Source organism: Aquaspirillum sp. LM1 (assembly GCF_002002905.1).
In the GTDB taxonomy this organism is placed as follows: domain Bacteria; phylum Pseudomonadota; class Gammaproteobacteria; order Burkholderiales; family Aquaspirillaceae; genus Rivihabitans.
Genome location: NZ_CP019509.1, coordinates 624,974 through 855,659 on the forward strand (window position 1 = coordinate 624,974; position 230,686 = coordinate 855,659).

General features: G+C 62.1%; 194 protein-coding genes and 1 tRNA gene (2 of these 195 cut by a window edge). 125 read left to right on the forward strand and 70 right to left on the reverse strand.

Annotated features, from left to right (window positions below; genetic code table 11):
* From BXU06_RS02820 to BXU06_RS02830, 3 genes are all read right to left on the reverse strand, one after another.
* Window positions 1–118, reverse strand: partial view of a TonB-dependent siderophore receptor gene (locus BXU06_RS02820; protein ID WP_077296616.1) — the 5' portion only. The gene continues 1,802 nt to the left of window position 1, outside the view; the window shows 118 of its 1,920 coding nt (coding positions 1–118); its start codon is at window positions 116–118; its stop codon lies off the left edge, out of view.
* Between the two features lie 61 nt (window positions 119–179).
* Window positions 180–935, reverse strand: a complete 756-nt coding sequence (locus BXU06_RS02825) for a sulfite exporter TauE/SafE family protein (RefSeq protein ID WP_077296618.1) — start codon at window positions 933–935, stop codon at window positions 180–182.
* Window positions 925–1,950 carry a 4Fe-4S binding protein gene (locus BXU06_RS02830; protein ID WP_216352530.1) on the reverse strand — a complete coding sequence of 342 codons (1,026 nt, stop codon included), beginning with the start codon at window positions 1,948–1,950 and terminating at the stop codon, window positions 925–927. Before BXU06_RS02830 ends, BXU06_RS02825 begins: the two co-directional genes overlap by 11 nt.
* Before the next feature lie 260 nt (window positions 1,951–2,210).
* On the opposite strand from BXU06_RS02830, the gene BXU06_RS02835 reads away from it, so the two are divergent.
* Window positions 2,211–3,434 carry an IS110 family transposase gene (locus BXU06_RS02835; RefSeq protein ID WP_077296620.1) on the forward strand — a complete coding sequence of 408 codons (1,224 nt, stop codon included), beginning with the start codon at window positions 2,211–2,213 and terminating at the stop codon, window positions 3,432–3,434.
* Window positions 3,435–3,533: 99 nt separating this feature from the next.
* Here BXU06_RS02835 and BXU06_RS02840 read toward each other — a convergent pair whose 3' ends face one another.
* From BXU06_RS02840 to BXU06_RS02860, 5 genes are all read right to left on the reverse strand, one after another.
* A complete protein-coding gene (locus BXU06_RS02840; RefSeq protein WP_150125071.1) occupies window positions 3,534–4,370 on the reverse strand; it encodes a DUF4198 domain-containing protein in 837 nt (278 codons plus the stop codon).
* 183 nt (window positions 4,371–4,553) lie between these two features.
* Window positions 4,554–5,408 carry a TonB-dependent receptor domain-containing protein gene (locus tag BXU06_RS02845; RefSeq protein WP_171982087.1) on the reverse strand — a complete coding sequence of 285 codons (855 nt, stop codon included), beginning with the start codon at window positions 5,406–5,408 and terminating at the stop codon, window positions 4,554–4,556.
* Between the two features lies 1 nt (window position 5,409).
* Window positions 5,410–6,564: a TonB-dependent siderophore receptor gene (locus tag BXU06_RS02850; protein ID WP_171982088.1), complete on the reverse strand. Its 1,155-nt coding sequence runs from the start codon at window positions 6,562–6,564 to the stop codon at window positions 5,410–5,412.
* A 67-nt stretch (window positions 6,565–6,631) separates the two neighbouring features.
* Window positions 6,632–8,179, reverse strand: a complete 1,548-nt coding sequence (locus BXU06_RS02855; protein ID WP_171982089.1) for a PepSY domain-containing protein — start codon at window positions 8,177–8,179, stop codon at window positions 6,632–6,634.
* A 190-nt stretch (window positions 8,180–8,369) separates the two neighbouring features.
* Window positions 8,370–8,717, reverse strand: coding sequence for a TonB-dependent receptor domain-containing protein (locus BXU06_RS02860; RefSeq protein WP_077296635.1), 348 nt, complete (start codon window positions 8,715–8,717; stop codon window positions 8,370–8,372).
* A 210-nt stretch (window positions 8,718–8,927) separates the two neighbouring features.
* Between BXU06_RS02860 and BXU06_RS02865 the strand changes: the two genes are divergently transcribed.
* Complete coding sequence (locus BXU06_RS02865) at window positions 8,928–10,202, forward strand: RNA-guided endonuclease TnpB family protein (protein WP_077296637.1); 1,275 nt, start codon at window positions 8,928–8,930, stop codon at window positions 10,200–10,202.
* On the opposite strand, the gene BXU06_RS02870 is transcribed toward BXU06_RS02865, so the two are convergent.
* Window positions 10,152–11,237 (reverse strand): TonB-dependent receptor plug domain-containing protein, encoded by a 1,086-nt coding sequence (locus BXU06_RS02870; protein ID WP_077296639.1) that lies wholly within the window; start codon window positions 11,235–11,237, stop codon window positions 10,152–10,154. The two genes, BXU06_RS02865 and BXU06_RS02870, sit on opposite strands and share 51 nt — an antisense overlap.
* Before the next feature lie 282 nt (window positions 11,238–11,519).
* Here BXU06_RS02870 and BXU06_RS02875 point away from each other — a divergent pair, with 282 nt between their 5' ends.
* The 6 genes from BXU06_RS02875 (at window position 11,520) to BXU06_RS17195 (ending at window position 18,750) form a co-directional block, all read left to right on the forward strand.
* Window positions 11,520–12,191 carry an energy transducer TonB gene (locus BXU06_RS02875; RefSeq protein ID WP_216352531.1) on the forward strand — a complete coding sequence of 224 codons (672 nt, stop codon included), beginning with the start codon at window positions 11,520–11,522 and terminating at the stop codon, window positions 12,189–12,191.
* Between the two features lie 40 nt (window positions 12,192–12,231).
* The gene (locus BXU06_RS02880; RefSeq protein ID WP_077302610.1) at window positions 12,232–14,406 is read left to right on the forward strand and encodes a TonB-dependent siderophore receptor; all 2,175 of its coding nucleotides are present in this window, start codon (window positions 12,232–12,234) and stop codon (window positions 14,404–14,406) included.
* Between the two features lie 3 nt (window positions 14,407–14,409).
* The gene (locus tag BXU06_RS02885) at window positions 14,410–15,933 is read left to right on the forward strand and encodes a PepSY domain-containing protein (protein ID WP_077296643.1); all 1,524 of its coding nucleotides are present in this window, start codon (window positions 14,410–14,412) and stop codon (window positions 15,931–15,933) included.
* Window positions 15,930–16,637: a MotA/TolQ/ExbB proton channel family protein gene (locus BXU06_RS02890; RefSeq protein WP_077296645.1), complete on the forward strand. Its 708-nt coding sequence runs from the start codon at window positions 15,930–15,932 to the stop codon at window positions 16,635–16,637. The genes BXU06_RS02885 and BXU06_RS02890 overlap by 4 nt, the downstream gene beginning before the upstream one ends.
* 152 nt (window positions 16,638–16,789) lie before the next feature.
* Window positions 16,790–17,203: a biopolymer transporter ExbD gene (locus tag BXU06_RS02895; RefSeq protein ID WP_077296647.1), complete on the forward strand. Its 414-nt coding sequence runs from the start codon at window positions 16,790–16,792 to the stop codon at window positions 17,201–17,203.
* 515 nt (window positions 17,204–17,718) lie between these two features.
* Window positions 17,719–18,750 (forward strand): hypothetical protein, encoded by a 1,032-nt coding sequence (locus BXU06_RS17195; RefSeq protein ID WP_150125073.1) that lies wholly within the window; start codon window positions 17,719–17,721, stop codon window positions 18,748–18,750.
* Between the two features lie 103 nt (window positions 18,751–18,853).
* On the opposite strand, the gene BXU06_RS02900 is transcribed toward BXU06_RS17195, so the two are convergent.
* Complete coding sequence (locus tag BXU06_RS02900; RefSeq protein WP_171982090.1) at window positions 18,854–20,080, reverse strand: IS4 family transposase; 1,227 nt, start codon at window positions 20,078–20,080, stop codon at window positions 18,854–18,856.
* Between the two features lie 556 nt (window positions 20,081–20,636).
* On the opposite strand from BXU06_RS02900, the gene BXU06_RS02905 reads away from it, so the two are divergent.
* From BXU06_RS02905 to BXU06_RS02940, 10 genes are all read left to right on the forward strand, one after another.
* The gene (locus BXU06_RS02905) at window positions 20,637–21,536 is read left to right on the forward strand and encodes a hypothetical protein (RefSeq protein WP_077296651.1); all 900 of its coding nucleotides are present in this window, start codon (window positions 20,637–20,639) and stop codon (window positions 21,534–21,536) included.
* Window positions 21,537–21,909: 373 nt separating this feature from the next.
* Window positions 21,910–22,776, forward strand: coding sequence for a hypothetical protein (locus tag BXU06_RS17200; RefSeq protein ID WP_150125075.1), 867 nt, complete (start codon window positions 21,910–21,912; stop codon window positions 22,774–22,776).
* Between the two features lie 696 nt (window positions 22,777–23,472).
* A complete protein-coding gene (locus tag BXU06_RS02910; RefSeq protein WP_171982091.1) occupies window positions 23,473–24,819 on the forward strand; it encodes a TolC family protein in 1,347 nt (448 codons plus the stop codon).
* Window positions 24,806–26,071 carry an efflux RND transporter periplasmic adaptor subunit gene (locus tag BXU06_RS02915; RefSeq protein ID WP_077296655.1) on the forward strand — a complete coding sequence of 422 codons (1,266 nt, stop codon included), beginning with the start codon at window positions 24,806–24,808 and terminating at the stop codon, window positions 26,069–26,071. Before BXU06_RS02910 ends, BXU06_RS02915 begins: the two co-directional genes overlap by 14 nt.
* Entirely contained in the window at window positions 26,055–26,738 is a 684-nt protein-coding gene (locus tag BXU06_RS02920) for an ABC transporter ATP-binding protein (protein WP_171982092.1), read from the forward strand. The genes BXU06_RS02915 and BXU06_RS02920 overlap by 17 nt, the downstream gene beginning before the upstream one ends.
* Window positions 26,731–27,897: an ABC transporter permease gene (locus tag BXU06_RS02925; RefSeq protein ID WP_077296659.1), complete on the forward strand. Its 1,167-nt coding sequence runs from the start codon at window positions 26,731–26,733 to the stop codon at window positions 27,895–27,897. The genes BXU06_RS02920 and BXU06_RS02925 overlap by 8 nt, the downstream gene beginning before the upstream one ends.
* Before the next feature lie 651 nt (window positions 27,898–28,548).
* On the forward strand, window positions 28,549–28,848 hold the full coding sequence (locus BXU06_RS17205) for a hypothetical protein (protein WP_150125076.1): 300 nt from the start codon (window positions 28,549–28,551) through the stop codon (window positions 28,846–28,848).
* Window positions 28,849–28,919: 71 nt separating this feature from the next.
* Complete coding sequence (locus tag BXU06_RS02930; RefSeq protein ID WP_150125077.1) at window positions 28,920–29,987, forward strand: hypothetical protein; 1,068 nt, start codon at window positions 28,920–28,922, stop codon at window positions 29,985–29,987.
* A 122-nt stretch (window positions 29,988–30,109) separates the two neighbouring features.
* Window positions 30,110–31,207, forward strand: coding sequence for a hypothetical protein (locus tag BXU06_RS17210; RefSeq protein ID WP_150125078.1), 1,098 nt, complete (start codon window positions 30,110–30,112; stop codon window positions 31,205–31,207).
* Between the two features lie 77 nt (window positions 31,208–31,284).
* Window positions 31,285–32,355, forward strand: a complete 1,071-nt coding sequence (locus BXU06_RS02940; protein WP_150125079.1) for a hypothetical protein — start codon at window positions 31,285–31,287, stop codon at window positions 32,353–32,355.
* Between the two features lie 30 nt (window positions 32,356–32,385).
* On the opposite strand, the gene BXU06_RS02945 is transcribed toward BXU06_RS02940, so the two are convergent.
* On the reverse strand, window positions 32,386–33,165 hold the full coding sequence (locus BXU06_RS02945) for a sulfite exporter TauE/SafE family protein (RefSeq protein WP_077296668.1): 780 nt from the start codon (window positions 33,163–33,165) through the stop codon (window positions 32,386–32,388).
* Window positions 33,166–33,269: 104 nt separating this feature from the next.
* On the opposite strand from BXU06_RS02945, the gene BXU06_RS02950 reads away from it, so the two are divergent.
* Window positions 33,270–34,187 carry a LysR family transcriptional regulator gene (locus tag BXU06_RS02950; RefSeq protein WP_077296670.1) on the forward strand — a complete coding sequence of 306 codons (918 nt, stop codon included), beginning with the start codon at window positions 33,270–33,272 and terminating at the stop codon, window positions 34,185–34,187.
* Window positions 34,188–34,190: 3 nt separating this feature from the next.
* On the opposite strand, the gene BXU06_RS02955 is transcribed toward BXU06_RS02950, so the two are convergent.
* On the reverse strand, window positions 34,191–34,949 hold the full coding sequence (locus BXU06_RS02955) for a sulfite exporter TauE/SafE family protein (RefSeq protein WP_077296672.1): 759 nt from the start codon (window positions 34,947–34,949) through the stop codon (window positions 34,191–34,193).
* Between the two features lie 205 nt (window positions 34,950–35,154).
* Between BXU06_RS02955 and BXU06_RS02960 the strand changes: the two genes are divergently transcribed.
* The 9 genes from BXU06_RS02960 (at window position 35,155) to BXU06_RS03000 (ending at window position 44,235) form a co-directional block, all read left to right on the forward strand.
* The gene (locus BXU06_RS02960) at window positions 35,155–37,362 is read left to right on the forward strand and encodes a bifunctional (p)ppGpp synthetase/guanosine-3',5'-bis(diphosphate) 3'-pyrophosphohydrolase (RefSeq protein WP_077296674.1); all 2,208 of its coding nucleotides are present in this window, start codon (window positions 35,155–35,157) and stop codon (window positions 37,360–37,362) included.
* A 527-nt stretch (window positions 37,363–37,889) separates the two neighbouring features.
* A complete protein-coding gene (gene rplM, locus BXU06_RS02965) occupies window positions 37,890–38,318 on the forward strand; it encodes a 50S ribosomal protein L13 (protein ID WP_077296676.1) in 429 nt (142 codons plus the stop codon).
* 18 nt (window positions 38,319–38,336) lie between these two features.
* On the forward strand, window positions 38,337–38,729 hold the full coding sequence (rpsI, locus tag BXU06_RS02970) for a 30S ribosomal protein S9 (protein ID WP_077296678.1): 393 nt from the start codon (window positions 38,337–38,339) through the stop codon (window positions 38,727–38,729).
* Between the two features lie 235 nt (window positions 38,730–38,964).
* Window positions 38,965–39,291, forward strand: coding sequence for an iron-sulfur cluster insertion protein ErpA (erpA, locus tag BXU06_RS02975; RefSeq protein ID WP_253189555.1), 327 nt, complete (start codon window positions 38,965–38,967; stop codon window positions 39,289–39,291).
* A 240-nt stretch (window positions 39,292–39,531) separates the two neighbouring features.
* Complete coding sequence (locus BXU06_RS02980; RefSeq protein ID WP_150125080.1) at window positions 39,532–40,395, forward strand: CheR family methyltransferase; 864 nt, start codon at window positions 39,532–39,534, stop codon at window positions 40,393–40,395.
* 179 nt (window positions 40,396–40,574) lie between these two features.
* Entirely contained in the window at window positions 40,575–41,870 is a 1,296-nt protein-coding gene (locus BXU06_RS02985) for a D-amino acid dehydrogenase (protein ID WP_077296684.1), read from the forward strand.
* Window positions 41,871–41,953: 83 nt separating this feature from the next.
* Window positions 41,954–43,171, forward strand: coding sequence for a formate-dependent phosphoribosylglycinamide formyltransferase (gene purT, locus BXU06_RS02990; protein WP_077296686.1), 1,218 nt, complete (start codon window positions 41,954–41,956; stop codon window positions 43,169–43,171).
* Between the two features lie 2 nt (window positions 43,172–43,173).
* The gene (locus BXU06_RS02995) at window positions 43,174–43,596 is read left to right on the forward strand and encodes a group II truncated hemoglobin (protein WP_253189510.1); all 423 of its coding nucleotides are present in this window, start codon (window positions 43,174–43,176) and stop codon (window positions 43,594–43,596) included.
* Between the two features lie 15 nt (window positions 43,597–43,611).
* Complete coding sequence (locus BXU06_RS03000) at window positions 43,612–44,235, forward strand: LysE family translocator (RefSeq protein ID WP_077296688.1); 624 nt, start codon at window positions 43,612–43,614, stop codon at window positions 44,233–44,235.
* A gap of 117 nt (window positions 44,236–44,352) precedes the next feature.
* Here the strand turns inward: BXU06_RS03000 and BXU06_RS03005 are convergent, their stop codons facing one another.
* From BXU06_RS03005 to BXU06_RS03015, 3 genes are read right to left on the reverse strand one after another with little or no spacing between them, the layout of a single operon-like run.
* Window positions 44,353–45,603, reverse strand: a complete 1,251-nt coding sequence (locus tag BXU06_RS03005; protein WP_077296690.1) for an NnrS family protein — start codon at window positions 45,601–45,603, stop codon at window positions 44,353–44,355.
* A 52-nt stretch (window positions 45,604–45,655) separates the two neighbouring features.
* A complete protein-coding gene (locus BXU06_RS03010; protein WP_077296692.1) occupies window positions 45,656–46,228 on the reverse strand; it encodes a YceI family protein in 573 nt (190 codons plus the stop codon).
* 48 nt (window positions 46,229–46,276) lie between these two features.
* Window positions 46,277–46,804, reverse strand: a complete 528-nt coding sequence (locus BXU06_RS03015) for a cytochrome b (RefSeq protein ID WP_077296694.1) — start codon at window positions 46,802–46,804, stop codon at window positions 46,277–46,279.
* Between the two features lie 389 nt (window positions 46,805–47,193).
* On the opposite strand from BXU06_RS03015, the gene BXU06_RS03020 reads away from it, so the two are divergent.
* Entirely contained in the window at window positions 47,194–47,940 is a 747-nt protein-coding gene (locus tag BXU06_RS03020) for a peptidylprolyl isomerase (protein WP_077296696.1), read from the forward strand.
* A 106-nt stretch (window positions 47,941–48,046) separates the two neighbouring features.
* Here the strand turns inward: BXU06_RS03020 and BXU06_RS03025 are convergent, their stop codons facing one another.
* The 5 genes from BXU06_RS03025 to BXU06_RS03045 form a co-directional block, all read right to left on the reverse strand.
* Window positions 48,047–49,249, reverse strand: a complete 1,203-nt coding sequence (locus BXU06_RS03025) for an MFS transporter (protein WP_077296698.1) — start codon at window positions 49,247–49,249, stop codon at window positions 48,047–48,049.
* 247 nt (window positions 49,250–49,496) lie between these two features.
* Window positions 49,497–51,452, reverse strand: coding sequence for an acyltransferase family protein (locus BXU06_RS03030; RefSeq protein WP_171982094.1), 1,956 nt, complete (start codon window positions 51,450–51,452; stop codon window positions 49,497–49,499).
* A 427-nt stretch (window positions 51,453–51,879) separates the two neighbouring features.
* Window positions 51,880–53,247: an efflux transporter outer membrane subunit gene (locus BXU06_RS03035; protein WP_171982095.1), complete on the reverse strand. Its 1,368-nt coding sequence runs from the start codon at window positions 53,245–53,247 to the stop codon at window positions 51,880–51,882.
* Between the two features lie 69 nt (window positions 53,248–53,316).
* On the reverse strand, window positions 53,317–55,248 hold the full coding sequence (locus tag BXU06_RS03040; protein WP_077296707.1) for a MacB family efflux pump subunit: 1,932 nt from the start codon (window positions 55,246–55,248) through the stop codon (window positions 53,317–53,319).
* Window positions 55,245–56,453, reverse strand: coding sequence for an efflux RND transporter periplasmic adaptor subunit (locus BXU06_RS03045; RefSeq protein ID WP_171982096.1), 1,209 nt, complete (start codon window positions 56,451–56,453; stop codon window positions 55,245–55,247). Before BXU06_RS03045 ends, BXU06_RS03040 begins: the two co-directional genes overlap by 4 nt.
* 662 nt (window positions 56,454–57,115) lie before the next feature.
* Here BXU06_RS03045 and BXU06_RS03050 point away from each other — a divergent pair.
* The 3 genes from BXU06_RS03050 to BXU06_RS03060 all read left to right on the forward strand — a co-directional run bounded on the left by BXU06_RS03050 (window position 57,116) and on the right by BXU06_RS03060 (window position 60,924).
* Window positions 57,116–58,229, forward strand: a protein-coding gene (locus BXU06_RS03050; RefSeq protein WP_150125082.1) for an IS630 family transposase whose coding sequence is annotated in 2 segments (ribosomal slippage) — window positions 57,116–57,543 and window positions 57,542–58,229 — 1,116 coding nt in all. Because the reading frame shifts where the segments join, the coding sequence is not laid out codon by codon here.
* Window positions 58,230–58,893: 664 nt separating this feature from the next.
* A complete protein-coding gene (locus BXU06_RS18565; RefSeq protein ID WP_374754323.1) occupies window positions 58,894–59,019 on the forward strand; it encodes an IS4 family transposase in 126 nt (41 codons plus the stop codon).
* Window positions 59,020–59,097: 78 nt separating this feature from the next.
* Window positions 59,098–60,924, forward strand: a complete 1,827-nt coding sequence (locus BXU06_RS03060; RefSeq protein ID WP_077296711.1) for an ATP-binding protein — start codon at window positions 59,098–59,100, stop codon at window positions 60,922–60,924.
* 200 nt (window positions 60,925–61,124) lie between these two features.
* Here BXU06_RS03060 and BXU06_RS03065 read toward each other — a convergent pair whose 3' ends face one another.
* The 3 genes from BXU06_RS03065 to BXU06_RS03075 all read right to left on the reverse strand — a co-directional run bounded on the left by BXU06_RS03065 (window position 61,125) and on the right by BXU06_RS03075 (window position 64,050).
* Window positions 61,125–62,264 carry an acyl-CoA dehydrogenase family protein gene (locus BXU06_RS03065; protein ID WP_077296713.1) on the reverse strand — a complete coding sequence of 380 codons (1,140 nt, stop codon included), beginning with the start codon at window positions 62,262–62,264 and terminating at the stop codon, window positions 61,125–61,127.
* Between the two features lie 96 nt (window positions 62,265–62,360).
* The gene (locus BXU06_RS03070) at window positions 62,361–63,542 is read right to left on the reverse strand and encodes an acetyl-CoA C-acyltransferase (protein ID WP_077296715.1); all 1,182 of its coding nucleotides are present in this window, start codon (window positions 63,540–63,542) and stop codon (window positions 62,361–62,363) included.
* A 103-nt stretch (window positions 63,543–63,645) separates the two neighbouring features.
* The gene (locus tag BXU06_RS03075) at window positions 63,646–64,050 is read right to left on the reverse strand and encodes a MerR family DNA-binding transcriptional regulator (protein ID WP_077296717.1); all 405 of its coding nucleotides are present in this window, start codon (window positions 64,048–64,050) and stop codon (window positions 63,646–63,648) included.
* A 189-nt stretch (window positions 64,051–64,239) separates the two neighbouring features.
* Here BXU06_RS03075 and BXU06_RS03080 point away from each other — a divergent pair, with 189 nt between their 5' ends.
* From BXU06_RS03080 to mmsB, 14 genes are all read left to right on the forward strand, one after another.
* Window positions 64,240–65,094: a 3-hydroxybutyryl-CoA dehydrogenase gene (locus BXU06_RS03080; RefSeq protein ID WP_077296719.1), complete on the forward strand. Its 855-nt coding sequence runs from the start codon at window positions 64,240–64,242 to the stop codon at window positions 65,092–65,094.
* A 307-nt stretch (window positions 65,095–65,401) separates the two neighbouring features.
* Window positions 65,402–67,381: a long-chain fatty acid--CoA ligase gene (locus BXU06_RS03085; RefSeq protein ID WP_077296721.1), complete on the forward strand. Its 1,980-nt coding sequence runs from the start codon at window positions 65,402–65,404 to the stop codon at window positions 67,379–67,381.
* 17 nt (window positions 67,382–67,398) lie between these two features.
* Window positions 67,399–68,187, forward strand: a complete 789-nt coding sequence (locus tag BXU06_RS03090; protein ID WP_077296723.1) for an ABC transporter ATP-binding protein — start codon at window positions 67,399–67,401, stop codon at window positions 68,185–68,187.
* Window positions 68,188–68,209: 22 nt separating this feature from the next.
* Entirely contained in the window at window positions 68,210–69,091 is an 882-nt protein-coding gene (locus BXU06_RS03095) for a branched-chain amino acid ABC transporter permease (protein ID WP_077296725.1), read from the forward strand.
* 90 nt (window positions 69,092–69,181) lie between these two features.
* Complete coding sequence (locus BXU06_RS03100) at window positions 69,182–70,246, forward strand: branched-chain amino acid ABC transporter permease (RefSeq protein ID WP_077296727.1); 1,065 nt, start codon at window positions 69,182–69,184, stop codon at window positions 70,244–70,246.
* Between the two features lie 130 nt (window positions 70,247–70,376).
* Window positions 70,377–71,705: an ABC transporter substrate-binding protein gene (locus tag BXU06_RS03105; RefSeq protein ID WP_077296729.1), complete on the forward strand. Its 1,329-nt coding sequence runs from the start codon at window positions 70,377–70,379 to the stop codon at window positions 71,703–71,705.
* An 84-nt stretch (window positions 71,706–71,789) separates the two neighbouring features.
* Window positions 71,790–72,638, forward strand: coding sequence for an ABC transporter ATP-binding protein (locus BXU06_RS03110; protein ID WP_077296731.1), 849 nt, complete (start codon window positions 71,790–71,792; stop codon window positions 72,636–72,638).
* Between the two features lie 1,252 nt (window positions 72,639–73,890).
* Window positions 73,891–75,126 carry a phenylacetate--CoA ligase family protein gene (locus BXU06_RS03115; protein ID WP_077296733.1) on the forward strand — a complete coding sequence of 412 codons (1,236 nt, stop codon included), beginning with the start codon at window positions 73,891–73,893 and terminating at the stop codon, window positions 75,124–75,126.
* A 100-nt stretch (window positions 75,127–75,226) separates the two neighbouring features.
* Entirely contained in the window at window positions 75,227–76,729 is a 1,503-nt protein-coding gene (locus tag BXU06_RS03120) for a CoA-acylating methylmalonate-semialdehyde dehydrogenase (RefSeq protein ID WP_077296735.1), read from the forward strand.
* Window positions 76,730–76,806: 77 nt separating this feature from the next.
* Window positions 76,807–77,262, forward strand: coding sequence for a PaaI family thioesterase (locus BXU06_RS03125; RefSeq protein WP_077296737.1), 456 nt, complete (start codon window positions 76,807–76,809; stop codon window positions 77,260–77,262).
* Window positions 77,263–77,308: 46 nt separating this feature from the next.
* Complete coding sequence (locus BXU06_RS03130) at window positions 77,309–78,469, forward strand: acyl-CoA dehydrogenase family protein (RefSeq protein WP_077296739.1); 1,161 nt, start codon at window positions 77,309–77,311, stop codon at window positions 78,467–78,469.
* On the forward strand, window positions 78,466–79,248 hold the full coding sequence (locus BXU06_RS03135; protein ID WP_077296741.1) for an enoyl-CoA hydratase: 783 nt from the start codon (window positions 78,466–78,468) through the stop codon (window positions 79,246–79,248). The genes BXU06_RS03130 and BXU06_RS03135 overlap by 4 nt, the downstream gene beginning before the upstream one ends.
* A 17-nt stretch (window positions 79,249–79,265) precedes the next feature.
* Window positions 79,266–80,402: an enoyl-CoA hydratase/isomerase family protein gene (locus BXU06_RS03140; protein ID WP_077302616.1), complete on the forward strand. Its 1,137-nt coding sequence runs from the start codon at window positions 79,266–79,268 to the stop codon at window positions 80,400–80,402.
* A gap of 73 nt (window positions 80,403–80,475) precedes the next feature.
* The gene (gene mmsB, locus BXU06_RS03145; protein WP_077296743.1) at window positions 80,476–81,372 is read left to right on the forward strand and encodes a 3-hydroxyisobutyrate dehydrogenase; all 897 of its coding nucleotides are present in this window, start codon (window positions 80,476–80,478) and stop codon (window positions 81,370–81,372) included.
* Between the two features lie 366 nt (window positions 81,373–81,738).
* Here the strand turns inward: mmsB and zapE are convergent, their stop codons facing one another.
* The 3 genes from zapE to BXU06_RS03160 form a co-directional block, all read right to left on the reverse strand.
* Complete coding sequence (gene zapE, locus BXU06_RS03150; RefSeq protein WP_077302618.1) at window positions 81,739–82,899, reverse strand: cell division protein ZapE; 1,161 nt, start codon at window positions 82,897–82,899, stop codon at window positions 81,739–81,741.
* A gap of 190 nt (window positions 82,900–83,089) precedes the next feature.
* On the reverse strand, window positions 83,090–84,067 hold the full coding sequence (locus tag BXU06_RS03155) for a succinylglutamate desuccinylase/aspartoacylase family protein (protein WP_077296745.1): 978 nt from the start codon (window positions 84,065–84,067) through the stop codon (window positions 83,090–83,092).
* Window positions 84,068–84,173: 106 nt separating this feature from the next.
* Window positions 84,174–85,358: a diguanylate cyclase gene (locus BXU06_RS03160; protein ID WP_077296747.1), complete on the reverse strand. Its 1,185-nt coding sequence runs from the start codon at window positions 85,356–85,358 to the stop codon at window positions 84,174–84,176.
* A gap of 655 nt (window positions 85,359–86,013) precedes the next feature.
* Between BXU06_RS03160 and BXU06_RS03165 the strand changes: the two genes are divergently transcribed.
* The 15 genes from BXU06_RS03165 to rraA all read left to right on the forward strand — a co-directional run bounded on the left by BXU06_RS03165 (window position 86,014) and on the right by rraA (window position 101,641).
* The gene (locus tag BXU06_RS03165; protein WP_216352532.1) at window positions 86,014–87,168 is read left to right on the forward strand and encodes a phosphatidylserine decarboxylase; all 1,155 of its coding nucleotides are present in this window, start codon (window positions 86,014–86,016) and stop codon (window positions 87,166–87,168) included.
* 271 nt (window positions 87,169–87,439) lie between these two features.
* Complete coding sequence (locus BXU06_RS03170) at window positions 87,440–89,434, forward strand: methyl-accepting chemotaxis protein (RefSeq protein ID WP_077296751.1); 1,995 nt, start codon at window positions 87,440–87,442, stop codon at window positions 89,432–89,434.
* Between the two features lie 113 nt (window positions 89,435–89,547).
* Entirely contained in the window at window positions 89,548–89,751 is a 204-nt protein-coding gene (locus BXU06_RS17215; RefSeq protein WP_150125083.1) for a hypothetical protein, read from the forward strand.
* Window positions 89,748–90,662, forward strand: a complete 915-nt coding sequence (locus BXU06_RS03175) for a hypothetical protein (protein ID WP_077296755.1) — start codon at window positions 89,748–89,750, stop codon at window positions 90,660–90,662. Before BXU06_RS17215 ends, BXU06_RS03175 begins: the two co-directional genes overlap by 4 nt.
* A 57-nt stretch (window positions 90,663–90,719) precedes the next feature.
* Complete coding sequence (locus BXU06_RS03180; protein WP_077296757.1) at window positions 90,720–91,892, forward strand: hypothetical protein; 1,173 nt, start codon at window positions 90,720–90,722, stop codon at window positions 91,890–91,892.
* 77 nt (window positions 91,893–91,969) lie between these two features.
* Complete coding sequence (locus BXU06_RS03185; RefSeq protein ID WP_077296759.1) at window positions 91,970–93,127, forward strand: HBL/NHE enterotoxin family protein; 1,158 nt, start codon at window positions 91,970–91,972, stop codon at window positions 93,125–93,127.
* A 302-nt stretch (window positions 93,128–93,429) separates the two neighbouring features.
* Window positions 93,430–94,011: an electron transport complex subunit RsxA gene (gene rsxA, locus BXU06_RS03190; protein WP_216352572.1), complete on the forward strand. Its 582-nt coding sequence runs from the start codon at window positions 93,430–93,432 to the stop codon at window positions 94,009–94,011.
* Window positions 94,008–94,580, forward strand: coding sequence for an electron transport complex subunit RsxB (gene rsxB, locus BXU06_RS03195; RefSeq protein WP_077296761.1), 573 nt, complete (start codon window positions 94,008–94,010; stop codon window positions 94,578–94,580). The genes rsxA and rsxB overlap by 4 nt, the downstream gene beginning before the upstream one ends.
* On the forward strand, window positions 94,577–96,487 hold the full coding sequence (gene rsxC, locus BXU06_RS03200) for an electron transport complex subunit RsxC (protein WP_077296763.1): 1,911 nt from the start codon (window positions 94,577–94,579) through the stop codon (window positions 96,485–96,487). Before rsxB ends, rsxC begins: the two co-directional genes overlap by 4 nt.
* The gene (locus BXU06_RS03205) at window positions 96,484–97,497 is read left to right on the forward strand and encodes an RnfABCDGE type electron transport complex subunit D (RefSeq protein WP_077296765.1); all 1,014 of its coding nucleotides are present in this window, start codon (window positions 96,484–96,486) and stop codon (window positions 97,495–97,497) included. Before rsxC ends, BXU06_RS03205 begins: the two co-directional genes overlap by 4 nt.
* Window positions 97,494–98,108, forward strand: a complete 615-nt coding sequence (gene rsxG / locus BXU06_RS03210) for an electron transport complex subunit RsxG (RefSeq protein WP_077296767.1) — start codon at window positions 97,494–97,496, stop codon at window positions 98,106–98,108. The genes BXU06_RS03205 and rsxG overlap by 4 nt, the downstream gene beginning before the upstream one ends.
* 63 nt (window positions 98,109–98,171) lie before the next feature.
* Window positions 98,172–98,876 carry an electron transport complex subunit E gene (locus tag BXU06_RS03215; RefSeq protein WP_077296769.1) on the forward strand — a complete coding sequence of 235 codons (705 nt, stop codon included), beginning with the start codon at window positions 98,172–98,174 and terminating at the stop codon, window positions 98,874–98,876.
* Window positions 98,873–99,538, forward strand: coding sequence for an endonuclease III (gene nth / locus BXU06_RS03220; protein ID WP_077296771.1), 666 nt, complete (start codon window positions 98,873–98,875; stop codon window positions 99,536–99,538). The genes BXU06_RS03215 and nth overlap by 4 nt, the downstream gene beginning before the upstream one ends.
* Before the next feature lie 73 nt (window positions 99,539–99,611).
* Window positions 99,612–101,057 carry a DegQ family serine endoprotease gene (locus BXU06_RS03225; protein ID WP_077302622.1) on the forward strand — a complete coding sequence of 482 codons (1,446 nt, stop codon included), beginning with the start codon at window positions 99,612–99,614 and terminating at the stop codon, window positions 101,055–101,057.
* Window positions 101,058–101,161: 104 nt separating this feature from the next.
* Window positions 101,162–101,641, forward strand: coding sequence for a ribonuclease E activity regulator RraA (gene rraA, locus BXU06_RS03230; RefSeq protein ID WP_077296774.1), 480 nt, complete (start codon window positions 101,162–101,164; stop codon window positions 101,639–101,641).
* 92 nt (window positions 101,642–101,733) lie between these two features.
* On the opposite strand, the gene recN is transcribed toward rraA, so the two are convergent.
* The 7 genes from recN to BXU06_RS03265 form a co-directional block, all read right to left on the reverse strand.
* Entirely contained in the window at window positions 101,734–103,395 is a 1,662-nt protein-coding gene (gene recN / locus BXU06_RS03235; RefSeq protein ID WP_077296776.1) for a DNA repair protein RecN, read from the reverse strand.
* 27 nt (window positions 103,396–103,422) lie between these two features.
* Window positions 103,423–104,298, reverse strand: coding sequence for an NAD kinase (locus BXU06_RS03240; protein WP_077296778.1), 876 nt, complete (start codon window positions 104,296–104,298; stop codon window positions 103,423–103,425).
* A gap of 187 nt (window positions 104,299–104,485) precedes the next feature.
* A complete protein-coding gene (locus tag BXU06_RS03245) occupies window positions 104,486–106,429 on the reverse strand; it encodes a chemotaxis protein CheA (RefSeq protein WP_077296780.1) in 1,944 nt (647 codons plus the stop codon).
* A gap of 36 nt (window positions 106,430–106,465) precedes the next feature.
* Window positions 106,466–107,392: a protein phosphatase CheZ gene (gene cheZ, locus BXU06_RS03250; protein WP_077296782.1), complete on the reverse strand. Its 927-nt coding sequence runs from the start codon at window positions 107,390–107,392 to the stop codon at window positions 106,466–106,468.
* A gap of 19 nt (window positions 107,393–107,411) precedes the next feature.
* A complete protein-coding gene (gene cheY / locus BXU06_RS03255; RefSeq protein ID WP_077296784.1) occupies window positions 107,412–107,807 on the reverse strand; it encodes a chemotaxis response regulator CheY in 396 nt (131 codons plus the stop codon).
* A gap of 70 nt (window positions 107,808–107,877) precedes the next feature.
* A complete protein-coding gene (locus tag BXU06_RS03260; RefSeq protein WP_077296786.1) occupies window positions 107,878–108,813 on the reverse strand; it encodes a chemotaxis protein in 936 nt (311 codons plus the stop codon).
* A gap of 43 nt (window positions 108,814–108,856) precedes the next feature.
* Window positions 108,857–109,804, reverse strand: a complete 948-nt coding sequence (locus BXU06_RS03265) for a chemotaxis protein (protein ID WP_077296788.1) — start codon at window positions 109,802–109,804, stop codon at window positions 108,857–108,859.
* 209 nt (window positions 109,805–110,013) lie between these two features.
* On the opposite strand from BXU06_RS03265, the gene BXU06_RS03270 reads away from it, so the two are divergent.
* The 3 genes from BXU06_RS03270 to BXU06_RS03280 all read left to right on the forward strand — a co-directional run bounded on the left by BXU06_RS03270 (window position 110,014) and on the right by BXU06_RS03280 (window position 112,432).
* Window positions 110,014–111,156: a PAS domain-containing sensor histidine kinase gene (locus tag BXU06_RS03270; protein ID WP_171982097.1), complete on the forward strand. Its 1,143-nt coding sequence runs from the start codon at window positions 110,014–110,016 to the stop codon at window positions 111,154–111,156.
* Window positions 111,157–111,377: 221 nt separating this feature from the next.
* Window positions 111,378–111,728 (forward strand): response regulator, encoded by a 351-nt coding sequence (locus tag BXU06_RS03275; RefSeq protein WP_171982098.1) that lies wholly within the window; start codon window positions 111,378–111,380, stop codon window positions 111,726–111,728.
* A gap of 83 nt (window positions 111,729–111,811) precedes the next feature.
* Complete coding sequence (locus tag BXU06_RS03280) at window positions 111,812–112,432, forward strand: chemoreceptor glutamine deamidase CheD (RefSeq protein WP_253189512.1); 621 nt, start codon at window positions 111,812–111,814, stop codon at window positions 112,430–112,432.
* Between the two features lie 35 nt (window positions 112,433–112,467).
* Here BXU06_RS03280 and fdxA read toward each other — a convergent pair whose 3' ends face one another.
* Complete coding sequence (fdxA, locus tag BXU06_RS03285) at window positions 112,468–112,806, reverse strand: ferredoxin FdxA (RefSeq protein ID WP_077296795.1); 339 nt, start codon at window positions 112,804–112,806, stop codon at window positions 112,468–112,470.
* A gap of 70 nt (window positions 112,807–112,876) precedes the next feature.
* Between fdxA and gluQRS the strand changes: the two genes are divergently transcribed.
* On the forward strand, window positions 112,877–113,788 hold the full coding sequence (gluQRS, locus tag BXU06_RS03290; protein ID WP_253189513.1) for a tRNA glutamyl-Q(34) synthetase GluQRS: 912 nt from the start codon (window positions 112,877–112,879) through the stop codon (window positions 113,786–113,788).
* A gap of 34 nt (window positions 113,789–113,822) precedes the next feature.
* Here gluQRS and BXU06_RS03295 read toward each other — a convergent pair whose 3' ends face one another.
* Window positions 113,823–115,547, reverse strand: coding sequence for a bifunctional diguanylate cyclase/phosphodiesterase (locus BXU06_RS03295; RefSeq protein ID WP_077296799.1), 1,725 nt, complete (start codon window positions 115,545–115,547; stop codon window positions 113,823–113,825).
* 97 nt (window positions 115,548–115,644) lie between these two features.
* Window positions 115,645–116,874 carry a phosphoglycerate dehydrogenase gene (serA, locus tag BXU06_RS03300; RefSeq protein WP_077302626.1) on the reverse strand — a complete coding sequence of 410 codons (1,230 nt, stop codon included), beginning with the start codon at window positions 116,872–116,874 and terminating at the stop codon, window positions 115,645–115,647.
* A gap of 82 nt (window positions 116,875–116,956) precedes the next feature.
* Between serA and BXU06_RS03305 the strand changes: the two genes are divergently transcribed.
* The gene (locus tag BXU06_RS03305) at window positions 116,957–118,351 is read left to right on the forward strand and encodes an FAD-binding oxidoreductase (protein ID WP_077296801.1); all 1,395 of its coding nucleotides are present in this window, start codon (window positions 116,957–116,959) and stop codon (window positions 118,349–118,351) included.
* A gap of 221 nt (window positions 118,352–118,572) precedes the next feature.
* Here BXU06_RS03305 and BXU06_RS03310 read toward each other — a convergent pair whose 3' ends face one another.
* The 11 genes from BXU06_RS03310 to BXU06_RS03360 form a co-directional block, all read right to left on the reverse strand.
* The gene (locus BXU06_RS03310; protein ID WP_077296803.1) at window positions 118,573–119,403 is read right to left on the reverse strand and encodes a molybdenum storage protein subunit alpha; all 831 of its coding nucleotides are present in this window, start codon (window positions 119,401–119,403) and stop codon (window positions 118,573–118,575) included.
* 11 nt (window positions 119,404–119,414) lie between these two features.
* Window positions 119,415–120,227 (reverse strand): uridine kinase, encoded by an 813-nt coding sequence (locus tag BXU06_RS03315; RefSeq protein WP_077296805.1) that lies wholly within the window; start codon window positions 120,225–120,227, stop codon window positions 119,415–119,417.
* Window positions 120,228–120,705: 478 nt separating this feature from the next.
* A complete protein-coding gene (locus BXU06_RS03320; RefSeq protein ID WP_077296807.1) occupies window positions 120,706–121,248 on the reverse strand; it encodes a hypoxanthine-guanine phosphoribosyltransferase in 543 nt (180 codons plus the stop codon).
* Window positions 121,249–121,357: 109 nt separating this feature from the next.
* Window positions 121,358–122,227, reverse strand: a complete 870-nt coding sequence (gene galU / locus BXU06_RS03325) for a UTP--glucose-1-phosphate uridylyltransferase GalU (RefSeq protein WP_077296809.1) — start codon at window positions 122,225–122,227, stop codon at window positions 121,358–121,360.
* A 122-nt stretch (window positions 122,228–122,349) separates the two neighbouring features.
* On the reverse strand, window positions 122,350–124,779 hold the full coding sequence (gene ligA / locus BXU06_RS03330; RefSeq protein ID WP_150125084.1) for an NAD-dependent DNA ligase LigA: 2,430 nt from the start codon (window positions 124,777–124,779) through the stop codon (window positions 122,350–122,352).
* The gene (locus BXU06_RS03335; protein ID WP_077296811.1) at window positions 124,776–125,948 is read right to left on the reverse strand and encodes a cell division protein ZipA C-terminal FtsZ-binding domain-containing protein; all 1,173 of its coding nucleotides are present in this window, start codon (window positions 125,946–125,948) and stop codon (window positions 124,776–124,778) included. Before BXU06_RS03335 ends, ligA begins: the two co-directional genes overlap by 4 nt.
* A gap of 156 nt (window positions 125,949–126,104) precedes the next feature.
* Window positions 126,105–126,761 (reverse strand): response regulator, encoded by a 657-nt coding sequence (locus tag BXU06_RS03340; RefSeq protein WP_077296813.1) that lies wholly within the window; start codon window positions 126,759–126,761, stop codon window positions 126,105–126,107.
* Between the two features lie 50 nt (window positions 126,762–126,811).
* Complete coding sequence (locus tag BXU06_RS03345; RefSeq protein WP_171982099.1) at window positions 126,812–128,779, reverse strand: type IV pili methyl-accepting chemotaxis transducer N-terminal domain-containing protein; 1,968 nt, start codon at window positions 128,777–128,779, stop codon at window positions 126,812–126,814.
* Window positions 128,776–129,429, reverse strand: coding sequence for a carbonic anhydrase (locus tag BXU06_RS03350; protein WP_077296815.1), 654 nt, complete (start codon window positions 129,427–129,429; stop codon window positions 128,776–128,778). Before BXU06_RS03350 ends, BXU06_RS03345 begins: the two co-directional genes overlap by 4 nt.
* 54 nt (window positions 129,430–129,483) lie before the next feature.
* Window positions 129,484–130,458, reverse strand: a complete 975-nt coding sequence (moaA, locus tag BXU06_RS03355) for a GTP 3',8-cyclase MoaA (RefSeq protein WP_077296817.1) — start codon at window positions 130,456–130,458, stop codon at window positions 129,484–129,486.
* A gap of 333 nt (window positions 130,459–130,791) precedes the next feature.
* Entirely contained in the window at window positions 130,792–131,823 is a 1,032-nt protein-coding gene (locus tag BXU06_RS03360) for a CDP-6-deoxy-delta-3,4-glucoseen reductase (RefSeq protein WP_077296819.1), read from the reverse strand.
* 37 nt (window positions 131,824–131,860) lie between these two features.
* On the opposite strand from BXU06_RS03360, the gene BXU06_RS03365 reads away from it, so the two are divergent.
* From BXU06_RS03365 to BXU06_RS03375, 3 genes are read left to right on the forward strand one after another with little or no spacing between them, the layout of a single operon-like run.
* Complete coding sequence (locus BXU06_RS03365; RefSeq protein WP_077296821.1) at window positions 131,861–132,748, forward strand: SDR family oxidoreductase; 888 nt, start codon at window positions 131,861–131,863, stop codon at window positions 132,746–132,748.
* Window positions 132,749–132,781: 33 nt separating this feature from the next.
* Window positions 132,782–133,465, forward strand: coding sequence for a tRNA (guanosine(46)-N7)-methyltransferase TrmB (gene trmB, locus BXU06_RS03370; RefSeq protein ID WP_077296823.1), 684 nt, complete (start codon window positions 132,782–132,784; stop codon window positions 133,463–133,465).
* 19 nt (window positions 133,466–133,484) lie between these two features.
* The gene (locus BXU06_RS03375; RefSeq protein ID WP_077296825.1) at window positions 133,485–133,982 is read left to right on the forward strand and encodes a DUF1841 family protein; all 498 of its coding nucleotides are present in this window, start codon (window positions 133,485–133,487) and stop codon (window positions 133,980–133,982) included.
* 98 nt (window positions 133,983–134,080) lie between these two features.
* On the opposite strand, the gene BXU06_RS03380 is transcribed toward BXU06_RS03375, so the two are convergent.
* The 4 genes from BXU06_RS03380 to BXU06_RS03395 all read right to left on the reverse strand — a co-directional run bounded on the left by BXU06_RS03380 (window position 134,081) and on the right by BXU06_RS03395 (window position 138,206).
* Entirely contained in the window at window positions 134,081–134,944 is an 864-nt protein-coding gene (locus BXU06_RS03380; RefSeq protein ID WP_077296827.1) for an isocitrate lyase/phosphoenolpyruvate mutase family protein, read from the reverse strand.
* A 59-nt stretch (window positions 134,945–135,003) separates the two neighbouring features.
* Window positions 135,004–135,354, reverse strand: a complete 351-nt coding sequence (arsC, locus tag BXU06_RS03385) for an arsenate reductase (glutaredoxin) (protein WP_077296829.1) — start codon at window positions 135,352–135,354, stop codon at window positions 135,004–135,006.
* Between the two features lie 160 nt (window positions 135,355–135,514).
* Window positions 135,515–136,897, reverse strand: coding sequence for a NarK family nitrate/nitrite MFS transporter (locus tag BXU06_RS03390; RefSeq protein WP_077296831.1), 1,383 nt, complete (start codon window positions 136,895–136,897; stop codon window positions 135,515–135,517).
* A 49-nt stretch (window positions 136,898–136,946) separates the two neighbouring features.
* A complete protein-coding gene (locus tag BXU06_RS03395) occupies window positions 136,947–138,206 on the reverse strand; it encodes a nitrate/nitrite transporter (protein ID WP_077296833.1) in 1,260 nt (419 codons plus the stop codon).
* A gap of 311 nt (window positions 138,207–138,517) precedes the next feature.
* On the opposite strand from BXU06_RS03395, the gene BXU06_RS03400 reads away from it, so the two are divergent.
* The 4 genes from BXU06_RS03400 to BXU06_RS03415 all read left to right on the forward strand — a co-directional run bounded on the left by BXU06_RS03400 (window position 138,518) and on the right by BXU06_RS03415 (window position 143,987).
* Window positions 138,518–139,318, forward strand: a complete 801-nt coding sequence (locus BXU06_RS03400) for a substrate-binding domain-containing protein (RefSeq protein WP_077296835.1) — start codon at window positions 138,518–138,520, stop codon at window positions 139,316–139,318.
* A 119-nt stretch (window positions 139,319–139,437) separates the two neighbouring features.
* Window positions 139,438–140,169 (forward strand): phosphate ABC transporter substrate-binding protein, encoded by a 732-nt coding sequence (locus tag BXU06_RS03405; protein WP_171982100.1) that lies wholly within the window; start codon window positions 139,438–139,440, stop codon window positions 140,167–140,169.
* 245 nt (window positions 140,170–140,414) lie between these two features.
* The gene (locus BXU06_RS03410) at window positions 140,415–141,500 is read left to right on the forward strand and encodes a TAXI family TRAP transporter solute-binding subunit (RefSeq protein WP_077296839.1); all 1,086 of its coding nucleotides are present in this window, start codon (window positions 140,415–140,417) and stop codon (window positions 141,498–141,500) included.
* Between the two features lie 198 nt (window positions 141,501–141,698).
* Window positions 141,699–143,987 carry a tetratricopeptide repeat protein gene (locus BXU06_RS03415; protein WP_077296841.1) on the forward strand — a complete coding sequence of 763 codons (2,289 nt, stop codon included), beginning with the start codon at window positions 141,699–141,701 and terminating at the stop codon, window positions 143,985–143,987.
* Window positions 143,988–144,103: 116 nt separating this feature from the next.
* Here the strand turns inward: BXU06_RS03415 and BXU06_RS03420 are convergent.
* Window positions 144,104–144,180, reverse strand: a tRNA-Pro gene (locus BXU06_RS03420).
* 234 nt (window positions 144,181–144,414) lie between these two features.
* Here BXU06_RS03420 and BXU06_RS03425 point away from each other — a divergent pair.
* On the forward strand, window positions 144,415–145,320 hold the full coding sequence (locus BXU06_RS03425; protein WP_077296843.1) for a recombination-associated protein RdgC: 906 nt from the start codon (window positions 144,415–144,417) through the stop codon (window positions 145,318–145,320).
* Window positions 145,321–145,368: 48 nt separating this feature from the next.
* A complete protein-coding gene (gene rlmM, locus BXU06_RS03430; RefSeq protein ID WP_077296845.1) occupies window positions 145,369–146,460 on the forward strand; it encodes a 23S rRNA (cytidine(2498)-2'-O)-methyltransferase RlmM in 1,092 nt (363 codons plus the stop codon).
* A 25-nt stretch (window positions 146,461–146,485) separates the two neighbouring features.
* Here rlmM and BXU06_RS03435 read toward each other — a convergent pair whose 3' ends face one another.
* Both BXU06_RS03435 and BXU06_RS03440 read right to left on the reverse strand, forming a co-directional pair.
* Entirely contained in the window at window positions 146,486–146,833 is a 348-nt protein-coding gene (locus BXU06_RS03435) for a hypothetical protein (RefSeq protein ID WP_077296847.1), read from the reverse strand.
* 176 nt (window positions 146,834–147,009) lie between these two features.
* Window positions 147,010–147,990, reverse strand: coding sequence for a malate dehydrogenase (locus BXU06_RS03440; RefSeq protein WP_077296849.1), 981 nt, complete (start codon window positions 147,988–147,990; stop codon window positions 147,010–147,012).
* Window positions 147,991–148,246: 256 nt separating this feature from the next.
* Between BXU06_RS03440 and BXU06_RS03445 the strand changes: the two genes are divergently transcribed.
* From BXU06_RS03445 to sucD, 12 genes are all read left to right on the forward strand, one after another.
* On the forward strand, window positions 148,247–148,972 hold the full coding sequence (locus BXU06_RS03445; RefSeq protein ID WP_077296851.1) for a GntR family transcriptional regulator: 726 nt from the start codon (window positions 148,247–148,249) through the stop codon (window positions 148,970–148,972).
* Window positions 148,973–149,507: 535 nt separating this feature from the next.
* On the forward strand, window positions 149,508–149,882 hold the full coding sequence (gene sdhC, locus BXU06_RS03450; RefSeq protein WP_077296853.1) for a succinate dehydrogenase, cytochrome b556 subunit: 375 nt from the start codon (window positions 149,508–149,510) through the stop codon (window positions 149,880–149,882).
* The gene (sdhD, locus tag BXU06_RS03455; RefSeq protein ID WP_077296855.1) at window positions 149,876–150,220 is read left to right on the forward strand and encodes a succinate dehydrogenase, hydrophobic membrane anchor protein; all 345 of its coding nucleotides are present in this window, start codon (window positions 149,876–149,878) and stop codon (window positions 150,218–150,220) included. Before sdhC ends, sdhD begins: the two co-directional genes overlap by 7 nt.
* Window positions 150,220–151,986, forward strand: a complete 1,767-nt coding sequence (gene sdhA, locus BXU06_RS03460) for a succinate dehydrogenase flavoprotein subunit (protein ID WP_077296857.1) — start codon at window positions 150,220–150,222, stop codon at window positions 151,984–151,986. Before sdhD ends, sdhA begins: the two co-directional genes overlap by 1 nt.
* 13 nt (window positions 151,987–151,999) lie before the next feature.
* Window positions 152,000–152,704, forward strand: coding sequence for a succinate dehydrogenase iron-sulfur subunit (locus tag BXU06_RS03465; RefSeq protein ID WP_077296859.1), 705 nt, complete (start codon window positions 152,000–152,002; stop codon window positions 152,702–152,704).
* Window positions 152,701–152,961 carry a succinate dehydrogenase assembly factor 2 gene (locus tag BXU06_RS03470; protein WP_077296860.1) on the forward strand — a complete coding sequence of 87 codons (261 nt, stop codon included), beginning with the start codon at window positions 152,701–152,703 and terminating at the stop codon, window positions 152,959–152,961. The genes BXU06_RS03465 and BXU06_RS03470 overlap by 4 nt, the downstream gene beginning before the upstream one ends.
* Before the next feature lie 65 nt (window positions 152,962–153,026).
* Window positions 153,027–154,316 (forward strand): citrate synthase, encoded by a 1,290-nt coding sequence (gene gltA / locus BXU06_RS03475; RefSeq protein WP_077296862.1) that lies wholly within the window; start codon window positions 153,027–153,029, stop codon window positions 154,314–154,316.
* Between the two features lie 272 nt (window positions 154,317–154,588).
* Complete coding sequence (locus BXU06_RS03480; protein WP_077296864.1) at window positions 154,589–157,411, forward strand: 2-oxoglutarate dehydrogenase E1 component; 2,823 nt, start codon at window positions 154,589–154,591, stop codon at window positions 157,409–157,411.
* A gap of 97 nt (window positions 157,412–157,508) precedes the next feature.
* A complete protein-coding gene (odhB, locus tag BXU06_RS03485) occupies window positions 157,509–158,699 on the forward strand; it encodes a 2-oxoglutarate dehydrogenase complex dihydrolipoyllysine-residue succinyltransferase (protein ID WP_077296866.1) in 1,191 nt (396 codons plus the stop codon).
* A 74-nt stretch (window positions 158,700–158,773) separates the two neighbouring features.
* Complete coding sequence (gene lpdA / locus BXU06_RS03490; protein WP_077296868.1) at window positions 158,774–160,204, forward strand: dihydrolipoyl dehydrogenase; 1,431 nt, start codon at window positions 158,774–158,776, stop codon at window positions 160,202–160,204.
* A gap of 74 nt (window positions 160,205–160,278) precedes the next feature.
* Window positions 160,279–161,445, forward strand: a complete 1,167-nt coding sequence (gene sucC / locus BXU06_RS03495; protein WP_077296870.1) for an ADP-forming succinate--CoA ligase subunit beta — start codon at window positions 160,279–160,281, stop codon at window positions 161,443–161,445.
* Between the two features lie 87 nt (window positions 161,446–161,532).
* A complete protein-coding gene (gene sucD / locus BXU06_RS03500; protein ID WP_077296872.1) occupies window positions 161,533–162,420 on the forward strand; it encodes a succinate--CoA ligase subunit alpha in 888 nt (295 codons plus the stop codon).
* A gap of 144 nt (window positions 162,421–162,564) precedes the next feature.
* Here sucD and BXU06_RS03505 read toward each other — a convergent pair whose 3' ends face one another.
* Together BXU06_RS03505 and mpl are read right to left on the reverse strand one after the other, a co-directional pair.
* A complete protein-coding gene (locus tag BXU06_RS03505; RefSeq protein ID WP_077296874.1) occupies window positions 162,565–163,869 on the reverse strand; it encodes an RNA-guided endonuclease TnpB family protein in 1,305 nt (434 codons plus the stop codon).
* Window positions 163,870–163,925: 56 nt separating this feature from the next.
* Window positions 163,926–165,335 carry a UDP-N-acetylmuramate:L-alanyl-gamma-D-glutamyl-meso-diaminopimelate ligase gene (mpl, locus tag BXU06_RS03510; protein WP_077296876.1) on the reverse strand — a complete coding sequence of 470 codons (1,410 nt, stop codon included), beginning with the start codon at window positions 165,333–165,335 and terminating at the stop codon, window positions 163,926–163,928.
* A 300-nt stretch (window positions 165,336–165,635) separates the two neighbouring features.
* Here mpl and BXU06_RS03515 point away from each other — a divergent pair, with 300 nt between their 5' ends.
* Both BXU06_RS03515 and BXU06_RS03520 read left to right on the forward strand, forming a co-directional pair.
* On the forward strand, window positions 165,636–166,166 hold the full coding sequence (locus BXU06_RS03515; RefSeq protein ID WP_077296878.1) for a winged helix-turn-helix domain-containing protein: 531 nt from the start codon (window positions 165,636–165,638) through the stop codon (window positions 166,164–166,166).
* Window positions 166,136–166,693 carry an IS630 family transposase gene (locus BXU06_RS03520; protein WP_253189514.1) on the forward strand — a complete coding sequence of 186 codons (558 nt, stop codon included), beginning with the start codon at window positions 166,136–166,138 and terminating at the stop codon, window positions 166,691–166,693. Before BXU06_RS03515 ends, BXU06_RS03520 begins: the two co-directional genes overlap by 31 nt.
* A 93-nt stretch (window positions 166,694–166,786) precedes the next feature.
* On the opposite strand, the gene aspS is transcribed toward BXU06_RS03520, so the two are convergent.
* From aspS to BXU06_RS03535, 3 genes are read right to left on the reverse strand one after another with little or no spacing between them, the layout of a single operon-like run.
* Window positions 166,787–168,592 (reverse strand): aspartate--tRNA ligase, encoded by a 1,806-nt coding sequence (gene aspS, locus BXU06_RS03525; RefSeq protein WP_077296882.1) that lies wholly within the window; start codon window positions 168,590–168,592, stop codon window positions 166,787–166,789.
* 9 nt (window positions 168,593–168,601) lie between these two features.
* Window positions 168,602–169,243, reverse strand: coding sequence for a DUF502 domain-containing protein (locus BXU06_RS03530; protein WP_077296884.1), 642 nt, complete (start codon window positions 169,241–169,243; stop codon window positions 168,602–168,604).
* Window positions 169,240–169,476 carry an FmdB family zinc ribbon protein gene (locus BXU06_RS03535; RefSeq protein ID WP_077296886.1) on the reverse strand — a complete coding sequence of 79 codons (237 nt, stop codon included), beginning with the start codon at window positions 169,474–169,476 and terminating at the stop codon, window positions 169,240–169,242. Before BXU06_RS03535 ends, BXU06_RS03530 begins: the two co-directional genes overlap by 4 nt.
* Window positions 169,477–170,078: 602 nt before the next feature.
* On the opposite strand from BXU06_RS03535, the gene fabI reads away from it, so the two are divergent.
* The 3 genes from fabI to BXU06_RS03550 are packed head-to-tail and all read left to right on the forward strand — an operon-like array spanning window position 170,079 to window position 172,982.
* The gene (gene fabI / locus BXU06_RS03540) at window positions 170,079–170,855 is read left to right on the forward strand and encodes an enoyl-ACP reductase FabI (RefSeq protein ID WP_077296888.1); all 777 of its coding nucleotides are present in this window, start codon (window positions 170,079–170,081) and stop codon (window positions 170,853–170,855) included.
* A 10-nt stretch (window positions 170,856–170,865) separates the two neighbouring features.
* The gene (locus BXU06_RS03545) at window positions 170,866–171,804 is read left to right on the forward strand and encodes a phosphate acetyltransferase (protein WP_253189515.1); all 939 of its coding nucleotides are present in this window, start codon (window positions 170,866–170,868) and stop codon (window positions 171,802–171,804) included.
* Complete coding sequence (locus tag BXU06_RS03550) at window positions 171,804–172,982, forward strand: acetate/propionate family kinase (RefSeq protein WP_077296892.1); 1,179 nt, start codon at window positions 171,804–171,806, stop codon at window positions 172,980–172,982. Before BXU06_RS03545 ends, BXU06_RS03550 begins: the two co-directional genes overlap by 1 nt.
* A gap of 171 nt (window positions 172,983–173,153) precedes the next feature.
* Here BXU06_RS03550 and BXU06_RS18455 read toward each other — a convergent pair whose 3' ends face one another.
* The gene (locus BXU06_RS18455) at window positions 173,154–174,161 is read right to left on the reverse strand and encodes an SPOR domain-containing protein (RefSeq protein WP_077296894.1); all 1,008 of its coding nucleotides are present in this window, start codon (window positions 174,159–174,161) and stop codon (window positions 173,154–173,156) included.
* 253 nt (window positions 174,162–174,414) lie between these two features.
* Between BXU06_RS18455 and ndk the strand changes: the two genes are divergently transcribed.
* The 14 genes from ndk to BXU06_RS03625 all read left to right on the forward strand — a co-directional run bounded on the left by ndk (window position 174,415) and on the right by BXU06_RS03625 (window position 189,292).
* Entirely contained in the window at window positions 174,415–174,840 is a 426-nt protein-coding gene (gene ndk / locus BXU06_RS03560) for a nucleoside-diphosphate kinase (RefSeq protein ID WP_077296896.1), read from the forward strand.
* A 65-nt stretch (window positions 174,841–174,905) separates the two neighbouring features.
* Window positions 174,906–175,994 (forward strand): 23S rRNA (adenine(2503)-C(2))-methyltransferase RlmN, encoded by a 1,089-nt coding sequence (rlmN, locus tag BXU06_RS03565; protein WP_077296897.1) that lies wholly within the window; start codon window positions 174,906–174,908, stop codon window positions 175,992–175,994.
* Window positions 175,995–176,069: 75 nt separating this feature from the next.
* Window positions 176,070–176,975 carry a helix-turn-helix domain-containing protein gene (locus tag BXU06_RS03570; RefSeq protein ID WP_077296899.1) on the forward strand — a complete coding sequence of 302 codons (906 nt, stop codon included), beginning with the start codon at window positions 176,070–176,072 and terminating at the stop codon, window positions 176,973–176,975.
* Between the two features lie 21 nt (window positions 176,976–176,996).
* Window positions 176,997–178,262: a flavodoxin-dependent (E)-4-hydroxy-3-methylbut-2-enyl-diphosphate synthase gene (gene ispG / locus BXU06_RS03575; protein ID WP_077296901.1), complete on the forward strand. Its 1,266-nt coding sequence runs from the start codon at window positions 176,997–176,999 to the stop codon at window positions 178,260–178,262.
* Window positions 178,263–178,326: 64 nt separating this feature from the next.
* Window positions 178,327–179,601, forward strand: a complete 1,275-nt coding sequence (gene hisS / locus BXU06_RS03580) for a histidine--tRNA ligase (RefSeq protein ID WP_077296903.1) — start codon at window positions 178,327–178,329, stop codon at window positions 179,599–179,601.
* A 12-nt stretch (window positions 179,602–179,613) separates the two neighbouring features.
* On the forward strand, window positions 179,614–180,249 hold the full coding sequence (locus BXU06_RS03585) for a tetratricopeptide repeat protein (protein ID WP_077296905.1): 636 nt from the start codon (window positions 179,614–179,616) through the stop codon (window positions 180,247–180,249).
* Complete coding sequence (gene bamB / locus BXU06_RS03590) at window positions 180,249–181,406, forward strand: outer membrane protein assembly factor BamB (RefSeq protein ID WP_253189516.1); 1,158 nt, start codon at window positions 180,249–180,251, stop codon at window positions 181,404–181,406. The genes BXU06_RS03585 and bamB overlap by 1 nt, the downstream gene beginning before the upstream one ends.
* A gap of 192 nt (window positions 181,407–181,598) precedes the next feature.
* Window positions 181,599–182,987 carry a ribosome biogenesis GTPase Der gene (gene der / locus BXU06_RS03595; RefSeq protein WP_077296907.1) on the forward strand — a complete coding sequence of 463 codons (1,389 nt, stop codon included), beginning with the start codon at window positions 181,599–181,601 and terminating at the stop codon, window positions 182,985–182,987.
* 94 nt (window positions 182,988–183,081) lie between these two features.
* Window positions 183,082–183,342 (forward strand): RNA chaperone Hfq, encoded by a 261-nt coding sequence (gene hfq, locus BXU06_RS03600; RefSeq protein ID WP_077296909.1) that lies wholly within the window; start codon window positions 183,082–183,084, stop codon window positions 183,340–183,342.
* A gap of 151 nt (window positions 183,343–183,493) precedes the next feature.
* Entirely contained in the window at window positions 183,494–184,633 is a 1,140-nt protein-coding gene (hflX, locus tag BXU06_RS03605) for a GTPase HflX (protein ID WP_077302634.1), read from the forward strand.
* On the forward strand, window positions 184,624–185,853 hold the full coding sequence (gene hflK / locus BXU06_RS03610) for an FtsH protease activity modulator HflK (protein WP_077296911.1): 1,230 nt from the start codon (window positions 184,624–184,626) through the stop codon (window positions 185,851–185,853). The genes hflX and hflK overlap by 10 nt, the downstream gene beginning before the upstream one ends.
* A 2-nt stretch (window positions 185,854–185,855) precedes the next feature.
* A complete protein-coding gene (gene hflC, locus BXU06_RS03615) occupies window positions 185,856–186,740 on the forward strand; it encodes a protease modulator HflC (protein ID WP_077296913.1) in 885 nt (294 codons plus the stop codon).
* Between the two features lie 75 nt (window positions 186,741–186,815).
* The gene (locus tag BXU06_RS03620) at window positions 186,816–187,970 is read left to right on the forward strand and encodes an ATP phosphoribosyltransferase regulatory subunit (protein ID WP_077296915.1); all 1,155 of its coding nucleotides are present in this window, start codon (window positions 186,816–186,818) and stop codon (window positions 187,968–187,970) included.
* Between the two features lie 26 nt (window positions 187,971–187,996).
* The gene (locus BXU06_RS03625) at window positions 187,997–189,292 is read left to right on the forward strand and encodes an adenylosuccinate synthase (protein ID WP_077296917.1); all 1,296 of its coding nucleotides are present in this window, start codon (window positions 187,997–187,999) and stop codon (window positions 189,290–189,292) included.
* A gap of 113 nt (window positions 189,293–189,405) precedes the next feature.
* On the opposite strand, the gene BXU06_RS03630 is transcribed toward BXU06_RS03625, so the two are convergent.
* From BXU06_RS03630 to BXU06_RS03645, 4 genes are all read right to left on the reverse strand, one after another.
* Window positions 189,406–190,563: a PLP-dependent aspartate aminotransferase family protein gene (locus tag BXU06_RS03630; RefSeq protein ID WP_077296919.1), complete on the reverse strand. Its 1,158-nt coding sequence runs from the start codon at window positions 190,561–190,563 to the stop codon at window positions 189,406–189,408.
* Complete coding sequence (locus BXU06_RS03635) at window positions 190,560–191,072, reverse strand: OsmC family protein (protein ID WP_077296921.1); 513 nt, start codon at window positions 191,070–191,072, stop codon at window positions 190,560–190,562. The genes BXU06_RS03630 and BXU06_RS03635 overlap by 4 nt, the downstream gene beginning before the upstream one ends.
* A 112-nt stretch (window positions 191,073–191,184) precedes the next feature.
* Window positions 191,185–192,009 (reverse strand): ABC transporter ATP-binding protein, encoded by an 825-nt coding sequence (locus tag BXU06_RS03640; RefSeq protein ID WP_077296923.1) that lies wholly within the window; start codon window positions 192,007–192,009, stop codon window positions 191,185–191,187.
* Between the two features lie 7 nt (window positions 192,010–192,016).
* Window positions 192,017–192,853, reverse strand: a complete 837-nt coding sequence (locus BXU06_RS03645; protein ID WP_077296925.1) for an ABC transporter permease — start codon at window positions 192,851–192,853, stop codon at window positions 192,017–192,019.
* A gap of 264 nt (window positions 192,854–193,117) precedes the next feature.
* Between BXU06_RS03645 and BXU06_RS03650 the strand changes: the two genes are divergently transcribed.
* The gene (locus tag BXU06_RS03650) at window positions 193,118–194,356 is read left to right on the forward strand and encodes an RNA-guided endonuclease TnpB family protein (RefSeq protein ID WP_077296927.1); all 1,239 of its coding nucleotides are present in this window, start codon (window positions 193,118–193,120) and stop codon (window positions 194,354–194,356) included.
* A 217-nt stretch (window positions 194,357–194,573) separates the two neighbouring features.
* On the opposite strand, the gene BXU06_RS03655 is transcribed toward BXU06_RS03650, so the two are convergent.
* Entirely contained in the window at window positions 194,574–194,975 is a 402-nt protein-coding gene (locus BXU06_RS03655) for an RcnB family protein (RefSeq protein ID WP_077296928.1), read from the reverse strand.
* 270 nt (window positions 194,976–195,245) lie between these two features.
* Between BXU06_RS03655 and BXU06_RS03660 the strand changes: the two genes are divergently transcribed.
* From BXU06_RS03660 to BXU06_RS03705, 10 genes are all read left to right on the forward strand, one after another.
* Window positions 195,246–204,050 (forward strand): GH36-type glycosyl hydrolase domain-containing protein, encoded by an 8,805-nt coding sequence (locus tag BXU06_RS03660; protein ID WP_253189517.1) that lies wholly within the window; start codon window positions 195,246–195,248, stop codon window positions 204,048–204,050.
* The gene (gene pgi, locus BXU06_RS03665) at window positions 204,047–205,699 is read left to right on the forward strand and encodes a glucose-6-phosphate isomerase (RefSeq protein ID WP_077296932.1); all 1,653 of its coding nucleotides are present in this window, start codon (window positions 204,047–204,049) and stop codon (window positions 205,697–205,699) included. Before BXU06_RS03660 ends, pgi begins: the two co-directional genes overlap by 4 nt.
* 13 nt (window positions 205,700–205,712) lie before the next feature.
* Window positions 205,713–208,097 carry a phosphoketolase gene (locus tag BXU06_RS03670; RefSeq protein ID WP_253189518.1) on the forward strand — a complete coding sequence of 795 codons (2,385 nt, stop codon included), beginning with the start codon at window positions 205,713–205,715 and terminating at the stop codon, window positions 208,095–208,097.
* Between the two features lie 128 nt (window positions 208,098–208,225).
* On the forward strand, window positions 208,226–208,405 hold the full coding sequence (locus BXU06_RS03675; RefSeq protein ID WP_077296934.1) for a hypothetical protein: 180 nt from the start codon (window positions 208,226–208,228) through the stop codon (window positions 208,403–208,405).
* Window positions 208,402–208,608, forward strand: a complete 207-nt coding sequence (locus BXU06_RS03680; RefSeq protein ID WP_077296936.1) for a CsbD family protein — start codon at window positions 208,402–208,404, stop codon at window positions 208,606–208,608. Before BXU06_RS03675 ends, BXU06_RS03680 begins: the two co-directional genes overlap by 4 nt.
* Window positions 208,609–209,135: 527 nt before the next feature.
* Window positions 209,136–209,453, forward strand: a complete 318-nt coding sequence (locus BXU06_RS03685; RefSeq protein WP_077296938.1) for a BON domain-containing protein — start codon at window positions 209,136–209,138, stop codon at window positions 209,451–209,453.
* A gap of 118 nt (window positions 209,454–209,571) precedes the next feature.
* On the forward strand, window positions 209,572–210,117 hold the full coding sequence (locus BXU06_RS03690; RefSeq protein ID WP_077296940.1) for a hypothetical protein: 546 nt from the start codon (window positions 209,572–209,574) through the stop codon (window positions 210,115–210,117).
* Window positions 210,118–210,233: 116 nt separating this feature from the next.
* Window positions 210,234–210,692: a PRC-barrel domain-containing protein gene (locus BXU06_RS03695; protein WP_077296942.1), complete on the forward strand. Its 459-nt coding sequence runs from the start codon at window positions 210,234–210,236 to the stop codon at window positions 210,690–210,692.
* An 82-nt stretch (window positions 210,693–210,774) separates the two neighbouring features.
* Complete coding sequence (locus BXU06_RS03700; protein ID WP_077296944.1) at window positions 210,775–210,993, forward strand: glycine zipper 2TM domain-containing protein; 219 nt, start codon at window positions 210,775–210,777, stop codon at window positions 210,991–210,993.
* A 123-nt stretch (window positions 210,994–211,116) separates the two neighbouring features.
* Entirely contained in the window at window positions 211,117–211,566 is a 450-nt protein-coding gene (locus BXU06_RS03705) for a Spy/CpxP family protein refolding chaperone (RefSeq protein ID WP_077296946.1), read from the forward strand.
* Between the two features lie 54 nt (window positions 211,567–211,620).
* Here the strand turns inward: BXU06_RS03705 and BXU06_RS03710 are convergent, their stop codons facing one another.
* Genes BXU06_RS03710 through BXU06_RS03720 form a run of 3 tightly spaced genes read right to left on the reverse strand, consistent with a single transcriptional unit; the run spans window position 211,621 to window position 215,117 of the window.
* On the reverse strand, window positions 211,621–212,070 hold the full coding sequence (locus BXU06_RS03710; protein WP_077296948.1) for an ankyrin repeat domain-containing protein: 450 nt from the start codon (window positions 212,068–212,070) through the stop codon (window positions 211,621–211,623).
* Window positions 212,067–213,734 (reverse strand): hypothetical protein, encoded by a 1,668-nt coding sequence (locus BXU06_RS03715; protein WP_216352534.1) that lies wholly within the window; start codon window positions 213,732–213,734, stop codon window positions 212,067–212,069. Before BXU06_RS03715 ends, BXU06_RS03710 begins: the two co-directional genes overlap by 4 nt.
* Window positions 213,735–213,752: 18 nt before the next feature.
* On the reverse strand, window positions 213,753–215,117 hold the full coding sequence (locus BXU06_RS03720; RefSeq protein ID WP_077296950.1) for a (Fe-S)-binding protein: 1,365 nt from the start codon (window positions 215,115–215,117) through the stop codon (window positions 213,753–213,755).
* A gap of 536 nt (window positions 215,118–215,653) precedes the next feature.
* Here BXU06_RS03720 and BXU06_RS03725 point away from each other — a divergent pair.
* The 7 genes from BXU06_RS03725 (at window position 215,654) to BXU06_RS03755 (ending at window position 226,571) form a co-directional block, all read left to right on the forward strand.
* Window positions 215,654–217,075 carry a circularly permuted type 2 ATP-grasp protein gene (locus BXU06_RS03725; RefSeq protein WP_077296952.1) on the forward strand — a complete coding sequence of 474 codons (1,422 nt, stop codon included), beginning with the start codon at window positions 215,654–215,656 and terminating at the stop codon, window positions 217,073–217,075.
* Window positions 217,076–217,171: 96 nt separating this feature from the next.
* Complete coding sequence (locus BXU06_RS03730) at window positions 217,172–218,140, forward strand: alpha-E domain-containing protein (RefSeq protein WP_077296954.1); 969 nt, start codon at window positions 217,172–217,174, stop codon at window positions 218,138–218,140.
* Window positions 218,141–218,189: 49 nt separating this feature from the next.
* Entirely contained in the window at window positions 218,190–221,540 is a 3,351-nt protein-coding gene (locus tag BXU06_RS03735; RefSeq protein WP_077296956.1) for a DUF2126 domain-containing protein, read from the forward strand.
* A gap of 103 nt (window positions 221,541–221,643) precedes the next feature.
* Entirely contained in the window at window positions 221,644–224,199 is a 2,556-nt protein-coding gene (locus BXU06_RS03740; RefSeq protein WP_077296958.1) for a circularly permuted type 2 ATP-grasp protein, read from the forward strand.
* Window positions 224,193–225,104, forward strand: coding sequence for a transglutaminase family protein (locus tag BXU06_RS03745; protein ID WP_077296960.1), 912 nt, complete (start codon window positions 224,193–224,195; stop codon window positions 225,102–225,104). The genes BXU06_RS03740 and BXU06_RS03745 overlap by 7 nt, the downstream gene beginning before the upstream one ends.
* 153 nt (window positions 225,105–225,257) lie before the next feature.
* Window positions 225,258–225,926 carry an energy-coupling factor ABC transporter permease gene (locus BXU06_RS03750; protein ID WP_077296962.1) on the forward strand — a complete coding sequence of 223 codons (669 nt, stop codon included), beginning with the start codon at window positions 225,258–225,260 and terminating at the stop codon, window positions 225,924–225,926.
* Window positions 225,927–226,142: 216 nt separating this feature from the next.
* Window positions 226,143–226,571, forward strand: a complete 429-nt coding sequence (locus BXU06_RS03755) for an MAPEG family protein (RefSeq protein ID WP_077296964.1) — start codon at window positions 226,143–226,145, stop codon at window positions 226,569–226,571.
* On the opposite strand, the gene BXU06_RS03760 is transcribed toward BXU06_RS03755, so the two are convergent.
* Entirely contained in the window at window positions 226,544–227,443 is a 900-nt protein-coding gene (locus BXU06_RS03760) for a hypothetical protein (protein WP_171982102.1), read from the reverse strand. The genes BXU06_RS03755 and BXU06_RS03760 overlap by 28 nt on opposite strands.
* 330 nt (window positions 227,444–227,773) lie before the next feature.
* Here BXU06_RS03760 and BXU06_RS03765 point away from each other — a divergent pair, with 330 nt between their 5' ends.
* Entirely contained in the window at window positions 227,774–228,727 is a 954-nt protein-coding gene (locus BXU06_RS03765; RefSeq protein WP_171982103.1) for a DMT family transporter, read from the forward strand.
* Window positions 228,728–228,821: 94 nt separating this feature from the next.
* Here BXU06_RS03765 and BXU06_RS03770 read toward each other — a convergent pair whose 3' ends face one another.
* Window positions 228,822–230,686, reverse strand: partial view of a heavy metal translocating P-type ATPase gene (locus BXU06_RS03770; RefSeq protein WP_077296970.1) — the 3' portion only. Its footprint extends 568 nt past the window's final position; 1,865 of the gene's 2,433 nt are visible here — the last part of the coding sequence; the start codon falls outside the window, past its right edge; it ends in the stop codon at window positions 228,822–228,824.

A 230,686-nucleotide genomic window follows, 5' to 3' on the forward strand; every position in this document is an offset into this window, starting at 1 on the left:
CGGCGGTGACCACCACCGGCTTAAGTGAGGTGTCTTCGGCGTGGGCTGCCAGCGAGAAGGCGCTGGCCAGCGCCAGGCACAGTGGCGCGGGGCGGGCAAGCAACATGGGCAAGGACATGATGTCTCCTGAGGTGGTGGGCGCTGGCGCTGCGACAGCCAGGCCAAATAATAAAAATGATTTATGGCCGTGCCAGTGGGGCAATGGGGATCACCCGCCGCGCGCGCCGGCGCTGGCGCAGGTGGGCGGTGGCCAGCGCGATGGCACCCAGCGCCAAGGCCAGCGTGGCCCAGGTGGGCGACACGGTGGCCAGCCGTCGCCAGCCCATCAGCGCCAGCACCAGCGCCGCGCCCACCCGCAGGCAGGGGGCCAGCCAGGGCTGTTCGGCGCGCAGGCGCTGGCCCAGCGCGGCGCAGGCCGGAATCAGCGCCAGCATGGGTGTCAGCAAGGCCCCCGCGCCAAACGCCATGCCCAGCCGCGCGCCCTGGCCAGGGTCGGCGCTGGCAGCGGCGGTGGTCAGCAAGGTGGCCAACGGCGTGCAGGGAATCAGGGTGAGCGCCATGCCCAGCAAAAAGGGTGAGCTCAGCCCGGCGCGGCCAGCGCGGTGGCACAGCGCAGCGGCGGTGTGCGGGGTGCTTGGGCGTAACAGCAGGCCGGCGCAGGCCAGCGCTGCGGTGCCAATCAGTGCATTGCCCACGCCGGAGCGCAGGGTCTGGAGAAACCAGTCGCCCAGGCTGGCCGCCAGCGCGCCCAGGCTGGTGTAGGCCAGCCAGCGCCCGCCCAGAAAACTCAGCGCATCGCGCAGCCCGGCGCGTGCGCCGCCAGCGCCGGCCAGGGTCCAGGCACCGATAAAGGGCATGCAGGTGGCGGCACAGGCGGTGAGCCCCAGCGAGGCCCCCAGCAGCAGCACGCCGGTCAGCGAGGCATCAGCCGCCATGGCTGCTGTCCGCCGGTTTGGCGCGGGCGATGCGGATCACCTTGCGTTCGCCATCCGGGGTTTCCCGCTTGACCTGGCGCTTGTAGTAGTCGCGCGAGGAGCTGAACGCCGCCAGCGGACCCACCCGCACGCGGATGATCTGATCGTCCGGGCAGTATTCGGCACAGCGCCCACACAGAGTGCAATCTTCGGTGAAGGCCCGGCGGCCGTGCTGGTGGTGGATTTCCGGGATATCCATCGGACAGGCGCGGCTGCAAATGCCGCATTGGGCGCATTTGCTGTGTTCGCGTTTGTCCAGGCGCAGCAGCGACACATGACGCGCCAGCGCATTCATGGCCAGCATCGGGCACACCCGGCAGAACGGCTGGCGCACGGCCAGGCTGGCCAGCAACACAAAGCCGGCCACCGTGTTGCCAATCAGGCTCAACGTCAGCCCCAGCGCATCGCCGCCCACTTTCAGCGCCAGCTCGTCGGTCTGGCCGGTCAGCAAGGTGGTGACAATCCGTGACGGGCAGACATCGCAATAGGGGTTGCCCGCCGAATGCGGGGCCACGCCCAGGCCGGCGGCCAGCGGCAAGGCAAACACCAGCCCCAGCAACACCAGCCATTTCACTGGCCGCAGCCAGCGCAGCCGCGCCGGGGCCACGGTGCGCCGCGCCAGCCCCAGCTTGCGCCCCAGCCGGTACAGCCATTCCTGTACCGTGCCCAGCGGGCACACCCAGGCGCAAAACGCCTTGCCCAGCAGCAGATAAGCCAATAAAAAGCTGCCCAGGGTGAGCAGCAGCGGCAAGAAGGTTTGCAGCGCCACCTGCTGGGCGCGCGCCAGCGCGGCACCCACCTGATGGTCCAGCTGGTGTTGCAACGGCACCAGCGCGCAATAGCCGCCGTTTTGTGTGTCGTAGGCGCAAGACAAAGCCGGCAGGGCGGTGGAGATTTTTTCTGCCGCGTAATAACCCACCAGATTGGCCCCCCAAACGGTGAGCAGCAGCATCAGCAGCTGCACGCTCAGGCGCACACGCCCTAACGATCATGGAGAGTAGCGCCACCCCAGAAGATGAAAGAGACTATCGGGTGGAAGTTGGCGGGTCGAGGTCGTATTAGTACTTTGCGGCTTGACCCAGCCTCTAACGTGACCTGCCAGACTGACTCGCACCCCGGATTGCTTCCATCGAGAGCGCACGCTAAACAGGCCGTTGGCGACTTGTCGCCTTCAGGCTCATTCAGTCCTGGTGCCCGCCTCCTTCCATCCTCAAGTGTAAATCGATAGGAAGCGCCATGGAACTGTCAGCACTGTACAAATGCGTCATCGGACTCGACGTCCATCAGGCGCAAATCACCGCCTGCGCATTGATTCAGCAACCCGATGGCAGCACGCGCATCGAGCAGCGGCAGTTTGGCGGCTTTGCCCGCGACCGCCGGGAACTCGCGGATTGGGCCGCTTCCTTGCACCCGGATGAAGTCGTGATGGAGAGCACCGGCATCTACTGGAAGAGCCCGTATGCCGCGCTGGAGGCAGTCGGCATCCGCGCCAAGGTGGTGAATGCCCGCCACGTCAAGCATGTCCCTGGCCGCAAGACCGATGTGGGCGATGCCCATTGGCTGGCGATGCTGGCGCGGGCCGGTTTGTTGCGCGCCTCGTTTGTCCCGCCTGCAGCATTGCGCGAATTGCGCCTGATTGCCCGTCAGCGACAGAAACTGGTTGGCCAACTGGCCTCTGAGAAGAACCGGCTGCACAAAGTGCTGACCGACAGTGGAATTCGCCTTGGCGTAGTGGTCAGCGATCTGCATGGGCAATCTGCCCGCGCCATGGTCAAGGCGATCATCGCCGGGCAAGCCCCACAGCAGGTGATCAACCTGGCCAGCCGCCGACTGAAGGCCAGCCGTGAGGAGATCTTCGATGCCCTACAAGGCGATCTGACCGCCAGTCACCGCTTCGTGCTCGACGAACTGATGCAGCATATTGAGGAGATCGAAGCCAGGATCGACCGCTTCGACGTCCGATTGCTGGCTGGGCTTGAATCCGAGCGGGGCACGCTGGCGCTGCTGCAAACGATCCCTGGCGTTGACCTGATCGGCGCGGCGATGCTGTTGGTGGAAATTGGCTCGGACATGGGCGCCTTCGGCAGCGCAGATCGTTTGGCTTCGTGGGTTGGCGTTTGCCCGGGCAACAACGAGTCGGCGGGCAAGCGCAAGTCAGGCCACACCCGCAAGGGCAACCCATATGTGCGCCGCCTGCTGTGCGAGTTTGCGCATGCCGCCAGTCGCACCACATCGGTGTTCAAGTCGAAGTTCCAGGCTCTTGTGGTCAGGCGTGGCTACAAACGCGCCATTATTGCAATTGGTCACAAAATTCTGCGCACGCTGTTCTTCATGCTCAAGCGGCGCGAGCATTACCGGGATTGCGCGACGGATTACGAGGCGCTCTCTGTTCAGCGCAATGCCCCACGCTGGATCAAGGCGCTGACTAAATTTGGCTTTATCACGCCAGCCAGCGCCTGATTCTGCATGGGCGTTTTTTTACATGGCCTTCGGGCCAGGGTGACGCTCGTCCTGGTGGTGGGCTCTTTCACGCTAAAGACAGCCCAGACAAGATGGATTTCATGCGCGCTCCCGTTTGCGTCGGATCAAGGGTGCCGCCAGCACCATGCCAAAACCCAGCGCACCCACGCCGGCAGCCAGGCTGCGCTCGCGCATGCGATCAGGGTAGTAACGGTGGGCGTAGGTGCTCAGATAGTTGCGCCCGTCGATGGCCTGATTGACCGCCAGCACAAAGCCCTGGCTGGCATTCATGGAATTGGGGCCTGCCAGCGCCGCCTCGGGGAAATCACGCGGAAACGTCACCTCCACCTCGCCGCGCGCATCGCTGACCCACACCCGGCGTGTGCCGGGCTCGGTGAGCAGCTCAACGCCGACATTGGGTCGCGGCTGGCCATTGAAGCGCACCTGAAAGCGCCACTGGCTGGTTTCCCGCACGCCGCCGTGTTCGGGCAGGCGCTGCGGGACAATTTCCAGCCCGTCGCGGCGCTGCGCCAGCAAGGCAGATGGCGATAGCGGCTTGCCGGGCAAATAAACATGGGTGCTGGCGCGCAGCACAGTGTGGTCATCGCGCGCACCACTGGCACTGAACCAGACGTGGCCGCTGCCAGTCTGCTCGCGGCTGGCGCGCCAGCCGCTCAGCGTCTGGCCATCCGTTCGCGCCACGGTGTGCATGACCAGGGTTGGGGTGGGCAGATTGGCCGCGTCGATGCGCACGCCGCCGGCTGACTCGCCACGCGTGGCCTGCGCCTGCAACAGCGGATAGCGCGTCCATGTCGGGCGCTCGGTGGGGGCGGCATGGGTATGTGGTGCGGGCGCGGCCAGCGCACCGGCCACCAGCCAGAAACAGCCCAGGCCCAGGCCCAGGCCAATGGGCTGCCAGCGCAAAAACATCGCCATATCTCACCTGTTAATGCGAAAAGGTGCGGCGGATTATAGTAGTTTTACTCAGGGCTTCTCTGCGACATAATGTCGCAGGCTGTTTTGGCTATCACACACCGATAAAAAATGGGCAGCGCCATTGCGCTGCCCGATTGGCGCATGCGCCAGCAGTCTTCCACGTATTGTGTTCACCACTCCCGCTCAGAATTTTGCCTGCACCCCCACCGTCACCGTGCGGCCAGGGGCAATATAGCCAATCCCGTCATACTGTTTATCCGCCACATTGGCCACACTGAGGCGAGCGGTCAACTGCTTGCCCAGTGCGTGGCTCAGGCCAATATCCACCGTGGAATAGGCTTGATATTCTGTGGTGTTGGCGTCATTGCCGTAGCGTTTGCCCACATGGTTAAACGTGGCAAACAGTGTGCTGCCCGGCATCCATTGATAGTCCGCCTTCAAAAACCCCTGCTGGCGCGGCACATTGGTCAGGCTTTTGCCCTGCAGGCTGACATCACGCGGGTTTTTGACGATTTTGGACTGGTTCAAGGTGTAACTGCCGGTCAGCGTCAGCGTTGGCCGGACACGATACACCGCCTCCAGCTCCAGCCCTCGCGTGGTTACCGTGCCAATATTGATCTTGTCCACATGGCTGGCGTTGCGCTGCACCGAATAAATAAAATCCTTGGCGTCGTTGTAATACGCTGTGGCCTTGACATGGCCCATCTGGCCAAAATACACATCCACGCCAAAGTCATAGGCATTGACCTTTTCTGGGGTCAGCGCCGGATTGGCCCAATAGGTGACATTGCCGCGTTTGGTGTCGGCGTACAAATTGAACATGTCCGGCAGATTGAACGCCTGCCCGGCGCTGGCGCGTAAATTGACTGCGTCGTTCAGTTTGAACAAAGTGGCCAGTTTGGGCGACAGCTTGCTGTCGGTTTGGCTGCGGTAGGCTGAGTTGGGTTGCCCGGTGCCGCTGTCGGTTTGATTGCCGCCAGTTTTCCAGTGGTCGTAGCGCGCGGCCAGGTTCAGGTTCCAGCGTGGGGTCAGCTGCATGTCATCCTGTACAAACAGCCCATAGCGCCGCACATCGCCGCACATCGCCGCGCGTATCGCGCAAGCGCGTGCTACCTGGATAGTCAAAATGGTTGCGGAGATCACCGTCCAGATAATCCATGCCCACGGTCAGCTGCTGCCCTGGCGTCAGCGTCCAGGCGTGCTGGAGATTGCCGCCCACGGTACGGTCTTGGTACAGGCCTTTTTCGGCAATGCTGCGGTAGCTTGGCGTGCTCAGTGTGTCGGCCCATTGCTTGCCCAGCCGCGCATACACCATGGCGGTGGTGCTGGCGCCGTCAGCTTCGCGCGCATAGCGCAGGGTGGGCAGCCATTGCTCACGGGTGGAGGGCTGGTAGCCTGGTGCGCCTGGCCGATAAAAACCGGTGGCTTCGTCTTTCAGGTAGCTGACCCCAGCCTCCAGCAGTGATTGCGCGCTCAGCTCGTGCGCCACTTTCAGCGAAGCATTCTGCTTCACTGTGCCGATGGCTTCCTGGTTGGCTACTGGCACGGTGGTGTCCGGACGCCACATGGTGTAGCCGTCGCTGGAAAAATGGCTGGCCGACAGCCGCAGCGAGGTCGGGCCAGCGCCATACGAATGCGACGCCGTCAGCCGCTTGCTGTTCAGGCTGCCGTACTCCGCCCCCAGCCGGGTGACGCTGCCGGCCTCGGGCGCGCGGGACAAGACGTGAATCACCCCGCCCATGGCATTGGCACCGTACAGGCCAGAGCTGGCACCACGCACAATCTCCACGCGCTCGATATCCTGGGTGCTCAACTGCGACCAATCCACCTGGCCATCGTAAAGCACATTCATCGGCACGCCATCCAGCAACACCAGCGTGCGGCTGTTGCCCGGCAGGCCGCGCGTGTAGGTTTGCGCAATGCGGTTGGGCGAGGAGGCGTCCATCCGTGCCGCATACACCCCCGGCACGCCTTGCAGCAGTTGGTCCACTGTGCTCGCTGGCGATTGCTCGATGGCCTCGCGGCTGATCACCGATACGGCAGCCGGCACATCGCGCAAGGCTTTCTGGGTTTTGGTGGCGGTGATCACCAGCGGATTCAGTTCAGTGGCCGGCTCAGCGGCAAGCGTCAGCAGTGGCATGGCACCGACAAAAATTCCGCTCAGCCGCCAGGCCAGATGAGACAGGCGAAACATGGGCATTCTCCTCAAGTGAAGATATCTTTGGCGCGCCAGCCCGATGGCGCTGGCGGCGTTCTTGCATTCAGCGTTTGGTGTGCGCCTTGGTGAGCCGGGCTGGCGTCAGCGTGCGTGCCAGCCGTTTGCCGCCCAGCACCAGCGAAGTTACCCCCAGACCAATGCCCAGCAGGCTGGCCACAATCATCCAGCCATCCCACAGCGGGCGGCTGCGCAAAATGGGCAGGTCCCAGCTGTGCAGGGCGTTGAACAGCCAGCGGTAGCTGCGCCGGCTGCGGTCGATGCGTTTGAGCAGCTGGCCGGTGCTGGCGTCCAGATACAGCCAGGTTGCTGCCGGGTCATCCAGTTGCAGGCGCAGCACCGGAAACGGTTTGTCCAGCGGGTCTTCGCCGCGTGGGCGCAGGTAGTAATAGCTGTCGCCTTCGCTCAGCCACTGGCGTGCCACCACCTGGCTGTCCGGGTAGAGCGCGCGGGCCGCGCGTTCCAGTTCGGCCTGGCTGAAGGTGTGGGGGCGCGGGCCGCTGTTGCTGGGGCCGGCCAGTTCGCTCAGCCGGCTGACCCGGCCATCGGCCTGATACGCCAGCAACACCGCGTGTTCGCCCAGATGCCGCCAGTGCAGCGCCACCCACGGCGATGCCGGCTCGGTGGCCAGCGGCGCGCGCCAGTCCAGCGCGGCGGCTGGCAGGCTGCCTTGCTGGTAGCGCGCCAGTTCGGCGGGCTTGACCCCGGCGTGGCTGAACAGATGCCAGGGGTTATTGGCCAGAAAGCCGCTGAAAATCCACAGCATTGCCCACACGCCGCCGGTCAGCCCCAGCCAGAAGTGCCAGCGTGGCCAGGCGGCGCTGCGGTAGGGGTGAACCAGGCCGGTGGCATAGCGACGCTGGCCAAACCAGCCTGGCCGCCAGCGCTGCCAGCCCACCCACAGCCCGGTCAGCGTGGCAAAGCAGGCCACCAAGGCGCTCCAGGTGAGAATGTCCTTGCGTGATTCGCTCAGGCCAATGTCGTCCAGCGGGCGCAAGAAATGCAGCCAGCTGCCCAGCCAGGTGAGCGTGCGACCCAGCGTGGTGGTGGCGCGCACCACTTCGCCGGTTTTGGCCGAGATATGCAGCTGGGTGCCGTCGGCGTCGTTCAGCGCCACGCGGTGCAGCGGGCGGAAGGGGTCGAAGCTCATCATCCGGGTGCCGGCGTCGGCGCGTACCGTGTCGAGGAACATCGGTGTGCTGGTGGCATCGCCTGCCGCCTGCGCCCAGTCTCGCGCCAGGCGCACCGCCCGGCTGGCGTCGGTGCGCAGCAACTGGCCGTCCTGTGCCGACAGCACATGGCGCTGGCCGGCCTGGTCAATCAGCAGCCAGACAGGTTCGCCGGCCTGCATCAGCAGGCGGGCTTCGCCCAGAGTCGGGGCGGCTTGGTCAGGGTAGGCGCGCTGCCAGGCCTGCGCGGCGCTCAAGGTCACGGCGTGGGTGGGCAAGGGCGGGCTGTGCGCCAGCCGGGTGCTGCTGCCCACGCGGGACGAGCCGGCATATACCATGACCAGGCCAGAAAAAAACCAGATGAGCATGAACAGGCCCAGGGCAATGCCCAGCCAGCGATGAAGAATGAATAGCGTGCGTTTCACCGGGAGAGTCCTTGGTGGGAAGCCGGGCGCTGGCGACAACCTGCGTTGCGCATGGCCTCGGTGCGGATGCGGGCGCATCACGTGGGGGTGGCCCCTTTTCTCTCGGGCATGAGCCGGCAGGCAGAAAAGGGGCCGGTCAGCATGCCTGCCGGATCAGGAGAACGAAGGAAGGCAAACCGCCCGCTGCGCGTCAATAATCCAATTTCAGTTCGGCGTGCCAGGTGCGTTGCGGCATTGGGTGATAGGCAAACATCTTGTCGTTATTCAGGTTGTCCACCCCGGCGGCCACGGTGAACTGTTTGTTCAGCTTGTATTGCAGCCGCGCATCCAGCACCAGATAACGGCTATTCACCCCGTACTGGCTGACATCGTGGGTCACGGTGTTGTTGATGTCGTAAGCCTGCTTGCCGCTGTAGCGCGCCCCCAGGCTATAGCTCAGTGCATCATCATGCCGATAGGTGGCCAGCAGGGTGGCGCGCCAGGTGGGGATGCCGGGGCAATCGCATGAACGGATATCAGCCCAAGTCCGCAGGGTCATTGACGGCAATTCTCATGAAATGAACACGCCTGCCAACCGCTGCAGGCCTTCTTTTCCATGGTTTTACCCAAAAAACCACAAGTCAGAGAGGGTGTGGACAATTTCTGGCTTGTTGGTTTTTGGTAAATTTCAGCCAAGTGCATGATAAAAGCATTCATGCGATTGCCCTGTCCTTGCCGTCGATGGGGGTGGGCTGTATAAAATACCAGTATGCAACGCCTTCAAGCCTACAAATATGAACTGATGCCGACCGGCCAACAGCAGCGCGACATGCGCCGCTTTGCTGGCTCGTGCCGTTTCGTGTTCAACAAGGCATTGGCCTTGCAAAAGGAGCGCTACGAGCAAGGCAAGAAGAAGCTCGGCTACGCAGGGCTGTGCAAGCTGCTCACCGAGTGGCGCAATGGATCTGAAACGCCGTGGCTGGCCGATGCGCCCGTTCATCCGCTGCAGCAGACGCTCAAGGACCTGGAACGCGCTTACGCCAACTTCTTCGCCAGGCGGGCCGACTTCCCGCGTTTCAAGAAGAAGGGCCAGTCCGACAGCTTTCGCTATCCAGATCCGAAACAGATCAGGCTCGATCAGGCCAACAGCCGAATCTTCCTGCCCAAGCTCGGCTGGCTGCGCTACCGCAACAGCCGGGAAGTATTGGGGGTGGTGAAGAACGTCACCGTCAGCCTGTCGGCAGGCAAGTGCTTCGTGTCAATCCAGACCGAACGCGAGGTCGAGCAGCCGATTCCAAAGGGCGGCGCAGTCGGCATCGACATGGGCATCACCCGTTTCGCCACGCTCTCGGACGGCACGTTCCATGCCCCGCTCAACAGCTTCAAACGGCATGAAACCGCCTTGCGCCGTGCGCAACGTGCGATGAGCCGCAAACAGAATTTCAGCAGCAACTGGAAGAAGGCCAAAGCCCGCGTCCAGCGCATCCATTCCCGCATCGGCAACGCCCGCCGCGACTACCTGCACAAGTGCTCCACCACGATCAGCCAAAACCACGCGATGGTGTGTATCGAGGACTTGCAGGTGCGGAATATGTCCAGGTCGGCGGCAGGTACAACCGAAACACCGGGCAAGAACGTTCGGGCCAAGTCCGGCCTGAACAAGTCCATCCTTGATCAAGGATGGTTCGAATTCCGTCGCCAACTGGACTACAAACTGGCGTGGAACGGCGGGCATCTCATCGCCGTGCCGGCGCAGAACACCAGCCGGACGTGTCCGTGCTGCGGCCATGTGTCGGCGGACAACCGCCAGACGCAGGCACGGTTCCTGTGTGTGGAATGCGGTTTCGAGGAAAACGCCGATCTGGTCGGCGCGATCAACGTGCTTCGCCACGGCGAAGCGCTACTGAGTAGCGAAGGGCAGGACGATGCCCGGATCGCCTGTGAAGTGAGCGGTGCAGTCATGCCGCCAGCAGCAGGAACCCGCCGAAGCGACTCATGCCAGCCTGATGCCGGGATGAGCGCCGTAGGAATCCCCCGGCTTTAGGCGGGGGAGGATGTCAAAATGGCGTTGCTGCCGGCGGCGCTGCCCTGGAACAGCTCGGACACGGTGGGCATGCGCCAGGCGCGCGTACACCCCTTCGCCCGCGCTATTGCGCAGATAGCTGTTTACCGTGGAGTCAGAGTCGTTTTGCCAGTAACCCAGCTGGTAGCTGGCCGTCAGGCTGGGGCTGATGTCCCAGGCCAGTTTCAGCCGGGCGCTGTCCTGCACGGTGTGGTCAACGCTGGTGGCACCCAGAATCAGCCGGCTGGCACCATATGGGTCGGTATCGGTTTGCGCGCCGGTCACGGCGGTGGCGGCGGCGCTGCCGGTGTAGCGGCTGGGGTTGGCGGCAAAACTCATCGGGTGGCCGTGGCTGTCCAGATGGCTGGCGTTCTGCCACCACGACACTGCCCCGCTGCGATTGCCCAGCGCGGCTTCCAGCTTGTTGCCGGTGTAGCGGCTGTCGGTGTCGTACAGCTTGAAGCTTTCGCTGAAGGTTTGCGCCTTGACGTGGGCTTCAAATTTTTCTGGCATGCGCGTGCTCATCACCACCACCGAGCCCACCGAGTTGCCTGGATATTCTGCGGCAAACGGGCCGTAAATCATGTCTACCCGGCTGATTTCTTCCGGGCTGAGCAAATTCCAGCGCGGCGGAAAGTCATAGCGACTGCCCAGCAGATTGGACAGCAACACGCCGTCGGCGTACAGCAGCGAGCGCGCGCTGCTGGTCTGCCCCGAGGTGCGGGTGGCGATGATGCTGTTGCGGTCGCCGATATAGCGTTTGCGCACCTGCACGCTGGGCAGGTACTTCACCACATCTTCGGTATTGATCACATTCACTGATGCGGCAATTTGCCGGGCGTCCATCCCGGCTTGTGACGCCGGCAGGTTAACCGGCACGGCACTGCTGCGCCCGCCGCTGACCAGCACTTCACCCAGCTGGGTGTCGGCGGCCTGGGCCGGGAGCAGGGCAAAAACAGATAAGGCGGCAGACACGCCGGCCATCAGGGGGGATAAGGCAAAGGAACGCGAATACATCGGCAACCACTCCGGCTGGGGCAAGCAGCACAATTTATCTTTTTGTAAATAAAGAAGGTTTTTTCGGGCAGGAAAAACCTTCTTGCCTTGACTGGCCGGCAGTATGGGCAAAACCGTGGCGGCAGGGAATGCGACATTTTGCCGCACGACAAGCCCCGGCCCGGCTGCTATGGTGGCGGCCTTTCAGGCGTGTGATGGGGTGTCGGGCGTGTGCCGTCCCACTGCAACGCGCCAGCTTGGCCAGGGATGGCAGGAGGAATCGGGATGACAGCAAGGGGGCTTTTGGCGGCCAGCACCGGGGGGGAGCTGGCCGCTGGGCCAGCCGGTCTGGCGCGCTGGCCGGCTGGCGCACTGGTGGCCGGCCTGCATGGCCTGGCCATCTGGGCCTTGTGGTCGGGCTTGCCGCCGGCGGCAAGCCCGCCTCAGCCCTTGCCCATGCAAGTGCGCATGCTGCAGGCCGCACCTGCGCCAGCCTCCACCCCGGCACCGGTGCAGCCGGCCAAACCCCTGCCGCAAACCCTCCGGCCACTGCACCCGCCACGGCCTACCCCCACCCCACTGCTCACCGCTGCCCGTAGCGCCCCCAGCAGCAGCCCGATTCAGGCCGCGCCAGCCGCCCCGGCACCCGTGGCCGCCAGCCCGGCAGCCGCCGAACCGGCACCGGTCAGCGCCGCCCGGTTTGACGCCGACTATCTGCACAACCCGGCCCCGGCCTATCCGGCCATGTCACGGCGCAATGGCGAAGAAGGCCGGGTGCAGCTCAGCGTGCGGGTCAGCGCGCAAGGCCGTGCCGAACAGGTGGACGTGCGCCACAGCAGCGGTTACCCGCGTCTGGACGATGCCGCTGCCGCCACCGTGCGGCAATGGCGGTTTGTGCCGGCGCGGCGCGGCGATGAGCCCATCAGCGCCACGGTGCTGGTGCCGATTGTGTTTCGGCTGGAAGCGGCGTCTTGAGCGGCGCGGCATGAATTTTGTCTGTAACCGGAAGATTTTGATGACATTCTGTACGATTCGTCCCCTGACCCTGGCGGTGTGCGCCGCCCTGCCGCTGCTGGCCCAGGCCGAAGCTGAACCCACGCGCACCCTGGGTGAAGTGCTGGTACACAGCAAGGCCCCGGCAGAAAACCTGAACCTGGACCAGCGCGCCAGCACCGCTTCGCGGCTGGGGTTGAGCGTGCGCGACACCCCGGCCACCGTCAGCGTGGTGGATCGCGACACCCTTGAAAAATGGGGGGCCGACAGCACGCAGGACATGCTCAAGCATGTGCCGGGGATGACCGCCGCCTCGCCGCCTGGGTCGGCGGGTTCGGTGTATTACCGTGGTTTTGGTGCCTCACAGCTGACCCAGCTGTTCAACGGCATCACCGTGCAATACGACGCCATTGCCGCCCGCCCGGTGGACAGCTGGATTTACGACCGGGTGGAAGTGATTGGCGGCCCCTCAACCTTTTTGTTTGGCGCGGGCGCGGTGGGCGGTGCCATCAACTACCTGAGCAAACAGCCGCTGCGCGATGAATCGCTGTTGCAGGCGCGGCTGAGCTATGGCTCATTTGACACCCAGGACATTGCGCTGGGGCTGAATCAGGCGCTGACCCGGCCCGAGCAGGGTGGGGTGGCGCACACCGTGCGGGTGGATGCCAACCAGCGGCGCGGCCAGGGCTATGTGGACGGCAATAACCGCGAATCGGCCAATGTGGCCATGTCGCTGCTGAGCGAGGTAAACGCGCGGCTGTCGCACACCCTGTCGCTGGAATATCAGCGCGAAACCAGCCATCGCCCCTACTGGGGCACGCCACTGCTCAACCCCACCAGCAATGGCCAGATTGACGAAAGCACCCGGTTCAAGAACTACAACTCGCAGGACGGGATTTACCAGCAAACGGTGAAATGGGCGCGCTCCCAGCTGGACTACCAATGGACGGACGCCACCCGCCTGCGCAACACCCTGTATCACTACCAGGCGCTGCGCGACTATCGCAATGTGGAAAGCTACCGCTTCAACAGCAGCAATAGCGCGGTCAGCCGCAGCTCGGCGCTGTTGCAGCGTCACGATCAGGACCTGACGGGCAACCGCCTGGAGCTGACCCATCAGGGCACGCTGGCCGGGTTGCCATCCCACTGGGCAGCCGGCTTTGACTACAGCGTGAATCACCAGACCCGCTACCCGCTGTCGCTCAGTCCGGTGGTCAGTACGGTCAACCCCGCCCAGTTTGTCACCGAGTCGTTTTTCAATGTGCCCGGCATGACCCCCGGCTTCCGTCCCGACCGCAGCAACAAGGTGACCACCCTGGCGCTGTTTCTGGAAAACCGCACCCAGCTGGGCGAGCGCTGGTCGCTGCTGACTGGCCTGCGTCACGATCAGATCAAGCTGGGCGTGCGCAATCACCGCACCGTGTCGGCCACCGACCCGGCGTATTTCAGCCAGACCTACACCCCCACCACCGGTCGGGCGGCACTGAGCTACGCCCTGAGCCCAAGCGCCAATGTGTACGTGCAGTACAGCACCGCCGCCGACCCGCCCGCCGGCATCCTGACCACCGCCAGCTTCAGCCAGGTGCGCGACTTCGACCTGACCACGGGCCGGCAAGTGGAAGTGGGCAGCAAGTTTGACTACTGGGCAGGGCGTGGCAGCGCCACACTGGCGGCCTACCACATTGTGCGCAAAAACCTGGCGATTGCCGACCCGAACCAGCCTGGTGTCACCCTGCCGGTGGGCCAGCAGTCGTCACGCGGCATCGAGCTGGCCACTGCACTGCGCCTGAGCCCGCGCTGGTGGGTGAAAGCCGACGTTGCGCTGGTGGATGCCCAGTACGACACCTTTACCGAAAACGTCAGCGGCGTGGCCGTGTCGCGTGCGGGCAAACGGCCCAGCAATATCCCGGCGCGGGTGGCCAATCTGCGCGTCAGTCACGACCTCACTGGGGCATTGCAAGTGGGCATGGATGCGCGTTATGTGTCGCGCCGCTACGCCGACGCGGCCAACACCATCAGCGACAAGGCCTACACCCTGCTGGGGGCATCGCTGAACTATCGGCTGAACAAGCAGGTGTCACTGTCGGCGCGGCTGAATAACCTGACCGACAAGATCTACGCCGCCAATGTGTCCACCGGCCAGTTTTACCTGGGCGCGCCGCGTTCGGCAGAAGTGGCCGTTCAGGTGGACTTTTAATCCATGCCGCCCGTCCTGCGCCGCTGGGTGTTTCTGGGTCATCGCTGGCTGGGCATTGGCCTGGCGGTGTTCATGCTGCTCTGGTTTGTGTCTGGCGTGGTGATGCTCTATGTGGGCTACCCCAAGTGGACCCAAGCCGAGCGTCTGGCCGCCCTGCCGCCCTTGGCCGAGCCCGCTGCCCCGCTGGACTGGCCGCGTCTGGCCACGGCGCTGGCCGGGCAGCAGCCCGACGCCATCCGCCTGACCAGTGTGGCCGGCCAGCCCCGGCTGATCGTCAGCGGCCCCGGCAAGCGCGTGCGCGCGCTGGACTGGCAGGGTCAGTCACTGCCAGGCGCCGATGCCGCAGCCGCGCTGGCGGCGGCGCAGGCGCTGTTTCCCCAGTCACCGGTGCGCGAGCAAGGCCTGGTGGACGAAGACGCCTGGACCCATTCCAAAGCCCTCGACCCCCTGCGCCCGCTGTACCGGGTGCAGGTCACCCACCCGGCAGACACCCTGCTGTATGTCTCGGCACAAACCGGCGAGGTGGTGCGCGACGCCAGCGCGCTGGAACGCAACTGGAACTGGGTGGGGGCCTGGCTGCACTGGCTTTATCCCTTGCGTGGCGGCCTGCTGGATGCCTGGTGGGCCGATATTGTCATCACCCTGTCGCTGCTGGGCTGCCTGCTCAGTGTGTCCGGGCTGTGGATTGGCCTGCTGCGCTGGCGGATGTTCGGGCGCTTTCCCAATGGCAGCCGCTCACCGTATCGCCCCGCCTGGATGCGCTGGCACCACTGGCTGGGGCTGGGCGCGGGCCTGCTGACGCTGACCTGGGTGTTCAGCGGGCTGATGTCGATGAACCCCTGGAAAATGTTTGACAGCCATGCGCTGAAACCCCGCTCACAGGCCATGGCCGGTGCGTCGCTGGCGCAGGCACCATTTGCGCTCAGCCCGTGGCCGGGCATTGCCAGCCTGGCCCAGCAAGGTTTTCTGGCCCGCGAAGTACACTGGCGGGTGATTGCCGGCCAGGGTCATTACCAGGCGCTGGATGGCATGGGCCGTTCGCGACTGTGGGCGGCGCAGGCCAACGCACCAATGCGCCTGCGGCTGAGTGCCGTCGAACTGGAACACGCCGGCCAGGCCCTGCTGCCCAGCAAGGTGGCGCGGGCCGAATGGCTCTCCCATTACGACTTTTACTACTACAGCCGCGCCGCGCACACCATGGGTGGCCATCAGGACAAACCCTTGCCGGTGCTGCGCCTGCAATTTGCCGACGCCAATGCCACCTGGGTGCATCTTGATCCATACAGCGGCACGCTGCTGAACAGCCTGGACCAGCATGGCCGGCTCAAGCGCTGGCTGTTTGCCCTGTTGCACAGCTGGGACTGGCTGCCATTGCTCAGTCAGCGCCCGCTGTGGGACGGCGTCATGATAGCCGCCAGCCTGGGCGGTACCGGCTTGTCGCTGACCGCGCTGGTGATCGGCTGGCACCGGCTGCGCCGCCGCGCCCCGCTCGGCCAGAATACTCATCCTGCAAGGAAACCCGCATGACCTCCCCTTCTCTTGGATTGGCCCACTTCTGGGCACAAGGCGACAACGTGTCGCACCTGGTGGCGCTGGCGCTGCTGGTGATGTCGGTTGGCAGCTGGACGCTGATGCTGCACAAGCTGCTGGCGCACTGGCGTGTGCGCCACACCCTGCGCACGGGGCTGGACGCCTTTTGGGCCGCGCCATCGCGGGCGGTGGCGGTGGACACCCTGCGCCGTGAAGACCGCAGCCTGATTTTTGCCACCCTGGCCACCGACGCCGAACGGGCGGCGCAGGCCTACGAACAAAAAAGCTGTGGCGGGATTGGTGCCGGGGTGGACGCCAGCGAATTCATTGGCCGCACCCTGCAGCAATCGATTGTTCATGCCCAGGCCAGGGTGGAATCCGGGCTGACCTTTCTGGCCTCGGTGGGCTCCACCGCGCCATTTGTGGGCCTGTTTGGCACGGTGTGGGGGATTTATCACGCGCTGATTGGCCTGTCTGGCGCGGCGCGGATGAGCATCGACCAAGTGGCCGGCCCAGTGGGCGAGGCGCTGGTGATGACCGCCGCCGGGCTGTTTGTGGCCATTCCGGCAGTGCTGGCCTACAACGCCTGCACCCGCGCCAACCGGCTGGTGCTGGCACAGCTCGATGGCTTTGCCCACAGCCTGCATGCCTTTCTGGTGGCCGGGGTACGGGTGGCCTCACCCGCCCGCGCCGCCGACTGAGCGCGGGCGGCAACACGCGGGACTCCCGCGCAGGCGGGGATGCGCTGACGGGCTTTGCCGGCGATGTCCACGGGCAAAACAGCATGCCCGACCCGATGCCCGGCATGCCCCGGCCTTCAGGCCGTCAGCATCTTTTTTATCTGGAGCAGAGTATGGCTTTTAATGGATTTTCCCGAGGCAATGGCCACCCACCGCCCATGGCAGACATCAACACCACCCCGCTGGTGGATGTGATGCTGGTGCTGCTGGTGATTTTTCTGATTACCGCGCCGGTGCTGCACCAGGCCGTCAGCATCGACCTGCCGCAAGCCAGCGCCGCCCCGGCACCTGACGCAACACAAGCCATCCGTCTGTCACTGGATGGCCAGGGCAATGTGTTCTGGAACGACACCCCGATCAGCCGCGAGCAACTGCCCGCCCGCCTGGCCGCCGAAGCCGCACGCCAGCCGGAACTGCACCTGCACGCCGACCGCAACACCCGCTACGAAGCCGTGGCCAGCCTGATGGCCAGCGCCCAGCAGGCTGGGCTGGTGAAGATTGCATTTGTGACCGATCCGGCGCGTTAGCCAGCAAGCGGTGTTTTGCCTGATGGCTATCCCCGCCTGACTTCCCCGTTTTCTCTTTCCGCCCCCGCTGCTTGCCGCACCGGGGGCGTTTTGCGCGCCTCTTTGCCGGCTTGGCTGAGCGCGGTGCGTCGCTGCAGAAACACGGTGATTGGTCGAATGCGTTGGGCAACCCAGGGGGAGGGAGTGTCAGGCTGGTTCAACAAGGTTGGAATGATTTGATGAGTTTTAGGGATACGCTGAAAAAATCGTCATTCCCGCGAAGGCGGGAATCCAGGGTGTTGATTTTGCTGGGTTTTGCTTTTGGTGAGAACAGTTTTTTTGAATAAATCAGCGCATCCTTAGTGGTTGGGTTATTATCTATTTTGATTGAAATCTTTAGTGGAGGTGTTACGTATATCTACTCGGGTAGATATACGGTAAAAACAGGTGTGTTTGACTAAAAATGGACTCCCCTACATCGTTATCAAGTAAAATTTTTTATATCTCAATAAGCTTAATTTTCGTCTGGAGGATATATGATTTTAGGTCGTGGTATTAGTAGTTTGAGCGCCGGTGAAAAATTGCATGCCAAGCTTACCCAAGCTGGTGTCGGGCCAAAGCGTTTGGAAAAACAGGGGGAAGTACCAGCATCTTCTGTTAAGCAAGATCGTGATGGCGTTGTTGTGACTTTATCGATTGATCCAAAAGCAATAAACGCGCTCATCCAGAAACAAGAAGACAAGGTTAATCTAAAAAGTGCGGCAGATTTTAGTGATTTCTTGAAAAATTTTCATGAAGAATTATGCGACTCTAAAAAAGACTCAAAAATGCTGAATGAGCTACCTGAAAGCAGCGACCCAGCACGTTTGGATCTGGCTAAACAAGCGGCAAATTATATCCTGCAAACATCAGGTGAGCCATTGGCATATGGTGATGTCTCGGCAAAGAATCCTTTTTCAGCACTGGGGAGGAAAACTTTGTCAAATATTGCTTTTGATGATTCCGGTGCCTATACCTCGTCAGAGAGATTCGTTGCTTTTACTGAGATAGAGCATCGTGATCAAGAGTTTGGTAAAAAAATTACTGAGCAAATTGCCACGATGTCGCGTAAAGATGAAAGTCGATCGACACTCTGGACCCGATTGATCCAAAGTAATGCCCGCGCTACGCTACTCTCTGAAATGAGCGAAACAGAGCGTGCTTTTCGTGGCTTCGGTACAGAAGCCAGCGAACGTACGATAGCTGCCGCACTGAAACTGGAAACAAATGGTGTGAATCCTCCCGAGCTACCAGAGTACCAAAATCTGCGTGAAGCGAAAGACAGTGTGCTGGCTGCCGTGACTGATACACAGGGGCTGGTTGCCTGGAAGATGGTTTCAGTCAAGCAGCTGGCTGCTGATAGCACTCGGCTGGAATTAATCGAATTTGTGTCTGCCAGTAAAGATGCAACAGCAGAAAAGAATCCACCACAAGAAGCGACAGCCGCCAGCAAAGCCCCGGCCAACCCGGTTTCTCAGGCAAAGGCCAGTCGTTGGTTATCATTGTACGCCACAATTGGGGCCTACTGAATCATACTGAAGTGAGTACTACCAAGCTAAATATAGTGATATTGCAATGCCCCCGGTGGTGTATCCACTGCCGCGAAAATAGCCACATCGCATGACCCTACCGTCATTTATAAGCCCGGTGACGGCGTGGTTTCTTCCGGTTCGGCTTACGTGGCGGCGCTGGCTTGCCAGGCCGTCGTTTGCTGATCTGCCCAGCAATTCCAGCAAACAAGGCCGGCCCAATCCTGTCGATTGATGCCGGGTCTTCCAGCAACTGCGGCAGATACAAACGCACCAGATGTGTGGCATGAGTCAGGTTTGGCACCAGCGTGGCCGCATCCAGCTCCTGTTCCGCCAACACATCCTGCGCGGCAATGATGGTCAGATTGTGCAACAGGATTGAGGCGTGGAACTCCTGACGAATCGCCTGTGGCGTCTCTCCGCCAAACTGCTCCAGTTGCAAGCGACATTTGAGATGCCGGAACGCCTCTTCGATGCGCCAGCGTTGCTGATACAGCGCTGCAAAGTCTACTGCGGGCCAGCGTGACGCATCCAGCAGCGACGTGGCCAGAATTTCAATCTGGCCTGTTTTGAGCGGAACACGCACCAGGCGCACCGAGAATGCATCCATCGGCAGCTGGTGCTGGACAAAATCCTGGCGCTGCCCGTGGCCAGGCTGCATCCTGATGACAGCACAAGCCTGACCAGACGCCACAAAAGCCTGAACCTGTGGCGAAAAACTCTGTGGCAGACGAATGCAGAAATGTTGCTGGCGCGCCAGCAACAAGGCAAACAGCCAATAAGCCGGATACCCGCGATCCAACACCAACAAATCGTCAGGGCGCAGATGCTCAAACTGTTCGGCCAACATGCTGCGTTCGTCACGGGTGTCGGCAGCCAGACTGGCGTGCAGAATCAGACCTGAACTGGTTTCACACAAGGCGCTGGCGCGGGCAAGACTGTAGATGCCGCCCTGCGAGTGGTAGCAGTTGAATCCATCTGGGCCGCTGCTGATGGTGTCAGGGTGTGTGGTGGGCAGATAAAGCGTGGTGCCATCGCAGGCAACCACACGCAAGCCGTGCCAATCTGGTGCGGGATGGAGGTCTGCCAGAACCGCCTGGTTAAGTTCGACAAAGGCTTGCCAACGCAACTTCTTGCGCGCCATGCGGAAAGCATCGTCATGAGCGCGACGGCCCAAGGGCAAGGAAATCCGGGAGAAGAACTGATCAAGCTCGACTTGCAGCGAGCGCATCAGATTGACGAGCAAGACGCCGACGACACGCTCGAAGGTGAAAACGGCGCGGCGGGTAAAGTCGCGAGCAGCCTGGCGATGTCGGGCAATGAAGTCCACGGACGTGATGAGGGTGTGAATTTTATGGATTGAACTGGAGTATTGAGAGGGGCGGTTTTTTTGTCATTTTTACATACTGATCAATTGGTTGTGCGCGCTATTCTACCGTAAGGGAAGGTTGCACGGTGTATGATTTTTAGCTAATTTCGCGGCAGTGGGTGGTGTATCGGGGGCATTTTTATTTCCAGGTCACTTCTTTGTGGCTATGTGAACATTGTTTTCGGAAAAGGTAAGGCGGGTTGAAAAATACGTATTGAGTAACTGATGGAAAAGTGTCATTCCCGCCTGGATTAGAGTTCAGGATATTGATTTTTCTGGATTTTACTTATTGGATGACACGATTTTTCTGGGTAAATCAGTGCATCCTGAGTATGCTTGTCATGATCTGTCTCTCCAGTTTTTACGTATATCTACTCGCGTAATACTACGTAGTAAATCATGTTGTTGTAATTAAGTTGCAGTATATTTTCGATATGTTACCTGGCTTCTTGCTAAATGGCATGTTATTCGTATATGTTTGCTATGTTCATAATTGTTAGCCAGCAGGAGAAGCCTCATGAGCCAAGTGCCCAGCAGTACCCGCACCGCTTACACCACGCCCACGTATGCTGATGGGTCAAAGAACAGCAACACGCAGAGCAAGCCCGCCAGCACGGGCACCAGTCTGAGTGCCAGCGATGTGACCGTATCCCGGCAGGCCTATAGCCAGGCGAAATTTGATTCGTATGAGACGATGGATCGGAATTCGCTGAAGAAAAAGGGTGTTGAGATACTTGATCAACTCTATATTGCTGGCTCAAAAAAAGCCAATGATGAAGTGCCTGATTCTGATGATCCGGTTCGTTTGGCTAGAGCGAAGCAAGCGACGGATTTTGTGTGTGGGCAAAGTGGTACTAATTTCAAAAGCAGTGCTAAAAATCCCTTTGCAGGTATGTCAAGAGAATCGCTAACTAAAATTATGTATGACGACAGTGGCACATACACGATCAATGAGCGAGCTGCTGCTGGTAGTGAGCAGCAGCGGCAAGATTATAACTATTGGTCTCCAATTATCAGTGATTCATTTATGAGTGGTGACTGTAGAAAGCACTATCGTGCTGCAATTGAATTTTATGATAAATTGTCTCCGATTGAGAAATCATTTGCACCAGTAGGTTACCGTGAAAATGTAGTCAATTGGTTGAAAAAGGAAGAGGAGCGGCTGGAAAAACTAGATGATGTCAACACGGCACAACCTCTAGTGGATAGCGCCAAAAAAGATAAAATTATTTCAAATCAACTCTTTTCTGGTGAAAAAAGTCTGTATGGCTGGATGAATACCCTTGTTCAGGCTGAGCAAGCCATGGCAAAAAATGCTGCTCAGCCTCCGGTGGAAAAAGGAAAGGAGCCGACTGATTCAATTTTTCGTGTGACCTGGAATTCTGTGATCCACCCGGTTAAAAAACTTTTTCAATAAGCTGCTCTTTCTATGCAAATAATCTTACTTAGTACACTATTGATAGTTAAATAATCTACTGCTATTTCTTGCAAGGAAGATGCTAAAAAATCGTCATTCCCGCGAAGGCGGGAATCCAGTGTTTTAATTTTTCTGGGTTTTGTTTTTGGCAAACACAATTTTTCTGAATAAATCAGTGCATCCTGAGTGTACTGGCCATCACCTATTGCTCCAGTTTTACGTATATCTACTCGCGTAGTATTACGTAGTAACTCATGTTGTTGTAATTAAGCTACGGTCTGCTGGTGATATATTGCCTAACTTCTTGCTAAATGACATATTGTTCGTCTATATTTTGCCATGTTCATAATTGCTAGCCGGCAGGAGAAGCCTCATGAATCAAGTGCCCAGCAGTACCCGCACCGCTTACACCACGCCCACGTATGCTGATGGGTCAAAGAACAGCAACACGCAGAGCAGGCCCGCCAGCACGGGCACCAGTCTGAGTGCCAGCGATGTGACCGTATCCCGGCAGGCCTATAGCCAGGCGAAATTTGATTCGTATGAGACGATGGATCGGAATACGTTGAGAAAAACGGGGTTGGCACTACTTCATCAACTTGATATTGCTGGAACAAAAAAAGCAAATGAAGAGGTGCCGGACTCTGATGATCCACAGCGATTGGCGCGGGCAAAACAGGCCACTGAGTTCTGCCTGCGAAGAAGCGATATTCAAAAAAATCCTTTCTTGAATTTGCCTCGAGAAGAGTTAACTAAGATCATTTATGATGATAGTGGTACATATACGGTTAATGAGCGGTCTGCTGCGCATAGTGAGCAATGTAGACAAGATTACAACTACTGGAACCCGATTATTGAAGATGCTTTCATGAGTCGGGATTATAGAAAGCACTATCGAGCGGCTATTGAGTTCCATGACAAGCTGTCTCCGATTGAGCAGTCTTTTGCACCAGCGGGCTATCGAGCAAATCTGGTTGGCTGGCTTGAGGATGAGGAGCAAAAATTTGGGAAATTAGATGGAGCGGCTAATGCACTTTTACCGGCTTCAGTGCATTCCAGTGCGGACAAACAGAAAAGTATGCACGAGCTATCAAGTGTATATAGTTGGCTAGGTATGCAGTCTACAGTGCCGGAAACACGTAATTTTTGGGGCAAGACACAGGGGGGGGATGTTGAAGGGTCTATTTTTAGAGTGACATGGAATAACCTAGCAGGAAACGTAAAAAAGTTTTTTCAGTAGGTTCACTAAGAGGTAATTATGCTAATTAACAAGCTTGTTGTTTTGGTATCCCTTTTTTCTGCAGTGGCATATGCTGGGCCAACCATATCCGTTAAGGTGAAGAATGCAGGCACGGTTCCGATTTATAGCACTCCCACAGGAGTCAATGATAGCTCTACTCAGTTAAAGTCCTCCCCAACTCCAATCGCCTCAATTCCACCTGGGAGTGTCAATGGCTTTTCTGTAAATAGCCCATATGCCAACAGTGCAGCAGCAACATTCACATAGACTGCTGGCAAGAAGAAATGTGCTTTTGCGACAGCTGTCACCATTCTCCCGCCACCACTGCTTACCGGCACGCCTACTGTGTCATGGACCAAGAGCGGCACATCGACAGGTTTGACCTCGGCAGTATGCCAAGCCACAATAACCTCAGTTGATTTTTCAGGTTATAGCTACTCCGTTGAATTCACTATGAAGTAACCGGATGTTCATGATGGGGCCATTTGCGGCACAATAATGGTTTTATCATACGCTGTTACGCCCAAGGTATCTATCTTGCCTGCTTGCTTTTTTGTTGCAGCGCGGCTTATGCCAAGTCTGTTGCTGTGCGCTGTCACACTGGCACAAGCCGCGCCCCCTCCGTCGCTTATACCGTTTGCCGCTGTGTCTTCTTCCTCCCTTGACGTCAGCCGCTCTCTTGTCTTAGATGAGGCTGTGCGCATTGGATTGGCCTTCAATCGCAGCATACAAGCCGCCTATCTAGGACGAGAGACTCAGGCATTCGACCTATACGTTGCCGAAGGCAAGTTCATCCCCAAAACCACCATCTCTGCTTCATATAAAACCCTGTCTGGCAGTGCGGGCCGAACACGGCAGATGGATGGCGGCATCACGTCGTTGCTGGCGCTGCCCACTGGAGGAACCTTGTCGCTGTCCACGGCCAGGGCCTTGCTGCCGGAGCAGGGGCTGCGCAGCACGCTCTCCAGCCTGACCCTGACCCAGCCCTTGCTGAAAAATGCCGGGCTGGCCATGGCCATGTCGTCGATTACCCAGGCCCGGCTGGCGGACGCCGCCAGCCGGATTGGCTTGCAGAATGTGATTGCCCAGACCGTCGCGCAGATTATCTATGCCTACCGCAATCTGTTGCGGGCGCAAGAGCAGATCAAGATTGCCCGCGATGGGCTGGCGCGGGCCACTCACTTTGTGGCCATGAATCAGGCACTGGCGCAGGCGGGCAGAATTCCGTCGATGGATGTGATCCAGGCCGAAGCCGATGTGGCCAATCAGGCGCTGGCGCTGGAAGAAAGTGTCAATCAGCTGGACAGTTATCGGCTGGAACTGCTGGGCTTGCTGTCGCTGGACCTCGACAGTCAGGTCAGCGCCGTGGCTGACGCCTGGGGTATGGACGCCAGCCCGATCACGCCGGATCAGCTGGCAAGCCTGATTGTGCAACACCCGGATTATTGGGCGGCGCAGCTGGCAGTAGAACGTGCCCGGCAGCGTTTGCGGGTGGCCAATAACCAGCAGCTATGGGATGTGTCACTGGTGGCTGGCGTCAATCAGAACACGCCGGGCAATAGCCCGGCAGAAGCCCGCAAGACGGATAAATACCTTGGCGCGCAGCTGAGCATTCCGCTGTTCGACCGTAGCATCGAGCAGGCGCGGGTATCGGCAGAAAACGACCTGAAAAACGAAAAAATACAGCTTGAGCAGGTGCGGCAAAGCCTGAGCAGCAAGATGATCAATGCCATCCGCAATGTGCAGGCCAGGGCCAAGCAGGCTGCGCTGGCGGATAAGGCCGCTGCGCTGGCGCGCCAGAAAATGGACATTGAACAGGAAAAACTGCGTTATGGCCGCTCCAGCAGCTTTCAGGTGATTCTGTTTGAAAACGACTTGCGGGCAGCAGAAAACAACCGGCTGAACGCCAGAATGAATTACCTGAATACCCAGGTAGAGCTATTGCTGGCCACCGGCATGCTGGTGGACAAATGGAATCTCCGGCTGATTTCCCAGGCGGAGATTCAGGTGTTATTGGAAGGGCAAGGTGATGAGGCTGATTGAACGTGTGCAGACTAGGCGCTGGCGCGTGCTGGCCACACTGGCCGGAGTGCTGGCGCTGGTGGGCGCGGGCACATATGGCTGGCGTCAAGTCAGCCACCCTGATGGGCTTGCGCCCAAGCAATGGGTAGTCCGCCGTGAGGATGTGAGCATGACGCTGGAACTGGTGGGCGTGGTGGAGTCTGCGCGCATTGTCAATTTGTCTGCGCCGTTTGATGGTGTGGTGACTGAAAAGCATTTTCTGCATAACCAGCGGGTGAACGCTGGCGACGCCTTGCTGAAAATAGACGCCTCCGAGCTGACCCACCAGCGCGCCGAGGCGGAAATTGCCTACCTGAAAGCGCAGGAACAACGCCGGCTGTTTGACCGTCTGGATAGCGTGCCAGATATCTCGCGCGCGCGCCGTAGCCTGACGCTGGCGCAGGCAGGCTGGTCGAATGCACGGAAAAAAGCCGAAGAAACCGCCATTCTGTTTGAAAAAGGCATTGTGTCGCGCAATGAACGCGACGACGGCGAAGAACAGGCCCGCCAACAGTCGGCCCTGGTTAAATCGGCAGAGGAAGAGCTGGCGTCTGCGCTGGAGCGATTTAATACCGTGCAAAAAAAAGTGGCCGAGGTCAACCTGGCCGCCGCGCAGCAAAAATACCAGGCTCTGCTGCACGCCGAGAAGGACAACCCGCTAAAAGCGCCAATCAGCGGGGTGGCGCTAGTGAGCCAGTCCGCCCAAGGCGGGCAAACGCCAGTAGAGCGCGGCAGCCGGGTAACGCGCGGCCAGCACTTGCTCAGCCTGATGGATCCAGACCACCTGGCGGCTGCATTCAAGGTGGATGAAGTGCTGGTGCGTCGGCTGGCCCCTGGCCAGGAGATGATGTTTCACAGCGACGTGCTGGGCCAGGCCATGCGTGGCAAGATCACCTTTATTGCGGCACAGGCTTCGCCTGTCTTGTCGGCAGCCAAAAGTGCCGAATTTGACGTGCGCGCTGCGCTGACGCCTGAGCCACCCTCCAGTGGCGCATCGGCGCTGGTGGGTTCCACAGGCAAGGTTACGCTGTCTTTTTTGCTATGGAAAAACGCCATGGTGGTCCCGGTCAGCTTTGTACACCCGGCGAATGCCGGTCAGGTGGTGTATGTGCAAGCGCGCAACCGTCAGCAGAGTGAAGCCAGGACAGTGCAGACCGGCCATATTCAGGATGGCCGGGTTGAACTGCGCTCAGGGGTGACACCGGGGGAAACGCTTGTTGAACAGCCCTTCTAACTTGGTTGAGCTGATTCAGGTCAGCCAAACCTTTCGCTGCCAACAAGGCGAAACCGCCGTGCTGTCCAATATATCGCTGTCGATCCGGCGTGGCGATTTTTTGGCCATTACCGGTGAATCCGGCTCGGGCAAGAGCACCTTGCTGAATATCATTGGCCTGCTGATGCCGCCTTCTGCCGGCACGGTGGTGTATCAGGGCAAGCCCGTGGACTTCAGCCTGGGCAATTATGTATCCAACCGCCCAGCCAAGCCGATAGGCTTTATTTTTCAGCAGTTCAATCTGATTCCTTCGCTGTCCGTGCTGGACAACATTGCCCTGCCGCTGCTGTATCAGGGTGTCAGCCCGCGTGAGCGCAGCGCGCAAAGCCTGCGCCTGCTGGAAAAACTGGGCATTGCCGCCAAGGCGCACATGCGACCGGACGATTTGTCCGGCGGGCAAAAGCAGCGTGTGGCCATTGCCAGGGCGCTGGTAACCCAGCCGGATTTGATGATTGCCGACGAACCCACCGGCAGCCTGGACCCCCAGCACGCCAGCGACGTGATGCAACTTTTGTGTGAGCTGAATCAGGAAGGCGTGGCGATTGTGATGGTCACCCACGACCTGGCGCTGGCCGCGCGGGCCAAATCCCGCTTGCTGATCCAGCAAGGGCGTATCACCCATGTTTGAACTCCGAACCCGATGGATCGTGGCAGAAGCCTTGCAGAACATCCAGCTCAAGCGCACCCGCGTGCTGCTGACCCTGGTGGGCATTGTGATTTCCACTGCCGCCGTGGTGGCGATTCTCACCATTGGCTGGAACGCCGCCAATGAGTCGGTACGGCGATTCTCTGCGCTGGGAGTGAATCTGTTTGTGGTCAGCAATCTGGAGCAGGGGCAGGCGCTGAGTGAATCGCGCATGGCCGATGAAAAACGCGCCTTGCAAAACACTTTTCCGTTTGTCGAGCGCGTTGCCACGGTGTTTTCGCTGTCTACCAGAGTCAAGGTACACCACCGTCAGGCTGATGCGGTGGTGTATGCCGGCGACGAGCAGTTCAGGCCGTTGATTTCTCCGCTGTGGGCCGCCACCGCCCCTGGCGAAACTGGCGTGTGGGTGGGCGCGGGCCTGATGGCCGAACTGGGTTTGCCGGCTTATCCGGGGCGGGATACCCGCCTGCGCATTGAAGGCCGTTATTACCCAGTGGCCGGGGTGTTTGCCGAGCTGGACAATATCCCGTTTGTGGACATCGATGCCCGCAATGCCGTCATTGTACCGATATCGGCCATCCGGCATATTTTTCCTGGCCCGGCATTTGCCCGCATGCTGATTCGCGTGCCGGCCCAGCAGGTGAATGAAGCCAATGCCAGCGCCTTGCGGGCGTACTGGATTCAGCGCGGCTTTAGTGCTGCCGAGGTGAATTATCCGGCCAAAATCATCGACTCGATGAAAACCCAGCAGCAGTTGTTGGCCTGGCTGCTGGCGGGCGTGGCGCTGATTGCCGTGGTGGTGGCGGCAGTGGGGGTGATGAGCAGCACCTTGTCCGACCTGGCCGACCGGCGACGGGAAATCGCCGTCCGGCTGATTGTTGGCGCCTCGGTGCGCGATATTTTCATCATGCTGTCGGTAGAGGCTGCCGTGCTCAGCCTGCTGGGGGCGGCAGCCGGCGTATGCCTGGGGGTGCTGTGCGCCGCCCTGGTGGCCTGGGCCGCCGGCTGGGCATTTGCCGTACACGGTGGCCATGTGCTGCTTGCCGTGCTGTGCTCCAGCACCATCTGCCTGGGGTTTTCCCTGCTGCCGGTGCGCTATCTGATGCGCCCTTCCATGGTGGATGCCCTGCGCGCGGAATAAGCGTTGCCAGGGAAGCATTGGAAAAAATCATCATTTCTGCATCAGTTGGAATCCATGGTGTTGATTTTAATGGGTTTTTTGTAGGGATGATGCTTCTGGGTAAATCAGAACATCTCCAGGTATGGCCTTTTTTCAAAACAGTTTTCTTGTGCCAGGTCCGGCATTTTTTGGTGCCGGTTAAGGATACGCTGAAAAAATCGTCATTCCCGCGAAGGCGGGAATCCAGGGTGTTGATTTTGCTAGGTTTTGATTTTGGTAAACACGATTTTTCTGAATAAATCAGCGCATCCTTAAGTGGTATTTAATTTTATTTGAATAAGTAAATATAATTTATTTTTGCATGAATATTAAGTAAAATTACGTATTATTTTCTAGGTAAAACTACGTGGAACACGCTGATTTTATGGGGAAATTTGCTGAAATACAACATTCTACCATCACGAGCTTGACGCAGGGTTCAAGTCGGTCTACATTGAATATGCGTATAAAGCATGTTTTTATTTTCTTGTTTGATAAAAGGGGTTGGCAATGAAAAAAATTATACTGATGTGTGCAATGCTGGGGTTTGCTGCACAGAGTCATGCGGTGGTGGGGTAGTGGAGTAAACAAACGGCGCATTATCCCATCTACTTTAGTGGGGGATATGCTGAAATGCCGTTTGGTGCACCTATTTCAATCGCACCGCTGACTTCTTTTGTGACGTCGGTTTCATATCAGTGGACTGGGTATGGAAATGCAAATACATCCAGAATTGTTGAAATTTGCTATTCGGCCAAGTATTCGACAACCATCGGGAGATGTCAAACCATTTCTGATAGGCAGCAAGCGGTTATCCATAGTTTTGATGGCTTAGATGCTTCAGGTAAATTCTGGATTCGACATCGTATTTTTGGTGGCAGCTACCCTGCTATTTCTAGTGCATCAGACTCTGTGACAGTGATGCACCAATAGTAGCTTTGACTTCATGGTAAGGTGAACTTAAGTAAGTGCTTTGCCATGATTGCTTTTGCATGGAGAAAAAAATGAACACTAATATAACCAGCGGTCTTTCTATGGTAGGGAACACATTTTCTACTGCCAAGTCAGCCGTATCAAGTGATTCCACCACCAGTAAGTCTAGAGGGCATGCATTAATGCTTGAGCGCTTGTGGCGCATCAAGGATCCTTCTGCTCCTGAGCCGAAAATTCTATCCACTGTCACTACTGACATGTTGTCAGGTAATTCATTTGACTTTTTATCATATTCGGATCGTCGGTTGCTGGAAAAAGCCTACACTTACGCAGAAGACAATAATATTGACTTGGAGCAGGTGGATTTGCTGGCTTTTGATATGGCAGGTTATCGTATGGCAGGTCCTGGTGGGCATATTCCAAATAAACCAGGGAACTCCTATACGCTGGATGGCAAGTGGATAATAAATGCATTCGACGAGCGAGATACCAAAATTGCTTACCAAATCAAAAATGGCAAGGCAATGTTGAGTACTGAGTTTGATCGGGGGTTTTTGAATGAAGCACTAGACCCAGAAAAAGCGCCTACGCATGGCGTTGACTTTGCCTTTCTAGCCAAAATGGTGAAAGAGTTTTCCGACCAAGCCGGCCAGCCAGATGAAAATCTCCAGATGCCAGATGACCCCAATCGTCGCTATGCTGAACCAGGGCGAGGGTCGTATCTGGTCGAAACCCTCAACGGCAAAAAACCGCCCACCCATCCAGATAATCTGGGCAAAAATGCCGACGGCAGTGGGGATGTGCTGAATTACCTGACCAAGCAAGACCGCAAAAAACTGCTGCAGGCCTATCAAATGCTGATGTCGCTGGGCATGAGCACCGATCAGCTTGACCAAACCGCCACCAGCCTGGGGGCGGTGCGCATGCGCGAAGCCACCGGCCAATCGGCCCCGGCCAGCAGCACAAGCGCTACCCATAAAGCCACACGCGCATACAGCAGTCAGAACGGTTTGACCTCACTGCTGGATACCCTGAGCCCGGCCAATCGGCAAAAAAATCGCCAACCGGTCACGCAGATGTCCAAGGTGCTGGAGAAGCTGTTGATGGCAGAAAAGGCCGAGCAGACGGGGCGGGCCTGATAAAAAATAGCGGATGTGTGCCATGTCCTCCGAATAATGTGTCCATGATGAGTTGGGTTATTCGGAGGATATATTACATCAGCCATCACGAAAATTGGTTACACCCTGAGAAGGCATAATACATGAGCAATATTTCTTACCTGGGCGCAAGCAATAGCGTCTACCAAGCAAAGAATGCTGCTATAGCTTCTTCTACCGTATCTGCTGATGCTTCATTAAAAAATCAAAATGCATCAAACACTCAAGTCACTTTGAGTGGTAAAGCTGTCATGCTGAGCCGGTTGTGGCGAATTAATGATCCTTCTGCATCTGCACCAAAAGTATTGTCCTCTGTTACCACTAATATGTTGACCGGTAATTCTTATGATTTTCTCTCAAGCTCAGATCGCAAGTTTCTTGAGAAGGCGTATACCTATGCACAAGAAAAGAATATTGATCTGGCCCAGGTAGATAATCTGGCTACTGATATGGCTGCATATAGAATGCTGTATGCTACAAATGGTCCTGGCCTTAGCGCAATTGGTCCGGGTAATATTTTTACTACAGATGGCAAAGAAATTGTTTATGCATTCAATGAGAGTGACTACTATACTGCTGAGCGTATCAAATCAGATTCAGCATTGTCTTCTACCGAAGTTGATGGTGGGTTTTTAAGATATGCTTTGGATCCATGGCAGAATTCTGTTCATGCTGTAGATTTTAAATTTCTGGAAAGAGTGGTGATTGATTTTTCTGCGGAAACAGGCCGGGCAATCAATGAAAATACGGCAACAGCAGGCAAGGCCAGTCCAGATCTCCATTTTGGTGTAAATGGGTACTACGTTAAAGAGAAATCCAGTACTTCCAGTAGCACATCCGACAAGGCCATAAATAATACGCCTAATGTATTAAGTTATCTGTCTGAGCAAGACAGAAAGCAATTGATTGGTGCTTATAAAATGCTGATGTCGCTGGGTATGAGCACCGAGCAACTGGATCAGGCCGCCACGCGCTTAGGGTCAATGCGCATGCATACGGTGACTGGACAATCCAGCGCAAGCAGCTATGCCTCAGCGCAAACTGCCAACAAAGCTATTGGGGCTTACCATCGTTCGGATAGTGCCTTTTCACTGTTTGATAGCATGCTTCCTGCCAACAAACCAAAGAACCACACGCTCATTGTCCAAATGTCGAGTGTACTGGAAAAGCTGCTGATGGCGGAAAAGGCCGAGCAAGGTTGAAGTACGAGTGTTGCTCAACACCAGATGGCGGCAAACGGGAGTTGGCCGCTTTTTCTTAACGCTTACGGAGAGCTATCATGAGCATAAGCGCAATAATCAGCCCAACATCATCCGGGGTGCAACTGTCTAAATCATCGGCAGCAAGCGCCAGCGCTCAAGAATCTCGCGCATCCCGTGGCCATGGTTTGATGCTTGAGCGCCTTTGGCGTATTAAAGACCCTGCTGCTGCTGAGCCAAAAGTGCTGTCCGTTGTAACTACAAACATGCTGACAGGTAATTCCTATGACTTTCTTTCTTCTTCTGATCGGAAGTTATTGGAAAAAGCTTATACTTATGCCGAGCAAAATAATATCAATCTTGAACAAGTTGATGCTCTCGCTTTTGACATGGCTGTCTATAGAATGGGCGTGGCTTCTGGTGGTTTAACATCAAATAAGCCTGGCGATATTTATACGCCTGATGGCAAGTGGGCTATTGCTGCTTTTGATGAGCGAGATACCAAGCTTGCCTATCAGATTAAAAATGGAAAAGCGGCCCTAAGCACACAGTTTGATCATGGCTTTCTCAATGAGATCTTTGATCCTGAAAAGCATTCGACACATGCGGTGGATTTCAGTTTTCTAGCCAAAATGGTGAAAGAGTTTTCCGACCAAGCCGGCCAGCCAGATGAAAATCTCCAGATGCCAGATGACCCCAATCGTCGCTATGCTGAACCAGGGCGAGGGTCGTATCTGGTCGAAACCCTCAACGGCAAAAAACCGCCCACCCATCCAGATAATCTGGGCAAAAATGCCGACGGCAGTGGGGATGTGCTGAATTACCTGACCAAGCAAGACCGCAAAAAACTGCTGCAGGCCTATCAAATGCTGATGTCGCTGGGCATGAGCACCGATCAGCTTGACCAAACCGCCACCAGCCTGGGGGCGGTGCGTATGCGCGAAGCCACCGGCCAATCGGCCCCGGCCAGCAGCACAAGCGCTACCCATAAAGCCACACGCGCATACAGCAGTCAGAACGGTTTGACCTCACTGCTGGATACCCTGAGCCCAGCCAATCGGCAAAAAAATCGCCAACCGGTCACGCAGATGTCCAAGGTGCTGGAAAAGCTGTTGATGGCGGAAAAGGCCGAGCAGGCAGGGCGGGCCTGACTGAGGGCGTGAGGGGGATCCTATTTTGGCTCAACCCGGCCACATCAGCGCGGTGGTCACCAGCAAAAAGCCGATGAACACGCTGCGCAGCCAGCGCTCTGGCAGGCGGCGGGCGCAGGCCACGCCCCAGGAAATGGTGGAGAGCCCGCCCAGCGCCATGGGCAGGCCCAGCGACCAGCTGACCTGCCCGGCGCTGGCATAGGTGCTCAGCGCAATCAGCGAGCCGGGTACCACCAGCGCCAGCGCCAGCCCCTGCGCAGCGGCCTGGCGATGACCAAAGCCGCGTACCAGCATCGGCGTGGCCACCAGCCCGCCCCCTACGGTAAACAGCCCGGAAAACACCCCGCTGACCACCCCCACCACCGGCAGATAACGGGCAGACAACACCCGTGGCTGCGGTGCGTGCGCCCGTGGCGGGCGTGCCACCAGCCAGCACAGATACACACATAGCCCAAGCAAAAAGCCGATAAACACCCATTGCAGGGTGTGATGGTCCAGCCCCACTGCCAGCCGCGCTGCCGGGTAGGAGGCCAGCATGGCAATGCCGCCCAGGCCCAGCGCCCGGCTCAGTGGGATGGCGTGGTGCTGACGGTAGCGGTAAAACGCCAGCAGCACATTGGGCACAATCATCACCAGCGCGGTGCCCTGCGCCATGGATTGATCCATGCCAAACCACAGCGCCAGCACCGGAATGGCCAGCAGCCCGCCGCCAATGCCCAGCAAGCCACCCACCCCGCCCAGCGCGGCCCCCAGCACCGCGCCCAGCCCGGTGACTGTCAGCAATGCCCCGATTTCGCCTGGCTGTCCCATGCCGGGTGTCCTTGTGTGTGTCAGTGTGGCATTCAGTGTAATCCGATATTTACAGGCTTATAATGCCCGGCCATAACAAGCTATTCTTGTGCTGGAGGGCAATAATGGACGGGCTATCCGATCTGGCGTTCTTTACCGCCTTACTGCGCGCCGGCAGCCTGGCGGCGCTGGCGCGCGAGCAGGGCGTGACCCCGCCCGTGATCAGCCGGCGGCTGGCGGCGCTGGAGGCGCGGCTGGGCTTGCGCTTATTGCAGCGCACCACCCGGCGCATGCACCTGACCCAGGAAGGCGAGCTGTACGCGCAACGCGGCCAGGCGCTGCTGGACGAACTGCACGCGCTGGAAGCCGACGTGGCTGCCCGCCATCTGGCCCCGCGCGGACTGTTGCGGGTAAATGCCTCGTTTGGCTTTGGCCGTTGCCATATTGCCCCGGCTGTCAGTGACTTTGCCCGCTGCTACCCGCAGGTGGGGGTGCAACTGACGCTGACCGACCGGCCAATGAATCTGGTGGAAACCGGTCTTGATCTGGGCATCCGCGTGGGCGGCCTGCCCGACAGCCGCGACCACGCCTGCCGGCTGGCGGCCAATCGCCGGCTGCTGTGCGCCGCGCCAGACTATCTGGCGCGCTGCCCGGCACCCACTACGCCGGAGGCGCTGGGACGGCATCAGTGCATTGTGATCCGGGAAAACAATCAGGCGTATGGCAACTGGCAGCTGCGTCAGGGCCACCGGCAGGTGACGGTGAAGGTGGATGGCGCGCTGTCCACCAACGATGGCAGCACCGCACTGGCATGGGGGCTGGCCGGCCACGGCATTTTATTGCGCTCCACCTGGGAAATTGCGCCGCTGCTGCGCAGTGGCCAGTTGATTGAAGTCTTGCCGCACTGGCAGTTTCCCCCGGCGGACGTGTATGCGGTCTATCCGCAACGCGCCCACGCGCCAGCCAAGCTACGGGTGTTTGTCGATTTCTTGCTGGCGCGCTTTGCCGGGCATCGTGGGCCAGATCCACAGGCGGCGTGGTAGCGCTTATTTTGGCAGCATCAGCGCCACGGTCACGATCAGGAACAGCACAAAAATGCCACGCAGCTTGCGGTCGGGCAGTTTCTGCGCCAGCGCCACCCCGTGCGAGATGGTGGTCAGCCCGCCAATCGCCATGGGGAAGCCCAGCCACCAGTTCACCACGCCCGCGTGGGTGTAGGTGGCCATCGCCACCAGTGAGCTGGGCACGATCATGCACAGCGCCAACCCTTGTGCGGCTGCTTGGCGGTAGCCAAACAGCCGCACCAGCATCGGCGAAGACACCGTGCCGCCGCCCACGGTAAACAGCCCGGAAAACGCCCCGGCCACCACTGCAACCAGCGGTAACCAGCGGGCGGGCAGTATACGCGGCGGCGCATCGCCGGCGCGGCGGGCGTACAACTGCCAGCTGAGGTAGGCAATCAGCCAGAGCAGAAAGCCAATGAATATCCAGCGCAGCGTGGCATTGTCCAGCGACACCGCCAGCCGCGCTGCCGGGTAAGACACCAGGATCGAGATCAAGCCCAGGCTGGCGGCCAGTTTCAGTGCAATCGGGTGGTGCTGGGAGTAGCGCCAGAACGCTATCACCACATTGGGGGCAATCATCACCAGTGCGGTGCCCTGCGCCACAGATTGATCCATACCAAACCACAGCGCCAGCACCGGAATGGCCAGAATGCCCCCGCCAATGCCCAGCAAGCCGCCACAAAAGCCCAGCGCTGCGCCCAATAGCAGCATTCCCGGCCACACCACATACCAAGTAGACATACCTATGCATTCGTTCTGGTTTAACTCGGCGCCCAGTGTAATCCATTCGCTTGTCCTGAGCGTGAAGGCGGGCAAGAAAATGATCGATATGGCGTATGCCGCCAGCGTGCTGGCTGCCAGGGCGTGGCCGCTGATGACGCCCGCCCTCTTGCCTTGTCCGGGGCGATCCCCTCTAATAGGCGGTTCCCGATAGCGTTGATAGATCATGGTTGCCGTTACCCGCCCGCTGGCCGATTCTCTGGCCGATGCCGCCGACCCCCAGCTCTGGCTGGCCGGCCTGGCTCCGCAATACTCCCCGGCTGAATTCGCCTTGGTGGAAAAAGCCTTCCACGCCGCGCGTGCGCTCTACCAGGGCCACCGTCTGGCGCATACCCAGGAGGACATGTTCAGCCATGCCGTGGCCGCCGCCGCCATTGTGGCCGACCTCAACCTGCTGGCCGATGCGGTGATGGCGGCGCTGCTGTTTGCCGCGCCGGATTTGCGCGAGGACAGCGAAGCCTGGCTCAGCCAGGAGTTCAACCCGGTGGTGGCCGGGCTGGTGCTGGGCGGCTCGCGGGTGCGCAAGATTCAGGAGCTGGGCAGCCAGCACGACGCTGCCACGCCCGAGGCGCGCAGCCGTCAGGCCGAGGCGATGCGCCAGATGCTGCTGGCCATGGTGGCGGATATCCGCGTGGTGCTGATCAAACTGGCCTGGCGCACGCAAACCATGTACCACCTGTCGCGGGTGGCCGATGAAGCCGTGCGCCGCCGGGTGGCCAGCGAAACGCTGGACATCTTTGCCCCACTGGCCAACCGGCTGGGGGTGTGGCAGATCAAGTGGGAGCTGGAAGACCTGGCGTTTCGCCACCTTGAGCCCGACACCTACAAGAAAATTGCCAAACTGCTGGACGAACGCCGGCTGGATCGGCTCAGCTATATCGAACAGGTGCTGACCACCCTGCGCGGCGAGCTGGCGGGGGCCGGGCTGCACGCCGACGTGGCGGGCCGACCCAAGCACATTTACAGCATCTGGAAAAAGATGCGTAAAAAGAACCTGGATTTTTCCGAGCTGTACGACATCCGCGCCGTGCGCATTCTGGTGGATAGCCACAAGGACTGCTACACCGCGCTGGGGCTGATTCACAGCCTGTGGCAGCCGGTGCCTGGCGAGTTTGACGACTACATCAACCAGCCCAAGGCCAACGACTACAAAAGCCTGCACACGGCGGTGATTGGCCCGGAAGATAAAGTGGTCGAGGTGCAGATCCGCACCTTCGAGATGCACGAGCACGCCGAATTTGGCGTGGCCGCGCACTGGCGCTACAAGGAAGGCGGCAAGGGCGATAGTGCTTACGAAGAAAAAATTGCCTGGCTGCGCCAGCTGCTGGACTGGCGCGAGGAAGTGTCCGACCGCACCGGCCTGGCCGATGCCTTCCAGACCGAGCTGTTTGCCGACACCATCTACGTGATGACGCCGGTGGGCAAGGTGCTTAGCCTGCCCACCGGTGCCACGCCCATCGACTTTGCCTACGCGGTGCATACCAATCTGGGGCATCGCTGCCGGGGGGCCAAGGTGGACGGCCAGATTGTGCCCTTGTCCACGCCCTTGCATAACGGCCAGCGGGTGGAAATCCTCACGGTGAAAGAAGGCGGCCCGTCGATCAACTGGCTGCACGATGGCTGGGTGACCAGCCACCGCGCCATCAGCAAGATTCGCCAGTGGATTCGCCAGCAGAACGCCCATATCGCCATCGACGCCGGACGGGCGTTGTTCGACAAGGAACTGGCGCGCCTGCCCGGCCTGCAGCCCAATCTGGACGCGCTGGCCGAGCGCCTGCAGGCGCGCAATATGGACGAGGTGTTTGCCGCGCTGGGCCATGGTGAGCTGTCGCTGAAGGCCCTGCATCAGGCGCTGACCAGCTTTGCCCCGCCCGAGCCGCCAGCAGATCTTGACCCGGAAAGCCTGGTGCGGCGCAGCCGCGCCGGCCACGATGCCGGCGGTATTCTGATTGAGGGCGTGGACAATCTGATGACCGTGCTGGCCAAGTGCTGCAAGCCGGCACCGCCCGACCCGGTGGTGGGTTTTGTCACCCGGGGCCGGGGGATTTCCATCCACCGGGTGAATTGCCGCACGCTCAAGCGCCTGTCCAGCGAAGCCCCGGAACGGCTGATCACCGCCGACTGGGGCCGGCAGGATCACAGCCTGTTTGCCATTGATGTGGAAGTGATTGCCCGCGACCGCCCCGGCCTGCTGCGCGATTTGTCCGACATCCTGTCGCGTGACAAGGTCAATGTGACGGCGGTGCATACCCTCAGCCGTGAAGCGCACGCGCGCATGCGCCTGACCCTGGAAGTGCGCCATGTGCAGGATATCCAGCGGGTGCTGTTTCATGTGATGGAGGTGAAGGGTGTGCTGGAGGCGCGGCGGGTGTGATATGCGTTTGGGTTAATTTTTTGGGGTGGGCATGGGTTTTGGTGTGCGGATTGGCCCGTGCCTGGCGCGCTTGTCTCTTGCTTGCCACACGTCAGATACGCTGCACTGCACAAATTTATACTGCACTGCACAAAAAATACTTGCCAAACCGCAAGGCTGGTTCGATAATTCAGTCTACATCAGGACGTTGCATGCAATGTGTGCGTTTTGGTGTTGTCTCCTCCATCCTCCTTCTATAGGTGGAATTCAGCGCAACTGCTTGCTAGCGGTTGCGCTCTTTTTTTGCCTGTTGTCCGGCGGACACATTCGGACCAGGATGGCTATTTTGCACTGCAAGGTAAGCGTGGGCCGGCAGCCGGGTTTTCCCGCCATTTGCGCGGCAGGCGGGCGGGTTTGCCTGCCAAGGCAAAGCTGTTTGAAAAATCAGGCGCTTGCCTTTGCGTGGTTATCGTGTACGCGGTTTGACAGTCGTCTTCCTGCTGTAATAGAATCTACAACTTTCAAGAATTTTGACTGGAAGAGTTTCCATGAAAACCTTTTCTGCCAAGCCGCACGAGGTTAAGCGCGAATGGTTCGTGGTGGATGCCACCGACAAGGTGCTCGGTCGTCTGGCCGCTGAAATCGCCCATCGTCTGCGCGGCAAGCACAAGCCGGAGTTCACCCCGCACGTTGACACCGGTGACTTCATTGTTGTGGTAAATGCCGAAAAAATCCGCGTGACCGGTACCAAGGCACAGGACAAGAAGTACTACCGCCACTCTGGCTACCCCGGCGGTATCTACGAACGTACCTTTACCGAGATGCAACAGCAGTTCCCTGAGCGCGTGCTGGAAAAAGCCGTCAAGGGCATGCTGCCGAAAGGCCCGCTGGGCTACGCCATGCTGTCCAAGCTGAAGGTGTACGCCGGCAACGAGCATCCGCACTCCGCACAGCAGCCGAAAGTGCTGGAAATCTGATAAAGGCTGGAACAAGATATGAACGGTAAATACTACTACGGTACGGGTCGTCGCAAGAGCGCAGTGGCCCGCGTGTTCATGGCCAAGGGTAATGGCCAGATCACCGTCAACGGCAAGCCGCTGGACCAATACTTTGCCCGCGAAACCGGCCGCATGGTCGTGCGTCAACCGCTGACCCTGACTGAACACCTGGAAAGCTTCGACATCATGGTCAACGTGGTGGGCGGCGGCGAAACCGGCCAGGCCGGTGCTGTGCGTCACGGCATCACCCGTGCCCTGATCGACTTCTCCACCGAACTGAAGCCGACCCTGTCGGCTGCCGGTCTGGTGACCCGCGATGCGCGTGAAGTTGAACGTAAGAAGGTCGGTCTGCACAAGGCCCGCCGTCGCAAGCAGTTCTCCAAGCGTTAATCGCTGGACTGCCGAAAAAAGCCGCCTTGTGCGGCTTTTTTCATATCCTCGCTGGGGTTTTGCCGGCCTGGCCGGCTGGCCCAGCCTGACCGAAAGCGTCCGCTGTGCTGCTGTTGCAATAACCTTGCTGGCAAGTATGTTGATTTTCTGCCACGGCAGCGGATAATTCATTGATCTCATCCCCCTTTTCTGCTGGAGAATTTCCACCATGACCGCTGCTGCCACTGAAATCCCGATGCCGTTTGTGTTTACCGACAATGCCTGCAACAAGGTCAAGGACCTGATTGCCGAAGAAGGCAACCCCGAGCTGAAACTGCGTGTGTTTGTCACCGGCGGCGGCTGCTCCGGCTTCCAGTACGGCTTTACCTTTGATGAAATCGCCAACGACGACGACACCCTGGTAGAAAAAGAAGGCGTGCAACTGCTGGTTGACCCAATGAGCTACCAGTATCTGGTGGGGGCAGAAATCGACTACCAGGAAAGCCTGCAAGGCTCGCAGTTTGTCATCAAGAACCCCAATGCCAGCTCCACCTGCGGTTGCGGTTCGTCGTTCTCGGTGTAAGCCCGCCTGCTGCACTGCAACGCGCCGGCGCATGCGCCCAGTATTTTTACTGATGCGCCCTGCGCTGGCCGCTGGCAAGGCTTGACGTCAGGTCAGCCGGCAGTGCAGACTGATTCTCCGCCTGCGCCCCAAAAAAGCCCAAGCCCCTGCTTGGGCTTTTGCCGTCACAGCACCGTCACTGCTGAACGGCACAATCGGCGCGGTATCCGTGGGCAGAGATGACTTGACTGAACAGGTATTATGAAGACTTCGCTTCCTCCCGCTATTGTGTTGCCCAAGCTGCCCCCGATTCAGCGTGAATTTGTCTTCACCGACGACGACTTCGACCGCATCCGCCGCTTTATCCATCAGCGCGCCGGAATTGCGCTCAACCCCAGCAAAAAAGACATGGTGTATGGCCGTCTGGTGCGGCGCATCCGCACCCTGCAGCTGGGATCGTTTGCCGCCTATCTGGAACTGCTGTTTTCTGCCGACCGGGGCCGGGAAGAGCTGGAGCACTTTGTCAACGCGCTGACCACCAATCTGACCTATTTCTTCCGCGAAGAGCATCATTTTCCGATCCTGGCCGACCACCTGCGCAGCCGCAGCGGCGATATCCAGATCTGGTGTTCAGCTGCCTCTACCGGCGAAGAGCCTTACTCGCTGGCCATGACGGCGCTGGAAGCCGCCAGTTCAGGCGTGCGCCAGTCGGTCAGCATTCTGGCCACTGACCTGGACACCAATGTGCTGCGCACTGGCGCGGAAGGCATTTATGGCGCAGAAGCCATCAACAAGCTGCCCAGCGGCATGGCCCAGCGCTACTTCGACCGGCTGGACGAGCAGCGCTGGCAGGCCAAGCCGGCCTTGCGCCAGATGATCCGCTTCCAGCCGCTGAACCTGGTGGACCCGCAATGGTCGATCCGGGGGCCGTTTGACGCCATTTTCTGCCGCAATGTGATGATTTACTTCGACCGCGATACCCAGTTGGCCGTGCTGCGCCGCTTTGCGCCGCTGCTCAAGCCAGATGGCTTGCTGTTTGTTGGCCACTCGGAAAACTTTTACCACGCTACCGATTTGTTCCGCTTGCGTGGCAAAACGGTGTACGAACGGGTGAATGCGTTGTGATGGCAGATTAAATGCCAAGTAACAGGCTATGGCCGCTGGCGGTGGCCGTGTCATAATCGTGGCTGAGCAAGCGCAGACACCGCCCGTTAGGGCGGCAATGGCCGGTCTGAATGATTTGATTCCAACTTTTGTCAGCCCTGCCTTGTGGCAGCGGGTTTGGCGTAGGGCGAGATAACCGTATGAAAGTCGTGGTGTTGGGCGCAGGGGTAGTTGGGGTTTCCACCGCCTGGTTTCTGACCAAGGCCGGTCATGAAGTGATTGTGATCGACCGGCAGGCGCAGGCCGGGGTGGAAACCAGCTATGCCAATGGCGGGCAGATTTCGGTCAGCCAGTCGGAGCCATGGGCCAACCCTGGCACGCCGATGCGGGCGCTCAAGTGGATGTCGCACGAAGATGCACCGTTGCTGTTCCGCTGGCGGCTGGACAGCCGGCAATGGGCGTGGGCGCTGAAGTTTCTGGCCGAATGCCGGCCAGGCCGCGCCAAGCAGAATATCCGCCAGCTGCTCAACCTGGGCCTGTACAGCCGGCAAACCCTGCAGGACATCCGGGCCGAAACCCATATTCAGTACGACCAGCAAACCCGTGGCATTCTGGCCATTTACCAAAGCCAGCAGGCGCTGGATGAAGCGGCCAACACCTGTTTGCTGATGCAGACCTACGGCATGGACCGCAAGGTGGTTACCCGCGACCAGATTGCCGAAATCGAACCCGCGCTGCGTCATATGGTGCCCAAGCTGGCTGGCGGTACCTATTGCCCGAGTGACGAATCCGGCGATGCGCGCATGTTTACCCAGCGTCTGGCCGCCCTGTGCGCCGAGGCTGGCGCCGAATTCCGCTATCACACCCGCATCAATGCCCTGCTGACCCGTGGCAGCAGCCTGAGCGGGGTGTCGATTACCGGCCCGGATGGCCAGTACGAAACCCTGACGGCTGACGCTTTTGTAATGGCGATGGGCAGCTATTCGCCGCTGCTGGCGCGCACCATCGGCATCAAGCTGCCGATTTATCCGGCCAAGGGCTATTCCGCCACCGCGCCGATTGAAGAGCCGGAAGTGGAAGTGCAGAACGGCGAGTTTGTCGAAGGTGACAATGCGCCGATGGTCAGCATCACCGATGAAGAAAACCGCCTGGTGTTTTCCCGGCTGGGCGACCGCCTGCGTGTTGCCGGCACGGCAGAATTCAATGGCTATTCCACCGAACTGAACGCGGTGCGCTGCGCGGCGCTGATCAACCGCGCCAAGCAGCTGTTTCCGGGCGCTGCCGACTACAGCAATGCGATGTTCTGGACTGGCCTGCGCCCGGTTACCCCATCGAATGTGCCACTGATTGGCCGCACCAAAGAATATAAAAACCTGTTTCTCAACACCGGCCACGGCGCGCTGGGCTGGACCCAGGGCGCTGGCTCTGGTCGGGCGCTGGCCGACATCATCAACGGCGACCGCCCGGAAGTGGACTTCCGCTTTATCGGCCTGTAACCCCGGCCTGCCGCCCGCACGCCGTACAGTGTTGCCACTGTGCGGCGTTTGCGTTGCCGGCGCGCCCTTTGCAAGGACTGTTTATGCCATCCATTCAATTTGGCACCCCGCTCTCGCCCACGGCGCTCAAGGTCATGCTGCTGGGCAGCGGCGAACTGGGCAAGGAAGTGGTCATCGCCCTGCAGCGGCTGGGGGTGGAAACCATCGCCGTGGACCGCTACCCCAACGCCCCGGCCATGCAGGTGGCACATCGCAGCCATGTGATTGCCATGACCGACGCCGCCGCGCTGCGCGCGCTGGTGGAAAGCGAGCGTCCGCACCTGATTGTGCCGGAAATCGAGGCGATTGCCACCGACGAGCTGGCGCGCATCGAAGCCGATGGCCTGGCTGAAGTGATTCCCACCGCGCGCGCCGCGCAACTGACCATGAACCGCGAAGGCATCCGCCGGCTGGCTGCGGAAACCCTGGGCCTGCCCACCTCGCCGTATGCCTTTGCCGACAGCCTGGCCGAACTGCAAGCCGCCATCGATGCCGGCATCGGCTATCCGTGCGTGATCAAGCCAGTGATGTCGTCCAGCGGCAAGGGGCAAAGCCTGGTGCGTGGCCCGGAGGATGTGGCCCCTGCCTGGGATTACGCCGCCAGCGCCGGGCGGGTGGACGCAGGGCGGGTGATTGTGGAAGGCTTTATCCAGTTTGATTACGAAATTACCCAGCTGACCGTGCGCGCCTGCAATACCGATGGCAATGTCGAGACGTACTTTTGCGAACCGATTGGCCATATCCAGCAACACGGCGACTACGTGGAAAGCTGGCAGCCGCAGGCGATGAGCCCGCTGGCCCGGCAGAAGGCGCGCGACTACGCTCAGGCGGTGGTGGATAATCTGGGCGGACGCGGCCTGTTTGGGGTGGAGCTGTTCATCCGGGGGGACGAGGTGTGGTTTTCGGAAGTCAGCCCGCGCCCGCACGACACCGGCCTGGTGACGCTGGCCAGCCAGACCTTGAGCGAATTTGAACTGCACGCCCGCGCCATCCTCGGCCTGCCGGTGGATGTGGCCATGCGTGTGCCGGCTGCGGCCAGCGCGGTGATCTACGGCGGCATGGAAGCGCAAGCCATCGGCTTTGACGGCGTAGCCCACGCGCTGGCCGTGCCCGGCAGCGACCTGCGCCTGTTTGGCAAGCCGGAAAGCTTTGCCCGCCGCCGCATGGGCGTGGCGCTGGCCAGCGCCGAGCACGAAACCCAGGCCCGCGAGCGCGCCAGGCTGGCCGCCAGCCGCGTTATCCCCGTCCAACGAAAGCCCTGACCATGACCACCGCCACCCCGACCGAAGCCAATCCGATGCACACCGTCACCCCGTACCAGCTGCTGGGTGGCGAGGCCATGCTCACCCTGCTGGTTGATCGTTTTTACAATGTGATGGAGCACGACCCGGCAGTGGCAGAAATCCGCCGCCTGCACCCGGCAGATCTGGAAGGGTCACGGCAGAAGCTGTTCATGTTTTTGTCCGGCTGGCTGGGTGGCCCCAATCTGTATATGGAGCAATTTGGCCACCCGCGCCTGCGCGCCCGTCATCTGCCGTTTCCGATTAACCAGTCTGCCAGCGACCAATGGATGTACTGCATGGAACACGCCTTCGAGGGTCTGGCGGTGGACCCGACCCTGCGCGAGCAACTGATGGCCGCCTTGCGCAATACCGCCAATTTCATGCAGAACCAACCCCCTGCCTGAGCCCGGAGACCCCTCATGCCACACTGGCCCGCCCTGCTGGGCATCACCGTCGCCATCGGCATCGGTGCCGCCAGCCCCGGCCCCAGCTTTGTGATGGTGGCGCGTACTGCCGTCAGCCAGGGCCGTTCCCACGGCCTGCTGGCCGCCGCCGGCATTGGAACCGGTGGGCTGGTGTTTGCCGTTCTGGCGCTTTTGGGTCTGCACAGCGTGCTCAGCCTGTCCTCCATGCTGTATCTGGCGCTGAAACTGGCCGGTGGGCTGTATCTGGCCTGGCTGGGCTGGCGCATCTGGCGCGGTGCCCGCCTGCCCTTGCTCATTGACAGCGCCGAAACAGCGCCGCCGGCGCGCCGGGCTTTTGCCACCGGCCTTTTCACCCAATTGAGCAATCCGAAAACCGCCATTGTCTACACCAGTGTCTTTGCCGCCTTCCTGCCCGCCCAGCCTGATCTGACCTTCAAGCTACTCACTGCCCTGGCGGTGCTGCTGGTGGAAACTGGCTGGTACACCCTGGCCGCGTGGGCGCTCTCCGCGCCTTTGCCCCGCCAGGCTTACTTGCGCGGCAAAACCTGGGTGGATCGTGTGGCTGGGGGAGTGATGATGGCGCTGGGGCTGAAACTGGCGCACGGGGCGCTGGAATGAACCCGGTAAAATGAAAACCGAACGGCCCACGGTTTTATTTGGAAAAACCGTGGGCCGTTCGGTTTCAGCCGGCGGCACCCGGCTGGGTTACCCCAACAATCGCAGGGCACCCAATCCCTAACCCGGCTGCCCATCCGCGCGTGGCCGCATGTACACCGGCAGAAACTGCCCACCCCAGCGCGCCCAGATCAGCAGCCAGCCCAGCGCCACCAGCACATACAGCAGATTGCGCGCTGGCTGTGGTGCGGCTTCGGCCAGTACCCGCAGCAGCGCCACGCCGTGCAGCGCCAGATACAGCCGCCACAGCCAGGGGGCAGCCACCAGCGGCTGGCCGGAATGCCCCAGCGATACCCGGCTGACAAAGCCCATCATCAAGGTGCTGAACAGCCCGATTGTCAGCGCATGCACTGGTGCGCTGCCCAGTGACGGCCAGATGGCTGCCAGCGCATGCAGCGCCAGCGCCAGCGCCGCCCAGGCAAACGACAGATGCAGCATGGCCAGCAGCCGGTTGCGCCAACAGCGGCGCACGCCCCAGCGCCAGCTGGTATACGCCAGCAGCCCGGCAAACAGTGCATCCCAGCCCGCGCACAGCAGCGGCCAGTCCAGCAGGGTCAGCGCGGTGTGCCCCAGGCTGCCCAGCCAGAACCCCAGCAGCAGCGAATATGGCCGCCACGGTTGGTAAGGTTGCAGCACACTGGCACTGAAAAACGGCAGCATGCGATGGCTGACCGTCAAGAATACCGGCAGCAGAAATCCCCACAGCGCCAGCGTGCGCATCAGCCCCCACGCCCAGCCCGCGCCGCTGATCACCCAGCCCAGCCCGGCCAGCGCGCCTGCCGCGCCCAGGCCAAACGCCAGCGCCACGGCCCAGGCATGGTGACGGTCGGGCTGACGGCTGGCATGAATGCAGCGCAGCCAGCTGGCCAGCAAACCGAGCATGCCCAGGGCGATCAGGCCGTGGCCCAGCTCCTGGCTGATGCGCCCACCGCCCAGCTGGCCCAGCAGCAGCATCAGGTTGGCCAGCCCCCACACCGCCACCAGCGCCAGATAGTGGGCGCGGGGCGGCGGCGGCACGGCCAGCCACTTGGGGCCGGCAGTGAAGATGAACCCGGCCATGAACGGGGCAAACAGGCCATACAGCATCCAGTGGCCATGCACCAGCATGGCCGGCAGGCTGGCGTCGGCCCAGTCCTGGCCGAGCGCACGGCCCAGCAACACCGCCCCCCACCACAGCATGGCGGTCATGACCGCCAGCGTGCCAGTGGCAAACAGCGCCCGATGCGGCGCAGACAAAGCAGTGGAGAACATCAGGCTTTCCTTGAGGCTGGTGACCCGGCATTGTCCGCGCCCTGGCTGGGCAAAAGACATGATGCAGATCAAGCCTGGCCGGATGGGCCAGAATGGCCGGCCATTTTGCCGGTCAATCCTTGAACGCCTCAATCTGTACCGAGATTTTGATGTCGTCACCAATGCCCGGCATATAGCGGTTCATGCCAAACTCGCTACGCTTGATGCTGGCGCTGGCTTCTGCGCCGCACATGTCTTTTTTCATCATGGGGTGCGGGGCGCAGTAAAACTGGGAGATTTTCAGCTCAACCGGCTTGCTCACCCCCAGCAGGGTCAGCGTGCCGGTGGCGGAAATCGGGCGTTCGCCCACAAATTTCAGCGTGGTGGAGCGGTAGACCAGCGTGGGGAAGCGTGCCACGTTGAAAAATTCTTCGCCCCGCAGCGCTTCGTCGCGCTTGGGAAAGCCGGTGCTGATCGAGGCGGCGTCGATCATGATGTCGATCACCCCCTGCTGCGATGCGCCGTCCAGACGGATTTTGCCGCCCAGCTTGTCGAAGCGGCCACGCTGGATCGAATAACCCAGATGACCCACTTCAAAGTAGGCGTAGGTGTGGCTGGGGTCCGGGGTGTAGGTGGCCGGCAGGGCCAGGGCCGGGGTGGCCAGGGAAGCAAGCAGCAGGGCTGGCAGCAGGGCAAATCGGGACATCAGCATCTCCTGTTAGGCAAAGGGGGTGGAGCCGGGGCGGCGTGGGGTTCAGCGCATCCGCGCCAGCAGGGTATCTTTATCCAGCAACTGGTGTTTGACTACCCCGGCCAGGTGCAGCGCAATCAGCACCACGGTGACAAAGGCCAGCTGTCCGTGTGCGCCTTTCAGTGTGTCAAACAGCGCCGGGTCAGCGGCCACCAGGTCTGGTAGCGTGACCAGGCCCAGAAACACCACGCTATGGCCCTTGGCCGAGCTCATCAGCCAGCCGCTCAGTGGCAGGGCAATCATCAGCAAATACAGCTGCAGGTGTACGGCGCGGGCAATGGCGCGCTCCCACCACAGCGTGCTGTCTGGCAGCGGCGGCGGCGGGTTGCCCATGCGCCAGCCCAGCCGCACAAACGCCAGCAGCAGCACGGCCACGCCATTGGATTGATGCACGGTCATCAGCGCCTGCTTGTCTGCTGCATCCGGCAGGCTGCTCAGGTAGTAGCCCAGGGCCAGCCCGGCCATGATCATCAGGGCCATCAGCCAGTGCAGCAGTCGGGCCGGAAAAGGGTAGCGCAGCGGTGGGGTCATCGGAGGGCTCCAGCAAAATCATTTGGGTAGGAAAAAGGGCCACAGTGCCCGTGGCTGCCGGCCAGCCTGCCGCCACGGGCGCAATTGCCGCTAGGGTAGCAAATGCCGCGCGCATCTGCGCCCGTGCTGGCGAAAAATTCTGGCCGACGTGCGGTTTTCTGGCCTGGCGCGCCGGGTTTCAGGGGGAGCAGGATAACAAACTGTGCACGCCTTGGCGCAGGGCGCAGCATGCCACGGTGCGGCTTATGGCCAATACCATGGCACCATTCTCCGTGTGGCAAGGCTGACAAATGGCGTGGGCTCACCGCATAATCAGCGGGTCAGGCCGGTTTGTCGGCCTGACCCGCTGGCGGCGGTCTACCGCATTTCCTTTCTGAAAGCGTCTTTTTATGGCCATTACCGTTAACGGCGTCGAAATCACCGACGCCATGATCGAAAACGAACTGCCCCGTCATGTCGAGGCCGCACAGCCGCTGCAGCATGCCACCCACGAACTGGTGTTGCGCCAGCTGCTGCTGCAGGAAGCTGCCCGCCTGGGGCTGGACGGTGAGGACGACGACGCCCGGATCAATCAGGTGATCCAGCTGGAAGTTCCGCCGCCGAAAGTCAGCGAAGCCGACTGTCAGGCCTGGTATGCCGCCCATCCGGAAGCCTTTGTCACCGGCGAAACCGTGGCTGCCCGGCATATTCTGTTCCAGCCCTTGCAGGACGTGCCGCCCGCGTTGCTGCGCGCCAAGGCCGAAGGCGTGCTGAACGAGATTCTGGCCACGCCGGCGCGCTTTGCCGAACTGGCGCAAGAGCATTCTGCCTGTCCGTCGCGTGAAGAAGGCGGCGACCTGGGCATGCTGGCCCGTGGCCAGACCGTGCCGGAATTTGACGCCATGATCTTTACCCTGGAGCCGGGCCAGATTGCCGAAGAACTGGTGGAAACCCAGTTTGGCCTGCATATCATTCAGGTGACCCAGCGCAGCGAAGGGCAGACCGTGCCGTTTGAAGAAGTGCGCGACATGCTGGCCGAGCACCTGACCTCGCTGGGTCATGGCCAGTCGCTGCATCAGTTTCTGCATCTGCTGGTGGAACAGGCCGACATTCAGGGCGTGGACATGACCGATGCGCTGGTGCCGTTGCAAGGCTGAGACAGGACGGATTCCGCCCTGATCTAACCACACGGTACCCAGCACACCGCACCAGGCCAGCAGAAGATCTTCTGGTGGCCTGGTGCAGGCTGACGCTGGGTCGGTATCAGGGTGCCGCTGTGCTGCGGCGCAAATCTGGCAGCAACACCGCGCACACCCCCAGCACAGGCAGCCAGGCGCATAGCCGGTAGACGGTTTCAATGCCGTAATGGTCGGCCAACTGGCCCAGCAGGCCGGCACCCACGCCGCCCACGCCAAAAGCAAAACCAAAAATCAGCCCGGACACCATGCCCACCCGGCCTGGCAGCAATTCCTGGGCGTACACCACAATCGCCGAAAATGCCGAGGCCAGAATCATCCCGGCCAGAAAGGTCAGCACCACGGTGCCGGCCAGATTGGCGTAGGGCACCAGCAGGCTGAACGGTGCCGCGCCCAGAATGGAAAACCAGATCACCCGCTTGCGGCCAATCCTGTCTCCCAGCGGGCCGCCAAGAATGGTGCCCAGCGCCACGGCAAACAAGAACACAAACAGATAAAGCTGGGCAGTTTGAATGCCCAGGCCAAAGTGTGCCATCAGATAAAACGTGTAGTAGCTGGTCAGGCTGGCCATATAAAAATACTTGGAAAACACCAGCAGTAGCAGCACCGCCATAATCAGCACAATCTGACGCTGGCTGAAGCGGCTGGCCAGCACCTGGCTGGCCTTGTGCTGGCGAGGATGGCGGGCGTACCAGTGGCCGACATACGCCATCACCCCCATGGCCAGCAGTGCCACCGCCGAAAACAGCGCCACACTGGACTGGCCATGTGGGTAGATCACCGCCGCTGCCAGCAAAGGCCCCAGCGCCGATCCGGCATTGCCGCCCACCTGAAACAGCGACTGGGCAAACCCGGCCTTGCCGCCCACCGCCGCCATCCGCGCCACCCGTGAGGCTTCCGGATGAAAAATCGACGAGCCCATCCCCACCAGCGACGCTGCACACAGCAGCACGGCAAAGCTGCCGGCCTGCGACAGCAGCAGCAGCCCGACCAGAGTAAAGCCCATGCCGGCCACCAGCGAATACGGCAGGGGTCGGCGGTCGGTATACAGCCCCACCATCGGCTGCAGCAGTGAGGCGGTACACTGGTAAGTGAGCGTCAACAGGCCAATCTGGCCAAAACTCAGCCCATAATTGCCTTTGAGCAGCGGGTATACCGCCAGAATCATCGACTGGATCATGTCATTCAGGCAGTGACAAAAACTGATCGCCCCCAGAATGCGGGGGCGTTGGGTGTCAACCAGAGACGGGGTGACGGTGATGGTGGACATGCAACACTTCTCCGGAAAGGCAGACAGAAACCACGAGGACAGGCCTGATGCTTGGGCAGGATGGAGGCAGGCCGCCGCATGGTCAGCACGCGATGGCAAGAGGCTTTATCCATCATAAAGCGGGCTGGCTGCATATGACTATTGGTAGTTTTACTTAATTTGTCATTTTTCAGGATGGGCGTGTGCCGCCTGGTGCCGGCCAGATGGCCCAGGGCACCGGCTGGCTGCTGCCCTGGCCCCAGCCAGATTAGCGCTGGTGCAGGAGGCGATGGTCTGCTTCTACCCGCCGGGTAATCAGCTCCACCAACAGATGGCGCGCCAGATAGTCGGAAGCCACCGGTGTCAAATGGCCATAATCCCATGTGGTGATCCCCGTCTGGCGATCCTCGCCAATACGGGTCAGGCAGCCATCGGCATTGCAAAACACCGGCAGCGCATCGGCAAAGGCGATGTCTTCTCCGTTGCCAAAGTAGTGCTTCAGCGTGAGGTTAGTTTGGTGCACATTGATATCCACCCCCATCCAGGTGCGTTCGGGTGTATTAACCCATAGTTTACGCATGACCAGATTGGGTAAATCCATACGCCAATGTGGCGTAGGACCCACAATAATCACCTTTTTCACGCCATATCCTTGCAGAATCTGGCCCATCCGGTACAGCGTGGCCCCATCATGTTTAGCACTTTGTGCCATCACGACCACATCCGGCTGGGTTTGGCGAATGGTTTCGATGGCAAACCAGTTAGAGCGGGCACAATGATCACGGCTAGAATCAGATCCCACCAGCGTGGGGGCGCACTCCGAACTGGCCACCTGCAAGATTTGCCATTGCTTTGGCATGTTCTCACGCAGCCCTGAATACAACTGCTGGGCATGTGAGTCACCCCAAATCAACACAGCGCGAGGGTGTTTTTTGTCGCGCACATAGCATGCTGGAGCAATGTGGTTTAGCGGTACCCGATTAGCATGCCCCTGGCGGCGCTGATCCAGGTTATAGAAGTTGCATTCGTTACGGTAGTTTTCCAGCATATTGGTGGCGGTAAAATACTGCCACTGCGGTGAGTCATTTTCAAAATAAGCCGCAAAGCTGTGTTTGCCAGGTTCACGATAGCCATAACCATCCCACCCCTTTTGTTGGTAACACACATACCCGGCCAGGCCAAGTAATAGCATCAACCCTAATAATACCCAGGCTTTGGTATACGTGGTGTGCCCATGGCGCAAGGGTTTTTCAATCAGCTGGACGCTGACCCAGGATAAAAAGACACATAGCGCCATCAGCTGCAAGGTTTCAAACGGTGAGATTTCTTCACCCAGGATATGGATGAAAGCCAGCATCGGCCAGTGCCACAAATACAAGGGAAAACTGATCAAGCCAAACCAGACCACCCACCGGTGTGACAGGAACACCCGGTTGATCCAGGATTGGTCCCCTGCGGCAATCAGGAGTGCGCAGCCCAAAGTTGGAAACAATGGCCAGGGGCCAGGAAAGTTGGTGTGCTCATTAATCAGGAAAAACCCTAATCCGATCAAGGTCAATCCTGTTATCGATGCCAGATTCTGCCAGTAGGCAGAGCGCGTGGACGGTAGCCATTGTGGCTTGAACTGGGTTAAGCAGGCCAGGATGGCGCCTATCAACAATTCCCAGGCACGGGTAAGCGGCGCATAAAACGCCATACTCAGATCATATTGGCTGATAAGCAGATTAAATGTGAAGGAGGCGATGGCGAGCCCCAGAGTCAGCTTGAGCAAATTCAGCCGGAGGCGCCAGCCCAGATACAAGATGACTGGCCAGGCAATATAAAACTGTTCTTCAATTCCCAGCGACCATAAATGCAGTAGTGGCTTATTCTCTGCAGCTTTTTCGAAATAACCACTTTCCCGCCAGAGCATAAAATTAGACAGAAAGAGCGAGCCCCCTACAATATGCTTGCCCAACTGTTTGTATTCATCACTCAATAACAAAAACCAGCCAGCAATATGGCAAGAGGCCATCACTGCCAATAAAACTGGAAAAATCCGTCTGATTCGTCGGTCGTAGAAATCCATCAGATTAAACTGATGCTTCTCCAGGCCCGCCAGTAGGATGGTGGTGATCAAAAACCCGGAAATCACAAAGAAAATATCAACGCCAATAAATCCCCCTTTAAACCATTTGGGGTAGGCGTGAAAAATAACGACGGATAACACGGCCAATGCACGCAAGCCATCAATATCCGGGCGATACGTAGGGTGAGGTATTATAGGATGGGAGGGGAGGGTGTAAGCCGGAGTGTGGTTCATCGCGTGCCGCTGTTTTGCCTAAAATACACGCCATCAAACGGGTGTACTGGATTAACAACAATAGTGCACGCAAGTCAATACTGACGCTAATGCCGTAAATAAAGATTCAAGCGCAGTTCAGTCAGCACTTGTAGGAATGCCACATCATGTTGTTCAGTCTGTCAGCGTGCTACCACCAAATTGAAACGCTCGTTTCAGAGCATTAGATACAATTATATTCAACGGTAGCCTGTTTGCCTAGCAGAAATTAAGTAATTCTACGTGTTTTGTTGTTATGTGGTGCAATACAAGTATATATACGGGTATGTCAACTACGCGCCATTACACCACACATGCAACTTACTGCTCATCACTGCTGCCAGCCGCCGCCCAGCGCCTTGTACAGCGTCAGGCCGCTTTGCAGGCTGTCAAAGCGTGACTGGGCGCGGCTGTCGCGGCTGGCCACCCAGCTGCGCTGCACACTGAGCAGGCTGAGCTGATCCAGGCTGCCAATGCGCAGCTTGCCCTGGCTCAGGCGCAGGCTGCGTTCGGCGGCGTCCTGGGCACGGGCCAGCGCGGCATCGCGCTCTTGCTGGCGTGCCCAGCCCTCCAGCGCGTCCTCACCTTCTTTCAGCGCCGTCAGCACACTGCTGCGGTAGGTTGCGGTCAGTTCGTCGCGCCGGGCGGCGTTGCGTTGCAGGCTGGCGTTCAACTGGCCGCCATCCCACAGCGGCGCGCTCAGCCCGGCAAGCAAGGAGGCGGCCAGCCCAGCCGGGCCGCTGCCCGCTGCCGACCAGGCGCTGCGCGCGCTAAGCGTCAGCCGGGGAAAAAATGCCGCCCTGGCCGCGTCCACATTGGCATCGGCGGCGGCCAGATTGGCCTCGGCCTGGCGAATATCGGGCCGACGGGTGAGCAAGCTGGCCGGCTGGCTGAGCGCCGGCAGCGCCGGCTGAATATCCGCCAGCGCCACGCTGCGCGCCTGAAACCCTTGCGGCGGCTGGCCGACCAGCATCGCCAGCGCGGTCAGTGCGGCGTAGCGCTGGGCCAGCAGGCTGGCGCGAGCGGCCTGTAGGGTGGCCAGCAATTGCTCTTGCTGGCTGAGATCCAGCGCCGATGCGCTGCCCACTCGCAGCCGGCCTTGCAGCCCGGTCAGAATCTGCCCGGCCAGGGTGATGTCATCCTGATTCAGCGCCACCCGCTCATCCAGCAGGCACAAGCGGAAGTACGCACTGGCCACATCGGTTTCCAGCACCAGCCGGCTGGCTTGGGCGGCAAACTGGCTGGCGGCCAGATCAGCCTGCGCGGCGCGGCTGCCCGCCGCCAGACGGCCCCATAGGTCTACTTCATACGCCAGGCTGATGCCGGCCTGCCAGCTTTCACTGTGGCTGTCCTGGCCGGCCAGGCGGCTCTGGCTGCTGCTGCGTGAGCCATCCGCGCTCAATTGCGGCAGCCGGCTGCCTTCGGTGCCGGCCAGGGTGGCGCGCGCCTGTGCCACCCGGCTGAGCGCCGCTTGCCAGCCAGGATTGTCTGCCAGCGCCAGCGCCTGCAAACGCAGCAGTTCCGGGCTGGCGTACGCCGACCAGCCGGGTGCCTGAAGCGCAGGGGCAGGCAGCGCCGCTTGCCACTGGCTGGCCGGCATGGCCGGTTTGACCAGCGGTGCCACCTGGCTGCCGCAGGCAGTCAGCGCCGCCAGTGGCAGCAACAAGGTCAGACGGGGGAGCCAGGAAGGTGTCAGCATGATGGAGGTCATTTCAAAAAAGTGAGTCTGTTCGGGGCAAGCCGGTCTGCCGGGATGGGCAACGCCAGCTCACTCCGATGCCAGCGCCTGCACCGGGTCCATTTGTGCGGCCTTGCGTGCGGGCAGGTAGCCAAACAGGCAGCCGGTGGCAAAGGCGCAGGAAAACGCCAGCACCGCTGGCCAGGGCGAAAACGCCACGCTGACCCCGGCGCTGCCGGCCAGCAGCGCGCTGATCAGGCCAAGCACAATGCCCAGCGCGCCGCCCACCCCGCACACCACAATCGCCTCGATATTGAATTGCAGCAAAATATCGCGCATGCGCGCACCTGTGGCCATGCGCACGCCGATTTCGCGGGTGCGCTCGGTCACCGACACCAGCATGATGTTCATCACGCCAATGCCGCCCACCAGCAGCGAAATGGCCGCCACCGAGCCCAGCAGCACGGTCAGGGTGTTTTGCGTTTCGCTGGCGGTTTCCAGAATCGACGCGGTGTTGCGCACCTGAAAATCCTCGGTCTGGTGGCGGGCCAGCAGGCGTTCGCGCACGGCGCTTTCCACCGCGTCAATCTGCTCGACATCTTTTACCCGCACAGTCACCGAACTGGCGTACTGCTTGCCAAAAATCCGCATGAAGCCGGTGGTCAGCGGCACCAGCACCACATCGTCCTGGTCGCTGCCAAACGGGGTGGCCCCTTTGGCCCCCAGCACGCCCACCACCTCAAACGGCACATTTTTCACCAGCACATAGCGGCCCAGCGGCGAGCGGCCATCAGGAAACAGCGTGCTGGCCACCGTGCTGCCCAGCACAATCACCGGGGCGTAGCTGTTCAGGTCGGTCTGGCTGAAAAACAGCCCTTCGGCCATTGGCCAGTCGCGCACACTGGGGTAGCTGGGCCACACGCCTTTCACCTGGGTGCGGTAGTCCAGATTGCCCACCCGCAAGGTGACGCTGCTGCCGCGTTCTGGCGACACCGCTTCCACGCCGGGCAGGGTTTGCAGCGCTTCGGTGTCCGCCAGGGTCAGCGAGGCCAGCTCACCACTGGGGCGCACCCCCGGCGCACCGGGGCGCACCAGCAGCAGATTGGTGCCCATGGCGGAAATCCGCGCCAGCACCTCCTGCTTGCCGCCATCGCCAATCGCCATCATCGCCACCACCGCTGCCACGCCGATGATGACCCCGAGCAAGGTCAGCACGGTGCGAAACACATTGGCGCGCAGTGCGGTGAACGCCATGCTCAGTGACTCGCCCAGTTCGGCCCGCAACGAGGGCTGGCCAGAAGGCGGGCGCGGCGGTGGCGGCGCGCTGCTGCGCGGGGCCGGGCCGCTGTCGGATTCAACCTGGCCATCGCGCAGACGCACAATCCGTTCCGCGTGACGGGCAATGTCCAGATCGTGGGTAATCAGGATGATGGTGCGGCCTTCGCTGTGCAGTTGCTTGAGCAGCGCCAGCACATCCTGGCCGCTGCGGGTGTCCAGCGCGCCAGTGGGTTCGTCGGCCAGCACCACCGGCGCATCGTTGATCAGTGCGCGGGCAATCGATACCCGCTGCTGCTGACCGCCAGACAGCTGCGATGGACGATGGTCGGCGCGCTCGGCCAGACCCAGCTTGCCCAGCAGGATGCGCGCCCGCTGCTGGCGGTCGGCCAGCGTCAGGCCGGCGTAAATGGCTGGCAGCGCTACATTGTCTGCTGCGGTGGCGGTGGTAATCAGGTTATAGCGCTGGAACACAAAGCCAAACGTATCGCGGCGCAGGCTGGCCAGGGTGTCGGCGTCCAGTGTGCTGACATCCTGGCCGTTCACCCGGTATACCCCGTCACTGGGCCGGTCCAGGCAGCCCAGCACATTCATCAGCGTGGACTTGCCGCAGCCGGACGGCCCGAGCAGGGCCACAAACTCACCTTGCTGGAGCGTCAGCGTGATGCCGTCCAGCGCCCGCACTTCGCTGTCACCGTTCGGGTAGCGGCGCGACACGCCGGCCAGTTCAATCAGCGGCGCGCTCACATCGGGCCTCCTGGCGGTGGCATGCCGCTGCTGGGTTTTTTGCTGCTGGCGCTGCTGTCCGCCGGTTTGCCCGACTTGCCAGGCTTGGTCGCCTTGCCATCGCTGACAATCAGCACGTCGCCAGCCTGCAGGCCGCTGGCAATGGCGGCTTCGGTGCGGCTGGCCAGCGCCACCTTGACTTTGCGTTGCGCCACCCCTTGTCCGCTCAGCACCCGCGCGCCGTACCACGCGCCGCCTTCGCCCAGCGGACGCAGCGCCGACAATGGCACAAGCGGCAGGTTCTCGGCCCGGCCCAGCACAAAGAAGGTTTGTGTGGTCATGCTGGTCATCAACTGGCGGGCGCGGTTGTCGATATCAATCAGCACGGTAAACAGCACCACATCGTTGACTTTTTCCGGGGTGGGCAAAATCTGCCGGACCGTGCTCTGATAACGCTGCTCGGCGTGGCCCAGCGTGGTGAAATACACCGGCATGCCGGCCTTGAGCTGGGGAATATCCGCTTCGGCCACCTGGGCATTCACCGTCATCACCTCCAGATTGGCAATCCGCATCAGGGTGGGCGCTTGTTGTGATGAATTCACCGTCTGGCCCTTGAACACCGGTTGTGACACCACCACCCCGCTCATTGGCGCATAAATCTTGGTGTAGCCCAGATTGGCCTCGTCACCTTGCAAGGTAGATTCCGCCTTGTCGATCTGCGCCACCAGCGATGCCAGCGCTGCTTGCGCCTGCACCACGGCGGCGTCAGCAGCGTCGGCGGCTTCCTGGCTGCCCGCGCCCAGGCTGAGCAGCTCATGGCTGCGGGTTTTTTGTACTTCGGCCAGTTGCCATACCGACTGCTGACGGGCGCGCTGCGCCTGCAGGTCGCGCAGGCTGGCCCGGTCGGCGGCTACGCGGGTGGCGTACACCGTTGGGTCGATTTCTGCCAGCAACTGACCTTTTTTGACGGTATCGCCAATCTTGACGTGCAATTCGCGTAACTGCCCGGACACCTGAGTGCCCACATCGACATAGTCTTTGGGCTGTACATTGCCCAGTGCCGTGACCACTTTTTCCAGCGTGCCCAGCGCCACCGTGTGGGTAACGTAGGCGGGTTGGCTATGGCTGCCCCACTGGCGGTAGGCCAGCCCGGCCACCAGCAGCACGGCCAGCGCCAGCACTGGCCAGCGCAGACGGTGCAGCAGCGGCTTGATTGCAACTTTCACGGTGAGGTCCTCCAGGAAAACCCCCTGTGCCAGGGGGCGGTTCCCCTCGGCAGGCACCGCACGGCAGGCGTATCTGGGCAAGGGGACAAGATGAGGTATTGAAACAGCGGGATGTGTCGGCAGGGTGTCAGCCGGGCGGGGTTTTGTAACGTAGTGTAACCGGTAAGTTAAATGCAGTTAGGGTGCTTGGCCCATTCCATTACACACAAGTAGCCAGTCGCTTTAAGATACGGGCCTTTCTCGCCAACGAGCGCCGCCATGGACTGGGCAGAAGAAGAATTAAAAACCCTGAACCTGGATGACGCTAGTAGCCAGTCACGTTGAAACACGAGGGTACCTGCGAGCAAGCCGACGTCGGATGTCTTGCTTTATTTATTTCAACACAACATCTTGATTTGACACAGCGAACCATCCGCCGCACCCCACCGCGTCATTCCCGCGCAGGCGGGAATCCAGGGGCATCCACAGCGCGCTGACTATCCGACAACGCTCAACACCCACAGCGCACGCTGTAGCTCGGTCTGGGTTCCCGCCTGCGCGGGAACGACACGTCAGGTGAAACGCATGCCGAAAGCGGTCTAGCTGCCAGTCACGATGATATGAACAGATAATAGGCACAGCTGCTGCATACAGGACGGCACAACCCCGCTGAGGAAACCACCATGCCCACCATCAAGTATCGTGTCACGTTGACAGATGACGAAGTCGAAATGCTGGAAGCCATACTGTGCAAGGGCAAGTGCGCAGCGCGCAAGCAAACGCGGGCCAGGATACTGCTGAAGGCGGCAGCGGGCTGTAAGGATACGGCGATCATGGAAGCCCTGGCCGTGTCCGCCACCATGATCCACCACACCCGGCAACGATGTGTCGAAGAAGGCGTCGAAGCCGCGTTGAGCGATAGACCGCGTCCTGGAAAAGCACCGAAATTGACGGATAAGCAATGCGCCCATGTGATTGCCACCGCCTGTACCCCACCTCCCGCCGGACATGACCACTGGACCTTGCGTCTGTTGGCCGACAAGGTCGTACAACTGGGATACGCCGATTCGTTCAGTCACGAAACGGTGCGTCGGCTTTTAAAAAAACACCTTAAAACCGTGGCAGGTGCAGGAGTGGTGTATTCCTGAGGTCGGCGCCGAATTTGTTGCGCCGATGGAAGATCTGCTTGATTTGTACGCAGAACCCTATGATCCGGCACGCCCGGTCATCTGCTTCGACGAAAGCCCGAAGCAACTGATTGGTGAGGTGCGTGAACCCATACCGCCACAACCCAGCGCGCCCGCTCGTCAGGATACTGAATACAAGCGCAACGGCGTGCGCAATCTGATGATGATCTGCGAACCGAAGCGGGGCTGGCGGGATGTACTGATCATGCAGCGCCGCACCAAGATCGACTTTGCTCACGCCATGCAGCACATCGTCGAATGCTACCCGGACGCGGAAGTGATTCGGGTTGTTCTGGACAACCTGAACACCCACAAAACAGCCTCTCTCTACGAAGCGTTTCAGCCAGAAGAAGCCCGCGCCATTGCCAGGAAGCTGGAGTTTCACTACACCCCCAAGCATGGCAGCTGGCTCAACATCGCTGAGCTTGAGCTGGCGGTGCTGTCTAACATGTGTTTGTCGCAACGTATCGCCGATGAAGAAATGCTGCGACGCGAGGTTGAGGCCAATGTGCGTGAACGCAACGCCAACGCCATCCCCGTCAAGTGGAAGTTCTCCACTCAGGATGCCCGGCGTAAGCTTGCTCGTCTTTATCCTCGCGTTTCAACGTGACTGGCTACTAGTAGCCAGTCACCATGATCTGAATCGACTGACAGGCGACTCGACCGCTTTCGGCATGAGTTTCACCTCAGGTGTCGTTCCCGCGAAGGCGGGAACCCAGACCGCGCCACAGCGGGCGCGGTGGGCATGGCGCAGGTAAGCGCTCGTGAGAACTCACCCCGCTGTGCGCTGTGGACACGCCTGGATTCCCGCCTGCGCGGGAATGACGCGGTGGGGCGCGGCGAGTGGTTCGTCGTGGAACGTGAGCCATCGTGTTTCAACGTGACTGGCTACTAGGCTCAATGCTTGCGCCGTGCTGTTGGCCGAACGACTGAGCAACAAACCCACCGAAAACATCCCCGGAGTCTGTCACGGGCCGAAACACAAGCTGCTTATTGCCTGCTATCCAATGCCAAAACCTCATGGCAAGCGCGCTACCGCAGACCTGGCAAGTCTATATCGCTGATCGCGAAGCAGATATCTTGGTTTTACTCATCAAAGCCCATGATCTTGGACACGCAGCCGACTACCTGATTCGCTGCCTGCCTGGCGGCGGCAAGCTCTGGACTCGGCTGGAACAGGTGCAGCCGTTGGGAAGCATGACCTTCTCGCTACCGGCAGGACGAGGGCGCAAAGCATGCACAGTCACTCAGCGACTGCGCGCAGAAAGCATTGAATTGAAGAGCGGCGAAAAGGAGATAGCGAGCCGGGGGCCAAGACGCTGTGGCTTGGACTACGTGACATTGCTGTGTGCGTTGAGGGATGCGCTTTGCTCGTGAGCTGTTGTGTACGATGTGTGTAATGAGATGACCCAGGCTGCCTTATAATCCGGCAAAGTACAAAACATGGCGGACTCACGACCGCCTCAGGGAGATTGTCCATGCGACTGAAAAGCGTTTCGATTGCGAACTTCAGGTGCTACCAAGAGGAAATCACTGTCAGGTTCGACGATCTGACCACCTTCATTGGTAAGAACGACATTGGGAAATCATCGGTCCTTGAGGCGCTGGAGATCTTCTTCAACAACGAGACTATCAAGATCGAGTCGGGTGACGCAAACGTCTACAGCAACGACACGAAGGTGTCTATCACCTGCGAGTTCTCCGAACTGCCGCCAAGCTTGACACTCGATGCGGGTGCGGTGACGACGCTCGCGGCAGAGTATCTGCTGACAGCGATCGGCACCCTCAAGATCCGCAAGGTATTCGACTGCAAGGGAGCCAAACCCACTGAGGAGGTCAGCCTGCTGGCGCACCACCCGACAGCGCCCGGTGTTGAAAATCTGCTCGATCTCAAAGAAAAGGATCTCCAGAACCTCGTCAAGAGGAAGGGGTTGGACGTCGCACTGAAGGGCAATCCCGGCATGCGGCAAGCACTATGGGCCAGCGAGCCCGACCTGCAGCTTACCGAGGTCACAATCCCTTTGAGCAAGGGTAAGGAAGACGGCAAAAAGATTTGGGACCAGTTGCAAGCCTACCTGCCGATGTTTGCCCTGTTCCAGAGCGACCGCAACAGCAAGGACTCCGACGGCGAAGTTCAGGCACCCATGATGGCTGCCGTGACCCAGGCTCTGGCCGAACTGCAGGCGGAGATTGAGGCGATCCAGGCCAAGGTGCGGCAGAAGGCCGAAGAAATCGCCAGCTTAACGCACGACGCTCTGAAGACCATCGACCCGAACCTCGCCAAAGAACTGACTCCGCAGTTCACCCCACCCACACAGTCAAAGTGGAAGGGCCTCTTCTCGATCAATATGGAAACTGACGACGGCATTCCGCTAAATAAGCGCGGGAGTGGCATCCGTCGGTTGATCCTGGTCAGCTTCTTCAAAGCTGCCGCCGAACGGCGTCTCGCCAGCGGCGGCAAAGCACGAAGCATCATCTACGCGATCGAAGAACCCGAGACCGCTCAGCACCCAAACAACCAGAAGATCCTGATCGAATCCTTCAAGACGCTAGCAGGGTATGACGGCTGCCAGGTCATCCTGACCACGCACAGCCCGGGGTTTGCGGCGGAATTGCCAACTGATAGCATCCGTTACGTCAGCCGCAACGAGGCGAAGAAGCCTTGCGTTGAGTCCGGCGTCGATGTTTTCGAGCATGTTGCCGCGGCACTCGGCCTTATGGCGGACAGCCGGGTGAAAGTCCTCATCTGCGTTGAAGGGCCGACGGACATCGATGCACTGAAATGCCTAAGCCGTGCACTGCACATTGCGGATCCAAAGCTGCCCGATCTTTCGAGCGATCCTCGTTTCGCATTCGTGCCATCCGGTGGGTCAACCCTGCAGCACTGGGTTGCCGAGCGCTACCTTTCAGGCCTCGGCCGCAAGGAGGCGCACATTTACGACAGCGACGTTCCCAACTACGGTAAGGCGGTTGCCGACGTAAACGCCCGCCAAGACGGCTCATGGGCTACTCAGACGTCGAAGCATGAAATCGAAAGCTACCTCCACCCTGCCGCCATCAAAGACGCGCTCGCGGTCGAAGTGGAAGTTGCCGATCACTTGAACACTGACGGAAATGCCGTGCCGAAGGCGGTCGCAATGGCACTGCACGCGGAAAACCCCGGTGGTGAGCCCAAGAAAGACAGTACGGTCAAGAAGCTACTCGCGAGGAAGGCCTTCCCTTGCATGACAGCAGAAAGACTCGCCGAGCGAGACCCAAATGGCGAGGTCAAAGGCTGGATGGCACGCTTGTCGAAAATGCTCTAGTTTCGTCACTGCGCGTTCCCTCACGGCTGTGTCGTGCGATGGGCTTGGCAGCCCGCCCCAAAATCGTTCAGGAAAGCCATGGTGGAAAACATCCGTGGGCGCGGCGCGCCCGGCAGAAAAATGCCCGCCCAGGCAAGCCGGGCGGGCCCAACGGGTACTGAGGAGAGTAGCCCGGAAACACGGTCAATCCAGCCTGACGGTTACAGCCCGTCGGCCAGCGCACGGCCAATCACCAGACGCTGGATGTCGCTGGTGCCTTCGTAAATCTGCGTCACCCGCACATCGCGGTAAATCCGCTCTAGTGGAAAATCCTTCAAATAGCCATAGCCACCCAGGGTTTGCAGCGCCGCCGAGCAGACTTTTTCGGCCATTTCCGAGGCAAACAGCTTGGCCATGGACGCTTCTTTCAGGCAGGGCAGGCCGGCATCTTTCAGGCAGGCGGCGTGCCAGACCAGCTGCCGGGCGGCTTCCAGCTGGGTGGCCATGTCGGCCAGGCGAAAACTCACTGCCTGATGGGTGATGATGGGCTGGCCAAAGCTTTCCCGCTCGCGGGCGTAGCGCAGCGCGCAGTCCAGCGCGGCACGGGCCATGCCCAGCGACTGGGCGGCAATGCCAATGCGTCCGGATTCCAGATTGGCCAGGGCAATCCGGTAGCCTTCGCCTTCTTCGCCCAGCCGGTGCGTGGCGGGAATCCGGCACTGGTCAAACACGATCTGGCAGGTGTCGCTGGCGGCCTGGCCGAGTTTGTCTTCCACCCGCGCCACCTGGTAGCCCGGTGTGGCGGTGGGCACGATGAATGCCGACAGGCCTTTTTTGCCGGCCTTGGGCTGGGTCACGGCAATCACGATGGCAATGTCGGCATGCTGGCCGGAAGTGATGAACTGCTTGCTGCCGTTAAGCACATAGTCGTCGCCGTCGCGCACCGCGCGGGTGCGCAGCGCGCTGGCGTCGGAGCCGGCCTGGGCTTCGGTCAGGCAAAAAGCGCCCAGCCACTGGCCGCTGGCCATGGGCTGCAGGAACTGCTGCTTTTGCCAGGCATTGCCAAAGCGCTCAATCGGGCCGCAACCTACCGAGTTGGTGACGGAAATAATGGTCGAGGTGGCTCCGTCGCCCGCCGCGATTTCTTCCAGCGCCACCGCCGCAGCCAGGCTGTCCAGCCCGGCACCGCCCCATTCCAGTGGCACGGTAATGCCAAATAGCCCCAGTTCGCCCAGCTTGTGCAGTGCCTGGGCGGGGAATTCATGCGCATCGGCCCAGCGTGCGGCGTGTGGTTTGAGTTCGCGCTCGGCAAAGTCGGCCAGGGTGTCGCGCAACAGTTGGTGTTCGGGGGACAGAATCATGCTTGGGCCATCCTCAGTCATAAATGCAGCAAATAAAAATCCAGCAAGTGGTGCTGTCGCATCAGACGCTGCGCCAGCACGTCGCACTTGGCTGGCTTACATCCGCTCAATCGCCAGCGCGGTGGCTTCACCGCCGCCAATGCACAGGCTGGCCACGCCACGGCGCAAGCCATAGTGCTGCAATGCCGCCAGCAGGGTGACCACGATGCGCGCGCCCGACGCGCCAATCGGGTGGCCCAGCGCGCAGGCGCCACCGTGGAGATTGACTTTCTCTGCCGGCAGCTTGAGGTCGTGCATCGCCGCCAGGGTGACCACGGCAAATGCTTCATTGATTTCGTACAGGTCCACGCTGTCGGCGTGCCAGCCGATGCGACCCAGCAGTTTCTCGATGGCAACGGTGGGGGCGGTGGTAAACCAGGCCGGTGCCTGGGCGTGGCTGCTGTGGCCAACGATCCGCGCCAGCGGGGTCAGCCCGCGCCGTTCGGCTTCGCTGGCGCGCATCAGCACCAGCGCGGCGGCACCATCAGAAATCGAGCTGGCGTTGGCCGGGGTGACCGTGCCGTCTTTCTTGAAGGCCGGCTTGAGCTGGGGAATCTTGTCCAGATTGGCCTTCAGCGGCTGTTCGTCCTCGCTGACGGTTTCGCTGCCCTTGCGGCCCTGCAGTGTGACCGGGGCAATTTCGCTGACAAACCGGCCCGCGCGAATTGCCTCCTGGGCGCGGGTCAGCGAACGGATGGCAAATTCATCCTGCACTGCGCGGGTAAAGCCATAGTGCTCGGCGCACTGTTCGGCAAATACGCCCATCAGCGTGCCTTTCTGGTAGGCGTCTTCCAGGCCGTCCAGAAACATGTGGTCCTTGATTTCGCCGTGGCCCAGCCGGAAGCCGGCGCGCGCCTTGGCCAGCAGGTAGGGGGCGTTGCTCATGCTTTCCATCCCGCCGGCCAGCACTACCTGGCTGTTGCCAGACAGCAACAGATCGTGGCCCAGCATCAGCGCCTTCATGCCCGATCCGCACATCTTGTTGACGGTGGTGCTGGGCACCGATTGCGGCAGGCCGGCACCCAGCACGGCCTGGCGCGCCGGGGCCTGGCCCTGGCCGGCGGGCAGCACGCAGCCCATCAGCGCTTCGTCAATATCTTCGCCGGCCACGCCAGCGCGCTGCACGGCAGCGGCAATCGCGGCGGCACCCAACTGGGCCGCCGTGAGGCTGGACAGGCTGCCTTGTAGCCCGCCCATCGGGGTGCGGGCCATTCCGACAATCACAATGGGGTCTTGCATGGGGGTTCTCCTGGGTGGTGGCCGGTGAATGCGGCGCGGTCTCGGTAGCATGTCAATGCGTAAAACTACCGTTTACGTTAACGTTAACCTGGCAAGAAAAAACTCACTCGGGGATCCCCCCGGTGCGTTTTTCCAGCAAACGCTCGCACTGCACCCGCAAGGAGCCAATTTCCTTGAGCACGGCATTGATGTCTTCCTGCTGCTGGCGCAGCTGGCTTTCGCGGCGCGACAGCAGCTTGATGAATTCGAACAGCTGGGATTCATCGTCGTTGGCAGTGTCGTACAGCTCGAACAGCTCGCGGATTTCCTGCAGGGTGAGCCCGATGCGCTTGCCGCGCAGGGTCAGCATCAGCCGCACCCGGTCACGCCGCGAGTAAATCCGGTGCTGGCCACGCCGCTCCGGCTCCAGCAGGCCCTGATCTTCGTAATGGCGGATGGCGCGCGCGGTGATGTCGAATTCACGCGCCAGCTCGCCGATGGTGAAGGTTCTGTCCTGGACTATGCTCACAATGCTGCAACTCGTTTGGTGTCGGGTAAGCGGCTGATTTTACCGCGTTTCACCCTGCGCCGGCCACCCTTGCTGAATCAGGGTGGCCGGCGCAGGCTGGCCGGATGTCAGTGGTCAGAAAATGTTGACGTTTACGTAAACGTGATAGTAGTTTAGCCATACCCGCACAATCAACGCAAGGAGGAACAGATGGACATTCAGAAAATTGGGGTGGTGGGCGGCGGTCAGATGGGCAGCGGCATTGCCCAGGTGTGCGCCCAGGCCGGTTACTCGGTGGTGTTGGTGGATGTCAGCGCCAATGCCTTGTCGCGCGCGCACGACACCATCAGCCGCAGCCTGGCGCGGCTGGTGAAAAAGGCGGCGCTGGACAGCCTGCAGGCCGATGCGGCGCTGGAACGGATCAGCAGTCACACCGAACTGGGCGCGCTGGCCGATTGCCAGCTGGTGATTGAAGCTGCGACGGAAAACTGGGCAATCAAGGCCGAGCTGTTTGGCAAGATTGCCGAAGTGGTCAGCGCAGAAACCATTTTGGCATCAAATACTTCATCCATTTCGCTGACCCGGCTGGCCGCCACGGTGGCGCAGCCGCAGCGGGTGATTGGCATGCACTTCATGAACCCGGTGCCGGTGATGCCGCTGGTGGAAATCATCCGTGCCCGCCAGACCGACGACGCCACCTTTGCCACCATTCGCGCGCTGACCGGCCCGCTGGGCAAAACCCCGGTCAGCGTCAATGACGCTCCGGGTTTTGTTTCCAACCGAGTGCTGATGCCGATGATCAACGAGGCGATTTTCTGCCTGCACGAGGGCATTGCCAGCACCGAGGACATCGACGCGGTGATGAAGCTGGGGATGAACCACCCGATTGGCCCGCTGGCGCTGGCCGACCTGATTGGCCTGGATACCTGCCTGGCGATCATGGACGTGCTCTATCACGAGCTGCGCGACAGTAAGTACCGTGCCTGCCCGCTGCTGGTGCAGATGGTGGATGCTGGCCAGCTGGGCCGCAAGGCCACTAGGGGTTTTTACGGTTATGAATCATAAGCTTGAACTTGTCATGCACTGTTGCAGTGCAACATCGAATTTTCTTGCATGACATTGACCGCTTCGGCTAGTCTAGTTTGCACAAGTTGACGTTAACGTCAACGTAACTAAATCTGATGGGCTGGCCCATGTCGCCAGCCCCCGCCCCCCGGCCCGATTCCCATCGGGCCGGATGTTGCCGACAGACCGGGCTCACCCGGCAGGCAACACGCTGAACCGGTGGTGTGCTGGCGCACCGCCTGAACAGAGCCAGAGCATCGCCCCTTCGTGGCGGCGCTCCGAGAACATGAGGATGGAGACAACACACATGGCAAGCCCGCAAGCGTTGCGTGTCGAGACCCCCGCGCCGTCAAGGCCGGCACTTGATACTTTTCCCCAGCTATTGCTCAACCACGCCGCCGTGCGCGGTGAGCGCCCCGCCATGCGGGAAAAAGACCTGGGCATCTGGCAAACCTGGAGCTGGGCCGAGGTGGCCGGCGAAGTGCGCGCCATGGCCTGCGGACTGGCGGCGCGCGGCTTCAAGCGTGGCGACCGTCTGGCCATTGTCGGCGACAACCGGCCACGCCTGTACTGGAGCATGGCGGCGGCGCAATGCCTGGGCGGCGTGCCGGTGCCGCTGTACCAGGATGCCGTGGCCGAAGAAATGGTGTTTGTGCTGCAGGATGCTGCGGTGACCTTTGCCGTGGTGGAAGACCAGGAGCAGGTGGACAAGCTGCTGGACATCCGCGACCGCCTGCCGTCGCTGCAGCATATTGTTTACGACGACCCGCGCGGCATGCGCCACTACCAGCACGACGGCCTGCACAGCTTTGCCGAAGTGCTGGGTGACGGACGGATCTACCACGACGAGCACCCGCATTTTTTCCAGAGCGAAGTAGACGCCGTGCGGGCCGAAGACGTGGCCATCATGCTGTACACCTCAGGCACCACCGGCAACCCCAAGGGCGTGGCGCACACTTATCACAGCATGATTGTCACCGCGCGCAACAGCATTGAAATGGAAGGGCTGACCGACCAGGAAGAAGTGCTGGCCTATTTGCCAATGGCCTGGGTGGGCGACAACCTGTTTTCCTATGCGCAGTCGATGGTGGCCGGGTTTTGCGTGTCCTGCCCGGAATCCAGCGAAACGGTGATGACCGACATGCGCGAAATCGGGCCGACGTATTACTTTGCCCCGCCGCGCGTCTATGAAAACCTGCTGACCCAGGTGACCATCCGCATGGAAGACGCCAGTCCGATCAAGCGCTGGCTGTTCACCTATTTCATGGAGCATGCGCGCAAGACCGGCACCCGCATTGTCGATGGCCAGCAAGTAGGCTTCTGGGACCGGCTGGGTTACTGGCTGGGCAATCTGCTGGTATATGGCCCGGTGAAAAACGTGCTGGGCTTCTCGCGCATCAAGCTGGCGTTTACCGCTGGCGAAGCCATTGGCCCCGAGCTGTTCGACTTTTACCGGGCGCTGAAAATCAACATCAAGCAGCTGTACGGCTCCACCGAAGCCTATGTGATGATCTGCGTGCAACCCAATGGCCAGATCAAGCCAGACACCGTGGGCACCCCGGCACCCGGCGTGGAAGTGAAGATTGCCGACAGCGGCGAGGTGATCTTCCGTGGCCCTGGTGTATTCCACAGCTACTGGAATCGCCCGGACGCCACCGCCGAAACCAAGACTGACGACGGCTGGGTGCTGACCGGTGACGCCGGCTTCTTTGATGACGACGGCCATCTGAAAATCATCGACCGGGCCAAGGACGTGGGCAAATTCACCCAGGGTGGCATGTTTGCGCCGAAATACCTGGAAAACAAGCTGAAGTTCTTCCCGTATATCAAGGAAGTGGTCACCTTTGGTGATGGCCGCGACCATGCCACGGCGTTTATCAATATCGATCTGTCTGCGGTGGGCAACTGGGCGGAAAAACGCAACCTGCCCTACACCGGCTACACCGACCTGGCCGGCCAGGAACCGGTGTACGAGCTGATCCGCGAATGCGTGGAAAAGGTGAATGCCGACCTGGCGCGCGACCCGCGTCTGGGCCACTCGCAAATCAAGCGCTTCCTGATTCTGCATAAAGAACTGGACGCCGACGACGGCGAGCTGACCCGCACCCGTAAGGTTCGGCGCAAGTTCATTTCCGAGCGCTACGGCATGCTGATCGACGCGCTGTATTCCGATGCCGTGGACTGCACCATCGATGCCCAGGTGAAGTTTGAAGATGGCCGCACCGGCAATATCCGCGCCACGCTCAAGCTGCGCGATACGCAAATCTTTCCGTTGACCACGGCCTGACCGTAAGAGGCGACGACATGAATCCCAACCGCAAGATCGGCGACGTGATCCTCAAGGTGGAAAATATTTCCATGTCCTTTGGTGGGGTCAAGGCGCTGACCAATATCAGCCTGGATGTCCGCGAGCACGAAGTCTGCGCGATCATCGGCCCGAACGGGGCGGGCAAAAGCTCGATGCTCAATGTGATCAACGGCGTCTATCACCCGCAGGAAGGCCGGATCATCTACAAGGGCCATGCCAGCCAGAGCATGCACGCCCACGAAGCTGCCCGCCACGGCATTGCCCGCACCTTCCAGAACATCGCCCTGTTCAAGGGCATGAGCGTGCTGGACAACATCATGACCGGGCGCAACCTGAAGATGCACACCAACTTCCTGCAGCAGGCGCTGTACTGGGGGGCTACCCAGCGCGAGGAAATCCGCCACCGGCGCAAGGTGGAAGAAATCATCGATTTCCTGCAAATCGAAAACATCCGCAAAACCCCGGTGGGCCGCCTGCCTTATGGTTTGCAAAAGCGCGTCGAGCTGGGCCGGGCGCTGGCCGCCGAGCCCACCCTGCTGCTGCTGGACGAGCCGATGGCCGGCATGAACGTTGAAGAAAAACAGGACATGTGCCGCTTCATCCTCGACGTCAACGACGAGTTTGGCACCACCATCGTGCTGATCGAACACGACATGGGCGTGGTGATGGATATTTCCGACCGGGTGATCGTGCTGGATTACGGCAAGAAGATTGGCGACGGCAGCCCCGAGGAAGTGCGCGCCAACCCGGATGTGATTGCCGCCTATCTGGGCACCTCGCACTAGCCGCCTCAGGAGAAACAGAATCATGCAATTTTTTATTGAAGTGCTGGTCGGCGGCCTGCTCGCCGGGGTGATGTACTCGCTGGTGGCGCTGGGTTTTGTGCTGATCTACAAAGCCTCTGGGGTATTCAACTTTGCCCAGGGCGCACTGGTGCTGTTTGCTGCGCTGACCTTTGTCAGTATCGAAAAAATGGGCGTGCCGTTCTGGATTGCCCTGGCCATTACCCTGGGCATCATGGTGCTGATGGGGGTAGCGATCGAGCGGATTGTGTTGCGCCGGCTGGTCAACCAGCCGCCAATTTCACTGTTCATGGCCACCATCGGCCTGTCCTTCTTCATCGAAGGCCTGGCGCAGACGGTGTGGGGCACCGAAGTGCATGGCCTGGATCTGGGCATTGCCGATGAACCGTTCGATGTGATGGGCGTGTTCATCTCCAAGTTCGACCTGTTTGCCGCCACCCTGTCTGGCGTGCTGGTGGCCGCGCTGGCGCTGTTCTTCCAGAAAACCAAGCTGGGCCGTGCGCTGCGTGCGGTGGCCGATGACCATCAGGCCGCGCTGTCGGTGGGCATTCCGCTCAAGCATATCTGGGCAATTGTCTGGGCGGTGGCCGGTTTTGTTGCCCTGGTGGCCGGCATGCTGTGGGGCTCGCGGCTGGGGGTGCAGTTTGCCCTGACGCTGGTGGTGCTCAAGGCGCTGCCGGTGCTGATTCTCGGTGGCTTTACCTCGGTGCCGGGGGCGATTGTCGGCGGGCTGATTGTCGGTGCTGGCGAAAAGCTGGCCGAAGTGTACCTGGGCCCATTCATTGGCGGCGGCATTGAAAACTGGTTCCCCTACATGCTCGCCCTGCTGTTTTTGCTGGTTCGCCCGGAAGGCTTGTTTGGCGAACGTCATATCGAGCGGGTGTAAGCGGCCCTCCTGGGTGTGGCGGGTGGCACAGCCCCTGCCCATCCGGCCCGGTACCCCCTCTTACCCAGCCCCATTCTGGAGTCAATAGCGATGATTTACCGCGAAGCTGGACAGTTCAAGATTAATTATCAGAGCGACTCGGCCATTTTGCCGATTCTGCAGGACCGGCTGTTCATGTTCGGCCTGCTCGCCCTGGCCTTTATCGTCATCCCGGTGGTGGGGTCGAATTATTTCCTGGCCGGCATCCTCACCCCCTTTCTGATTCTGGCGCTGGCCGCGCTGGGGCTGAATATCCTGACCGGCTACGCTGGCCAGCTGTCGCTGGGTTCGGCGGCATTCATGGCGGTGGGCGCGTTTGCCACCTACAACTTCATGATCCGCATCCCAGGGATTCCGCTCTTGCTCGCCCTGCTGCTGGGGGGGGTAATGGCGGCGCTGGTCGGGGTGTTGTTCGGCTTGCCCAGCCTGCGCATCAAGGGTTTTTATCTGGCCGTGGCCACCCTGGCAGCGCAGTTCTTCATTGAATGGGCGCTGACCAAATTTGGCTGGTTCACCAATTATTCCAGCTCGGGGGTGATTTCTGCGCCGGAAATGCAGGTGTTTGGCATTGCCATCGATACTGCCGCCAAGAAATACCTGTTCACCCTGGCGATTGTCGCCGTGCTCACCCTGGCGGCCAAAAACCTGGTGCGCAGTGCCATGGGCCGCAGCTGGATGGCGGTGCGCGACATGGACGTGGCCGCCGAAGTGATTGGCATCCCCATCCTGAAAACCAAGCTGCTGGCCTTTGCCATCAGTTCGTTTTACTGCGGCATTGCCGGCGCGCTGTGGGCCTTCGTGCTGCTGGGTACGGTGGATCCGCAAGCCTTCGACCTGCACCGCTCGTTTCAGGTGCTGTTCATGATCATTGTCGGCGGTGTCGGCTCGATTCTGGGCTCCTATCTGGGCGCAGCGTTCATCGTGCTGCTGCCGATTGTGCTCAATCTGGTGGGCCAACTGTTCCACGGCGCGGTCAGCACCCAGTTTCTGTCCAACCTGGAAATGATGCTGTTTGGCGGGCTGATTATTTTCTTCCTGATTGTTGAGCCGCATGGTCTGGCCCGCCTGTGGCAGATCGCCAAGGAAAAGCTGCGCATGTGGCCGTTCCCGCACTAAGTGATGCTGAGCATGATGTGGCAGACAGCGGATGCCTGGCATCCATCCCTTGTGTAGTCCCGCCATGCCGTCGCGCAGACGGCGGCATGGCAAAGCCGTAGCTGACATTCAAAAACCGAGGAGAGACACCATGAAGACGAATTCCCTGAAGCGTTCCGTCCTGGCTGTGGCCGTGTCGTTGGGCACGCTGGCCGCCGGACAGGCCTGGGCTGCCGAGCAGTTCATCCCGATTCCCAGCTACCGTGTTGGCCCGTATGCATCGGGCGGCTCCAAGTATTACGGCGGCCTGATTGACTACATCAATCTGGTCAATGCCAAGGAGGGCGGCGTGGGCGGCGTCAAGCTGACCTACGAAGAATGCGAAACCGAATACAAGAACGACCGGGGTGTGGAGTGTTACGAGCGGCTCAAGGGCAAGGGTGAGGCCGGCGCGTCGATGTTCAACTTCATGTCCACCGGCATCACCTACGCCACCATGGACCGCGCCTCGCAGGACAAGATTCCGCTGGTGACCATCGGCTTTGGCCGCGCCGACGCCAAGGACGGCAGCGTGTTTCCCTATGTGTTTCCGCTGATTACTTCGTACTGGAGCCAGGCCTCGGCCAAGATCAGCTATATCGGCCAGCGCCTGGGCGGCATGGACAAGCTCAAGGGCAAGAAGATCGTCAACCTCTACCACGGCTCGGCTTACGGCAAGGAAACCATGCCGGTGCTGGAGGCGTTTTCCAAGAAATACGGTTTCGAGCTGGTGAATGTGGAAGTCCCGGCACCGGGCACCGAACAGCAATCGCAATGGCTGGAAATCCGTCGCCAGCAGCCAGACTTCGTCATTCTGCGCAGCTGGGGGGTGATGACCCCGGCGGCGATCAAGGCCGCCGCCAAGGTGGGCTTCCCGCGTGACAAGGTGGTGGCAGTGTGGTGGGGCGGCTCGGAAGAAGACGTGATCCCGGCAGGTGATGCCGCCAAGGGTTATATCGCCGGCAGCTTTGCTTCCGACGGCACCAGCTTCCCGGTGATTCAGGACATCCAGAAAACCCTGTACGCCAACGGCAAGGGCAATCTGTCCGAGCAAAGCGCCATCGGCACGGTCAACTACAACCGTGGCGTGATCGGCGGGATCATGATGGTGGAAGCCATCCGTGTGGCGCAGGGCAAGTTTGGCAAAAAAGCCCTGAATGGCGACGAAGTGCGCTGGGGCCTGGAGCACCTCGACCTGAACGCCGCCCGGCTGAAGGCGCTGGGTGCCGCCAATATGATTCCAGGGGTGAAAACCTCGTGTGCCAACCACGAAGGCTCGGGCTACACCCGCTTCATGCAGTGGGACGGCAAGGCCTGGAAGCCGGCTTCCAACTGGATTGCCCCGGACAACAGCGTGCTCGACCCGCTGGTGAAAGCCTCGGCAGACAAGTACGCCAAGGAAAAGGGCATCACCCCGCGTGACTGCAGCAAGGAAAAGTAATCCACCCGGCCCCGGTGTCTGCCGGGGAGGATGTCCTGTTTGCCGGCGGATGCGCGTTATCCGCCGGCCCTATGGAGCCGCATCATGAGTCAAACCGGCATTGTTCCCGGCCACACCGACCAGCAGCCGAGCCCGTTCTTGCTGTCGGTCAACAATATTGAAGTGATTTACAACCATGTGATTCTGGTGCTCAAGGGCGTGTCGCTGGATGTGCCGGAAGGCAGCATTGTTGCCCTGCTGGGCGGCAACGGCGCGGGCAAGAGCACCACACTGAAAGCCATTTCCAACCTGCTGGCCAGCGAACGCGGCGACGTGACCAAGGGCTCGGTCGAGTTTCGCGGCGAGCGGGTGGACCAGCTCACCCCGGACGCACTGGTCAAGCGCGGCGTGGTGCAGGTGATGGAAGGCCGCCACTGCTTTGGCCACCTCACCGTGGAAGAAAACCTGCTGACTGGCGCGTACACGCGCAAGGCAGGCCGCGCTGAAATCAAGGACAGCCTGGAAAAGGTTTACCACTATTTTCCCCGGCTGAAAGTGCGTCGGCAAAGCCAGGCGGGTTACACCTCGGGCGGTGAACAGCAGATGGTGGCAGTGGGTCGGGCGCTGATGGCGCAGCCCAGCATGATTTTGCTCGACGAGCCGTCGATGGGCCTGGCCCCGCAGATTGTTGAAGAAATTTTCGAGATCGTCAAAGACCTCAATCAAAAAGAGCGAGTGAGCTTTCTGCTCGCCGAACAGAACACCATGGTGGCGCTGCGTTACGCCAACTTTGGCTACATTCTGGAAAATGGCCGGGTGGTGATGGATGGCACGGCGGAGGCTTTGTCCACCAACGAGGATGTGAAGGAATTTTATCTGGGCTTGGGGGGCGAGGGGCGCAAGAGCTTCCGTGAGGTGAAGCATTATCGTCGGCGCAAGCGGTGGCTGGCGTAAGGGGGGGTTGTTGTTGAGGGGGTGGTCGCGCTGATGTGCTGGGGCTGATTTGGGGCGGGAGTTCGTCCCGCAGCCGACCTTCTTTCTTTGCTTCGCCAAAGAAAGAAGGCAAAGAAAGGCGACCCGACTTCCGCGCCCAGCCTGCGGCTGGGTGCCCTGCGCTTCTCAACCCTCAGGGCCGGCCCGGGAACTCGCGTCGGCTACGCCGCCGCTCAAACAACCGTGCCGGACGTCCCCCTGAGGGTCTGCGATGCTCGGCGCTGCACACGGGGGGTAAAGCGGTTAAGCGCAACGGATTGAGCGTTGCATGAACATGAGGAATGCCGGAGAAAATCGTGGTCCCCGCGCAGGCGGGGACCCAGGCAAGGCACCACGGCGTGGTGACGGTAAAGCTGCTTTAACCGCCGTTTGTCGCGTATTGGCCCGTACCACGCCGTGGTGAGTTTCTGGATTCCCGCCTGCGCGGGAATGACGGGGTGGGGCGCGGCGGGTGATGTGTGGTGGAAATGACCGGGTTGGGCGCGACAGATTGCGGATGGTGCCATCGTTGTGTGCCACCTCAATGTTTTACCCCGCCTCCGCGTCGTCCCCGCGCAGGCGGGGACCCAGGCAGGGCACCACGGCGTGGTGACGGTGAAGCTGCTTTAACCGCTGTTTGTCGCGTATTGGCCCGCACCACGCCGTGGTGAGCCTCTGGATTCCCGCCTGCGCGGGAATGACGGGGTGGGGCGCAACGGGTGATGCGTGGTGGAAATGACCGGGTTGGGCGCGACAGAGTGTGGGTGTTGCCATCGTTGTGTGCCACCTCAATGTTTTACCCCGCCTCCGCGTCGTCCCCGCGTAGGCGGGGACCCAGGCAAATCGCCACGGCGTGCTGACGGTGACGCTGCTTTAACCGCCGTTTGTCGCGTATTGGCCCGCACCACGCCGTGGTGAGTTTCTGGATTCCCGCCTGCGCGGGAATGACGAGGTGGGGCGAAACGGGTGATGCGTGGTGGAAATGACCAGGTAGGGCGCGACAGAGTGTGGGTGTTGCCATCGTTGTGTGCCACCTCTGTGTTTTACCCCGCCTCCGCGTCGTCCCCGCTCAGGTGGGGACCCAGGCAAGGCACCACGGCGTGGTGACGGTGAAAGTGCGTTGACCGTGGTTTGTTGAGTGATTCACCGCCACGTGCCACCGCAAGAATGAGGTTTGGCCGGTTATCACGGCCAGTGTGTTGAATAAGTAACATCCCAAATCGAGGATATCCCGATGCCCCATCTGGACGCTCTGGAAACCCGGCCACACGCGCAGCGTCTGGCCGAGCAATACGCCCGTTTGCCGGTGCAACTGGCCCATGCCCGCGAGCATAGCGCGGCTTATGCCCAGGCGCTGGCCGGGGTGGATCTGGCGGCGGTGACTGATGCGCAGGCGCTGGCGGCGTTGCCGGTGACGCGCAAGTCGGCCTTGATCGAACAGCAACAGGCCTGCCCGCCGTTTGGCGGTTACGCCGCCATGGCTGCCGGTGCGGCCAGCCGCCTGTTTGCCTCGCCCGGCCCGATTTACGAACCCCAGGGGCCGGGCGAGGATTTTTGGCGAACGAGCCGGGCGTTGTACGCCGCCGGGTTTCGCAGCGGCGATATTGTGCACAACACCTTTTCTTATCACTTTACCCCTGGCGGCTTCATCCTGGATTCCGGCGCGCGTGCGCTGGGGTGTGCGGTGTTTCCTGCCGGGGTGGGGCAGACCGAGCAACAGGTGATGGCGTTGCGCGACATTGGTGCCACCGGCTATACCGGCACGCCGTCATTTTTGAAGATCATTCTGGACAAGGCCGACGAACTGGGTATTGCCCTGCCCCGGCTGAACAAGGCGCTGGTCACCGGTGAAGCGCTGCCCAACAGCCTGCGCCAGCAGTTTGAGGTACGCGGCATTCAGGTGCGCCAGTGCTACGCCACGGCGGATCTGGGGCTGATTGCCTACGAAAGCGTGCCTGGCGAGGGGCTGATTCTGGACGAAGGCATCCTGCTTGAACTGGTCAAGCCCGGCACTGGCGAGCTGGTAGCCGAGGGCGATGTCGGTGAAGTCGTCGTCACCCTGCTGCACAACCGCGCCTACCCGCTGGTGCGCTTTGCCACTGGCGACTTGTCGGCATTTCTGGACAGCGCCGGCAGCTGCGGGCGCAGCAATCGCCGCATCAAGGGCTGGCTGGGCCGCGCTGACCAGACCGCCAAGATCAAGGGCATGTTTGTCCATCCGGCGCAAATCCACGCCGTGGGCCAGCGCCACCCCGAACTGGGCCGGCTGCGGCTGGTGGTGGCGCGGGTGGACGACCTCGACCAGATGTGTTTGCAGGCGGAAACCGCCCAGCCAGACACCACGCTGGCCAGCGCGGTGGCGCACACCCTGCGCGAACTGACCAAGCTTAAAGGCGACATCAGCCTGTGCGCGCCGGGCAGCCTGGCCAACGATGGCAAGGTGATTGATGACCAGCGTCCGCTGAACTGACTCAGACGAATCCGAGGCAGGCCGCCATGTCCGGCCTGCCCACCCAACCATGCTGCTGGCGGGGCCAAGCCCCGACCCACTACTACCCAGGAGACACCCGATGACTGCCACCCTGCCGACTGTTCCGCTGCTGATTCAAGGCGAATTTGTAGAATCCACCACCAGCCAATGGCGTGATGTGGTCAACCCGGCCACCCAGGAAGTGCTGGCGCGTGTGCCGTTTGCCACCCCGGCAGAAATCGACGCGGCCATTGCCAGCGCCAAGGCCGCGTTCAAAACCTGGCGCAAGACGCCGATTGGCGCGCGGGCGCGCATTTTTCTCAAGTTGCAGCAGCTGATCCGCGAAAACATGGCCGACCTGGCCGCCACGCTGACCGCCGAGCAGGGCAAGACCCTGGCCGACGCCGAAGGTGATGTGTTCCGTGGCCTGGAGGTGGTTGAGCATGCCGCCAATATCGGCACGCTGCAAATGGGCGAGTTTGCCGAAAATGTCGCCAGCGGCGTGGATACCTACACCCTGCTGCAGCCGCTGGGCGTGTGCGCCGGCATTACCCCGTTCAACTTCCCGGCGATGATTCCGCTGTGGATGTTCCCGATGGCCATCGCCACCGGCAACACCTTTGTGCTCAAGCCGTCCGAGCAAGACCCGCTGGTTACCATGAAGCTGGTGAAGCTGGCGCTGCAGGCCGGCGTGCCGCCGGGCGTGCTGAATGTGATTCACGGCGGCGAAGACGCGGTGAATGCGCTGTGCGACCACCCGGATATCAAGGCGATTTCTTTTGTCGGCTCCACCCGCGTCGGCACCCATGTGTACAACCGCGCCAGCCTGAACGGCAAGCGCGTGCAGTGCATGATGGGGGCGAAAAACCATGCGGTGATGATGCCGGACGCCAACCGTGAACAGGCACTCAATCAACTGGTCGGTGCGGCGTTTGGTGCGGCTGGCCAGCGTTGCATGGCCACCACGGTGGCGGTGCTGGTGGGCGCAGCGCGCGAATGGATTCCCGAGCTGGTGGCCAAGGCGCAGGGGCTGCGCGTGGGGGCGGGCAAGGATAATCCCGATGTGGGGCCGATGATTTCCTGCGCCGCCCGCCAGCGCGCGCTGAATCTGGTGGCGCAAGGCCTGGAGCAGGGCGCGGTGCTGGAGCTGGACGGGCGCGGCGTGCAGGTGGATGGCTACCCCAACGGCAATTTCTTTGGCCCGACCATTCTGTCCGGGGTCAAGCCCGGCATGGCGGTGTACGACCAGGAGATTTTTGGCCCGGTGCTGGTGCTGACCGAGGCTGACAGCCTGGACGAGGCCATCGACTTGATCAACAGCAATCCCAACGGCAACGGCACGGCGATCTTCACCCAGAATGGCGCGGTGGCGCGCAAGTTCCAGGAAGACATCGACGTCGGTCAGGTGGGCATTAACGTACCAATTCCGGTGCCGGTGCCGCTGTTCAGCTTTACCGGCTCGCGCGGTTCCAAGCTGGGCGATCTGGGCCCGTACGGCAAGCAGGTGGTGATGTTCTACACCCAGACCAAAACCGTCACCCAGCGCTGGTTTGACGACCTGGCGTCGATGGGCAAGGTCAACACCACCATCAGCCTGAAATAACCCCGGCCAGCCACGGCGCGCTGCCTGACATGTGCCAGGCAGCGCGCCACTGCCCCCCTGCCCCCGGAGAATGGTCGATGCTCAAGGTTGCCGATCCAGATTTTGCCGAACGCACCCGCGCCAGCTTTGCCCGCCAGGCCATCATGCAGCTGCTGGGCGCAGAAATGCGCGAAGTTGAGGCTGGCCGGGTGCTGATTGCCCTGCCGTTCAAGCCGGAACTGACCCAGCAGCACGGGTTTTTTCATGGCGGTGCCACCGCCACCATCGCCGATTCAGCCGGCGGCTACGCCGGTTTCACCCTGTTTGGGCCTGGGGAGTCGGTGCTGACGGTGGAATTCAAGCTTAACCTGATTGCCCCGGCGGACGGCGACTGCCTGTACGCCGAAGGGCGGGTGAAAAAACCGGGCCGCACGCTCACCGTGTGTGAGCTGGAAGTCTGGGCCGAGCGCAATGGCCAGCGCAAAAGCTGCGCGGTGGGCTTGCAAACCCTGATGCGGGTCAACGACCGCCCGGACATTGCCGAGGCCGGCTGAGCGTGGCCACACCGCATGCTGCCCGCCGCCCTGAAGAGGAACTCCAATGGATTTTGCATTAAATGACGATCAACGGGCGTTTCAGGACGCCGCCCGCGCCTTTGCCCGTCACGAACTGACCCCATACGCCGCACACTGGGACGAACAGTCGATCTTTCCCCGCGACACCATCGCCCGTGCTGGCGAACTGGGCTTTTGCGGGCTGTACACCCCGGAAACCTACGGCGGCCTGGGGCTGTCGCGGCTGGACGCAGCCATCGTGTTTGAAGAACTGGCCGCTGGCTGCACCTCCACCACCGCCTACATCACCATCCACAATATGGTGTCGTGGATGTTTGCCACCTGGGCACAGCCAGAAGTGGCCGAACGCTGGGCACCGTTTCTGGTCAGCGGCGAAAAACTCGGCAGCTACTGCCTGACCGAACCCAATGCCGGCTCGGATGCGGCCAATCTGCGCACCCGCGCCGAACGGCGCAGCGACCGCTATGTGCTCAACGGCAGCAAGATGTTTATCTCTGGTGCCGGTGAAACCGACCTGCTGCTGGTGATGGCGCGCACTGGTGAGGCCGGCCCCAAGGGGATTTCCGCCTTTGCCGTGCCGGCGGATCTGCCGGGTATTCACTACGGCAAAAAAGAACAGAAAATGGGCTGGAACAGCCAGCCCACCCGCGCCATCACTTTTGATAATGTCGAAGTGCCTGCCGATCACCTGCTGGGCGTGGAAGGCCAGGGTTTCACCATGGCCATGAAGGGGCTGGACGGTGGGCGAATCAATATTGCCACCTGCTCGATTGGTGCCGCCCAGGCCGCGCTGGACCGCGCCCAGTGTTATCTGCACGAGCGCCAGCAGTTTGGCCGCCCGCTGGCCGATTTTCAGGCGCTGCAATTCAAGCTGGCGGACATGCTCACCGAGCTGGTGGCCGCCCGGCAAATGGTGCGCCTGGCCGCCTGGAAGCTGGACCAGGGCAGCCCGGACGCCAGCACCTACTGCGCCATGGCCAAACGCTTTGCCACCGATGTGGGCTTCAAGGTGGCCAACGATGCGCTGCAGCTGCATGGCGGTTATGGGTATATTCGCGAATATCCATTGGAGCGTCATGTGCGCGACAATCGGGTTCACCAGATTCTGGAAGGCACCAACGAAATCATGCGGGTGATTATTGCCCGCGCCATCCTGCGCCCCGGCGCCACCGAGGAGTTACGATGAAACATTACCCCCACCTGTTGCTGGACATTCAGCAACACACCGCGCTGGTCACCCTCAGCAACCCGCCAGCCAACACCTGGAACAGCGACAGCCTGCACGGCCTGATCGAGCTGGTACACGACCTGAACGCCAACCGCGACATCTACGCGCTGGTGCTCACTGGCGAAGGCAGCAAGTTTTTTTCTGCCGGTGCCGATCTCAACCTGTTTGCCGACGGCAATCCGGCCATGGCGCGCAAAATGGCGCGGCTGTTTGGCCAGGCATTTGAAACGCTGACCGACTTCCGTGGCGTGTCGATTGCCGCCATCAACGGCTACGCCATGGGCGGTGGCCTGGAGGTGGCGCTGGCCTGCGATTTGCGCATTGCCGAAACCCAGGCACAGATGGCGCTGCCCGAAGCCACCGTCGGCCTGCTGCCGTGCGCCGGCGGCACGCAAAACCTGCCCTGGCTGGTGGGCGAAGGCTGGGCCAAGCGCATGATCCTGTGCGGCGAGCGGGTGGATGCCGCCACCGCCGAGCGCATTGGTCTGGTCGAGCAGGTGGTCGCCACTGGCGAGGCGCGCAATACTGCGCTGGCGCTGGCGGCCAAGGTGGCCAAGCAAAGCCCGACCAGCGTCACCGCCTGCAAGACCCTGATTCAGGCCGCGCGCAGCAACCCGATGAAGCACGTGCTGCCGACCGAGCGCGAGCTGTTTGTCGATCTGTTCAATACTCAGGACCAGCGTGAAGGCGTCAATGCCTTTCTGGAAAAACGCGCACCAAACTGGAAAAACGCCTGACTGACCCCGGAATGACCATGACTGCTGAACACCTCGACACCGCCTGCGTGATTTTTGCCGAGCAAACCACGCCGGGCGGCATGAAAATTGGCTTTGCCACCCTCAACGCCGAAAAATCGCTCAACGCCCTGTCGCTGGACATGATCCACCTGCTCGACGCGCGCCTGCGCCAGTGGGCCGACGATCCGCAGCTGGCCTGCGTGGTGCTGCAAGGCGCGGGCGAAAAAGCCTTTTGCGCCGGCGGCGACGTGCGCAAGCTGCGCGAAGCCATTCTGGCCCATGAAGGCCCGGCAGCGATTCCGTTTGCCTCGGAATACTTTGCCGAAGAATACCGCCTGGATTACCGCATCCACACCTACGTCAAACCCATCCTGCTGTGGGGCAGCGGCATCGTCATGGGTGGCGGCCTGGGGCTGATGGCCGGTGCCAGCCATCGCGTGGTGACGGAAACCTCGCGCATCGCCATGCCGGAAATCACCATCGGCCTGTATCCGGACGTGGGCGGCAGCTGGTTCCTGCCGCGCATGCCGGGCCGGCTGGGACTGTTTCTGGCGCTGACCGGCGCACCGCTGAACGCCCACGACGCCCAGGTGGTGAATCTGGCCGACTGGTTTGTGCGCAGCAGCGACAAACTGGCGATTTTTGCCGGGCTGGCCAATGTGGACTGGCAAGCTGACCCCACCCATAACCACGCCCAGCTGTCCAAGCTGCTGCGCGGCTTTGCCCGCCAGGCCGACAGCCACCTGCCGGCCTCGCAGGTGCGCGCCCACTTTGACACTATCCAGCATGTCACCGACGGCGACAGCCTGGCCGAAGTGTGCGAACAGATCACCCGCCACGCCAGCGACGACGCCTGGATGCAGCGTGCGGCCAAATCGCTGGCAGTGGGCTCGCCCACCTCGGCGGCGCTCAGCTGGGAAATCTGGCAGCGCAGCCGCCTGCTCGGCCTGGCCGACGTGTTCCGCATGGAATGGACGCTGTCGGTGCAGTGCTGCGCCCACCCGGACTTCCGCGAAGGCGTGCGCGCCCTGCTGGTGGACAAGGACAACGCCCCGCGCTGGACGCCGACCACCCTGGCCGAGGTCAGCCGCGAGTGGATCGACAGCCATTTTGTCATCCCCGGCGACACCGTTCACCCGCTGGCCGACCTGTAACTTTTCGCCGCGCCAGACCCCACGCCGCAGCAGACGGCGAAGGCGCGGCGGCACCCCACAAGGAGACAACATCATGGCAACAATCGCATTTATCGGGCTGGGCAATATGGGCGGACCGATGGCGCTCAATCTGGTGCGCGCCGGGCATAGCCTGCAGGTTTTTGACCTGTCGGCCAGCGCGGTGCAAACCCTGGTAGCTGCCGGCGCACACGCCGCCGCCAGCGCCGCCGACGCGGTGGCCGCCGCTGAAGTGGTGATCTCCATGCTGCCAGCCAGCCAGCATGTCAGGGCGCTGTATCTGGGCGACAATGGCGTGCTGGCCCACGCCCGCCCCGGCACACTGCTGATTGACAGCAGCACCATCGCCAGCCATGTCGCCATCGAAGTGGCGCAGGCAGCGCAGGCCAAGGGCCTGCGCATGATCGACGCGCCGGTGTCCGGTGGCACCGCAGGGGCCGCCGCCGGCACGCTGACCTTTATCGTCGGCGGCGATGCTGCCGACCTGGACGCCGCCCGCCCGCTGCTGGAAGCCATGGGCAAGAATATCTTCCACGCCGGCACCGCCGGGGCCGGGCAAACCGCCAAGATCTGCAACAACATGCTGCTGGGCATCTTGATGGCCGGCACCGCCGAAGCGCTGGCGCTGGGCGTGGCCAACGGGCTGGATCCCAAAGTGCTGTCCGACATCATGAGCAAGAGCTCAGGCCGCAACTGGGCGCTGGAGCTGTACAACCCGTGGCCAGGGGTGATGGATACCGCCCCGGCCAGCCGCGGCTATAGCGGCGGCTTTGGCAGCGACCTGATGCTGAAAGACCTGGGCCTGGCCGAAGAAGCCGCGCTACAAGCCCGCGCCGCCACCCCGCTGGGCGCGGTCGCCCGCAATCTGTACCAGCTGCACAGCCAGAATGGCCAGGGTGGGCTGGATTTTTCCAGCATTGTGCAAATGCTCAGCGCCAAGGCGCGTCATTAACCGTTTGATCCGTTGAACTTCCACGGCTGACGGCCTTGCGTGGCAGAAGGCACGACGCACACTGATGCGTGCGTCATCCGTTGGAATGTGACCCGGCAGTCGACCAGAGGGGGGGACTGCCGGTTTTTTTTGTGCGTTTCCGGCCAGTCGGGGATATCCAGGCCGGTATAGCCAGTGTGGGGGGATTGGCAGGGGATCAGTTCAGATAGCCAGTTGCTCACTCCAGGCAACATGGCCTTTTCACTGCATACCACCCTATGTTCACCCGACGATAAGCTCCTTTGTGGGATGCTGGCAAACCCGCCTGATGTGATAGGAAGCGTTCAGGGCATGCTCGAAGTGAGTTAAGCCAGATTCACAAAATACCTACTCGACAATCTGCTCTGCCGGCGCATGTTCAAACACATCGGACAAATGCGGCAGTGCCAGATAGGCGGTGGACTGCATTTCCGTCAGCCGGCTGGCGGTGCGGAAAAACTCGCTGGACTGAATCCCGTCGGTGTAAATCTGCTCGGCTTCCACCTCTGCCGACAAAATCAGCTTTACCCGATGGTCGTAGAACACATCCACCAACCAGGTAAACCGGCGCGCTTCGCTGGAATGGTGCGCGGCCAGTTTGGGGATGTTGGACACAAACACGGTCTGGTATTCGCGGGCAATTTCCAGGTAATCCGTTTGCGCGCGCGGGCCGCCGCAGATTTCCATGAAATCAAACCAGATCACCCCCGGCGAATGGCGCACGGCGCGGATTTTGCGCTCAAACACCACCAGCTCATGTTTGAGCTCCTTGCCGGTGCCTGATGACAAGCGCTCGTACAGCACGTCCAGCTTGTCGCGGCTGCCCTTGAGCGGGCACAGATACAGCGGCTCGCGGGTCAGTTCGCGCAGGCGGTAGTCATTGCCGCCGTCCACATTCAGCACGGTCAGCCATTGTTTGAGCAGGGCAATCGCCGGCAAGAAATTCAGCCGCTGCAGGCCATTCGGGTACAGCTCGTCTGGCGGATAATTGGAGGTGAGCACGCAGATCACCCCGCGCTCAAACAATTCTTTCATCAGCCGGCCCAGAATCATCGCATCGGCAATGTCCGAGACATGAAACTCGTCAAAGCACAGCAGACGCACCTTGTGGGCAATGCGGTCGGCCACGGTAATCAGGGGGTCGGTTTCATTGGTCAGGGTTTTCAGCTCGTTGTGGACTTCCATCATGAAGTGATGAAAGTGGATGCGCCGTTTGCGCCGGTAAGGCACGCAGGCATAAAACGCATCCATCAAGAAGCTTTTGCCACGCCCCACGCCACCCCAGAAGTACACGCCTTTGGGAATGGTGGGCTTGCGCAGGCTTTTGCCCAGAAAGGCCCCACGTTTTTTCTTGAACACCAGCAGTTCGTGGTACAGCGTTTCCAGATGGCCAATGGCGCTGGCCTGGGCGGCGTCACGGATGAAACCGGGCTTTTGTGCGGCGGCATCGTACCATTGCTGGGGCGAAAGCGTGGTGTGCTTGTCGGGGGAAAAGGCGTGCTGGGACATGGTGAAAAACACCCGAAAAACGGCGAAAGGCAGACTTTACCATAAGCCGGCGGGCTTGCCGGCGTGGGCGCTGGGTTTAAACCGGGCAATAGGGTGAATCTGCACTGGAAACCCCTGCCGCCGGGCGGCGGCATTCCTACTCAATTCCTACTCACAGGAACGCACGCCCGCGCTGGCGGCAATGCCGCGCTCAGCCCAGCCGCGTACTCGGGCGGGCCAGATAAAACCATTCCTGGCCCACCTGGGCATTGGGATTGGGGAACACAATGCAGCCGTCGGCGCTGGCCAGCACCGGCGCGCCATCGTGACGTACGCCGATGGGGTCGCCCTGGCGTACCGCGTCGAAACTGGCGAAGGGGCGGACGAAGTGATCGTCAGCATGCATCTTGTCGATCACTTCGTATAGCGCCAGCATCTCGCAGGCGCTGGCCGGCAGTGCCTCAGGCGCGGGCGCGTCGCTCAGGCCCAGATGCGCCAGGGTATTGCAAATGGCCGCATACGCCACGTCCGGCGCGTGTGGGTCGGCGTGCTGGCCGCATTCCAGCGTCAGCGCCCAGCCGCCGTGCGCGCGCATGTATTCGGTGGTGCCCACGCCGTAGCGGGTGTCGGTGTTCAACTGGGTGGCGCGGTCGTTGTGCTGGCCAAACACCTGGACCCGCCGCTCGACGCCCAGCGCATAGGTGGACAGCCAGCCTTCCACAAAGCGGTTCACCCCCAGCCGTACCGCCAGCGCCTGTTCCTGTTCGGCAAAGGCAAATGGCTCCAGCGGGCCATCGTTATTGCGCGGGCCCAGAAAGGCAAACGGCACGCCCGGTGCCTGAAAGGAGTGCAGGTCCAGCAGCACGTCGTGCGCCGCCAGCTGCGGGCACAGCCAGTTGGCGATATGGTCTTCGAATTCCTGTGGTGTGTCGGTGGGGGCCAGGTTGCGGTTCAGGTTGCGGTCGCCGGCGCGCTGCACCTTGTTGTACGCCAGCGGATTGGTGACGGGCACCAGGGTGACGCTGCCGCGCTGCAGGGTCAGGCGTTGCTGGTTCAGATCTTCAATCACCCGCAAAATGCCGCGCTGGCCGCAGGTTTCGTTGCCATGCACCGCGCCCAGCACAATCAGGCGCGGGCCGGGCTGCACGGCAGCATAGTGAACAGAATGGAAATGCAAGGGAACCGTCATGGCGCACTCAGTTTGAACAGGGTAAACAGAGGCGGATTGTGCCGCGACTGGGGGTGACGATGCAAACGGCAGGGCAAGCCTGCATGGCCTGCCGGCACACGTCCAGTCAGCCATGCGCCAGCGGGTCGTGCCCTGCCGGCAGGCTGGCACATACCTGATTGCGGCCATTCTGCTTGGCGTAATACATGCGATGGTCGGCCAGTTCCACCAGCGCGCGCCAGTCTTCGGTGGCATCGCCCATGCGTTCGGCCACGCCAATGCTGGCAGTCACCGGTGCACCGTCCGGGCGCAGGCCCAGCCCGTGTTCGCGCAAGCGCTCCAGCGCCTGGATGGCTTGTTCCAGGTCGGTATTGGGCATGATCAGCAGAAATTCTTCACCGCCCCAGCGGGTGAGCATGTCGCCACGGCGCAGGCAGGCCTGAATATGCCGGGTCATGATGATCAGCACCTTGTCGCCGGCTTCGTGGCCGTACTGGTCGTTGATGCTCTTGAAATGGTCCAGATCGATAAACGCCACCGCCAGCGGCGCGCCGCTGCGGTTGGCCAGAATCAGTTGCAGCTCAAGCATTTCTTCGCCGCTGTTGCGGGAGAACATGCCGGTGAGCGGGTCACGGGTGGCCTGGCGCACTAGGGCAATCATGAATGCCAGCTGGCTCATCCCAGCCAGCGCCGACACGCCGGTAATCAGCACCAGTAACCAGAACGTGCCGAGAAACGCCGGCAGATCCAGGTGCGGCCAGCGCAGCGCAGCCGCCACCAGCTGGGCAATCAGGATCGGGCTGGCCAGTATTAGGTTTTCAATCAGCGTCAGCGGAAAAATCGACAAGCCGGCCAGCAGCACAAACGGCAGAAACGCATAGCCGGAACTGACCGCTGCCGACAGCCCGGTGAGTTCGTGGCTGCCCAGCACCGAGTAAGACGCGATGTAAAACAGCGTGGGGATGGCAAACAGCAGCGCCATGGCCCGGTAGGCGTCGAGCAGATTGCCGCGTGGCCGGTAAAACAGCACCAGACAGGTAAACGCCGCGCTGGCCCCCAGCCGCATCAGCGCCAGCTGCCACCACAGGGGCGGCTTGAACACCAGAAAGTCCACCAGGATCCACATGGGCGTGAGCACGGCAAACAGAAAGGCGAACAGGCGCACCCGGTTGACAATCATGGTGGCGCGCCGGCTGGTCAGCAGCGATAGCTGCTGGAAGGGCGTGGCCAGCCAGGGCAACTCGGTCTTTTTCAGCTCACCGGGCATCAGTCCGGTCAGGCGCTGCCAAATGATTTCTGCCAACTGATTCATGTCTGTTTCACATCCTGAAGGTGGGGTCCGAGTGCGCCCTGCAACGTAAGGGAATCCGGGCAAAACGGCAAGTGAATCCTGTGCCGGGTTTGACTTGATCCATAGGCCATGGGTTTGCCTGGACGCCAAGCCTGAACAAAGGGCGCATGGCAACGGATGGCGGGTCTGGTCAGAGTGTGTGCCACGGGGCTGATCAATGGGTTGACGAAGGCAGACTGGGCGGGGATTTCCTGGCCGAATCGTGTGCGTCACCATGACAATGGTTATTTGTAATTCATAAAGCATTCAATGGCAAATCAAATGGCTCGCGCGCTCAGGCATGTTTAACCACCAGTAAAAGCGGTGCCAACAAGAATCGTATATTTACTTAAGTAATTATACCTAGAATGAATAAGTTGCCTGTAATAAGCAGTCATGACATCATAAATATAGCTGCGCTACCTTCGTTTTGGTTTTGTTATTAGGCTTAAAGTTAGATGTCAATTCTGGTTATAAAGCAGGTATTCGCCACAAAACAGCAAGTAGCATAAGCCATTGATGAACATTATATTTTTAACCTCCATCGGTGCCTGCCCGGTAAGGCGCTACCCCCTGTATGCGGGTGGGCGCGTTCCAGGGTTCAGCTGCCGACTGTGCCACAGAAAGGCCTGAGCACATGTTAATGATTGATGCAGAACAACACTTTGCCCACCCGGTAATTGACGATCTGTGCCGCCTGATTCACCAGCACCAATGGGAAGCCCGCTTTGAGCAGGCATTTGCTGCAGTGCGGCGCTACCAAATAGCCGGCTTTCCTGATCTGTGCTCGCTGAACGATTATTTCAGCTGGCTGGTTGGGCTGCTGGAATGGACTCCCTGCGAAAACAGCCAGGGTCGGGAAATCTACAACCGCATCTGTGAGTTTTACTTTGTGCTCGACCAGCCCAGCCTGCGCGAGTTGCAAAGCCCGCAAGCGCCGTGCGTGCCCGCTCCGCCGCTGACGCCGCTGTCGGCCTGGATGGTGGATTTTGCCCGTGCTTGGGGCAGTTTCCTGGATACGCCGGCGTCGCTGACCGCGCAGTCCTTGCAAAGCTTTTACCAGTCGCCAGCCTACAATATGGGCGAATACATTGCCGATCCGGGCGGCTGGAAAAGTTTCAACCAGTTCTTTGCCCGTCATGTCAAACCCGGCTACCGGCCCGTGGCTGCGCCGCTGGACGACCAGGTGCTGGTGTCGCCAGCGGATTCCACCTTTGTGGGGGCCTGGGCCATCAGCGCCGATTCGCATATCACGGTGAAAAGCCTGCGCTGGTCGCTGGACGAACTGCTGGCCGACAGCCCATTTCGTGATCGCTTTCGCAGCGGCATTTTCATGCACAGCTTTCTGAACACCACCGACTATCATCGGCTGCATACCCCGGTGTCCGGGCGGGTGCTGGAGTCCCGGGTGATTCACGGCCAGGTTTACCTGGATGTGATTGCCAAACCCACCAGCGACGACGATGACGCCCACCAGCTGACGCGTGAACCGGTACTGCACGCCCAGGATGGCACCGGTTATCAGTTTTCTCAGGCGCGCGGGCTGTTGGTGCTGGAGTCCAGCATTGGTCTGGTGGCGGTACTGCCGGTGGGCATGTGTCAGGTGTCATCGGTGGTGATGACTGCCGATGTGGGGGTGAAGTTGCGCAAGGGCGAAGAGTTTTCTTACTTCCAGTTTGGCGGGTCGGATGTGGTGATGCTGTTTGAAGCCAGCGCCAATGTCAGCCTGATCATGCAGCCTGGCGTGCATTACAAGCAGGGCAACTGGATTGGCCAGTCTTTTCCGGTGTAGAGGTGTTGTGGTTTTGCCATCGGGATGCCATCAGGCACATGCATACCGATGGTTATTTCCGGTGTTGTAGTCAATTCTGATAGGCGTAACCGATACTGGGTGTTGTATTTTTATGTCAATGGCGAAACAAGCGCTGGCTTCATGCTGGCGCTTGTGCCAGACTCTCGATCTGACATCTATCGGCTTGGCAAGAAAAAAATAAATCAGGCAGAACGCCACACGTAAAACTTGTCAAGGAAAATTATCCTAATGTTCTACAACGATCTTAACCATGCCCCTCTTTGCTCATTCCATTCGTTATCGCATCACCTTTCTGGCTGTCATCATCGCCTCGTGCATTTTTGCCCTGTCCATGCTGGTAGGTACCCTGGATAGCCACGACGCCGCCCTCAATGCCGCCCAAAACAATGCCAGATTACTGGCCGAACGCGAAGCCGCCCGGCTGGAAGGCGAGCTTAAGCAAGCCTTCAGCAGTGCCCACACCCTGGCTTGGGTATTGCAGGGCATGAAGGAAGGCGGTCAGGCCCCCAGCCGCGAGCAAATCGACCTGGCCATGCGTGAAATGCTCAAGCAAAACCCCAATGTGCTGGCTTACGGCAGCCTGTGGGAGCCCAATGCGCTGGACGGACGCGACAGCGAATTTGTCAATCGGGCCCCCGGCCACGACAAAACCGGACGCTATCTGCCTTACTGGAACCGCGCCTCCGGACAAATAGCCGTTGAACCGCTGGTGGATTACGACAAACCCGGTGCCAACGACTGGTATCTGACACCACAAAAAACCCTGAAAGCCATCTTTACCGACCCCTATCCCTACAAGGTGGCCGGACGTGAAGTGCTGGTGGCGACTGTGTCCACGCCGGTGCTGGTGGCCGGCAAGTTTGCCGGCGTCGTGGCGCTGGACTATCCGCTGGAAGGGCTGCAAAAATCGCTGGCCGAGGTGCGTCCTTTCCAGGCTGGCTACGCCGCGCTGATTTCCAATGGCGGGTTTTACGCCAGCCACCCCAACTCCAGCCTGTTGGGTAAAAAAGCCGACACCCTGTCGCCCGCTGCACTGGAGGCCATTGCCCAGGGCAAGCCTTACCAGTTTGAAGCCGCTGGGCAGATGTATGTGTTTGCCCCGCTGACGCTGGGGCATGGCGCTGCGCCGTGGTCGCTGATGGTGAGCTTCCCGATGGCGGTGGTGCTGGCCGACGCCAACCAGCTGGTGTGGAAAATGGCCATTTCTGCCCTGGTGGGCATTGGCGTGATGGTGCTGGTGCTGGCCTTTAGCATCCGCAAAATGATTCGTCCGCTGGAAAAACTCTCGCATACCGTCAGCGAACTGCAAGGCGATCTGACCGTGCGCCTGCCCATCAGCCGCAAGGATGAGATTGGCCAGATTGCTCAGGCATTCAACGATTTCATGGGGCGTTTGCACCCGGTGGTGCGCGATATTCGCCAGCAAAGCGAAGTCGTGGATCAAACCGGCCAGGAACTGGCGCAACTGACGCAAACCGTGGCCGGGCGCTCACACCAGCAAAGCCAGGCTTCGCAATCCACCGCCAGCGCCATGGAGGAAATTGCCACCGGCATCAGCCATGTGGCCAGTTCGGCACATCAGGCTGGGATGGAAGCGGAAGAAACCGAAAAATTCATCAACAACGCCACCGCCAGTATTCAGCGCATGGCCAGTGAAATCCGCGCGGTCAACAGCACCATCGGCGAGGTGAAAAGCCGGGTGTCGCAGCTGGACGTGAACGCCAGCAAAATTGACCGGATTGCCCAGACCATCCAGGACATTGCCGAGCAGACCAATCTGCTGGCGCTCAATGCCGCCATTGAGGCCGCCCGAGCCGGCGAACAGGGGCGCGGCTTTGCCGTGGTAGCCGACGAAGTACGCAAGCTGGCCGAGCGCACCACCCAGGCCACGCTGGAAATTTCCCGCCTGCTGCAAACCATCCAGAAAGAAACCGGCCAGGTGGTTGATGTGGTGGAAGACGCCGCCCATCGCATTGACGAAGGGGCCACCCAGTCGGATGACACGGTGAAGCTGATCAGCCATATCCATCAGCGGGTACAAAGCATGGCCGCGCAAACCACCTCGATTGCCCAGGCCAGCGCCCAGCAGGCACAGGCGTGCGGTGAAGTGGCCATGCATGTGGAAACCATCAGCACCGCCGCCCAGGAAAACGACCAAACGATGACCGAAGCAGAAGCAGCCGTGCGCAATATGTGCCAGAAGGTCAGCGCACTGGGTGAAAAGGTGGGGGTGTTCCGGGTGTAAGCGTTTTCTTTTGCACGGCCCTGCTCCCAGGGCCGTTGCTTCCATGATACGTATCAAAAAATAGACTGTCGGGCAGCCATTTCAAGGGTCACGCTGGTTGATTCAGAAAAATCGTGTTTGCCAAAAGCAAAACCCAGCAAAAATCAACACGCTGGATTCCCGCCTTCGCGGGAATGACGATTTTTTCAGCGTTTCCCAAGCAGAACAGCAAGGCATGGACCCGCCTCAGACCATGTGGCTGCCATCTGATTGAATGGATTGGGCTGGATAGCTGTGGCACTGACTTGTTGAACCTGCTTCTGCCCGGCAAAAAATGACGTTATTTTTCATCCCAGTGGAGATCGGTAAGCAAATGGCCAATAATACGATTCGCGCCTCCTTAAGCCCCATCGCAGGACTCGGAATTCAAACAACCCGGTTGGCAGACAACATCATCTCACTCACCCGTGCCAGAGATATGTTGATGTCGGCAGTGCAAACCATCCAAACAGCGCCTCCAGACTCACAGCAAATACTGGCCCCTCTCCTGGCTCAGAGTGTCAATCCACTCCTGGTCATGGGGCAAATGCTCGAGGCCGATCTCTATGATGTGGCAGAGCAGATGAGGGCGTATATTGCCGAGATGGCAAATGCCTTCCCGATGATCAAGGCCGTGCCGGTTCCTGGTGTGCTCAAGAGCGTCATCACCATCCTATTGGTACGGGCAACCGCTACCAAAGCTGCTGCTGCCAATGCCAGCCAGATGCTGACCAATTACCAGGGCACGGCAAACAGGGCTGCCGCCGCATTGAATAGCGCCTGCATGGAACTAGATCGGGAAAATCAGGATCTTCAGCGACAGGCAGAATCCCTGAAGCAACAGATGCACGACATGACCAGCGGCAATTGCTGCGAGCAGATTGGGCATGCCTTCGAAATGGCTTTTGGTCATCTTAGCGACGATTTGGCCGCAGATGAACGGAAAATTCGGCGGATCGAATACGTTTACGCCATCAACTTGAACGCAATTGATGGTGTTAATCAGTTGGTTCGCAAGATGGGCGATATTGCCGCCATCTCCTCCTCACTAGAAGTGTCCTGGCGCAGCCAAGCCGACAATCTTGGCACCCTGCATGACGACCTGGCCTCAGTGCTGGCAGACACTTCCCCCGCCGATATCCAGTCAGACATGGAGTATGTCCAATCTGACTGGCAAACTATTTCCAACACACTCAGCAAAATCAGCTGATGTGCTTGAATCATCACGTACGGCCAAACTTCACTCACTGACACAAAGGAAATCGCGATGGCAACCACCAGCAATACTTCAGCAGTCAATCAAAAACTGGGCACTGGCGCGCTGAAAGCCAATGTAGGCAACCTGGGGGCTTATCAGCAGATCATGCAGGCTTTTGTCAATTACATCACGTCAGTGGGTAGCCCGCCTAGCCTGCCGGCCAATGACAATGTCTCTGCCACCGTCACCAATGCCGCCAACCAGGCGCTCACCCAGATGGGCAATGATTTCCGGGCGGCACAAGCCACCGCCAGTGGTTTGGTCACGCAAATCAATGCCATCACAGATGTGATCACTGCTGCCAACACTTACACCCGGCATAGTGAAATCACCATAGGCAATATGTTAACCGCGATTATCGCCTACAAGAAAGGCGGCACACTGGATCGCGACAACTTGGTCTCGCAGCTTCGCCGCATGGTGCAAAATGCTGAGCGTCTGGAGGCACAAGTTGGCACGGCACATGTCGATACTGATAAGGCAGTGCGCTCCCTGCAGTTATGGGAAGCCAGTTTAAATACCGATCTTCAGGCCTTGCAAACGGCTATCCCGCCCGCTGATGGCAAGGTGCTGAACCTGAATACCCTGACCGAACCGGCGGCGGCCAAACAGCTGGCTGACCAAGTTTCCTCATTGAATAATGAAATCAGTTCGCTGCAGACAGAGATCAACTGGCTGACGTTTGGCGAAGTTTCGGTAGGTGTGGTAGGGGGGCTGATTGCCATTACCAACTTCTGGAACCCGATTGGCTGGGTTGCTGCCGGTTTAACTGCCTATGGCGAGGTGGAAATGGTGGGCAAAAAAGCGCAAGACATTGCGCAAAAAAACACTGATCTACAAAACCTGGCTGTGACCCAGGACGAGCAGGCTATTTTGCACCCGCTCTACTCCATCAAAAATGCAGTCAGCCAACTCAGTTCGGGGGTCTCTGCGGCAGAGGAAATCTCGAAGGAATTGCTCTCAATGAAAGATGACTTCCAGGCCGCCATTGATGACATTGATACCTTTATCAATGATTTGACTAAGGGTGTTGATGCTGATGATCTGGAAAGTGATGCCGAATACGTGAAATCCGACTATGACACGTTGCAAAAACTGTGCAACACGCTGCTCACACCGGTGCCGACCGCCATCGTTAGCCAGAGCCAGATGGCCAAGGTGGTGGAGGCGAAGTCCGCCTGAGCGCAGCCACATCAAAACGCTCCAGCCGGGGTCTTCAAGGCCTCGGCTAACCTTTGAATTCATACACAGAGACAGACATGCCCAGCAATATCTTCGATGTACCCGATGCATTGATTGCACATGTGGTTCAAGCCACAGCCTATGGCCAAAACACACAGACGGCCAACCAGCTCCTCGGCATGGCCAGGCCGACGGCTCCACCTGCAAATTCCACACTGAGTCAGCCGCAGATCGACCTGATCATGGTGGCCATCGACAAACACTTTGATAATGCCAAAAATCTGGCTACGCAGTGGGAGTCCGGCACCCCTCTGCTTGAGGCAAATCCAATTAAAGACCAGGTAACCGGTGTGTTTTTGGGGTTCCAGCGCTTCGCCAGACACATGGATGTCGAGTATAAAATCTTAATCGAGGCCGCTTATGCCAATGATAATAGCCACATTGCCGACAAGCTGAGGCGATTAAAAGGCACGCTGGAAATCTTGCTTGCCGAGAGCAAGGGGGCAAAAACCTCTGTGGCAGAGTATCAATCCCAATTGGCTGATGCACTGTCTGCTTTTGAAAAGGATTACCAGAACGTTCTCAGCGAGCTTGGCACAGTTTCTGGCGCAATCAGCGGGTTAAAGGCAAAGATTGAGAGCCTGCAAAACAATATCGCTGAAAATAACGCTGAGGTGCTCAGCAGCTTTCTGGATACCGCAGGAACTGAGATCGAGCAGGGCGTCGCGCTAGCGGGGGCCGTGGCCGAAGAAAATCCGGGCGAAGCTGTGTCGGCTGGCGTTCAAATGGGGGTGGCATCTATCAAGGGCTTGGTCAAAATCATTGAGCTCAATGATAAGACACTCAACGATTTACTGGCAATTCGGGAATTAAGAAAACAGATTAACGAAGATGAAGTTATTTTAGTGGTATTGTTGAATATTGGTACAATGCTCGCCTCGCTGGGCGCAACACATGGCCTGCCACTCAATATTGTAGGTGACATCATCGACTATTGGGCGCAACTAGACGATCACATCACCTTGCTACTCCAGCAGCATCCGAATGATTTGGTGGCACAGATTGATATAACCAACTTCTCACCCGCGACCGAAGACGACAAAAACCCGGCCTTCCCTCCGTGGAATATCCTGCAACCGCTGGACCGGGCCGCACGGGTATTCAACAAGATTCTGGCATTGCAGCCCACCATCTTTGGGGATAACACACAGTTTACCAAGTTGGAGGCAAGTTAGAGTCGCCTACACCCCCCCTCCTGTGTGAGCCATTGCCCACCACCTGGACTTTCGTTGCCTGCCAGCGGATTCGCTGCCAGGCGGCATTACCAGGCAATGCGGCACATGGGGGCGGGTGTCTCCGCTGGATGGGAGGGTCTGGCCCGCGCAATCCGGTTGAATCCCGCCCAGCCCAGGCGGATAATAGCCGCAGGGCCGCACTGTCTGGCCTGGACAGGCCCCGGAATGCCGGGGCCATCTTTATGGCTTGTTCGGTTGCAGCGCCCAAGCTGCTGCCCAAGGTGGACGTTTTGCCCATGACGCTGGATTTCAGCCACTACCTGTTGATTCTGGTCGGCACGGTGCTGGTCAATAACGTGGTGCTGGTGCGCATCCTCGGGCTGTGCCCGTTCATGGGCGTGTCGAAAAAACTTGAAGCCGCCATCGGCATGGGCGCGGCCACCGCCTTTGTGCTCACGCTGGCTTCGGGTGCCAGCCATGTGCTCAATCAGCTGCTGGTCTGGCTGGCGCTCGATTACCTGCGCACCATCGCCTTCATTGTGGTGATTGCCGCCATTGTGCAGCTCACCGAAATGATCATCCGCAAAACCAGCCCGGTGCTCTACCAGGTGCTGGGCATTTATCTCCCGCTGATCACCACCAACTGCGCCGTGCTGGGCGTGCCGCTGCTCAATGCCCAGCAGGGCCACAGCTTTATTGAAGCGCTGCTGTTTGGCCTGGGCAGCGCGCTGGGGTTCTCGCTGGTGCTGGTGCTGTTTGCCGCGCTACGGGAAAAGCTGGAGGGGGCTGATATTCCCGCGCCCTTTCGCGGCACGCCAATTGCGCTGGTGACTGCCGGGCTGATGAGTCTGGCGTTCAGCGGGTTTTCCGGGCTGGTGAAATGAGCGCGCTGCTGACCCTGGCTTTGCTGGTGGGGCTGGCGCTGCTGCTGGGCGGCTTGCTGGGCTTTGCCTCGGTGCGCTTCAAGGTGGACGGCGATCCGCTGGTGGACAAAATCGACGCCATCTTGCCGCAAACCCAGTGCGGCCAGTGCGGCCACCCTGGCTGCCGGCCCTACGCCACCGCCATTGCCGCTGGCGAAGCCGATATCAACCAATGCCCGCCCGGTGGCGAAGCCGGCATCCATAAACTGGCCGAACTGCTGGGGCGCGAATTCAAGCCATTTGCCGAAGGCGCGGCGCAGCCGAAACCCAAAGCTGTGGCGCTGATCGACGAAGCTTCCTGCATCGGCTGCACCTTGTGCATTCAGGCCTGCCCGGTGGACGCCATTGTCGGCGCATCCAAGCTGATGCACACGGTGATTGCCAGCGAATGTACTGGCTGCGAGCTGTGCCTGCCGCCCTGCCCGGTGGACTGTATCAGCATGCAGCCGCTGGCCGACACCCCACGCACCTGGAAATGGCGCTACCCGGTGATTCCCCTGACTGTTGCCCCCGGCGCTCCGCCCCAATGAGAACCCTGACTCCTTTCCATGGCGGCGTACACCCGCCCGAACATAAAACTGAATCCAGCGAAGTGCCCATCCGTCAGGCCGGGCTGCCGCCGCTGTTGCAGCTGTCGTTCAGCCAGAGCCTGGGCAACCCGGCGCGCCCGTGTGTGTCGGTGGGCCAACGGGTGAACAAGGGCCAGCGACTGGCTGAGCCCGATGGAGCCATGTCGGTGGGCGTGCATGCGCCCACCTCCGGCGTGGTGCGCGCCATCGGCCCGCTGCCGCTGGCGCACCCTTCCGGTCTGAACGGGCCTGGCCTCACCCTGGAGCCGGATGGCGACGAGCGCTGGGGCGAGCGGCACACGCTGGACTGGCAGCACGCCGACCCGCGCCAGGTGCTGGACACCCTGCGCGAACGCGGTGTGGCCGGGCTGGGGGGGGCGTTGTTCCCCACCCATCTCAAGCTGGCCCGGCGCGGGCTGGACACTCTGGTGGTCAATGGTGCCGAATGCGAACCCTATATCACCTGTGACGACCGGCTGATGCGCGAACGCGCCGCCGGCATTGTGGCCGGCATTCATCTGGCCGTGCACCTGACCGATGCCCGCGAAGTGTTGATCGGCATTGAGGACAACAAGCCGCAGGCGATTGCCGCCATGCAGGCTGCCTGTGCCGGCAGCGGTTTTAGCGTGGTGGTGATTCCCACCCGCTACCCCAGCGGTGGGGCCAAGCAGCTGATTCACCTGCTGACCGGAAAATCGGTGCCAGCCGGGCGGCGCTCGACCGACTTTGGTGTGCAGTGCCTGAATGTGGCCACCCTGTACACCGCCGCCAGGGCGTTGGAATACGGCGAGCCGGTGATCAGCCGGCTGGTCACGCTGACCGGCGCGCTGGCCGAGCCCGGCAATGTCGATGCGCTGCTGGGCACCCCGGCGCACTGGCTGCTGCAACAGGCTGGCCGCCACGCCGACAGCGACCAGATCATCATGGGCGGGCCAATGATGGGCTTTGCCCTGCCCGACCCGCACGCCGGCATCAATCAGGCCAGCAACTGCCTGATTGCCGCCAGTCCGGCGCTGTTTCCGCCGCGCCCGCCGGCCATGCCGTGCATCCGCTGCGGCGACTGCGCGCAAGCCTGCCCGGCGGAATTGCAGCCGATGGATTTGTACTGGTTTGCCAAGGCGCGTCAGTTTGACAAGGCGCGTAGCGCCCATTTGTTTGACTGCATCGAGTGTGGCGCATGCAGCTATGTCTGCCCCAGCCAGATTCCGCTGGTGGACTACTATCGCTTTGCCAAAAGTGAGCTGTGGGCCAGCGACCGCGACAAGAAAGCTGCCGAACGCGCGCGTCAGCGCCATGATTTCCGTCAGTTTCGTCTGGTGCGCGACAAAACCGAAAAAGCCGCCCGCCTGGCCTCGCGCACTGCGCCGGCCAGCAGCGCGCCAACCGTCGAGGCAAGCTCGCCAGTCAGCAGCGATGACAAACGTGCGGCGATTGAGGCCGCCATGGCCCGCGCTGCTGCGCGCACGGCTGGGCAGGCCGCCAAAGCTGATAGCCCGCCCGCCGCTGCGCCTGTTACCAGTGCGGACGATGCCAAACGCGCGGCGATTGAAGCGGCCATGGCCCGCGCTGCGGCACGCAAGGCCGAACAGGCCGCTAACCAAGCCGACAGCCCGCCCGCCACTGCGCCTGCCGCCAGTGCGGACGACGCCAAACGCGCGGCGATTGAAGCGGCCATGGCCCGCGCTGCGGCACGCAAGGCCGAACAACAGGCCGCCAAAGTCGACAGCCCGCCCGCCGCTGCGCCTGCCGCCAGCGCGGACGATGCCAAACGCGCCGCCATCGAAGCCGCCATGGCCCGAGCCGCTGTGCGCAAAGCGGAACAGGCCGCCAAGGTGGCCGCCATGCCTTCCGACCCAGGATCCCCATGATGTCTTCCCCGTTTCTCTCTCAACCCAAAAGCGTGACCCAGGTGATGCTGTGGGTGCTGGTGGCCCTGCTGCCCGGCACGCTGCTGCTGGGTGTGCTGGCCGGGCCGGCAGTGTGGCTGCAAATGATTCTGGCCATGGTGGCCGCCTGGCTGTGTGAGGCGGGCATGCTGCGTTTGCGCGGGGTGGCGTTGCGACCGTTTCTGAGCGATGGCAGCGCCGTGCTGACTGGTGCCTTGATCGGGCTGACCTTTCCGCCGCTGGGGCCATGGTGGCTGGTGGGGCTGGGCAGTTTTTTTGCCATTGTGGTGGCCAAGCAGCTGTACGGCGGGCTGGGCAATAACCCGTTCAACCCGGCCATGGTGGCGTTTGCCGTGATGATGGTGTCGTTTCCGGCACAGATGTCGCAATGGACGCCGCAGCCGGCGTTGGTTGGGCTGGAACAATGGCGTTATATCCTCACCCATCAGCTGCCTGCCGGCATGAGTGCTGATGCGCTGGCCGGGGCCACGCCGCTGGATGCGGTGCGTACCGGGCTACTCAATGGCCAGCCGCTCAGCCACTTGCTGGTGGCCGGGCCCTGGCCGGTGAGCCTGGACCAGCTGTGGGTGGCGTTAGCCTGGCTGCTGGGCGGGCTGCTGCTGGGCTGGCGCGGTGTGCTGCGCTGGCAGGCACCGCTGGCGATGCTGGCCACGCTGACCGTACTGGCCAGCATCGCCCACCTGCTGGATGCCGAACGCTACGCCAGCCCGCTGTTTCATTTGCTGGCCGGGGCCACCCAGCTGGGTGCATGGTTTATCGTCACCGACCCGGTGTCTGCGCCCAGCAGCGCACGTGGCCGGCTGATCTTTGGTGCCGGCATTGGCCTGCTGATCTGGGTGATTCGCACCTGGGGCGGTTTTCCGGATGGCGTGGCGTTTGCCGTGCTGATTTTGAATCTGGCTGTGCCGTTTATCGACCAGCACACCCGCGCGCCGGCATTTGGCCAGTCGCGTGGCCAGGGAGGCGCATGATGCAGTCGGCGTGGCAACGGGCGCAGGGCAGCGCCATCCGTCTGGCGCTGTTCGCCCTGGTGTGTGCGCTGCTGCTGGCCGCCACCGAAGCGCTGACCCGCGACACCTTGCGCGCCAATGCCGAGGCCAGCCGTCGGGCGGTGCTGGCGCAGGTGCTGCCAGCTGGCGCGTTTGACAATGACCTGCTGGCCGATGTGCAGCCACTGGACCCCGCCAGCACCACCCGGCTGGGGCTCAAGCCGCCCGCCGTGCTGTACCGCGCCACGCAGGCCGGGCAGCCCAGTGGCTGGGTGGTGGAGGTGGTGGCTCCGAATGGTTATGCCGGGCCGATTCGCCTGCTGGTGGGCATGCAGGCCGATGGCCGCTTGAGTGGGGTGCGTGTGCTGGAGCATCGGGAAACACCAGGCCTGGGCGACTATATCGACGCCGCCCGCAGCCCGTGGAGCCAGCAGTTTATTGGCCAGCGCGAGGCACCGGGGCAGCGTTGGCAGGTGAAAAAAGATGGGGGTCGGTTTGATGCCATGGCCGGTGCCACCATCAGCGCCCGTGCAGTGACGGCGGCAGTGGGGCGGGCGGCGCAGGTGTTGGCCGGGCAGGCATCTGGGCATTAGGACATCAAGCAGGATACCGCGAGACCGCGGTAGAGCGGTTTGCATTCCATTCAAGGAGAGGCAATGGCAGGGTTTGGCCTGACCGGGCTGGAAGCCCGGGGGATTATCCGTGACGGCCTGTGGCGGCAGAATGCCGGGCTGGTGCAGCTGCTGGGCTTGTGTCCGGTGCTGGCGGTCAGCAGCAGTGTGGTCAATGGGGTCAGCCTGGGGCTGGCCACCGCGCTGGTTACCGGTTTGTCCGGGGCGCTGATTGCCAGTTTGCGCCATTGGGTGCCCGATGAGTTGCGCAATCCGGTGTTCATCTTGCTGATTGCCGCGCTGGTGACGCTGGTGGAGCTGCTGATGCGCGCCGGCCTGCCCGAGCTGTACGCGGTGCTGGGGATTTTCATTCCGCTGATTACCACCAACTGCATTGTGCTGGCGCGGGCCGAGGCGTTTGCCTCGCGCAATCCCGTTGCCCACGCTGCGCTGGATGGGGTGATGATGGGCCTGGGGCTGACTGCCGTGCTGGCGGTGCTGGGCGGCTTGCGCGAGCTGCTTGGGCGCGGCACATTATTGTCCGGGCTGGAGCTGGTGCTGGGTGAGCCGGCGCGCGACTGGGTGATTCACCTGGTTCCGGCGTCGGCACATTACCAGTTTTTGCTGGCGCTGTTGCCGCCGGGGGCGTTTCTGGGGCTGGCGCTGCTGGTGGCAGCCAAACAGTGGTGGGAGGCGCGGCCACAGACGCAGCCCGCTGCCGCTGCCCCCCTGGCCGGAGAACAGCCATGAATGCCGACAAGCGCCAACAGATTTACGCCCGGCTGGCCCAGGCCATTACGCAGCCCACCACCGAGCTGGAGTATCACTCGCCATTTGAATTGCTGACTGCTGTGCTGCTGTCGGCGCAGGCCACCGACGTGGGGGTGAACAAGGCCACCCGCAAGCTGTTTCCGGTGGCCAACACCCCGGCGGCGATCCACGCTCTTGGAATTGACGGCCTGGAGCCTTATATCAAGACCATTGGCCTGTACCGCAGCAAGGCACGCCATCTGATTGAAACCTGTCGCCTGCTGCTGGAACAGCACGGCGGCGAAGTGCCGGCAGACCGCGCCGCGCTGGAAGCCTTGCCCGGCGTGGGGCGCAAAACCGCCAATGTGGTTCTGAACACCGCGTTTGGTCAGCCGACCATTGCCGTCGATACGCATATTTTCCGGGTGGCCAACCGCACCCGGCTGGCCAGTGGGGCCACGGTGCGCGAGGTGGAAGACCGGCTGGTCAAGTGGACGCCGCCGGCCTACCGGATGGACGCCCACCATTTATTGATTTTGCATGGCCGCTATGTGTGCAAGGCGCGCAAGCCGCTGTGCGAAGCCTGTGTGATTGCCGATTTGTGCGAGTATCCTGAGCGCACTTGCCGGCAGCCTCCCGGCAACCCGCTGCAGCCAGCCTGAGCCGCTGGCTGAACAGAAAGGACCCAACGTGTCATCTTCCTATGCCCGCCCATTGTTGATCTCGCTGGCGCTGATGGCCAGCCTGAGCGGCTGCGACCGTGTGCAGCAGGTTCGCGACTATTTCAGCAAGCCGCAGGGCAATGCCCCGCTGGTGCAGCCTGGCCAGGGCAACCAGATTGGCATGCTGCTGCCCGATTTTACCCAGTTGGTGGAGCGCGAAGGCCCGGCGGTGGTCAATATCAGCGCCAACCGGATGGAAGCCGAAGAAAACTCGCCGTTTCCGTTCCCGATTCCGGAAGACGACCCGTTCTTCGAGTTCTTCAAACGCTTTGTGCCACCCAATGGTCAGCAGCAACCCCAGGTCCCGCGTGAGCGGGAAAGCGTGTCGTATGGCTCCGGGTTCATTATTTCTGCTGACGGTTTTTTGCTGACCAACGCCCATGTGGTGGCCGGGGCCACCCAGGTGCAGGTCAAGCTTAACGACAAGCGCGAGTTCAAGGCGCGGCTGATTGGCGTGGACAAGCGCACCGACGTGGCCGTGCTGAAAATCGACGCCAGCGACCTGCCCACGGTGAAGATTGGCACGCCGGCTGCGCTGAAGGTGGGCGAATGGGTGGCGGCAATTGGCGCGCCATTTGGCTTTGATAACTCGGTCACCGCCGGGATTGTCTCGGCCAAGGGGCGCAGCCTGCCTGACGAAAACTATGTGCCTTTCATCCAGACCGACGTGGCGATCAACCCCGGCAATTCCGGTGGCCCGCTGTTCAACCTGCGCGGCGAAGTGGTCGGGATCAACTCGCAAATCTACAGCCGTTCGGGCGGGTTTATGGGCATTTCGTTTGCCATTCCCATCGACATCGCCATCGGCGTGGCCGAGCAGCTGAAAACCAAGGGCAAGGTCAGCCGTGGCCAGCTGGGCGTGCATATCCAGGAGCTGTCGCAGGAGCTGGCACGCTCGTTTGGCCGCCCGAATGCCGAGGGTGCGCTGATCGTCAATATCGAGCCCAATAGCGCGGCGGCCAAGGCCGGGGTGCAGGTGGGCGACATTGTGCTGGCGTTTGACGGGCGCAAGGTGGAAAGCTCGAAAGACCTGCCCATGCTGGTGGGCGCGCGTGCGCCGGGCAGCAAGGCCAAGCTGACGCTGTGGCGCAAGGGCGAAGAAAAAGTGGTGGAAGTGGTGCTCAGCGAGCTGGCCAGCACCGAGCGCGCTGCCAGCGAAAAAGCCCAGCCGCAAGCTGCCCCCAAAATGAAATACGACAAAATCGGCCTGGCCTTGAGCGAGCTCAGCCGGGAACAGCGCGCCGAAGCCGGGCTGAACGCCGGCCTGCTGGTGGAAAACGCCAGCGGCCTGGCGGCCAAGGCCGGGCTGATCCACGGCGACGTGATTCTGGCGGTGAACCAGACTCCGGTGCTCAGCCTGAAAGCGTTTGCCGAGCTGGTGCAGGGCAATGACACCGTGGCCCTGCTGGTGCGCCGCGCCGACAGCACCCTGTTCTTGCCGCTGCGCCTGCGCGAATAAGCCGCGCCCGCAGCCGTGCGTTTTGTGTGCACGGGGTGAATACTTTCAATCACACCCACCCCGTGCATGGCCAGTTGTCCGACTCCCTCTGCAAAGGAAAAACCATGAGTTTTCAAACCACTGATTTGTGCGATGCACATAGCGACCACCTGCGCGTGGTGGCTCCGATGTTCAAACGCTTTGGCGGCCATGCCCAATTTTCTGGCCAAGTGGTGACGCTGAAACTGTTTGAAGATAATTCCCTTGTGCGCGACACCCTGGCCCAGCCGGGCGAGGGCCGCGTGCTGGTGGTTGATGGCGGCGGCTCGCTGCGCTGCGCGCTGGTGGGCGACCAGATTGCCGAACTGGCCGTGAAAAACCAGTGGGCCGGCATTGTGGTGTATGGCTGCATCCGTGATTCGGTGGCGATCAACGCCCTGCCGATTGGCGTGCGCGCGCTGGATACGCATCCGCTGAAGTCGATCAAGAAGGGCGTGGGTGACGTGGAGATTCCAGTGACGTTTGGCGGGGTGACCTTTACCCCTGGCGACTGGCTGTACGCCGATGAAGACGGCGTGATCGTCAGCGCCCAGGCGCTGGTGTGACGCATTGCGTCAGCCGCGTGCGCTGACGCACCCCCCAGGGCACGTTGTGTGGTGTGGTTTGGATTGCGCGCGCCCTGGCTGGCGCGCCGCGCTCAGCCAGCCAGCATTTCTTTCGCATGCCGCCGGGTGGTGGGGGTAATCTGCTCACCACCCAGCATGCGGGCAATCTCTTCCACCCGCTCCTTGCTGTTCAATGGCCGAATGCGGCTGACCACGCTGCCGGTTTCACCCTCGCCCGATTTGGCCACCTGCCACTGCACATCGCCCCGCGCTGCCACTTGCGGCAGATGGGTGATGCACAACACCTGGTAGCGGTCGCCCAGCCGTTTCAGCAGTTTGCCCACCACTTCGGCCACCCGGCCACCAATGCCAACGTCCACTTCGTCAAAAATCAGCGTGGGCACCGCAGCCACCTCGCTGGTGACCACTTGCAAGGCCAGGCTGATGCGCGACAGCTCGCCCCCGGAGGCCACCTTGGCCAGCGGACGCAGCGGGGTGCCGGCGTTGGCGGCAACGTGGTATTCCACGCTTTCCGCGCCATAGGCATTGGGTTGCTCCAGCGTGGTCAGCACAATATCAAACTGGCTGCCCTCCATGGCCAAGCAATGCATTTCTGCGCTGATGCGGGTGGCCAGTTCGCTGGCGGCCTGCTGGCGGCGTGCGCTCAGCTGGCTGGCAATCTGGCGCAGGCTAAGCAGGGCGTCGGCCTCACGGGCAATCAGCGCGTCCATGTCGGCCACATCGTCCAGCGCGGCCAGCTGCTGCTGCCAGTCGGCCAGCCGCTGTGGCAGATCTTCCGGGCGCAGGCGGAACTTGCGGGCGGCGGCGTGCAGGGTGTCGATGCGCTTTTCCACCTGAGCCAGTTCTTGCGGATTTTGCTCAACGTCTTCCACGTAGTCACGCAGCGCATACAGGGTTTCGCGCAGCTCGGCGTCTACTGAATCCAGTAATGCGGTAATCGGGGCCAGCCGGTTGTCCATGGCGCACAGCCGGGTCAGCCGGCCTTGCAGCTGCGCCAGCGCGGAAATCAGGTTGCCATCGTCGTCGGACAGGGCATTCAGGGCAATCTGTGCTTCGCTTTGCAGTTCGGCGGCATTGGCCAGGCGCTGGTGCTGCTGGCCCAGGGTGTCCCATTCGCCGGCTTGCAGGTTCAGGTCGCTCAGTTCGCTGATTTGCCAGGTCAGCCGCTCGCGCTCCAGCGCGTAGGCGGCGGCGTGTTGTTCGGCGTCCAGTCGGGCCTGGCGTGCGCTGTGCCAGTCAGCGTGCTGCTGGCGCACCTGGCTGACCAGCGCCTCGGCCTGGGCGTAGGCGTCGAGCAGGTCACGCTGGGTGTCGGTCTTGACCAGCGATTGATGGGCGTGCTGGCCGTGGATGTCAATCAGCCATTCGCCAGCGGTTTTCAGCTGGGCCAGGGTGGCGGCGTGGCCGTTGACAAAGCAGCGCGAGCGGCCATTGGCGTCGAGCATGCGCCGCACCAGCAATTCGCCGCTGTCGTCGGCCAGCGCCTGTTCGCCCAGCCAGTTGCCCAGCGCCGGCACCCGGCTGAGGTCAAAGCGCGCCGACAGCTCGGCGCGGTCGCGCCCGCTGCGCACCAGGCTGCCATCACCACGCCCGCCCAGCAGCAGCGACAGGGCATCGATAATAATGGATTTCCCTGCCCCGGTTTCACCGGTCAGCACGGTAAACCCGGCGGCAAAATCCAGCTCCAGGGTATCAACAATGACAAAATCACGGATGGCAAGGGACAGCAGCATAAGCGGGGTTCCGGTGGCAGCAGAAGGTCAGAGCAGGCGTTCGCCCCAGTGCAGTTTGTGGCGCAACATATCGTAGTAGTTGTAGCCAACCGGGTGCAGGATGCGCAGCGGGTTGCGGTAGCGGCGAATCACCACCCGGTCCATTTCCAGCAGGTCGCAGTGTGACTGGCCGTCAAAATGCACCCGGCTGTCGCTGCCCCGGGTGAGCATGAACTCGACCACGCTGCTGTCGTTGACGGCAATCGGGCGATTGGACAGCGATTGCGGGCAAATCGGCACCAGGGTGATGGCGGGAATGGTGGGATGCAAAATTGGCCCACCTGCCGCCAGTGAGTAGGCGGTGGAGCCGGTGGGGGTGGACACAATCAGCCCGTCGGAACGCTGGCTGTAGACAAACTGGTTGTCGATGAAAATTTCAAATTCAATCATCGAGCCAGTGGCACCACGGCTGAACACCACATCGTTGAACGCCAGCGTACGGGTGACTTCGGCGTCTTCGCGCATCACCGTGGCGTTAAGCAGGATGCGGTCTTCCGGCACAAACTCACCATGCAGGATGGCTTCGATGGTGCTGAACATTTCGTGCAGCGGCACATCGGTCATGAAGCCCAGCCGGCCCTGATTGATGCCGACCATCGGCACTTTGTACGGGGCCAGTAGCCGGGCGACCGACAGCATGGTGCCGTCGCCTCCGAGCACAATGGCCAGGTCGGCCAGTTTGCCCAGGTCGGCACGGTCTACCAGCGGATAGCGGCCTGCATCGGCGTGGCTGACGCTGTCGCGATCGACCAGGACGGTAATGTGCCGTTCGGCCAGAAAGTCAGCCAGCGAGATCAGCGAGGCGACAACCTGGGGTTTGCTGTGACGGGCGACCAGCGCCACGCGCTTGAACAAGGAATCCATGGGGCGAATTAAAACATTTGCCGGGGGGCGCGCCAAGTGGCTTGCATGGCTTAAGTTGACATCCTCCCCGACCAAAAAGCCGGGGTCTGCTGCGCACTGGGTCAAATCTTGCGCAGTTTGGTCGATTGGTGTGGCGTCAGACAGCACAAAGCCCCCAAAACGGGGGCTTTGTGCGCAGCTGAACGGGTCAGTTGTTCATGAAGTCTGGCAGACGCGCCATCCCCGGATTGCTCGGCGCGCTGTTGGTCAGCAACGGCGACGGGGTATTGGCTGCCGGCTCGGCCAGCAGGTCTTCCATGTCCAGCACCAGCACCACCGAACCATCACCCGACAGCGTGGCACCAGCCACACCGCGCGGACGAATGTTCTGCAGCGGCTTGATCACCACGTCATCACGGCCAACAAAGGCGTCGATGGCCAGAATGAACGCACGCTCTGCCGACTGCATCAGCACGCCAAACTGGGTTTCCTGGGTGGGCTGCCAGCCCAGCAGGTCGGCCAGCGAGCGCACCGGCAGGATTTCGTCGCGCACCACGATGGTGGGACGGCCAGAGACTTCCTGGATGCTGTCGTGCTCGATCGGGATGATTTCGCGCACCATCGCCAGCGGCACGGCAAACGGCTGGTTGCACACCTTGACCACCAGCACCGGCAGGATGGCCAGGGTCAGCGGCAGCGAGATGCTGATGCGAGTGCCTTCGCCCACTTCCGAGGTGATGTCGATGCGGCCATTGAGCTTCTGGATGTTGGTACGCACCACATCCATGCCAACGCCACGACCGGACACATTGGAAATCTGGTCCTTGGTGGAGAAACCCGGCAGGAAAATCAGCTGCAGCGCCTGCTTGTCGTCCAGGCTGTTGGCGGTTTCCAGGTCGATCAGGCCCTTTTCGACAGCCTTGCGCCGCAGGGTTTCTGCACGCATGCCCTTACCGTCATCGGTAATTTCGATCAGGATATGGTCACCCACCTGCTGGGCCGACAGTTCAATCACACTTTGCGGCTTCTTGCCGCTGGCAATCCGTTCGTCCGGGGTTTCCACGCCGTGGTCAACCGCGTTGCGCACCAGATGCACCAGCGGGTCGTTGAGGTCCTCGATCATGGTCTTGTCGAGTTCGGTTTCTTCCCCGATGATGACCAGTTCGACTTCCTTGCCCAGCTGGCGGGCCAGGTCGCGCGCCAGGCGCGGGTATTTCTGGAACAGCCGGCCAATTGGCTGCATCCGGGTTTTCATCACCGCGTTTTGCAGGTCGCCCACCAGCAGGTCGAGCTGGCTGACGGCTTCGTCCAGCGAGCGCAGGGTGTTGGTGTCGCGATTACCCTGCAGGATTTCGGTGCGCAGTGTGGTCAGGCGGTTTTTGGTCAGGCCGATTTCACCCGACAGGTTCAGCACCTGATCCAGACGCTGGGTGTCGATGCGGATGGTGTTTTCCTGCTGCACCGGGGCCATGGCGGTGGGCTTGCTGGGCTGACGGACCGGGGCGGGCGGCGGTGCCACAACGGCCGGCGGCTGGCTGGGCGCAGCGGCAACCGGTTTGGCCACCACGGGAGCCGCTGCCGGGGCCGGCGCGCTGGTCACGGCCTGAGCGGGCACCACCACGGCGTGATACAGGCTTTGCCAGTCTGGTGCTCCAGCAGGGCTTGCTGCCGGGGCTGGAGCCGGAGCCGCAGCAGGAGTCGGTGCGGCCACTGGCGGTGGGGGCGGGGGCGGGCTGAGCTGCACCACGGTAATTGGCTGATCTGCTTTCAGCGCCCGATCAAGCGCTTCCAGCAGCATCGGGTCGGCACCTTCCGGCATGCGGCCCTGACGCAGCACGTCAAACATGTCACGCACCACGCCGGTTGCTTCCAGAATGATGTCCATGACTTCCGGGTTGAGCTGGATTTCACTGTTGCGCAACTTGTCGAACAGGTTTTCTGTTCGGTGGCACAGATTCACCAGCGGGCTGACATTCAGAAAGCCTGCCCCACCCTTGATGGTGTGAAAGCCCCGGAAAATGTCATGCAGCATGTTCTTGTCGTCTGGGCGTCGCTCCAGTTCGACCAGCTTGTTGTCTACGTCGGACAAGAGCTCGGAAGACTCGGTCAAAAAGTCCTGTAGCAGCTCGTCCATTCCGCCGAATTCACTCATCTTAATCCTCTGTCTTTTGATGCGGGCGAGCGGGGCTTAAAAACCCAGGCTTTCCAGCAAGTCGTCAACCTGTTGCTGACTGGTCACTACGTCGGTGCGCCCTTCTGCCTTGACCACCGGGCCATTGAGCAGGGTCGTGTCTTTGGATTCCACTTTCTTGTCGGAGAATTCCATCAGGAAAGCCAGCAGTTCGCTTTCCATGTGTTGCACCATCTCGACGACTTTCTTGATCACCTGTCCGGTCAGATCCTGGAAATCCTGTGCCATGATGATTTCCATCAACTGCGTGCGGGTGGCCTGGGTGTGCGTTGGCACCGAAGCCAGATAGTCGCGGGTGTGTTGCGACAAGAGCTTGAATTCGTCTACCGACAACTGGCCGGCGTACAGCTTGTCCCAGCCCACCGACAGCGCCACCGCACCTTTTTCCATGGTGTCCTGGTGCGGACCGGCATGGTCGGTGGCGTTGAGCGCGCGCATGGCCGCGTTTTCGGTCAGCGAGGCAATATAGGCCAGCCGGTCTTTGGCATCCGGGATGGTGGACGCCGCGCGTTCCAGCGACTTGTCGTAACCGAGTTCGTGCAATGCATCGTGCAGCTTGCGCGTCATCTGCCCGACACGGGTATACATTTCCAGCACCTGGGGATCCGGCTTGGGGATCTCGGGCAGGGGCGGAGGCGGATTATCCGGCTCAGGCGGATGAGCTGCCGCCAGGCTGTCAAACAGGGCTTGTAACTCGTCGGAATCGCCATTGTCGCCGTAGGGCTTGGCGGTGACCGGCGGGGTTTCCAGCGAAGCGGTGCGTGCGACACTTTCAAACAGGGCTTCCAGCTCTGGCGAATCGCCAGCATCACTGCCAATCGGCGCTACCGGGGGGGGCGGCGGTGTTTTGGCTGTATGGGCTGCGTTTTCAAACAACGCTTCCAGCTCCGGCGAATCGCCACTTTCCAGAACGTGGTCAGACACGTGGATTCTCCCGCTGCGATTACTTGCTGTGATTCACGAAGATTTTGGACAGCTTTTCTTCCAGGGTTGCCGCCGTGAAAGGTTTCACGATGTAGCCCGATGCACCGGCAGAGGCTGCTTCAATGATGTTTTCACGCTTGGCTTCCGCAGTAATCATCAGGAAGGGCAAGTGTTTGAGGTTGTTGTCGGCGCGTACGGCTTTCAGCAGTTCGATGCCGGTCATGTTCGGCATGTTCCAGTCCGACACGACGAATTCAAAATGGGAGGTGCGCAACTTGTGCAAGGCGGCCTGGCCGTCTTCAGCTTCGTCCACATTGGTGAAACCAAGCTCCTTGAGCAAGTTGCGGAGGATGCGGCGCATCGTGGAGAAGTCGTCCACGATCAAGAACCGGGTATTTTTGTCTGCTTCTACCATGCTTGTAGATGTCCTGAGGAACCGATGTTGTTAAGTTGAAAGCCGTGATTCTAAATCAGCTCACATGGAATTATCGTTGCAAAAATGGCAGCATGGTCTCTGCCAGAAGTGCCGGCTCGAATTTGGCGACATAGGCGTCCACTCCGACACTGGTGCCCATCGCCCGGTTGGCATTGGACGACAGGGAAGAATGCATGACGACCGGGATGTCGGCAAAACGGGGGTCGTTCTTGATCAGCCGGGTCAGCACATAGCCGTCCATTTCCGGCATTTCGGCGTCCACCAGAATCAGCTTGAGGGTGTCGTGCAGACTGTCGTTGTCGCCCCACGGGCGATTGGCGAACGCCTGCAGGCGGTCCCAGGCTTCACGGCCATTATTGGCCTGATGGTACTTCACGCCCATTTTATCAAGAACACCGGTGATTTCCTTGCGTGCCACCACGGAATCATCGCAGAAGAAGATGAACTGGTCAGCATCCAGATTGGCTTTGGGAATGTCCGGGATGCGGGTTTCGCCAATCACGCTGGCCAGAATCTGTTCCACGTCGAGAATCGACACCAGTTTGCCGTCTTCCAGCTCGGTGACGGCAGTGATCATGGCCTGCTGACTGGCGGACACCATGTTTTCCGGCGCACGCACCTTGTCCCAGTCCACCCGGATGATCCGGTCCACTTCCCCAACCAGAAAGGCCTGGGTGCTTTTGTTGAACTCGGTGACGATCATCGAGGCATAGGTATTGTCCGGCTTGCTGCGCCCGATGAACTTGTCCAGCGCAATCACCGGGATAATGTTGCCGCGCAACGAGATCACCCCCTGTACGCCCATCGGCATATTGGGGGTTTTGGTGATCTCGGGGGTCTGTGAAACTTCACGGACCTTGAACACGTTGATCCCGAAGATCTCGCGGGTTCCCAGCGTAAACAGCAGGATCTCCATTTTGTTGGAGCCGGCCAGCTTGGTGCGGGCATCAATGTTGGCAAGTAGCGAAGCGTCGGAAGAGGTCATCTCTAAACCTATTTTCAGGTAAAGGGGTATCGGGCGCCCCGGATCAGTTGTCCAGCTTGAGCAACTGGCGAATCTTCTGTGCGAGTTTGTGCGGTTCAAATTTCGACACATACTCGTCCACGCCGACCGACTGCCCCAGTTTCTGGTTGGAGTGTCCGGACAGCGAGGAATGCATCAGCACCGGAATGCCGGCAAAGCGGGCGTCGGTCTTGATCATCTTGGTGAGGATATAGCCGTCCATTTCCGGCATTTCCACATCGGTCAGCACCAGGTGCAGCATTTCGTTCAGCGGACGGTGGGCGCTTTCCGCCTGCACCGCCAGCCGTTGCAGTTCTTCCCAGGCCTGGCGACCGTTGATCGCACCGGCATGACGGATGCCCATGGCGTCCAGCGTGCGTTCGATCTGCTTGCGTGCCACGGCGGAGTCGTCGGCGTAGAACACCATGCGTGGGACCGACACCGGCTCGATGTTGACGAACTGGTAGGAGTCGTCGATCTGGGTGGTTTCCGCCAGCACTTTTTCCACGTCGATCATCATCACCAGCGTCTGGTCGTTCAGTTCGGTCACTGCCGTGACCAGACCCCCCATCCGGTTGGAGATCATTTCCGGCGGTACCCGCATCAGCGACCAGTCCAGGCGCAGGATGGTGTCCACCGCTTCCACCAGAAAGCCCTGAGTGTGGCCGTTGTATTCGGTCACGATCATGATTTCCGGTTTGGTTTCGGTGATGATTCCGGTGTATTTGGCCAGGTCGATGACCGGGACCAGTTGTCCGCGCAAGCTGACCATACCTTCAACTGAGGCTGTCATTTCCGGGGCCGCCGTGATTTCCGGGGTGCGCATGACTTCACGCACCTTGAACACGTTGATCCCGAAAGTCTCGCGGCGACCGGTGCGTTGGTCTGTGCCCAGCGAGAACAGCAATATCTCAAGCTTGTTGGTGCCGGCGAGCTTGGTTCGCGCATCAATTTTTTTCAGAAGTTCAGACACAGTCTGCTCCGCAAGACGCTGTTTTGTGTAACTGTATCGGACATGTCGCCACTTTCTTGACTGTTGGCACCCTTGGTGGGCGCGCACCGGACAAGTCAGGGGCAGTCTGATACGATTTTCCGTTCATTGTAATCAAAAAAGCGTGCTAAACGTCATAAATAAATATGCGATCTCATGATACCCCAGCGGACCCTCCGCAAACTGCCGGATTGGAACACGCCTTCGACCGCTTTACCCAGGTTTCCGGTCAACTGATCGACGCTTATCTGGCGATTCAGCAACAGGTGTCCCATCTTTCTGAACAACTGGCCTTGGCCAATGAGCAACTTTCGCGCCGGGTGGCCGAAAACACTGCATTATTAGGGCGTTTATCCCTTTTACTCAACATGCTTCCGGCAGGCGTGATCGAAATCGACGCCAGCGAGCAGGTGATCCGCCAGAATCCGGCGGCCACCCAGTTGCTGGACGACGATCTGACCGGCCAGCCATGGCAAGTGTGTGCCGCACGCTTTTCCAGTCACCATCCGGACGATGAGCATACTACGTATCGCCAGCCAGGCGGTGAACTTCGCCAGGTGCTGATCCAGCGCCAGGCACTGCCAGACAACGGTGGGGCCATTATCCTGGTGCAAGATGTCAGTCGTGCGCTGGAGATGCAGCAGCAACTGGCCCAGCAGGAGCGCTTTGTCTCCATGGGCCGGATGGCGGCATCCCTGGCGCATCAGCTGCGCACGCCACTGGCTACCGCCATGCTGTACACCTCACACCTGAACCGACCGGCACTCGATGAAGCCGACCGGCTGAAATTTGCCGGCAAGGCCCTGACCCGCCTGCGGGCGCTGGAAGGCCTGGTGGGCGATATGCTCGGGTTTGTCCGGGGCCATGTGCAGGCGCGCGAATGGGTGGCACTGCCCCGCTTGCTGGCTGACGCCGAGCAGATATTTGCCCCACAGGCCCAGGCACGAGACATCGCCCTGGACTGGCCAGGTGAGCCGCCACAGCTTGAATTGTACAGCGACAGCAAGGCCTTGTTGGGGGCGATTGTCAATCTGCTGGAAAACGCCCTGGTTTTTTCGCCGCCCAACGGCAGGATCCGGCTGAGCCTGATGCGTAACGACACGGTATTGCAGCTAAGTGTACAAGATGATGGCCCCGGTGTGGCAGCCGACGTGGCGCAACGCATTTTTGATCCTTTCTTTACCACCCGCGCCGATGGCACCGGTTTGGGGTTGGCCATTGCCCGTGGTGTAGCGGAAGCCTCTGCTGGCGAATTAACCCTGCAACCGTCGTTGCGCGGGGCCTGTTTCCGCCTGCAATTGCCTTATCGACCGATTGTTCACACGACTGGCTGAGAGAAAATATCCCAACATCCACGATATTGACATGAAAAAAAATTGAGAGAATTCTATACTGTCGGCATGTCCGTGCTATGCATCCAGAATGCCTGTTCTGGCACGGCGGCGCGCCAGCCCAACTTCCAGTCAGTGGCGGCGTGAGTCTCCATAACATAACTGATTGAAAGTGTTGGATAAACGTGCCATCAGCAAGAATAGGTCCGATCAGCATCCTTCTGGTGGATGACTCGGTATGTCATCTCCAGACCACTGGCTTTGCCCTGCGCCGCGCGGGCTATCTGGTGCGCGAAGCCTGTCATGCCCAGGCGGCCCGAGCGGATCTGGACCGCAACGGGCCGCCTGCGGTGTGTGTGATTGATCACATCATGGCGGGTACCGACGGTGTCCAGCTGATTCAGCAGTTGCGCAAACGCCGGGACACCCGGCAGGTGCCCATGGTGCTGATGTCTACTGCGCCTGCCCTGCATATCCGCGACATGGCGCAGAAAGCCGGTGCTCAGGCCTGGCTGGCCAAGCCGTTTGCGCCCGAGCAACTGCTGGCCATTCTCAGCATCGTATTAAGTCGTTAACCCCGTGGCGATGCCGTCACGGGGCTCCACCCCGCCGGCATCGTCTCATTTGCGCCCGCGCTGGCGCAGAAATTGAATCGGCAATGATGTCTTCTCAATCTCCTTTTTTTAACCAGACCCAGCCGCCCCGCGAGCTGTATTTTGACCGCCATTTCGGCCTGGAGGCCACCAAGCTGTGGCCAGGCGAGATGCTGGCCACCGGCGAAGACTGGCTGCTGGTGACCGTAACCGGAAGCTGCGTGGTGATCTGTCTGCACGACCCGGTGGCAGAAGTGGGCGGCATGGCGCACTTCATGTTGCCCGATCTGGATGCGCAGAATCCCGACATGCACGCGCCCGCCCGTTATGGCAGCCATATGCTGGAATCGCTGATTGACGCCTTGCTGCTGCAGGGCGCGCGCCGCGAGCGGCTGATGGCGTTCTTGTATGGCGGGGCCAATATCCTCAAAGGCCTGTATCTGGGTGCACCGGGGGAGCGCAATATCCTGTTTACCCGCAACTACCTGGCCACCGAAGGCATTCCGGTGCACGAAGAAGCTGTGCTGGAAGTCTTGCCGCGCAAAATATATTTTCAGGCGCGTCGTGGCCGGGCCAAGATTCGAGGCATCCGGGCGGTGCATAACCGCACCATTTTCGAGCGTGAACTGGAATACCGCCACCGTTTGCGAGCCGAAGTCCAGCCGACCGACGGTGAGGTGTTTTAGTCCGGTGCCGCAGAGCACGGGTGCCATCACCGCCTTCAGCCTTCGCCCCGGTCCAGCGCGTCCCGCTTGTGGCTGACGTCTTTCCAGTCGGCGTGATCGGGCAGCGGAGCCTTGACGTTGACAATCGGCAGCCAGGCCGGGTGCTTGGCCAGGGTAGCGTTCAGTTCGATAAACTCCTGCTGGTCAGCCGGCACGTCGTCTTCGGCGTAAATGGCATTGACTGGGCACTCGGGCACGCACAAGGTGCAGTCGATGCACTCGTCCGGGTCAATCACCAGAAAATTTGGCCCTTCCCGGAAGCAGTCCACCGGGCATACCGCCACGCAGTCGGTGTATTTGCAGCGAATGCAGGCTTCGGTTACCACATAGGCCATGAGGGTTCTCCTGAGGCAGGGGTTTCTTGTATCGTAGCGTGCTTCTACCCTGTTTGCCGACGATTGCACCATGTCCTGCCCAATGCCTCCTGCCCAGCCCTATCGCGGGCGCTTTGCCCCCAGCCCCACCGGCCTGCTGCACGCCGGCTCGCTGACCACTGCGGTGGGCAGCTATCTGCAGGCGCGCAGTCAGGGCGGCGAGTGGTTGCTGCGGATGGAAGACCTTGACCCGCCCAGAGAAATGCCCGGTGCCAGCGCGGCCATCTTGCGCACGCTGGAAGCGTTGGGTTTTGCCTGGGATGGGCCGGTGGTATACCAAAGCCAGCGTCTGGACGCTTATCAGCAGGCGCTGGATCATCTGGTTGCCCAGCAGCGCGCCTACCCCTGCGCTTGCACCCGGCGGGAAATCGCCCTGGCTGGTCAGGCCGGGCTGGATGGCGTGGTCTATCCGGGCACGTGCCGTGCCGGCCTGGCAGCTGGCCGGACAGGCCGCGCCTGGCGGCTACGCGTGCCGGCAGGGCTGACCCGTGTGGTGGATGGCCTGCATGGGCCGATCGAACAGGATGTGTTGGCGTGTGTGGGGGATTATGTGCTCAAACGCGCCGATGGGCTGTTTGCCTATCAGCTGGCCGTGGTGGTGGACGACGCCTGGCAGGGGGTCAATGCGGTGGTGCGCGGGGCTGACCTGCTGGATTCCACCACGCGCCAGATCGTGCTGCAGCAGGCGCTGGGTGTGGCAACGCCCCGTTATGTTCATTTGCCGGTGCTGGTCAATGCCGCCGGGGAGAAGCTTAGCAAGCAAACGCTGGCCCCGGCGATCCGGCCCGACGCCGCCGCTGCCGAGCTGCGCCTGGCGCTGACCCGTCTGGGCCATCCGCCGCCCGCTGATTGCGGCGGGCTGGCCGAGCTGTGGGCCTGGGCATTGGCGCACTGGGCGTTGTCACGCGTGTCGGCGGCACCGGTGGTGGTACAGGAGGCTTGAACGCGCACCCAGGCAACCCGGCCAGGACAAGCCGCTATGCGCGGCGGCCTGACGTGTCGAACGCCGCCTCGGGCAGCGGACAGAGCGCGCTGGTGTGCGGCATGCTGTGCAGGTAGAGCGCCATATCCTGTGCCGGCAGTGGCCGGCTGAACAAGAAGCCCTGCAGCACATCACAGCCGTGCTGCCATAGCCAGTTGGCCTGCTCCAGGGTTTCCACCCCTTCGGCCACCACGCCTAGCTGCAGATTGTGGCTAAGCCCGAGCAGGGCGGCAACGATCAGCTCGCTATGGGTGTCCAGGCCGATATGGCTGATGAAGCTGCGGTCGATCTTGATATGGTCGGGACGGTAGCGGTACAGGTGCTGCAAATTGGCGTAGCCGGTGCCAAAATCGTCCAGCGCAATGCAAATGCCCATATCGGCCAGCGCATCCAGCGTGCGGGTAATTGGCGTCAGCCCGGCCTGGGCCAGCGCCGTTTCGGTGATTTCCAGCTGCAGCATGCTGGCCGGCACCTGATGGCGCGCCAGCAACTGGGCAATATCGTCGTGCAAATCCACCTTGCACAGCTGGCGGGCTGACAGGTTGACCGAGATCGGCACCGCCGGCAGGCCAGCCTGCTGCCAGGTTTTCCATTGGCGCAGCGCGGTGTCCAGCAGGCGATGGCCCAGGGCAATGATCAGCGAGCTTTCCTCGGCAATCGGGATAAAGCGCTCCGGACTGACCATGCCCAGCCGGGGATGATGCCAGCGCGCCAGTGCTTCCATGCTGACCACCTGGCCAGTACGGAAATTGATGATGGGCTGGTAGTGCAGGTGCATTTCGTCTGGCCGGCCCAGCGCCAGACGCAGGTCGTTTTCCAGCGCTTCGCGCGCCTGATGCGCCGGGGTGTGCTCCGGGCAATAGCGTGCCCAGCTGTTGCCGCCGGCCTGACGGGCGGTGGTGACCGCCTGGCGGGCGTGCAGCAGCAGGATTTCACCGTCGTCGCCATCCTGCGGAAACTGGCTGATGCCAATGCTGGCGGACAAGGCAAAGCGTTCGCCCTCCACACGCAGCTCGACCCCCACCCGTTGCAACACCCGCCGCGCCGCATGCAGCGCGGCGTCATCGACATGCGGGCTGAGAATGGCAAACTCGTCCTGGCCCAGATGAATCACCTGGTCGTGTGATCCCGCGCTGAGCAGGCGCTGGCCCAGCTGGGTGAGCAGGCGCTCGGCCAGCACGTTGCCGTGGCGCAGGCGCAGCGCGGCAAAGTGGTCCAGGCTGCAGCATAAAATCGAGAACGGCTGCCCTTGCGCCAGCCGGTCTGGCAGCAAAATGGCCAGGTCGGCGGCGCTGTACGGCGTGTCGCGCTGCTTGCTCAGGCTGGGATTGCCGGGCTGGCGCTGCAGCCAGTGCTCCAGGCCGCCGGCCAGCTCGTCGGGGCTGACACCACCTTGCCAGTCTGGCGAACGCGCGCGCAGGCGCGCCACCGCCGCACTCAGACGAGCGAGGGTGGCCCGACTCTGGTTGAGTTCGGTTTCCATGGCGTTGAAGGCGGCGTGCAGTTCTGGCTGACATTCGCCCGGATGACCGGGGCAGGCGCGGTGTGGCACAAAACCAGGCAGGGTGACTTCGTCGTCACGCAGTTGGGCAATCAGGCGCACCACGGCAGAACTGACTTCTGCCGGGCTGGCTTGGTGGCAATACTGCACAATACCGGCCAGTTCGGCAGAACCGAAGGCCCGCCGCAACGTATCGTGGAAGGGATCTGGCTGTGTCATGATTACCCCATCCGGCGGCTTGCAATAGTCTTATCATAAGGGAGCGGCAGGCCAGGCACCAGCGGGATTGATCATGCGTTGCAGCATCCGGCGCGGCTTAATACAGCAAACGGCAGCGCAGGGTGCCATCAATGGCCTGCAGCATGGCCTGGGCGGCTGCCGGGGCGGCGCTGTCGGTGTCAATCACCACATAGCCGATATCGCCGCTGGTTTGCAGGTATTGTGCGCAAATATTGATGTTTTGTCCGGAGAACAACGCATTGATTCGTGCCAGCATGCCTGGCTGGTTGCGGTGAATATGCAGCAACCGCCCCTTGCCAGGGTGCGCCGGCAACGACACTTCCGGAAAATTCACTGCCGACAGTGTCGAGCCATTATCCGAGTAGCGAATCAGCTTGCTGGCCACTTCTGCGCCAATATTGGCCTGGGCTTCCTGGGTAGAACCGCCGATATGCGGGGTGAGCAGCACATTGTCCAGCCCGCGCAGCGGCGACAGAAACTCGTCGCCATTGGCCTGTGGCTCGTGCGGAAACACATCAATCGCCGCACCATGCAGATGCTTGTCGTGCAATGCCTCAGCCAGCGCGTCGATATCCACCACCGTGCCGCGCGAGGCGTTGATCAGATGGCTGCCCGGTTTCATTGCTGCCAGTTGGGCTGCGCCAATCATATTGCGCGTCTGTTCGGTTTCCGGCACATGCAGGGTGACCACGTCGGCGCAGGCCAGCACGGCGTCCAGGTGGGTGAGCTGACGGGCGTTGCCCAGCGGCAGCCGGGTTTCAATATCGTAAAATACCACCTGCATGCCCAGGCCTTCGGCCAGAATGCCAATCTGGGTACCGATATGGCCGTAACCGACAATGCCCAGGGTTTTGCCGCGCACCTCGTAGGCATGGTCGGCTGACTTCATCCAGCCGCCACGATGCGCCAGTGCATTGCGTTGCGGGATGCCGCGCATCAGCAGGATGGCTTCGGCCAATACCAGCTCGGCCACCGAGCGGGTATTGGAAAACGGGGCATTGAACACCGGAATCCCGCGCCGGGCGGCTGCGGCCAGGTCCACCTGGTTGGTGCCGATGCAAAAGCAGCCAATTGCCATCAGCTTGCGCGCCGCTTCCAGCACCGTGTCGGTCAGTTGGGTGCGCGAGCGGATGCCGACAATGTGCGCATCGGCAATGGCCTCACACAACTGGTCTTCCGGCAGGGCTTTGGCCCGGTAATCCAGGGTGACATAGCCGCTGGCCTGAAAGGCGTCCACGGCAGTCTGGTGCACCCCTTCCAGCAGTAACACCTTGATTTTGGCTTTGTCGAGCGAATACGTCTGCATGATGGCTTCCTTTTCGGTCAATTCTTGAGTAAATTTATCAGGTATTCTGTGTTTTGCCATCCCCATCTTGTGAAAGTTGCCCATGCCTCCTGATTTGCCCACCCGGCTGGCCACCGTGATCGACCCGGCCCGCATCCGCACCGACGCTGATGCCCTCACCCAATATGGCCGCGACTGGACCCGCTATTACACCCCAGCCCCGGCGGCGGTGGTGTTTCCACGCAGCCTGGCGGAAGTGGTTGCGCTGGTGCAACTGGCCCGCCGCGAGCACCTGGCGCTGGTGCCGTCCGGCGGACGCACCGGCCTGTCTGGCGGCGCGTGCGCGATGGCTGGCGAAGTGGTGGTGTCGCTGGAGCAGATGCGCCAGATCAGCGATTTTGACCCGGTGGCCGGCACCGTGCGCTGCCAGGCCGGGGTGATTACCGAAACCCTGCAGCAGTACGCCAGCAGCCAGGGCTGGTATTTTCCGGTGGATTTTGCTTCGCGCGGTTCATCGTGCATTGGCGGCAATATCGCCACCAACGCAGGCGGCATCAAGGTGGTGCGCTACGGCATGTTCCGCGACTGGGTGGCCGGGCTGACCGTGGTGACCGGCGCAGGTGAGGTGCTGGAACTGAACCAGGGGCTGATCAAGAACAACACCGGCTACGATCTGCGTCATTTGTTCATTGGCAGCGAAGGCACCCTTGGCCTGATTGTGGATGCCACCCTGCGTCTGACCCGTCCGCCCGCACCGGCCAGGGTGATGGTGTGTGCGGTGCCGTCGCTGGACGGCATCATGCGGCTGTTCCACGCTTTCCGCAGCGAACTGACATTAAACGCATTTGAATTTTTCTCCGAAGCGGCGCTGCAGGCGGTGCTGGCGCGCGGCCATGTGCGCCGGCCACTGGATACCGTCACCCCCTACTACGTGCTGCTGGAGCTGGACTGCGCTGCGCCGGACAGCGAAGCCAGGGCGCTGGCGGTGTTTGAGCAGTGCGCCAGCGCTGGCTGGCTCAGCGACGGCGTGCTTAGCCAGTCGGTGGCGCAGGCCAGCGAGCTGTGGCGGCTGCGTGAGGACATCAGCGAGTCGATCACCCCGCGCACGCCGTATAAAAACGATATTTCCGTGGTGATTTCCCAGGTACCGGCGTTTATTGCCGAACTTGACGCGCTGCTGGCGCGCGAATACCCGACATTTGAGGTGGTGTGGTTTGGCCATATTGGCGATGGCAATCTGCACATCAATGTGCTGTGTCCGCTGGACATGGACATCGACACCTTCCGTGGCCACTGCGAACGGGTGAACACCCTGGTGTTTGACGTATTGGCCCGCTATCACGGCAGCATGTCGGCAGAACACGGTGTGGGCCTGCTCAAGCGCGACTATCTGTCGGTGACCCGCAGCCCAGCCGAGATTGGCTATCTGCAGGGAATCCGCCAGGTGTTTGATCCGGATGGCGTGCTGAATCCGGGTAAACTGCTGCCTAAAAAGTAGGCGACGGTAAAAATAACTTAATAATCAGCAGGCTGGCACATGTATCCACAGCCCATGCACATGACTTTCCCGCCTGGGTGTGGATGGTGTGCATAAAGACAGAAACCGTTGCCCAAAAATTGGGCAAAGGTAGAAAATCCAGAAAAATCAGCGAATTGACTGGCTTGTCCACAGCCGGTGCACATGGCTGTCCCACCGGGGTGTGGACAGCCAAGGCAGGTTCAGGCAGAACGTGCGCCCGTGTGAACAATGGTGCCCACATGCTCGCCGCGCAAGGCGGCAGTCAGCCGGCCCGGCACCAGGCCGTTGACCACTTGCACGCGCTCGATATGGCGGGCGGTGGCCATCACCTCCAGCAGCGCGCGGTCGAACGGCAGCGAGCCAGGCTGCTTGGCCAGATCCGTATGGCGGGTTTCGGCCAGGAACTGCGCCTGTTGACCATCCGGGCCATTCGGATCAGTGCTGTACACCCCATCCACGTCTTCGACAATGGTCAGCCCGGCAGCGCCCAGCGCGTCGGCCAGCAGGAAAGCCCCGGTATCGGCGCGGTGCATCGGGATGCGTGAGTCGGGAAACTCATGGTGATGGTAGGGCGGAAAGGCGCTGCCAACCACGGCACGCGCAGCGGCCAGGTGAATGGCCAGCTGGCTGGCGATGGTCGGGTGCTCGACGTAGGACACGCCTTCCGGGGCCAGCAGCGACGCCAGGATATGGCCGTTCTGGCCGGCTTCGCTGGCCGCCAGCGGGGCCAGCGAGCCGACTGGCAAGCCCAGATCCAGCCCAACGCTGAACACATGGCGGGCGCGCAGGCCAGCACCGGTGAGAATCAGCAGCCGGTGTTCCGGCAGCAGTTTGCGCAGTTCGTCAACCAGCGGCAGGATGGCATCCGCGCCACGGTCCATCAGGCGGCCGCCAATCTTGATCACTTGCAGCCAGGGCAGCAGGCGGATGGGACGCACACCGGCCACCGGACGGGTGAGCGTCCCATCCTGCAGGGTTTGACGGGCCAGCGGCGAGGCCATGTGTTTGATGGTGTTGGAAGTGTCTGTCATGGTGTTCTGCCTCAGCTCGCGGTGATGATGGTGCCGACGTGTTCGCCAGCCAGGGCACGGGTCAGGTTGCCGGGAACCAGGCCGTTGATGACCTGCACCTGGCGGATGTGGCGGGCGGATTTCAGCAGATCCAGCACCGGGAATTCCAGGATGGAGTCGTGCAGGCCCTGGGCCTTCATGTCGTCCACCGAAATTTTGGGGATGAACGTGGCGTGCGGGTCGGTTTTTGGGTTGCCGGTGTACAGGCCGTTTTCGTCTTTGACGTAGATCATCGCCTTGCAGCCAAACTGCTCGGCCAGCAAGAAGCAGCCGGCATCGGTGCGGTAGGGCGGAATCACGCCTTCAGCCGCCGGGCGCATCCACAGCTTGTACGGCGGCATGCCGCTGAAAATCACCGCATTCACTTCGGCAATCGACAGCGGCACGGTGGACATGCCGGCGTCGCCCACCACCGGAATGCCATGCTTGGCCAGCAGCTGGCCCAGCATGGCAGCGTTCTGGTCGGCCACCGACGCGCCCAGTTGCGCCAGCACGCCGGCTGGCAGGTTCAGCCCGGCGGCAATTGAATACAGATGACGGGCACGGGTGCCTGCGCCGGTGCCAATCATCAGCTTGTGTTGTTGCCGGGCGGCGACGATTTCGTCCACCAGCGGATACAGACCGGCGCGGCCGCGGTCGATCACGCTCTGGCCGCCGATCTTCAGCACCGTGGCGTCGGGCAGGATGCGGAAATCCGCCGACGCTTCGGCGGCGTCCAGCAGCTGCGCATCGGTCAGCGAGCGCTGCATCAGGAGCTGTTCAAGCTCCACTGTGGTGTGGGTCATGGGGTTCCTTTCGTCATTTCGATACACGGCAGCCCGTCTTGGCGGGCTGGTGCGCGCCCGGTCAGGGAGGGGCGAGCGTGTGTTCAGCGATGGTTGAGCGTGCCTGTCGTCAACGCATCATGAAACGATCGTAGGGGATCACGCTGTATAAATTCAACCACAGGCCAGAATAGCGCTGGCGGGAAAACCGGGGAAAGCTGACTGGCCACGGTGTGCCGGGCAGCATAAGAAAAACAAGACAAAATAGTCCTGTCAGAGGAAAGGGTGGCCACGCTGGCTGCAGCAGAAAACCGGTGACGATGCGTGTGTAGGAAGCACTGCTTTTAGGATAAACCGTGGGATAAGCGATATATACGCGAAGGGTGCAAAGAGGGATTCACCCGTCTGTCCAGGCTGAAATGGCCAGACCATGGTGTGGCCGTTTATGTCTTGTATGGCCAGCGGGCAGTGCATCTGGCCACCCGCTGGCTGGCCCGGATTATTTCAGTGCATAAATGGCCGGCAGATTGCGCCAGGCACCGCGCACGTCCATGCCATAGCCAAACACATAGCGGTCAGGCACATCAATACCAACAAAATCGGCGGCAATCGGCTTGGCCTTGCTGATCAGTTTATTGGCAAATACCCCGCTGTAAAATGCCTTGGCCCCCATGGCCATCACCTTGTCGCGAATGGCCGCCATGGTTTCGCCTTCGTCCAGAATATCGTCGAGCACCAGCACCACGCGGTCGCGCACGTCTTCTTTTGGTGCCTGCCGCCACACCAGCTCGCCGCCACGGGTCTTGTCGCCGTAGCGCGACACATGCACATAGTCAAAATCCAGCGGAAAGGCCAGGCGCGGCAGCAACTGGCCGGTAAACACCACCGCGCCGCCCATCACCGACAGCACCAGCGGGTAGCTGTCGCCCAGCTTGGCGGTGATGTCCGTGGCCATCTGGTCAACGGCGGCTGTCACCTGTTCGGCAGTAAACAATACGTCGGCGCTGTTGAGCAGGCCACGGGCTTCGGCAACATTGGGCATGAGCATCTCTCTTGCTTGGTTCAAATGAATCAGCCCACCGGGGGCAGGAAGGCTGCCGGGGGTGGGCCTGGGGTTTGGGTGGGGATCCACCGGGGCAAAACTGTCTGGCTTAGCGCGCCGGGTGGGTGCGCAGCCAGTTGGCAAAATCCTGGCCAACTTCATGGTGTTTCAGCGCGTAATCCACGCTGGCTTTCAGATAGCCCAGCTTGGAGCCGCAATCATAGCGCACGCCGGGCAGGGTCAGCGCATGCACCGGGTGTTCCTTGAGCAGGGCAGCAATGCCGTCGGTCAGCTGGATTTCGCCACCCGCGCCAGGGCGCACCTCCAGCAGCTTGTCAAAAATGCTGCCGGGCAGGATGTAGCGGCCTACCACCGCCAGGGTGGACGGGGCGAGCTCCGGTTTGGGTTTTTCCACCATGCTCACCACCCGGCTGTGGCCGTGGTCGTCAACAATCTGCACAATGCCGTAGTTGGCGGTTTCTTCGCGGGCAACGGTTTCCACCCCCAGCACCGACGCGCCGGTGGCCTGATGGTGCGCTACCATGTGCTGCAGCGCGCCGGGCTGGCTGTCGATCAGGTCATCGGCCAGCAGCACGGCAAATGGCTCGTTGCCAATTGCCGGGCGGGCGCACAGCACGGCGTGGCCCAGGCCCAGTGCTTCTGGCTGACGGATGTAAATGCACGAGGCCCACTTGGGCAGAATGCCCTGCACCGCTTCCAGCAGTTTTTCCTTATTGCGGATTTCCAGTTCGTTTTCCAGCTCGTAGGCCTTGTCGAAATGGTCTTCAATCGCCCGTTTATTGCGTCCGGTGATGAAGATCAGGTCGGTCATGCCGGCTTCCAGCGCTTCTTCCACCGCGTACTGGATCAGCGGCTTGTCGACAATCGGCAGCATTTCCTTCGGGCTGGCCTTGGTGGCGGGCAAAAAACGGGTGCCCATGCCGGCAACGGGAAATACGGCTTTACGAATGGCTTGCATGAGAGGGCTTCTCCGGGAAACTGCGTGGCGCAACAAAAAAATCATGCCAAGGGCAAACGTTTGCTGGGGGATGCCTGTGCAGGCCGTCCACCCAACACCACAACGGTGCCATGGCGTAGGGGTTATTCCAGGGCGGTGCCGGCCAGCAAGGCCAGCAGGGCGGTTTCGTCCAGCACGGGCACGCCCAGGCTCAGGGCTTTGTCCAGCTTGCTGCCAGCTTCTGCGCCCGCCACCACAAAATCGGTTTTTTTCGATACGCTACCGCTGACCTTGCCGCCGGCGGCCTCCACCCGTGCCTTGGCGGCGTCGCGGCTGAGGGTGGGCAAGGTGCCGGTCAGCACCACGGTCTTGCCGGCCAGCGGCAGCGCGAGCGCATCAGCGCTGTCTTCAGGAATGGCTGGCCATAGCGCGGCCAGATAGTCTAGCAGCTGGGTCAGCGTGGCGCGGTGTTCGGGTTGGTCCAGCCAGTCGGCCAGCGCATTCACCCCTTCGGCGGGCAGGTCCAGTGCAATGACTTCGCGCCGGCTCAAGCTGGCCAGCGCCGCCAGGTCGGGCAGTTGTGCCAGCAATTGTGTGGCGCGCAGCTCAGTCAGCCGGGGTATCGCCAGCTTGACCAGCAGGGTCACCGGGTTAAGCAATTGGCGCAATTGCGCCGCCGGGTGGGCAGCCTGTTGTGGCGTCACCCCGGCGGCCAGCAGCGCGTCCAGCTCGGCCTGGTTGCCCGCTTCGGCAAAAAACTCGGCAATTGATTCGGCCACCACGCCGCCAATATCCGGCAGTGCCGCCAGCACCACCACCGGCGCACGGCGCACCCAGTCCAGCTGCCCCAGGCAGTCGGCCAGGGTTTTGGCGGTGGATTCGCCCACATGGCGGATGCCCAGGGCAAACAGAAAGCGCGCCAGCGGCGGGGTTTTGCTGGCGGCAATCGCCGTCAGCAGGTTTTCGGCCCACTTGGTGGCAATTTTGCCGGCCTTGACCGTGTCTGGCACGCTGCCGTCGCGCTCGTCGGCGCGGCGCTTCATGTCCAGCAGGTCGGTCAGCGTCAGCTGGTACAGGTCGGCCACCCGGTGCACCAGGTCGAACTCCACCAGGGTGTCGATATAGCGTTCACCTAGTCCGTCGATATCCATCATCCGCCGGCCAGCAAAATGCTGAATCGCCTGGCTGCGCTGGGCGCGGCAGCTCAGCCCGCCCGCGCAGCGGGTAATCGCCTCGCCGGCTTCTCGGCGCACATGGCTGCCGCACACCGGGCAATGGTCGGGCAGGCGGTAGGGCGGATGCAGCGGTTCGCTGTCGCCGTCGCTGAACAGGTCTGCGCCGGGCAGCTGGCGCATGGGCCGCTGCGCCAGCACCACGCTGACCACTTCCGGAATCACATCGCCCGCGCGGCGCACGCTGACCGTATCACCCACCCGCACGTCCTTGCGCAGCACTTCGTCTTCGTTGTGCAGGGTGGCGTTGGTCACCGTCACACCACCGACAAACACCGGCTGCAAACGCGCCACCGGGGTGAGCGCACCGGTGCGGCCCACCTGCACGTCGATGGCTTCCACCACGGTCAGCGCTTCCTGCGCCGGGTATTTGTGCGCCACTGCCCAGCGCGGTTCACGGGTGCGAAAGCCCAGCTGCTGTTGCAGTGCCAGGCGGTTGACCTTGTACACCACGCCATCGATATCAAACGGCAGGCTGTCGCGTAGCGCCGCCACTTTGGCGTGAAACGCTGCCAGCCCGGCACCGCCAGTGACCACCTCGCGCACGCTGCATACCGGAAACCCCAGTTCGGCCAGCGCATCAAGCAGCGCGCTATGCCGGTCAGGCGCGTTTGGCCAGTCTTCCACCTGGCCCAGCCCGTAGGCAAAAAACGACAGTGGGCGCTGGGCGGCAATGCCAGGGTCGAGCTGGCGCACTGCGCCGGCGGCGGTGTTGCGCGGGTTGACAAAGGTTTTGTCGCCCAGGGCCTGCTGGCGGGCATTCAGCTGCTCGAAGTCGTCGCGGCGCATGTACACCTCGCCGCGTACCTCCAGCACCGCCGGCGGCGCATCGCTGCGCAGACGCAGCGGAATCTGGCCGATGGTGCGGATATTCTGGGTGACATCCTCGCCAGTGGCACCGTCGCCACGGGTGGCGGCCTGGGTGAGCACGCCATGTTCGTAACGCAGGCTGAGCGCCAGGCCATCAAACTTCAGCTCGGCGGCGTACTCCACCGGCGCATCCAGCGGCAGCAGGTCGAGTTCGCGGCGCACACTGGCGTCGAATGCCTCTGCGCCAGCGGCGGTGACATCGGTTTCGGTGCGAATCGACAGCATGGGCACCAGGTGGCGTACCGGGGCAAACGCCGCCAGAGGCGCACCACCCACCCGCTGGGTGGGCGAATCCGCCGTGCGCAGCGCCGGGTGGGCGTGTTCCAGCGCCTGTAGTTCGTCAAACAGCCGGTCGTACTCGGCGTCGGGCACGCTGGGTGCGTCGAGCACATAGTATTCGTGGCTGTAGTGCAAAAGCCGAGCGCGCAGCTGGGCTGCGCGCTCGGCGAGAACGTCGGGAGAAACCATCATGCAAACAGGCGAAGTGCGGCCACGCTGCCCGGTGCAATGCCGCGATCATCCATGCGGCTGTACAGTTGCTGGAGCTGGTGGCGAATGGTGTTGATGCCGCTTTCGGTCAGTTGGCGCTGGTTGTCGTCGATCAGGTCGGCGTCGAGCTCGTCGGCCAGCTGGCGCGCCAGCAGCACGGCGCGGTCGAACACTGAAATGCCACCCGCCACCCTGGGCACGTCAAACAGCAGGGTGAGGGTCTTGAATTCACCGTCGTTCAGGCTATCGGCGTTGAACGGCGTGCCTTCGGCGTTGGACAGCATGTACAGCACATTGCCGGAGTCAGACAGGTAATGGAAGTTGCCGTCGGCCTCCAGCTGCATGCCGGCTTCTTCGGCCAGCGCACGCAGGCGGGCACCGTCAAATGGCGCAGCCGCCAGCAGGTTCAGGCCGATCATCACATCCACCCCGGCGCAGAACTGGTCCAGCTCGCGGGCGGCGGTCAGCCGGGTTTGCCGTAGCGGGAAGCTGGCGTTGGAGCCATGCTGTTCGGCAAACTCCTGCACCTGCGAGCAGAAGGTGTTCAGCTCGGTTTCCCCCAGCGGGCCACGGCGGTCAACCATTTGCACGCCAATGTTCAGCTGGGCATACGTGCGCCGCGCACGGGCACGCTCCCAGCCGCCATCCGGGGTGTTACCGAGCATTTCCACCCGTTTTTCGGTGGCAAAGCCTGGCAGGGTGGTCAGTTCTGCCGGCTGCTCGAAGCGGATTTCAGCAATGAAATCCAGCATGGGGTCGAGCAGGGTGGCGATCAGCAGCTGCTGTTCGATGGAGGACAGCGCCGGCTCGTCATCCAGCGCCTCGCTGCTGCCCTGCGCCTCTGCCGGGGCCGGGTTGGCCTGGGCATAGCGGATCAGCGTGTCTGCCTGGGTGGAGCCGGCCTCTTCGTTTTGCACCGGATCCAGCGGATTGGTCATGCTGTCGTCGTCCAGCGCCGGCTCCAGCCGGGCCACGCCGCGACTGTCGCGCATCTGGCTGGCAGGCACGTCAAGCAGCACATCCGGATGCTCGCGCTCGAATGCCGTTTTTGTCTGTTGGCGAAACCGCCGCTCCTGGAACCAGTTGTAACCGAATACCGCGCCAATCACCACTGCGCCCAGCGCAAGGATGCCGAGTTGGAAATCACTCATTCGCCGCTACCGACCCTGAATAGGGTTATGTTGTTATCGCCGCCATTATAACCAATGCATCCATCGTGCGTAGACCTTGCATGAACAATCCGGCCAGTTAAATGGATAAAAAAGCGTCTTTCAGGGGGGATTGCCGGGTGTTTTACGAAAAATTGGTCAGGCCAATCCGTGTTCCACGGCAAATACCGCCGCCTGCACCCGGCTGCTCAGGTTGAGTTTTTTCAGGATGTTCTGCACATGAATCTTCACCGTGCTCTCGGCCAGCGCCAGGCTGCGGGCAATTTCCTTGTTGCTGTCGCCCCTGGCCAGAAAGGTGAGGATTTCGCGCTCACGCGGGGTCAGGCGGTCGCCTTCTGACGGCGGTGCCACCGCGGGCGAGCCCCCCAGACGAAACTGTTCCATCAGCTTGGTGGTCATTGCCTCGCTCATCACCGATTCGCCGGCGGCGGCGCGGCCAATCGCCTGGATCAGGAATTCGGCGTTGATGTTTTTCAGCAAATAACCGCGCGCGCCCGCGCGCAGCGCCTGGGCCAGGTCGTGGGCGTCTTCCGAGACGGTGAGCATCACCACGGCCAGCCCGGCACAGTCCTGCAGCAGCAGGTGCAGGGTTTCCACGCCGGACAAGCCGGGCATGTTCAGGTCCAGCAGCACCACATCCGGGCGCAGCGCAGTGGCCAGCTTGATGCCTTCATGGCCATTGTCCGCCTCGCCCACCACGTCGATATCGGCCTGGCGGGCCAGCAGCGCGCGCACGCCGCTACGAAACAGGGTGTGGTCGTCGATCAATAACACGCGGATGGGGGTAGAGGTCACCGGGATTCCTTTTATCTATCTGTTTGCTTATCTATCACAATCCGCTCCGCTCAGGCGGTCAGGCGGTGCTGGTGGGGTAAATGCAGGCACACCAGGGTGCCATGCGGCACAACCGGCTCGATCGACAGTGCTGCGCCAGCGCGCTGGGCGCGTTCGCGCATGATGGCCAGGCCAAAATGGCCGCTGGGACGCGCCGCCACTTCCTGCGCATCAAAGCCCACGCCATCGTCGCGAATGATCAGGCGCACGTCGCGGTCGTCCTCAATGCGCACCACCACCCGGCTGGCGCGGGCGTGCTTGCGCACATTGGACAGCGACTCCTGCAAAATGAACAACAACTGCAATTGCTGCTCGGGCAAGAGCGGCGCGCCGCCGCCCTCGCGTTGTACTTCCACCCGCAAGCCGGTCTGGCGGCGAAAGCGTTCGAGGATGGCATCCACTGCGGCGAACAAATCTACTGCTGCCAGGCTGGTGCGGAAGTTGGTCAGCAGCTCGCGCACATCGTCGTAGCTTTCCTGCACGCCGGCCTGAATCTGCGCCAGGCTGTCGCCCATGGCGGCGCGGTCGTCGCGGCGCAGCGCGTCGTCGAGCATTTGCGCCTGCAGGTTTAAAAACGACAAACCCTGGGCAATGCTGTCATGCAGACCTTGCGCCACCAGATTACGCTCTTCCAGCACCGCCAGCTCGCGTGCCTTGGCCGCCAGCCGCTGGTTATCCAGCGCCACCGCCAGATTTTGCCCCAGGGTTTCCAGCAGTTGCTGTTGCTGCCGGGTAAAAATCCGCGGCTGGCGAAAGTGCAGATTAAACACCCCAAGCAGGCGCGACTGGGTGCTGATGGCAAACGACGACACCACGGCAAAGCCGGCGCGCTGGCAGTCGTAGCGCCCGGCGTCGTCAAGCAGATGCAGCTGTTCAATGCGCACGGCACCGCTGGCGGCGGCCTCGCCGCAAATGCACTCGCCAATCGGCAGGCAGTGCTCGCGCTGGCGCAGCCCGTCGGGCAGCCCACTTTCCGCCACCAGAAACAGCATGCCATGCGGCGTGTCGCTGAGGCGCACCGCGCCGCCATCGGCGGCAAAGGCGCGCAGCACCCGGTTGAGAAAGCCCTGGCTGAGCTCCTCCAGCGTGGCGGGCTGGTTCAGAAACGCGGCAATTTCGTAAAGCAGCGACAGCTCGCGGTTTTTTTCGGTGAGCTTGGCGGTTTTGGCTTCTACCTGAAACTCCAGCGTGGCATTGGCCTCGGCCAGCCGGCGGGCCATGTCATTGAAACCGCTGGCCACTTCGCCAAATTCATCCTGGGTTTCCACCGGCACCCGGCTGGAAAAATCGCCCTTGGCCAGGCGCTGAATACCCAGGTGCAGCCGCTCCAGTGGGCGGATCACCAGCAGGAACATCAGATAAATCAGCGCCACCGTGCCCAGTACGGCCAAAGTGGCCAGCAGGGTCTGGCACAGCCGCAGCCATTCGGTCTTGCGCGCATTGTGCTGTTCGATATCGCCGACCAAGAGGTCGATCTTGCTGACAAATGGCTCGATTTCACGGTCAAACGCGCTCACCTGCACCGCGCTGCCCTGCGCCTGACTGGCGGCGGCCAGCAGGATCGGGCGCATCCGCGTGTTCCAGTGGCGGCGCACCAGGTCCAGTTCGGCCAGAATATCTGGCCGGCGTGGCACCAGCAGCGGGCGGGCGGGGTCGCCCTGCTCCAGCCGTTGCAGGGTTTGTTCAAAGCGGCCAATCCGCTCGGTCAGCTGCACCACACTGGCCGGCTGGCGGGCCACCTGGTCCAGCTCTCGCGCCAGCTGAAACGTGCGCATGCGCAGGCTGCCGGCGTCGTTGATGGCCGCTGCCCCGCCTTCCAGCTGCCAGGACAGCAGCAGGGTGGCACCAATCGCCGTCAGCGCCAGCAGCAAGAACGAGATAAAGCTGAACAGGATTTTCACCGTCAGCTGGCGCGACAGCGGCAGCCCGCCAGCCAGTGGGACATCCTGCTCGGCGAGTGGATCGGCGTTGACCGTCACTTGACTTCCAGTGGGCACACCAGCGGCAAAAAGCGCCGGCTGGTGGTGTCAAAGCCATACAGCGCGCCTTCCTGAATATCAAAATACCAGCCCAGCAGCTGCAGCTTGCCGGCGTCCACCCGGTTGCGCACCCAGGGGAAGCTCAGCAGATTGTCCAGGCTGACCAGAATCGACATGCGTTCGGCCATGGCCAGCTGTGCCGCCGGATCAAGATCCGCGTGGCGGGCCAGCACAAACTCCCGTGCCGGTTCGGCAATGCTCAGCCACTTGGCCAGAAACCCGCCATGCTGATCTTCGTGGGTCACCCCCTGCATCAGTGCACGAATGCCGCCACAGCCAGCGTGGCCCAGCACGATGATCCGCTCCACCTGCAGCGAAATCACCGCAAATTCCAGCGCCGCCGACACGCCGTGGTAATGGCTGTCGTTCTCGCATGGCGGCACCAAATTGGCCACATTGCGCACAATGAACAGCTCGCCCGGCTCGCTGCCGGTCAGCATCAGCGGGTCCACCCGCGAATCACAGCATCCCACCACCAGGGTGGAGGGATGCTGGCCGTGCTTGAGGTTGGCAAACAGGGTGTCGTTGTCCAGGTAGTACTGCTGCTGAAAACGTCGGAAGCCGGAAAGAAATTGTTCGATAGAGGGCATGGGTCACCATCAGGAAATCAGTCGGAAACAGCATAGAGCATTTGCGCCCCACCTTCAGCCACCGGTTTTGGCCATGATGCGCACGATCTGGCTTGGCGCTTCGGTAAACACATGGCGTTCGGGCTTGCGTTCGATGGCCTGGCGGATGACGGCTTCCAGCCCGGCATCGCTGATGCCCTGACGCAGCAGCGGACGCAAAGGGACACTGGCCTCCTGACCCAGGCACAGGTACAAGGTTCCTTCCACCGACAGCCGCACCCGGTTGCAGGTGGCGCAAAAATGCTGGGAAATCGGGGTAATCACCCCGAGGGTGAAGCGGCCATCGGCGGTGCCCCAGTAATTGGCCGGCCCGCCGCCCAGTGTGGCGGTGTGCGCTTGCAGGCCAAAGCGCCGGCGCAGGCCGGCCAGCACGGGCTGTAAATCCAGATACGCCGCGCTACGCCCGCTGTCGCCCATCGGCATGGCTTCAATCAGGCGCAGAATGAACTGGTGTTCGATACAAAATGCCACCATGGATTCAATATCGTCGGCATTCACCCCGTTCATCGCCACCATATTGATCTTGATCGGCGTCAGCCCGGCCTGCTTGGCCGCCATCAGTCCGGCCAGCACCTGTGGCAGGCTGTCGCGTCCGGTGACCTCGGCCATGCAGTCGCGGCGCAAGGAATCCAGGCTGACATTCAGCCGCGCTACCCCTGCTGCCTTCAAGCGCCCGGCGTACTGCGCCAGCTGGGTGCCGTTGGTGGACAGGGATAAGTCGGTCAGCCCCGGCAAGGCCGCCAGCCGCCCGGCCAGCTCAATCACCCCGCGCCGCAACAGCGGCTCGCCCCCGGTCAGCCGTACCCGCCGGGTGCCCAGGCGGACAAACACCGCCATCACCCGCTCGATTTCGTCAAAGGTCAGCCAGTTGTCCGGCTCGGCAAAATCCTTGAAACCCTTGGGGATACAGTAGCTGCAGCGCAGATCACAGCGGTCGGTTACCGACAGCCGCACATAATCCACGCGCCGGCCAAAACGGTCTTGTAGCATCGCCCCTTACTCCTGCATGGACACCGGATGGCAACGGCTGTTGCCCCCCGCCACCATCATAGCCATGCGTGGGGGCGGGCACAGCTGGCCATCCGGGGAGGGCAGGACTGGCCATTTGGACTAGTGCCGCCTGAGCGGATGCATGGCAAACCTCGGCCTTCAGGCAGGGAAAGCAAGCGTGGACGGCATCGCCGTTCGGGAGGGTTTGAAGGGCGCACACGGTGGGTTGGCGGCACCCACCAAGCGGCTCAGGGGCGGCGCAATGCCGCCCCTGAGCGCCAATCCCCTAGGCCGGGGAGGATGTCAAGCGAGGGAAAAGGTCTGGAAAAACGGTTATTTGGTGGCGGGTTTCATGTCTTTGGACAAAAAGAACGCATCCGAATAAAACGCCTCTGCCGGCAGCTGGCGCTCGGCAATAAAGCTGGTGTGTGCCGCTTCCACCATCACTGGCGCGCCGCAGGCGTACACTTCCCAGCCAGACAGGTCGGCAAAGTCGTCCAGCACCGCCTGGTGAACCAGGCCGGTGCGGCCTTGCCAGTGGTCGCTCTCGGCTGGCTCGGACAGCACCGGCACGCAGCTGAAATTGGGGTGGGCGGCAGCCCAGGCGGCGGGCAGCTCGGCCATGTACAGGTCGGCTTGCTGACGGGCACCCCAGTACAGCACCATCTTGCGGCTGACGCCAAGGTGGAAGGCATGTTCCAGAATGGCCTTTACTGGCGCAAAGCCGGTACCGCTGGCCAGAAAGACAATCGGCTTGTCCGAGTCTTCATTGAGGAAGAACGAGCCCAGCGGGCCCTGGAAACGCATGATTTCCTTTTCCTTCATCTGGTGAAACACATACTCGGAAAAACTGCCGCCTGGCATGTGGCGGATATGCAGCTCCAGCGCGCTGTCGTCGTGCGGGGCGTTGGCCAGCGAGAAGCTGCGGCGCTTGCCGTCCTTCATCAGGATATCAATATACTGGCCGGCCATGAATTGCAGACGCTCGGACACCGGCAGCTTGAGCTTGAGCACCGCCACATCGTGCACGCGCTGGATGCTTTCCACCCGGCACGGCAGGGTTTTGACCTGAATGTCACCGCTGGTTTTCACTTCGCGCACTTCCACGGTCAGGTCGCCCTGGGTTTCTGCGCAGCACAGCAGTGCCATGCCTTGCGCCTGTTCGGCCTCGGTCAGTGCGTGGGGCTGAAAGTCGCGGTGGGTCACACTGCCGGCGGTGACTTTGCCCTTGCAGGCACCACAGGCACCGTTGCGGCAACTGTGCGGCAGGGTAATGCCCTGGCGGCTGGCGGCTTCAAGGACGGTTTCGCCGGTTTCAATGGCAAAGGAGCGTTCGCTGGGAAGGAGTTTGACTTGCGCTGTCATCTGTTCGGTTCCTGCTATACCCGGCTACAATCCGGGAATGAAGCCAAGATTATTGATTGTCGGCAGTGGCGACATTGCCCGCCGGGCGCTGCCGGTGCTGCGCCACCGCTACCAAGTGTATGCCTGCTGTCGCCAGCCAGCGCAGGCGCAGGCCTGGCGTGAGGCCGGGGCCAGGGTGCTGATGCTGGAGCTGGATCAGCCTGCCAGCCTGACCCGCCTGGCCGGGCTGGCCGATGCCGTGCTGTACACCGCGCCACCGCCCGCTTTTGGGCCGCATGACCCCAGGGTGCGCCGGGTGATTGCCGCACTGCAAAATGCTTCGATGGTACCACAGCAAATCGTGTACATCAGCACCACCGGGGTGTATGGCGACTGCGCCGGTGCCTGGGTCAGCGAAACTCGCCCGCTGGCGGCCCAGTCGGAACGGGCGCTGCGCCGGGTGGACGCCGAACAGGCCTGGCGCGATTACGCCCGCTGCCACGGCGTGACGCTGAGCATTCTGCGTGCGCCGGGCATTTACGCCGCCGAGCGCCTGCCGCTGGCGCGGCTGGCCAGTGCCAGCCCGGTGGCGCTGGCCAGCGAAGATGGCTACAGCAACCATATTCATGCCGATGATCTGGCTGGGCTGGTGTGCGCCGCCTTGCGCCGGCGTGGTGGCATCCGGGTGTTCAACGCAGCGGATGACCTGGCCTTGCCCACCGGCGAATGGTTTGACGCCCTGGCCGACGCTGCCGGCCTGCCGCGTCCGCCACGTCTGCCCCGTGGCCAACTGCGCGAGCAGGTGTCGCCGGCGTTGTGGTCGTTTCTGCGCGAATCGCGCCGGATTGACTGCCAGCGCGCCCGCCGCGAGCTGCGCTACCGGCTGCGCTATCCGTCGATCCGGACCTTTTTTACCGCGCTGGCGCAGCCTGCAGCCATTCGGTAATATCGCGCCCTTGGAAATTCAGCCGGATAATCAATGGACAACCCCGCATTCAACCGCCCGATCCGCAGCTTTGTGCTCCGTCAGGGCTATATGTCGAAAGGCCAGCAGCGCGCCTACGATAGCCTGCTGCCGCAACTGGGCCTGAGCTACCAGCCCGAGGCGCAGGATCTGGACGCCGCCTTTGGCCGCTGTGCGCCCAAGGTGGTGGAAATCGGCTTTGGTATGGGGGGGGCGACGGCGGATATCGCCCAGGCCCGGCCAGACACCGATTATCTGGGCATTGAAGTCCATGGCCCCGGGGTGGGCAGCCTGCTCAAGCTGGTAGACGAGCGCCAGTTAAGCAATGTGCGGGTGATTCAGCATGATGCGGTGGAAGTGTTCACCCACATGCTGGCCCCGGCCAGCCTGGATGGCGTGCATGTGTTTTTTCCTGATCCCTGGCATAAAAAACGCCACAACAAGCGCCGGCTGATCCAGCCGCCGTTTGTGGCGCTGCTGGCCTCGCGGATCAAGCCCGGTGGTTATCTGCACCTGGCCACCGACTGGGAAGACTACGCCATCCAGATGCTGGAGGTGCTCAGCCAGGAGCCCAGCCTGGAAAACACCGCCGATGGCTACGCGCCGCGCCCGGACTACCGCCCGCTGACCAAGTTCGAGCAGCGCGGCCTGCGCCTGGGTCATGGCGTGTGGGATCTGGTGTTTGGCAAACGCGCCTGATCCCCCCCGGAGAGCTGATATGTTCAACCCCTCGCGTGACGAAGCCCGCCGGTTCTTTTTTGACACCTGGCGCAAGCACAAGGCCAGCGAAACGCTGACCGACCTGGAGCGCATGACCCTGGCCATCATGCTGCTGCATCCGGAATACCATGCCATTCTGGATGCGCCCGAGCGTTATCTGGAACGGGAGTGGCTGCCGGAAGACGGCCAGACCAACCCGTTTTTGCATCTGGCCATGCACCTGTCGATTGAAGAGCAGTTGTCCATCGACCAGCCCAGCGGCATCCGTGCCCGGATTGACGCGTTGGCCCATCAGCATGGCGACCGCCACCCGGCACTGCACGATGCCATGGACGGCCTGGCCGAGATGATCTGGCATGCCCAGCGCTACCGCACCCCACCTGACCCGGCGCGCTATCTGCACTGCCTGGACCGCAAGCTGGGCCGCGACCCGGACCCCACCGTGGCACCGCTGCCGGCTGACGACGGGCCGGGTTTGATTTTGCCGCCGCGTTAAAAATGCGCAGGCTGATTGATGGTACTCATGGCGGCAACACACAAAGTCTATAAAAAACAATAGCCTGTCACCCGCTCTTGGCGGGCATGACGATTTGCTCAGCGTTTCTCCACTGCGCGACGCCGGTCGGCAAAAAACGCCGACAGTTCACCGTCGGGAATCTGCTGGCTGGCGTAGGCAAAGCTGCCATGCTGCTGCATCTCTTCGGCGGCACGGCGCACCAGGCCCAGGCAGGCGCGGGCCAGGCTGCCGCCAATGCTGATGCGGCGCACCCCCAGCGCTGCCAGCTGCGCCACCGTCAGCGGTGACCCCGCCAGACCCATCACCACACTCAGCGGGCCGTCTACGCCCTGGACCAGCGCAGCCAGAGTGGGGGCATCTGCCGGGCCGGGCACAAACAGGCAGTCAGCGCCAGCGGCGCGGTAAGCCTGACAGCGGGCAATGGCCTCGCTCAGTGGATCGGCCACATTGTGCAAAAACGCATCACACCGTGCCGTCAGCACAAACGGCACACCGCTGGCGTCTGCCGCCTGCCGGGCAGCGGCAATCCGCGCACAGGCGTCAGCCCGGCTGAACAGCCCGGCCTGATCGGGGCGGGCGTCTTCCAGATTGGCCCCCACTGCACCAACGGCCATCAGCTGGCTCAGGCTGTCGGCCACCGCCGCAGGGGTGTCGCCATAGCCGGACTGCAAATCAGCACTGACCGGCACCTCCACCGCCGCCGCGATCTCGGCAATGCGCGCCAGCATGCGCGCAAACGGCACGGCGCTTTCCTGGTCTGGCTGGCCCAGGGAAAAGGCAATGCCGGCGCTGGTGGTGCCAATAGCGGCAAAGCCCTGCGCCGCCAGCAGCATGGCGCTGCCGGCATCCCAGGCGTTGGGCATCAGCAAGGGTTGCGCTTGCCGGTGCAGGGCGTGCAATTGCTGGCCATGGCGCAGTGAGCGGGCAGATAAGGAGGGCATCAGGCAGCTTTCAGAAATGGATCAAACCGGCGCTCATCATGGCGCAAACCGGCAGGGGCTTACCAAATCTCGCGCACCCGCTCCGGTGGCCGACCAATCACCGCCTGGTCGCCATGCACCAGAATTGGCCGCTCAATCAGGCGTGGATGGGACTGCATGGCGGCAATCAGCGCATCCTGGCTCAGTGTCGGGTCGGCCAGGTTCAGCGCCTGATATTCGGCCTCGCCCTGGCGCATCAAGGCACGGGCATCATGCATGCCAAGCTTGGCCAGCAGGCTGCGCAAGGTGGCGGCATCGGGCGGGGTGTCGAGGTAGGCCACAATGGTGGGAGAAATGCCCTGCGCCTGGAGCAGGGCCAGGGTGTCGCGGGATTTGGAGCAGCGCGGGTTGTGGTACAGGATGTGCGTCATCGCCAGACACCGTTTCAGCGGAGGAAGGCGGGAATTGTCGCCTGATTGCGCCAAGCGTGCAAAGTGGCTGAGCACGCGGCGTAACCGATGCCGGAAATTGCGCAGAGGGGTGTCTCCCCGGCAAAGTAAACCGCCGCGACGCCCCCCAGCCCAAGCCCGTTCAGCAAGACACTTCAGCATGCTTGCGCGCGTAATACCAGCCATTGATCAGCAGGCAGCTGACATAAAAGGCAATGAAGGCGTACAGCGCAGCGTCCACGCCGCCGGTCAGCGCAATCGAGGTGCCATAGCTCTTGGGGATGAAAAACCCGCCATACGCACCAATTGCGCCAGAAAAACCCAGCACGGCAGCGGCTTCTTTGGTGGCGTCGGCAGCCGCTTGTTTTTGCGCGGCTTCGCCCGGCTTGGCCATGCGCTTGTGCAGGGTCAGGAAGATGGCCGGCACTTGCATGAAGGTGGAGCCATTGCCGATGCCGGTCAGCGCGAACAGGCACAGAAACATGGCGAAAAAGCCCTGAAAGTTGCCACCCTGGCCGCCATGCGGCAAAAACTGCAACACGCCAAACACCGCTGCCACCATCAGGAAGAACACCGTCTGCGTCACCTTGGCACCGCCGATTTTATCGGACAGCCAGCCGCCAATCGGTCGGGCCAGTGCGCCCACCAGCGGGCCAAAGAACACATACTTGCTTGGGTCAATCTGCGGGAACTGACCTTTCACCAGCAGCGGAAAACCGGCGGCAAAGCCAATAAACGAGCCAAAGGTGCCAATGTACAGCCAGCACATCAGCCAGTTGTGCTTGCGCTTGAAAATCACCGCCTGATCGGCAAACGAGGCCTTGGCCGAGGCCAGGTCGTTCATGCCAAACCAGGCGGCCAGGGTAGACAGTACAATAAACGGCACCCAGACAAAGCCGGCGTTTTGCAGCCACATTTGCTTGGTGACCGCGCCCTTTACCCAGGTTTGCGGCTCGCCGCCCAGCGCGCCGAACACGCCCAGGGTGATGACGATGGGCACGACAAACTGCACCACCGACACGCCCAGATTGCCCAGGCCGGCATTCAGGCCCAGTGCGGTGCCTTTTTCGGCTTTGGGGAAGAAAAAGCTGATATTGGCCATCGACGAGCTGAAATTGCCGCCGCCAAAGCCGCACAGCAGCGCCAGGCCAGCCATGGTGGCGTAGCTGGTGTTGGGGTCCTGCACGGCGAAGCCGATGCCGATGGCCGGAATCAGCAGGCTGGCAGTGGACAGCGCGGTCCATTTGCGTCCGCCAAAAATCGGCACCATGAATGAGTAAAAGATCCGCAGCGTCGCCCCCGACAAGGCTGGCAGCGCTGCCAGCCAGAACAGCTGATTCTCGCTGTAGCGAAAGCCGATATTGGGCATGTTCAGCACCGCCACGCTCCATACCTGCCAGATGATAAAGGCCAGGGTGAGCGCCGGGATGGAAATCCACAGATTGCGCCGGGCAATGGCCTTGCCTTGCTGTTGCCAGAAATCCGGGTTTTCCGGCTCCCAGCGGGTAATGACACGACTGGACATGAATGTCTCCACACAAAGGGCAGGGCGCGCACTGCGCCCCGCATCAGGGTCAGGCAGTGCGCAGCGCCTGTGCTTCGCGCTGGCGTTGCGCCGGGGTAAACGAGTAGTGCATCCACACCAGGCTGACGCAGACCGTGCCGTACAGCAGCATGAAGCAGCTGGTGCGCACGCCGGTCAGGTCCAGCAGCGCGCCAAACATAATCGGCAGGATGAAGCCGCCCAGGCCACCGGCCAGGCCCACCACGCCGGATACCGCGCCAATATTGTCGGTAAAGTCATCGGAGATAAACTTGAACACGCTGGCCTTGCCCACCGCCATGGCCACCCCGGCCACCGCCATCACCGTGGTGAACATCCACGGCGACAGGCCGATATGCAGGCTCAACGGACCGTTGACGGTTTGAATCACCAGCGCGGTTTGCGGGTAGGACAGCAGGAAAAAGCACACCCACAGCACCCACATCACCCACCAGGTGGTCTGGTAGGCACCAAACTTGTCTGACATCCAGCCGCCCAGCGCGCGCAGCACGCCGCCGGGCAGCGAGAAACAGGCGGCCAGAAACGCCGCCAGCTTGATATCGAAACCGTATTCGCCCACGTAATATTTGGTCATCCACAGCGCCAGGCCAACATAGCCGCCAAACACCACCGAGTAATACTGGCTGTAGCGCCACACCCGACGGTCGGCCATCACCTTGAGCTGGTCGGCAAAACGCACGCTCTTGCCCACCGCGTGTTTCGGGTCGTGGGCACTGCACAGCCAGAACAGCATGGCCGTGACCAGCATCACCCCGGCGTACACCTGCGGCACCAGGGTCCAGCCTCCTGCGGCAATCAGCGCCGGCGCGGCAAACTTGTTGACCGCCGCGCCCGAGTTACCCGCGCCAAACACCCCCATCGCCAGACCCTGCTGGTCCTTGCGAAACCAGCGCGCCACATATGGGGTGCCCACCGAAAACGAGCCGCCCGCCAGGCCGATGAACAGACCGATCACCAGAAAATGCCAGTAAGCAGTGGCGTATTCCATCAGGTAAATCGGCAACACCGTGATCAGCATCAGCACAAAAAACACAATGCGTCCGCCAAAGCGGTCGGTCCAGATGCCCAGCGGCACCCGCACCAGCGAGCCGGTGAGCACCGGCATGGCGGCCAGCACGCCAAATTCGGTTTCGTTCAGCCCCAACTGCTGCTTGAGCGGAATGCCCACCACGCCCAGCATCATCCACACCATGAAACACACGGTAAACGCCAGCGTGCTGGACGCCAGCACCGACCATTGCCGCGTGCGATTTTTCAGCTCTGAGGCCATTGCTTCCCCCTTCCGGGCAATACATGACAAATTGACCTTGAGCTTACGGGCAGACACCCTGCCGGCCCATTGGCCGGATAGCCAGACGCAGCGGTTTTTTCGAACTAGCCGGGCTACGCCTTTTGGCTGAGAAGCGCGCACAAAAAGCAGCGAAGCGGTTCTGGCGAGGCGTGTGGCCAGGCAGGACAAGCACCACACCACACCGCCAGGCGCATGGTGTGAGCCGCTCTTGATTGGGGGGGGGGCGTCACAGCCCGGTTGCCCTGGCGTTCTGGCTGAACAGGCAGGGCACATGACGGTCAGGAGGTGAAATGAAACGATGGATACAGAGAGCGGCAGCCAGCAGCGTGCTGCTTGGCCTGCCAGCGCAGGCGGTGGCATTGCCCGCCATCCAGGCACGCGGCGAGGCAGCGCTATTGCCGGTGGTGCAACAGGCGGCAGAGCGCTATATGCAGCACACGCCCGGTGCCACGGTGACCGTCGTGCGCGGCAACACGCTTTTTGCGATGAAGTCCCTGCTGCAGGGCAGCGCCGACATCGCCATGGTGCAAGGCAATATTCCCGGTGATATCCGTCAGGAAATTCAGGTGCGCCAGCTGAAATTGCGGCATGTGGTGATTGACTATCAGCGCATGACCCCAGTGGTACACCCCAGCAACCCGCTAAACAGCATCCGCCTGGACCACCTGCAGGCGGTGTTTGCCGGCAGTATCGACAACTGGCGCATGCTTGGCGGTCGCGCTGGCCCGATTGTGCTGCTGGTGGAATCGCCCGCCCAGGGGCTGGGCCAGGCCTGGAAGGAAGCTATGGTGGGCGAGTCTGGCCGGCTGGCGCGCCACGCCCGGATGGTTAGCGCCCAGGACAAGCTGGCCCTGCTGACAAAAAATGTTAACGGCATCAGTTTTGTGCTGCACGATCAACTCAGCCTGGCAGTCAAAGCCTTGCAGGTCACCCAGATTGGCACCGAACCACACACCAGCACCTCCGTGCGCGACACACTGCGCATGCCAATCAGTTTATGGGTGGAGGAACCTGCGTCTCCCACGGTGAATGACTTTATCCAGCGCGTGCCGCGTGGGCCCATTGCCCTTCAGCCAGGAGTCCGGCCATGAACCGCGTGCGTAGGTCTGCTTTGGTCTGGCTGCTGCGTCATTGGCGGCGCGTTGGGCTTATTGGCATCTGCCTGCTGGCCATCATCTTGGTCGTGCTCTGGCATCAGGGTCGCACACCGATGCGTACGCCGATGGTCATTGCCGGTTCCAGCCTGATGCAGCCGCTGATTCAGGCGCTGGCGCAGTCATTTGATCACACCCGCTACGACGTGCAGGTGGAATCCGGCGGCTCGGTGGCCGGGGTGCTGGCCATGCGCCACGGTGCCATTGATCTGGCCATGGTCAGCCATCCGGTGCCGGGCCTGTTTGCCGACGCCCAAACCCGCCAATACTTACTGGCGCGCAATAGCATTGCGTTTATTGTTCACCCCCACGGCCCGGTGCGGGCCTTGTCGCAGGCACATATTCGCCAGATCTTCACCGGAGAGATCCGCAACTGGCAGGCGCTGGGTGGCCCGGATGCGCCCATTCAGGTGGTGGTGCAACGCCCGCCTTCAGTCAGCACCCAGTTTATTGAAAGAGTGGTGCTGGGGTATCAGCCCATCACCCACCATGCCCAGCAGGTGAATCAGGCCAAAGACATGGTGGCGGCCATTGAGGGCAATCCCTACGCCATCGGCTATGTGTCCTGGCCAGACAGCCTGGCCAAATCGTCTTTCGTCCGGCTGGCAATCGAGGGCGTGCCATTTTCGCGGGCCACCCTCTTGTCTGGCCGTTATCCGTATATCCAGGATTTATATCTGGTGGGATATGGCAAAGCGAGCCCGGCAGAACAGGATTTTTTGCAATTTATCCGTAGCTCCCAGGCGCAGGAAATCATTGCGCGGCATCACCTGGTATCGGTGTATTGAGGATACGCTGAAAAAATCGTCATTTCTATGAGGGCGGGAATCCAGGTTTTTGATTTTACTGGGTTTGTTTTTGGCAAAAACGGTTTTTCTGAATCAATTCAGTGCGTCCTTAAGCGGGGTGGTGGTGCCATATCCCGTCTTTTCCCAAGCCTGGCACCTGTGGCTGTCAGCAGGATGGCCCACCACACCACGCTCGGCCAGCTTTTCGGTGCGGGTGACGGCTGATCACGACAAGCGAGCGAATCATGTCAAAAGAATTTAATGCCCTGCTGTATCAACTGCTGGGCAAGCTCCAGCGCTACCACCGCCTGCGCCATGCGCTGGCCATCTTGTGTGTCTGTGGCCTGATTGGCCTGGCACTGAATTTTTTATATCAGATGCTGCCCCGGCAGTTTTCCCTGAGCATTGCGGGCAGTGATGTGGTCAGCAATCGCTATGACCTGACCAAAGCCCTGCAAACCGAAAGCCTGAACCAGGGCATTTATTTGCGCATCCAGCCCACGGCAGATATCACCGAGCTGATGGCCAGGCTGGACCGGCATGAACTTGATCTGGCCCTGGTGCAGGAAGCCGATGCCGAGCGCTATCCCAATATTGTCCAGATTGCCACCCTCCCGCCCGAAGCGCTGCATGTGCTGGTTCGGCCAGGCATTGGCCAATTGACTGACTTGCAGGGGCGGCAGATCAATCTGGGGCTCAAGCATGAAGAATGGCACCAGCACGCCATGGCCTTGCTGGCGTTTGCCGGCCTGCGGCTGGATCGCGATTATCTGGAAGCCAATTTAAGCCAGGAAGCGTTGATGAGCTTGCCCGCGTCGATGCTGCCCGACGCGATTGTCACCTCGTCGTTCATCCCGTCCACCCTGGCGGAATTCCTGATTCAGCAACGCGGTTACCGATTGCTGGATTTTCCGTTTCCACATACTCCGCCCACTCAGCTGGGCTGGGCACGAGCCAGCCAGATCCCTGCATTTGTCTATGGCGCGGCACCGGCCATGCCTCCCCACCCACTGCCCACAGCAGGCATCCACCTGCATTTGGTCGGGCATAAGGCAGTAGACGCCAAAGCGGTGTATGCGCTGCTTGACACCTTATACAGCCCGGCAATGCGTGCCCGAACCGGTTTGCCGTTTGATGAGCAGCAGATTTCCAGCGCAGCGGGCTACCCGCTGGCAGAAGGTTCAAGGCGGTTTCTGTCGCGCAACACCCCGCTGATCTCCACCGAAAACTTTGAAAAACTCAAGTCCATGCTTGGCTTGTGCGCGTCCATTGTCTCGGCCCTGCTGGTTGCCCTGCGCTGGTTCCGGGGAGAGCCGCTGTCAGCCAGTTAAGCCCGGCGGCGCGGGCTTTCTGGCCCGTTTTCCTGGTGTGGCGGCGGATGGGTTTCCTGCTGGATTTCCCCACTGCCACTTTTGCCAACAGGTTCTCCCTGCCGTTCAAACCGGATTTTCTGCTACTCAGCCTGCTCTCCACTGGACATCTGCGTTCCCCCTGCCAATAATGGTCCGCTTAATTCACTGGTAAGCCTTATGTCCACCGAGCATTCCCCTGACAGCCTTCCCGATACTCCCCCGACCGACCCGTTTGCTGAACCCCTGCAACAGGCAATGGCCTGTCATCAAGCAGGCCAACTGCCCGAAGCCGAACAGGGCTACCGCGCCATTCTGGCCCAACAGCCCGGCCACCCGGACGCCCTGCACAATCTGGGCATTCTGGCCCTGCAGGTGGGTGAAATGGCCGTGGCGCTGAACCTGCTGAAAACCGTGCTGGAACACTATCCGCAGCATGCCCAGTTCTGGCTCAGCTATCTGCAGGCGTTGATTCAGGCAGACCAGATCGACACCGCCCGTCAGGTGCTGGCACAGGGCCGGGAACTGGGCTTGCAGGGCGAGGCGGTGGACGCGCTGGCCGCGCAGCTGGCTGTGAGTGAAGAAGTGGCCATTGCCGCCGCCGAAGCCGAGGCGCTGAACGATGTCCCGGCTGACGAAACAATGGCAGCCACTGCCAACCTGACCCAAACCGAGGCGGCACCAGCAGGGGACGGGCCAGAACCAGCCGATGTGCCGGCAGACAGCCCGGACCACGCCGTTTTGCTGCCAGAGCAGGCTGGCGCTGAGCCTGAAGCCATCTCTGACGCAGACCTGGCCACGCCCGATACACAAGATAGCACGCCGGCAGATCACGACCACGCCGACGCTCTGACCGCTGCGCCGAGCCGCGTTGCCGACCCCGACCCGGCATCAGCGTCAGGCTGGACATTCACCCCGCTGCCCGATAGCCACGCCGAGCTTGCGGCATGCCACGACGAACAGGCGCTGGCCGACAGCCCACCGCCGTCGGCAGACGATGGCCCCGGCCATCTGGCCCAAGGTGAAGCCGCGCTTATCCGTCAGCATTACACCGACGCCTGGCGGGCATTGCAGCAGGCGTGCCGCTGCCTGCCCGAGCACGCCCCGGCCTGGTTGCGCCTGGCCCAGGCCAGCTACGGGCTGGGCCGACTGGACGAAGCAGAACGGCATTTCCGTCAGGCGCTGGCGCTGGATGCCGGACTGACTGCCGCCCATTCCGGCTTGCTGCTGCTGGGCCAGCACCACAGCAGCCTGAACGCTGACAGCGCCGCCCAGCAGCATCGGGCGCTGGGCGAAGCGCTGGAACAGCGCTGGCCCAGCGCTGCCACCCACGCCGCTGCGCCACAACCAGGCCGTGGCCTGCGCGTGGGCTTTGTGGCCGCCAGTCTGTACGACCACCCGCACGCCCATGTGCTGCTGCCACTGTGGCAGGCGCTGGCCAGCGGCTCGCTGGAAGTGCTGGCATATAACGACTCACCGGTGCAGGACGCCATCACCACCCGTCTGCGCGCGGCCTGTGCTGGCTGGCGCGACATCTACGGCCAGGATGACGACAGCCTGCTGGCGCAGATTCAGGCTGACCAGGTGGATATTCTGATTGATCTGTCTGGCCACCTGCCCGGCAACCGGCTGGAAGTGTTTGCCCGCCAGGCCGCGCCCTTGCAGGTCAGCTGGCTGGGCTACCCAGACAGCAGCGGCCTGTCGCGGATGCACTGGCGGCTGACCGACGCCTTCATCGACCCGCCAGGCGTGGAAACGCGCTACAGCGAACAACTGTGGCGACTGCCCGACAGCGCCTGGTGCTACCAGCCGCTGTGGCATGTGCTGCAACAGCGCCCGTCCAGCGACTACGCCGTATGCGCCACCCCGGCGCTGCATCGCGGCTATGTCACGTTTGGTGCCAGCCAGCACGCCGCCTGTCTGGGGCCAGAAGTGATTGCGCTGTGGGCGCAAGTGCTGCACGCGGTGCCGGATTCGCGCCTGCTGCTGGAGCTGGATGGCCTGGAAGCCGGCGATGGCCCATTGCATGTGGCGCTGACCACCCAGTTTGTCGAACGCGGCATTGGTGCCCATCGCCTGCAGCTGGTGGCCCGCACGCCGGGCCGCCAGGCGGTGCGCGCCCACGATATGGACATTGCGCTGGATAGCTTTCCGGTCAGCGCCGGGCTGGCCAGCTGCGAACTGCTGTGGATGGGCGTGCCGCTGGTTACCCTGCCCGGCCCCCGCGCTGCCTCGCGCAGCGGTGCCAGCCTGCTGAGCACGCTGGGCTATCCGCAATGGATTGCCCACAGCAAGGTGGATTACGTACGGATTGCCAAAACCCTGGCCAGCGACCTGGCCCGCTTGAACCGCATCCGCCTGGGCCTGCGGGTGGAAATGGAAAGCAGCCCGCTGCGTCAGGCGCAGCGTTTTGCCGAGCAGATGGAAACTGCGCTGCACAGCATGTGGGATGGGCGGCAGACGGGGTAAACAGCAAGAGGCTCCCCGGTGGGAAATCTACCGGGGAAAGCGTAGATCAACTTGATCTACGGGAAGTGCAATGAAAAAAGCCAGATCAAGCATGACTTGATCTGGCTTTCATATCCTGGTCGGGGTGAGAGGATTCGAACCTCCGGCCTCTACGTCCCGAACGTAGCGCTCTACCAGGCTAAGCTACACCCCGTTGGTGTATCCCTTGACGCGATTGCGTCGTCGAGAGATGCGCATGTTAGAGTAAGATTGCCGTTATGGCAAGCTTTTTTTACAGCACACCGGGCAATCCGGCACAAAACCACCGTCAATCAGGCACTTGTGGTGTTTGCTGTCTGACCGGGCAAAGGTTTTTTCCGGCAAGCCGTGGCAGCACGCAGTCTGTCGGCTACAATCCGGGGCCAAGCCTTTTACTCTGATTGCCGTCATGTGGTTTAAACAACTCACCCTTTATCGTCTTGACCCCAGCAAGCTGCCCGATCTGAACGATCTGGAAGCGGCGCTGCAGCAACGCCCGTTTGTGCCCTGCAGCGGGCTGGACTGGTTTTCCCAGGGCTTTGCCCCGGCGGCGCGCCATCAGCCCGACCTGATGCTGTTTCGCCAGGGGCCGATGGCGCTGGTGGCCTTGCGCCGGCAGGACAAGGTGTTGCCCACCAGCGTGATCCGCGACTTCACCGAAGACAAGGTGCAGGAAATCGAAGCCCGCGAGCTGCGCAAGGTGGGCAAGAAGGAAAAACAGCAGCTGCGTGAACAAGTGGCCGACGATCTGCTGCCACGGGCCTTCTCGCGCAGCAGCCACACCCGCGCCTGGCTGGATCTGGCGCAGGGCTGGCTGGCGGTGGACGCGGGCTCGGCCAGCAAGGCCGAAGCGTTGCTGGGCGCGCTGCGTGACGCGCTGCCGCCGTTTCCGGCCCGCTTGCCGCGTACCCAGCTGGCACCGGCCACCCAGATGACCAGCTGGCTGCTGGGCAGCGCGCCAGAAGGCTTTGCCCTGGATGCCGATTGCGAACTGAAGGCGCCGGGCGAAGATGGCGCGGTGATTCGCTGCACCCGGCAGGATCTCACCGCCAGCGAAATCCGCGCGCACCTGGAAACCGGCAAGCAGGTCACCAAGCTGGGGCTGATCTGGCAGGAGCGCATCCGCTTTGTGCTGACCGAAGACCTGACCGTGCGCCGCCTGCAGTTTCTGGATGTGCTGCAGGAGGAAGCCGAACAGGCTGGCGACGATGCTGAATCATTGTTTGAAGCCACTTTTGCGCTGATGACCGGTGAGCTGGCGCTGCTGACTGCTGCGCTGATCGAAGCCCTGGGCGGCGAACCCGCCGACAGCTAAGACAGCCCGAGCCCACGCCCTCCCCGAACTGGAACAGATAGACCCTACATGACCGTTTCTGACCCGATTGTGCGCCCGGCCTCCGGCTGGGTGCTGTACTGCCGCCCCGGCTTTGAGCGCGACTGCGCCCAGGAAGCCTACCAGCGCGCCCTGACCCAGGGCGCTGACCTGCACATTGCCGAAGCTCAGGAAAACAGCGGCTACGTCCGCCTGAGTGGCCAGGCCCGGCCACCACACTGGGGCAGCCTGGTGTTTGCCCGCCAGGTGCTGTCACTGGTGGCCATGATCGACCCACTGCCCGATCGTGACCGGCTGACGCCGATTCTGGATGCGCTGCCGGCCCATCCGGCAGTGTTTTCTGATGTCTGGCTGGAAATGCCCGACACCAACGACGGCAAGGAGCTGTCGGCGTTCACCCGGCGCTTTGCCCCGCTGCTGACCGATGCGCTGGTTGAGCGCCGCCGTCTGGGTGGCCGCGATGAGCTGCCGCGCCTGCATGTGTTTTTCCCTGACAAGCGCCGCGCCTGGCTGGCCGTGGCCGACCCGACGCAAAGCGCGCCGTGGCCTATGGGCATCCTGCGCCTGCGCATGCCGCCCGACGCACCCAGCCGTTCGGCGCTGAAACTGGCCGAAGCGTTTGACATGTTCCTGTCGGCAGAAGACCAGCAGCGCTATCTGCATGATGGCCTGCGCGCAGTGGACCTGGGCGCGGCACCGGGCGGCTGGACCTGGCAACTGCTGCGCCGTGGCCTGCGGGTGATGGCAGTAGACAACGGCCCGCTGAAAGGCATTGTGGCCGAGCATCCCTGGGTGAATCACCTGCGGACCGATGGCTTTCGCTTCCGGCCGGATCGCCCGGTGGACTGGGTGGTGTGCGATATGGTGGAAAAACCGTCGCGGGTGGCTACGCTGATGGCCAACTGGCTGGTGGGCGAACACGCGCGCCACGCCATGTTCAACCTCAAGCTGCCGATGAAAAAACGGCTGGAGGCGCTGGAAAGCGCGCTGAATGACATCGAGAGCATCATGCAGGCCAACGGCGTGCGCTACCGCTTGTCAGTCAAGCAGCTGTACCACGACCGCGAGGAAGTGACAGTCTATCTGGGCCGCGAAGCCAACCCGCGCCGCACCCGACGCTGATTCAGCCGCCACGGGCCGCGCGTTGTCAGCGTTGCCCCGGCGGCACCGCCAGCAATAGCCGCTGGCACTGGTAAAGCACGCGCGGGTCGGCTTGTCGTGGCGCAGCGGGCTGGCCAGGGCTGGCGCGCATCTGGGCATTCTGCTCCCGATACTGCACATCCTTGATGGCATCCTGCACAAATGCCGGCGAGCTCAGCCGGGTGGCCGCCTGCAGATACGCGCCTCCCTGGCCCTGGCCAAGCTGCTGCGCGCATTGCACCAGTTCATACGCCTGACGCTGCTGCGGCGTGGTGCTGTCGGCATCCAGTAGTCCGCCTAACGACGGGCCGAACAGGGCGGGGGCGATAAGGGTGAAAAAGCTGAGGTCGGCCATGGGTGTGCTCGGGTGAAGATGGCGCAGTGTAGCGCATGGAGCACGCTTTGCGGTGTGAGCTCGCGGGTAAACCCATGCCGCACATTGCGCGACAGCCATGAAAAAACGCACCGTCAGCAACGGTGCGTTTTTTCATTCAGCCACCCGGAATACACTCCAGGTGGACAGTGGGTCAATCAACCCAGCAGGTGAGCCACACCAGCGCGTTCTTCTTCCAGCTCGTTCAGGGTGATGTTGATGCGGCCACGGCTGAACTCGTCGATTTCCAGGCCTTGCACAATGGTGTATTCGCCATTGGCGCAGGTCACCGGGTAGCCAAACATCACGCCTTCCGGAATGCCGTAGGAACCGTCGGACGGAATGCCCATGGTCACCCACTTGCCGTTGGTGCCCAGCGCCCAGTCGCGGACGTGGTCGATGGCGGCGTTGGCGGCGGAAGCCGCCGAGGACAGGCCACGGGCTTCGATGATGGCGGCACCGCGCTTGCCCACGGTCGGCAGGAACACGTCGCTGTTCCATGCGTCGTCGTTGATCATTTGCTTGACGCTCTCGCCGCCGATGGTGGCAAAGCGGTAGTCAGCGTACATGGTCGGGCTGTGGTTGCCCCACACGGCCATGGTTTCGATGTCGGCCACGGCCTTGCCGGTTTTGGCAGCCAGTTGCGACAGGGCGCGGTTGTGGTCCAGGCGCAGCATGGCGGTGAAGTTCTTGGCCGGCAGATCCGGGGCCGACTTCATGGCGATGTAGGCGTTGGTGTTGGCCGGGTTGCCCACCACCAGCACCTTGACATTGCGGCTGGCGTGGTCGTTCAGCGCCTTGCCCTGCACGGTGAAGATGGCACCGTTGGCTTCCAGCAGATCCTTGCGCTCCATGCCCTTGCTACGCGGACGTGCGCCCACCAGGATGGCGTAGTCGGCATCCTTGAAAGCCACGTTCGGATCGTCGCTGGCGATCATGCCGGCCAGCAGCGGGAAGGCGCAGTCTTCCAGTTCCATCATCACGCCCTTCACAGCGGCCTGGGCTTGCGGCAGGTCCAGCAGTTGCAGGATCACCGGCTGGTCTTTGCCGAGCATTTCGCCAGAGGCGATACGGAACAGCAGGGCATAACCAATTTGACCAGCAGCACCAGTGATGGCAACACGAACGGGGGCTTTCATCGATTGACTCTCCATTTGTAATCGGAACGGGATTGAAGCATCAACGGAGCGAACACGGGTGACGGCCGGCAAACGGGCCGGCATGTCGGCGTGAGATGCGCCGGTTCTCGTGGTGTTGCGCCGTTCAGATGCATGGCTGAGTGTAACACCAAAGGTGAGTGACTTGCCATGAGCAATCTTGCGGGGGTGTTTAACTCTTGTGTCTTATATAAGACATGCATAGACAGCCCTGGCGAAAAGGTGTAAAAACACGGCAATGACAACGGACAAGCCCAGTTTTCAACCGCTGTATCAGCAAATACGCCAACTGCTGGCCGAGCGGATTGCCCACGGGGAATGGGCCGTCCACGAAGCCCTGCCCAGTGAATGGGCGTTGGCCGAAGCGCTGCAAGTCAGCCAGGGCACGGTGCGCAAAGCGCTGACCAAACTGGTGGACGAAGGCTGGTTGTACCGGCAGCAGGGCAAGGGCACGTTTGTGTCGCCGGGGTTGAGCGAGTGGGGTGATGGCGTGATGGTGACCCCCGGCCAGTTCAACGAGCCGCCCACCATCCCGGTGGCTGAGCTGTTGTCCTGCGGCAAGGCCAACGCCAGTGAAGACATGGCCGAGGCGCTGGGCTTGCGCCGCGCCGCGCCGCTGTTTCGCATTCGTCAGCTATGGCGGTTTGCCGGGGTGGCGGTGGCACTGGACGATGCCTTTGTGTCGGCTGAGCGGTTTGAAGAAATTGACGCCCGCCGGCTGCGCCAGTATGGCAACAGCCTGTACGCCTTGCTGGAGCGCCGTGATGCAGTGCGCATCAAGCTGGGGGCCATTCAGCTGCGCGCCACGCTGCCAGACCGGGAAACCTCGGTGCTGCTTGGGCTGACCGATATCGAACCCTTGTTGTCGGTGATCCGGCTGGCGCACACCCCGACCGGCGAGCCGGTGGAATGGCGCAAGCGGCTATGTCGCAGCGCGCGCTGGGCCTTCCAGCGCAATGCATGAAGGCACGATTCAACGTGCTAAAGCAGGACAGAACTCGAAGTGGATGGAGCGCAGTGAGACAGGTCGCAAGACCCATACAACAGAACCGGGCTCACCCGGTCAGGCGATAAAACCAGGCCCGGCGGATCGGGCTGATCTGGCCTTGCGCCAGGCAGCCCGACCGACCGGCAGCCATTTGACACGAAAGCAGCGGGACAGGCAGCACCGGCCCCGTGTGACGCAAAACTGAAATTTGATGTCGTCGTTCTGTAGGGATGGCGCAGTTTTTGTTAGAATTCGCAGGTTTGGCCGGCTGTCGCTTGGGCGGTGGCGGACCAGAAAGCAATGTGTTGCCCTTGTTTTTCAAGGGATTGCCGTGGCAGGCAGCCGGTTTCATGACGCCTGGCTGCTCTGGCTGTGTTGTGCCAAACGGGCATCTGCAGCCAGATTCTCGCCGCCATGAGTGGCGAAAACGGCAAATCAACACGGAAGGTTCGGGGCCGCCTGGCCCCGATGTATGTCAACCTCAGGTGTCTTGTTTCATCAAGGAAGCGCTATGCAGAAGAAACGACCAAAACACCTTGATATCGGTCAAATCAGACTGCCGGTTCCCGGCATTGTCTCGATCCTGCACCGGATCTCGGGTGTTGCCCTGTTCTTTTCCCTCCCTCTCTTTATTTATCTGCTGTCCGGCTCGCTGAGTTCTGAAGCGGATTTCGACACCTACCGGGCCGTCGTTTCGCATCCGCTGATGAAGCTTGTGCTGATTGGCCTGTTGTGGGCGTTCCTGCACCACCTGTGTGCCGGCATCCGTTTCCTGCTGCTTGACGTCCACAAGGGCCTTGAGCTGGAAACCGCCCGCGCCACGGCCAAGGCCACGCTGGTGGTGAGCATCGCATTGACCCTGCTGATCGGAGGTATGCTGTGGTAAACCGCATCGTTGTTGGCGCCCATTACGGCCTGCGCGACTGGATCATGCAGCGTGTGACTGCCGTCATCATGGCTGTCTATACCGTGGGCATCGTGCTGGCCCTGCTGGCCATTCCCGGCACGCATGAAGGCTGGAAGGCATTCTTTGCCTGTACCGCTGTTCGTGTGGTCACCCAGGTGACGCTGCTGGCTGTGTTTGCCCACGTCTGGGTTGGCATGCGCGACCTGTGGATGGACTATATCAAGCCGGTTGGTCTGCGCCTGACCATGCACATGTTCACCCTTGTCTGGCTGGTGGGCACCTTTGTTTACTCGGTTAAAGTCGTGTGGGGTATGTAATGAGCGTCCCAGTTCGTCGTTTTGACGCAGTGATCGTGGGCGGCGGCGGTGCCGGCCTGCGCGCGGCGCTGCAGTTGTCCGAAGCGGGTCTGAAGACCGCTGTCCTCTCCAAAGTATTCCCGACCCGCTCGCACACGGTGGCAGCTCAGGGCGGTATTTCCGCCTCGCTGGGCAATGTGCAGGAAGACCGTTGGGACTGGCACATGTACGATACCGTCAAGGGTTCCGACTGGCTCGGCGACCAGGACGCGATCGAATTCATGTGTCGCAAGGCCCCGGAAGCGGTGATCGAGCTGGAACACTTCGGCATGCCGTTTGACCGTCTGGAAAACGGCAAGATCTACCAGCGCCCGTTTGGCGGCCACATGGCCGACTTTGGCAAGACCCCGGTGCAGCGCGCCTGTGCGGCGGCTGACCGTACCGGTCACGCCATGCTGCACACCCTGTACCAGCGCAATGTGCGCGCCAATACCCAGTTCTTTGTCGAATGGATGGCGCTGGACCTGATTCGCGACGCCGATGGCGACGTGGTCGGCGTGACCGCGCTGGAAATGGAAACCGGCGAAATCTCCATCCTGCATGCCAAGGCTGTGCTGTTTGCCACTGGCGGTGCCGGGCGTATTTTTGCCGCTTCGACCAATGCCTTCATCAATACCGGCGACGGCCTGGGCATGACGGCCCGCGCTGGCATTCCGCTGGAAGACATGGAGTTCTGGCAGTTCCACCCGACCGGCGTGGCCGGCGCTGGCGTGCTGATTACCGAAGGCGTGCGTGGTGAAGGCGGGATTCTGCTCAACTGCAATGGCGAACGCTTCATGGAACGCTACGCACCGAACGCCAAGGATCTGGCTTCGCGCGACGTGGTGTCCCGCGCCATGGCGGTGGAAATCTACGAAGGTCGCGGCTGCGGCAAGAACAAGGACCATGTGTTGCTGAAGCTGGACCATCTCGGCCCGGAAATCATCAACCATCGTCTGCCGGGCATTCGCGAAATCGCCATCAAATTTGCTGGCGTGGACCCGATCAAGGAACCGATCCCGGTGGTGCCGACCTGCCACTACCAGATGGGCGGCATTCCGACCAACTACAAGGGCGAAGTGGTCTCGCCCAAGGGCGACAACCCGGAAGACCGTGTCAACGGCTTCTACGCCGCTGGCGAATGCGCCTGCGCCTCGGTGCACGGTGCCAACCGTCTGGGCACCAATTCGCTGCTCGATCTGGTGGTGTTTGGCAAGTCGGCTGGCGAAAGCATGGTGGAGTTCATCCGCAGCGAACGCCCGGATCACAAGCCGCTGCCGGCCAACGCCGCTGATTTCTCGCTGGCCCGGGTTGCCCGTCTGGAAAACCAGACCGGTGGCGAAGAAGTGGCCGACGTGCGCAACGCCATGCAGCAAGTGGTGCAGCGTCACGCTGGCGTGTTCCGCACCCAGGAAGTGCTGGCCGAAGGCGTCAAGCAGATCAAGGACGTGGCCGAGCGCGTCAAGCGCACCCAGATCAAGGACAAGTCCCAGGTCTGGAACACCGCCCGCATCGAAGCGCTGGAAATGGACAACCTGATCGAAGTGGCGCTGGCTACCCTGATCTCCGCCGAAGCGCGCAAGGAATCCCGTGGTGCCCACGCCCGCGATGACTACCCGGATCGCGACGACGAAACCTGGATGAAGCACACGATGTACTCGCGCGAGGGCTTCAAGCTCACCTACAAGCCGGTGCATAACCAGCCGCTGACGGTGGATTACATCGCCCCGCAGAAACGCGTGTACTAAGGAGTTGTCGAACATGGAAAAAATGCGTTTCTCCCTTTACCGCTACAACCCGGACAAGGATGACAAGCCGTACATGCAGGACATCGAGGTGGAAGTCGATCCCACCGACGTGAAACTGCTGGATGCGCTGGTCAAACTCAAGGCTGTGGACGACACCCTGTCTTTCCGTCGTTCCTGCCGCGAAGGGATTTGCGGTTCCGATGCCATGAACATCAACGGCAAGAACGGCCTGGCCTGCGTGACCGACCTGCGCAGCCTGAAGCAGCCGATTGCCCTGCGTCCGCTGCCCGGCCTGCCGGTGATCCGCGACCTGATCGTGGACATGACCCAGTTCTTCAAGCAGTACCACTCGATCAAGCCTTACGTGGTGAACGACACCCCGGCACCGGAGCGCGAGCGCCTGCAATCGCCGGAAGACCGTCTGGAGCTGGACGGCCTGTACGAGTGCATCCTGTGCGCCTGCTGCTCGACCTCCTGCCCGTCGTTCTGGTGGAATCCGGACAAATTCGTTGGCCCGGCTGGCCTGCTCGCTGCGTATCGCTTCATTGCCGATACCCGCGACACCATCACCAGCGAACGTCTGGACAACCTGGAAGACCCGTACCGCCTGTTCCGTTGCCACACCATCATGAACTGCGTTGATGTGTGCCCGAAGGGTCTGAACCCGACCAAGGCAATCGGCAAGATCAAGGACCTGATGGTCCGCCGCGCCGTATGAGTGACAACGGACAACCGTTCGATGAAATCGAGCTCAAGCGCATGCGCTGGCGTTCCCGGCGCGGGCTGCTTGAACTCGATATCGTGATCGGGCGCTTCCTCGACCGTGACTTTGACACGCTGAGCATTGACGAGCTGCACGCCTACCGTGAGCTGCTGACGTGGGAAGACACCGATCTGCACGATCTGGTGAATGGCAAAGTTGACGTGGATGCCCCGCATTTGCAGTCGGTGATCAACCGCTTGCGTCGCGCGTAAAGAAGACGCCCCGTCCGTGTGGTGCGGACAGGGGCGCCGTTAAAACCCTACCTGGGAGTATTGCTGTGGAAACGAATCGCAAAGTCACCCTTTCCTACGACGAAGGAAAAACCCTCGAGATGCCGGTGATGTCCGGCACCCTGGGCCCGGACGTCGTTGACATCCGGACTTTCGCCAAGACCGGCATGTTCACCTTTGACCCTGGCTTCCTGGCAACTGCCGCCTGCGAATCCAGCATCACTTTCATTGATGGTGATATCGGTCAGCTGTACTACCGTGGTTACCCGATCGAGCAACTGGCCGAGCACTCCGACTTCCTGGAAAGCTGCTACCTGCTGCTGAACGGCGAACTGCCGACCGCCGAGCAGTTTGCTGAATTCAACCGCAAGATCATGCGCCACAACATGCTGAACGACCAGATCATGTCGTTCTTCAAGGGCTTCCGCCGCGACGCCCACCCGATGGCCGTGATGGTGGGTGTGGTTGGCGCGCTGTCCGCCTTCTACCACGATTCGCTGGACATCAACGACCCGCACCACCGCGAAGTGTCGGCACACCGCCTGATTGCCAAGGTGCCGAACATCGCCGCCCAGGCTTATCGCTACAACAAGGGCCTGCCGTTCAGCTACCCGAAGAACGGCCTGACCTACTCCGAGAACTTCCTGCACATGATGTTCTCCACCCCGTGCGAAGAGTACAAGGTGAACAAGGTGCTGGCCAAGGCGCTGGATCGCATCTTCATCCTGCACGCCGACCACGAACAGAACGCCTCCACCTCGACCGTGCGTCTGGCCGGTTCGTCGGGTGCCAACCCGTTTGCATGTATTGCCGCCGGTATCGCCTGCCTGTGGGGCCCGTCCCACGGCGGTGCCAACGAAGCCGTGCTGAAAATGCTGGATGAAATCGGTTCGGTGGACAAGGTGCCGGCCTTCATGGAAGGCGTGAAAGCCAAGACCCACAAGCTGATGGGCTTTGGTCACCGCGTGTACAAGAACTTCGACCCGCGCGCCAAGATCATGAAGGAAACCTGCGACGAAGTGCTGAACGAACTGGGTCTGCGCGATGATCCGAAGTTCCAGCTGGCGATGAAGCTGGAAGAAATCGCCCTGAGCGACCCGTACTTCATCGAGCGCAAGCTGTACCCGAACGTGGACTTCTACTCCGGCATCGTGCTGTCTGCCATTGGTATCCCGGTGTCGATGTTCACCCCGATCTTCGCCCTGGCCCGCACCGTGGGCTGGATCAGCCACTGGACCGAAATGATCTCCGATCCGGGCATGAAGATTGGCCGTCCGCGTCAGCTGTACACCGGCTCGCCGCGTCGCGACTATGAGCAAGTGCAAAATCGCGGCTGATACACCCAGCCATACCGGAACGCAGTGCCTGTCAGTTGCGACGGATGGTGCGTTCCACGCGGTGCCTGGCACCGCATGTATTCCGCCCCGCCAGGGGCAGATGGCCGGCAGCGCAGGCTGCCGGTCCTTACCAGCTGCAGTAAAACAATAAAAATGAGGCACGAAACGCTCTCGGGCGCCGGCTGCCCTGATAATTGAGACAACGCCGGCGTGCCCCAGGACGCGGATCGTACCCGCTGCACGGGCAGTCAACAAAGGGTCGACCACATATCATGATGCAAACCTTGCAAAGCCATTCCTACCTGTTTGGTGGGAATGCACCGTTTATTGAGGAACTGTACGAGCAGTACCTCGCTGATGCCAACGCCGTGTCGGGCGAATGGCGCGACTACTTCGACAAGCTCCAGCAGCAGCTGGGCGGGTCGGTGCGCGATGTGCCGCACCAGCCGATTCAGGAGTCGTTCATCCAGCTGGCCAAGCAGCCGCGCAGCAGCGTCGCCCCGAGCGCCGCCGCCGATGGTGCCTCGCTGCAAAAGCAAGTGGGCGTGCTCAAGCTGATCTCCGCTTACCGCGTGCTGGGTTCGCGCTGGGCCAATCTGGACCCGCTCAAGCGCATGGACCAATCCCCGGTGCGCGAACTCGACCCGGCCACCCATGGCCTGGCTGACGCCGACATGGCCGTGCAATTCAACACCGGCTCGCTGGTCGGCCAGCAGAAAAAGCTGCCGCTGTCCGAGCTGCTGAAAAACCTCAAGCAAACGTACTGCGGCAATATTGGCCTGGAGTACATGCACATCACCAACTCCGAACAGAAGCACTGGATCATGCAGCGCTTCGAGGCGGATCTGTCTACCCCGAATTTCAGCAAGGAAGCCAAAAAGCGCATCCTCAAGCAAGTGACTGCCGCTGAAACGCTGGAACGCTACCTGCACACCAAATACGTCGGCCAGAAGCGCTTCTCGCTGGAAGGCGGCGAATCAATGATTGCCGCGCTGGACAACCTGATCCAGAACTCCTCGGCAGTCGGCGTGCAGGAAATCATCATCGGCATGGCCCACCGTGGCCGGCTGAACGTGCTGGTCAACACCCTGGGCAAGCTGCCGCGCGACCTGTTCGCCGAATTCGAAGGCCGCCCGGCGGTGGAACTGCCGTCCGGCGACGTGAAATACCACATGGGCTTCTCCACCGACATCCCGACCGCCAATGGCCCGGTGCATGTGTCGCTGGCGTTCAACCCGTCGCACCTGGAAATCGTCAACCCGGTGGTGGAAGGGTCGGTACGTGCCCGTCAGCAGCGCCGTCACGACACCGAGCGCCGTCAGGTGGTGCCGGTACTGATTCATGGTGACGCCGCCTTTGGTGGCCTGGGCGTCAACCAGGGCACCTTCAACCTGTCGGGTACCCGTGGCTACGGCACTGGTGGCACCATCCATCTGGTGGTCAACAACCAGGTGGGCTTCACCACCTCCGATACCCGCGACATGCGCTCCACGCTGTATTGCACCGACGTGGCCAAGATGGTGGAAGCCCCGATCTTCCACGTCAACGGCGACGATCCGGAAGCCGTCTGCTACGTGATGCAGGCCGCGATGGACTTCCGCATGCAGTTCAAGCGCGATGTGGTGATCGACCTTGTCTGCTTCCGGAAACTGGGCCACAACGAGGGCGACGACCCGATGCTGACCCAGCCGATGATGTACAAGAAAATCGCCAAGCATCCGGGGGTGCGCGCCAAGTACGCCGAGCGTCTGGTGGCCGAGGGTGTGGTGCCGGCAGATGAAGCCGAAGGGCTGATTCGCGCCTACCGCGACGCGCTGGACAAGGGCGAGCACGTTGAACAGACCGTGCTGACCAACTACACCCGCTCGCACAAACTCGACTGGACGCCGTTCCTGGGCACCCATTGGGCACACCCGACCGACACCACCTTGCCGGCCAACGACCTCAAGCGTCTGGCAGAAAAAGCCACCACCGTGCCGGAAGGCTTCAAGCTGCACCCGACCGTGGACAAGGTGCTGGCCGCCCGTCGCGCCATGGGCGCTGGCGAGCAGCCGGTGGACTGGGGCATGGCGGAAATCCTGGCCTACGCCTCGCTGGTGGAAAACGGCTACGGCGTGCGCATCTCCGGCGAAGACTCGGGCCGTGGCACCTTCAGCCATCGCCACGCCGTGCTGCACGACCAGAACCGCGAACGCTGGGACCAGGGCAACTATGTGCCGCTGCGTCACCTGTCGGAAAACCAGGCTGAGTTCCTGGTGATCGACTCGATCCTGAACGAAGAAGCGGTGCTGGCCTACGAATACGGCTATGCCTGCTCGGCACCGGATCAGCTGGTGATCTGGGAAGCCCAGTTTGGCGACTTTGCCAACGGTGCCCAGGTGGCGATTGACCAGTTCATCGTTTCTGGCGAAACCAAGTGGGGCCGTCTGTGCGGCCTGACCATGATCCTGCCGCACGGCTACGATGGCCAGGGCCCGGAACACTCGTCCGCCCGTGTCGAACGCTACCTGCAGCTGTGCGCCGAGCACAACATCCAGGTGGTGATGCCGTCCACCGCCGCGCAGATGTTCCACATGCTGCGCCGTCAGGTGCTGCGCCCGTATCGCAAGCCGCTGGTGATCATGCTGTCCAAGCGTCTGCTGCGCCTGAAGGATTCGCTGTCGCCGCTGGCCGACCTGACTTCCAGCAGCTTCAAGCCGGTGATTGGCGACACCACCGACCTGGACGCCAAGAAGGTCAAGCGCGTGGTGGTGTGCGCCGGTCAGGTGTACTACGACCTGTTCAATGCCCGCAAGGAAGCCGGCAACGACGAAGTGGCGATTGTGCGCCTGGAACAGCTCTACCCGTTCCCGACCGAACAACTGGCCGCCGAACTGGCCAAGTACCCGCATGCCCGCGAACTGATGTGGGCGCAGGAAGAGCCGAAAAACCAGGGGGCGTGGTACCAGATCCGCCACCGTCTGGAAAAACTGCTCAGCGGCAAGCAAACCCTGCAGTTTGCCGGTCGTCCGTCGTCGGCCTCGCCAGCCGTCGGCTATATGTCCAAGCACGTGGCCCAGCTCAAGGCGCTGCTGGCCGAAGCGGTAGCCAAGTAAGCGGATGTGAACCCCGGTGCCGGAAGGCATCGGGGCGCTGTGCCCACCCCAATACAATGAAGGGCAGCCCACTGGCTGCCCAACGAGGAGACCCTCAATGCTGATCGAAATCAAAATCCCGGTGTTTGCCGAATCCGTGACCGAAGGCACCATCGCCGCCCTGCACAAAAAAGTGGGCGACGCCGTGGCGCGTGACGAAAACCTTGCCGACATCGAAACCGACAAGATCATGCTCGAACTGCCGGCTCCGCAAGCCGGTGTGCTGGTGGAACTCAGCGTGGCCGCTGGTGACACCGTAACCAGCCAGCAAATCATTGGCAAGATCGACACCGCCGCCAGCGTGGCTGCTGCCGCTGCGCCGGCTGCCGCTGCTGCCCCGGCAGTGGCCGAAGTGTCGGCCCAGGCCGGCAACAACGAAGTGCTGGCCATGCCGGCAGCCAAGAAACTGGCCGCTGAAGCCGGCGTGGATCTGTCGTCGGTGACGGGTTCCGGTCGTGATGGCCGGGTGCTGAAAGAAGACGTGGCCGCTGCCGCCAGCAAGCCGGCAGCCAAGCCGGCAGCTGCGCCGGTGGTGGTGGCAGTGGGCGAGCGTCCGGAACAGCGCGTGCCGATGACCCGCCTGCGCAAGGTGGTGGCCGAGCGTCTGGTGCAGTCGCAACAAACCAACGCCATTCTGACCACCTTCAACGAAGTCAACATGAAGCCGTTGATGGACCTGCGCAACCAGTACAAGGACAAGTTCGAAAAAGCCCACGGCGTCAAGCTGGGCTTCATGGGCTTCTTTGTGAAGGCTGCCGTGCACGCCCTGAAGAAATTCCCGATCCTGAACGCCTCGGTCGATGGCACCGACATCGTTTACCACGGTTACTTCGACATCGGCGTGGCCGTGGGCAGCCCGCGCGGCCTGGTGGTGCCGGTGATCCGTAACGCCGACCAGCTCAGCCTGGCCGACATCGAGAAGCAGATTGCCGACTTCGGCAAGCGCGCCCAGGAAGGCAAGCTGGGCCTGGACGAACTGACCGGCGGCACCTACACCATCTCCAATGGCGGCACCTTTGGCTCGATGATGTCCACCCCGATCATCAACCCGCCGCAATCGGCCATTCTCGGCATGCACGCCACCAAGGAACGTGCGGTGGTGGAAAACGGCCAGATCGTGGCCCGCCCGATGATGTACCTGGCTCAATCCTACGATCACCGCATCATCGATGGCCGCGAAGCCGTGATGAGCCTGGTGGCGATCAAGGACGTGATTGAAGATCCGGCCCGCCTGATCCTCGACCTGTAATTTTCGTCACGGCGCACCGGCCCAGCCGGCGGGTGCGCCGTTGCCGTCTCTGCCTGTTTTCAGGAGTATCTCGAATGAGCCAAAGTTTTGACGTCGCCGTCATCGGCGGTGGCCCCGGCGGTTATGTGGCGGCCATCCGCGCTGCCCAGCTGGGTTTCAGCACCGTATGTGTGGACGCCTTCAAGAACCCGCAGGGCAAGCCCAGCCTGGGCGGCACCTGCCTGAACGTCGGTTGCATCCCGTCCAAGGCGCTGTTGCAATCCTCGGAAAACTACCACGCCGTTCAGCACGATTTTGCCGATCATGGCATTACCGTGGCCAACACCCAGATCGACATCGGCAAGATGCTCGAACGCAAAAACGGCATCATCACCAAAAACGCTGCCGGCATTGCCTTCCTGTTCAAGAAGAACAAAGTGACCAATGTGCATGGCCTGGGCAAGCTGGTGGGTCGCCAGAACGAAAAATGGCTGATTGAAGTCAGCGAAGGCGGCGAAACCCAGCAGATCGAAGCCACCCATGTGATCGTCGCCACCGGCTCCAACCCGCGCCCGCTGCCGGGCGTGGAAGTGGACAATGTTCGCGTGCTGGACAATGCCGGCGCACTGGCGCTGGATCAGATCCCGGCCCGCCTGGGCGTGATCGGCGCGGGCGTGATCGGCCTGGAAATGGGCAGCGTATGGAAGCGCCTGGGCGCTGAAGTCACCGTGCTGGAAGCCCTGCCCACCTTCCTGGCTGCCGTGGACGAGCAAATCGCCAAGGAAGCGCACAAGTACCTGACCAAAGACACCGGTCTGGTGATCCACAACGGGGTGAAGATCGGCTCGATTGAAAACGGTGCCGACGCCGTCACCGTCAAGTACGAACTCAACGGTGAAGCACAGGAACTGGTGGTGGACAAGCTGATTGTCGCCATTGGCCGCGTGCCCAACACCGCCGGCCTGAACGCCGAAGGCGTGGGCCTGCAGATCGACGAACGCGGCTTTATCGTGGTGGACGACCACTGCCACACCAACCTGCCCAATGTCTGGGCCATTGGCGACGTGGTGCGCGGCCCGATGCTGGCGCACAAGGCCAGCGATGAAGGCGTGGCCGTGGCCGAGCGCATTGCCGGCCAGAAGCCGCATCTGGACTTCAACACCATCCCGTGGGTGATCTACACCCACCCGGAAATTGCCTGGGTAGGCAAGACCGAACAGCAACTGAAGGCCGAAGGCGTCGATTACAAAAAAGGCACCTCCGGTTTTGCCGCCAATGGTCGCGCCCTGGGTCTGGGCATGACACAGGGCACGGTGAAGGTGCTGGCCTGCGCCAAGACCGACCGCATCCTGGGCGTACACATCATCGGCCCGATGGCTTCCGAACTGGTGGCCGAAGCCGTGGCGGCGATGGAATTCTCCGCCAGCAGCGAAGACCTTGCCCGCATCGTCCATGCCCACCCGAGCCTGTCGGAAGTGGTGCATGAAGCTTGCCTGGCCGCTGACAAGCGCGCCCTGCACGGCTGATGATTTTTCAGTGGGCCACGCGGAATTGCCCGCATGGCCCACACCTCGCCCCTGAAAAAAAGAGAGACAGACACATGAACCTGCACGAATACCAAGCAAAAGAATTGCTGGCCAAATACGGCCTGCCGGTGCAACAAGGCGTCCTCGCCACCAACGGCGAAGAAGCTGCCGCTGCTTTCGACAAGCTGGGCGGCAAGTTTGCCGTGATCAAGGCCCAGGTGCATGCCGGTGGTCGCGGCAAGGCCGGCGGCGTGAAAGTGGTGAAGAGCCGCGAAGAAGCTGCTGACATCACCAATGGCCTGATCGGCAAGAACCTGGTGACCTACCAGACCGACGCCAATGGTCAGCCGGTAAACAGCGTGCTGGTATGCGAAGACATGTACCCGGTACAGCGCGAACTGTACCTGGGTGCCGTGGTAGACCGCTCGTCGCGCCGCGTGACCTTCATGGCTTCCACCGAAGGCGGCGTGGAAATCGAAGAAGTTGCTCACAACACCCCGGAAAAAATCCTGAAAGTCACCGTCGATCCGCTGGTTGGCCTGCAGCCGTTCCAGGCGCGTGACGTGGCGTTCCAGCTGGGTCTGGAAGGCAAGCAGATTGGCGAATTCGTCAAGCTGATGACCGGCGCGTACAACGCCTTTGTGGAAAACGATTTCGCCCTGTTCGAAATCAACCCGCTGGCCATCCGTGGCGATGGCAGCCTGGCCTGCGTGGACGCCAAGGTTGGCATCGACTCCAACGCCCTGTATCGCCTGCCGGCTGTGGCCGCCCTGCGCGACAAGTCGCAGGAAAACGAACGTGAACTGAAGGCCAGCGAGTTCGAACTGAACTACGTGGCACTGGAAGGCAATATCGGTTGCATGGTGAACGGTGCCGGTCTGGCCATGGCCACCATGGACATCATCAAGCTCAAGGGTGGCCAGCCGGCCAACTTCCTGGACGTGGGCGGTGGTGCCACCAAGGCACGCGTGATCGAAGCGTTCAAGCTGATTCTGGCCGACCCGTCGGTGCAAGGCGTGCTGATCAACATCTTCGGTGGCATCGTGCGTTGCGACATGATTGCCGAAGCCATTATTGCCGCCGTCAAGGAAGTGAACGTGACCGTGCCGGTGGTGGTGCGCCTGGAAGGCAACAACGCCGAAGCCGGTGCCAAGCTGCTGGATGAATCCGGCCTCAAGCTGACCTCGGCACAAGGCCTGAATGACGCCGCCGAGAAAATCGTCGCTGCCGTCAACGGTTAATGCGGAGCGAGGCCAACGGCGACGGGCGTGCGCCGCATCAAGCCTCCTCCTGAATGACACGCCTGACACCCAATTTGAGGTTACACAATGAGCGTACTCGTTAATAAAGACACCAAAGTCCTCGTTCAAGGCTTTACCGGCAAGAACGGCACCTTCCACTCCGAACAGGCGCTGGCCTACGGCACCCAGGTGGTAGGCGGCGTGACCCCGGGCAAGGGCGGCAGCCAGCATCTGGGCCTGCCGGTGTTCAACACCATGCGCGAAGCCGTGCGTGAAACCCAGGCTGACGCCTCGGTGATCTACGTGCCGGCACCGTTTGTGCTGGATTCCATCGTTGAAGCCGTGGACGCCGGCATCAAGCTGATCGTCACCATCACTGAAGGCGTGCCGACCATCGACATGCTCAAGGCCAAGCGCTACATCGAGCAAACCGGCGGCGTGCGCCTGATTGGCCCGAACTGCCCCGGCATCATCACCCCGGGCGAATGCAAGATCGGCATCATGCCGGGTCACATCCACAAGCCGGGCAAGATCGGCATCGTGTCGCGCTCCGGCACCCTGACCTACGAAGCTGTGGCGCAAACCACCGCTGCCGGCCTGGGCCAGTCCACCTGCATCGGCATCGGCGGCGACCCGATTCCGGGCACCAGCCACATCGACGCGCTGGAACTGTTCCAGAACGACCCGGCCACCGAAGCCATCATCATGATCGGTGAAATCGGCGGCACCGCCGAAGAAGAAGCCGCTGAATTTGCCAAGTCCAATGTGACCAAGCCGATCGTCGGCTACATCGCTGGCGTGACCGCACCGAAGGGCAAGCGCATGGGCCATGCAGGTGCCATCATCTCCGGTGGCAAAGGCACCGCAGAAGAAAAGTTTGCCGCCTTCGACCGCGCCGGCATCCGCTACACCCGCAGCCCGGCAGAACTGGGCAGCACCCTGGTGGCCCTGCTGAAAGAAAAAGGCATGCTGTAAGCCTGCGCGACTGCCGGCTATGGCCGGCATCACGCCAGAGTGAAAAAAGCCACCCGATATCGGGTAGCTTTTTTCATGGGTGCGCCTGGGAGGTTCCGCCCAGGTATGGCCTAGATGGCGTTACCTTTTGACATCCTCCCCCGCCTAAAGTCGGGGGATTCCTACGGCGCTCATCCCGGCATCGAGCTGGCATAAATCGCTTCGGCGGGTTCCTGCTGCTGGCGGCATGACTGCACCGCTCACTTCACAGGCGATCCGGGCTGCGGTTTCCCGCCCGGCGGAAGCATCCGCCGTGTCCTGCCCTTCGTCTCGCAATCGTTGCATCCCGCGAGACAGGATGTTGATCGCGCCGACCAGATCGGCGTTTTCCTCGAAACCGCATTCCACACACTGAAACCGTGCCTGCGTCTGGCGGTTGTCCGCCGACACATGGCCGCAGCACGGACAGGTGCGGCTGGTGTTCTGCGCCGGCACGGCGATGAGATGTCCGCCGTTCCACGCCAGCTTGTAGTCCAGTTGGCGACGGAATTCGAACCAGCCTTGATCGAGGATGGACTTGTTCAGGCCGGACTTGGCCCGAACCTGCTTCCCCGGCTTTTCGGGGCTGCCTGCTGCCGACTTGGACATGTTCCTCACCTGCAAGTCCTCGATACACACCATCGCGTGGTTTTGGCTGATCGTGGTGGAGCACTTGTGCAGGTAGTCGCGGCGGGCGTTGCCGATGCGGGAATGGATGCGCTGGACGCGGGTTTTCGCCTTCTTCCAGTTGCTGCTGAATTTGGTCTTGCGGCTCATGGCCTGCTGCGCGCGGCGCAAGGCCGTTTCATGCCGCTTGAAGCTGTTGAGCGGGGCATGGAACGTGCCGTCCGAGAGCGTGGCAAACCGTGCAATGCCCATGTCGATGCCGACTGCGCCACCCTGCGGGATGGGCTGCTCAATCTCGCGTTCGGTCTGGATGCTCACGAACCATTTGCCGCAAGACTGGCTCACGGTGATGTTCTTCACCGCACCCAATACTTCCCGGCTGTTGCGGTAGCGCAGCCATCCCAACTTGGGCAGGAACAGGCGGTTGTTGGCCTGATCAAGCTTGATCTGTTTTGGGTCGGGATAGCGGAAGCTGTTATGCTGCCCCTTCTTCTTGAAGCGCGGAAAATCAGCGCGTTTGGCGAAGAAGTTGGTGTAGGCCCGCTCCAAATCCTTGAGCGTCTGTTGCAAGGGATGAACCGGCGCATCGGCCAGCCACGGCGTTTCAGATCCATTGCGCCACTCGGTGAGCAGCTTGCACAGGCCCGCATAGCCCAGTTTCTTCTCTCCACGCTCGTAGCGTGCCTTCTGCAACGCCAGCGCCTTGTTGAACACGAACCGGCACGAGCCAGCGAAGCGGCGCATGTCGCGCTGCTGTTGGCCGGTCGGCATCAGTTCGTATTTGTAGGCTTGAAGGCGTTGCATACTGGTTTTTATACAGCCCACACCCATCGACGGCAAGGACGGCTACGCCGTCCGCGCTATCCTTCCCCGCCCTGAACGGCGGGGCTTGCCGCGCACCGGGTCAGCCCCGCCAGCAATTTGCCATGCACGCCACCAAAGCCGCCATTGCTCATCACCAGCACATGGTCGCCAGGGCGGGCATCGGCGCACACGGTGGCTACCAGCGCGTCAAGCTGGTCGAAGGTGCGTGCCTGCTCACCCAGCGGAGCCAGCGCCTCAGCCGGGTTCCAACCCAGGTTGGCGCTGTAGCAGTACACCTGATCCGCCTGGGCCAGGCTGCCGGGCAGCTCGGCCTTCATGGTGCCCAGCTTCATGGTATTGGAGCGCGGCTCCAGCACCGCCAGGATGCGCGCCGCACCCACTTTGGCGCGCAATCCCGCCAGCGTGGTGGCAATCGCCGTGGGGTGGTGGGCAAAGTCGTCGTACACCGTCACCCTGCCCGCCACGCCCTTGACCTCCATGCGGCGCTTGACGTTGGCAAAGCGGCTCAGCGCATCAATGGCCACCGCCGGTGGTACGCCAACATGGCGGGCAGCCGCAATCGCCGCCAGCGCGTTCATCCGGTTATGCTCGCCCAGCAGGCTCCAGTTCAGCCGGCCTTGCGGCATGTCAATCAGCAGGATGTCGCAGCTGCCGGCGCTGTCCACCGGGCCGCAGCTCCACTCACCCTGCTCGCCAAAGCGCTCGACCGGCGTCCAGCAGCCGCGTGCCAGCACGCGGTCCAGGCTGGCCTCACGGCCATTCACCACCAGCCGGCCCTTGCCCGGCACGGTGCGCACCAGGTGGTGGAACTGGGTTTCAATTGCCGTCAGATCGGCAAAGATGTCGGCGTGGTCAAATTCCAGATTGTTCAGCACGGCGGTGCGCGGGTGGTAGTGGACAAACTTGCTGCGCTTGTCAAAAAATGCCGTGTCGTACTCGTCGGCCTCGATGACAAAAAACGGGCTTTGCCCATCCGGCTCGGCGCGCGGCGCACCCGGCAACCGGGCGGACACGGCAAAGTTTTCGGGAATGCCGCCAATCAGAAAACCCGGTGCCAGGCCGGCGTCTTCCAGAATCCATGCCAGCATCGACGCCGTGGTGGTCTTGCCATGGGTGCCGGCCACTGCCAGCACCCAGCGTCCGGCCAGTACATGCTCGGCCAGCCATTGCGGGCCGGATACATACGGCAGGCCTTGATCAAGAATCGCCTCCATCAGCGGCATGCCACGCTTGACCACATTGCCAATCACGTAAAGGTCGGGCTCCAGCTGGGTTTGTTCGGCGTTAAAGCCGCTGATCAGCTCAATGCCCATGGCCTCCAGCTGGGTGCTCATCGGCGGGTAAACATTGCTGTCACAGCCGGTGACGGTGTGGCCGGCCGCCTTGGCCAGGGCAGCAATGCCGCCCATGAAGGTGCCGCAAATGCCAAGAATGTGAATATGCATGATGGGTCAGAATTGGGAAAACAGTCAGGCGGCAAGCATACCGCAAAGGGCAGGGTCGTGCTTGGCCTGTGAGGGCGTCAGCCTGTTGGACTGACACAGGAAAATCCGGAAAAATCCACCGGCTAACGCCACTGTGCGCGGAGATCACGATTTTTTGCGTGTCCTTGGCGGTATGGGGACGGCAGAAACGGCAGGGTCGATACAGGTTGGCTCGATAAAAAACGACATGCCCGCACCTGTCTTATTCCAATTACAGATATAAAATGAAATAATATCTCCACCCTATCGATGGAGATGAACATGGCACGGCTTCCGGGCGGGATGGAACATCTGGCACAGGCTCAAGATTTGCTGAAAAAGGCAAAGACAGTAGAAGAGTTGCGCACCGCTCAGGCGGTTGCGCTGCCACTGCTGTTCAACCTCAGCATCGAGCAGACGGCTCAAATCATTGGTCGTTCGGTCGGGGCAACCTGTACGTTGCGGACGAATTTCTGCCGGGAGCAGGCTGGCGAAGCCAGGCCCAAGCGCAGCAAGCGCGAACTGCGCAACCGGGCCAAGGCCAGCCTGGAGCAAGAGGCCAAGATTCTGGATGAGGCACTCACCGAGGCGGCTACCGGCGGAGTGGTGATCGTTCCGCCGCTCAAGCCGGTCATCGAGGCCAAGCTGGGCAAACCGCTGGCGCTCTCCACCATTTATGCGATGCTGGCGCGCCATGGCTGGCGGAAAGTGGCTCCGGACAAGATTCATCCGAAAAGCGACCCCGACGCCCAGGAAGACTGGAAAAAAAACTGCAGGGGCGCTTGGCAGAAGAAAGAACCCGATTTGCCGTAGCGCGTCCGCTGCGATTGATGTTCCAGGACGAGGCTCGATTTGGCCGCATCAGCGACGTTCGCCACTGCTGGCAGAAAAAGCCGCATCGGCCCGTGGTGAAAGCCATGGTGACACAGCAATATGTCTATGCCTACGGCGCGATCAGTCCGGCTGATGGGCGTTTCGACTCATTGATCCTGCCGCAGGTGAACGGCAAGTGCATGCAGCTGTTTCTGGATGAGGTTGCCCGGCGCTACCCCGACGAAAACATCGTGATGGTGCTGGATGGAGCCGGTTGGCACAAGAGTCCGTTTCAGCTGGCGGACAACTTGAGGTTGATCTTCCTTCCGCCCTATGCGCCGGAACTCAACCCGCAAGAACACGTGTGGGATGAGTTGCGCGAGAAGTACTTCCACAACCGAGCCTTCGATAGCCTGGAGGCCTTGGAAGCCCACTTGGAACAGGGCCTTGCTCAGTTGGAAAACCAGCCGGGAAAGATGCAGAGCCTCACCGGCTGGGAATGGATAATTAATTCAATTTATAAATAGAAATGGAATTAAACACCAGTGCGGGCATGCCGTTTTCTGCATGACGCTGTGCGCCCACCTTATTCCTCAGGCGGGCGCGTTTCCTTTAGCGCATCACGCTGCCGGGGTTTCTGCCTTCTGGCGCAAACGCAGGTTCAGTTCCTTCAGCTGCTTCTCGTCCACCGCGTTCGGCGCGTTGGTCAGCAGACACTGCGCACGTTGGGTTTTCGGGAAGGCAATCACATCGCGGATCGATTCGGCACCGCACATCAGCGTGACCAGACGATCCAGACCAAAGGCCAGGCCGCCATGCGGCGGGGCACCGAACTTCAGGTTGTCCAGCAGGAAGCCAAACTTGTTCTGTTGTTCTTCCGGGCTGATCTTCAGCGCGGCAAACACTTTTTCCTGCACCTCGGCGCGATGGATACGCACCGAGCCGCCGCCGATTTCCCAGCCGTTCAGCACCATGTCGTAGGCACGCGCCAGGCAGGCACCCGGATCGGTGTCCATCAGGTCTTCGTGGCCCGGCTTCGGGCTGGTGAACGGATGGTGGCAGGCGGTCCAGCGGTCGGCTTCTTCGTCGTGCTCGAACATCGGGAAGTCCACCACCCACAGCGGACGCCATTCGCGCACAAAATAGCCGCCGGCTTCGCCGCGTTCGTGGCCGATCTTGATGCGCAGTGCGCCAATGGCTTCGTTCACCACCTTGGCCTTGTCGGCACCAAAGAAGATGATGTCGCCGTTGTCAGCGCCGGTGCGGCTCATGATTTCGTTCAGCGCGTTGACCGACAGGAACTTGACGATGGGCGACTGCAGGCCGCTGGTTTCGTCGTTGGTGATCTTGCTCTTGTCGTTCACCTTGATGTAGGCCAGGCCCTTGGCACCGTAGATGCTGACAAACTGGGTGTATTCGTCAATTTCCTTGCGCGAGATCGACGCGCCGCCCGGCACACGCAGGGCCACCACGCGGCCATTGGCCTGGTCGGCGGCACCACGGAACACCTTGAATTCTTCGGTCTTCATCAGGTCGGTCAGTTCGGTGAACTTGAGCGACACGCGCAGATCGGGCTTGTCCGAGCCGTAGTAGAACATGGCGTCGTTGTAGCTCATGCGCGGGAACTTGCCCAGCTCGACCTGCATCACGTCGCGGAAGATTTCCTGCGCCATGGTTTCGGTGATGTCCATGATTTCGTCCTCGTTGAGGAACGAGGTTTCGATATCAATCTGGGTGAATTCCGGCTGACGGTCGGCGCGCAGGTCTTCGTCGCGGAAGCATTTGGTGATCTGGTAGTAGCGGTCAAAACCGGCCACCATCAGCAGCTGCTTGAACAACTGCGGCGATTGCGGCAAGGCGAAAAATTCGCCCGGATGCACGCGCGAGGGCACCAGGTAGTCGCGGGCACCTTCCGGGGTGGAGCGGGTCAGCATCGGGGTTTCGATGTCGATGAAGCCCTGCTTGTCCAGGTGGTTGCGCACGCCCATGGCCACACGGTAGCGCAGGCGCAGGTTCTTTTGCATGGCCGGACGGCGCAGGTCGATCACCCGGTTGGTCAGGCGCACGTTTTCCGACAGATTGTCTTCGTCGATCTGGAACGGCGGGGTGGCGGCGGTGTTGAGGACTTCGATGTCCTTGGCCAGGATTTCGATTTCGCCGGAAATCAGGTTGGCGTTGGCGGTGCCGGCCGGGCGCTCGCGCACGATGCCGGTGATGGCCAGCACGTATTCGTTACGCGAGGCGTCGGCGGTCTGGAAGGCTTCCGGGGTGTCCGGATCAATCACCACCTGCACCAGACCTTCACGGTCGCGCAGGTCGATAAAGATCACGCCGCCATGGTCACGGCGACGGTGCGCCCAGCCTTTGACGGTGACCGTCTGGCCGAGGAATTTTTTGTCAATCAGTCCGCAGTAGTCGGTTCGCATGCTCTGCTTTCAACAAGAGGTAGGAGGTGGGACGGGTTTGCTGGCCGGAGCCACCACACCCATCGAAATAATGTACTTCAGCGCGTCGTCCACGCTCATGTCCAGTTCACGGGTGGCCGAGCGCGGCACCAGCATGAAATAGCCGGAAGTGGGGTTGGGCGTGGTGGGCACGTACACGCTGACAAAATCGTCGCTGTCCAGATGCTCGGCCACCCCGGCACCGGGCTTGCCGGTCAGAAAGGCAATGGTCCACACGCCCTGGTGCGGAAACTGCACCAGCAGCGCCTTGGAAAACGCCTGGCCGCTGCCCGACAGCAAGGTGTCGCTGACCTGCTTGACGCTGCTGTAGATGGTTTTCACCACCGGAATGCGCCCGAGCAGGGCTTCCCACAGGCCCACCACTTTCTGGCCCAGCATGTTGGCCGCCAGAAAACCGGTCATCAGCACAATCAGCAGCGCCAGCACCAGCCCGCTGCCGGGGATGTGCATGCCAAACCAGTGGGTGGGCTGCAGCGCATTGGGCAGCCAGTTGATCATGCTGTCCATGGTGGAAATCACCATGTCCAGCACCCACAGGGTGACGGCAAAAGGCAGCCAGATCAGCACGCCGGTGAGCAGGCAGGCCTTGAGCGTCAGTTTGCCCTGGTTCATGCGCAACCGCCGCAGCCACTGGCCGCGCAGGGCGGTTGCGCCGGTTTGGGGGCGTTCTTGAAGTCTGTGGCATACCAGCCCGAGCCCTTGAGCTGGAACCCGCCGGCGGACAGCAGCTTGGTGTACGACGTGCTGGCACACGCCGGGCAGGCGGCAATCGGGGCGTCCGAGAGCTTTTGCAAATGTTCCTTGACCTGACCACAGTCTTCACAACGGTATTCATAGATCGGCATGGAATAAAGCCTCCGCAATACAGGTGTCAACGACGGGCAATGCCGAACTTTTCAGGCAGCCCGGGGGTCGGACGGCGGCATGGCCAGTCCAACGCAACATGAAAGTATATCTCACCGTTGCGCCAAACCAAAACAGGGTGTGTGCCTGGGGCAAGGCTGGCGCACGCTCTGGCTGACCCGCACCTCCCTGTGTTGTGCTGGTCAAGGCGTGAGAATGTGCCACAAGCCGGGCAGGACCCATCCACTGCCGCGCCGGCCAGAAACCGCGCCGCAGGCATGGGCAGACGGGTCGGTTTATATTACATTTCGGTTTCTTTTGCATGACGCTGGCCTGGCTGCGTCACCTGTTCAGGGTCTGCCAGGGCTTGTCCTGTCTGCTTTCACGGCACTGTCATGACAATATGGGATAACGCAGGGCGATAACCTCACTTGCATTCAGGTTATGTTGCACGGCAACATGGCGGAATTGGCGGGATCTTCATCTTCTGCCTACGCCAGCAGTGACCACCCTGTGCCCCCTGAATCCAGGCGTGGGCACAGATTTAACGACCACCCTCTTCACCCCACCGGGTGAATGACTTAAACACACACGGAGCTCGACCATGGAAAATCTCAAAACCATGCTGCAAGGCAAAAAAGGCCTGATCGTAGGGATCGCCAACGACAATTCAATTGCCTACGGTTGTGCCCGCGTGCTGCGCGACCTGGGCGCCGAGTTTGCCGTTACCTACCTGAACGAAAAAGCTGACCGCTTTGTCCGTCCGCTGGCCGAAGAACTCGACAGCCCGCTGATCCTTCAAATGAACGTGGAAGCACCGGGCGAGCTGGAAGCGGCGTTCAAGGCCATCGAAGAAAAATGGGGCAAGCTGGATTTCGTCATCCACTCCATCGCCTTCTGCCCGATGGACGACCTGCATGGCCGCGTGACCGATTGCTCCAAGGATGGCTTCCTGCAGGCCATGCGCGTGTCGTGCTACTCGCTGATTGAAATGGCCCGCCTGGCCGAACCGCTGATGAAAGACGGCGGCGCGCTGGTGACCATGACTTACTACGGCGCTGACAAGGTCGTGGAAAACTACAATGTGATGGGCCCGGTCAAGGCTGCGCTGGAATCCACCGTGCGCTATCTGGCCGCCGAGCTGGGCAGCAAGAAAATCCGCGTGCACGCCGTGTCGCCGGGGCCGCTGAAAACCCGCGCCGCCTCCGGCATTGCCCACTTCGACAAGCTGATCGAAGAAGCCATCGCCCGCACCCCGGAACACCGCCTGGTGGACATCGAAGACGTGGGCATGACCACCGCCTTCCTGGTATCCGGTGGCGCGCGCGCCCTGACGGGAGACACCATCTACGTCGATGGCGGCTTCCACAACATGGCCTGAGGACACGCCCATGACCCGTGATGAACACGCTTTTGCCGATATTCTGGAAGAAGCCGAGCAGTTTGGCCCGCTGTCGATGGCAGTGGCCCACCCGTGCAGCCAGGAATCGCTGATGGGGGCGGTGGAAGCCGCCGACCATGGCATTATTTCGCCCATCCTGATTGCGCCGCTGGCCAAGCTGGAAAAGGTGGCCGCCGAATTCAACGTTGACCTGTCGCGTTTTCGCGTCATCGACGTGCCGCACAGCCACGCCGCCGCCGAAGTGGCGGTGGAACTGGTGAAAAACGGCGAGGCGCACGCCCTGATGAAGGGCAGCCTGCACACCGACGAGTTCATGAGTGAAGTGCTGAAGAAAAACGGCGGCCTGCGCACCGGACGTCGTCTGTCGCACGTGTTCATCATGAAAGTGGACAGCTACCCGCGCTACCTGTTCATCACCGATGCGGCCATCAACATCCAGCCGGATCTGATGGCCAAGGTGGATATCACCCAGAACGCCATCGACCTGACCCACGCGCTGGGGATTGCCTGCCCGAAGGTGGCACTGCTCTCGGCAGTGGAAACCGTCACGCCGAACATCCAGTCCACCCTCGACGCCGCTGCGCTGTGCAAGATGGCCGACCGTGGCCAGATCACCGGTGCCATCCTTGATGGCCCGCTGGCCTTCGACAACGCCATCTCCGCCGAAGCGGCGCACACCAAGCACATCATCTCTGCCGTGGCGGGGGATCCGGACATCCTGGTGGTGCCAGACCTCGAATCCGGCAATATGCTGGCCAAACAGCTGTCGTATCTGGCAGCGGCGGCGTCTGCCGGCATTGTGATGGGTGCGCGCGTGCCGATCGTGCTGACCAGCCGTGCTGAAGACGCCCAGGGCCGTCTGGCCTCGGCGGCAGTGGCCAACGTGGTCGGCCACCGTCTGGTGATTGGCGCAGGAGCCGGCGAATAATGCGCGTGTTGCTGATCCTCAACCCTGGCTCGGCCACGCTCAAGTTCGAGTTTTTTGCCTTGGGCGAACACGGCCCGGTGCCGCGTTATCGCGGCATGGTCGATGGCATCGGGCGCGATTCGGCCCGGCTGCAAATCCACCGGGTGGCCGATGGCGACAGCGTGCTGGAGCGTACCTTGCAACCGGCGGCGCATACCGACGCGCTGGCGGCGGTGTTTGCCTTTGCCCGCGAGCATGGTTACAGCCTGGCTGCCGTGGCGCACCGGATTGTGCATGGTGGGCCGTTCTTCCAGCAGGCGGTGCGCCTGACCCCTGAGGTGGTGGCCAAGCTGGAAACGCTGATTCCGCTGGCACCACTGCATCAGCCGGTGGGTCTGGCGGCGATTGCCGCCGTCAGCAGCGTCGATCCGGACGTGGTGCAGATTGCCTGCTTTGACACCGCGTTCCATACCACGCAAGACCCGCTGGGCACCCGTTTTGGCATCGCCCAGCGCTGGCACGATGCTGGCGTGCGCCGCTACAGTTTCCACGGCCTGTCTTACGCGGCCATTGCCCACAAACTGCCGGAGGTGCTGGGCAGCGAACGCGCCGAAGGCCGGGTGGCGGTGTTGCACCTGGGCAGTGGTTCGTCGGCGTGCATCCTGCATCGCCGGCAAAGTGTGGCCAACAGCACGGGCATGAGTGCGGTCGAAGGGCTGATGATGGGCACCCGCCCTGGCAATCTCGACCCGGAAGTGGTGCTGTGGTGGATGGAAAACGCCGGCATGGACATCGCCGCCGTGCGCCGTGAGCTGTACAAGGCCAGCGGCCTGTTGGGCGTGTCGGGCATTTCTGCTGACATGCGCGAGCTGCTGGCTTCCAGCGAGCCATCCGCCGCGCTGGCAGTGGAGCTGTATTGCTACCGTGCTGCCCGTGAAATTGGCGCGCTGGCGGTGCAGGCTGGCGGGCTGGACGCGCTGGTGTTCACCGCCGGTACCGGCCAGCGCAGCGCGCCGGTGCGGGAAAAAATCCTCGCCCGCCTGGCCTGGCTGGGTTTTGAGCTGGACGCCGACGCCAATCAGCGCAACGCCAGTTGCATCACCCGTGCTGACAGCCGCTTGTCGGCCTGGGTGATTGCCACCGACGAAGAAGGCCAGATGGCACGCGAGGCCGCCGCATTGCTGGCTACGCAGGCTTGAGCGCCGGCTGAACCGCCGACATGAAAACCGCCTGGAGGGTGACCTCCAGGCGGTTTTTTTTACGCATCGCACCGCTGACACACCCAGGCGGAAGGCGGAGGTTCGCTTGGGGGCGTCACCCAAGGGGGCGACGCACTGCCACGGCAGGCATATGCCCGCTCCGGTGCGGATTTACTTGCTCAACGGCACCAGCAAAGGCGAGAAACCCAGGCTCTTGAGCTTGGCTGTGGCTTCGTCGGCTTCGGCGCGGCTCTTGAACGGACCCAGATGCACGCGGGTTTCGGTGTGGGCTTCCACGCCGGCTTCCTTCAGCTTGGCCACCATTTTGTCGGCATTGCTGGTATTGCTGAACACACCTAGCTGCACCCGGTAGCCGGCAGAGCTGCCATCCGGCAGGGCCACTTCCGGCTTGAATGCCTTGGGCCGTTCGGCTTCGGCGGCAGGCGCCGGGGCCGGCTTGCTGTCGGCCTTGGCGGCAGTGGTCGGGGCAGGTTTTTCGGCGGGCGCGGGTTTCTCCGGCTTGCTCGGTGCGGCTGGCGGCGGCGGGGCAGCCGGTTTTTCTGCCTTGGCCGGAGCCGGTTTTTCTACTGGAGCCGGGGCTGCAGGGGCTGGCTTGCTGGCTTCTGCCGGTTTGGCCGGGGCAGGCGCAACGGCAGGTTTATCGCTTTTCACCGGCGCTGGCGTACTGGCTGCGGGGGCCGGGCTGGCGGGTTTGGCCGCCGGTGCCTGGGCTGGCGCAGGTGCCACTGCCGGCGCGGGCGGCGGGGCCGGCGGCGGTGGGCTGCTGATCTTGTCGGCTTCTTCCGGACTGATCGCGTCAGGGGCCACCGGGCTGGGCGCGGCGGCTTCCGGTGGGGCGGGCGGTGGCGCGTCCTTGATCTTGCCAGAGGCCACGGTCGGGCCAATGTCAGCCGGCGCAGCTGTACTGGTGGCTGCGGGTTTATTGAAGTGATTGAACGCCGGCACGGCGGCCAGCGCGGCGGCGATGCCAACGCCAGCGATAATCAGCCGTTTGCGGTTGCCTGGTGCGGCAGGCTTGTCCGCTGGTGGTGCGGCAGCGGGTTTGGCGCTGCCTGGTGCGGCCGGTTTGGCCGGCGCAGCAGTGGGTTTTCCTTTGCTGCCAGCAGCGGCAACGCCAGGTTTGGAGGGATTGCTATCCGGTTTAGTCGTGTCGTTCATGTCGTCATCGCGGCCAAAAGCGGCAAAAGGCGGAAAAGCTGTTAGAATGCAAGGTTCTTCGTGAAAAGACCCGGGCAGCGTTCTTGGGTCTCGTCACGTAGAATCTGCCAGGGATTCTGTCGTATTGGTCTGGCTGCGGGGGGCGCAATGCGCCACACGCCCAAGGCCGACGCTCAGCAGGACCGTGAGCAGGTTCATAAAATGGAACAGGTTACTAGTGTAACCATTTGTCTTTTCACCTGGAGAAGTTTTTATGGCAATCGAACGTACACTGTCTATCGTCAAGCCCGATGCAGTCGCCAAAAATGTGATCGGCCAAATCTACAGCCGGTTTGAAGCTGCTGGCCTGAAAGTGGTTGCCGCCAAGATGAAGCACCTGTCCCGCGCTGAAGCCGAAGGCTTTTACGCTGTGCACAAGGAACGCCCGTTCTTCAACGATCTGGTCAGCTTCATGGTGTCCGGCCCGGTGATGATCCAAGTGCTGGAAGGCGAAGGCGCTGTGTTGAAAAACCGCGACCTGATGGGCGCTACTGACCCGAAAAAGGCCGACGCTGGCACCATCCGCGCCGACTTTGCCGAATCCATCGACGCCAACGCCGTACACGGTTCGGACAGCCAGGAAAATGCCGCGATTGAAATCGCCTATTTCTTCCCGGCTTCGGAAGTTTACGCCCGTTGATCCCGTTGTCCGGGCCGGCGTGCAGCCCTGATCTGCCCGCCCGGCCCGGGCCGAGCCCCGCCCCCATGAAAACCAATCTGCTCGACTTTACCCTGCCGCAACTGACCGACCACTTTGCTGAAATGGGCGAAAAACCCTTTCGTGCCAAGCAGGTGATGCGCTGGATGCACCAGATGGGCAGCGCCGATTTTGCCGCAATGACCGATCTGGCAAAAACCCTGCGCGCCAAGCTGGAAACCTGCGCCGAAGTGCGCGTGCCGCAACTGATGACCGAGCAGGCCTCCACGGATGGCACCCGCAAATGGCTGCTGGACGTGGGCACGGGCAATGGCGTGGAAACCGTGTTCATTCCGGAAGACGACCGTGGCACGCTGTGCGTGTCCAGCCAGGTGGGCTGCGCGCTGGAATGCACGTTCTGTTCCACTGGCCGCCAGGGCTTCAACCGCAACCTGTCCACTGCCGAGATCATTGGCCAACTGTGGTGGGCCAACAAATCCATGGGCGTCACCCCGAAAAACGAGCGGGTGGTGTCCAATGTGGTGATGATGGGCATGGGCGAGCCGCTGGCCAACTACGACAGCGTGGTGGCAGCGATGCAGATCATGCTCGACGACCACGGCTACGGCCTCAGCCGTCGCCGGGTGACCTTGTCCACCTCCGGTCTGGTGCCGGCGATGGACCGTCTGCGCGAGGATTGTCCAGTGGCGCTGGCAGTCAGCCTGCATGCCCCCAATGACGCCCTGCGCGACGTGATTGTCCCAATCAATAAAAAATACCCGTTACGTGACCTGCTGGCCGCCTGCGAACGCTATTTGCAGCGCGCACCGCGTGATTTCGTGACGTTCGAATATGTGATGCTTGACGGCGTGAACGACACGCCGGAACATGCACGGCAACTGGTGGCCCTGGTCAAGCATGTGCCGTGCAAATTCAACCTGATTCCATTCAACCCGTTTCCCGATTCCGGCTATGCGCGCTCGACTTCCGGTTCGATTCGCGTGTTCCGCGAAATCCTGCAGGAAGCCGGGTATGTGGTGACGGTGCGCAAGACCCGTGGTGACGATATCGATGCAGCCTGTGGCCAGCTGGCGGGCAAGGTTGAAGACAAGACCCGGCGCACCCTGCGCTGGCTGACTCCGCTGGAACCGGATTGAACCCTGGCTGGCCCGTCGGGTCTGCCAAGGTGAATGACCTTTTCTGAAACTCTTTTTGCAAGCGGATTGTACTGAATGAGCGATATCCCTACGCACGGCGCTGAATCGGCTACACCTACAGCTTCTCCCGGCATCCTGCTGTCCAACGAACGGGTCAAGCGCGGCCTGTCCTTGCAGGAAGTGGCCGACCAGCTGAAATTGTCCCGCAAGCAACTGGAAGCGATAGAAAACGACGAATACGACAAACTGCCCGGCCCGGCGTTTGCCCGGGGCTTTGTGCGCAATTACGCCAAGCTGCTGGGGCTGGACGCCGCGCTGCTGAACGCCGCGCTGGAGGCTTATGTGCCGATGCCGGCAATCAATCCACGCCCGGTGCCCGTAGAGGCGCCCAGCCGCGAACCGGCCAGGCCGGTTGAGCCCGCGCCGCCGCCGCGCCCGCGCCAGCCGATGAATCCCCTGCTGATCAAGGGGGCCATTGCCGTGGCGGTGCTCGTGCTGTTGCTGATGATTGGCTACCGCGTGGTCACCCAGGGCGGCAGCGTGTCACCCACCCCCTCGCCGGCCACGCTGCCGCCACCGGCCAGCCAGGCTGCGGTCAGTGCGCCGGTGGTCGAGGCTCCAGCCCCGCAAGCCGCAGTGACGCCTGCGCCGGTCAGCACGCCTGCCCCTGTGACGCCTGCGCCGACTCCAGAAGCCAAGCCGGCTGAACTGGCCACCCCGGCCACACAGGCGGCGGTCAGCGATAGCGGTGCGGGTGAAGTGGTGCTGCGCGCCAAGGAGGCCGCCTGGATCTCCGTGATCGACGCCAAGGGCAAAAAACTGGTGTATGGCCAGATCACTGGCGAAAAACGGGTGAGCGGCACGCCGCCGTACAAGCTGATCGTCGGCAACGCCCAGCAAGTGGAACTGCAGTACAAGGGCCAGGGCGTGGCGCTGGCCGACAAGACCAAGGGCAGCACCGCCCGGGTGGAATTGCAATAACCAGGGCGGTTTGAACATACCATGAGCTTAACCCCAATTGTGCGCCGCGCTGCGCGGCAAGTCTGGATTGGCCACGTGCCGGTGGGCGGCGACGCCCCGGTGATGATCCAGTCGATGACCAACACCGACACCGCCGATGCCGCTGCCACCGCGCAGCAGGTGTTCGAGCTGGCCTTGGCCGGCTCGGAGGTGGTGCGCATCACCGTCAACAGCGCCGAAGCTGCCGCCGCCGTGGCCGAGATCCGCCAGCGCCTGGACGACCTGGGCTGCAGTGTGCCGCTGGTGGGCGACTTTCACTTCAATGGCGAGCGTCTGCTGCGCGACTACCCGGACTGCGCGCGTGCGCTGGCCAAATACCGGATCAACCCCGGCAACGTCGGCAAGGGCGTCAAGGGTGATGAGAAGTTCGCCTTCATGATCCAGCAGGCCATCGAGCACGATAAGCCGGTACGCATCGGCGTGAACTGGGGCAGCCTGGACCAGAGCCTGGCAGTGCGGCTGATGGACGAAAACAGCCGCCGCGCCCAGCCCTTGCCACCGGATGCGGTGATGCGCGAGGCGCTGATTGTCTCGGCGCTGGACAGCGCCGAAAAAGCCATGGCGCTGGGCCTGTCTGCTGACAAGATTCTGTTGTCGTGCAAGGTCAGCCATGTGCAGGACCTGATAGCCGTCTACCGCGATCTGGCGCGTCGTTGTGATTTTCCGCTGCACCTGGGCCTGACCGAGGCCGGCATGGGCTCGAAAGGCATTGTCGCTTCCAGCGCGGCGCTGGCCGTGCTGTTGCAAGAGGGCATTGGCGACACCATCCGTATTTCGCTGACCCCCGAGCCGGGCGCGCCGCGCGACAAGGAAGTGATCGTTGCCCAGGAGTTGCTGCAGACCATGGGCCTGCGCGCCTTCACCCCGCTGGTGACCGCCTGTCCGGGCTGTGGCCGCACCACCAGCACTTTCTTCCAGGAGCTGGCGGCACGGATTCAGTCGTGGCTGCGCGAGCAGATGCCCACCTGGCGCTCGCAGTATCCTGGCGTGGAAACACTGAATGTGGCGGTGATGGGCTGTGTGGTCAACGGGCCAGGTGAATCCAAGCTGGCTGACGTGGGCATCAGCCTGCCGGGCACTGGCGAGGTGCCGGTGTGTCCGGTGTATGTGGATGGCGAAAAAACCGTTACCCTCAAGGGCGACGGCATTGCCGAAGCATTCCAGGCCATTGTGGCTGAGTATGTGGCCAGCCGGTATGGCGAAGGCGGCAGCAAGCGGCGCAAAACCGTGGCCATCCTGCCGGTGTAGTGGCTGGCCCTGCGTCCGGCCCGAGCATTTTTCCAAAAATAAAACGATACCGAATACATTACTTATGGCAGAAAAAATCCAGGCAATTCGCGGCATGAACGACATCCTGCCGGATGAATCGCATCAGTGGGAATACCTCGAACACACCGTGCGCACCTGGCTGGCCGACTACGGTTACCGCAATATCCGCATGCCGATTGTCGAAGACACCCGGCTGTTTGTCCGTTCGATTGGCGAGGCTACCGATATTGTCGAAAAGGAAATGTACACCTTTACCGACAGCCTCAACGGCGATAGCCTCACCCTGCGTCCGGAAGGCACCGCTTCCTGCCTGCGCGCGGTGGCCGAGCACAATCTGCTGTACAACACCACCCAGCGGCTGTGGTACACCGGGCCAATGTTTCGCCACGAGCGCCCGCAAAAAGGCCGTTATCGCCAGTTTCACCAGATTGGCGTGGAAGCGCTGGGCTTCAATGGCCCGGACGTGGATGCCGAGCTGATCCTGATGACCGCCGACCTATGGCAACGCCTGGGCCTGGCACCGTACCTGTCGCTGCAGATCAATACCCTGGGCTCCAGCGCCGAGCGCGCCGAGCACCGCCAGGCGCTGATTGCCTATCTGGAGCAGCACAAGGACGCGCTGGATGAAGACGGCCAGCGCCGGCTGTACACCAACCCGTTGCGCGTGCTCGACAGCAAAACCCCGTCGATGCAGGCAATCTGCGACAATGCCCCGCGTCTGATCGACTTTCTGGGTGAAGCTTCGCGCCGGCATTACGATGACTGGCGCGCCATGCTGCAGGCCGTTGGCATCGCGTATGTGGAAAACCCGCGTCTGGTGCGCGGGCTGGACTACTACAATCTGTCGGTGTTCGAATGGGTGACCACCGAGCTGGGCGCGCAGGGCACGGTGTGCGGCGGTGGCCGCTACGATGGCCTGATCGAACAGTTGGGCAGCAAGCCGGCACCGGCAGTGGGGCTGGCCATGGGCGTTGAACGGCTGATGCTGCTGCTGCAGGACAAGGGTTTGTTGCCCGCCGCCCCCGCGCCGGATGTGTACCTGGTTAACCAGGGGGCCGGTACCGGGTGTTACGCGCTGACCCTGGCGCAAGCGTTGCGTGCGGCCGGGCTGAAGGTGATTCAGCATTGCGGCGAAGCCAGTTTCAAGTCGCAGTTCAAAAAAGCCGACGCCAGCGGCGCGCGGGTGGCCGTGGTGGTGGGCGACAATGAACTGGCCAATGGCCAGGTGGTGGTCAAGCCGCTGCGTGGCGATGGCGAACAAGTGGTGGTGGAACGGACGGCCATGCTGGCTGCCGTCACCGCCCTGATCAATCGGTAAAAAGAGGACAGCATGGCGTTTGACCTCCAGGAACAGGAACAGATTGACGCCCTGAAGGCGTTTTGGCAGCGTTGGGGCACCACGGTCACGGCGGTGATTGTGGCTGCCCTGCTCGGCGTGACCGGCGTGCAGGGCTGGCGCTGGTATCAGCAGCGCCAGGCCGAATCCGCCGCCGCGCTGTACAGCCAGATGGAAGCGCTGGCGGCCAAGGGCGACACCGCCAAGCTGGTGGCCGCCGCCGAGCCGATCAAGCAGGATTACCCGCGCACCGCCTACGCCAGCCGCGCCGCGCTGGCAGCAGCGCGCGCCGCCTATGAAACCGGCGACGCTAAAACCGCCCGCGCCCAGCTGGGCTGGGTGGTGGAGCACGCCAGCGAAGACAGCCTGAAAGCGGTGGCCCGCCTGCGTCTGGCCACGCTGGCAATTGACGCCAAACAATACGATGAAGCGCTGGCGCTGCTCACTACCGAGCACGACCCGGCATTTGCCGGCCTGTTCCTCGACGCCAAGGGCGATGCCCTCAGTGCCAAGGGTGATAGCGCGGCAGCGCGCAGCGCCTACCGCGATGCGCTGGCCAAAACCCCGGCAGACGCGGCCAACCGGCCTTATCTCCAAATCAAGCTTGATGCGCTGGGAGGCGAATCCTGATGAACATCCCCGCTATGCGCCGTGTGGCGACCCTGGCTGTGGCGGCCACCTTGCTGGGCGGCTGCGCCACGATGACCGACTGGTTTTCCGGCAGTGACAACGCGCCCAAACCCACGCCGCTGCAGGCTATTCAAAACAGCGTGACGCCAAAGGTGCGCTGGGACGCTTCGCTGGGCGCATCGGCGGATTATGCGTTCAGCCCGGCGCTGATGGGCGATATCGTCTGGGCTGGCAGTCGTGATGGCCAGCTGGTGGCGGTGGACGTGAACACTGGCCGCCAGGTCAGCCGGCTGGATACCCGCCTGCCGCTGTCCAGCGGGGTGGGGGCAAAAAATGGCGTGCTGTATGTGGCCACCAGCGAAGGCGAACTGGTGGCGCTGAACGAAGACGGCAAGCCGCGCTGGCGCATCCGGCTGACCAGCCAGGCGCTGGAGTCGCCGCAAAGCGATGGCCAGCGCGTGCTGGTGCGCACCCACGATGGCCGCCTGTCGGCGTTTGACGTGGACAGCGGCAAGTCGCTGTGGACCTTCCAGCGTCCGCAGCCGACGCTGACCGTGCGCAACTATGGCTCGACCACGCTGGTGGGCAACGAAGCGGCGCTGGTGGGCCTGCCGGGCGGCAAGCTGGCCGCCGTGGGCAGCGCCACGGGTGATTTGCTCTGGGAAGCATCGGTGTCCAGCCCGCGTGGCGCGTCGGAACTGGAACGCATGGCCGATGTGGCCAGCCGCCCGGTGTTCGACCGTGGCCAGGTGTGTGCGGTGGCGTTTCAGGGCAAGCTGACCTGCTTTGATGGCCGCTCGGGCACGCCGATGTGGTCGCGCGATGTCGGCTCCAGCCGTGGCCTGACCGTGGACGCGGTGAATGTGTATGTGACCGGCGACGATGGCACGGTATGGGCGTTTGACCGGGGTACCGGTCGTTCGGCCTGGACGCAGAACGGGCTGAAATTCCGCCAGGTCAGCGCCCCGGCCATGCTGGACCGCTTTGTGCTGGTGATGGACGGCGAGGGCATTGCCCATCTGCTGTCGAATGAATCCGGTGATTTTGTTGGCCGCCTGCCGGTGGCCAGCGGCAAGACCCTGACCCAGCCGGTCAGCCTGGGCGACCGTGTGCTGGTGCAAACCCAGAATGGCCGTGTGCTGGCGCTGGGCCTGTAAGCAAACTGAATTGAAATTGGCTGTCCGTTGCATGACGCGGACGCGAGTAGCGCGCTTGACCCCTGTTGCGCGCCGGATCTCACCCGGTGTACAGGTTTTTGGCCACGGCCCGCCGGGAGGGAGATCTTCCCGTCCGGGTCGTCTCGCGTTTCTGCCTGAGCGATATCGCGCAGCCAGCAAGGAAAAAACGTAGTGAAACCAACTATTGCGCTGGTCGGACGCCCCAATGTCGGCAAGTCGACGCTGTTCAACCGTCTGACCCGTAGCCGTGACGCGCTGGTGGCGGATATTCCCGGCCTGACCCGCGACCGCCACTATGGCCATGGCCGTGGGGCAAGCAAGCCGTATCTGGTGGTGGACACCGGCGGTTTCGAGCCGATTGTCACCGATGGCATCATGCACGAAATGGCCCGGCAAACCCTGCAGGCGGTGGACGAAGCCGACGCGGTGATTTTTTTGGTGGACGCCCGCTCCGGGGCCACTCCGCACGACAAGATCATCGCCAACCAGCTGCGCCAGCTGGGCCGTCCGGTGTATCTGGTGGTCAACAAGGCCGAAGGCATGCGCCAGGATATGGCCGGTGCCGAGTTCCATGAACTGGCGCTGGGCGAGCCGTGGGCGATTTCCGGCGCACATGGCGATGGCGTGCGCGAGCTGATTGAATCGGTGCTGGAGCATTTCCCCGACGCCGAGGAAGACGCCGAGCGCCATCACCCGAAATTTGCCGTGATTGGCCGTCCCAATGTGGGGAAATCCACCCTGGTCAACGCCATTCTGGGTGAAGAGCGGGTGATTGCCTTTGACCAGGCCGGGACCACGCGCGACAGTATTTATATCGATTTTGAACGCGAGGACAAGCAGTACACCATTATTGATACCGCCGGGGTGCGCCGGCGCGGCAAGGTGGACGAGATGATCGAGAAATTCTCGGTGATCAAGACCTTGCAGGCGATTGAAGATGCCAATGTGGTGGTGCTGGTGCTGGATGCGCAGCTGGATATTTCCGAACAGGATGCCACCCTGGCCGGTTTTGCCCTGGAAGCGGGCCGGGCGCTGGTGGTGGCGGTGAACAAATGGGATGGACTGGACGACTATGCCAAAGACAGCATTCGCCGGGAAATCGACCGTAAATTGAACTTTTTGGCCTTTGCCAAGTTCCACTTCATCTCGGCCCTGCAAGGCAAAGGGGTGGCTGACTTGTTCCGCTCGATTGACCAGGCCTATCAGGCGGCCATGGCCAAGCTGTCCACCCCGCGCCTGACCCGTGCGCTGGAAGTGATTACCGAACGCCAGGCTCCGCCGCGCAATGGCATGTCGCGGCCCAAGATGCGCTACGCCCACCAGGGTGGGGTGAACCCGCCGGTGGTGGTGATTCACGGCAGCAATCTGACCAATATGCCGGAAAGCTATACCCGCTATCTGGAACACAGCTTGTGCAAGCTGTTCAAACTGGAAGGCACCCCATTGCGGGTTCAGTACAAATCGACGGACAATCCGTATGCCGAACGCAAGCAGGTGAGCGTGCATCCGGGGCGACGCGACGCGGTCAAGCCGGGGCGGCAGTTCAAGAAAAAGAAATAAGCAGCAGGGAGCAACGGTTTTCTGCTACAACTAGGCAGAGTGTCTATCCGGTGTTCGACAACATAACAACTTTAACTTAACCTGGAGTCATTCCATGAGCGCCAAAGGGCAAATGCTACAAGACCCGTTTCTGAACATTTTGCGGAAAGAACATATTCCGGTGTCGATCTACCTGGTCAACGGCATCAAGCTGCAAGGTCAGATCGAATCATTCGACCAGTACGTGGTGCTGCTGAAGAACACCGTCACCCAGATGGTGTACAAGCACGCCATTTCCACCGTGGTGCCCGCGCGCCCGGTCTCGGTGCCTTACGAAAATCCGGCGGCGAGCGCCGGCACCCAGGCTGGTGCCTGATTGACGTGTGGCGCTGAATCCTTCGACCGGTTGCTGCGTCGTGGTGGCTTGTCGGACCTGAAGTTTTGTCATACAGGGCAAAATGTTCAGCCCGGCAACCCGCCGCCCAGGCGTGGCCCGGTCGATTTTCTTTCCTGGATGCGGCTATTTCGTGTTTGAACGTCATGAGTTTGGCGACCGTGCGGTCGTGGTGTGTCTTGATTTTGGGGCAGCGGATTTTGCGGAATCCGTCGCCGAAGGCGTGGAACTGGTCAAGGGTGCTGGCGTGCAGGTATTGTCAGTGATCGAGGCCCGTCGCGCCCGCCCGGATGCCGCGCTGTTTGCCGGCAAGGGCAAGGTGGAAGAAATCGCCGCCGAAGTGCGGGCAGTGGAGGCCAGCGTGGTGATTTTCAACCATCAGCTTTCCCCGGCCCAGCAACGCAATCTGGAACGGGCCTTCGAATGCCGGGTGGTTGACCGCAACAGCCTGATTCTGGATATTTTTGCCCAGCGTGCGCAAAGCCATGAAGGCAAGCTGCAGGTGGAGTTGGCCCAGCTGGACTATCTGTCCACCCGGCTGGTGCGCGGCTGGACTCACCTGGAGCGGCAAAAAGGCGGTATTGGCCTGCGCGGCCCGGGTGAAACCCAGCTGGAAACCGACCGCCGCCTGCTGGGCAAGCGCGTCAAGCTGCTGCGCGACCGGCTGGCCACGGTGCAGAAGCAGCGCCAGGTGCAGCGGCGCAGCCGCTCGCGTTCCGGGGTGATGAGCGTGTCGATTGTTGGCTACACCAACGCCGGCAAGTCCACCCTGTTCAATGCGCTGACCAAGGCCGGTGCCTACGCTGCCGACCAGCTGTTTGCCACCCTGGACACCACCAGCCGGCGCTTGTACCTGAACGCACACTGCTCGGTGGTGCTGTCAGACACCGTGGGCTTCATTCGCGACCTGCCTCACCAACTGGTGGCGGCATTTCGCGCCACGCTGGAAGAAACCGTGCACGCCGACCTGCTTTTGCATGTGGTGGACAGCGCCAACGACCAGCGTGACCGACAGATTGAAGATGTGAATAAGGTTTTGGCCGAAATCGACGCTGATGGCATTCCACAGCTGCTGATTTTGAACAAGACCGACCTCAAGGGCTTGCCCGCCGGGGTTGAGCGGGATGAGAATGGACAGCTCAATGCGGTTCGGGTATCTGCCCTGACCGGCGAGGGGCTGGACGCCTTGCGTGCTGCACTTGTGGAACTGGCACCCGCCCCCACCTTCTTAACCGAATCCGTTCACGATACTTCGGAAAACACATGGCAATGAATGACAATGGCTGGCGCGGCGGTAAAAAAGACAACGACGGCCCACCGGATCTGGATGAAATTTTCCGTTCGCTGAACCAGAAACTCTCGCGCTTGCTGGGCGGCGGTCCGGGCAATGGCCCAGGCGGCAGCCCGGAAGGGCGTTCGCTGTTCCGGGGCGGTGCGTCCATCTTGCTGGTGATTCTGGCCGGCGTCTGGCTGGCTTCCGGCTTTTATGTGGTTGATGCCCGCGAAGTGGGCGTGGTGCTGCGCATGGGCAGCTTCAACCGCACCTCGGATTCCGGCCTGCAATGGCATGCGCCATATCCGTTTGAAAAAGTGGAAATCGTCAACCTGACCGAAGTGCGCAGTGTGGAAGTCGGCTATCGCGGCAATGCCAAGAACCGCATTCCGGAAGAATCGCTGATGCTGACCCAGGATCAGAACATCATCGACGTGCAATTGTCGGTGCAGTACGACGTGAAAGACCCGAAAGCCTTTCTGTTCAGCAATGCTGCGGCTGACAAGGACGCCAAGGACGTGGTCAAGCAGGCCACGGAAACCTCGATCCGCGAAGTGGTGGGCCGCAACAAGGTAGACTTCGTGCTCAACGAAGGTCGCGCCCAGGTGGCCTCTGACACCGCCACGCTGATTCAGCAAAACCTGGACCGCTACAATCTGGGGGTGCGCATCAGCAAGGTCAACATCAACGACGTGCAGCCGCCAGAACAGGTGCTGGCCGCGTTTGACGATGCGGTCAAGGCCGGACAGGACCGGGAAAAACTGCGCAACGAAGGTCTGGCCTACGCCAATGACGTGATTCCCAAGGCCAGTGGCCTGGCATCGCGGCTGATGGAAGAAGCCGAAGGCCACAAGCAGCGCGTGGTGGCCAATGCCGAAGGTGACGCCGCCCGCTTCAAGCAGGTGCTGGTTGAATACAGCAAGGCACCGGGCGTGATGCGTGAGCGCCTGTATCAGGATATGATGCAACAGATCCTCAGCAATAGCAGCAAGGTGCTGGTTGACCAGAAATCCGGCAGCAATCTGCTTTACCTGCCGCTGGACAAACTGATCCAGCAGGCGTCGCCGGGAGCCAATGTGCCTACCACTGCCGCGCCGTCCGCCTCGCCTTCGGTAAACAGCCTGCCGCCCCCGCCAGTGACCGAACCGGCCAGCGCCGCCCCGCCCAGCACGCGCAATAGCCGTGAAGTGGTGCGCAGTCGTGACTTTGAGGAGCGTTAAGCATGGACCGTATCATCCCGAGTATTATCGGCATCCTGGCCGTCCTGCTGGTGCTCAGCCTGTCGCTGTTCACCGTGGATCAGCGCCAGTTTGCCCTGGTGTTCCAGTTTGGCGAAGTGGTGCGCATCATCAAGTCGCCGGGCATCCAGTTCAAGATTCCGCTGTTGCAGAACGTGCGCTACTTTGACCAGCGCATCCAGACCATCGACCCGGACTCGCCCGAGCTGTTCAACACCCGCGAGAAGAAAAACGTGCTGGTCGATAGCTTTGTCAAATGGCGCGTGGTCGATGTCGAGCAGTTTTATAAATCAGTAGGCGGCAATGATGTGGCCGCCGTGTCGCGCCTGCGCCAGACCATCAACGATGGCCTGCGCGCCGAGTTTGGCCAGAAAACCGTCGCTGACGTGATTTCCGGCCAGCGCGACCAAGTGATGGAGTCGGTGCGCAAGCGCGCTGACCTGGATGCGCGCAAGATTGGCGTGCAGATTCTCGACGTTCGCCTCAAGCGGGTGGATTTCCCCGAGAAAATCAGCCAGTCGGTGTACGACCGCATGCAGTCGGAACGCCGTGCCGTGGCCAGCCAGCTGCGCTCGGAAGGGGCGGCTGAGGCCGAACGCATCCGCGCCGACGCTGAACGCCAGCGCGAAGTCATCCTGGCGGAAGCCTATCGCAAGGCCCAGGCGATCAAGGGTGAGGGCGATGCCAAGGCTGCTGCCATCTACGCCGAGGCTTACGGCAAAAATCCTGAGTTCTATGCGTTCTACCGCAGCATGGACGCCTACAAGCAAACCTTCCGCAGCAAGAGCGATGTGCTGGTGCTCGATCCGAGTTCGTCGTTCTTCAAGTACCTGAAGAATCCGGGTGCGGGCGCAAAGGCCACCCAGTAGGACAATTTAGGATTACAATAGCGGTTTGACCATTAAGCGGGGACGTTTCCCCGCTTTTTGCTGTGAATCTCTCCCATGCGAAACTGGCTGCTCCCTGAAAACATTGCCGATATCCTGCCCGCCACTGCGCGGCAGGTGGAATCGGCCAAGGCGGCAATGCTCGAACGGTTCCGGACTTACGGATACGAGCTGGTCTGTCCTCCCCTGATTGAATACGTCGACTCGCTGGTGTACGACGGTGACGCTGCCCTGGCGATGAAAACCTTCAAGCTGGACGATCAGCTGAGCGGTCGCCAGCTGGGCGTGCGCGCTGACATCACCCCGCAAGTGGCACGGATCGACGCGCATCTGCTGTCCAGCCGCCAGGGTGTCACCCGGCTGTGCTACGCCGGCAGCGTGCTGCACACCGTGCCGGAAAGTGCGATGCGCTCGCGCGAACCACTACAGGTGGGTGCCGAGCTGTACGGCTGCGCCGACATTGGTGCTGACCAGGAAATCGTGGCGCTGATGCTGGCTTCGCTGGAAGGCGTGGGCGTTTCCAGCCTGACGCTGGACATTGGCCACGCCGGGATTTTCCGCGCCCTGGCCAGCGCGGCGGCCCTGCCGGTACGCTTGACCGGCGAGCTGTTCGACGTGCTGCAAGCCAAGGATATCCCCAGCGCCGAAGCCTTGCTGACAGGCGTGGCCGAGCCGTACCGCGCCGCCCTGCTGGCCTTGCCCGGTCTGTATGGTCCGGATGCCCTTAGCCGGGCTGCCCAGTGTCTGCCGGCGCTGCCGGCCATCACCCAGGCGCTGGCGGATATGGCGCAGGTGGCAGCTGGGCTGGCAGGCCAGGTGGCGGTCAATTTTGATCTGGCTGACTTGCGCGGCACGGCATACCACACCGGGCTGATGTTTGCCGCCTATGCGCCGGGCTGGTCTGACGCGCTGGCGCGTGGCGGACGCTACGACAACGTTGGCGACAAATTTGGCCGCGCCCGCCCGGCCACCGGCTTCAGCCTGGATCTGCGCGACCTGATTCGCATCCTGCCACAGCGCAGCCTGGTGATGGGCATTCGCGTGGCCGCCGATCAGGCGCAGGCAGCGGCTGTCGAGCTGGCGGCGCTGCGCGCTGCGGGCGAGGTGGTGGTGGTGGATTATCTCGGCGAATCGGCAGCGGCGCTCAATTGCGACCGCGAGTTGGTCTGGCGGACGGACGGCTGGCAAGTCGCACCGTTCGTTTCCCATTGAACTGTATTGTGTAAAGAGGTTTCTTCATGTCCAAGAACGTAGTCGTGATCGGCACCCAATGGGGTGACGAAGGCAAGGGCAAGATTGTTGACTGGCTGACCGATCATGCCGAGGGCGTGGTGCGTTTTCAGGGCGGCCACAATGCCGGCCACACCCTGGTGGTCAACGGCAAGAAAACCGTGCTGCGCCTGATTCCGTCCGGCATGCTGCATCCTGGCAAAAACTGCTTCATCGGCAATGGCGTGGTGCTGTCGCCGGAAGCGCTGCTGAAGGAAATTGACGAACTGCAAGCTGCCGGTATTGACGTGGCCAGCCGCCTGAAGATTTCCGAAGCCTGCCCGCTGATCCTGCCCTACCACATTGCGCTGGACAAGGCGCGTGAAGCCGCCAAGGGCGAAAACAAGATCGGCACCACAGGCCGTGGCATTGGCCCGACCTACGAAGACAAGGTCGCCCGCCGCGCCATCCGCGTGCAGGACCTGTTCTTCCCCGAGCGCTTTGCCGCCAAGCTGGGCGAAAACCTGGCTTACTACAACTTCCTGCTCAAGGAATACTTCAAGACCGACACCGTGGACTTCCAGGACACCCTGGAACAGACCATGCTGCTGGCCGAGCGGATCAAGCCGATGGTGGCCGATGTGTCGCGCACGCTGTACGAGATGAACAAGGCTGGCCAATCCATCCTGTTTGAAGGCGCACAAGGCACCCTGCTGGATGTGGACCACGGCACTTATCCGTTTGTCACCTCGTCCAACTGTGTCGCCGGCGCGGCCTCTGCCGGCGCTGGCGTGGCCCCGCAAATGCTTAACTACGTGCTGGGCATCGTCAAGGCCTACACCACCCGCGTGGGTTCCGGCCCGTTCCCGACCGAGCTGTTTGACGACGTGGGCGCTGGCCTGGCCAAGCGCGGCAACGAATTCGGCGCCGTGACTGGCCGTCCGCGCCGCTGCGGCTGGTTTGACGCTGCGCTGCTCAAGCGGTCGATCCAGATCAACGGTGTGTCCGGTCTGTGCGTGACCAAGCTGGACGTGATGGACGGCATGGACGAAATCCGCCTGTGCGTGGGCTACAAAAAAGACGGCCAGACCTACGATATCCTGCCGTTTGGCGCGGAAAACGTTGCCGGTTGCGAGCCGATTTACGAAACCTGGCCGGGCTGGAGCGACACCACGTTTGGGGTGAAGCGCTACGAAGACCTGCCGGAAAACGCCCGCAACTATCTGCAGCGGATTTCCGAATTCTGCGAAGCGCCGATCGACATCATCTCGACCGGCCCGGACCGCGAAGAAACCATCGTATTGCGTCACCCGTTCGGCGCCTGAGTCACCCGCGCTGTACCCTGAAAACCCCCTGTCCGGCTTGGCCGGCAGGGGGTTTTTGCTGATGCACAAGACCGCCGTGATGCGGCCATCCTGGGGTGGTGACGCGCCAAGGCTTATTCAGCCAGCGCCTGTGCCCAGTCCGCCAGCAAATCTTCCACGGCTTCGATGCCCACCGACACCCGCAGCAGATCGTCCGGCACGCGGGTGCCGACGCCTTCCACGCTGGCGCGATGCTCTACCAGGCTCTCCACCGCACCCAGCGAGGTGGCTTGGCGGAACAGGCGCAGCCGGCCGGCCACGGCTTTGGCATGCTCGGCACCGCCGGCCAACTGTAGCGACAGCATGGCACCAAAGCCGCCGTGCATTTGCGTGCGCGCCACCGCATGGCCTGGGTCATTGGCCAGTCCGGGGTAGCGCACCGCCCGCACCGCCGGGTGGCTGGCCAGAAAATGCGCCAGCTGGTCGGCGTTGGCGGCGGCGGCGCGCACGCGCACAAACAGGGTGCGCAGGCCGCGTTGCAGCAGCCAGGCTTCAAACGGGCCAAGCACGGCACCACCCAGACTGCGGGCGCGGCGGATGCGTTGCCAGAAATCATCCTGCCGGGCGCAGATCAGCGCGCCAGCCACCACATCAGAATGGCCGTTCAGTGCCTTGGTGGCCGAGTGCAGCACGATGTCGGCACCCAGTTCCAGCGGGCGGGTGAACACCGGGGTGGCTACGGTAGAGTCCACCACGGTGCGCGCACCAGCCGCCTTGGCCAGTGCAGCAGCGGCGGCAATATCGGTGATTTCCCAGGTCGGATTGGCCGGCGTTTCAATCCACAGCAGCTGGGTGGGCGCGGCATTGAGCTGATGTTCCAGCTCGGCCAGGTCCGTATTGGCGTACTCGACCAGGGTGATGCCCCAGTGGGCGCAAAACTCGTGCAGCCAGTTGCGCCAGGCCCAGTACAGCGACTGCGGGGCCAGCACCCGGTCACCGGGGCGCAATGCCTGCAGCACGGCGCTGGCGGCGGCCATGCCGGAGGCAAACAGCAGCGCCTGGCTGCCGCCTTCCAGTTGGGCCAGCAACTGCTCGACGCCATCGTAAGCCGGGCTCTGATCACGCGAATACACCCGGCCACCAGGGTAGCTGCCGTCGGCGGCGCGCTCGAAGGTGGTGGACAGGTGCAGCGGCGGTGCCAGGTCGCGGTAAGGATCAGCCACGCTGCTGCCACCATGGGCGGCAAGGGTGGCGGGGTGCAGGGCGGGCGTGGGGGCGGTGGACGAGGTCATGTGGGTCTCTGCCGCTCCAGCAGCAGCTGGGGCGTCTGTTTCAGGGATTGAAAAATCACGCAGTAGCGTTCGGACAGGCGCAGCAGGGTGGCCAGTTGTTCGTCGCTGGCGTCGGTGTCCAGGGTAAAGCGCAGGCGGATGGCGGTGAATCCCACCGGGGTGTCCTTGCTGAGTCCCAGCGTGCCACGAAAATCCAGGTCGCCTTCGGCGCACACCTGACCACCACGCAGGACAATGCCCATGGCGGTAGCCACCGCCTGCAGGGTCACCCCGGCGCAGGCAGCCAGCGCTTCCAGCAGCATTTCGCCGGAACAGGCATCCTCGCCACTGCCGCCCGCCGCCTGGTGCAGGCCGGCCAGCACCTTGCCGTGGCCGGTTTCGAGGCGCACGGTCTGTTCGGTGGGGGCCAGCCGGCCCACGCTGGACAAGGTTAGCTGGGCCAGGCTGGGGTCTTGCTGGTAGGCGGCTTTCAGCGGTGCCTGACGCGCTTTCAGTTGCTCTGCGTTCATTGTTGTCTTCCTCGTGATGGTGAGTGTGTCCGCCCGCCGCTTGCTGGTCTGGGGCAAAAACGGCCAGCGGTCAGACAATATAACCAGATGAACGCATGCTGGAAATATCCGGCTAAATGGCAAAATGCATCCGGCTGAACGACAGCGTGGCAGTGGATGGGGTCGGATCGGTGGCCGCCGTGGCGTGTGCTGCTTCAAGCGGGTCGGCGGCGGCATGGTCAAGCAGTTGCAGGATGTGCGCCGCCAGGCCTGCCAGCTGGGGGTCATGGCGCTGGCGCGGGCGTGGCAGGTCCAGCGTGACTTCACCCCGAATCCGCCCCGGATGGCTGCCCAGCACAATCACCCGGTCGCTCAGATAAGCGGCTTCGTTGACATCATGGGTGACCAGCAGCAGGGTGATCTGGTGATGCCGGGCAATCGACAACAGCAGTTTCTGCAAGCGCATGCGGGTAAAGGCGTCCACCGCGCTGAATGGCTCGTCCAGCAGCAACAGCGAGGGTTGGGTGAACAGCCCGCGGGCAATCGCCACCCGCTGAGCCATGCCGCCGGACAATTGTTTCGGGTAGGCATCGGCAAAGTCGGCCAGCCCCACTTCGACCAGCAATTCCTGCACCCTGGGGTGCTGGCCGCCGCCACGGCCCAGCTCAAAGCCAACATTGTCGGCAACGCTCAACCACGGCAGCAGCCGGGGCTCCTGAAAGATAAAGCCCACATGGCGGGAATGCAGCGTGGGGGCTTCGCCGTGGATGCGCAGCTGACCCTGGTAGTCACGGTCCAGCCCGGCAATCAGGCGCAGCAGGGTGCTTTTGCCGCAGCCGCTGGGGCCGACCAGGCTGACCACCTCGCCCGGCGCGACGTTGAATGCCAGCTGGTCGATCACCTGACGCTGGGCAAAGTATTTGGCCTGGATAGCCAGTTCAAGCAAAGGGGTCGACATGGGCACCTCAGGCAAAACGACGGTCAAATACATCACGCCAGGCCAGCAGGCGCACTTCCAGCCGGCGCAGCAGGCTGTCGCTGAGCGTGCCCAGCAGCGCCAGCGTCAGAATGGCAATCAGCACCAGGTCGGCCCGGCCAGTTTCGCGGCCATCGGTGAGCAGATAGCCCAGGCCACGGGTGGCCGCCATCAGTTCGGCTGCCACCAGAAACATCCAGGCCAGCGACAAGCCGCTGCGCAGGCCGGTAAACAGATTGGGCAGCGCTGCCGGCAGGAAAATCCGCCGGACCAGCTTGCTGCCGCTCAGGCCATAGACCCCACCCACCTCCACCAGTTTGCGGTCAACATTGTGAATGCCCGCCACCAGGTTCAGGTACACCGGAAAAAACGCCCCAATGGCAATCAAGGTCAGCTTGGGCGCTTCGTCAATGCCCAGCCACAGCAGCAGCAACGGCACCCAGGCCAGCGAGGGAATGGCGCGCAGCGCCTGGAAGGTGGGGTCGAGCCAGGCTTCCACCCGGGGCGACAGCCCGACGGCGGCACCGGCAACAATCGCCAGGCTGGCGCCGATGGCAAAGCCGGCCAGCACGCGCAGCACGCTGACGCCAATATGCGCCGCCAGCACGCCGCTCTGGCTCAGGTCGGTCAGCGTCAGCAGCAGCTCGCTGGGCGGGGGCAGCAGATGGGCGCTGACCCAGCCCAGGGCCACCACGGTTTCCCACAGCGCCAGCAGGGTCAGCGGCACAATCAGCCCTTGTGCCCTGTGGCGCAGGCGGGCCAGGTCAAGTCCGGGGCCGTTGGCGGGAGTTGGTGCCACGGCGGAGAGAGGAGGATGAATCGGCATGAGGCGGGCTCCGTGAAGATCAGGCGGTGGGCCGGCGGCTTAGCGCACGACGGCTTTGGCAAACGCCGGTTCCACCAGCGCGTCGATCACCTTGTTCAGGTCGGTGCCTTTTTTCACCAGTTCTTCTTCCAGCAAAATCGGCGCGGCTGCCTTGAATGCCTTGACCCGGTGCGCGGCAAGCCCCGCCGTTCAGGGCGGGGAAGGATGGCGCGGACGGCGTAGCCGTCCTTGCCGTCGATGGGGGTGGGTTGTATAAAAACTGGTATGCAACGCCTTCAAGCCTACAAATACGAACTGATGCCGACCGGTGAACAGCAGCGCGACATGCGCCGCTTTGCTGGCTCGTGCCGTTTCGTGTTCAACAAGGCATTGGCCTTGCAAAAGGAGCGCTACGAGCAAGGCAAGAAGAAGCTCGGCTACGCAGGGCTGTGCAAGCTGCTCACCGAGTGGCGCAATGGATCTGAAACGCCGTGGCTGGCCGATGCGCCGGTTCATCCGCTGCAGCAGACGCTCAAGGACCTGGAGCGCGCTTACGCCAACTTCTTCGCCAGACGCGCTGATTTTCCGCGTTTCAAGAAGAAGGGCCAGTCCGACAGCTTTCGCTATCCAGACCCGAAACAGATCAGGCTCGACCAGGCCAACAGCCGAATCTTCCTGCCCAAGCTCGGCTGGCTGTGCTACCGCAACAGCCGGGAAGTATTGGGTGCGGTGAAGAACATCACCGTGAGCCAGTCCTGCGGCAAATGGTCCGTGTCGATCCAGACCGAACGCGAGGTCGAGCAGCCAATTCCAAAGGGCGGTACAGTCGGCATCGACATGGGTATTGCACGGTTCGCCACGCTCTCGGATGGCGCGTTCTACGCGCCGCTCAACAGCTTCAGGCGGCACGAAGCCCGCTTGCGCAAAGCGCACATGAGCCGCAAGACCAAATTCAGCAGCAACTGGAAGAAGGCCAAAGCCCGCGTCCAGCGCATCCATTCCCGCATCGGCAACGCCCGCCGCGATTATCTGCACAAAGCCACAACCACGATCAGCCAAAACCACGCGATGGTGTGTCTTGAGGACTTGCAGGTGCGGAATATGTCCAGGTCGGCGGCAGGTACACCCGAAACACCGGGCAAGAACGTTCGGGCCAAGTCCGGCCTGAACAAGTCCATCCTCGATCAAGGCTGGTTCGAATTCCGTCGCCAACTGGACTACAAGCTGGCGTGGAACGGCGGGCATCTCATCGCCGTGCCGGCGCAGAACACCAGCCGCACCTGTCCGTGTTGCGGCCATGTGTCGGCGGATAACCGCCAGACGCAGGCCAAGTTCGAGTGTGTGGCGTGTGGTTTCGAGGAAAACGCCGATCTGGTCGGCGCGATCAATGTGCTAAGGGCGGGACACGCCCGGTTAGCCTGTGAAGTGAGCGGTGCGGTCATGCCGCCAGCAGCAGGAACCCAGCGAAGCGACTCATGCCGGCTCGATGCCGGGATGAGCGCCGTAGGAATCCCCCGACTTTAGGCGGGGGAGGATGTCAAACCAGCCCAAGGACGCAAATCGGTTAAGGATACGCTGGTTTATTCAGAAAAATCGTGTTTGCCAGAAGCAAAACCCAGCAAAATCAAAATCCTGGATTCCCGCCTTCGCGGGAATGATGATTTTTTCAGCGTATCCCTACAAGCGCGCTGATTTTTTCAGAAAAATCGTTATGAGGGCATTCATGCGATTGTCCAGGGCTTCAGTGATTGAGCAAGATCTGGGCAATAATCCCGGTGGCAATCGCCACCAGCACATAGTCCGGGCCGTTCTGCACCCAGTGGTAACCGCGCGGCGGGGCGCTCAGGCGATGGCCGCGCCAGTCGTTGACCACATGGCTGCGCTGGCGGTAACGGCTGGGCAGACGGTCACCCCGGTAATAATTGTGGTTGGCACCCACCCCCCGCCCGCGTGGCCCATAGCGGTCATAACGGTCGCGGTGGTCGCCCCGGTAACCCCGGTCACGCGGATCACTGCGCGGGCCTGATTCACTGCGGTCTTGGTTCCAGCCCCGTTCGGGTGGGCCACCGGGTTCGGCATATGCCAGTGGGGCGCTGCCCATGACCACGGCCAGCACCAGCGCCACGACGATTCGATGATTCATAATCAGCCTTTCCGGAATCATGCCGCCCTGACAGGGTCCATTCCTCGCCCGCAGCCTGCATTGCTGCCGACTATCCCCCCATCGCCGGGTTTCCCTCCGTGCGTCAGCCCACATACGCGCCCGCGCCTTGCGATTACAGTAGGGCATTCCCCCTTGCCCGCCTGTGCGGTGTGTCCTTCCGGCACTCGCCAGCAGGCAGCTTCCCCGGTTGTGTCTGGCCATCCGATCACCAGGCCGGCAAGCCGCGGCCCACTCTGGAGAATTCATCCTGTGACAGCGCGCATTTCCACCCTGGCCACCTGGCTACGACAGTGGCGCACCCGGTCTGATGCTGGCCGGGTTTTCCTCCATGGCCTCCCGCTTGACCTGCCGTTGCGCGCCGAGCTGTTCAGCGCCGACCAGATGGAGCTGCACGGCCACACCCTGGCCGGGCAGCACACCCTGCATCCCCGCCACTGCCCGGACCTGCTGCTGGGCCGGCTGGATGACAACGCCGGCCTGCTGCTCAGTGGCTACGGCCTGCTCAATGCGGCGGTCAAGGCCAAGCGACGGCTGACCCCGGCGGGTGAATGGCTGCTGGACAACGCCTATCTGATTGAAGAGCACATCCGCACCGCCCGGCAGCATTTTCCCAAAGGTTACAGCCGTGAGCTGCCGGTGCTGGCCAGCGGCGCGTCGGCGGGGTTGCCCAGGGTGTACGACATTGCCCTGGAGGCGATCGCCCACGGCGATGGCCGGCTGGATCCGGAAAGCCTGAACCGCTTTGTCGCCGCGTATCAGGGCATTGCCGAGTTGAAGCTGGGCGAGCTGTGGGCCATTCCGATCATGCTGCGTCTGGCCTTGATCGAAAACCTGCGTCGGGTGGGGGCCAGGGTGGCGCAGGGCATGCTGCACCGCAATCTGGCTGATAGCTGGGCCGACCAGATGATCCAGACCGCCGAATCCGACCCGAAAAGCCTGATTCTGGTGATTGCCGACATGGCGCGGGCCAATCCGCCGCTGGTGAACTCGTTTGTGGCGGCGCTGGTGCGCCGCCTGCAGGGGCACAGCTCGGCGCTGGCGCTGCCGCTGACCTGGATTGAGCAGCGCCTGTCCGAATGCGGACAGACCATCGACCAGCTGGTGCAGTCAGAAACCCAGAGCCAGGCGGCCAATCAGGTGTCGATCAGCAACAGTATTGGCAGCCTGCGCTTGCTGGCTGCCATCGACTGGCGTGAATTTGTGGAAAACATGAGCCGGGTTGACCAGCAACTGCGCCAGGACCCAGGTGGGGTGTATGCGCAGATGGACTTTGCCACCCGCGACCGTTACCGCCATGTGATTGAAACGCTGGCCCGGCGCAGCCCGTTGTCCGAGGTGGCCATTGCCGGGCTGGCAGTCGAACTGGCGCAGCAGGGGCTGAACGGCCCATTGCCGCGTCGCGGCCATGTCGGCTTTTACCTGATTGACCAGGGCCAGATGGCGCTGATTGCACGCGCCAAAGTACGTCCATCGCTGCGCGAACGCTGGCGGCATCTGGGTCGCACCCCGCCTTTGCTGGGCTATCTGGGTGCAGTGGCGCTGCTGGCCAGCAGCCTGAGCAGCGGCCTGCTGCTGATGGCGCTGGCTGACGGGCTGGCCGACTGGGTGATTGGCCTGGTCACCGGGCTGGCCTTGCTGGTGAGCAGCCAGCCGGCGCTGGCGCTGGTGAACTGGCTGGCCACCCGGCTGGCCACGCCGCATGCGCTGCCGCGAATGGACTTTACCCAGGGCATGGCACCCTCGGCACGCACCCTGGTGGTGGTGCCCACCTTGCTGACCAGCCTGCCTGGCGTGGAGGCGCTGGTGGAGGCGCTGGAAGTGCGCTTTCTGGCCAACCGCGACCCCTGCCTGCACTTTGGCCTGCTGACCGACTTTGCCGACGCCGGAACCGAACATCTGCCGGGCGACGCCGCGCTGCTGCAGCGGGCAGAAAGCCGGATTGCCGCGCTGAACCGCAAATATCCGGACACCGGCCAGGCCGGGTTTTTCCTGTTTCACCGCCCGCGCTGCTGGAACCCGCAGGAAGGCTGCTGGATGGGCTACGAGCGCAAACGCGGCAAGCTCAGCGCGCTGAATGCCCTGCTGCGTGGCCGGGCCGGCGCGGCATTTTCGCGGATTGTTGGCGATACGGCGATACTGTCCGAGGTGCGCTATGTGATTACCCTGGACACCGACACCCAGCTGCCGCGCGACGCCGCCCGGCTGTTTGCCGCCACCCTGGCCCACCCGCTGAACCAGCCGCACTACGATCCGGTCAGCCAGCGGGTCACCGCCGGGTACGGCATCCTGCAGCCGCGCATGGCAGTCAACCTGCCCAGCACCAACCGCTCGCGCTATGCCCGTCTGTGCGGCAGCGAAGCCGGAATAGACCCCTACACCCGGGCGGTGTCTGATGTGTACCAGGATCTGTTTGACGAAGGCTCGTTCATTGGCAAGGGCATTTACCATGTAGACGCCTTTGAACAGGCACTTGACCAGCGCTTTCCGGAAAACCGCATTCTCAGCCATGATCTGCTGGAAGGCTGCTATGCCCGCGCCGGGCTGGTCAGCGACGTGATGCTGTACGAGGACTATCCTGGCCGCTACAGCGCCGATGTCAGCCGCCGTTACCGCTGGATTCGCGGCGACTGGCAGATTGCCCAGTGGCTGTGGCCAACCGTGCCCGGCCCCGATGGCACCCGGCTGGCCAACCCGCTGTCGCTGCTGTCGCGCTGGAAGCTGTTTGACAATCTGCGCCGCAGCCTGGCCCCGGCCACGCTGGTCGGGCTGTTTGTGCTGGGCTGGACTTCTATTCCATCGTATCTGGGCTGGACGCTGGCGCTGGTGGGCATGCTCACCCTGCCGGTGCTGGCCAGCAGCAGCCTGGACGGGCTGAGCCGGCCCAGGGATGTGAGTCTCGGCCAGCATGGGCGGGCGGTGCTTACCCGGCTGGGCCGGCAACTGGCGCAGGTAGGGCTGCACCTGGCCTGTTTGCCCCATGAGGCGCTGTTCAGCCTGGACGCCATTGCGCGCACGCTGATTCGCTTGGGCATCAGCCACACCCGGCTGCTGGAATGGAACCCTTCCGGCGAGCTGCAGCAGGCGTTTGAGCGCAAGGCAGCCCACCAGCCCGACCCCGGCGGTCTGGGCGATCTGGCGCACACCTGCGCCAACCTATGGGTGGGGCCGTTGCTGGCGCTCACCCTGCTGCTGGCGCTGGGCGGCTACCGCCCGGTGGCCCTGCTGGCGGCGTGGCCGGTGCTGGCGCTGTGGACAGCCGGGCCGTTGCTGGTGTGGTGGCTCAGCCGGCCACTGAGCCGGCCCACCTCGCCGCTCAGCGCCGGGCAGACCCGCTTTCTGCACGCCCTGGCGCGCAAAACCTGGGGGTTTTTCGAGACATTTGTCACCCGCCAGGAAAACTGGCTGCCGCCGGACAATATGCAGGAACACCCGGTGACGCTGATTGCCCATCGTACCTCGCCCACCAATATCGGGCTGTCGCTGCTGGCCAATCTGGCCGCCTGCGACTTTGGCTATATTGCCATTGGCACCCTGCTGACCCGCACCCGGCACACCCTGGCCACCCTGCATCGCCTGGAACGCCACCGGGGGCATTTTTACAACTGGTACGACACGCAAACCCTGCTGCCGCTGATGCCGCTGTATGTGTCGTCGGTGGACAGCGGCAATTTGTCCGGCCATTTGCTCACCCTGCGCCCCGGCCTGCTGGCGCTGGCCGACCAGCCGGTGCTGGGCGCACGCACTTTTGCCGGGCTGGACGACACCCTGACCCTGCTGCTGGACAGCGCCGGCGACTACCGCCCCGCCGCACTGGACCAGCTGTGCCACGATATCGAATGGGCCAATGATACGGCCCCCAATAGCCTGGCTACCGTGCTGTACTGGCTGGATGCGCTGAATGTATCGGCGCTGGCGGTGGCGACGCTGGCACCGCCAGACGACGGTCCGCGTCCCAACGCCGAATGGCCGGTGTGGGCGCAGGCCTTGCAGCGCCAGTGTCAGGACGCGCTGGACGACCTGGTATTCTTGCTGCCGTGGGCACGCCTGTCCGGCGACAACAGCGGGCTGGAGGCACTGCCGGGCTGGGCCAGTTTGCCCACTCTGCGCGACCTGGCGGCGCTGGCTGCCGGTGATGCCCAGGCCGACCCCGAGCCCCCGCGCGCCAGCTTTGCCCTGAACACCCGCCAGACCGAACTGGCCGCGCTGGTGCGTCTGGCTGGCCAGCGCGCCAGCGAACGGCTGACCAGCCTGGCGGAACTGGCGCAGCAGGTGGGCGAACTGGCCCGTGTCGAGTATGACTTTTTGTACGACCCGGCCCGGCATCTGCTGGCGGTGGGCTACCATGTTGAATCCCGCCGCTGCGACAGCGGCAACTACGACCTGCTGGCCTCGGAAGCCCGGCTGTCCTGCTTTGTGGCGATTGCCCAGGGTGCCTTGCCGCAGGAAAGCTGGTTTGCCCTGGGCCGCACCCTGACCGCCACCGATGGCGAGACCATCCTGCTGTCGTGGAGCGGGTCGATGTTTGAGTACCTGATGCCGCTGCTGGTGATGCCCAGCTACGACCACACCTTGCTCGACCACACCTGTCAGGCGGTGGTGCGCCGGCAAATCCGCTACGCCCGCCAGCGCGGCCTGCCGCACTGGGGGATTTCCGAATCTGGCTACAACGCGGTGGACACCCGGCTCAACTACCAGTATCGGGCGTTTGGCGTGCCGGGGCTGGGGCTTAAGCGCGGGCTGGCCGATGACCTGGTGGTGGCACCCTATGCGTCGATGCTGGCGCTGATGGTGGCACCCGACGCCGCCTGCCAGAACCTGCAGCGGCTGGCCCAGTCCGGCATGCTCGGCCAGTACGGCATGTATGAAGCCGTGGATTACACTGCGTCGCGGCTGTCGCGGGACCAGTCCTCGGCGGTGGTGCGCTCGTTCATGGTCCACCATCAGGGCATGGGCCTGCTGGCGCTGGCCTATTTGTTGCTGAACCGGCCCATGCAGCGCCGGTTTGAATCCGACCCATGTTTTCAGGCCACCACCCTGCTGTTGCAGGAGCGCATTCCGGCGGCCACCGCCAGCCATTTTCATGCGCCGGACGCCGAAGAGGTGTCGCCCACCTTGTCTGGCCCGGAAATGCCGATGCGGGTGTTCACCCGCCCCGATTCGCCCATGCCGGAAGTCCAGCTGTTGTCCAATGGCCGCTACCATGTGATGGTGACCCACACCGGCGGCGGTTACAGCCGCTGGAAAGACCAGGCCGTCACCCGCTGGCGCGAGGATGGTGCCCGCGACCACTGGGGGGCGTTTTGCTATTTGCGCGATCTGGCCAGCCAGCATTTCTGGTCTACCGCCCACCAGCCCACCCTGAAGGAAGCCGACCGCTATCAGGCGATTTTTTCCGAAGGCCGGGTGGAATTTCGCCGCAGCGACCATGGCTACGACACGCACACCGAAATTGTGGTGTCGCCAGAGGACGATATCGAGCTGCGCCGGGTGCGCATCACCAACTGCGCGCAGGTGCAGCGCACCATTGAAATCACCAGCTACGCCGAAGTGGTGCTGGCACCGGCCATGGCCGATGCGCTGCATCCCTCATTCAGCAATCTGTTCATCGACACCGAAATTCTGGCCGACCTGCAAGCCATTATCTGCACCCGCCGCCCACGCGCCCAGGGCGAAGCCACGCTGTGGATGGTGCATCTGATGGCGGTGCATGGCGGCGAGGTCGGGCCGGCCTCTTACGAAACCGACCGGCTGCGCTTTATTGGCCGCCAGCGCGGGCTGAACGACCCGCAGGCCATGTATGGCGAGGCGGCGCTGTCTGGCAGCGCCGGGGCGGTGCTCGACCCGATTGTGGCCATTCGCTATGGCATTACCCTCGACCCGGAACAGAGCACCACCATTGATGTGGTCACCGGGGTGGGCGACAGCCGCGAGGCGGTGCTGGCGCTGCTGGGCAAATACCGCGACCGCCATCTGGCCGACCGGGTGTTTGACCTGGCCTGGACCCACAGCTGGGTGAATCTGCAGCAAATCAACGCCAGCGAATCCGATGCCCAGCTGTATGGCCAGCTGGCCGGCTCAGTGATTTACGCCAATCCGGCACTGCGCGCCGACGCCAGCGTGCTGGCGCGCAATCAGCGCGGCCAGTCCGGACTGTGGGGCTATGCCGTATCCGGCGACCTGCCGATTGTGCTGCTGCGCATCCGCGACCCGGCCAATATCGAGCTGGTGCGCCAGCTGGTGCAGGCACACGCCTACTGGCGGCTGAAAGGCCTGGCGGTGGATCTGGTGATCTGGAACGAAGACCACGCCGGCTACCGCCAGTTGCTGCATGAGCAGATCATGGGCCTGATTGCCGCCGGAGTGGAAGCCAACCTTACCGACCGGCCCGGCGGCATTTTTGTCCGGGTGGCCGAGCAGATGTCTGGCGATGACCGCATCCTGTTCCAGACCGTGGCCAGGGTGATCCTCAGCGACAGCCGTGGCAGCCTGACCGAGCAAATCCAGCGCGGGTCCAAGGACACCCGGCCACCGGCCCTGCCCCGGCTGCTGTCGCGTCCGGCCAGCGCGCCGCCACGCATTGGCGCGGCGGCGGCCATCACCCCGCCGGCCCCGGCGCTGCAGTTTTTCAATGGCCTGGGCGGCTTCAGTCAGGATGGCCGCGAATACCGGATTACCCGCACCCATGGCCACCCCACGCCGGCTCCGTGGGTGAACGTGCTGGCCAACGCCGGCTTTGGCACGGTGGTGGCCGACAGCGGCGCGGCGTACACCTGGTGCGACAACGCCCATGAATTCCGCCTGACCCCGTGGAGCGACGACGCGGTCAGTGACAGCAGCGGGGAAACCTTTTACCTGCGTGACGAAGTGACCGGCACGTTCTGGTCACCCACGCCGCACCCCTGCGCCGGGCGCACGCCGTATGTGATTCGCCACGGCTTTGGCTACAGTGTGTTTGAGCACGACGAAGATGGCATCCGCACCGACCTGACCGTATACGTGGATGTGGACGCTGCGGTGAAATTCTCTGTGTTGCAGGTGCGCAACCACTCTGGCCGCGCCCGCCAGCTGTCGGCCACCGGCTATGTGGAGTGGGTGCTGGGCGATTTGCGCCCGAAATCGGCCATGCATGTGCTGACCGAGCTTGACCCGGCCAGCGGGGCAATTTGTGCCCGCAACCCATACAGCGCCGACTTTGCCGACCGGGTGGCATTTTTTGACGCCGACGGTGCCAGCCTGGCCAGCCAGGTCAGCGTCACCGGTGACCGCCGTGAGTTTATTGGCCGCAATGGCAGCCTGAGCCAGCCAGCCGCCATGCGGCACACCCGTTTGTCCAACCGGCTGGGGGCCGGACTGGACCCATGCGCGGCGATTCAGGTGCCATTTGAACTGGCCGATGGCCAGGCGCGGGAAATCATTTTCCGCCTGGGCGTGCGTCTGCCTGCCGGCCACACCCTGGCCGACGCGCTGTCGCCGCGCCAGCGCGCCCCCGATGCCGCCCACCATGCGCTGGCGGCTGTGCATGACACCTGGCGCACCACCCTGGACAGCGTGCAAGTGGACACGCCCGATCCGGCGCTGAACCTGCTGGCCAACGGCTGGCTGACCTACCAGACGCTGTCCAGCCGGCTGTGGGCGCGCAGCGGCTACTACCAGTCGGGCGGGGCTTATGGCTTTCGCGACCAATTGCAGGATGGCATGGCGCTGGTCCACACCCGGCCCGAGCTGCTGCGCGAGCACCTGCTGCGCTGCGCGGCGCGCCAGTTTGCCGAAGGCGATGTGCAACACTGGTGGCACCCGCCGTCAGGCCGGGGCGTGCGCAGCCGCTGCTCTGACGATTTTCTCTGGCTGGTGCAGGCCAGTTGCCGCTATGTGCAGGTGAGCGGCGACCACAGCGTGCTCGATCAGGAAGTGCCGTTCCTGCATGGCCGGCCCGTGCACCCCGGCGACGATGGGTACTACGACCTGCCCGGCCAGGCCGACACCCCGGCCAGCCTGTACCAGCACTGCATGCGCGCCGTGCTGCACGGCCTGCGCTTTGGCGCGCACGGACTGCCGCTGATGGGGTCGGGCGACTGGAACGACGGGATGAATCTGGTTGGCATTCATGGCCAGGGCGAAAGTGTGTGGCTGGGGTTTTTCCTGTACGACACCCTGCAGCAGTTTGCCCGGCTGGCGCGCAGCCGCCATGACCAGCGCTTTGCCGACCGTTGCCTGAGCGAGGCGGCCAGGTTGCAGCAGAATCTGGAGCAGCATGGCTGGGATGGCCAGTGGTATCTGCGGGCGTTTTTTGACGATGGCAGCCCGCTGGGCTCGCAGCACAATCCGGAATGCCAGATTGACTCGATTGCGCAAAGCTGGGCGGTGCTGTCCGGTGCCGGCGACCCGGCACGCGCCCGGCAGGCCATGGCGGCGGTAGACACCCGGCTGGTGCGCCGCGACCTGAAACTGGTGCAGCTGCTGGCACCGCCGTTTGCCACTTCGGCGCTTAACCCCGGCTATATTAGTGGCTACGGGCCCGGCGTGCGGGAAAACGGCGGGCAGTACACCCACGCAGCGGTGTGGGCCAGCATGGCGTTTGCCGCACAGGGCGATGCGCCACGCGCCTGGGAGGTGTTCCGCATGATCAACCCGCTGCATCACGCTGATTCTGCCCAGGCGATTGCCACTTACAAGGTGGAGCCGTATGTGATGGCCGCCGACGTGTATGCCTCTGCCCCGCATCAGGGCCGGGGCGGCTGGACCTGGTATACCGGCTCGGCAGGCTGGATGTCGGTGCTGATCATGGAGTCCCTGCTCGGCTTGCACGTTGAGGCCGGGTACTTGCGCTTCACCCCCTGCCTGCCCGCCGACTGGCCGGGTTTTACCCTGCGTTACCGTTACCGGCGCAGTCTGTACTGCATTGCCGTGCAGCAGTCGTTACTGCCGATGCAGGTGATCGTGGACGATGTGCTCCAGCCCGATGGCCGGATTGCCTTGCACGACGATGGCCACACCCATGCGGTGTCGGTGCGCTGCCCGTATGCCAGCCCCGCGCCCCGGAGCCCTGGGCAATGAACCGGTCACACAGCCAATTGCCGGCCTGGCAGGCGCTCCAGGCCCACGCCATCCAACTGGCCCCGTGTCATTTGCGCCAGCTGTTTGCCGACGATCCGCAACGCGGCCAGCGCTTCAGCGCCGAAGCCTGTGGCTGGTATCTGAATTACGCCAAAAACCGCATCACCGCCACCACGCTGGCCCTGCTGCTGCAACTGGCCAACGCCTGCCAGCTGCGCCCGCGCATCCAGGCCATGTTTGCCGGCGAGGCGGTAAATGTCACCGAGCAACGCGCGGCGCTGCACACGGCCTTGCGCCTGCCTGCCGGGGTGGCGCTGTGGCGGGACGGCGAGGATATTGCCGCGCAGGTGCATGCCGTGCTGGCGCACATGGCGGCGTTTACCGGGCAGGTGGTGGAGGGCCGCTGGCGTGGCTACAGTGGCCTGCCGATTCGCCATGTGCTGAACATCGGCATTGGGGGGTCTGATCTTGGCCCGGAAATGGTCTATCAGGCGCTGCGCCACTACCGGCACAGCCGGCTGGACTGCCGTTTTGTCTCCAACCTCGACCCCTGCGACTTCCGCGCCGCCACCGATGGCCTGAATCCGGCGGAAACGCTGGTGATTGTCTGCTCGAAAACCTTCAAGACCCAGGAAACCCTGGTCAATGCCCAGCGCGCCAGGGCGTGGATTGTGGCCGGGCTGGGCGACGAGCGCGCGGTGGCCCGGCATTGCGTGGCGGTGTCGGCCAATCGCGCTGCCGCTCAGGGCTTTGGCATTGACTGCGTGTTTGGCCTGTGGGACTGGGATGGCGGGCGTTATTCGCTGGATTCGGCGATTGGGCTGTCCACCATGCTGGCGATTGGCCCGGCGCAGTTTCACGCCATGCTGGCCGGGTTTCATGCCATGGACCAGCATTTTCTGCATGCGCCGCTGGCGGACAATCTGCCGGTGCTGATGGGGCTGCTGGCGGTGTGGTACAGCAGCTTCCTGGCCGCCCCCAGCGTGGCCATCCTGCCCTACGCCCACGATCTGAAACGCTTTCCGGCCTACTTGCAGCAACTGACCATGGAAAGCAATGGCAAAAGCGTCACCCTGGCCGGCAGGCCGGTGGATTATCCCACCGGGCCGGTGTACTGGGGCGAGCCGGGCACCAATGGCCAGCATGCGTTTTATCAGCTGCTGCACCAGGGCGGCCAGCTGATTCCGTGCGACCTGATCGGCTTTTGCCATGGCCTGACCGCAGACACTGGCCAGCACCAGCTGCTGGTGGCCCATTTGCTGGCGCAAGGCCAGGCGCTGGCGTTTGGCAACACCCTGGCCGAGCAGCGCGCCGACGGCGTGCCGGACTGGCTGCTGCCGCACCGCCGCTTTGCTGGCAACCACCCGAGCAACACCCTGCTGGCCGAGCGCCTGACCCCGGCCAGCCTGGGGAGCCTGGTCGCGCTGTACGAACACAGTGTGTTTACCCAGGCCTGCCTGTGGCAGATCAACCCGTTTGACCAATGGGGAGTGGAGCTGGGCAAGACACTGGCCAGGCAGATGCAGGCCGAACTGGCCAGTGCATCGGCGTCGGTCCGGCTGGACAGCGCAACCCTGGCGCTGATTGACTACTACCGCACCCACCAAGCATCCTCTCCCTGCGATTCGCGCAGCGCACCCACCCTCTAGCCGGAGATTTCCTGTGCACAGCCAACCCCTCCATTTTATCCTGCCAGCGCTTAGCAACGCGCTGCTGCAGCGCATGCACGCTTACTGGCAGGCGGCCAATTACCTGTCGGTTGGGCAGATTTACCTGTACGACAACCCGCTGCTGAAGCAGCCGCTGGAGCTGGCGCACATCAAACCGCGCTTGCTGGGCCACTGGGGCACCACACCGGGGCTGAACTTTATTTATGTGCATCTGAACCGGCTGATCTGCCAGCATGATCTGAACATGATCTACCTGACCGGGCCTGGCCATGGCGGGCCGGGGCTGGTGGCCAACAGCTATCTGGAAGGCCGCTACAGCGAGGTGTACCCGGAAATCTCCCAGGATGAAGCCGGCCTGAAGCGGCTGTTCAAGCAGTTTTCCTTTCCGGGGGGCATTCCCAGCCATGTGTCGCCAGACACGCCAGGATCAATCCACGAAGGCGGCGAGCTGGGTTATTCGCTGTCGCACGCCTACGGCGCGGCATTTGACAACCCAGACCTGATTGTGGCCTGTGTGGTGGGCGATGGCGAAGCCGAAACCGGGCCGCTGGCCACCAGCTGGCACTCGAACAAGTTTCTCAATCCGGTACACGATGGCGCGGTGCTGCCGATCCTGCATCTGAACGGCTATAAAATTGCCGGCCCCACCGTGCTGGCGCGGATTCCGCATGTCGAGCTGGACGCGCTGTTTCGCGGTTACGGCTATACCCCGTATTTTGTCGAAGGCGACGACGCCGAGCTCATGCACCAGAATATGGCCGGCACGCTGGACCGCGCGCTGGCGCATATCCAGGCCATCCAGCACGACGCCCGCACCCATGGTTTCAGCCAGCGGCCCGCCTGGCCGATGATTGTGCTGCGCTCGCCCAAGGGCTGGACCGGGCCAAAGCAGGTAGATGGCAAACCCAGCGAAGGCACCTTCCGCGCCCATCAGGTGCCCATGGGCGAAATGAACCGGCCAGGGCATCTCACCCTGCTGGAAGACTGGCTGCTCAGCTATCAGCCACAGCAGCTGTTCGACCCGGATGGCCGTCTGCGCGCCGACCTGGCGGCGCTGGCCCCCAAGGGCGAGCGGCGGATGAGCGCCAACCCGCACGCCAACGGCGGCCTGCTGCTGCGCGACCTGCGCCTGCCAGACTTTCGCGATTACGCCATCGACCTGCCCCATCCCGGCGCCGTCAAGGCCGAGGCCACCCGCTGCCAGGGCGAGCTGATCCGCGATGTGATCCGGCTCAACCCGCACACTTTCCGGGTGTTCAGCCCGGACGAAACCGCTTCCAACCGCTGGGGCGCGGTGTTTGAAGTGACCCAGCGCTGCTCCACGGCGGAAATCCTGCCCGGCGATGAAAACGTCTCCGCCGAAGGGCGGGTGATGGAAATGCTCAGCGAACACCAGTGCGAGGGCTGGCTGGAAGGCTATTTGCTGACCGGTCGCCACGGGTTTTTTTCATCGTACGAAGCGTTCATCCATATCGTCGATTCGATGTTCAATCAGCACGCCAAGTGGCTGAAAATGGCCAATGAAATTGCCTGGCGGCGGCCCATTGCCTCACTCAACTACTTGCTGTCCTCGCATGTCTGGCGTCAGGACCACAATGGCTTCAGCCATCAGGACCCCGGCTTTATCGACCATGTGATCAACAAGAAAGCCGAGGTCATCCGCGTGTACCTGCCGCCGGACGCCAACACCCTGCTGGCCGTCACCGACCATTGCCTGCGCAGCCGCAATTACATCAATGTGATTGTGGCCGGCAAGCAGCCGGAAGCGCAGTGGCTGGACATGGACGCGGCGGTCAAGCACTGCAGCGCCGGCATTGGCATCTGGGAATGGGCCAGCAACGACCGGGGCAGCGAACCTGATGTAGTGATGGCCTGCGCTGGTGACGTGCCTACGCTGGAAACCCTGGCCGCCGTGCAACTGCTGCGCCAGCACTGCCCCGAGCTGAAAATCCGCGTGATCAATGTGGTGGACCTGATGACCCTGCCACCGCCGCACGAACACCCGCACGGGCTGAGCGAGCGCGACTTTGACGACCTGTTCACCCGCGACAAGCCCATCATCTTTGCCTACCACGGTTACCCCTGGCTGATTCACCGGCTGACCTACGCCCGCCACAACCATGCTCACCTGCATGTGCGCGGCTACAAGGAAGAGGGCACCACGTCCACCCCGTTCGATATGGTGGTGATGAACGACATGGACCGCTTTCATCTGGTGGCCGACGTGATCGACCGCGTGCCGTTACTGGCACCGCGCGCGGCCTACGCCAAGCAGGCCATTCGCGACAAGCTGATTGAGCACAAGCAGCACATCGCCCGCCATGGCGAAGATTTGGCCGAAATCCGCGACTGGCGCTGGGACACCGCCACCGGGTAAGTGCCCTGGGCGGCGGCTGGCGCGCGCAAGGTGCGCCAGCGTACCGACAAGCGCTGGCGCAAGCGTCATCCTGCAACACTCGGCCCCCCGCCAATCGGGCGGGCGCGGCGAGTGATCGAGAGGCGAACATGAACAAGTCCATCGAATACAAGGCCACCCGTGGCCTGCTGAAATACGCCAGCCAGCGCCCGGCGCTGCCGGGACGGCGCGCCAGCGTGTCGGTTTCCCCGCCCACGCCGCTTAATGGCGTGGCTGCCCTGCCTGCCGCACTGAGCGAGCCTGGCCCGGCAGAACCGGCGGCATCATGAGCCTGCCCAGCGTGGACGCCCTCAAGGGCAAGTGGCAGCAGTACATTGGCGCCGCCAAGGTGGCGTGGGGCAAGCTCACCGAAGACGAGCTACTCAAAACCGAAGGCCGGGTGCAGGAACTGGCCGGACTGATTCAGGAGCGCTACGCCATCACCCGCGATGAAGCCCTGCTGCAGGTCAAGCGCTTCTTTGCCAAAAGCTGAACGCCTAGTAGCCAGTCACGTTGAAACACGATGGCTCACGTTCCACGACGAACCACTCGCCGCGCCCCACCGCGTCATTCCCGCGCAGGCGGGAATCCAGGCGTGTCCACAGCGTACAGCGGGGTGAGCGCTCATCAGCGCTACCTGCGCCATGCCCACCGCGCACGCTGTGGCGCGGTCTGGGTTCCCGCCTTCGCGGGAACGACACCTGAGGTGAAACTCATGCCGAAAGCGGTCTAATCGCCTGTCAGTCGATTCAGATCATGGTGACTGGCTACTAGCTACCCCCTGAAGCTTCTGTTGTGTCCATCCGATTCAGCGTCCTCAACCCGGCAGCCGCCATTTGGTGCCGGGTTTTTTTATTTGCCGGCACACTGGGTGCGCCAGCACACCGACGCCCCTTGTCAGTGCGCGCATGCTGTGATCAGCGTTAACCGCAGGCCGCTCCGGCCCGAGGTGACGACCCGGCGCCCCAGGCGGCCACCCGGTCATTGCTTGCCGCCGCCGATCCCTTCAAGGAGTTCACCATGTTCAGCTTGTCCCTGCGCCGTCTTGCGGCCCTGATCCTGTTTGCCTGCTACGTTTCCCTGACCGCCTGCGCGTCTACCGCGCACAGCGAAGGCACGGGTGAATACGTGGATGACACCACCATCACCACCAAGGTAAAAGCCGCCGTGCTGGGCGATTCCCGGCTGAAGTCGGCAGAAATCAATGTGGAAACCTTCAAGGGTCGGGTGCAGCTCAGCGGCTTTGTCCGCTCCCAGGCCGATATCGACCGGGCCGTGACGCTGACCCGCAACATCAAGGGCGTCACCTCGGTGGCCAACGACATGCGCCTGAAGTAAGCCTTCCCGCACCGAGTGGGGCCGGATGCGGCAATCGCCGGCCCCATGCCCTTTCTCCTCTCTCCTCCACTGCTGCACTGGCCAGGCCGCTGCAACAGCCCACCTCAGGAAACATCCCATGCGCTACCGCTCCCTCTCCCTGTTATCCGCCGCCCTCCTGCTCAGCGCCAGCGTGCTGGCCGCGCCGCCGATGAGCAAAAACGAATACGGCACCACCAAGGCCATGCTGTCGACCAAGTACCAGACCGACAAGGCCGCCTGCTCGGCCCTGAAGGGCAATGCCGAAGATGTGTGTGTGGAAGAAGCCAAGGCCAGCGAAAAAATCGCCATGGCCGAGCTGGAAGCCAACTACAGCCCATCAGAAAAACACCACTTTGCCCTGCGCATGGCCAAGGCTGACGGCAACTACGCCGTGGCCAAGGAAAAGTGTGACGACAAGGCGGGTAACGCCAAAGACGTGTGCCGCAAAGAAGCCAAGGCTGCCCATGTCACTGCCACAGCCAACGCCAAACTGGCCGACACCACCAGCGATGCGCGCAAGGATGCCGCCAGCGACAAGCGCAATGCCGACTACGCCGTGGCCAAGGAAAAGTGCGATGCCCTGGCCGGCGCAGTCAAGGACAGCTGTATCAAGGACGCCAAAGTCCGTTTTGCCCAACCCTGACCGCTGTTAGGGCACACGGCGGCCTGCCGCACGCCGCCGCCAAACGGGACAGCCGCCGCCACAGCCCTGGCCAGGCCGCCGTCCCGACGCTGCACACCGCTAGCAAGGAGAACGCCATGAACTACGAAGATCGCGACACCTACGGCATGTACCAGACCAAACCGGGCATCAGCCCCGGCCCGGACCCGGTGCGTGGCCCCGGCCCGGCACTGATGGGGGCCGACACCCTGATTGGCAACCATGTGTTCAACTCGAAAGACGAAGAACTGGGCGACATCAAGGAAATCATGCTGGACATGCGCAGTGGCAAGGTGGGCTACGCCGTGCTGTCGTTTGGCGGGTTTCTCGGCCTGGGCGAAAAACTGTTTGCCGTGCCGTGGGCCGCGCTCAGCCTGGATACCGACAACAAGCGCTTTGTGCTGAACGTGGACAAAGACCGCCTGCAGGATGCGCCCGGCTTCCAGAAAGACAAATGGCCGGACATGGCCGACCCGTCATGGGCAGACGCCATCCACGCCTATTACCAGGCCCCTGAACAGCAGACGCCGGCCAGCAAGTCATCCATTCCCGGTTAATTGAAACCCCAGCGGGTGTCTCCCCGTCGGGCTGCCACCCGGCAGGGGCATGACCGCCCCTTCACATGCGACAGGAATTGCCATGAACACGATCCAGAATTACGCCGCCAGTGCGCTACTGGCTGCGGTACTGCTTGGGCTGACCGGGTGTGACTCGATGACCCGGCGCGACAAAAACACCGCCGTTGGCGCTGCCGTCGGCGGGGTGGCCGGCTCGGTGCTGACCGGCGGCGGCACGGCAGGGGCCATTGGCGGTGCCGTGGTGGGCGGGGTGATTGGCAATCAGGTGGGCAAGCCCTGATGATCAGCCGCTGTCACGCCTGACCCGCGAATGACGCGGCCACCGCTCCGACGCCGGGGCGGGGCCGGCTGATCTTATCTGCTTGTCGTGTCATCCGGCGCTTGCGCGCCCAGGAGTCTGACCATGTTGCGTTCCCGCCGCCTGCTGCCCTCGCTGTTTCTGGCCTCCTCGCTCACCCTGTTTGCCCTGCCCGCTGTGGCCAGCCCGCCCTGCAGCCCGATGGACGGCACCGGCTATTTTCCTGAGCACCACCGCACCCGCCTTGCCGCGCACCACAAAAAACTGCACACCGCACTGAACCTGGACAGCAAACAGGAAACCGCCTGGAACAACTTGGTGGACGCCGAGCGGCCAATGGCACGCAGCGCTCCGGACCGCGCGGTGGACTGGGACGCCCTGTCCACCCCGGAACGCGTGGAGCGCATGCAGGCGCGGATGCAAACCCAGCAAGCCACGCTGGCCGAATACCTGGTGGTGCTCAAGACCTTCTATGCCGGGCTGACCCCGACGCAACAGCGCACCTTCGACGATTTTCATCACGCGCCGCGCCGCAGCCTGCACGGCAAACGCTGATGGCCAAGTGGCCCGTGTGCCTTGCCCGCCCGCGCTTCGGTCAGCGTTAAAGCGTTAACCGGCGCGGGTTCCGGCCCGCCGCAATGCTCGCAAACACCCCGCCGACGACGCCAGATCCAGCGCGGTCCAGTCGTCAAAATTCTTCAGCGTCGGGTCCGCCCCCAGTTCCAGCAGCAGTTCCACCACATCCGCCTTGCCATTGGACGACACATACATCAGGCAGCTGGCCCCGTTGCCGTTTTGCTGGTCAATCGGCGTGCCGGCGGCCACCAGCCGGCGGATCAGCGCGTGGTCGCCGTGGTAGCACGCCAGCCACAGCGCATTGCAGCCGTCCTGATTCAGCACCTCCACCCTGGCACCGTGCGCCAGCAGCGGGTCGATCAAATCCAGCCGGCCCAGCTTGGCCGCGCGCATCAGGGGGGTCAGGCCATTGGCACCGGGCGCGTCCGGCTGGTCCAGCGGAAAACCATGTTCAAGCAAAAATGCCTGCAGTTCGGGGGTCATGACGGCCTTTCGGAAAAATCGGGATAAGGGGGCTCGGTGTCGATGCGTGCATCAAGTACGGGCAAGCCCACGGTAAAGTGGTACAGGCTTTGCAGCCGGGTGTCGTTCAGCCCCAGCGTGGCGTGCAGGGTATTGTCAAAAAAGCAGCCGATGCCGGTGCCGCGCAGACCGATGGCCTCTGCCTCCAGATACAGCGCCTGGCCAATCTGGCCGGCCTCGCGCAGCAGATGGCGGTAGCCCTGCGCGCCCTGGCTGAGTGCCTGGTCAAACTCCCCGAGCATGGCCAGCGAGAATGCGCCGGTCGAGGCAATGTCCTGATGGCAGCACAGCGTGCGGCTGAAACGCTGGGCGTCCTGCAATGACAAGGTATTCAGGCGCAACAGCCCCAGCCCCGACGGGCAGGCCGGATCAAGCGTGCTGACCGGCGCACGCTCGGGAAACTGCAGCGCCAGCTCCGGCCAGCGGGTCACCACGCCGCGCTGGCGCGGCAACAGGTACAAACCCGGCTCCAGCCCCTCCACCCGCAACACGCACAGCAGCAGATGCACATGCGGCGCATTCACCGCCAGCAGCCAGGGCGCGCCGGCGTGTGGCAGCAGCGCTTGCAGCACACGATAAAATGCCGGCGCGGCCAGCGTGTGCCTGGGTTGATAGCGCTGGCCGCTGCGCCGTTGCTGAATCAGCGTGTGCGCACTCAGGCTGGCCGGATGGGGTGCGGGTGCAGCCGGCAGGGGCGCATCCGGCTGCCAGGCGCTGACGCCATCGGCCACCCGACTGGCCACCGCCACCCGGCTGACCACTGGCCAGCGGTAACCGGGGCTGGGGTCGATGCAGCTGGGCTGGCCATGCCACTGGCTAAGCCCGCTGCGCTCAGCCAGCGCATCGGGAGCAGGCGGCAGACCCAAGCCGCTGGCGCGCACGGCCAGCAGCACTTCCGGTTCTTCGTCTTCGGTAAATGCATAGCGGCCAGTCGGGTAATCCGCCTCCCGGTCCAGGCCCAGCGCGTGCGCCAGCCTGCGGCTGCCCACCGGCCAGACTTCCAGCTGCCAGCCCAGCGTGGCGGCTGCGTAGCCCAGCGCGGCCATGGCGTGGCCGATGTCCAGCTGGCAATAGCGAAACGCCCGCTCGCCATACTTCCACGCCTCGCGCCACATCACGCTCGACAAGCCGATGGCCAGCCAGGCCTCACCGCCAGCGCTGGGCGGGCACAGTGCCCGGCTTTCCAGCACATGGTTGAGCGGGTCGTAGTGGTGTACGCCATCGGCCAGCCCGGCCACGCCCTGGCTAAGCAGGTAGGCTTCCACCGGATGCAGATTGCCCGACGACGGGTTACAGCGCAGCGCCCAGCGGCTGGGCCCCCAGGTTTTCCAGGCCGACAGGCCCAGCGCCAGCTGCAACAACGCGGCCAGATTGGCCAGCGTCACTGGCAATGGGGCCGGATGCGGCTGGCTCAGTTCGGCAAATGGCCGGTCCTGCGCCGGTCCACACAGCGGCAATGCCAGCTGGGGCGCGCCGGCAAAGTGACGGAACGGTGCGGGCTGGGCGTCCCAGTCCAGTTGGCCCGGCCCTTCGGCGTAGCGCTGCAGATGGTGTTTGCTGCGCAGGTGATAATTGCGGACTTCGGCCAGCTGCATGCCGTGATGGTCTTCAATGGGCTCGGCCATGGTGGCACCTTTCAGAGGTCAGGCTTCAGGGGAAAGCGGGTCGGGCGACGCCAGCGCCTGCTGCAGCACTTCGGCCACATGCCAGGCCTGACGGCTCACCCCTTCGTGGATCTGGTGACGACAGGAAAAGCCGTTGGCCAGCACCGACGCGTGTGGTGCCGCGCGCAACGCCGGCAGCAGGTCCAGCTCGGCCATCGCCCGCGACACATCGGCATGCTCGGCTTCCAGACCAAAGCTGCCAGACATGCCGCAACAGCTGGCGTCAATAAACTCAAACTGACAGTCCGGAATCAGCCGCAATACCTTGCGCAGCGACTTCATCGCCCCCACCGCCTTCTGGTGGCAATGGCCGTGCACCAGCAGCGCCGGCTGCGCCCACGGTTTGAGCTGCCAGCGCAAGCGTTTGCGCTCATGTTCGCGGGCAATGAACTCTTCAAACAAGAACACCTGGCGCGACAATTGGCGGGCCGCTTCGCCCAGGCCCAGCTTCAGATGGTCATCGCGCAGCGACAGAATGCACGATGGCTCCAGGCCAATGATCGGCGTGCCCGACGCCAGCGCCGGGGCCAGCGCCGCGTGCAGGCGCGCCGCCTCGGCCCGCGCCGCCTCCACCTGGCCCAGCGACAGATAGGTGCGGCCACAGCACAGGCTGCGGTTGGGCTCGGCGTCGTCGGCCAGTGGACGCAGCACCTCCACCTGATAGCCAGCAGCGTGCAGCACGGCGTAGGCGGCTTCGGCAATGCGCGGTTCAAAATGGCCGGCAAAGGTGTCAACCAGCAACAGCACCCGCCGCTCGGACGGGGCGCTGCTAACAGGCGGCGGCTGATAGGCCTGTGCCGCCGGCACCGGCAAGGTGCGCGATGCGGCAATGCCCAGCCAGCGCTCGCCCAGCCGGGACAACACAGGGCTGGCATTGCGCCACAGCGTCAGCCGGCGCAGCCACGGGCGCTGGCGCAGCAAGCGCGGCAGGCCGGCAAACAGCTGCTCGCGCCACAACACCCCCAGTGCAGCATTGCGCTGCGCCTGGTACTCGATCTTGATGGCGGCCATGTCCACCTGATTGGCGCATTCGCGCTTGCAGCCCTTGCAACCCACGCACAGCGCCATGGCCTCGGCCAGACGCGGGTCGGCAAACGGCTGGTCGCCAAATTCGCCATTCAGCGCCGCCTTAAGCACCTGCACCCGCCCGCCCGGCGAATGGGCCACGTCACCGGTCACCCGAAAACTCGGGCACATCACCCCTTTGGGGGTGCGCTGGCACAGGCGGTCGCCAATGCACACCGCCACCGCCTTGGCAAAATCACCGCCCATGGCAGGAATCCCGGCGTAGGCGTCGCCCTGGCCGGCGGTTTCGTAACTGGACCAATCCAGATGATGCTTCATTGCATGCCTTTGCCGTCTGCTGGCGGCGCGGTGTGGTCCTGCTGGCCCGTCCCGGCACGCCGAATAAATGCCCGGAGTGCAAGCAAGGACAAGACCAGGAAAAATCTGGATGAAAATCAGTCTATTGGCTTTTACCGTCCCCCATTCTGTCAGCGTGCTTGTCGGACAATACGGACAATGTGGCACTGGCCGCCTCCCATCATCTCCCCATCCGCTATCGGATGCCTCCGGCCCATGGCCTGTGCCAGTGGCCCCGGCACGGCCACGCATCGGCAGCGTGCACCATTCATACTCACTCCATGGGGCATGATGCTGTACTGTGGTGCATGACTGGCGCGCATGCGCGGCCTGGCGTGCACCTTTTTTGCCCAGTCTGAGGCTATTTGGCTCTGATTTCGTGCTGACTGGCCAAGTGCGCTGGCATTTTGTGTCGGTATTCGCCTGTTGCCAGCAGCTCGTCATGGCCTGGTTCACATCTTGCTAAATCACTACTGACCCGCAAGCCAGACCTTTACCATCCACAAAGGAGCCGATGAATGCCCGTACTCTTCGATGAAATGTTCACGGCCGATCAGCAAGTGCGCCCGCATTACCAGCCGTTTCACAACTGGTTACAGCAGCAGCCGGACAATTTCATGGCCAGCAAGCGCCAGGAAGCCGACCTGATTTTTCGCCGGGTAGGCATCACCTTTGCCGTGTACGGCGATGACGCCGGCACCGAGCGCCTGATCCCGTTTGACCAGATTCCCCGCATTATTCCCGCCGACGAATGGAAAACCCTGCAAGCCGGCCTCAAGCAGCGGGTGCGCGCGCTGAACATGTTTATCCACGATGTTTACCACGATCAGGCCATCATCAAGGCTGGCGTGGTGCCGCCGGAATACATCCTGGGCAACAGCCAGTACCGCCCGGAAATGCGCGGCATCAATGTGCCCAACGATGTCTACGCCCATGTGGCCGGGGTGGACGTGGTGCGCGCCGGCAACCCGGATGGCAGCGGCGCTTACTATGTGCTGGAAGACAATCTGCGCGTGCCCTCCGGTGTGAGCTACATGCTGGAAAACCGCAAGATGATGATGCGGCTGTTTCCCGAGCTATTCGTCAATAACCGCATTGCCCCGATTGCCCACTACCCCGATGTGCTGATGGATTCGCTGCGCGCGGTGGCGCCGGTGGGGGTGGACGATCCCACGGTGGTGGTGCTCACCCCAGGCATCTACAACTCGGCCTACTTTGAACACGCCTTCCTGGCCCAGCAGATGGGCGTGGAGCTGGTGGAAGGCAAGGACCTGTTTGTTGACGACCACACGGTGTACATGAAAACGACCCAGGGCCCGCAGCGGGTGGACGTGATTTACCGCCGGCTGGACGATGATTTTCTCGACCCACTGGCTTTCCGCCCAGATTCGGCGCTGGGTGTGCCGGGACTGATGTCGGTGTACCGCGAAGGCCGGGTGACACTGGCCAACGCCATCGGCACCGGGGTGGCCGACGACAAAGCGATTTACACCTTTGTGCCCGATATGGTGCGCTTCTACCTGAGCGAAGAACCGATCCTGAACAACGTGCCCACCTGGCAGTGCCGCAAGCCGGAAGACCTTTCTTACGTGCTGGCCCATCTGCCCGAGCTGGTGGTCAAGGAAGTTCACGGTGCCGGCGGCTACGGCATGCTGGTGGGCCCGGCAGCCACCCAGGCTGAAATCGAGCACTTCCGCACATTGCTGAAAACCTCGCCCGACAACTATATCGCCCAGCCCACGCTGGCGCTATCGGCCTGCCCCACCTTTGTGGAGTCCGGCATTGCCCCACGCCATATCGACCTGCGTCCGTTTGTGCTGTCGGGCAAGGGGATTTCCGTGGTGCCCGGCGGGCTGACCCGCGTGGCACTGAAAGAAGGCTCGCTGGTGGTGAATTCCTCACAGGGCGGCGGCACCAAGGACACCTGGGTGCTGGAATAAGCCTGGCCTGCAGCAGAGATGGATCACACCGCAATGACCGACGCCATCGCGCAGGCGTCGGCAACGGATACGGCGCAATACAAGAGGAAACACACCATGTTGAGTAGCACCGCTGACCACCTGTTCTGGATGGCCCGTTACGTGGAACGGGCAGAAAATACTGCACGGATGCTGGACGCCAACCTGCAAAGCTCGCTGCTGCCCCAGGCCGGCGCGGCACCGGGCGAAGTCTGGCACACCATGCTGAGCCTGTCCGAGCTGAAAGAAGCCTATTTTGCCCGCCACGACCAGGTGCGCTCTGATCGCATGCTGGATTTCATGGTCAGCGACACCAGTAATCTGTCCAGCATTTATTGCAGTTTTCGCGCCGCCCGCGAAAACGCCCGCGCCGTGCGCGGCGCGCTGACCACCGAGCTGTGGGAAACCTTCAACACCACCTGGCTGGAAATGAACCAGCAGCTCAAGGAGGGCATGCACCAGAAAAGCCCCGGCGAGTTTTTTGAATGGGTGAAATTCCGCTCGCACCTGTCGCGCGGCGTGCTGATTGGCACCATGCTCAACGACGAAGCCTTCCGCTTTGCCCGGTTGGGCACCTTTCTGGAACGGGCGGACAATACCGCGCGGATTCTGGACGTGAACTTCCGCCGCCAGGCCGAGCAGGACGCGGTGCAAATCAGCGAAGGCGAGCAAAACGACAGCCTGCAGCGCGATTACTACCACTGGGCGTCGCTGCTGCGCTCGCTGTCGGCGTTTGAAAACTACCGTAAGGTGTACCGTCACGCCATCACCCCGGACAAAGTGGCCGAGCTGCTGATTTTGCGCGGCGACATGCCGCGCTCGCTGCGCGCCTGCCTGGTGGAAGTGGAAAGCAACCTCAGCGTGGTGGCCAACAAGCAATCGCAGGAAACCGAACGCCGCGCCGGCATGATGCACGCCGAGCTGCGCTTTGGCCGCATCGACGACATTCTGCACACCGGGCTGCACGCCTATCTGACCGATTTCCTGGAGCGCATCAACGACCTGGGCGCACGCATCAGCCAGGATTTCCTGGTTGGCGAACGCTGAACCATCCTGCCCCTGCCCACTGGCAGGGGCTTTCACTGCGGAGAGCTCCATGTCCATTCACGTTGCCTTGCGTCACGTGACCCACTATCGCTACGACCAGCGGGTTACCCTGTCACCGCAAGTGGTGCGCCTGCGCCCGGCGCCGCACTGCCGCACCCCCATTCTGTCGTACTCGCTCACGATCGAGCCGGAAACCCACTTCATCAACTGGCAGCAGGACCCGTTTTCCAACTACCTGGCCCGGCTGGTGTTTCCCGAGAAAACCGACCACTTCAAGATCACCGTCGATCTAGTGGCAGAAATGTCGGTGTTCAACCCGTTTGACTTCTTCCTCGAACCCAGCGCCGAGCAATTTCCGTTTGGCTACGACCCGGCGCTGGCGCAAGAACTGCAGCCCTACCTGGTCAAGGGCGAGCTGACCCCGGCGCTGAAGGCGTTCATCGACGAACTCGACCTGACCCCGGTGGGTACGGTGGATTTTCTGGTGGCGCTTAACCAGAAAATCCACCACGCCATCCGCTACCTGATCCGGCTGGAGCCGGGGGTGCAAACCCCGGAAGAAACCCTCACCCTGGCCAGCGGCTCGTGCCGTGATTCTGGCTGGCTGATGGCGCAGGTGCTGCGCCACCTGGGCCTGGCCACCCGCTTTGTTTCCGGCTACCTGATCCAGCTCAAGCCCGACGTCAAATCGCTGGATGGCCCCAGCGGGGCCGAAGCCGACTTTACCGACCTGCACGCCTGGTGCGAAGTGTACCTGCCTGGCGCCGGCTGGATTGGGCTGGACCCCACTTCCGGGCTGTTTGCCGGCGAAGGGCATATTCCGCTGGCCTGCTCGCCCGAGCCCAGCAGCGCCGCCCCGGTAACCGGTGCCGTGGACAAATGCGAAGTCAGCTTTATCCACGAAATGGACGTTACCCGGATTCTCGAATCGCCGCGCGTTACCCTGCCGTACACCGACGCGCAATGGGCCGAGATCGACGCACTGGGCCAGCAGGTAGACGCCGACCTGATGACCCAGGACGTGCGGCTGACCATGGGCGGTGAACCCACTTTTGTGGCGGACCACGACCGCGACGCCGAAGAATGGAACACCGCCGCCATCGGCCCAACCAAGCGCGGCTACGCCACCGAGCTGGTGCAAAAACTGCGCGCCCGCTATGGCAGCAGCGGCTTTCTGCACTTTGGCCAGGGCAAGTGGTATCCCGGTGAACCGCTGCCGCGCTGGGCGCTGTCGGTGTACTGGCGCAAGGACGGCCAGCCGTGCTGGCACAACCCGGCGCTGTTTGCCGACGAACGGCTGCCCTCGCACTACACCGAGGACGACGCAGGCCGCTTTATCCACCGCCTGAGCGAAACCCTGGGCCTGGACAGCAGTTGCATCCTGCCCGCCTACGAAGACACCTGGTACTACCTGTGGCGTGAACGCCAGCTGCCGGTCAACGTCGATCCCTTTGACGCCCGGCTGGACGACGAACTCGAACGCACCCGCCTGCGGCGGATTTTCAGCCACGGCCTGGACAAGGCGGTAGGGTACACCTTGCCGATTGCCCGCCAGCTGGGGCGCTGGTGCACCGGGCGCTGGTTCCTGCGCGACGAGCGGCTGTATCTGCTGCCCGGCGATTCCCCAATGGGCCTGCGCCTGCCGCTGGATTCGCTGCCGTGGGTGGACAAGCGCGACTACCCCTACCTGATTGAAGTTGACCCATTTGCCGCCCGCCACACCCTGCCGGCAGCGGCCGAACTGCGCGCCCAGTATCCCTACCTGGCCCCGCTGACCCCGGCCCAGCAAAAAGCCCTGCCTGGCAGCACAACGGTCAGCACCGGCAATGCCGAATTCAACACCCCTGCGCCAGCCAAGTTCAGTTCGGCGCATGAGGTGGTGCGCACCGCACTGTGCGTGGAGGCCCGGCTGGGCGTGCTGTATGTGTTTATGCCGCCGCTGGCCGAAGTGGAAGACTACCTGGGCCTGCTGGCAGCCATTGAACGCACCGCCGAAGCGCTGAAGGTCAAGATTGTGCTGGAAGGCTATCCGCCGCCGCGCGACCCGCGTCTGACTCTGCTGCAAGTGACCCCCGACCCCGGCGTGATCGAAGTCAACATCCACCCGGCCAGCCACTGGGAAGAGCTGGTCGAACGCACCGAATTTCTGTACCAGGCCGCGCACGAAACCCGGCTGTCCACCGAAAAATTCATGCTGGATGGCCGCCACACCGGCACCGGCGGCGGCAACCACTTTGTGCTGGGCGGGGCCACCCCGGCTGACAGCCCCTTCCTGCGTCGTCCGGATGTGCTGGCCAGCCTGATTGCCTACTGGCACAACCACCCGTCGCTGAGCTATCTGTTCTCCGGCCTGTTCATCGGCCCGACCAGCCAGGCCCCCCGGCTGGACGAGGCGCGCAATGATCAAGTGTACGAAATGGACATCGCCCTGCAGGAAGTGCGCAAGGCCGTGGCCAAGCAGGGCAGCGATGTCTCGCCCTGGGTGATCGACCGCATTCTGCGCAACCTGCTGGTGGACGTCACCGGCAACACCCACCGTGCCGAGTTCTGCATCGACAAGCTGTATTCGCCAGATTCCAGCACGGGCCGGCTGGGCCTGCTGGAACTGCGCGCGTTTGAAATGCCGCCCCATGCGCGGATGAGCCTGGTGCAGCAACTGCTGATCCGTGCGCTGGTGGCGCGCTTCTGGCAGCAGCCCTACCACGTCAGCCTGACCCGCTGGGGCACTGCGCTGCACGACCGCTTTATGCTGCCCACCTTTGTGCAGATGGACTTTGAAGACGTGCTGGCCGAGCTGAATGACGCGGGTTACAGCTTTGAACTGGACTGGTTTGCCCCGCACTTTGCCTTCCGCTTCCCCCGGATGGGCGAACTGGATGTGCGCGGCGTGCATCTGGAACTGCATCACGCGCTGGAGCCCTGGCATGTGATGGGCGAAGAAGGCATGGCCGGCACCACGGTGCGCTATGTGGATTCGTCGCTGGAACGCATCGAAGTGAAGGTCAGCGGGCTGAACGACAACCGCCATGTGATTACCGTCAACGGCCAGGCGCTGCCGCTGCACCCCACCGGGCGCGCCGGCGAGTATGTGGCCGGGGTGCGCTATCGGGCATGGAACCCGCCCAATGCGCTGCACCCGACCATCGACGTACACGCGCCGCTGGTGTTTGACGTGGTGGACCGCTGGATGGAACGCTCGCTGGGCGGCTGCCAGTACCATGTGGCCCATCCCGGCGGACGCAATTACGACAGCTTCCCGGTTAACGCCTACGAAGCCGAAAGCCGCCGGCTGGCCCGCTTCTTTACCCTGGGCCATACGCCAGGGCCAATGGCGGTCAGCCCGGCTGCGCCAAGCCGCGAATTGCCATTTACCCTCGATTTGCGACGACAGCCGCGTTAGACTACCGCCCTGATGCGCCCGAACCCGGCCCCCTGGTTCGGGCGTTTTTTCCCCCTTTACCCGGTGGCGGCGCAGTCAGGGCCTTCACCTCTGGACGCATGGCATGGACACGGATTTCGCCGGGGAAGCGGCAGTTGCGTCGTCCCTGGACGATGGCAGCCTGCCGTCCCCTGCTCACTTTGACGAGTGGCACGACGCCCACGGCGTGCGTGCGCACTGGCAGCAGTTTTTTCAACTGGAATCGCCGGTGGAACTGGCCGGCAAGCAAGGCGACGCCGACCGGCAAATCCGCGACAACGGCATCACCTACAATGTGTACGCCGACACCCAGAGCGGCCCGGCGCGGCCCTGGTCGCTGGACATCCTGCCGTTTATTCTGGATGAGGCCGACTGGCAGCAGATTGCCAGCGGGGTAAGCCAGCGCGCGCGCCTGCTCAACCAGATGCTGGCCGACCTGTACGGTGCGCAAACCCTGCTGCATCGTGGCCTGGTGCCCACCGAACTGGTGCTGGGCCATCCGGGCTATTTGCGCGCGCTCAGCGGCCATCAGCCGGCTGGCGGGGTGTTTCTGCATATTGTGGCGTTTGACCTGGCCCGCCACCCCAATGGCCGCTGGAGCGTGATGGCCCAGCGCACCCAGGCCCCGTCCGGGCTGGGCTATGCGCTGGAAAACCGGCTGATTGTGTCGCGGCTGTTTCCCGAGGCTTTCCGCCAGCTGCGCGTGCAACACCTGGCCAGCAGCTACCGGCAATTGCTGGCCACCCTCACCCGGTTGAGCCCACCCGCGCCGCGCCAGACGGCGCCGCGCATGGTGCTGCTCACGCCTGGCCCGTATAACGAAACCTACTTTGAACACGCCTACCTGGCGCGCTATCTGGGCATACCGCTGGTCGAAGGCAGCGACCTGACCGTGCGTGGCGATGAGCTGTTCCTGAAAACCCTCACCGGGCTGACCCCAGTGCAAGTGGTGCTGCGCCGGCTGGACGACAACTTCTGCGATCCGCTGGAACTGCGTACCGACTCCACCCTGGGCATTCCCGGCCTGCTGCAGGCGGTGCGCGCCGGCAAGGTGCTGATGGCCAATGCGCTGGGCAGCAGTTTTCTGGAATCCCCCGCCCTGCTGGGCTTTTTGCCTGGCGTGTGCGAGGCGCTGCTGGGCGAGCCGCTGCAACTGCCGTCACTGCATTCCTGGTGGTGTGGCGAGGACGCCGCCTGTGCCGAGGCACTGAGCGAACTCGACCAGCGCATCATCAAGCCCACCTACCCGCCCGGCCCGCCCTACCATGGCAACGAGCCGATCCTGTGCAGCCAGCTCGATCCGGCCAGCCTGGCCCAGTGGCGCGCACGCATTCTGCAGCAACCAGGCGCGTACACCCTGCAGGAGAATATCCCGCTGTCGCAAGCGCCCATCTGGCGGCATGGCCATATTGCCGCCCACCCGGCCATGCTGCGGGTGTTTGCCATTGCCGACGGCGAAGGCGGCTGGCAAGTGCTGCCTGGTGGCCTGACCCGGATTGCCGACGAACCCGACCAGCCGGTGGTGTCGATGCAGCGCGGTGGCAGCAGCCTGGACACCTGGGTGCTGACCAGCGGCGAAGTGGACACTTTTTCCCTGCTGCCCGGCCAGCTGCGCCCGATCGACCTGCGCCACAAGCGCCGGCTGGTGACCAGCCGCGCTGCCGAAAATCTGTTCTGGATGGGGCGCTATGCCGAACGCGCCGAACAGCGCGTGCGTCTGGCGCACTGGGCGCTGGAATGGCTGGCGGTCAACCACACCAGCAGCCCCGGCGGCGAACACCTGCCGCTGCTGGCACGGCTGTGCTGGCATATGAGCCTGCTGCCCGGCCCAGCACCCACCCACACCACCCCTGGCGCGCTGGCGCACGCCATCCGAATTGGCCTGGTGGATGCCGACGCCGCCTGGAGTGTGGCGCACACCCTGGCCGCACTGGCCGCCGCCGCCTCGCCCGTGCGCGACCGGCTGTCGCCCACCTATTCGCGTCTGGTGCTGGCCACCAGCCGGCGCTTTTCCGGCCAGCAGGCGCAGCGCGCCCATCAGGGCGACTACAGCAACGCCGAAGCGCTGGCCGACCTGGAACAACTGGCCGTCGAGCTGGTGGCGATTGCCGGCGAACAGGCCGACCACATGACCCGCGACGACGGCTGGCGCTTTCTGGCCATTGGCCGCCATCTGGAACGGCTGAACCTGCTGTCGATGCAGCTGGGACAAAGCTTTGCCGGCCTTTGGCCACCGCACGGTGCGGCATTTGAGCTGCTGCTGGCACTGTTTGACAGCTCGCTGACCTACCGCAGCTACTACCAGTGCCGCCAGGAAATTCCCGCCCTGCTCGACCTGCTGGTGTGCGACGACGGCAACCCGCGCGCGCTCAATGCCGTGCTGACCAGCCTGCGCAGCGAACTGGGCGCGCTGCCCAGCCTGCCTGGCACCGCCGAACTGGCCACCCTGCTGCCGGTACAATGCCCGACGCTGGAAGCGCTGTGCCAGCGCACGCCCTCTGGCCAGCTGGACACCCTGCGCTGTTTCACCCAGCATCTGCAGCATGTCAGCGCCAGACTGTCCGACGAAATCGGCCTGCACTACTTCAACCACAATCCGGCCTGGCAGCCGGACGACCTGATGCCGAGCAGCCGATGCTGAACTTCACCGACAACCGGCCCACCGTGCTGCATATCTCGCACGTCACCACCTACCGCTACGCCAGCCGGGTGGATCTGGCCATGCATCTGCTGCACCTGGAGCCGCTGCGCCGCGCCGACCAGCAGCTGGAAGCGTTTCGCCTGGACATCGACCCACCTGTCACCCGCAACATTGCCTCGCTCGACTACTTTGGCAACCCGCAGCATCACCTCACCCTGCACACCCCGCACCACAGCCTGAGCGTGCGCGCCGAAAGCCGGGTGCGCCGCCTGCCCCAGCCCTGCCCGCAAGCCGAGCACAGCCCGTCGTGGGAATCGGTGCGCGAGGCCATGCGCTTTCAGGCTGGCCAGCCGTTTCAGGCGGCCGCCGAGTATGGGTTTCCGTCTGAGTTCGTGCCGCTGCATCCGGCCTTTGCCGATTACGCCTTGCTGGAGTTCTGGCCTGGCCGCTCCCTGCTGGGGGCCGCCATCGGCCTGACCAGCCGCATTCACCGTGAATTCACCTACGCCACCGCCAGCACCGACCTGGCCACCCCGGCGCTGGAAGCGTTTTACCAGCGTCGCGGCGTGTGCCAGGATTTTTCCCATATCATGATTGCCTGCCTGCGCAGCCTGGGCCTGCCTGCCCGCTATGTCAGCGGCTATTTGCTCACCGAGCCACCGCCCGGCCAGCCGCGCCTGCTGGGCGTGGACGCCAGCCACGCCTGGGTGGCGGTGTACTGCCCACAACACGGCTGGGTGGAGCTTGACCCCACCAACAATATGCTGGCCGGCACCAGCCATGCGGTCATTGCCTGTGGTCGGGACTACGCCGACGTGGCCCCGCTGCGCGGGGTGATTCAGGGCGGCGGCAGCCATACCCTGTCGGTGGCGGTGAGTGTGGTGCCGGAGGGTGAGTTCAGATAAAAGCAGCGCTGGTGATGGGTTAACACGCCTTTTGCACCATGCAGGCTTTCCCCCCTGCCAGATCAGGGGCATGGCGCGACATTGCGTCGCACAAACGTCTGGTGCGGTTTTGCTATCATAGCGGATAGATTGTTTTTCGCTCAGGATGTGACCATGCACTTCCCCGCCCAGTTTTTTGCCCCGGCCACCCTGTGGCTCACCCTGGCCATGGTGGTGTTGCTCCTGCTGGAGGCGGTGCGGCGCACGCCCTGGCGCACGCTCAACCCGGTGGCGCTGAATGCCTGGATGGGGGCGTGCGTGGTGGTGATGCTGTTCTGGTCGCTCAAGGGCGGCTTCAAGCCGGGGCTGGAGTTTCACCTGCTGGGCGGCGCGGCGTTTGCGCTGATGGCCGGCCCCTGGCTGGCGCTGATTGGCCTGGCCATTGTGCTGGCGGCGGTCAGCGCCTATGGCATGGCCGAGTGGTCGGCGTTCGGGGTGAACTATCTGGTGATGGCTGCCCTGCCGGTGGCGCTGACCGGGCTGACCCTGCGCCTGGCCCGGCGGCTGCCGGCCAATTACTTTGTCTATATCTTTTTCAATGCATTTCTGACCGGCTGGCTGAGTTTTTTCTGTGCCGGGCTGCTGGCGGTGTGCGCGCTGGCGCTGGCCGATGCTTATCCGCCGGATTATCTGTTTGGCGACGCGCTGAGTTTTTATTTTTTGCTGTCGTGGTCAGAAGCATTCACCACCGGCCTGGTGCTGGCCATTTTCGTGGTGTACAAGCCACACTGGGTGGCCACCTTTGACGACCAGCGCTATTTGTACGCCAAGCCACCGGGCTAAGGCGGACGGGCAGCAAACCGCCCCGCTGTCTTGTTTACCCCTCCAGCCAACAGGGTTTTATTCGCTATCCGGATTGGCAAACCGGTATAGTCTTGGCCAGCGCCTCCGCCCCGCCACCGGGGCGGCGCGCCTGCACGCGCAGCACGCACCAGCGTTCAGCGGTGCTGTCACCCGGCGTATTGGCCGGGGTGGCCGATCAGACTTTCCGGAGGTTGCATGTCTCTTGCTTACTGGTGCCTGCTGATTGCTGGCCTGCTGCCCTATGTGTGGGCGCTGGTGGCCAAGCTGGGCGCGCCTTACGACAATCATTGCCCGCGTGACGTGCTGGCGCAGGCGCAGGGCCATCGCAAGCGGGCCAACTGGGCGCAGGCCAATGCATTTGAATCACTGCCACTGTTCATTGCCGCCGTGCTGGTGGCTTCAATTCGCCAGGCAGACGCCAGCCAGATCGACAATGCCGCGCTGCTGTTTGTGCTGGCGCGCATTGCCCATGGCCTGTTTTATATTGCCGACCTGGCCCGGCCGCGCTCGCTGGCCTGGCTGATTGGGCTGGGCTGCGTGGTCTATCTGTTTGGGCTGGCAGCCGGCATGGCGTGGCTGCATCCGCTGGACAGCCTTCAGTCAGCAGTATCCGCCGCGAGCTGAAACAGCGCCGTGCCCTGACGGGCGGCATGCCGTGGCCCGTGCATCTCCCAGGCATGGTGCGGCAGCGCCGGGGCCTGGTTCAGCCAGTCGGTCAGGCCCATCAACTGATGGCCCTGCGCCCGCCAGCCGGCCAGCAACTGGTCAAACTGCGCCAGCCATGGCCCACCTTCCAGCTCGGCTGACGCGCAATACAGCTGACCAGTGGCACTGGATGGCTCGGTGTGCGCCAGCAAGGCGGCCACGGCATCGTCGCCAGGCTGGGCGTCCTTGCCGCGTGCCTGCCACAGGCTGGGCAGGGTAATCGGTGCCACCGCCACCTCCACCTGTTCGGCCCGGTAAACCGGCATGAACGGTGCCTGCCCGGCCACCCCGGTCAGCAGGCTGATGCCGCATTGCTGGGCCAGACGCAGCAGCGGCCAGCTGGCGCAGCCCTGTGGCAGCGATACCACCAGCGGGCTGTCCGGCTGAAGGCCGGTCAGCTGGCGAAACCGGCTCAGCCGCTGCTTCAGGCCAGTTGCTGGCAGCTCGCCGCGCCAAGCGCGTGATGCCGCCAGGCGCAGACCGGTTTCGCAACCGGCCTGACGCGCAGCAGCCAGGCAGGATGGCGCGGCATACGGGCCCAGCGCCTCACCGGGCCACAGCCGCCCGCGCAACAGGCTGCCCCAGCCATACCAGCGTCCACGCAAGCGCCAGCTGGCCCCCTCCAGCCGTGGCGCACCCGCATCGCGCCCCAGATGGATGCACACGGTGGCCTGGGCGTGGTGCTGCTGCAACACCTCCAGCAGGCGCGGCAAGCCCTCACGGGCACCACGGGCGGTATCAATGTCGATATTCAGGGCAATATTCACGGCAATCTGGCCAACAAAAAACACAGCATAATCGGATCGACGGCATCTGCCATCCCTCATGGGGTGCGGATTGTCCGGCATGTCGGCGGCTTTGGCCAGTCTGGCGGCGGTTTGGCGCGCAGCCGGCCCTCCCGGCGCTGGCCAGCCCCAATCAGCAGGCATTATGCTTGCTTGTCTTTCGCTTGCGCACCTTCGGGCCGCCACGGCTTCACCCAGCCATGGCCCGACCGGCGCGAGAGGCCCAGCCGGCCCGTGGTTCAGCTTACCCGCTGCATCGCTGGCCGACTGGCCTGTTCCGGTTGTCCGCCACAAGCGGGCAGCAGTGATGAACTTTTCTATCCGAAAAGAACCGCCATGTCTTTTTCCCTGCACTTTACGGCAGCGGGTCACCCCCGTGCGCCTTTTTCTTTTTTCCCCCGTCTGGCCGACTGGCCATTGGGCCCCTTGCTGGCTGGGTTGGCCGCCTTGTTCTGGGCGGGCAATTTTGTGGCTGGCCGGGCGCTGCACGACAGCCTTACCCCATTGCACATGGCCTTTGGCCGCTGGAGCGTGGCGCTGATTTGCCTGTTGCCCTGGGTCTGGCCGCGTGTGCGCCAGCACTGGCGCAGCTTTGTGCCCTGGACCGGCACGCTGCTGGCGCTGGCGCTGACCGGGGTGGCGGCGTGCAATACGCTGATTTACCAGGGCCTGCAAACCACGCCGGCCACCCAGGCGGTGCTGCTGAATGCGCTGACGCCCGTGCTGATTCTGGCCTTCAGCGCCCTGGCGGCGCGGCGGCGGCCTGGTTCGCGTCAGTTGCTCGGCCTGGGGGTGTCGCTGCTGGGGGTGCTGGTGCTGGTCAGCCGTGGCCAGCCCTGGCAACTGAACGCCTGGACACCCAGTGGCGGCGATGCCTGGGTGTTTGCCGGCTGCTGCTGCTGGGCGGCCTACACCTTGCTGATGCGCCGTCTGCCCGCCCAGCTTGACCGGCTGACCCTGGCCAGCCTGTGCATGCTGCTGGGCTGGCTGATGCTGCTGCCACTGGCGCTATGGGAGACGCAACAGCATGGCCTGCCCTCGCTGTCTGGTGCGGCAATCAGCGGGGTGCTGTATCTGGGGGTGTTTCCGTCAGTGATTGCCTACCTGTGCTACAACCGGGCCATTGCCGAGCTGGGGGCCGAACGGGCCAGCGCCTGCCTGCATCTGGTGCCGGCGTTTGGCGCGGTGTTGTCCTGCCTGCTGCTGGGGGAAACATTGCACCCCTGGCATGTGGCCGGGATTGCCGCCGTGTTTGCCGGGCTGGCGCTGGGCCGGGTGCGCCCGCACTGACGCGGATTGCTTCAGAAAGCGTTTTAGCCGCAAGCCAGCCTGGCCCCCGCCAGCGACGGGGGCCAGGCTGTTATGAGGGTCGGCTCAGTCCCCCTCAGCGCCTGACCAGCCGCAGGGCATTGCTCACCACCAGCAGCGAGCTGCTGGCCATGCCCAGGCTGGCCAGCCATGGGGTGATATGGCCGCTGATGGCCAGCGGCAGGGCAATCAGGTTGTACGCCACCGCCCACCACAGGTTCTGGCGGATGATCTGCAGCGTGCGCCGGGCCAGCACAATGGCCTGGTCGATCCGGGTCAGCTGGTCGTTTACCAGCACCATGTCGCCGCTCATCCGCGCCACGTCGGCACCGCCGCCCATGGCCACCGACACATCCGCACGCGCCAGCACTGGCGCATCGTTCACCCCATCGCCCAGCATCAGCACCCGGCGGCCTTCGGCCTGCCAGGCGGCCACCTGCGCCAGTTTGTCTTCTGGCAGCAGGCCGCCCTGGGCGCTGTCCACGCCAAGCTGCGCCGCCACGGCGGCGACGGTGGATGGCGCATCACCCGACAGGATATGGCTGCGCACGCCGTGGGCGCGCAGCGCGTCAATCAGCGTACGCGCTTGCGGACGCAGGGCATCGCCCAGCGCAAACGCCGCCACCCAGCCGCCGGCATGCCCCAGCGCCACCACGGTGGCGTCGTCATGCCAGCCCGCCAGCGCCGCTGGCCGCGCGCCCGCCAGTTCGGCCACATAGTCTGGCTTGCCCAGCCGCCAGGCCTGGCCGTCGATGCTGGCGTGCAAGCCACGACCAGCCAGATAGCCCACGGCGTCGATGGTCGGCAACGCTGGCGCATTGGTGGGCGCTTCAGCAGCAAAAGCGCGGGCAATGGGGTGATGGGCGTGTTGTTCCAGTGCGGCGGCCAACGCCTGCGCCTGGGCTGGTGGTGTGGCATCCAGGCTCAGGGTGGCCAGCAGGCGCATGTCGCCATGGGTGAGCGTGCCGGTCTTGTCGAACACCGCGTCGGTAACTTTGGCCAGGGTTTCCAGCGCATGGCCACGGGTGGTCAGCAGGCCAATGCTGGCCAGATGGCCGGTGGCGGCGGTCAGCGCTGCCGGGGTGGCCAGCGACAAGGCGCACGGGCAGGAAATCACCAGCACCGCCACCATGATCCACAGCGCCCGCTCCGGGTCGATCCACCACCAGCCCAGATAGCTGGCGGCGGCGGTCAGCAGCAGCAGGGCAACAAACCAGCCGGCAAAGCGGTCGGCCAGCACCGCCAGCCGGGGTTTGTCGGCCAGCGCCTGATCCAAGAGGCGCACCACGCCGGCCAGCCGGGTGTTTGGCCCGGTGTGGGTGACCCGCACGGTCAGCGGGCTGTCCAGATTGATGCTGCCGGCAATCACCGTGTCGCCGGGCGCGCGCGGCAGCGGGCGGCTTTCCCCGGTCAGCAGCGCTTCGTTGACCGCGCTCTGTCCGGCCAGAATATCCCCATCCGCCGGCACGGTTTCGCCCGCGTTCACCCGTAGCACGTCGCCGGCGGCCAGTGTGGCCACCACGGCTTCTTCGGTGCGCGCGTCCGGCCAGTCGGGCAGGCGGTGGCAAAACGCCGGCACCAGCTTGACCAGGCTTTCCGCTGCCGCGCCAGCCTTGCGCCGGGCAATGCCTTCCAGGTAGCGCCCGCCCAGCAGCAAGAACACAAACATCGATACCGAATCAAAGTAAATGCCGTGGTCAATGTGGTTGAGCAGCGCCCACAGGCTGGCAAAAAACGCCGTCAGAATGCCGATGGTCACCGGGGTGTCCATCCCCACCCGCCGGGTTTTCAGGTCGCGCCAGGTGGCGCGGTAAAACGGCAGCGCCGAATACAGCACCACCGGCAGGGTCAGAATCAGGCTGGACCAGTGCAGCAGCCACAGCCATTGCGGGTCGATCTCGCCAGCGGGGGCCAGATAAATCGGCACCGCGTACATCATCA

What these genes read in the sequence shown, in the direction of transcription:
- BXU06_RS02825 (WP_077296618.1), bottom strand. Translation starts at nt 935, where the DNA reads ATGGCGGCTGATGCCTCGCTGACCGGCGTGCTGCTGCTGGGGGCCTCG.
- BXU06_RS02835 (WP_077296620.1), top strand. Translation starts at nt 2,211, where the DNA reads ATGGAACTGTCAGCACTGTACAAATGCGTCATCGGACTCGACGTCCAT.
- BXU06_RS02840 (WP_150125071.1), bottom strand. Translation starts at nt 4,370, where the DNA reads ATGGCGATGTTTTTGCGCTGGCAGCCCATTGGCCTGGGCCTGGGCCTG.
- BXU06_RS02845 (WP_171982087.1), bottom strand. Translation starts at nt 5,408, where the DNA reads ATGCAGCTGACCCCACGCTGGAACCTGAACCTGGCCGCGCGCTACGAC.
- BXU06_RS02850 (WP_171982088.1), bottom strand. Translation starts at nt 6,564, where the DNA reads ATGTTTCGCCTGTCTCATCTGGCCTGGCGGCTGAGCGGAATTTTTGTC.
- BXU06_RS02860 (WP_077296635.1), bottom strand. Translation starts at nt 8,717, where the DNA reads ATGACCCTGCGGACTTGGGCTGATATCCGTTCATGCGATTGCCCCGGC.
- BXU06_RS02865 (WP_077296637.1), top strand. Translation starts at nt 8,928, where the DNA reads ATGCAACGCCTTCAAGCCTACAAATATGAACTGATGCCGACCGGCCAA.
- BXU06_RS02870 (WP_077296639.1), bottom strand. Translation starts at nt 11,237, where the DNA reads ATGTATTCGCGTTCCTTTGCCTTATCCCCCCTGATGGCCGGCGTGTCT.
- BXU06_RS02880 (WP_077302610.1), top strand. Translation starts at nt 12,232, where the DNA reads ATGACATTCTGTACGATTCGTCCCCTGACCCTGGCGGTGTGCGCCGCC.
- BXU06_RS02885 (WP_077296643.1), top strand. Translation starts at nt 14,410, where the DNA reads ATGCCGCCCGTCCTGCGCCGCTGGGTGTTTCTGGGTCATCGCTGGCTG.
- BXU06_RS02890 (WP_077296645.1), top strand. Translation starts at nt 15,930, where the DNA reads ATGACCTCCCCTTCTCTTGGATTGGCCCACTTCTGGGCACAAGGCGAC.
- BXU06_RS02895 (WP_077296647.1), top strand. Translation starts at nt 16,790, where the DNA reads ATGGCTTTTAATGGATTTTCCCGAGGCAATGGCCACCCACCGCCCATG.
- BXU06_RS17195 (WP_150125073.1), top strand. Translation starts at nt 17,719, where the DNA reads ATGATTTTAGGTCGTGGTATTAGTAGTTTGAGCGCCGGTGAAAAATTG.
- BXU06_RS02905 (WP_077296651.1), top strand. Translation starts at nt 20,637, where the DNA reads ATGAGCCAAGTGCCCAGCAGTACCCGCACCGCTTACACCACGCCCACG.
- BXU06_RS17200 (WP_150125075.1), top strand. Translation starts at nt 21,910, where the DNA reads ATGAATCAAGTGCCCAGCAGTACCCGCACCGCTTACACCACGCCCACG.
- BXU06_RS02915 (WP_077296655.1), top strand. Translation starts at nt 24,806, where the DNA reads ATGAGGCTGATTGAACGTGTGCAGACTAGGCGCTGGCGCGTGCTGGCC.
- BXU06_RS02925 (WP_077296659.1), top strand. Translation starts at nt 26,731, where the DNA reads ATGTTTGAACTCCGAACCCGATGGATCGTGGCAGAAGCCTTGCAGAAC.
- BXU06_RS17205 (WP_150125076.1), top strand. Translation starts at nt 28,549, where the DNA reads ATGCCGTTTGGTGCACCTATTTCAATCGCACCGCTGACTTCTTTTGTG.
- BXU06_RS02930 (WP_150125077.1), top strand. Translation starts at nt 28,920, where the DNA reads ATGAACACTAATATAACCAGCGGTCTTTCTATGGTAGGGAACACATTT.
- BXU06_RS17210 (WP_150125078.1), top strand. Translation starts at nt 30,110, where the DNA reads ATGAGCAATATTTCTTACCTGGGCGCAAGCAATAGCGTCTACCAAGCA.
- BXU06_RS02940 (WP_150125079.1), top strand. Translation starts at nt 31,285, where the DNA reads ATGAGCATAAGCGCAATAATCAGCCCAACATCATCCGGGGTGCAACTG.
- BXU06_RS02945 (WP_077296668.1), bottom strand. Translation starts at nt 33,165, where the DNA reads ATGGGACAGCCAGGCGAAATCGGGGCATTGCTGACAGTCACCGGGCTG.
- BXU06_RS02950 (WP_077296670.1), top strand. Translation starts at nt 33,270, where the DNA reads ATGGACGGGCTATCCGATCTGGCGTTCTTTACCGCCTTACTGCGCGCC.
- BXU06_RS02955 (WP_077296672.1), bottom strand. Translation starts at nt 34,949, where the DNA reads ATGTCTACTTGGTATGTGGTGTGGCCGGGAATGCTGCTATTGGGCGCA.
- BXU06_RS02960 (WP_077296674.1), top strand. Translation starts at nt 35,155, where the DNA reads ATGGTTGCCGTTACCCGCCCGCTGGCCGATTCTCTGGCCGATGCCGCC.
- rplM (WP_077296676.1), top strand. Translation starts at nt 37,890, where the DNA reads ATGAAAACCTTTTCTGCCAAGCCGCACGAGGTTAAGCGCGAATGGTTC.
- rpsI (WP_077296678.1), top strand. Translation starts at nt 38,337, where the DNA reads ATGAACGGTAAATACTACTACGGTACGGGTCGTCGCAAGAGCGCAGTG.
- erpA (WP_253189555.1), top strand. Translation starts at nt 38,965, where the DNA reads ATGCCGTTTGTGTTTACCGACAATGCCTGCAACAAGGTCAAGGACCTG.
- BXU06_RS02980 (WP_150125080.1), top strand. Translation starts at nt 39,532, where the DNA reads ATGAAGACTTCGCTTCCTCCCGCTATTGTGTTGCCCAAGCTGCCCCCG.
- BXU06_RS02985 (WP_077296684.1), top strand. Translation starts at nt 40,575, where the DNA reads ATGAAAGTCGTGGTGTTGGGCGCAGGGGTAGTTGGGGTTTCCACCGCC.
- purT (WP_077296686.1), top strand. Translation starts at nt 41,954, where the DNA reads ATGCCATCCATTCAATTTGGCACCCCGCTCTCGCCCACGGCGCTCAAG.
- BXU06_RS02995 (WP_253189510.1), top strand. Translation starts at nt 43,174, where the DNA reads ATGACCACCGCCACCCCGACCGAAGCCAATCCGATGCACACCGTCACC.
- BXU06_RS03000 (WP_077296688.1), top strand. Translation starts at nt 43,612, where the DNA reads ATGCCACACTGGCCCGCCCTGCTGGGCATCACCGTCGCCATCGGCATC.
- BXU06_RS03005 (WP_077296690.1), bottom strand. Translation starts at nt 45,603, where the DNA reads ATGTCTTTTGCCCAGCCAGGGCGCGGACAATGCCGGGTCACCAGCCTC.
- BXU06_RS03010 (WP_077296692.1), bottom strand. Translation starts at nt 46,228, where the DNA reads ATGTCCCGATTTGCCCTGCTGCCAGCCCTGCTGCTTGCTTCCCTGGCC.
- BXU06_RS03015 (WP_077296694.1), bottom strand. Translation starts at nt 46,804, where the DNA reads ATGACCCCACCGCTGCGCTACCCTTTTCCGGCCCGACTGCTGCACTGG.
- BXU06_RS03020 (WP_077296696.1), top strand. Translation starts at nt 47,194, where the DNA reads ATGGCCATTACCGTTAACGGCGTCGAAATCACCGACGCCATGATCGAA.
- BXU06_RS03025 (WP_077296698.1), bottom strand. Translation starts at nt 49,249, where the DNA reads ATGTCCACCATCACCGTCACCCCGTCTCTGGTTGACACCCAACGCCCC.
- BXU06_RS03035 (WP_171982095.1), bottom strand. Translation starts at nt 53,247, where the DNA reads ATGCTGACACCTTCCTGGCTCCCCCGTCTGACCTTGTTGCTGCCACTG.
- BXU06_RS03060 (WP_077296711.1), top strand. Translation starts at nt 59,098, where the DNA reads ATGCGACTGAAAAGCGTTTCGATTGCGAACTTCAGGTGCTACCAAGAG.
- BXU06_RS03065 (WP_077296713.1), bottom strand. Translation starts at nt 62,264, where the DNA reads ATGATTCTGTCCCCCGAACACCAACTGTTGCGCGACACCCTGGCCGAC.
- BXU06_RS03070 (WP_077296715.1), bottom strand. Translation starts at nt 63,542, where the DNA reads ATGCAAGACCCCATTGTGATTGTCGGAATGGCCCGCACCCCGATGGGC.
- BXU06_RS03080 (WP_077296719.1), top strand. Translation starts at nt 64,240, where the DNA reads ATGGACATTCAGAAAATTGGGGTGGTGGGCGGCGGTCAGATGGGCAGC.
- BXU06_RS03085 (WP_077296721.1), top strand. Translation starts at nt 65,402, where the DNA reads ATGGCAAGCCCGCAAGCGTTGCGTGTCGAGACCCCCGCGCCGTCAAGG.
- BXU06_RS03090 (WP_077296723.1), top strand. Translation starts at nt 67,399, where the DNA reads ATGAATCCCAACCGCAAGATCGGCGACGTGATCCTCAAGGTGGAAAAT.
- BXU06_RS03095 (WP_077296725.1), top strand. Translation starts at nt 68,210, where the DNA reads ATGCAATTTTTTATTGAAGTGCTGGTCGGCGGCCTGCTCGCCGGGGTG.
- BXU06_RS03100 (WP_077296727.1), top strand. Translation starts at nt 69,182, where the DNA reads ATGATTTACCGCGAAGCTGGACAGTTCAAGATTAATTATCAGAGCGAC.
- BXU06_RS03105 (WP_077296729.1), top strand. Translation starts at nt 70,377, where the DNA reads ATGAAGACGAATTCCCTGAAGCGTTCCGTCCTGGCTGTGGCCGTGTCG.
- BXU06_RS03110 (WP_077296731.1), top strand. Translation starts at nt 71,790, where the DNA reads ATGAGTCAAACCGGCATTGTTCCCGGCCACACCGACCAGCAGCCGAGC.
- BXU06_RS03115 (WP_077296733.1), top strand. Translation starts at nt 73,891, where the DNA reads ATGCCCCATCTGGACGCTCTGGAAACCCGGCCACACGCGCAGCGTCTG.
- BXU06_RS03120 (WP_077296735.1), top strand. Translation starts at nt 75,227, where the DNA reads ATGACTGCCACCCTGCCGACTGTTCCGCTGCTGATTCAAGGCGAATTT.
- BXU06_RS03125 (WP_077296737.1), top strand. Translation starts at nt 76,807, where the DNA reads ATGCTCAAGGTTGCCGATCCAGATTTTGCCGAACGCACCCGCGCCAGC.
- BXU06_RS03130 (WP_077296739.1), top strand. Translation starts at nt 77,309, where the DNA reads ATGGATTTTGCATTAAATGACGATCAACGGGCGTTTCAGGACGCCGCC.
- BXU06_RS03135 (WP_077296741.1), top strand. Translation starts at nt 78,466, where the DNA reads ATGAAACATTACCCCCACCTGTTGCTGGACATTCAGCAACACACCGCG.
- BXU06_RS03140 (WP_077302616.1), top strand. Translation starts at nt 79,266, where the DNA reads ATGACTGCTGAACACCTCGACACCGCCTGCGTGATTTTTGCCGAGCAA.
- mmsB (WP_077296743.1), top strand. Translation starts at nt 80,476, where the DNA reads ATGGCAACAATCGCATTTATCGGGCTGGGCAATATGGGCGGACCGATG.
- zapE (WP_077302618.1), bottom strand. Translation starts at nt 82,899, where the DNA reads ATGTCCCAGCACGCCTTTTCCCCCGACAAGCACACCACGCTTTCGCCC.
- BXU06_RS03155 (WP_077296745.1), bottom strand. Translation starts at nt 84,067, where the DNA reads ATGACGGTTCCCTTGCATTTCCATTCTGTTCACTATGCTGCCGTGCAG.
- BXU06_RS03160 (WP_077296747.1), bottom strand. Translation starts at nt 85,358, where the DNA reads ATGAATCAGTTGGCAGAAATCATTTGGCAGCGCCTGACCGGACTGATG.
- BXU06_RS03165 (WP_216352532.1), top strand. Translation starts at nt 86,014, where the DNA reads ATGTTAATGATTGATGCAGAACAACACTTTGCCCACCCGGTAATTGAC.
- BXU06_RS03170 (WP_077296751.1), top strand. Translation starts at nt 87,440, where the DNA reads ATGCCCCTCTTTGCTCATTCCATTCGTTATCGCATCACCTTTCTGGCT.
- BXU06_RS03175 (WP_077296755.1), top strand. Translation starts at nt 89,748, where the DNA reads ATGACGTTATTTTTCATCCCAGTGGAGATCGGTAAGCAAATGGCCAAT.
- BXU06_RS03180 (WP_077296757.1), top strand. Translation starts at nt 90,720, where the DNA reads ATGGCAACCACCAGCAATACTTCAGCAGTCAATCAAAAACTGGGCACT.
- BXU06_RS03185 (WP_077296759.1), top strand. Translation starts at nt 91,970, where the DNA reads ATGCCCAGCAATATCTTCGATGTACCCGATGCATTGATTGCACATGTG.
- rsxB (WP_077296761.1), top strand. Translation starts at nt 94,008, where the DNA reads ATGAGCGCGCTGCTGACCCTGGCTTTGCTGGTGGGGCTGGCGCTGCTG.
- rsxC (WP_077296763.1), top strand. Translation starts at nt 94,577, where the DNA reads ATGAGAACCCTGACTCCTTTCCATGGCGGCGTACACCCGCCCGAACAT.
- BXU06_RS03205 (WP_077296765.1), top strand. Translation starts at nt 96,484, where the DNA reads ATGATGTCTTCCCCGTTTCTCTCTCAACCCAAAAGCGTGACCCAGGTG.
- rsxG (WP_077296767.1), top strand. Translation starts at nt 97,494, where the DNA reads ATGATGCAGTCGGCGTGGCAACGGGCGCAGGGCAGCGCCATCCGTCTG.
- BXU06_RS03215 (WP_077296769.1), top strand. Translation starts at nt 98,172, where the DNA reads ATGGCAGGGTTTGGCCTGACCGGGCTGGAAGCCCGGGGGATTATCCGT.
- nth (WP_077296771.1), top strand. Translation starts at nt 98,873, where the DNA reads ATGAATGCCGACAAGCGCCAACAGATTTACGCCCGGCTGGCCCAGGCC.
- BXU06_RS03225 (WP_077302622.1), top strand. Translation starts at nt 99,612, where the DNA reads ATGGCCAGCCTGAGCGGCTGCGACCGTGTGCAGCAGGTTCGCGACTAT.
- rraA (WP_077296774.1), top strand. Translation starts at nt 101,162, where the DNA reads ATGAGTTTTCAAACCACTGATTTGTGCGATGCACATAGCGACCACCTG.
- recN (WP_077296776.1), bottom strand. Translation starts at nt 103,395, where the DNA reads ATGCTGCTGTCCCTTGCCATCCGTGATTTTGTCATTGTTGATACCCTG.
- BXU06_RS03240 (WP_077296778.1), bottom strand. Translation starts at nt 104,298, where the DNA reads ATGGATTCCTTGTTCAAGCGCGTGGCGCTGGTCGCCCGTCACAGCAAA.
- BXU06_RS03245 (WP_077296780.1), bottom strand. Translation starts at nt 106,429, where the DNA reads ATGAGTGAATTCGGCGGAATGGACGAGCTGCTACAGGACTTTTTGACC.
- cheY (WP_077296784.1), bottom strand. Translation starts at nt 107,807, where the DNA reads ATGGTAGAAGCAGACAAAAATACCCGGTTCTTGATCGTGGACGACTTC.
- BXU06_RS03260 (WP_077296786.1), bottom strand. Translation starts at nt 108,813, where the DNA reads ATGACCTCTTCCGACGCTTCGCTACTTGCCAACATTGATGCCCGCACC.
- BXU06_RS03280 (WP_253189512.1), top strand. Translation starts at nt 111,812, where the DNA reads ATGATGTCTTCTCAATCTCCTTTTTTTAACCAGACCCAGCCGCCCCGC.
- fdxA (WP_077296795.1), bottom strand. Translation starts at nt 112,806, where the DNA reads ATGGCCTATGTGGTAACCGAAGCCTGCATTCGCTGCAAATACACCGAC.
- gluQRS (WP_253189513.1), top strand. Translation starts at nt 112,877, where the DNA reads ATGTCCTGCCCAATGCCTCCTGCCCAGCCCTATCGCGGGCGCTTTGCC.
- BXU06_RS03295 (WP_077296799.1), bottom strand. Translation starts at nt 115,547, where the DNA reads ATGACACAGCCAGATCCCTTCCACGATACGTTGCGGCGGGCCTTCGGT.
- serA (WP_077302626.1), bottom strand. Translation starts at nt 116,874, where the DNA reads ATGCAGACGTATTCGCTCGACAAAGCCAAAATCAAGGTGTTACTGCTG.
- BXU06_RS03305 (WP_077296801.1), top strand. Translation starts at nt 116,957, where the DNA reads ATGCCTCCTGATTTGCCCACCCGGCTGGCCACCGTGATCGACCCGGCC.
- BXU06_RS03310 (WP_077296803.1), bottom strand. Translation starts at nt 119,403, where the DNA reads ATGACAGACACTTCCAACACCATCAAACACATGGCCTCGCCGCTGGCC.
- BXU06_RS03315 (WP_077296805.1), bottom strand. Translation starts at nt 120,227, where the DNA reads ATGACCCACACCACAGTGGAGCTTGAACAGCTCCTGATGCAGCGCTCG.
- BXU06_RS03320 (WP_077296807.1), bottom strand. Translation starts at nt 121,248, where the DNA reads ATGCCCAATGTTGCCGAAGCCCGTGGCCTGCTCAACAGCGCCGACGTA.
- galU (WP_077296809.1), bottom strand. Translation starts at nt 122,227, where the DNA reads ATGCAAGCCATTCGTAAAGCCGTATTTCCCGTTGCCGGCATGGGCACC.
- ligA (WP_150125084.1), bottom strand. Translation starts at nt 124,779, where the DNA reads ATGATGGTTTCTCCCGACGTTCTCGCCGAGCGCGCAGCCCAGCTGCGC.
- BXU06_RS03335 (WP_077296811.1), bottom strand. Translation starts at nt 125,948, where the DNA reads ATGAGTGATTTCCAACTCGGCATCCTTGCGCTGGGCGCAGTGGTGATT.
- BXU06_RS03350 (WP_077296815.1), bottom strand. Translation starts at nt 129,429, where the DNA reads ATGCCCTCTATCGAACAATTTCTTTCCGGCTTCCGACGTTTTCAGCAG.
- moaA (WP_077296817.1), bottom strand. Translation starts at nt 130,458, where the DNA reads ATGCTACAAGACCGTTTTGGCCGGCGCGTGGATTATGTGCGGCTGTCG.
- BXU06_RS03360 (WP_077296819.1), bottom strand. Translation starts at nt 131,823, where the DNA reads ATGACAGCGCAAGTCAAACTCCTTCCCAGCGAACGCTCCTTTGCCATT.
- BXU06_RS03365 (WP_077296821.1), top strand. Translation starts at nt 131,861, where the DNA reads ATGAAGCCAAGATTATTGATTGTCGGCAGTGGCGACATTGCCCGCCGG.
- trmB (WP_077296823.1), top strand. Translation starts at nt 132,782, where the DNA reads ATGGACAACCCCGCATTCAACCGCCCGATCCGCAGCTTTGTGCTCCGT.
- BXU06_RS03375 (WP_077296825.1), top strand. Translation starts at nt 133,485, where the DNA reads ATGTTCAACCCCTCGCGTGACGAAGCCCGCCGGTTCTTTTTTGACACC.
- BXU06_RS03380 (WP_077296827.1), bottom strand. Translation starts at nt 134,944, where the DNA reads ATGCCCTCCTTATCTGCCCGCTCACTGCGCCATGGCCAGCAATTGCAC.
- arsC (WP_077296829.1), bottom strand. Translation starts at nt 135,354, where the DNA reads ATGACGCACATCCTGTACCACAACCCGCGCTGCTCCAAATCCCGCGAC.
- BXU06_RS03390 (WP_077296831.1), bottom strand. Translation starts at nt 136,897, where the DNA reads ATGTCCAGTCGTGTCATTACCCGCTGGGAGCCGGAAAACCCGGATTTC.
- BXU06_RS03395 (WP_077296833.1), bottom strand. Translation starts at nt 138,206, where the DNA reads ATGGCCTCAGAGCTGAAAAATCGCACGCGGCAATGGTCGGTGCTGGCG.
- BXU06_RS03400 (WP_077296835.1), top strand. Translation starts at nt 138,518, where the DNA reads ATGAAACGATGGATACAGAGAGCGGCAGCCAGCAGCGTGCTGCTTGGC.
- BXU06_RS03405 (WP_171982100.1), top strand. Translation starts at nt 139,438, where the DNA reads ATGCGTACGCCGATGGTCATTGCCGGTTCCAGCCTGATGCAGCCGCTG.
- BXU06_RS03410 (WP_077296839.1), top strand. Translation starts at nt 140,415, where the DNA reads ATGTCAAAAGAATTTAATGCCCTGCTGTATCAACTGCTGGGCAAGCTC.
- BXU06_RS03415 (WP_077296841.1), top strand. Translation starts at nt 141,699, where the DNA reads ATGTCCACCGAGCATTCCCCTGACAGCCTTCCCGATACTCCCCCGACC.
- BXU06_RS03425 (WP_077296843.1), top strand. Translation starts at nt 144,415, where the DNA reads ATGTGGTTTAAACAACTCACCCTTTATCGTCTTGACCCCAGCAAGCTG.
- rlmM (WP_077296845.1), top strand. Translation starts at nt 145,369, where the DNA reads ATGACCGTTTCTGACCCGATTGTGCGCCCGGCCTCCGGCTGGGTGCTG.
- BXU06_RS03435 (WP_077296847.1), bottom strand. Translation starts at nt 146,833, where the DNA reads ATGGCCGACCTCAGCTTTTTCACCCTTATCGCCCCCGCCCTGTTCGGC.
- BXU06_RS03440 (WP_077296849.1), bottom strand. Translation starts at nt 147,990, where the DNA reads ATGAAAGCCCCCGTTCGTGTTGCCATCACTGGTGCTGCTGGTCAAATT.
- BXU06_RS03445 (WP_077296851.1), top strand. Translation starts at nt 148,247, where the DNA reads ATGACAACGGACAAGCCCAGTTTTCAACCGCTGTATCAGCAAATACGC.
- sdhC (WP_077296853.1), top strand. Translation starts at nt 149,508, where the DNA reads ATGCAGAAGAAACGACCAAAACACCTTGATATCGGTCAAATCAGACTG.
- sdhA (WP_077296857.1), top strand. Translation starts at nt 150,220, where the DNA reads ATGAGCGTCCCAGTTCGTCGTTTTGACGCAGTGATCGTGGGCGGCGGC.
- BXU06_RS03465 (WP_077296859.1), top strand. Translation starts at nt 152,000, where the DNA reads ATGGAAAAAATGCGTTTCTCCCTTTACCGCTACAACCCGGACAAGGAT.
- BXU06_RS03470 (WP_077296860.1), top strand. Translation starts at nt 152,701, where the DNA reads ATGAGTGACAACGGACAACCGTTCGATGAAATCGAGCTCAAGCGCATG.
- BXU06_RS03480 (WP_077296864.1), top strand. Translation starts at nt 154,589, where the DNA reads ATGATGCAAACCTTGCAAAGCCATTCCTACCTGTTTGGTGGGAATGCA.
- odhB (WP_077296866.1), top strand. Translation starts at nt 157,509, where the DNA reads ATGCTGATCGAAATCAAAATCCCGGTGTTTGCCGAATCCGTGACCGAA.
- lpdA (WP_077296868.1), top strand. Translation starts at nt 158,774, where the DNA reads ATGAGCCAAAGTTTTGACGTCGCCGTCATCGGCGGTGGCCCCGGCGGT.
- sucC (WP_077296870.1), top strand. Translation starts at nt 160,279, where the DNA reads ATGAACCTGCACGAATACCAAGCAAAAGAATTGCTGGCCAAATACGGC.
- sucD (WP_077296872.1), top strand. Translation starts at nt 161,533, where the DNA reads ATGAGCGTACTCGTTAATAAAGACACCAAAGTCCTCGTTCAAGGCTTT.
- BXU06_RS03505 (WP_077296874.1), bottom strand. Translation starts at nt 163,869, where the DNA reads ATGCAACGCCTTCAAGCCTACAAATACGAACTGATGCCGACCGGCCAA.
- mpl (WP_077296876.1), bottom strand. Translation starts at nt 165,335, where the DNA reads ATGCATATTCACATTCTTGGCATTTGCGGCACCTTCATGGGCGGCATT.
- BXU06_RS03515 (WP_077296878.1), top strand. Translation starts at nt 165,636, where the DNA reads ATGGCACGGCTTCCGGGCGGGATGGAACATCTGGCACAGGCTCAAGAT.
- aspS (WP_077296882.1), bottom strand. Translation starts at nt 168,592, where the DNA reads ATGCGAACCGACTACTGCGGACTGATTGACAAAAAATTCCTCGGCCAG.
- BXU06_RS03530 (WP_077296884.1), bottom strand. Translation starts at nt 169,243, where the DNA reads ATGAACCAGGGCAAACTGACGCTCAAGGCCTGCCTGCTCACCGGCGTG.
- BXU06_RS03535 (WP_077296886.1), bottom strand. Translation starts at nt 169,476, where the DNA reads ATGCCGATCTATGAATACCGTTGTGAAGACTGTGGTCAGGTCAAGGAA.
- fabI (WP_077296888.1), top strand. Translation starts at nt 170,079, where the DNA reads ATGGAAAATCTCAAAACCATGCTGCAAGGCAAAAAAGGCCTGATCGTA.
- BXU06_RS03545 (WP_253189515.1), top strand. Translation starts at nt 170,866, where the DNA reads ATGACCCGTGATGAACACGCTTTTGCCGATATTCTGGAAGAAGCCGAG.
- BXU06_RS03550 (WP_077296892.1), top strand. Translation starts at nt 171,804, where the DNA reads ATGCGCGTGTTGCTGATCCTCAACCCTGGCTCGGCCACGCTCAAGTTC.
- BXU06_RS18455 (WP_077296894.1), bottom strand. Translation starts at nt 174,161, where the DNA reads ATGAACGACACGACTAAACCGGATAGCAATCCCTCCAAACCTGGCGTT.
- ndk (WP_077296896.1), top strand. Translation starts at nt 174,415, where the DNA reads ATGGCAATCGAACGTACACTGTCTATCGTCAAGCCCGATGCAGTCGCC.
- rlmN (WP_077296897.1), top strand. Translation starts at nt 174,906, where the DNA reads ATGAAAACCAATCTGCTCGACTTTACCCTGCCGCAACTGACCGACCAC.
- BXU06_RS03570 (WP_077296899.1), top strand. Translation starts at nt 176,070, where the DNA reads ATGAGCGATATCCCTACGCACGGCGCTGAATCGGCTACACCTACAGCT.
- ispG (WP_077296901.1), top strand. Translation starts at nt 176,997, where the DNA reads ATGAGCTTAACCCCAATTGTGCGCCGCGCTGCGCGGCAAGTCTGGATT.
- hisS (WP_077296903.1), top strand. Translation starts at nt 178,327, where the DNA reads ATGGCAGAAAAAATCCAGGCAATTCGCGGCATGAACGACATCCTGCCG.
- BXU06_RS03585 (WP_077296905.1), top strand. Translation starts at nt 179,614, where the DNA reads ATGGCGTTTGACCTCCAGGAACAGGAACAGATTGACGCCCTGAAGGCG.
- bamB (WP_253189516.1), top strand. Translation starts at nt 180,249, where the DNA reads ATGAACATCCCCGCTATGCGCCGTGTGGCGACCCTGGCTGTGGCGGCC.
- hfq (WP_077296909.1), top strand. Translation starts at nt 183,082, where the DNA reads ATGAGCGCCAAAGGGCAAATGCTACAAGACCCGTTTCTGAACATTTTG.
- hflK (WP_077296911.1), top strand. Translation starts at nt 184,624, where the DNA reads ATGGCAATGAATGACAATGGCTGGCGCGGCGGTAAAAAAGACAACGAC.
- hflC (WP_077296913.1), top strand. Translation starts at nt 185,856, where the DNA reads ATGGACCGTATCATCCCGAGTATTATCGGCATCCTGGCCGTCCTGCTG.
- BXU06_RS03620 (WP_077296915.1), top strand. Translation starts at nt 186,816, where the DNA reads ATGCGAAACTGGCTGCTCCCTGAAAACATTGCCGATATCCTGCCCGCC.
- BXU06_RS03625 (WP_077296917.1), top strand. Translation starts at nt 187,997, where the DNA reads ATGTCCAAGAACGTAGTCGTGATCGGCACCCAATGGGGTGACGAAGGC.
- BXU06_RS03630 (WP_077296919.1), bottom strand. Translation starts at nt 190,563, where the DNA reads ATGACCTCGTCCACCGCCCCCACGCCCGCCCTGCACCCCGCCACCCTT.
- BXU06_RS03635 (WP_077296921.1), bottom strand. Translation starts at nt 191,072, where the DNA reads ATGAACGCAGAGCAACTGAAAGCGCGTCAGGCACCGCTGAAAGCCGCC.
- BXU06_RS03640 (WP_077296923.1), bottom strand. Translation starts at nt 192,009, where the DNA reads ATGTCGACCCCTTTGCTTGAACTGGCTATCCAGGCCAAATACTTTGCC.
- BXU06_RS03645 (WP_077296925.1), bottom strand. Translation starts at nt 192,853, where the DNA reads ATGCCGATTCATCCTCCTCTCTCCGCCGTGGCACCAACTCCCGCCAAC.
- BXU06_RS03650 (WP_077296927.1), top strand. Translation starts at nt 193,118, where the DNA reads ATGCAACGCCTTCAAGCCTACAAATACGAACTGATGCCGACCGGTGAA.
- BXU06_RS03655 (WP_077296928.1), bottom strand. Translation starts at nt 194,975, where the DNA reads ATGAATCATCGAATCGTCGTGGCGCTGGTGCTGGCCGTGGTCATGGGC.
- pgi (WP_077296932.1), top strand. Translation starts at nt 204,047, where the DNA reads ATGAACCGGTCACACAGCCAATTGCCGGCCTGGCAGGCGCTCCAGGCC.
- BXU06_RS03675 (WP_077296934.1), top strand. Translation starts at nt 208,226, where the DNA reads ATGAACAAGTCCATCGAATACAAGGCCACCCGTGGCCTGCTGAAATAC.
- BXU06_RS03680 (WP_077296936.1), top strand. Translation starts at nt 208,402, where the DNA reads ATGAGCCTGCCCAGCGTGGACGCCCTCAAGGGCAAGTGGCAGCAGTAC.
- BXU06_RS03685 (WP_077296938.1), top strand. Translation starts at nt 209,136, where the DNA reads ATGTTCAGCTTGTCCCTGCGCCGTCTTGCGGCCCTGATCCTGTTTGCC.
- BXU06_RS03690 (WP_077296940.1), top strand. Translation starts at nt 209,572, where the DNA reads ATGCGCTACCGCTCCCTCTCCCTGTTATCCGCCGCCCTCCTGCTCAGC.
- BXU06_RS03695 (WP_077296942.1), top strand. Translation starts at nt 210,234, where the DNA reads ATGAACTACGAAGATCGCGACACCTACGGCATGTACCAGACCAAACCG.
- BXU06_RS03700 (WP_077296944.1), top strand. Translation starts at nt 210,775, where the DNA reads ATGAACACGATCCAGAATTACGCCGCCAGTGCGCTACTGGCTGCGGTA.
- BXU06_RS03705 (WP_077296946.1), top strand. Translation starts at nt 211,117, where the DNA reads ATGTTGCGTTCCCGCCGCCTGCTGCCCTCGCTGTTTCTGGCCTCCTCG.
- BXU06_RS03710 (WP_077296948.1), bottom strand. Translation starts at nt 212,070, where the DNA reads ATGACCCCCGAACTGCAGGCATTTTTGCTTGAACATGGTTTTCCGCTG.
- BXU06_RS03715 (WP_216352534.1), bottom strand. Translation starts at nt 213,734, where the DNA reads ATGGCCGAGCCCATTGAAGACCATCACGGCATGCAGCTGGCCGAAGTC.
- BXU06_RS03720 (WP_077296950.1), bottom strand. Translation starts at nt 215,117, where the DNA reads ATGAAGCATCATCTGGATTGGTCCAGTTACGAAACCGCCGGCCAGGGC.
- BXU06_RS03725 (WP_077296952.1), top strand. Translation starts at nt 215,654, where the DNA reads ATGCCCGTACTCTTCGATGAAATGTTCACGGCCGATCAGCAAGTGCGC.
- BXU06_RS03730 (WP_077296954.1), top strand. Translation starts at nt 217,172, where the DNA reads ATGTTGAGTAGCACCGCTGACCACCTGTTCTGGATGGCCCGTTACGTG.
- BXU06_RS03735 (WP_077296956.1), top strand. Translation starts at nt 218,190, where the DNA reads ATGTCCATTCACGTTGCCTTGCGTCACGTGACCCACTATCGCTACGAC.
- BXU06_RS03740 (WP_077296958.1), top strand. Translation starts at nt 221,644, where the DNA reads ATGGACACGGATTTCGCCGGGGAAGCGGCAGTTGCGTCGTCCCTGGAC.
- BXU06_RS03745 (WP_077296960.1), top strand. Translation starts at nt 224,193, where the DNA reads ATGCTGAACTTCACCGACAACCGGCCCACCGTGCTGCATATCTCGCAC.
- BXU06_RS03750 (WP_077296962.1), top strand. Translation starts at nt 225,258, where the DNA reads ATGCACTTCCCCGCCCAGTTTTTTGCCCCGGCCACCCTGTGGCTCACC.
- BXU06_RS03755 (WP_077296964.1), top strand. Translation starts at nt 226,143, where the DNA reads ATGTCTCTTGCTTACTGGTGCCTGCTGATTGCTGGCCTGCTGCCCTAT.
- BXU06_RS03765 (WP_171982103.1), top strand. Translation starts at nt 227,774, where the DNA reads ATGTCTTTTTCCCTGCACTTTACGGCAGCGGGTCACCCCCGTGCGCCT.